Here is a 195,411-nt window from a genome sequence, read left to right on the forward strand (position 1 = left end):
CAACAACATCCCCGTAGCGCCAAAGATCCACCCCCACACAACCAACGAAAGAAACGCCACGAAGGTAGATAGCCCCAGCGCTTGCCCCATCACTCGCGGCTCAATCAAGTTACCCAAAACAAAATTAATCACCAAATAGGCGGATGCGAGTAACAGCGCCTGTAATACTCCGCCATCTTGAGATACTAACAATAGCAGTACGGGAGGAATCGCCGCCAAAGCCGAGCCGATATTAGGGATAAAGTTAAGCGCAAAAGCCAATACCCCCCACAGCAACGGAAACTCCACTCCCACTATCAAGCAAGAGAGCCATACGAGTACCCCGGTGGCCAAACTAATAACGGTCTTCACTGCTAGATAGCGTTTCAGCGTTAAACTAAACTCGCTAAACCGCTTTAGGCTTGGCGCTGGGTTCTCAAGAGCGCGGGACACTTTATCTCGGAAATTAAGCGTCTCAAACAGCATGAAAATAACTAACAGCCCAATAATACTGCCTTGCATAAAGAGATTGCCGAGCTCGCCTAACAACGTTGCCACCCACGACCCATCGTCCTCCATAGCAAGCATATTGCTAAGCTGATCAGGATTAATGGCTAGCCCACGGCTGGAGAGCGCGTTGAGCAAAGCCCAATAGTGCTCATACAAGCGCGACTCGATATCTGGCAGCACCTGAACAAAGGTGCTAAAGCTGTTGACCACCAGCAAACCAATTAAGGAAATAAAGCCCAATAGCACCATCAGCGTTAAAAAAGCAGAAGCTCCCCTACTGAGGCCACAACGATGCAGCCACTGCACAGGCGACGTACATACAACAGCAATAAATACTGACAGTAGCAGAGGAACCAAAAGATCCGCCCCGGCCTTCATACCCGCCACAATAACGACTAGTGCAGCAAGCGCCAGGGTCGCATTTAAGGGGATGCTACGATAATCCTCATCCGATAATTTCGACATTGCCCTTTCCTTAGCGTGTTATCCAGATATCATGGCCGCTCGCACAATATTGCACAAACCATGACAACATTAAGCAATTGCTTTGCATCGACTCTTAGCCAGTGAACTTTATTGCGCTTTGCCCTTCCAAGCAGCGTCACAGTATAAGTTAGTTAACATTAAACATTGGCTCGATCAGTAAGGAAGTGACTTATGAACCTAGTAACACCACAGCTAAAACGCTTGCGCTACGGCGTGCTTGGCAGCGCACTGCTCGCCCTTCTGGCAACGTCTACGGCTCATGCTGCTCCCACTACCCCGCCTAGCTTACAGGTCCAAGCCCAATCATGGGTGGAAGTAGAGCCCGATAAAGCCACTCTGTCCGCACGGCTGTGGGAAAATACTCCCGCGGTTTCCACGCTGGAAGATACCGACAGCGGCGAACTGAGCGACGCACGCGAACGACTGGAAAATCGTGCCAGTGAGCTAATTAAGGCCATGGAAGACATTGGCATTGAGCAGCGCGCCATCAATGCAGGGTCACTCAATGTTTATCCTGAGCACGTCGCCGGCCCGCGCAACGATGATGGTGAGCGTGAAACGTTAATGCGCACCCGCTTAGAGCGCCCTTTCAGTATTGAGCTTACCGATATAGATCAGTTGGGCGAGGTGCTTGACGCCATGATAAGTGCTGGCGTGAACACGCTAGACGGCGTTCAGTTTGATCTTCAAGACCGCAACGCCGCTACCGATGAAGCGCTGACCAAAGCACTAGAGAAAGCCCGCCATAAAGCGGACCTAATGGCCAGCACCCTAGGCGTAAGCCTTGGTCAAGTACAGCGCATTGAAGAAGCCCAAGCTCCCGTCTTCCAGCCCCGCATGATGGCCATGCGCGCTGAGAGCGATTCCATGGGCAGTGGTTCCGCTAGCGACTATCGCCCCGGCACCATTCGTATCGATGCCGAGGTCAACGTCGTGTGGGCAATTAGAGGGCAAGACGCTCAAGACCGCCCAAGTAATGCTGGAGAGGCTCAGGAATAGCAATAGAGCCATCCGCCTGCTGGTGGTTTTCAAGCACCGCCAGCAGGCAACGCCCCACTGCCAAACCTGAACCATTCAATGTATGTAACAACTGCGGCTTTTTAGCGTCTGGGTGGCGGAAGCGAGCTTGCATGCGCCGCGCCTGGAAATCCTCACAGTTAGAGACTGAAGAAATCTCCCGATACGTTTCTTGGCTAGGTAACCAAACTTCCAAGTCGTAGGTCTTCGCCGCACCAAAGCCCATATCACCGGTACATAACGTGACTACGCGGTAAGGCAACTCCAACGCCTGCAGAATTGCTTCAGCATGGCCACGCATCTCTTCCAGTGCTTCATAACTCTTTTCTGGCTCAACAATCTGCACCATTTCAACTTTATCGAACTGATGCTGACGAATCATACCGCGGGTATCGCGCCCATGAGATCCTGCTTCGCTGCGGAAACAAGGCGTATGAGCCGTCAATTTCATTGGCAATGCCGCCTGATCGACAATTTCATCGCGCACAAAGTTCGTTAGTGGCACTTCCGACGTCGGAATTAAATGGTATTCCCGTTCGTCATTAAGCTTAAACAGATCTTCGCCAAATTTTGGCAGCTGGCCGGTGCCCATCAGCGAATCGCGATTCACCATGTACGGCACATAGCACTCTTCATAACCGTGCTGCTGAGTTTGCGTATCCAACATAAATTGCGCTAGCGCCCGATGCAGACGCGCAATCGGCCCACGCATTACCGCAAAGCGAGCGCCGGTCAGCTTAGCTGCCAGTTCAAAATCGAGATAGCCCGATTTCTTACCAAGATCCACGTGATCCAGCACCTCAAAATCAAACTCACGCGGCGTACCCCAGCGGTGAAGCTCAACATTATCGTCTTCGCTTTTGCCTTCAGGCACGCTTTCATGAGGAAGATTGGGAATACCACTGATAGCGTCATCCCACTCTTCCTGCACCTCAGCCAGTTCTTTCTTGGCTTTATCCAGGCGCTCGCCTAAATCGCTCACTTCATCCAGCAACGGCTGAATATCTTCACCGCTAGCCTTCGCCTTACCAATCGCTTTTGAACGCATATTGCGCTCGTTTTGCAGCTGCTCGGTCTGGGTTTGCAACTCACGACGGCGCGATTCCAGCGCTTGCAGTGCCGCTTTATCAAGTTCGAAGCCCCGCCGGGCCAGTTGTTGCGCAGCCGCATCAAGATCACCGCGCAGCAGTTTCGGATCGAGCATGAGTTATCCCTTGGCCTGAAATCAGTGGAACACGGCGTACATCGCCCGTGATGAAAGAGGCCTATTGTAGGCAAAAGCACGGCGGGGAGCTATGGGGGAGCGCCAGCGAGTTATTACCTAATACAGCAAGTTATGAAAAGCAGGTTGGAAAACGAGAATTAGGGGTTCACATCTCCAAGAAAGATTCCTTCCGAACGTTTACTGCACAAAACTCCCGCTCCCCTGCATACGCTATTACCAATCGGCATAAAAACCTTGGCTCACTAGCCCAAAGTGATAGAGTGCCCGCCGATTTGCAGCGCGAATCACTAATAATGGATGTTAAACAAGAGAAGCGTAGTGCAGGAAACAGCAAAAAAGGGAAAGTTTTCTTGGTGGAGTAGAATCGCGCTGTGGAAAAAAATTTTGGCGGGGTTGGCACTGGGGATCTTAGCCGGTGCGTTACTAGGTGAAACCGCCAGTGTCTTTAAGCCGCTCGGCGATATTTTCATTAATGCCATAATGATGCTGATTGTACCGCTAGTGTTTTCGACGCTAGTAGTCGGTATTACCTCAATGCGTGACCCGCAAAAAATGGGTCGCATTGGTGCGCGTACTATTACCTTGTATTTGGTGACGACGGCCTTTGCGATCAGCATCGGTCTACTGCTGTCCACCTTGTTACAGCCAGGGGTAGGCGTCGATTTAAGCTTCGATACAGAAGTGACTGCAAACGAAGCCCCCTCTCTGATTTCTATTCTGGTTAACTTGGTGCCGCGCAACCCTCTCGATGCCCTGGCTAATGGCAACATTATGCAGATTATTGTATTTGCCATTGGCTTAGGTATTTCGCTAACGCTGATTGGCGAAAAAGGCGAGCCGGTTATGAAGGTTTTCGATAGCTTTGCTGAAGCTATGTACAAGCTCACCGGCATTGTGATGGCCTTTGCGCCCTTTGGTGTATTTGGCTTAATCGCTCACGTTTCGGGCCAGTACGGCTTAGAAATCCTGCTGCCGCTGGCCAAGCTGATTGGCGTGGTATATCTCGCCTGCATTCTGCATGTGTTGGTAATTTACTCTGGGTTTATTTCACTACTTGGCCGCTTGAACCCTGTGCGCTACCTGAAAGGCAGCTTGGATGCCATTGTGGTGGCGTTCTCCTCTGCCTCGTCTGCTGGCACGCTACCGGTGTCGATTCGCTGCGCGCAAAAAAACCTAGGGGTTTCAGAGGGCGTTTCTGGCTTTGTGCTACCCGTGGGCGCGACGATTAACATGGATGGCACAGCGCTTTACCAAGGCGTAGTCGTGCTGTTTATTGCCCAAATGACCGGCACCGATCTAACCATGATGGATTACGGCATGATTGTGGCCACCGGCACGCTGGCCTCAATTGGCACCGCGGGCGTTCCCGGCGCGGGTCTTATAATGCTGTCGATTGTAATGGCACAAATTGGCCTTCCTCTGGAAGCGATTGCGGTGGTTGCCGGTATCGACCGTATTCTGGATATGGCCCGCACCAGCGTAAACGTGGCGGGTGATTTGATGGTCACGACCCTGGTGGGGAAAAGCGAAGGCGAGCTAAACGAAGAGGTTTATAACAACAACCGCGCATAGACTTCTTTATGAATGTTACTTTAGCGCTTGCTGCCTTTGTGCAGCGGGCGCTTTTTTTATGGCCTGGCGCTAACCTGCTAGCATGTCGTTAATCTTCCCTAATCATGCGAGCTCTTATGCCCTCTGCGTTTGAACAAACTCTAACGGCCATTGATGCGCTTCACGCCCAAGATCCGCGCCAAACCACCCTTACCGATGGTACACCCCTGCCCCAGGAGCTTGCCTACGCCCAGCGTATGAGCCATTGGTTAGCGCAGTTGCAATCTGCCCCTGCCGAACTGCTGCGTTTGGCGGTACGCGCCCAGCATCTCCAGCGCTGGCTTGTGCCGCGCAGCGATTACCCTGAAGGACGCATAGGCTATTTAACCTGGCGTCGCGATCAGGGTGAGCGCGCGGGCGATACCACTGCCCAACTGATGCGTGACGCTGGCTATAGCGCTGCAGACGCCGAACGAACCGCAACGCTTATCCGCAAGAAAGGTCTTGGCCGCGATGCCGATGTGCAAGCGCTGGAAGATTGCGCCTGCCTGGTGTTCTTGGAAAATTACTTCGCGGATTTCTCCCGCAAGGTCGAGCACGACCATATGGTGCGTATTGTGCAAAAAACCTGGGGCAAGATGTCCCCCCAAGCACATGCACTTGCTCTGGCACTACCCATGAACGCGACCAGCGCAGCGCTGGTGAAAGAGGCGCTTGGCAGCGCATAAGACGCGCCATCAAGATGCAGAGCCGCGGTAGCTGCGGTAAAGTAGCGTATCCCCTATCCGCTCCCAGCAGTGACGGCTTGATCAACTATGATTGCATCTTTGGATTCTCGTACGGCCCCGTTTAAACGCCTGAGCACTCATTACGTGCGTTTCCTCGACGCCTTGCGCGCCCGTGGCTTCGAAGGCGAAATAGCCCCTGACTATGCCAACCGCACGGTGCTGGCAACGGATAACTCGATTTACCAGCGCCTGCCCCAGGCGGCGGTGTTTCCTAAGCACGCGGAAGACCTTGAGCGCCTTGCTAAGCTGGCTGCTGAGCTGCCCCACCGCGATGTCGTACTCACGCCTCGTGGCGGCGGTACCGGTACCAACGGCCAGTCGTTGACCGATGGTATCGTGGTGGACGTTTCCCGTCATATGAACCAGATCCTCGAGATCGATGTTGAGGCACGTCGGGTACGTGTTCAGGCGGGCGTGGTAAAAGATCAACTCAACGCGGCGCTGAAGCCCCATGGGCTGTTTTTTGCCCCAGAGCTATCCACCTCTAACCGCGCCACCATCGGCGGGATGATCTCCACCGATGCCAGCGGCCAGGGCAGCTGCGAATACGGCAAAACCCGTGATCATGTGTTGGAGCTGGATACGGTTCTGCTGGGAGGCCAGCACCTGCATAGCCGTGCGCTTAGCGCTGACGAAGAGCAGCAGGCCGTTGCCCAATCCGGCATGCTCGGCCAGGTGCATACCACCGCGGCTGAGATTATCGATCAACAGCGCGGGCTGATTGAGGCGAAATTTCCGCCGCTCAACCGCTGCTTAACCGGCTACGATCTGGCGCATCTGCGGGAAGCAGAAGGCCAACTGAACCTGAACAGCCTGCTGTGTGGCTCGGAAGGCACGCTGGGCTTTTTGAATGAAGCGGTACTCAATGTGCTGCCGATTCCCAAGCACGCCACTTTGGTCAATGTGCGTTACGTCAGCTTTATGGACGCGCTACGCGATGCCAAGGCATTGATGACGACCAGCGCGCGCCCCACCTCGATTGAAACCATCGACGACACCGTGCTGCAGCTGGCCATGGAGGACTTTGTCTGGGACAGCGTGGCGGCGTTTTTCCCCGCCACCGGCAGCACGCCGATTCGTGGCATTAATCTGATCGAATTTAATGACGATGATCCTGAACGCTTGGCCGAACGGGTGCAGGCGTTCACAGACCACTTAAGCCAAGATCCCACGGTCGAACGTTTAGGCTACACCTTGGCCGAAGGCCGCCCGCAGATTCAAAAAGTTTACGCCATGCGCAAACGTTCGGTGGGCTTGCTAGGCAATGTGCAGGGCGAAAAACGCCCAATTGCGTTTGTCGAAGATACCGCCGTACCACCGCAGCACTTGGCTGACTTTATTACTGAGTTTCGCGCCGCACTGGATGCCCGCAAGCTCTCCTATGGTATGTTTGGCCATGTCGATGCGGGGGTGCTGCACGTTCGCCCGGCGCTGGATATGAAAGATCCCGAACAGGAAAAACTGATTCGTGAGATTTCTGATCAAGTGGCTGACCTGACCCAGAAGTACGGCGGGCTGTTATGGGGCGAACATGGCAAGGGCGTGCGCTCGGAGTACGGCCCCAAATTCTTTGGCGAGCTGTATCCCAGCCTACAGCGCGTTAAAGCCGCGTTTGACCCGCATAACCAGCTAAACCCCGGCAAGATTGCGTCGCCCGCTGAAGGCAGCGAACTAATCGCCAAAGACAGTGACCCTGAACTATTAACGATTGATGGCGTCACCCTGCGCGGCCAGTTGGATCGCACCATTGATGAGCGGGCGTGGCAGGCCTACGACGCAGCTGTGTACTGCAATGGCAATGGTGCCTGCTACAACTACGATGTTGATGACCCCATGTGCCCTTCCTGGAAGGCTACCCGTGACCGCATGCATTCGCCCAAAGGCCGTGCCAGCTTAATGCGTGAGTGGTTGCGTCTGCAGTCCCAGGCTGGGATCGATGTCGTGGAAGAGTCGCGCAAAAAGAAAGCCGAAAACGGCTGGGGCTTTATCAAAAGCTTTCCGCTCCGCGTCGCCAATACGCTCAGCCGCAAACAACACCGCGACTATTCTCACCAAGTTTACGACGCCATGGCGGGCTGCTTGGCATGTAAATCCTGTGCCGGCCAGTGCCCGATTAAGGTCAACGTGCCGCAGTTCCGTTCGCAGTTTTTAGAGGTCTACCACGGCCGCTATTTACGCCCGCTGCGTGATTACATCATCGGTGGCACTGAGTTCATGCTGCCTACGCTTGCCAAGGTGGCGCCGCTGTATAACGCCCTACTCAACCAGCGCTGGGTCGATAGCCTAATGCGTAAAGGGCTGGGAATGAGCGACTCCCCGCAGCTTTCCCGCGCCAGCGTGAAAAAGCAGCTGCGCGCCTGGGGCGTGGCCGAAGCTACGCCTACCTCGCTTGCACTGCTGACTGAACAGCAGCGTGCCAACAGCGTGATCATTGTCCAGGACGCCTTCACCAGCCACTTTGAAGCCAAGCTGGTGATAGACGTGGTGGAACTGCTGTCGCGGTTGAATCTGCGCGTGTTTGTGATGCCGTTTTCTGCCAACGGCAAACCGCTGCAGGTACAGGGCTTTTTAGGCGCCTTTGAGCGCACGGCGGAAAAACAGGCCAAGCGCCTGCGGGCACTGGCAGAGTTCGACGTACCCATGTTGGGGATCGACCCCGCCATGACGCTGACCTACCGCCAAGAGTACGTCAAAGCCCTGGGGGCTGAGCAAGTGCCCAACGTGCTGATGCTGCAAGAGTGGCTAGCCACGCGTATGAACACGCTAGTGCCTCGCCCACTGAACCTAACCGACCCTGGCTTTAAGCTGCTGTCTCACTGCACCGAAAAGACCAACGCCCCGGGCAGCCCAAAGGCCTGGCAGCAGGTGTTTGCGGCATTTGGTTTAGAGCTGGAGTTAGCCACCACAGGGTGTTGCGGCATGTCGGGCACTTACGGGCATGAAACGCGTAATGTCGCAACCTCCAAAACCATTTATGCTCAATCCTGGCAGCCCCAGGTGGAAGCCGACGAAAACATGGGCAAGCTGCTCGCCACCGGCTACTCCTGCCGTAGCCAGGTGAAACGCTACTCAGCACAAACGTTGCACCACCCGCTTCAGGCACTACTTACATGCCTCAAGCGGGAAAGTTAATAAGCGTTTAACACCATTGATTAAAAAAACAGCTGCTTGAGGGCTTGGCCAGGGTCCTCTTCACGCATAAAGGCTTCACCAACCAAGAAACCGTTCACCTCATGGTCGCGCATTAGCTCCACGTCATCGCGGGTATGGATTCCGGATTCAGTGATGACCGTGACGCCTTCAGGAATGCGCGGCAGCAGGTCTAATGTGGTGTTCAGACTGGTCTCGAAGGTATGCAAATTACGGTTGTTGATGCCCACCAGCTTTAGATCCAGCGCTAGGGCACGCTCTAACTCAACAGCGTCATGCACTTCTACCAGTACATCCATGCCTAACGCATTGGCTTGCTGATGCAGATCGCGCAGCTGGGTGTCGTCTAGGGCAGCAACAATCAGCAGGATGCAGTCTGCACCGATGGCACGCGCCTCGGTCACCTGATAGCGATGGGTAATAAAATCTTTACGAATAACGGGAAGGTCACAGGCATCGCGGGCAGCGATCAGAAAGTCTTCATGCCCCTGGAAGAAATCGGCATCCGTTAATACTGACAAGCAGGCTGCGCCGCCCTCAGCATAACGCTTAGCGATATCATCAGGATGAAAATCCTCACGTATCACGCCTTTGGAAGGCGAAGCTTTTTTCACCTCAGCGATAACCGCTGCGTCACCAGCGGCAATACGCGCATTCAGTGCAGCAATAAAGCCACGGGGGGCGCTTTGCTTGTCAGCCAACGCCAGCAGTTCTGCTTCAGAAACCGCTTGTCGGCGCTCGGCTACTTCTTCGTCTTTACGAGCCAAAATACGCGTTAAAATTGTTGGCGTTGCCTGGTCAGTCATTAGATTTTTTACCTTTTAAAGACGCTAGTGAAGTGTGAAAGCTCTCGAAGCTTCTCTAGCGGTAACTTTGAGGCCTGCGCATCCTGGGCCACCATCACCCCTTCTTTTAAGCTGTCGGCCACACCAGAGCAGTAAAGTGCAGCACCCGCATTAAGGGCCACTATATCTGCCGCCGCACCCTCGCCACTCAATGCGGCTTTTACCAGTCGTAAGCTGTCTTCAGCGCTGGCTGCTTTAAGCGTAGCTAAGCTTTGTCGCTCAATACCCAACTCTTCTGGAGTGATGGTGTACTCAGTAATTTCGCCATCTTTTAGTTCAGCCACGCGCGTCGGTGCCGCCAAGGAAATTTCATCCAAGCCATCTTCAGAGCACACCACTAACACGTGGCGACTGCCAAGCTTGCGCAGCACTTCAGCCATCAACGGCACTAACTCCAGCGAGTAAACCCCCAGCACCTGGTTAAGCGCACTTGCAGGGTTAGTCAACGGGCCAAGGATGTTAAACAGCGTGCGCACGCCCATCTCCCGGCGCGGCCCGATAGCGTAGCGCATAGCCGGGTGATGATTGGGGGCAAACATAAAGCCCACGCCAACCTGTTCGATACAGCGCGCTACCTGTTCAGGCTTAAGATCAAGGTAAATGCCGGCGATATCAAAAAGGTCTGCACTGCCCGACGAAGAAGAGACGCTGCGGTTACCATGCTTGGCGACATGAGCGCCCCCTGCAGCCGCCACAAAGCTAGCCGCCGTAGAAACATTAAACAGGTTCGCACCATCACCGCCGGTGCCGACAATATCCACTACGTTATCGGTGTGCAGTTCAACGCGCTTCATGAGTTCGCGCATCACCTGTGCCGCCGCGCTAATTTCCTCGGCGCTCTCGCCTTTCATGGCAAGCCCCACTAGCAGGCCACCAATTTGCGCATCGGAGGCTTCGCCGGTCATGATCTGGCGCATTAGCGCGTGCATCGCATTGAAAGAGAGGTCTTCGCGGCGCATCACCGCGTTAATTGCATCTCGCATTTGCATGAACAGAAAAGCCCCTAAAGCGTATAAATTTGGCAATCAGCCGCGTTTTAAAAAGTTAGCCAATAACGCATGGCCTTGGCGCGTGAGTATTGACTCAGGGTGAAACTGTACCCCTTCAACATCCAGGCTGCGATGACGAAAGCCCATTATCAGCCCTGGCGTAACGTCATCGTCTGCGGTCCAAGCAGTGATTTCAAAACACTCCGGTAAGCTTGTTTTGTCTACCACGAGTGAATGATAACGGGTCACTTCTAACGGGTTTTCAAGCCCGCTAAAAACACCCTGCCCACTATGTACAACGGCAGATGTTTTACCATGCATCACCTGGGGCGCTCGCACCACTTTACCACCGTAGACTTGTCCAATCGCCTGATGCCCAAGACAAACCCCCAAAATAGGCAGTTTACCCGCAAAGTGGTCAATCGCCGCCAACGATATGCCCGCCTCATTAGGGGTACACGGCCCCGGTGAAATGACTAGATGAGTAGGCGCTAAGGCGTCAATCTGCTCAAGGGTAAGCTCATCGTTGCGATAGGTCATGACCTCGGCACCCAGCTCACCCAGGTACTGGACGATATTGAATGTGAAGCTGTCGTAGTTATCAATCATCAATACACGTTGCACTACCTGCACTTGCGCCATCGCCGCAGCTACTCCATCACATTAATCAAACCCCTTGGTAGGGATGATACCCCAACCCAAGCACCACTTGCAGGGCCAAGGGTCGGCTAAAACATTCGCACTTCTAATACTCTGGTAATTTTCAGTGAGGAACAAACACTGAGTTTATCAGTAAATTATGAAGAGCTTTTCAAGGTAATCAAAAATCCTTAAAGCGACTGGTTAGCCCTTCCTGCTAGGTTTAAACAACTTGGCAGCATGACGAAACTGGCAACAGGCCATGACTGTCTTTATCATCTGCCGACTTTTTAATGCGTTAGGAGCGTGACATGGACAATCGAGCACCCTGGATAATAACGCTCGTATTGATGACGACTGTCAGCAGCCCTCACGCGCTGGGAGACACCTCGTTTAACGTCATCGCTTCGTTTTCAGTCATTAAAGATTTAGTGAAGCGTGTCGCAGGCGACAGCATCGGCATTACAACCATTGTGCCCACAGGTGAAGATGTGCACCGCTGGGAGCTTCAACCGCCAAATGCCCTGGCTGTCGAGGAAGCTGACATTGTTTTCTACAACGGGTATGGGCTAGAGCCATGGATACGGCATATTGAAGCCATGGCAGACGATTCACTAACGCTGACAGCACTTGCAGAAAGTGCCGACTATGAGCCGCTAGCGATTCCGGTAGGCCAATATAGAGACAGCGCTGATCCGCATATGTGGATGGACCCAAAAGGGGCAGCCGCTTATGTTGATGTGATAGAAGAAACGCTTATCGAACGCTATCCCGAGCAGGCTGAGGCGTTTGCCACGCGCGCCGCTGAAACTCGTGAAGCACTGGTGCTGTTAGATCATCAACTTAGGGAGCGCTTGGAAGGCATTCCGCAAACGAATCGCATGCTCACTACCAGCGAAGCCTCCATGGCTTACTTTGCCCGTGCCTACGGTTTTGAGTACGCCGCCATTTGGGGGATTGGCAGTGAGACAATTGGCAGTGCGCAGGCGATGGAAGCAATGAGCATGCACCTTTCACAAAAACGCCCGCCTGCACTGTTCTATGAAAGTACCTCACCCTATATCCACATGGATGCACATGCCCGAGCAACGGAGCTTTCGCTGGCAGGGCCTTTATACGTAGATACCTTGAGTGATACTGACGGCCCCGCCTATAACTACCCTGCTATGTTGCGCCATAACGCTGAATTACTGCATGAATACCTAGGCGGCGCACGGGCAGAAAAGCAGCCCTAGAAAAAACAGCCCCATCACCGACTGTTTTACTCCGTCAGCGCCAGCAATGAGCTAATGATCACGTCAGGCTGGCTATGCTCAATCGGCTCGCCGTGGTTATAGCCGTAAGGTAACGCCACGGTAGTAAAGCCAGCAGCTTTGCCCGCGGCGATATCGTGGCGTGAATCGCCTACCATGACACTTGCCGAAGGTGGGATATCCAGCTGTTGGGCTACATGGAGTAGCGGCAACGGGCTGGGTTTTTTCTCGGCAAGCGTGTCACCGCCAACACAGTGCGCAAATAGCGCCAATAGCTCAAAATGGCTCAAAATTGGCGCAATAAAGCGCTCAGGCTTGTTGGTAATCAACACCAGCGGATAGCCCGCCTTGTGCAAATCGTGCAGTGCTGTTCGCACGCCTGGGTAGAGCCTGGTTAGCGCATTGGGGGCAGCACCGTAATGGCGCATAAAAGCGTCATAGGCGGTGGTTTGTAATACCTGCCCCGGCGCCTCTGATAACGCCCAGGTTAGTGCTCTTTCGACAAGTACCTGCGCACCATTACCCACCCAGTTACGCACATGCTCTTCACTGGGCACAGGCAGCCCAACATCGCTGAGCGCGCGCTGAACCGCTATCGCTAGATCCGGGACCGAATCAATCAAAGTGCCATCTAAATCAAATGCAATTAACCGTTTACCCTGCAAAATGGCATGCACGCTCTCTCTCCCTAGGCTAGGTAAAAATATTTTTCAAAAAATGGCCGTTAGTAAACGTAATCGCCGTTAATTCTTTTATCCTACCGACTTAGCACGTCGCCAACCACGCCCGAAAGCTCTATGCTGTGATCATCTTATCCGAGGAGAAAGTAATGACCATCCCCCGAATTGTGATCGTCGGCGGCGGCGCTGGCGGACTTGCTCTAGCAACACGCTTAGGACGCACGCTGGGCAAAAAAAAGCGCGCCGAGATTGTCCTGCTAGACCGCAATGCCACCCATGTATGGAAACCACTTTTACACGAACTCGCGACCGGAGTATTGAACTCCAGCATGGATGAAGTGGATTACCGTGGCCACTCTTCCACACACCATTACCGCTACCAGCGCGGCTCTTTAAATGGCCTTGACCGCGAACAAAAAGTCATTCACCTAGCACCCATCAAAGATGAAGACGGCGTTGAAATCCTTCCCTCTCGAAAACTAACCTACGATTATTTAGTAATAGCGCTCGGCAGTATTTCAAATGATTTTGGCACGACGGGCGTTGCGGAACACTGCCACTTTATTGATTCGCCTCAGCAGGCCAAAGCGTTTCAGCGCGATATGATCAATACCTTTTTGCGTTATACCGATCCAACGCTACGCCAAAACGCTGAACTGACCATTGGCATTGTAGGCGGCGGCGCAACGGGCGTAGAGCTTTCTGCCGAGCTTCTAGATGCTTCGCGCTTGCTTAACGCCTACGGCGTAACCGCTGTTGACCACCAAACGATTAGCGTACACCTCATCGAAGCTGCCCCTCGCCTGCTGCCCGGTTTGTCAGAGCGTATTAGCGAAACAGTGCAGCAAGAGCTGGAAAATATGGGGGTCACCGTTCACGTCGGTACCGCTATTAAAGAAGCTCAGCAATATCAATTAGTAACAGGCGACGGCGAAGTTATCAAAACGGACCTAAACGTGTGGGCAGCAGGCATTAAAGCACCGCCATTTTTGGCTGAATTAGACCTGACCACTAATAAGAAAAATCAAATTAACGTCCACCAAACGCTGCAGAGCGTCGATGACCCTTATATTTTTGCCATAGGTGACTGCGCCGACTGCCCTCAGGGCGAAGGCATCTCCGTGCCACCACGAGCGCAGGCTGCTCATCAACAGGCAACGTTACTCGCCAAAAACCTGATGCACTGCCTGGATAGCAAACCACTGCAAAGCTTTACTTATCGTGACCATGGTTCGCTGGTGTCGCTCGCCCGCTACGATGCGGTAGGAAAGTTGATGCGCAGCTCAGCGTCTCGTGGGCTATTTTTAGAGGGTTGGTTAGCGCGCCAAGCCTACGCTTCACTTTATCGAATGCATCAGCTGTCTATTCATGGCGCACCCAAAACGGGACTCGCATGGCTGGTTGATAAGTTAAACCGCTACTTAAAGCCCCGCATGAAATTGCATTAAGCTGTTCGCTTAGCCGTTATTCTTTGCCAACTCGGCGCGCATTTGCTGGATAACGCTATCGTAACCGTGCGGGTCGCTTGACTGGTGAGCGTTAAAAATAGCTGAACCAGCGACGAAGGTGTCGGCACCCGCAGCGGCGATATCAGCAATGTTATCTACCTTAACCCCACCGTCGATTTCTAAGCGGATCGGGCGACCTGAAGCATCGATACGTGCCCGGGCCTCACGCAATTTATCCAGCGTACCGGGAATGAATGACTGACCGCCAAAGCCCGGGTTAACGCTCATCAACAGCACCATATCAACTTTGTCCATGACATAATCGAGATACGAAAGCGGTGTTGCCGGATTAAATACCAGTCCTGCTTTACAGCCACTATCGCGTATTAGCTGTAACGAGCGATCAACATGCTCAGAAGCTTCCGGGTGAAACGTAATGTAACTCGCCCCAGCCTCACTAAAATCGCCAATCATACGATCTACGGGCTTAACCATTAAGTGGACGTCTATGGGCGCCGTCACGCCGTGCTGGCGCAGGGCTTTGCAGACCATCGGCCCAATCGTCAGGTTCGGCACATAGTGATTATCCATGACATCGAAATGGACAATATCGGCTCCAGCGGCCAACACATTGTCGACCTCTTCACCAAGACGCGCGAAATTAGCGGAAAGAATCGAAGGGGCAATCAGGAAGTCCTGCTCAGCGCTCATAGTGCATTCCTAGGTTAACAGGGGAAAGGAAGGCCCCTATCTTACCAGAGCCACCTAAGAAGCCCCATCTCCCTGCCGTTAAAGCTCAGCCGACAATGAATGCATATCTTTAAATACATATTTCCAAATAGAATATAAAACATAATTGTAATTCCACAATCACAGGTTTAACCTTATCCTCATTGCGATTAAATCGCCCCAAGATACAAGGAGCCTGTAATGACGCGATCTACTTTTTTCCGCACTGGCCTGCGCCGCAGCCTGATAGCCACCGCTGTTGGCGCGACTGTGGCTGTCACCGCTGTTTCAAACACAGCGATGGCTCAAGAGCGCGAGTTACTGAACTCTTCTTACGATATTGCCCGTGAACTGTTTTCGGCTATCAACCCGGAATTCCAAGCATGGTGGCAAGAAGAGCACGGTGAAGAGATTGCTATTAGTCAGTCTCACGGCGGCTCATCAGCACAAGCGCGCGCGATCATGCAAGGCTTGCGTGCGGATGTCGTTACCTTTAACCAGGTGACTGATGTTCAAGTACTTGCAGATGCAGGCCTAGTGGCCGAAGACTGGCAAGATGCATTTGACAATAACGCCTCCCCTTACTACTCCACTACGGCGTTTTTGGTGCGTAAAGACAACCCGAAAGGCATCGAAAGCTGGGATGATCTCGCGAAGGAAGGCGTACAAATCGTTTTTCCCAATCCTAAAACATCCGGCAACGGCCGCTATACCTATCTAGCGGCTTGGGGCTTTGCGGAAAATGAATTCGACGGTGATGAAGAAAAGATTCAAGACTTCATGCGCACCTTCCTGCGCAATGTTGCGGTGTTTGATACCGGCGGCCGAGGTGCCACCACGAGCTTTATCGAACGCGGCATTGGCGACGTATTGATCAGCTTTGAATCAGAAGTAAACAACATCCGTGGCGAATACGGCAGCGACGACTACGAGGTCATCGTGCCGCCGGTCAGCATTCTGGCAGAGTTCCCCGTTGCGGTGGTGGGTGAAAATGCTGAGCGCAATGGCAACAGCGACCTTGCCCAGAGTTACCTTGAGTATCTCTACCGTGAAGACACCCAGCGCTTGCTGGCAGGCTTTAACTATCGCGTTCACGATGAAACGGTTGTGGCCGAATTTGCCGATCAATTCCCCGATACCGAACTTCTTGAAGTTGAAGATGTGTTTGGTAGCTGGGAAGAAGCAATGGAAAACCACTTTGAAGGCGGCGCCCTACTTGATCAACTGCAACGTCGTTAACGGAACCCCATGAGCCAGCTAGCATTATGGCGGTCCGGCAGCGCACGCGTGCTGCCGGGCTTTGGCCTATCTATGGGGATCAGCGTGCTGTTTATTTCGCTGGTTCTCCTTCTCCCGATCACCGGGCTGTTTGGCCAGTTGGCAGGGCTTAGCCTTGCCGAATACTGGGCCATTATTACCGAAGGCCGTGTGGTAGCCAGTTACATGGTCACCATAGGAGCGGCGGCTGTCGCGGCGCTGGTTAATGCCGTATTTGGCTTACTACTTGCCTGGGTACTGGTTCGCTATGAATTTCCCGGCAAGCGCCTGCTAGATGCCTTAATGGACCTGCCCTTTGCGCTTCCCACAGCGGTAGCCGGTATCACCCTCGCTACGCTGTATGCGAGTAACGGCTGGATGGGCAGCTTATTAGAGCCGCTAGGGTTCCAGGTAGCTTACACCTGGGTAGGCATTGCACTGGCCATGGCGTTTACCAGCATTCCGTTTGTGGTGCGCACCGTACAGCCGGTGCTAGAGGATTTACCCGCAGAAGTTGATGAAGCAGCGATGTCTCTTGGCGCAACCGATGGCGTGGCGTTTCGGCGTGTGATTATGCCGCATCTGTGGCCAGCTCTCGTTACTGGCACCGGGCTAGCCTTTGTGCGCTCGTTAGGTGAATTCGGGGCGATTATTTTTATCGCGGGTAATATGCCCTACGAAACCGAAATCACTGCGCTGATGATTTTCGTCAAACTGCAGGAGTATGACTACGCGGGTGCCTCCGCAATTGCCTCCGTCGTGCTCTTTGTGTCACTGACCCTACTGCTGGCGATCAATATTTGGCAAGGCCGCTTTGTGCGCCGCTTGCATGGAGGAACAGGCTAATGCGCCGGATAGGTGATGCACCCGCTGTGCGGCGTTTACTGATTGGTGCCGCTCTGTTGCTGTCAGCGCTATTTTTGCTGCTACCTTTGGTGGCAATTTTTGCCCAGGCCTTCTCCCAGGGCGTGATGGTCTTTTGGGCCAACGTTAGCGATACGTTCACCCTGCACGCGATTGGCCTGACGCTCGTCATTGCGTTATTAACCATACCGATTTGCCTAGTATTCGGTGTCGCCTTGGCGTGGCTGGTTACCCGCTTCAGTTTCCCAGGCCGGCGTATTTTACAAACGCTGATCGATATTCCATTTGCCGTTTCCCCCGTTGTGGCTGGGCTTATCTATCTGTTGCTATATGGCCGTAATGGCTGGATTGGCAGTTGGCTAGACACCCATGATATTCAACTGATGTTCGCTTGGCCCGGCATTTTGATGGTAACTATTTTCGTGACCTGCCCGTTTGTGGCACGTGAACTTATTCCGCTCATGCAGGCCCAAGGTTCCCGGGAAGAAGAAGCCGCCGTGACCCTCGGCGCTGGCGGCTGGACCACCTTTCGGCGTGTCACGTTACCCAACATTCGCTGGGCACTGCTCTACGGGATCATCCTCACTAACGCGCGTGCCGTGGGTGAATTTGGTGCCGTTTCGGTGGTCGCCGGAGCTATTCGCGGAAAGACCAACACCTTACCGCTGCATCTAGAGCAGCTTTATCAGGATTACAACGCGGTGGGCGCGTTTTCTAGCGCCGCGCTGCTGGCCCTTATTGCCCTGTTAACCCTTGCGGCCAAGGCAGGCCTGGAATGGCGCGCAGCGCGCCAGGAGGCATTTTTATGAGTATTCGCCTACAGAACATCGCCAAGCACTTCGCCAACACCCAGGCGCTTGAGCCGATCAATCTGGACATCCATGAAGGCGAACTAGTCGGCCTGCTTGGCCCATCTGGCTCAGGAAAAACCACACTGCTGCGTATTATTGCCGGCTTGGAGAGCGCTGATCGCTCTCCTCAACCCGGTAAAATACTGTTCGGCGACCGCGATGTAACCAACGTTCACGTTCGCGATCGCCGCATTGGATTTGTTTTCCAGCACTACGCCCTGTTTCGCCATATGAGCGTGTACGACAATGTCGCTTTTGGGCTAACCGTGATGCCCAAAAAGCGCCGCCCATCCAACGGCGAGATTCGCGCCCGCGTCTTTAGGCTGTTGGAAATGGTTCAGCTGCAGCATTTAGCTAACCGTTTGCCTGCCCAGCTCTCTGGCGGCCAGCAGCAACGTGTTTCTCTCGCCCGCGCCTTGGCCGTTGAGCCTGACGTATTGCTTTTGGATGAGCCATTTGGCGCGCTGGATGCCAAGGTGCGCCAGGATCTACGACGCTGGTTACGCCGCCTGCATGAAGAGCTTAACTTTACCAGCGTGTTTGTTACCCACGATCAAGAAGAAGCGCTGGAACTTTCTGACCGTGTGGTGGTGATGAGCAACGGACGTATCGAGCAAATTGATACGCCTGAAACGCTCTATCGTTCGCCCAAAAATCGTTTTGTATTTGAATTCCTTGGCGACGTTAACCACTTGGAAGGCAAGGTACACCAAGGTGTGCTCACCTGCGGTGACGCCCATCTCAATGTTGACTTGCCTGACGGTAACGAAGAGCTATTGCTACGTCCTCATGAAGTGCGCCTTGCCCAGCAGCCTAGTGCAGAGAGTCATCTGCCGGTGACAGTGACGGCCATTTCACCGGTAGGTGCTGAAGTGCGTGTTGAGCTGGAAGCCGACTGGCTGGCTAAGCCATGGCTTGCAACGGTGCGTCATGCTGATTTTGAGCAGCTTGAGATGCGCCGTGGACAACGCCTCTTCGTCCATCCACGGCAATGGCACCGCTTCCCCGCAACAGAGTCAAAAGTGACGGAGCAAAGCCGCGCCGCTTAGGGCATGCCAACAACGGCACAAGCAGAGGGCAGCTTTAGTTCGCGACCGATTTAGAGCTGCCACCTCCTACCTTTCTTTCACTCGCGACAGATAAGCTATCAGCCTGTATCAACAGTTGGTTAGCGCATTTGCCTAAACGTGAGGCTCACCCGCGGCTCACAATCTTTCTTGGTTTTAGGCAGGCTATGTAGCCAGTTTTGCTGCGTGGCACCTTTCATCACCAACAGACTACCGTGCTCTAGATTAAGCGATAGACTCTCCCCTGTTTGTTTATGTTTAAACGAAAATCTCCTTTCGCCACCTAGGCTCAACGCACCAATCACACCATTCTCAACCAGGTCTTTTTCAGCATCACTGTGCCAACTCATACCTTCCGCGCCTGAACTATAGAAGTTACACAAGCACGAATTAAATACGTCACCGCAGTTACTCTCCACTACCTGCTTAATCTCTTGTAAAAAACCAGGCCACACTGACGCCATCTTGGTATATCCAGAGTAGGTATAAGAGACCGGCGCATCTGCATACCAGGCTATTTTCCTCTTGGTAACGATCTCTTTTCCGTAAATAAACGCTCGATCATGCTCCCAACTTAGTTCGTCCCGACATTTAGCTAGATACATATCGGCAATGGCCGTCTCTAGAAGTTTGCCGTGGTAATAGACCGCCCCATCTTCTGGAAGCAGGTTAATCAACTTCATATCGTCGTTTTCAAACAGATCTGTAAACGTCATAGCGATGCCTATTTTGTACCGACTACAAAGACAGCAAGAAACGGGTTTCTCCCATGTTCCAAAGGCGGCAATACTGAGCCACACGAGGATAACCCTAGGGCTTGTTGACTAATAGAAAACCTTAAAATGGGGAATAAAATGAAAGCAATCGACTATATACGACTCCTATCATTAGCCGCTATCTGGGGAGCGAGCTTTCTTTTCATGCGCATCGCCTCCCCAGCGATAGGGCCAATCAACACAGCATTTTTTAGAGTCTTTTTTGGCCTACTGGGTTTAGCTTTTATCATCTTAATCATACGCAAAAGCCTGGAATTCAGAGGTAAACTAGGCAAGGTTTTGATATTGGGCGCTATCAACTCAGGCATTCCTTTTCTTATGTACAGCATAGCAGCAACATTATTACCTGCTGGATACTCCGCTATTTTAAATGCCACAACGCCTTTAACGGGTGCAATGATTGGCTTATTTATCTTTGGCGAGCGTTTATCGTTAAGAAAATGGATAGGTGTCACATTAGGTATTATCGGTATTACGGTCATTACTACGGTGGGTGATTCAAATATCGTCGGCAATATATACATTGGCGTGGCGACTTGTATCATAGCCACTGTTGGTTACGGCTTTGCGGGGTTTCTCACCCGAAAGTGGATAACCCAACAGGGCGGCCTGGATTCAACGCTGGTAGCGTTTGGCAGTCAAATAGGCGCGACCGCTTTTCTCAGCCCCTTTTTGATCTGGAATATTTCATATGGCCCTAGCATTGATTGGCTTCAAGGTGATGTGTGGATCAGTCTGTTAGCCGTCGGATTTTTATGCACCTCTCTCGCTTATATCCTCTATTTTAGATTGATCGCCGACATCGGGCCTTTACGGTCGCTCACTGTCACCTTCTTAGTACCACCCTTCGCTGTGCTATGGGGCTTTTTAGTGCTTGATGAAACGATTTCCAGCGGATTCCTATCAGGGTCTGCCGTCATTTTATTGTCCGTCTGGTTAATCCTTGGTCCCGATTCCCAAAAAACAGCCTAACGCATTTGATCGATATCGCTGACGGCGCTTCTCACGACACGGCGTTGAAAGCGACGGCACAACCCACGCCACCAGAACATACCGCCAGCACACTACCCGCGTTATACTGACGTTTTAGCCATAGCGGAGGAAGACCATGCGTCGGCGCCATTTTTTACACCTCTCTGGTGCGCTGCTTACCAGCGTTTTGCTAGCGGCCTGCGCTAGCCCTCAGTACCTACAGCTAAGCCCAGAGCGCAGCGCCAGCGTGCCGCAGACAGGCTCTGGCCAACAAGTCACCGTGATAACTGCTGATGCCAGGGAAAGTGAAGTGATTGGAACACGCTCAGGTGGCAGTATGTCGACCGCGCAGATTACCGTGAGCAGTCATGAGCTCATTCCGCAGCTGCAAGCCGAAGCAGAACGCGCTGTGCGCGATATGGGGTTCACTCCTACTCGCGATGCTGCCCAAGGCCGCCCGAGCATTACTCTTGAACTCGCTGGCCTTAACTATGCCAAAGGTGAAAGCGGCCAACCGCTGATCGACGAAGCGCGTATTGAGGGAGTTTTCCGAGCGATTGCCCAGAACAAAGGCACGACGTATACCGGCACTTACACCTCGCGACGCACCCAAGGCTATGCCATCAAGCCCAGCGAAGATGCCAATGCACGCATGCTAAACGATTTGTTAAGTGATGGTTTAAATCGTGCGTTTAGTGACCCAGAGTTGGGCCGCTTACTCGCTCGCTAAACCGTTTTATCCTGATAGCTTATTCTGAGAACATCTGCCCGCTTTGCGGGCAGATTTATACGTGCGGGCCACGACGCTCCAGCACCCAAATACTTTCGCTGCGGCCCCGTTCATCAGCCTCTCTATTCTCAACCAATTCAACGCGGAAGTTGGGCATAAACAAATGCTCAATTTCGCCGTTGGGCACACTGTAAGGTGGGCCTGCATTGTCTTCATCGTGGGTTAACCCCACTAATAACCCTTTAGCACCAGGCGGCACTAACTGGGCAAGGTGGAAGGCATAGCGCTCTCGAGTAGCCGGAGGCAGTGCAATTAATGAAGCGCGGTCATAAAATGCGCCCACTTCCGCTGCCTGCTTGATGTGCAAGTGGAAAAAGTCACCGCACCACACTTCAACGCTACCCTGGCGTGAGACATTAAAACCTGCCTGGGTATAGCGCGATACACTCGCATTGCGCTGGGCCAGAAACTGCTCGATTGCTTCAGGAGCCAACTCAATGCCCAGCACGGGGTGCCCTGCATCTGCTAGCCAACGCATATCCAGGCTTTTTCCGCATAACGGCACAAGTACTTTGGCCCCAGGCGTCACATTAAGCGTAGGCCAGTACTGGACAAGCGCCGGGTGCGTATCAGACAAATGAAAGCCAATACGTCCCTCTTGCCAACGTTGGCGCCAGGGGTTTTCCATTGCGGCCACCTCGTACTCGAAATTTATCCGAAACGCTTATTTTTTAACGTCGCTTTAAAACCAGCGGTCTCTCTTTTTACGACGACGCGGCAAATGGGGAACAATCAGACCCACTAATAACCCAGCACCGGCAACCCCACCACCGTACATGAAATAGCGCATCAGCAGATCTTCTTCCTGCGTTTCTAGGCGCGCCTGCAAGGCACGCACCTGCTGGCGAGACTGCTCTGCTTCACTATCAAGCTCGTGGTTACGCGCTTCTAACTCGACGATCCGCTTTTCACGGATATCAAGTGTTTCCGTCATAGAAGAAATGCGCTGCTCCCAAGTATCGTTAATGCCATCCAATTCTTGGGTAAGCTCATCGACTTGGGCTTGTAGTACGGGTAACTGTTGACGGGCACTCGGGTCTTGCTGTAGTTCGCTACTGAGCACCCACACCGTATCGCCGCTACTACTACGTACGCGAGTATAATCACCGCTTGTTTCAAGCGCCTCGACCTGCTCACCTGCATTTAACGTTCCCACAATACGATAACCATCGGTGGGGCCACTACGCACATACGTGCTTAACTCATCGCTTACCCAAGCTTGGTTATCAGACTGAGCAAATGCAGGAGCTCCTCCAATACTCAACAACACGCCAACGGCAGTGGCGTAACAACTACTACGAAGTTTATTTACTTGCATGACGTCATGTCCTGATTGTAAAAACGCGCGAGGCAGACGAAGCCGTCGCGCGTATCGCTCAAAGCGGTGCGCTTGTCTAGGCGCTTACCCTTCTCCACGAGGCGGCAATGGAAAGGGACGAGGAAACTCTGCGACGCGGGCATCGCTTTTAACTGCTTTCAAAGGGCCTTCACGTTCTACTTCGTCAATACGCACAATGGCGTTAAGCGGCAGATAACTGCGCTTAACACCGTCAAAGGTACGCTGTAGCTTTTCCGCCCCTGGATCAACAACAACCCGCGACGCATCGTCAAAGACAAACTCCTCGACTTCAATAAAGCCCCAGAGTTCGCTTTGAAAGATTTCTCTGACGTATAAATCCCATATTTCACCCTGCTGGTGAACCACCACACGGTAGATCGGCTTGGCCGCCATCTTGGCCTATTCCTCTTGCCACTTGAACATAATGTTAAGGAGCCTAGCCTAACATACTCAGGGGTTTGCTCTTTAGTATGCCACCCTCAAAAGCGCTTATTTTTGGCTACTTTCACCTTCAGTGGCTGCTAATTAGCCGACGGAAGGCCCTATCGTGTATGGTGAAGTAAGTGGTATGGCAACTTTATTCACTCACCCACAGGAGTCACCGTCATGCAAAAGGATACCAATAAGGGCTATATCGCCCTACTAGGTTGGAGCCTCAATGCGATCGAAGCGGCTGAGAATTTTGACCGCCGCTACATCGTGGTTGCACCCGACTGGGCCGAGGAGTACTGCCAGAAACATGATATTCCCTACGTTCCATGGAATTTTGAGCGTCTCAATGATCGCTCCATCGAAATTGCTGAAACGCTGAAAGAAAAAGGCGTCGACGTCGCTATTCCGCTTTATGAGGAAACCGTTGAGTGGGCTGGCGCTATTAATTCTGTGCTACTCGACAATCCACGTATTTACGGGCAATCGCTGTTGCTGCGCGACAAAGCATTGATGAAGCGTCGCGCCCAGCTTGGCGGCATCCGTGTGGGTATTTTCGAAGAAGCCCACGATAAAGATGACGTAGTACGCTTCCTTAAACGCGTTAATCAGACGCTACTCAAGCTGGATGGCGACCCCAACGACCCTATTCACCTGAAGGCGTTCGATAAGGCTGGCTGTCTTGGCCACCGCGTTATTCGCACACCGGATGAAGTCGATACTATCCCCGACGAAGAGTTCCCTGTGCTGATGGAGTCTCACTTAGACGGCTGGGAATTCGCCGTTGAAGCGTGGATTCACGATGGCAAGATCGCTTTCCTGAATATTTCAGAGTACGTCACACTTGGCTACTCAGTATTTGTGCCCGCGTCTCCAGAGCTTGAAAAATACCGCGAGCAGATTACGGCACAAATCGAAAAGCTGATCAAAGCGTTTGATATTGAATTCGGCCTCATTCATCCCGAGTACTTTGTCACCAGCGACGGGGAAATGTACTTTGGTGAAGTCGCTTACCGCCCACCTGGCTTTAAAGTCTTCGAACTTCTTGAGCGGGTTTATGGATTTAACGCCTATCAGGCATCAATGCTGGTATTCGATCCTAAAAGTACAAAAGAAGAGGTCGCTGCTTTCTTTCCCAAAGAAGTGGTGGACGCAGATGGGTTCGCGGGCTGCTTTGGCGTTTATCCCCGCCGCCGGGTTGTTAGCCGCCTGGAGATTCCTGAAGAAACAGAGGATCACCCCTATTTTGAATCCCACGAGCTGACATCACCGGTTGAAGAAACCGTCACTAAACGTACGGCGTTTGGTACCCACTGGGGCTTGGTCTACTTTAAAGGCGAAGACGCACATACACTGCGTGATCTGCTTAAACGCCAAGAAGACCTCGACTTCTATGTATAATCCCTGCCTCGGCTGGGATAAGGAGTCAATGTGACGATCAATCAAGAGGCATCTTCAACTGAAGATGGCAAGCTCAATGGATTGCTGAGCAAATTTGATGATGCGGTGCGCCTGCTTTCGCAGGCGCCTGCTTTTTCTAAACCGGCGAAACTGCCCCGCGTAATGGATACTGCGCGCCGAATCTTGATGCAGGAGGGTGGCTGCGCTGCCCTCGAAGCACGCGCGGCGGATTTTGAATCCGCCGGCGTGTTTGCAGGTTCAGACTGGGAAACCCCACAGTTCCTAGTACCTACTCTCACTACGTTCTCTCTGAAAAGCCCTGACGCCAATGTGGTCGTTATTGAGGCGCTGAGTGAGCTGCGACTTTTAGCAGTCGCCAAAGGTGATTACTTACATGCTCTGGTATCCCAAGAGCATGCACACCACTATTTAACCCAAGTAATGGCCATCAATCTGTGGCTGTTATTTAACGCACCTAGCGAAGCCGAACGGGAAACCCAGGGTCGATTAGCGACGATTCCCCGGCAACTGTTTCAACACCTAGCCGACCGAATTGGCTACGAACACGTTATTGATCAGCTAATTGATGAAATATGGCGCATTTTAAAACAGCGCCCTATACAGGTTGATGCCATAAAACAGATGATCACCCAAATTGCGCTGTGCCAAGTTAATCCAGCAATTGATTTGGGAGCAAGTGGTCAAGGGGCTGACAGGCTGGTTAGTTCACTTTTCGGGCCGACCCAAGCTTGTCGTGAAGACCCCGGCGTTGAGCTATACCGTGAACGCCTGGAGCGTATGGATAACGCGGCTTTGCAAGCGGAATCCACAGGCTTCGCCCGTGCGATGCATGACACAGGGCTGGTGTCGCCCTATCACACGATACTGATGCGCTATTTACTCGAAGAGGGCGACCACCTTCTATCAGAGGCACTGGGTCTCTCGTCGACGGGGCGTGACTGCCTACTCTGCTATCGCGAGCTAGTGCATGCACTGATTCGCGGTGGTGTTTATCCCGCCACAGCCCAAGCGGTGTATGGCTTGGCACTGTTACTGGAGCGGGGCATTCTCTATCAACCCCCGGTTGCCCCAGCGATGTGGCGGCAGCTAAATCTAAAGCTTTCAGAGTGGTCAGAAGCACGCTTGAATCTTGCTTATGGTGAAGATGCATCACCCCGCGCACGTTTAATTGAAGGTGTGCTTTGCATGCTAGGACTGCCGCTGGGTGTAGGACAGGGCAACAACCCTACCTGCCAGTCAGCGAGAGCGCTTTCTATGTGGGCTTATAACGACCCTGACTATCTACTGCAAATGGTGGCTTGGGCTGCGCGTGATGATGAAATCATTATGCATTTCGAGGGTCAGCCAATCTCTTCAATGGAGAGCGCCTCAGGCGTTGCCTCCGAGCTTCCGATGGACCTCGACCCAGCCTCGTTGATCGTTGTCCCCCATCTTGACCGTATTTACGCTGAGATGGGCAGGCGCTGCATTGGCCGCGAAGGCGATCCCCACCGCTGGGTTAACCCAGAATTTCACGGATGGTGGTCAGGTCGGGGCTTTAGCATCAACGTTGATGTTGCCTCCGGCCAACTTAGCGGCGTAGATAGTTTTATTCGTCACTTCTACGCCAGCTATCACCCTTACTACAATGGCAACCAACCGCTAATTCATCCTCAGCCTGCTGGCATTGCCGTCACTGACAGTGCTGCCCGGTTTATTGGTTGGCATGCAATTACCATTTTGCGCGCCTCACTAGATCCCAACGATGTGATGAGGATCTATTTTTACAACCCCAATAACGACAGCGGCCAAGATTGGGGAGACGGCGTTAAAGTTAGCACCTCAGGTAACGGAGAACGCTTTGGCGAAGCCTCACTCCCCTTCGAACAGTTCACGTCTCGATTATATATTTACCACTTTGATCCGTTGGAGCGTGGCGAGTTAGCCACAGTAACGGAAGAAGAACTTGAATCTGTAAAAGGCTATCTGCATCGCAGCTGGGGAGCTAGCCGCTTACCCCCTACCGAACTGCAGGCAGACAAAGGGCCACATACTCCGTAGCGAGACTCGCTAGCAGCGTTTAATAACCGCCATATTGACGACAATGACTCAACTAACACGATTAGACCAATTATTGGTCAGCCAAGGGCTGGCCAGTTCACGTACACGCGCGCAGCGATTAATTCGCAACGGTCGCGTGTTTCTTCAAGATGGCACGCCACTCGTAAAACCATCCGAAAAATGGCCGCTGGATACTCCACTTCATATTGATGAAGACCCTGAGGAACGTTACGTTTCCCGGGCAGGATTAAAATTAGAGGGCGTTCTTAACGCTCTAGACATGCGCCTGGAAGGGTGCATCGTGTTAGACGTTGGCCAATCAACGGGAGGTTTTACCGATTGCTCACTTCAATTTGGCGCCCGACATGTTATCGGTGTTGAAGTCGGGCATACCCAGCTAGCCGAGTGCTTACGTGATGACCCGAGAGTCACGTGTCTTGAAGGCTTAAATGCTCGTCACATGGCATCATCGACAGCCCTTCAACACGCCGTGGCTAAACACCCTATCGATATAGCCGTGATGGACGTTTCGTTCATCTCGCAAACCCTGATTTTGCCTGAGATCGCCGCCCTTCTTCCCACTGGGGGGCAACTACTCTCATTAGTAAAGCCACAGTTTGAGTTAGCACCAGGCGCACTGGATAAGCGTGGCATCGTGCGTAACGCTAGCCGCTATGCAGAGGTAGAACAAAAGATACGCGATGCTTGCACAGAGTGCGGCCTAGTCATTAGCCACTGGCAGGAAAGTCCGATTACCGGTGGTGACGGTAATCGGGAGTTTTTACTGTTCGCCACCAAACATGAAGAACCAAGCGTTTAAAAACCAGTACTTAAACACAAGCCCCTCGATGCTAACCTAGTCATTAGCTTAGGTTATCAGGAGGCAGCCGGTTAGCTGACTGCACTTTAACTGACTCGCCTCGGTCGCGGTGCAGCCACACGTCCATCTGCTCGAAGGCCACCCTAACGCCCGCTTCACGGAACAGCTCGTCGATCCGGCAGTTAACTTCGTCAGCAGCAAACAAGCGGTCAAGCAAATCGTTAACGAAAATGCGCAGCTCAAAATTCAGGCTGTGCGGCCCGTAGTTCAGGCAGAAAACCTGAGGTTCTGGGTCTTCTAACACTCGTTCATTTTCGTCGGCAGCCTGGCGCAGCAATGTATGCACTAAAGGCAGATCAGACCCATGAGCAACACCGTAAGTCAGCACCACGCGGGTCACGTTATCCGAAAGTGACCAGTTAATGAGCTGGTCCGTCACAAACGTTTTGTTCGGAATGATAATTTCTTTTCGGTCAAAGTCGGTCACGGTAGTCGCCCGGATGCGAATCCGACTGACCGTGCCATGTAGATTACCCAGCGTGATGGTGTCACCAATGCGAATTGGGCGCTCAAACAGAATGATCAAACCAGAAATAAAGTTGGCAAATATTTCCTGAAGACCAAAGCCTAAGCCCACGCTCAGCGCCGCCACCAGCCACTGCAATTTATTCCAAGAAACGCCCAGCGTGGCCAATGCCATCACTACGCCAGTACCAACAATGGTATAAGAAAGCAGCGAGCTAATGGCATAAGCACTACCCTGCTTTAAGGACAAGCGTGAAAGCACCATTACTTCCAACAAGCCAGGCAAGTTACGCGCCATAATGAACGTGATGGCAATCACAAGTAGCGAGGTAAACACATCGGAAATCGATAGTGCGTCTCCGACCAAATCCCCCTCTTCCGCATCCCATATTGACACTTGGTCTAAATAACTCAGTACCGCCAGCAGGTCTGACCACACCAGATACAGCAGGGCACTGAAGCCAATCAACAAAATCAACTTTGATAGGCGTAACGACTGAGAGTTAATTTTCTCCATATCCAAAGGTGGCTCTTCAACGACCTCCAGCCCACCTTCTGCGCCCTCTTGTACTTGAGCACGACGTCTAGCGAGCGCACGCCGGTAAGCTAGCCGCCGTGCTGCAACGGCTAAACTACGTACGACCGTGGCCTCAACGACGACCCACAAGCCCAACAGGTAAAGGGTGATTGCAAAGCGAGCAACTAGCCGCAACGCCGTATACTCATATCCCCACACCACAAGTCCAAGGAGTACTAGCGGCACTGAAGCCATCGCTAGACCTAACACCAACCGGAAGAGTCGCACTCCGAAAAATGGCACATGGGCCAGGATTAATAGTGCCAACCACCAGCTCATTGCCACCAGGCCCGCGGCAAACAGCCCTATCGCCACTGGGCGCAACGCCAGCGGTGTTTCCATTTGTCCAGAGAGCGCGGCAATAACAACCACGGGCGCTAACGCCAGTCCGAAACCACCCAGCAGCTTACGCAACCTCGCTGTATAAGCAGGAGCCCAGGTGAAATGGCGCTCAGCAACCCCGTCATGAACGAGTAGCCGACGGCCCCAAGCCACGACAGCCCAACTAAGCGCCAGCTGCAGCAGCGCTGGCGAAACACTGCTTGCCAAGGCACCTTCAGCCTCACTTAGGCCTATGCCAATACCTGCTAACCCCAACGGCCCTGGCAACGCAAGCAGAGCGTTTAGCAGCACCGCCTTGGTGGTATGCAGCTGAGTATCGCTTTTCAGTCGACCAATTTGTGAGTGAATGAGCGCAAGCCGTGCTTTAATCCGCCGACGCAGCCCAACCAGAACCACGCCAAGCAAAATAAACGGCGCGCCAATCAGCATTTTCCAAGAAAAACCTTTCCACTGAGAGGGCAAAACCGCCCGCCACTCGCCTTCTCGCCACTCCAGTTGAAGGTTGTGGGGAATTTGTCGTAACCAATTGAAATCTAGAGGACGGCTATTAGCTACCCAGAATAGCTGTTCATCAATGGTCGCCCGTAAATCGCGCGTCGTCTCTAATAGCTGTTGTTGATTAAGTTGAAGTTCAATAGCGGCGCTCAGCAGGCTACCGTAAGATTGTTCAAGCTGCTCTACCAATTCACGGCGCGACTGATAAAGGCGTGTTAGGGAGTCCACCAAGCCAGGCGTGACGTCAACCCCTGCTTCCTGCAAGCGCTGGGTCGCTAAGCGATCGCTTTGGCGCAACTGATCACGCTGCCGAATCAAATCAAACTGTTTGAGACGCAAATCAGCAATTTCATCTTGTAAATCACGCCTTGGCGCGACTAAAGGTAACGACTGGCGCTGTTCTCGAAGAATACGCGACAACAATTGGCTACCACGAATAGCATCAATTTGTTCGTTCAGGCTACGTTGAAGCTGCCGTACATGATCTAACTGACGCTGGGCTTCAATATTCTCACGTATAATGCCATTCGCTCTATCCGTCGTTCGCAACAGTTCAAGGCTCAGTGCTTGGTTCGTTTGCTGAGCATTGAGCACCACAGGGTGCCCTTCAGCGATCAGTGGATCATTCTTTGCGGCGTCAGCAATTGCCTGCTCAGATTGTAGCCGCCGCTGACGATCAATGACGCCTTGCAATAAATTAAGCTGCTGCTCCTGCTGGTCTATTTGCAGCTCAATGAGTTCCCGGCGCTCCTGGGCCAACTCTCGCAGCCGACTGTTGGCACTTAGTTCACGCTGGTTAAGGTTTACTTCCTGCTCTGCAAGGGCTCGCTCAATGCGCCACTGAATTAACTGTGCATCGTGGCGTGCCGATAGTTGCCGATCACCCAGCAAGGCTTCTCGCTCATCAGACTGACGGCGTAAACTTTCAGTGCGCTGTAACGCATCTGAAATTGCTTGCTGAGCGCGCTCAGGCAGTGTTTGCGCGGCCAATAGCTGAGAGTTAACTTCGGCTAACTGGCTTTGAAGCCGCTGAAGCTCCACGACGGCCTCTGCTTGCTGCGCTTCCAGCTGATTCAGTGGCATATCACTAAGGTTATCCACTGAGAACTGTCGGCTTTGTTCCTCCGCTTCGTTCAGCTCACGCTCTAGACGAAGCAATATTTCGGGCGCTTGGACAACCCGTTGCTCTAACGCCTCAATGCGCTCTTCAACCGCGTGCAGGCGCTCATAGCCTTGTAGCGCAGCCGTCAACGCTTCTTTGACCTGAGTTTGCTCGGTGGTTAGCTCGCTTTCTTGCGACTCAAGCTCGGCTAATCGCTCAGATAGCTGCTCCTCAGAGGGGACCTGATCAAGCAACGCAGCCTGCGCGTATACGGCACCAGCAGCCGTAAACAATAGATAAATAAAGCAGAGCTTGAGGAGTGCCTTCAGTGCATTTTTGACCACGTTAGATATGCCTCATCGACATGGATACTACTCCAATCAGGAAGATCGCCATTGTCAGGCGTTCTGGCTTCTTACGCAATCTAACGCGTTTGACGAACGGGAGGAGTTGACTTACGCGATGGGCGTGTATAGAAGAGTCTCTGATAACTGCCTTTTATTTATTTGCGAGCCATTTTGATGGTCATTCGAAAACTGCTGTTAACTAGTTTAATTGTTTTGCTAGGCACTGAAAGTGCCATTGCAGAGACCCGCGAGGAAATTGAGGCTCGTATACGCGCACTCAACAGCGAACTTTATCAGTTGCGTCAGCAGCTGCAACAGGTTGAAGATCCGGCAGGAAGCGAATCCACGCCCGCTCCGCAGTTGCTTCCAGAAGAGATGGCGCTTGAGGATCTCAGTGAACGCCGCCAATTTGAGCAGGAGTCGTCACGTAATCCGTTTGCGATTACGACTCACCGAACTAATTATCTTTTCCCTATTAGCTATAGCACCAACCAGAACAGCGAAAACTTTCGTAGCATTTCCGCAGACTCTCCACCTAACGACGTCGAAGTGAAATTTCAGTTTAGCGCTAAATTCAACCTCGCAGAGGATGTGTTTGGCGACATTGGCGATGTCTATTTTGCCTACACCCAGCGTAGCTGGTGGCAGGCCTATAATACCGATGCTTCTTCCCCCTTCAGGGAAACTAACTATGAACCTGAAATTTTTATTGATTTTGATAACGCCTGGAGCGCATTAGGCTGGGTAAATACGCGCAATCGTCTCTCCTTCATTCATCAGTCTAACGGCCGTTCAGACCCGCTTTCACGCAGTTGGAACAGAGTTTATCTGGAAAGCACGTTCCAACGTGGTGACTGGGCACTATCACTCGCTCCTCATTGGCGCGTACCTGAGTCCAGCGGCGACGATGACAACCCAGACATAGAACGCTATGTCGGTTATGGCGATATCCGCCTGGCAAAACGACTCAATGGTAACCACGAGGTCGCAGGGCAACTGCGTGGCAACCCAAGCGCGGGTAACTATGGCACTCAAATAGACTACAGCTGGCCTGCATTTAACAATGTGCGTGCCCATCTACAGTACTACTACGGCTACGGAGAGAGCATGATTGACTACAACAATCGCGTGCATCGTCTCAGCATCGGCTTTAGCTTAAACCCCCTGTTCAGTACGTCAGGGCTGAACCGATAGCACCTAAGGTTGTCTTATGATTAACGGCTGCTATGCTGGAGTTGACACTTATTCATATTCACTCGTCAAAGGATGACATCATGGCTAAACGTAATACTGATACCTCTGCTCGTGCTGACCAGTTGAAGGAAGATCTCCGCCACCTGAGTGAAACCGTAGAAGAGTTGATGAATGCCACGTCAAAAGATGCAAGTGGCGAGATGCGTGACCTTCGTGAGCGCGCAGAAAAACGACTGAAAGACACCCGAGCGCGCTTAGAAGCTCGCGGTGAACGACTTTACGAAGACACGCGTGAAACGCTGTCTCAGCAAGTTGATTGCTGCGATCGTTACGTGCACGAAAACCCTTGGGCTAGTATTGGTATTGGTGCCGCAGCTGGTCTAGTGGTGGGTATGCTTCTCGGTCGTCGCTAATGGCTTTAGGGCCAACACAACGCGTATTCTCTGCCGCCAAACGTCTGCTGAGATCATTAGTCGCTAATGGTGAGACTCGGCTTCGTTTGGCGGTTTTAGAGTTAGAAGAGGAGCGCGCTCGTTTATTGACCCTGCTTTTGTTGGCAGGAGCCAGCCTTTTGTTGCTGTTGTTAGGCGTCGCGACACTTACCGCGCTGGTAGTCGTACTGTTTTGGGACACTTATCGGCTGACTGCGATTGGCGTGAGTGCAGGCGTTCTTATTGCCTTAAGTTTTTTACTAGCGGTTATTGCTATTCGGCAAGCCAAGCAACATACGCTGTTAAAAGAAACGCTTAAGCAACTCTCCGCTGACCGAGCCTTGTTGGAGGTGAATGAGGATGACTCAACCCAACACCGTCAATAAGCCTCCCAGCCGAGCAGAACGCAAAGCCGCCTTGTTAGCGGAACTAGAGCAACAGCGTATCGATATATTAGTTGATAGCGATACGCTTACCAAGGCAGCCTCACCGCTAGACAAGAACTGGCGCAGCCTTAAAATACCTTTGTATGTGATTGGTGGCGTCGCCGCCTTGCGTATTTTGCGCCATCCAGGTGGCGCAATGGCAGTTGGCAGAAAAGCACTGGCTAGCTACATGCTGATACGAAAACTGAAGCTGCTAGCAAAAGTGGCTAGTTAGTAAGTCACTAGCGATATTTTCTGAGAACGTCGCTGGGCCGTTTTTATAAACGCTAATTTTGAATGCTCTACGTGTTTACGGCCCAGTTCTTTAGACTCATCAGCATGCCTGCCCGCAAGCAACACCACTTGCCCAAGCCCACTGGAAGTTGTACCCCCCCAATTCCCCCGTCACATCTAGCACTTCACCGATAAGCCTAAGCTGCGGTAGGTCTTTCACTGCAAATGTTTTTGATGAAATCGCTTCCGTACTTACCCCGCCCATGGTTACCTCAGCTGTTCGCCACCCTTCTGTACCTGACGGTTTTAACTGCCACTGGTTTAGCCGCTGCGCCCAGTGATCAAGCGCATCATTGCTGTACTCAGCCATAGGGCTGGTAAGATTGGCGTCTGGGTACCACTCTAGCAACGCTTGGGCAAAGCGCTTTGGAAAACGCTCTCCCAGCCAAGTGGACAGCAGACGCTTAGGGCTCGCATGCCGTGCATAGCGTAATACGTCAGCGGCATCTTCAGTTGGCAGTAAATTAATAGTGATCGCGTCGCCAGGTTGCCAAACGCTGGAAATTTGCAGCATCGATGGGCCTGATAGGCCACGATGAGTAAATAGCATTGGCTCTATATAGCGTTTCCCATTGCAGCTAACTTCGCATGGCACACTGACCCCAGAAAGTGCTGCTGTACGCTCTTTCCAGCTATCGCTTAAGGTAAACGGCACCAAACCTGGGCGAGTAGGCAGAACATCTAAGCCAAACTGACGGGCAATATCATAACCAAACCCTGTCGCCCCCATCGTGGGTATCGAAAGTCCTCCCGTCGCAATCACTACCGTACCCGCGTCGATGCTTCCCAACGACGTGGCTAAGCGCATGCTATCCCCCATTCGCTCCAGCCTAGAAATTGACGTGCTGAGCGACACCTCGACGCCGGCCCATTCACACTCGGTGAGTAAGACGCTAACAATGTCTTTAGCGGAGCTCGCACAAAAAAGCTGGCCTGGGGCTTTCTCCACATAGTCAACACCATGCCGCTCTATCAACGACACAAAATGCTCAGGACGGTAACGCTTTAACGCAGAAATACAAAAATACGGATTTTCCGAGTAAAAATTCTGAGGCGTAGTCGCAAGATTGGTAAAATTGCAGCGCCCTCCTCCCGACATCAATATTTTCTTGCCCGCTTTTTTGGCATGGTCCACTAACAGTACACGACGCCCCGCGTAACCCGCTTGAGCCGCACACATTAAACCAGCGGCTCCTGCACCAATGACGACGACGTCGTAGACCATAAAATTAGGCTCCCAGGGTGAAAAAATGAGAGGCATTTTAACAGGTAAATAGCTCAAAATTACTGTACATTAAAAATTACATGTACAAAAAACGTACATCTATTTAACAAAATATCACTGTAGACACTTCACCCTCTAACACGGTGATCCCCTAAGTGGTATTACTAGGCATTTTGATAACACTGAGACGCTCATGCTTGTTTGTAAACGTATCTTTCTCTTCTGGTTGTTTACCCTGATATGGGCTAGTCCGCTGTTGGCACAGTCTCCCCCTCCGGTTATTGGGCACTACGCCGCCATAACGACTTGGTCTGATCCGCTTGAAGCATTAGGGACACTGAGTGCAGATGAAAGCGTGACACTTTCTGCCACGGTGACCGATACGATTGCCGAGATCAATTTTGAAGATGGCGAACAAGTAGAGCGCGGAAGGCTGTTAATTCGTTTAGAAGATGCTGAAGAACAGGCTCAGCTAAGGGCTGCGCAAGCCCTCAATGATGAACGTCGCAATGCGCTAGGCCGAGCCACCCAGTTGCAACAACGCAACCTCGCCCCGCGGGCTGATGTAGAAGACACCCAGGCTCGTTTACGCCAATCACAGGCTGACGCACAAGCGTTAGAAGCTAGGCTGTCAAATTATCGCTTACATGCCCCTTTTAGCGGGCGAGTTGGCTTGCGTAACGTCAGTATCGGTGCATTAGTAACGCCCGGCATGGAGCTTGTCACGCTTGATAAGCTAGATGTCATGAAGCTCGACTTTACCGTACCTGAAGTATTTTTAGGGCGTTTATCCAACGGCCTAAAGCTGAGTGCTACTACAGCGGCATTCCCTGACGAGCTCTTCAGCGGTGAAATCTCTAGCATTGGCACCCGCATAGACCCTATCACCCGCAGTGTTAACGTTCGCGCTGAAATGGTAAACCCTGGGCTGCGTCTGCGGCCTGGGATGTTAATGGAGGTCGTGGTTCAGCAACGAGTCCGCAACACCCTGGTACTTCCTGAAGCAGCGATCGAACCCAGTGGCAACCGCCACTTTGTGATGCTGATCAACCAGCAGGACGACACCTCTCGATTAGAGCGGCGAGAAGTCATCATTGGCGAACGACGAAGCGGTGAAGTAGAGGTGCTGGAGGGTATCAGTGCGGGCGACCTAATCGTGATTCACGGATTACAACTCGCGCGAGATGGCCAGCAAGTCAGGCTGCTAGGTATCGCTGATGAAGAGACGGATATTCGCACGCTACTGGAGGCTGATCGCTAATGCGTTTATCCGACATTTCAGTTCAGCGGCCCGTGCTGGCGATGGTGATTGCCACGCTGATTATCGCGTTTGGTTTACTGGCACTCAACCGGCTGCCCCTGCAAGAATACCCAACGGTTGATCCTCCTATTGTTAGTATTGATACCCGCTACCCTGGCGCATCTGCAAGCGTTGTAGAGACACGTATTACCCAAGTGCTCGAAGACCGTATCGCCGGAGTGGAAGGCATTGAGTTAATTACCTCGCAAAGTGAGGATGGTCGTTCGCGAGTGGAAATCGAGTTCGCCATCACCATGGATATCAATGCTGCCGCCAACGATATCCGCGATCGTATTTCAGGAGCACTGCGCAACCTTCCAGATGATGCCGATAATCCTGAGGTCACTAAAGCCGACAGTAGCGAGACGATTGTCGTGTGGCTAAGTCTCTCTGGTGCGGATTACTCGATCACCGAACTGACCGATTATGCCAATCGCTTTCTGGTAGACAGCCTTTCGGTACAACCCGGCGTGGCAAGGGTGCGCGTGGGTGGTGGACGTGATTACGCGATGCGAGTTTGGCTGGACCGCAATGCACTCGCCGCACGGGGGCTAACTGTTGGTGATATTGAGGATGCGCTACGTGCTGAAAATGTTGAGTTGCCAGCGGGCTCAATTGAGTCCGAAGATCGCCAATTTATTGTTCGTTTGCCGCGCAGCTTCGCGACCGCTGATGATTTTAAGCAGATTGCTTTAATTGAAGGCAGTAACGGTTATCTAGTACGTCTGGGCGATGTAGCGCGTGTCGAGATAGGCTCAGTAGAGGACCGATCTGTGTTTCGTGCCAATGGCGTCCCGATGGTGGGACTAGGCATGATCATGCAATCAACGGCTAACGTAGTGGAGCTATCGGAAGCCGTTCGACAAGAACTTGACCGGCTTCAAGGCACCTTGCCGGAGGGGATGTCACTCAGCCTTAACTATGATGCGTCAGTATTCGTTTCAGGCGCTATCGAACAAGTAGTGATGACGCTGTTTATCGCCATGGGGCTAGTCGTCGTGGTGATGTTTATGTTTTTAGGCAATCTGCGCACCACACTAGTGCCTGCAGTGACGGTACCGATTGCTGTCATTGGAGCATTTACCGCCCTAGCCGCCATGAACTTTTCGATTAATCTACTCACGCTATTGGCGCTGGTACTGGCGATTGGGTTGATTGTTGATGACGCGATTGTAGTGCTTGAAAATATCAATCGGCGTATGCACGACTACGCAGAAACACCTCTGGTCGCAGCATTTCGAGGCACACGGCAAATCGCTTTTGCGGTGATTGCTACCACGCTGGTGCTAGTGGCAGTCTTCGTTCCCCTCAGCATGCTGCAGGGGGATATTGGTCGGCTATTTTCAGAGTTCGCACTTACCATGGCGGCAGCGGTTGTTGTCTCAACCCTACTAGCCCTTACCCTCACCCCAATGATGGCTTCTAAGATTCTCAAGCCGGGCATGCATGATAGCCGGCTTAGCCAAGCCGTTCAGTGGCTGCTAACGGGCACCCAGCGTCGTTACCAGCGCGCATTAGAAATCGTACTCACATTAAAGTGGCTGGTCGTTGCCCTGTTTTTCTTGTTGATAGCCGCTACCGCCTGGCTGGCAACCGAGCTGCCCAATGAATACACCCCGCAAGAAGATCGTGGCAATTTCATTATCCTTGTCAACGGCCCAGAAGGCGCAACGTTTGACTATATGATGGACTATATGGATGAGATAGAGGCTAGATTGACGCCTTTTGTGGACAATGGTGAGCTTGAACGAATTGTGGTTCGTGCACCACGTGGCTTTGGTAATATCGAAAATTTCAACAGCGGTTTTATTATCGTCAACATGGCTGACTGGGGAAGCCGTCGTAGCGCTTGGGAAATCATGGCCGAGATTCGCCAGCAGCTACGAACACTGCCGGGTGTTCAGGCCTTTCCAGTGATGAGACAAGGTTTTGGACAGCGCACTCAAAAGCCTGTGCAATTCGTACTCGGGGGCGGCACTTACGAGGATTTAGCGCGTTGGCAGGATAGGTTGATTACTCATGTTCGTGAAAACAACCCACGTATTACCGCTATCGAAAGTAATTATGATGAGACCCAGCCCCAGTTACGCGTGGATATCAATTATGAGCGCGCTGCAGCGTTAGGCGTCACGGTGTCAGAGATAGGTCGAACGCTGGAAGTGCTACTCGGCGGGCGTAACGTCACGCGCTATGTAGATGACGGGGAAGAGTACGATGTCATCCTTGAAGGTGACCGCAGCGGTCAAAATAGTCCTGCTGCGCTAAACAATATTCAAGTGCGTTCAGCACGTTCAGGCGAGCTGATTCCGCTAGCCAGCCTGGTAACGCTCTCTGACTTCGCGGGTGCTAGCACGTTGAACCGCTTTGATCGCGTTCGCGCCATTACGATTGAAGCCAATCTAGCCGATGGTTATCCCCTTGGTGAAGCATTGGAATACTTACAACAAGCCGCCGACAATGTATTGCCTGAAGAGGTACAAACGAACCTTGCCGGGCCTTCTCGCAATTTTCAACAGGCCAGTGGCGCTACCATGTTCTTATTAGTGCTCGGTGCCGTGGTGGTTTACTTAGTACTTGCGGCCCAATTTGAAAGCTTAATTCACCCGTTTGTTATCATGCTGACCGTCCCGCTAGCCATGATTGGCGCCCTGCTTGCTCTGCTGCTTAGCGGACAATCACTCAATATCTATAGCCAAGTAGGCTTAGTACTGTTGATTGGCCTTGCCGCTAAAAATGGCATTCTGATTGTTGAGTTTGCCAACCAGCTACGCGATGAGGGCCAAGCGTTTCGCTCTGCCTTGATTGAAGCGTCGGTAACACGCCTGAGACCGATTCTAATGACTGCGGTCACTACGATGGCGGGTGCGATACCGCTGATACTATCAAGCGGCCCGGGTGCGGAATCACGGCTGGTTATTGGCACTGTCATTATGGCGGGTGTTGGCTCTGCGACCGTATTTACGCTGTTTGTCGTCCCGGTAGCCTACGATCTGCTTGCACGATACTCAGGCTCGCCTGGGGCCGTTAAACGCCAATTAGAAGAAGAGATAGCCAGCGCTCCTATCGCTCATCATACGCCGCTTAATACCCCCGAGCGCTAACATGAGCCATTGCGGAAGGTCATATAGCGGCCTTCGCACTAAGCAAAAGGCGCCACACAGGCGCCTTTTGTTTTAGGTCATGAAGATGCTAACTGCCGTCTTATTCGCAGTTACCAATACGCTCGCCTTCAATCACTGTATTCATGGTCAGCTCACCCATCGGCGATTGAGTGAATATATCCACGTTGCCTTCGATCTGCTCACCCATAAAACGCATTTCGCCATCGATAGTCGCTTCACCGCCATCGGCACGGCAAATCATGCTGTAGGAAAGGCCATCGGCATTCATATCCTGGCTGAGCAGCTCGCAACCCTCTTCTTCTTCAATGAAGCCAAACTCAGCGCTATCCAGCTCTTCTTGAGTGATGCACTGACGTTCGGTTTCCGTTTGATCGGGGATTTGCATGTCACCACTCATGCTGGTCACGCTGACAAACTCCCACTCGCCAGGCGTGACGTTAGGGGTTTCTGCCTGGGCGACCATCGGGAAGGCCAAAAAGGCCGCTACTGCCATGTGTCGTATCATCATCGCACTCATCTCTAGGTGGCTTTAAGGAATACGTTATTATCCTACCTGATTCATTACTTACATGTCCTACCGGACAAGGTCACTGCTACACTATTATCTTCAGAGTTACTCATTTTCAGGGCTTTTCGATAAAAGGGCGCTAGCGATCACATTAAGGGGAAATAGCCATGCAGGATGACGCGCTAGTAAATTATGATTTTTACTGCCCCTACTGCGATACACCACTTACGTTTCTTATCGACACCTCTCAAGGTAGCCACGATACCTGGGAGGATTGCCACCAGTGCTGTGCGCCGATTCAATTACACATCATTGTCTCGCTAATAACCGGTGAGCTAGAAGCAGTGCTCACCGGGCGAGACGACGATGTGCTTTAGCGCCCGTCGCTAAGCACTCTCGGTTTGTCGCAGTAGTGCTTTTCGTTTTGCTTCACCCCGGCGCATGAAGAACCACGCCAATAGCGTCGTGAGCGATACCGCCAGAATAATCAGCGTAGCCAGCGCATTGATCTTAGGCGACACCCCCATCCGCACCGACGAAAACACCACCATTGGCAGCGTGTTGGCACCAGGGCCAGAGACAAAGCTGGCAATAACCAAATCATCTAGTGACAGCGTGAATGCCAGCAACCACCCCGCTGCTAAGGCAGGCGAAATAACAGGCAGCGTAATAAAGAAGAAGGTCTTCACCGGTGGCGAGCCTAAATCCATGGCAGCCTCTTCAATAGAGCGATCAATTTCGCGTAAGCGGGCTGCTACAACCACCGCAACATACGCACTGCAAAACGTTGTGTGAGCAATCCAGATAGTCGCCATGCCACGATCAGCCGGCCAGCCAATCAGTTGAGCCATCTGCACGAATAGCAGTAATAGCGACAGCCCCGTAATAACTTCCGGCATTACAAGCGGCGCGGTAACCATACTCGACAGTGCCGTCTTGCCGCGAAAATGGCCATAGCGCGTCATAACGAAAGCAGCCACTGTACCCAAGCATACCGCCATGCTGGCGGCAAAAAAGGCAATTTTCAGACTTGTCCAAACCGCAGACAGGATCTGTTGATCACGAAATAATTCGCCATACCATTGTGTCGAGAACCCTGCCCACACTGTCACCAGCCGTGAGGCATTGAAGGAATAGACCACCAATACCACCATGGGCAAATAAAGAAACAACAGACCCAACACCAACATCACGGAGGTAAAGCGTGGGCGTCTACGCAGTCTCATCATTATTCAAGCTCCCGTGACTGGTAGCGATGGAACCACACAATGGGAATTAACAGCAGCAATAGCATTACCATGGCTAACGCCGAAGCCACAGGCCAGTCGCGGTTTAAGAAGAACTCTTCCCACAACACTTTACCAATCATCAGCGTATCCGGCCCCCCGAGTAGCTCAGGGATCACGAACTCACCGACGGCGGGAATAAATACCAGCATAGAGCCCGCGATGATTCCGCCCATAGAGAGTGGCAGCGTGACTTTGATAAAGGTATTAAGCTTGCGTGAACCCAGATCAGACGCCGCTTCTAGCAGCGAGTTATCCAACCGCGTTAGATGGGCATAAAGCGGTAGCACCATAAACGGCAGATAGGCATAAACAATGCCGATAATGACAGCAAACTGAGTGTTCATCATGCGTAGCGGTGAGTCGATCAGCCCCATTCCCAGCAATACGTTATTGATTAACCCGCTATTACTTAAAATACCCATCCATGCATAGACGCGAATCAAAAACGACGTCCACGACGGCAACATCACCAACAGCAGCAAAATAAGCTGCCAGCGCCCCGGAGCACGCGCCATCGCATACGCCATCGGATAGCCAATCAACAGGCATACTGCTGTCGCTACAAACGCGGTTTTTATCGAGCCCCAGTAGGCCGCCACATAGAGAGAATCTGACAACAAAAACAAATAGTTGCCCAGATTCAAAAAGATATTGAGCGTTTGATCAGCATACTCAACCAGCGGCCCATAGGGTGGGATAGCAATTGCTGCTTCCGAAAGGCTAATCTTTAGGACCAGCGCAAACGGCAACAAAAAGAATAGCGTAAGCCACAAAAGCGGAAGCGCGATAACTGCGCGACGACCTAATTGCAACCGCTTTACGAAGCCTGCAATGCGAGATGGCATCATGATAGGCGATCTCCTGTCAGCCACTGAGGCATTAGCGGTTCAGCACGATAGCGCTATGGTCTTCCCAATAGACATAAACACTATCCTCCCAGGTTGGGCGATCACCACGCCGCTCAGTATTGGCCATACTCACTTTGATCATTTGCCCAGAGGCAGTACGCACGTAGTAAAGCGAGTAGCCCCCCAAGTAAGCGATATCATCAACCTTACCTGCTTCCCAGTTGTACTCAGCGGATGGCTGCTCACGGGTTAGCCAGATTTTTTCAGGGCGCAGCGCAGCCCACACGCGGCGATCTACCGCCTGAGTCGTAATGCCATGATCAATATAGATCGGCCGAGATAAGGCGGGTGATGCAATGCGACAGTGGTCCGCAGCGTCTTCGACGATTTCACCTTCGAACAGATTCACCGTACCGACAAATTCCGCCACCATTCGGCTGGCCGGGCTTTCATAAATATCGACCGGTGAACCCACCTGCTCTATCCAGCCATCGGCCATAATCGCAACGCGGTCCGCCATGGTCATGGCTTCTTCTTGGTCGTGGGTAACCATGATGCAGGTAACCCCCACCTGCTCAATGATTTCAACAACCTCGAGCTGCATTTCAGTGCGCAGCTTTTTATCTAACGCCCCCATCGGCTCATCCAACAACAGCAGCTTGGGACGCTTGGCCAGCGAACGTGCAAGCGCTACCCGCTGGCGCTGTCCGCCGGAAAGCTGATGCGGTTTACGCTTAGCAAAACGTTCCATATGCACTAGTTTGAGCATCTGTGCGACACGGGCATCGACATCTGCCTTAGCTAGCTTGTCCTGCTTGAGCCCAAAAGCGATGTTTTGCGCTACCGTCATGTGGGGAAATAACGCGTAGGATTGAAACATCATATTGATTTGACGCTTGTGTGGCGGCATAGAGGTAATATCTTCGCCGCCTAGCAGAATCCGCCCTTCGCTGGGCGTTTCAAACCCCGCCAACATACGCAACAACGTCGACTTGCCTGATCCTGACCCACCTAGCAAGGCGAAAATTTCGCCGCGCTTTACCTGTAAATTAACATCATCGACCGCAAGCGCATCGTCGAAGCGCTTACTTAAGCGCTTTACCTCAAGCACACTATCTTCTGCAAACCTTGGCGTTTTTCCCTGAGCGCGCTGAGCGGCGGGAGGAGTTACCGCAGGAGAGGATGACGACTCGTTCGACAGGGGCGTAGTGACCATTCGCCACTCCCATCAAAAGGCCCGGAAACCGGGCGTTAAAAAAGTAACAGCGAGCCCAGCATTGGCTTGGCTCGCTGTTAGGCGATGACTAAATTAACGACCTGATTTGACGCGATTCCAGATACGCGTACGTGCGCGCAGAACGTCTTGAGGTTTTTCAGCCTGCAAATAGAGGTTTTCCATCACCTCGGCTTCAGGGTAAATAGCCGGGTCATTGATAATTTCATCGGAGAGATATTCATTAGCCGCCGCATTAGGATTGGCATAACGCACGTACTCGGTAATTTCAGCGGCGATTTCCGGATCAAGAATAAAGTTAATGAAGGCGTGGGCATTTTCAGAATTCGGCGCATCAGCAGGCACTGCCATCATATCAAACCACAGCGCAGCCCCCTCTTTGGGAATGCTGTAGCCAATAGTGAAGTCACGGCCGGCTTCTTCGGCACGATCAGCCGCCTGGAAAACATCGCCGGAATAGCCTGCGGCCACACAAACATCACCATTCGCCAAGTCGGAAACGTAACGAGAAGAGTGGAAATAGGTCATATCGTCACGAACACTGGCAATGAGTTCACCAGCGGCTTCCAGGTCTTCGATATTTTCACTGCGCGGATCAAACCCTAGATATGCCATGGCGGGAGACAGCATTTCATCAGCAGAATCCAGCATCGACAGCCCACAACCGGCCTCGCTCAACGCGCCGGTAATTTCAGGATCAAAGAGCAGCACCCAGCTATTCAGTGGCGCGTCATCGCCTAAAATGTCTGTCACACGGTCAACATTATAACCAATGCCGTTGGTACCCCACATATAGGGCACCGAGTATTCGCTACCCGAATCGATCTCTTCCAGGCTAGCCATCAATTCAGGATTGAGGTTATCTAAATTAGGCAGCAACTCATGATTGAGCGGCTGAAAAACACCGGCCTTTACCTGGCGGGTAAAATAATAAGTAGAAGGAACCACAACATCGTAGCCAGAACGGCCAGACAAAAGCGCAGCGTCTAATATTTCATTGCTGTCATAAACATCATAGGTCACTTCAATACCGGTGCGCTCGGTAAACTTTTCTAGCGTTTCAGGGGCGATATAGTCGGACCAGTTGTAAACTCGCACTTCATTCGCTTGTGCATTAGCAGCCGCTACGGCAAAAGATAGGGCCGTAACGGCCACTGAAAGTTTGTGAATATTGCCCATCTCACTACTCCTTATTTAAAACCGATATCGCTAAGAATGTTTCGTTAACTGCCAAGTCATTCAAACGTCAAGCTTACGCTAAAACATTAAAAACAGCTGTGGCTACTATGCCAGATAAGCGAATTTTGCGGTGCAGCGACATCTATCGCAAGCCCATGGGGAAAATTCTTGTATTCTGCTCCATGCGACCCCACTTGTAGGGTAGCCAACTCAGAAAAACACACATTGATAGTCTAATACTATTGCTTAGATGCATTTTTACAATTTTAGCTATTGGTCGTAGTTGGTTACCATGAGCAATAACTTTTTCCACTGCCACTCACTTATTTTGGAGACGTTCTGAATGTCCCTGATCAACACTGAAGTAAAACCGTTTAAAGCGACTGCCTACCTGAACGGCGAATTTATCGACGTCACTGAAGCAGACTTGCAAGGTAAGTGGTCTATTTTCTTCTTTTACCCTGCTGATTTCACCTTTGTCTGCCCGACTGAGCTGGGTGACTTGGCTGACAACTACGCTGAATTTAAAAAGCTAGGTGTTGAAATCTACAGCGTGTCTACTGACACCCACTTTACTCACAAAGCTTGGCACGACAGCTCTGAAACCATCGGCAAGCTGCAGTACCCGATGATTGCTGATCCGACCTTACAGATCTCTCGCAACTTCGAGGTATTGATTGAAGAAGCTGGTCTTGCAGAGCGTGGTACCTTCGTTGTTGACCCTGATGGCAAAATTCAGATCGTCGAAATCAACGCTGGCAACATCGGCCGTAACGCTGAAGAGCTACTGCGCAAAGTGAAGGCTGCCCAGTACGTTCGCGAGAACCCAAACGAAGTATGCCCGGCTAAATGGAAAGAAGGCGAAGAGACGCTTGCTCCGTCTCTGGACCTCGTAGGCAAAATCTAAACGGCCTACCGCTGCCGTTCAGGATTGCCCCTTAAGGCAGCACGACACCCGGGCATACCCCGGGTGTCCTGTTTTTGAGTACCCGTTTTTGAGTACCCGTGTTAACGCAACCATCGTTTTCCCTATCGCTCTTACTCATGCTGCGGTCTTTCAACAGCAGCGAGCGTGTTAGGTTGAGAACTCATTACTGCTGACTGCGAGGAAGCCACTGTCATGCTGGACGCCAATTTAAAAAATCAGTTGAAAGCTTATTTAGAAAAAGTGACTCAACCGTTCGAGATCGTTGCGTCCCTCGATGACGGTGCCAAGTCACGTGAATTGCTAGGTTTGCTCGAAGACATCAGCGGTCTATGCGACAAGATTACACTGCAAACTGACGGTCAAGATAATCGCACGCCGTCATTTGCCATTAACCGCCCCGGCGAAGAAACCGGCGTGGTATTTGCGGGCATTCCGATGGGGCACGAGTTCACCTCGCTGGTGCTGGCACTGCTACAAGTGGGTGGGCATCCCCCAAAGACGTCCGAAGAACTGCTAAATCAAATCAAGGCGCTCGACGGCGAACTGCTGTTCGAGACGTACTACTCGCTCTCCTGCCAGAACTGCCCAGATGTTGTTCAAGCGCTCAACTTGATGGCGATTTTCAACCCCAATATTCGCCACGTGGCCATCGATGGTGCCCTGTTCCAGGATGAAGTCGAAGCTAGGGAAATCATGTCGGTTCCCAGCATCTATTTAAATGGCAAACCGTTTGACCAGGGACGTATGACCTTAGAGCAGATTCTAGCCAAGGTTGATACGGGTGCTGCTGAACGAGAAGCGAAAAAACTTAGCGAAAAAGCCGCCTTTGACACGCTGGTAATTGGTGGTGGCCCTGCGGGTGCCTCAGCAGCAATCTACTCTGCCCGTAAAGGGATCAACACAGGCGTTGCTGCTGAGCGTTTCGGTGGACAGGTGGCAGACACCATGGGCATTGAAAACTTTATCTCCGTCAGCCATACCGAAGGCCCTAAACTAGTTAGCGCTTTAGAAGAACATGTTAAAGAGTACGATGTTGACGTTATGAACCTTCAGCGCGCCACGTCGTTTAAAGCCGCTGAAAACGAAGGTGATTTACACGAAATAACCTTCGAGTCGGGTGCCAAACTGAAGAGTAAAACGCTCGTCCTGGCAACCGGTGCGCGTTGGCGCGAGATGAATGTGCCTGGCGAACAACAGTACCGCAACAAAGGTGTTGCTTACTGCCCCCACTGCGATGGCCCGCTATTTAAAGGCAAACGCGTAGCAGTGATTGGCGGCGGCAACTCTGGCGTTGAGGCCGCTATCGATCTGGCCGGTATTGTAGGCCACGTCACCCTAGTCGAGTTTATGGGTGAGATGCGTGCAGACGCCGTGCTACAGAAAAAGCTTAAGAGCCTGCCTAACGTCGACATTGTTTTAAACGCTGAAACCACGGAAGTGACAGGCGACGGCAGCCGAGTTAACGGCTTAGCCTACAAAGACCGCAATACCGATGAGCTTAAAACCATCGCACTAGAAGGTATCTTTGTTCAAATTGGCTTAGTGCCTAATACCGAGTGGCTGAAAGGCTCACCGATTGAAATGACGCCACGCGGCGAAATCATTGTCGATGCCCATGGCATGACGTCAGTTCCAGGCGTATTTGCAGCAGGCGACGTGACTACCGTGCCATACAAGCAAATTATTATCGCCATGGGTGAGGGTGCAAAAGCATCACTGGGTGCGTTTGACTATTTGATTCGCCACTAATCTGATTCGACATTAGCTAGCCTGCTGGGCGGATCCCCTGCCACCCTTTAGGCTGTTTCCTTTGACGTAAAGACCGTGACGTCACGCCCGCTGCCCTGCGGGCGTTTTTTTGTTCGCAGGGTTAATCAGCGCGACCGCACACTGAGCAAGCAGGATCACGCGGCACCTGAAAATGACGCCACTGCCCGCTCAAGCCCTCAAAAGTGGCGAGTCCTTGATGCGGTTTTCCTGCACCGCTCAACAGCTTAAAAGCTTCTATCGCTTGAAAACAGCCAATCAACCCAACCAGTGGCGCCATGACACCGCTTTCTGCACAACTCAAGGCTTCATCTTCGCTATCGCCAGGAGGATACAGGCACGCATAACAGGGGCATGCTGGATCACGAGGATCAAAGACGGCTAACTGCCCAGAAAAACGAATTGCCGCTCCAGAGACCAGCGGTACACCGGCCTGCTGAGCAGCAGCGTTAATCGCATAACGGCTTGAAAAACGATCGGTGCAATCCAGCACCACATCTGCCGACGCTACCAGTGCCTCAAGCGCCTTGCCATCCGCATGTTGCTCCAAAGCGATTACATGGCACTCAGGGTTAAGTGCCTGCATGCTCGCTTTGGCTGAACGCGCCTTATTGATGCCGATACTTTCCAGCTGATGAGCAATCTGACGCTGCAGATTTGACAACTCTACCGTATCAGCGTCGGCAATCGTGATTTTGCCCACGCCAGCGGCCGCTAAGTAAAGCGCCACGGGAGACCCCAACCCACCTGCGCCGACAATCAGAGCATGAGCATTTCTCAGGCGCTCCTGCCCCTCAATATCAACCTCGGGTAGCATAATTTGACGGCTATAGCGCAGCAGCGCCTGATCATCCATCATGGGGTTACTTATCCTCAAATTCCTCGAAATCGGGTATGTGTAAGTTGAAGCTCTCTTTCACTTCTTCCATTACCACATAGCTTTTGGACTCTTTTACCCCAGGCAGCGTCAGTACGACATCGCCTAGCAGTTGCCGGTAAGCGGACATCTCAGGAATGCGGCATTTTAAAATATAATCAAACTGGCCAGACACCAAGTGACACTCTTGGATTTGCGGTAGTTTCTCGACCGCCCGACGAAACTCATCAAACACAGCAGGGGACTGAGTTTCCAGGCTAATCTCCACAAAGACCAACAAATTCGCTTTCAGTGCCTGCGGATCAAGAATGGCTTGATAGCCGCGAATGATGCCCGCACGCTCAAGACGCTTAACACGCTCTAAACAAGGGGTTGTGGATAAGCCGACTTCAGCGGCAAGGTCGACATAGGAAATTCGCGCATTTTCCTGCAGACAGCGCAAAATTTTAAGATCGATCCGGTCCAGCGTTCTATTTTTTGGTTTCATGGCAGGATCCAATACTGATGAATCAGGCAGTTATTAAAGGTGGCCCAGGGTAACCCGTTCATGACCTCCAACGTCTAGTACACTTTCAACGTTTTGGAAGCCAGCGCGCACTAATGCCGTGCGTACGTTGGCCGCTTGCGTATAACCATGCTCTAAGGCAAGCCAGCCGCCATCGGAAAGATAGCCACGAGCGGTACAAATCAAATGCAGCAAATCCGCCATTCCGTCAGCATCAGCCACTAGTGCCGATAACGGCTCAAAACGCACATCACCCAGGCGCAAATGTGGGTCGTCGGCAGCGATATAGGGCGGGTTACTAACAATAATATCGAATGCAACCGCTTGAGGGGGCTGAGCGAAGGTGCTAAACCAATCGCTAATTACGAACTGAGCATTGTCGATCTTCAGCGCTTGTGCATTGCGCGTTGCGAGCGCCACTGCTTCTGGGCGAATATCCGCCCCTATTACTTGCCAGTTAGGTTTCTCGCTGGCAAACGCAAGTGCAATAGCGCCAGTGCCGGCACCAAGATCCAGCAATCTTCCTGCCCTCGCCTTGGCACGCATCAGGACAGCCTCAACCAGAGTTTCGGTATCAGGACGTGGAATCAGCGTTTCTGGCGATGTCGCCAGCCGCAGACCCCAAAACTCTCGTTCACCAGTCAGATAGGCAATTGGCGCCCCCTGGGCACGCGCAGCCACCAACGCATCAAATCGTGCTTGCTCCCAGAGGGGGCACTGACGATCTCCCCAGGTATACAGCCAAGTACGGTCATGCCCTGTTGCGTGACTGAGCAGCACCTCGGCATCAATTCTAGGGGAAGGCGACCCTACCACTTGCAGCCGAGCCGCCGCTCGTCGCAAAAGCGCATCGAACGTCACAACATCAAAGCTCATTAGGCATCCTGAAGGGCCGAAAGCTGCTCTGCTTGATATTCGTGAATGAGCGGTTCAATGACATCATCGAGCTGCTCGCCCGTAATGACTTCCGTTAGCTTGTAGAGTGTCAGGTTAATACGGTGGTCGGTAATTCGACCCTGGGGGAAATTGTAAGTACGAATGCGTTCACTACGATCCCCTGAACCGACCAATGAGCGGCGAGCGTCTGCTTGCTCTTGGCGCTGCGAGTCAACCGCATTGCGTTTGAGTTTGGCTGCCAGCAACGACATCGCCTTTGCACGGTTCTTATGCTGACTGCGCTCTTCCTGGCACTCCACCACCACGCCTGTGGGCAAGTGAGTAATACGAATAGCGGAATCTGTGGTGTTGACGTGCTGACCACCCGCGCCACTGGAGCGATAGGTATCAACGCGCAAATCAGAGGGATTAATATCGATATCGCCCACGTCGTCCACTTCAGGCATGACCGCCACCGTGCAGGCGGACGTATGTATCCGGCCTTGCGATTCCGTCGCGGGCACGCGCTGTACGCGGTGCGCGCCAGACTCAAATTTCAAGCGCGCATAGACACCATCGCCTTTCACGCGAGAAATAACTTCTTTGTAACCGCCCTGTTCGCCGTGACTTGCACTGACAACTTCAACGCGCCAGCCACGTTTTTCCGCATAACGTGAGTACATGCGAAACAGATCACCCGCAAAAATAGCGGCTTCATCCCCGCCCGTACCAGCACGCACTTCCAAGAACACACCGCGGCCATCATCGGGGTCTTTAGGCACCAGCAGGCGTTTCAGCTCACTATCCAGGGCTTCGAGTTTCTCACGCCCCTCACTGATTTCCAGTTCCGCCAGCTCGCGCATATCGGGGTCGCTGTCGCGACTTAACTGCACGGCTTCTTCGATGCTTTTTTCTACCTCGCCGTAGCGCTGCCAGGCGGCGACCAGCTCTTCTAATTCCGCGTACTCACGGGAGTAGTCGCGAAAACGCTGCTGATTATTAATCACTTCAGGGTCAGACAGCAGCATTGCCAGCTCTTCAAAACGGTCGGAAAAGCTATCTAGACGTTGGCGCAAAGTCTCTTTCATGCGGGTGTATCATCCTTCTGGCATTTTACCGCGGCCACTGGTTGCTCAAAGGCAGGCTTAGCAGGCAGTAGTATATTGGGCGCGGCATTCAGCAACTCGTTATTTTCTTGGGATGCAGCGTCGCGCAAGGCAAGCGTGGGCTGATGCATTAACCGATTCGCCAATTGGTGAGCTAGACGTTCAATCACCTTGGCAGGATCTTCACCCTTTGCTAATCGCTCAAGCGCTTGCTCACGAGAATGGTCTCGAATGGCCTCTCCGTGACGTCGATAGTCGCGAATAATTTCGCCGCCATTGCGGATTCGACGCTCATGCTGCCAACTACCCACCCCGTGTTCGATGAGTGATTCAGCCTGATCAGCGGCAACTTGACGATGACGACGATTCTCTTCAATGACCTCTTGCAAATCATCAACGGTATAAAGGAAGACATCCGCAAGCTCACCTACTTCTGGCTCGATATCACGCGGCACCGCGATATCCACCATAAACACCGGTCGATGGCGACGCTTTTTCAGCGCACGCTCTACCATCCCCTTCCCTAGGATCGGCAGCGGAGAAGCCGTAGAGGATATGACGATATCAGCCTGCTCTAACGCTTCCGGTATTTCTGGCAGTGTAATAGCAGAACCACCCAGAGGAGCAGACACTAGCTCAGCGCGTTCCCGGGTACGATTGGCTACCGTTAGATGCCGCACGCCGGCTTCATGAAGATGACGCGCTACCAGTTCAATGGTTTCTCCCGCCCCGATCAAAAGCGCTCTGGCACGGCTAAAATCATCAAAAATACGGCTAGCCATACTGACCGCAGCATACGCCACCGACACTGGATTTTTGCCAATGCCCGTTTCCGTGCGCACCTGTTTGGCTACCGCGAAGGTGTGTTGGAATAACCGCTCCAATTCACCACCCAACCCATTGGCTTGGCGGGCCTGCTGATAAGCATCTTTTAACTGACCGAGTATTTGTGGTTCGCCCAGCACCATAGAGTCCAGGCCAACGGCGACACGCATCAGATGACGCGCAGCATCGTTGTCAAGATAATGATAGGCACAGCGGGAAAGGTCTTCGATGCGCAAATTATGAAAGCGCCCAAGCCAATCCAGCACGGCATGCTCACCGGCGGCATCCGTCACGCAATAAAGCTCGGTACGGTTACACGTCGAAAGCACAGCCGCTTCGCTGATTTGCGGCAGGTTACGCAGCTCCGTCAACGCGCTTTCCAGCTGCGTTGGCGTAAATGCAACCTGCTCACGTACGGCCACGCTGGCGGTACGATGATTTATTCCCAGGGCAAGAAGCGTCATGCGTTATGCGTCTTCGCTAGTGGATCGGTCGTCACGTCACTTGTCGATCTGAATGTCTGGAGCTTGCTATAGCAAGTCTAAAAAGAGTGGGTAGATACGATGAACTATAAGTAGATACTATGAGTAGATACCATGGATTGCACCACCCCACCCCGTTTTCAAGGTGTAATATTCTATCACAGCACAGCATGTTCTGGCGCACACCACTTTGCCGCAGGCAACCAAGCCGCTATGCTGAGCACTCGGCCACCTGATCGAGAGACGCATGCCCCTTCGCGCGACACTACTGGGTCACCCCCTATCGTTACCGGGTTTACCCTTACTGCCCTTGGCCACAACGCTACTACTGGGCGGCTGCCAGCTTTCCCCGTCTTCCTTTGAGAGCGGGGTTCAAAATGATGCTTATGATCCCATGCAGTCAGCGCCGCCGATTACTCGCGGGCTGGATGCCGAGGGTCTTCGCTCGTTGCTGGCAGCAGAACTTGCTGGCCAACGGGGCGATTATCGCTATGCCAGCCAAGGCTATCTGGAAGCGTCCCGGCGCTATCGCAACCCCGCGTTAGCCGAGCGCGCCACTTTTGCAGCGCGCTTTGGCAATGATGTCGCCTTAATGGAAGCCTCCGCGATACGCTGGCGCGAATTAGCCCCGCAAGCAGAAATGCCGAACAGGTTGCTGGCCACCCTCTCATTACAACGCGGAGACTGGCTGGACAGCTTAGAGCAGCGTCTGGCGATCGCTGAAGCAGGAGGCAATGGCGAAATAGCGGCTTTTTCTGAGGCGGCGGTGGCCGAAGAGGCGTCACTGAACCTATTAATCGAGCCATTGCGCGACTATCTTGCCCAGCCTGGCGCTCAGCAAAATGAATTCCACAGCGATGTTTTACTTGGCGCCGCACTGATCGAGTCAGCACTAGGGCAAACACGTCAAGCGCAACAGCATCTGGATCAAGTAACGCAGCTGTCACCTGAATCTGCCGCTTTGTGGCTTGCTAAGGCGCGCCTAGCATTAGAGATTGGCGATCATCGTGGTGCTCAGAACGCCGCGCAAAGGGGGCTAGATTTAGCGCCCGACGATGTCCGTTTTATATTAATGTTAGCCCAAGCTGAAATTCGCCTGAACAACATTACCGCTGCGGAAGCACACACCACTACATTGCTAGAAACACATGGTGGTAACGAAGAATTACGCATTGCTCTCGCCCAACTCTATTTGGAAGAAGGCCATAGCGAGCCAGCGTATCGATTACTGCAACCTCTGATTGGTCAGGACCGCGTACCTAACACGGCCTACTTCTTACTGGGGGCCATTGCCCAGTCTCAAGGAGAAGTCGATAACGCGCTGCTTTATTATCGGCAAGTACAAGACGGCAACGAATTTCTTCCAGCCCGAGCCGCCGCTGCACGCATGCTGATTGAAAATGATCGCCTGCTAGATGCTCGCGCTATGCTGCGTGTCGAGCGAATGCGCCATGACGACTACTTCGGTGAGCTGGTAATGCTAGAAATACAGCTACTGGATGAATTTAATCTGCAAGAAGATGCCATGGCACTACTTGATAGAGAGCTGGCTCGTACGCCAGATGACACCAGCCTGCTTTATTTAAGGGCAATGCGCGCGTGGGAAATGGGCGATCTTGAAGCGATGGAGCGCGACCTGCGCCAAATACTACATACCGAACCTAATAATGCAGATGCATTAAACGCATTAGGCTACACGCTTGCCGACCTGAACCTCCAGGGGCGCCTTGAAGAAGCACGCGATTTGATTGAGCGTGCCTATGAAGCTGATCCCAGCAACCCTGCAATACTCGACAGCATGGGCTGGGTCTATTTCCGGCTCGGCCAGCCTGACAATGCACTTGCGTGGCTAGAGAGCGCCTACGCACAAGTGCCTGATCAAGAAATTGCCGCTCATTTAGCCGAAGTTCTTCATGCCCTAGGGCGCAGCGAAGAAGCACGCCAGCTTATTGAGCGCATTCTTCAGCGAGCAAGCTATCACCCGCAAATTGATGACTTACTTGAGCGCCACCCTGAACTAACACCGTTAAGCGCGCCCTAACATGACATGCCCTTATAAAAGCATGCCCTTATAAAAGCACGCCCTTATAAAAGACAGTTTACGCAGTACTGACATGGAGCCAGTTTATGTTGACCAATTCCCTGCCCGCGAGCCGTTTATCAATCTGCAGTCGCTCAACTCGCTTGTTACTGGCCGGCATTGCCCTGTTAACGCTGGCCGGGTGCGCCACCCAAACGCCTGTAGACGATGGCGGACGCCAGGCTGGGCAATGGGAACGCCAGCAAGCCGACGTTGAAGCCTTCGACACCTGGACTCTCGTGGGCAAAGCAGGACTTCGCACTCCCCAGGAAAATACCAGCGCCAATCTAGACTGGAATCAACATCCCCACTATTTCCGCATGCTGATCAGTGGCCCCTTTGGCGGCGGGCGTAGTGTGCTAGAAGGTCGCGAAGGGCGCTTTTCGCTAACCACTAGCGATGGTCGCTTTGAAGCCGAAACGCCGGAAGCATTAATGGAAGAGCAACTTGGTTGGTCATTGCCGGTTCGCGCCATGCCTGACTGGGTGCGCGGCCTGCCGGGCGAGCACGCCAGCTACCAGTTGGAATCAGACGAGCTCGGCTTCCCTAACCACTTACAGCAAGATGGTTGGGAGATCGACTACCGTGACTGGGAGCAAGTAGAGGGCATGTGGCTACCTCGTCGACTAGTAATGAACTATGGCGACCTGCGCATCACCTTGGTGGTCAATCAGTGGCAATCCACTAACTCGGACTCTTAGATCAGTAGAGAGATCACATGCCTGCAACACCCTCGGCGTTGACACTGCCTGCTCCCGCTAAGCTAAACCGCATGTTGCATATCGTAGGCCGTCGTCAAGACGGCTATCACGAGCTGCAAACGCTTTTTCAGTTTATCGATTTGTGTGATTACCTTACCTTCACGCCACGCACTGACAGCGCCATTACACTTTCCAACACGCTTAGTGGCGTTGCCCATAACGACAATTTAATTGTCCGTGCAGCACACTTATTGCAACAGGCAAGCGGCATTCAGCAAGGCGTCTCAGTCGCCATCGAAAAAAATCTGCCGATGGGAGGCGGTCTTGGCGGTGGAAGCTCTAATGCAGCGACCACCCTGGTCGGGTTGAATCACCTGTGGCAACTAGGACTAAGTAGCGAAGCGCTTGCAAAACTAGGGCTGACGCTAGGTGCCGATGTCCCGGTATTCGTTCACGGTCACAGCGCCTGGGCGGAAGGCGTTGGCGAAAAGCTTACGTCTGTCACGCTAGATACGCCCTGGCTCGTGGTCATCCATCCAGGCGTTAGCGTCTCAACACCAGCAATCTTCCAAGACCCGGAATTGACACGCGACAGCCTCCCCATTACTATGGCGCGCGCACTGCAGGGGGGAGCGCCGGAGTGGCGTAACGACTGCGAAGCTATCGTCAAAAAACGCTATCCGCCAATTGCGGAAGCATTGGACTGGCTCACGCAGCATGCACCTAGTCGGTTGACCGGTACCGGCGCCTGCTTGTTTGCGGCTTTCGATTCACAGCAAGCCGCACAAGCCGTCGCATATATGGCAGGTCAACATTGGCATTCATGGGTAGCGCGCGGACTCAACACCTCTCCCCTACAAGATGCTCTGGGCCGCTGAAAGCGCCCGGTCATCGCATTAGGTTTATTGCTGGGGTATCGCCAAGTGGTAAGGCACCGGTTTTTGGTATCGGCATTCCCAGGTTCGAATCCTGGTACCCCAGCCAACCTAATTATGATCTGCGTTTTCTCCCCTGATCCCCAACACTGCAAAGGTGGCTGCGCGTGTCAAAATTGATGGTTTTCACCGGGAATGCCAATCCCGAACTCGCTCAAAAGATTGCCGAGAGCTTAGACAGCCGTATGGGTAATGCTACGGTCGGTCAATTTAGCGACGGCGAAATCGCGGTCGAGATCAATGAGAACGTGCGTGGTAAGGATGTGTTCATCCTGCAATCCACCTGTGCCCCCACGAACGATAACCTGATGGAACTGATTCTGATGGTGGACGCCCTGCGTCGCGCCTCAGCTACCCGTATTACGGCAGTCGTTCCCTATTTTGGCTATGCACGCCAGGATCGTCGCGTCCGTTCAGCCCGCGTTCCCATCTCAGCGAAAGTTGTTGCTGATATGATGGTGAAAGCTGGCGTTGATCGCGTCATGACGATGGATCTGCACGCTGACCAAATTCAAGGTTTCTTCGACGTACCGGTTGACAACGTTTACGGCTCACCTATTTTGCTGGACGACATCGAGCGCCAGAACTACGACGACCTCGTTGTGGTTTCTCCCGATGTCGGCGGCGTTGTGCGCGCTCGCGCTATCGCCAAACAGCTGAACGCTGATCTTGCCATTATTGATAAGCGTCGCCCCCAGGCCAATCAGGCCCAGGTAATGCACATCATCGGTGAAATCGAAGGCCGCACCTGTGTGGTTGTCGATGACATGATTGATACCGCTGGCACGCTCTGCAAAGCTGGCGAAGCGCTAAAAGATCACGGCGCAGCACGCGTTGTCGCTTATGCAACACACCCGATTTTGTCCGGCCCTGCGGTCGACAACATCACCAACTCGGTGCTGGACGAGGTTGTCGTGACCGACACTATTCCGCTTTCCGACACTGCCCGTCGCAGCGGAAAAATTCGCCAGCTGAGCGTTGCCGGACTCATCGCGGAAGCCATCCGTCGAGTCAGCAACGAAGAATCCGTTAGCGCGATGTTCCATTAATCGCCTGACGTAGCAGCCCCCTACTGGGGCCCTGGAAGCGTCGTCGTCTGGTCGCGGTCGGCGGCGTTTCCTTACTTAAACCAAGAGGCAAATTAAATGTCTGATTTTATCCTGAAAGCCAGCGTTCGTAACGACCTGGGGAAAGGTGCGAGCCGCCGCCTGCGTCGTGCGAACCAACAAGTACCGGCCGTTGTTTATGGCGGTGAAAAAGGCGCTCAGTCTATCTCTGTAGAAAAAACTGCTTTCTACAAAGCGATTGAAGACGAGTCCTTCTTCTCTTCGGTGATCAAACTGGTCATCGACGGTACTGAAGAGCAAGTGGTTGTTCGTGACCTACAGCGTCACCCCTTCAAGCCGCTGTTAACCCACGCTGACTTCCTGCGTGTTGACGCTACTCACGAAATCACCATGAACGTGCCGCTGCACGTCGTTGGCGAAGAGAAGTGTGTCGGCATCAAAGATCAAGGCGGCGAACTGCACGTCCTGGCCAATGAAGTAGCCATTAGCTGCTTGCCGAAAGATCTTCCGGACTTCCTGGAAGTAGACATCAGCGCCATTGAGCTAGGCACTACGCTGCACTTGTCTGACCTGAACCTGCCTGCTGGCGTCACGTCGGTTGATCTGGCCCACGGCGAAGATCACGACAACGCAGTTCTAAGCATCACCAAAGTAAAAGTACGCGGCGGTGATGACGAAGAGAGCGAAGGTGAAGGCGAAGAAGAGTCCAGCGCTGAGTAAAGCGCTAGCTCTCGGCGCTGCCAGCTGATGCTTTTCAGTGCCACCTGGGTCATGCCTGCATGACCCAGGAATGATAAAATCAAGCGCTTCGGCGCTTGATTTTTTTTTGCGGCCTGACATGACGTCGAAAATTTCGTCTAGAAATTTTTATGAGGTGGGACAATGAGCCAGGTAACGGCCATTATTGGCCTGGGAAACCCCGGTGCAGAATACGATGCAACTCGCCATAATGCGGGCTTTTGGCTGGTAGACGCCATTGCACGCAGTGCGCACACAGAGCTTCGCCCGGAAAAGAAATTTTTGGGCCTGTACGCCAAAGCACGTGTTGGCGACCATGAACTGCACCTTCTCAACCCCACTACTTTTATGAATCGTAGCGGCGCTGCCGTCGCAGCGCTTGCACAGTTTTTCAAACTAACGCCTGACAATTTACTGGTTGCTCATGATGAGCTAGACCTTCCGCCAGGACAGGCACGCTATAAGACCGGCGGTGGTCATGGCGGTCATAACGGCCTGCGAGACATCATTAGCGCCTTAGGCAACCAGAAGCAGTTTCATCGGGTAAGAATTGGCATTGGCCACCCAGGAGAAGCACGTCAGGTCGTTAACTATGTGCTAGGCCGACCCGGCAAAGCCGAACGGGAAGCCATTGAAAGCGCTTTGGATGAGTGCCTGGCTACGCTACCACTTGCACTCTCTGGCGACTGGGCTAAAGCCATGAACCGCCTTCATAGCGTAAAATAGCAGCACACTTTATAAGCACCCTTAGAATCAGGCGTTCTAGCACGCCCTTTTTTTCAATATTGGCAGACGCTTCCCTTGTTGCGCTGCCCTAGCGGCCAGGAAGTAATTTATGGGCTTTAACTGCGGTATCGTCGGCCTACCTAATGTAGGCAAATCCACGCTTTTTAATGCGCTGACCAAATCAGGTATTGATGCAGAAAACTTCCCATTCTGCACCATTGAGCCGAACGTAGGCATCGTACCAATGCCTGACCCGCGACTTGATAAGCTTGCGGAGATCGTCAAGCCACAAAAAGTGCTACCGACAACAATGGAATTTGTCGATATCGCAGGCTTAGTCGCAGGGGCATCCAAAGGCGAAGGCTTGGGCAACAAGTTCTTGGCCAATATTCGCGAAACCCAGGCGATCGCCCATGTCGTACGCTGCTTTGATAACGACAACGTAATCCACGTTGCCAACCAAGTGGATCCACGGGCAGATATTGAAACCATCAACCTGGAACTGGCACTTGCCGACCTGGATACCGTCGAAAAAGCCAGCCAACGCCTCGTTCGTGCAGTAAAAGGCGGCGACAAAGATGCCACTGCCACCAAGGCCATTCTCGACCGCATTCAGCCACACCTCGCTGAAGGTATGCCGCTGCGTAGTTTTGGTCTTGATGAAGATGAGAAGCGCCAGATTAAGAGCTTCGGTTTCTTAACGCTCAAGCCCACCATGTACATTGCCAACGTTAACGAGGATGGCTTCGAGAACAATCCCTACCTGGATATCGTTAATGAGATTGCAGCAGAAGAAGGCGCTGCAGTGGTGCCGGTATGCAACCAGCTAGAAGCTGAGATTGCCGAGCTGGATGACGAAGAACGCAGCATGTTCCTATCAGAAATGGGCATGGAAGAGCCAGGGCTTGATCGCGTCATTCGCGCAGGCTATGCCCTGCTTGGCCTACAAACATATTTCACCGCTGGCGTTAAAGAAGTCCGCGCCTGGACAGTGAAAGAAGGCGCCAGCGCCCCAGAAGCCGCTGGCGTGATTCACACCGATTTCCAGAAAGGTTTTATCCGCGCGGAAGTGGTTGCTTACGAAGACTTTGTCGCACTCAATGGCGAGCAAGGGGCTAAAGATGCTGGCAAATGGCGCTTAGAAGGTAAGGACTACATCGTTAAAGATGGCGATGTTATTCATTTCCGTTTTAACGTCTAAGTTGTAGCTGGCATTGCAGGTGATTGCTTAGAGTTGCGAGACAGTCCTTTAATCACCCCGAAAGCCCCCATATATGGGGGCTTTCGCGTTTATACACCTTGCATAAAATTGCATGATCATACAGAGAAAAAGCGACTACACCGGTGTATATGATTCTTGGACAGCGCGATTTTAGGTGTATACGATGAAAGGATCCTGAGAAATCGAGTCATTCCATGCTCACCGACGCTCACTGCTGGGCTGCAAAACCCAGAGACAAGCTGTACCGCATCAACGATGCCCGGGGCCTCTACCTTGAGGTCAAGCCTAACGGGGTGCGAGCATGGCGATATCGATTCAAATTGAGCGGCAAGGCTTCGTGGTTCGCCCTAGGCGATTATCCAGACACCTCGCTGGCTAATGCTCGTGATAAGTGTAACGATGACCGTGGATTCACACGGACCTCAGTAAACTCAAAATCCCCGTAATCACTTGCTGATACGGGGATTTTGTTTATTGGGCTCGCCCCCCTCCTCCATTGTGATCCGGAATGTTGATGGGGTGGGACTCCTCAGCAGCCTGTCCGGCAAGCTGGGGCACGCCGCCGAGTTATGCAAGAATGATTGTATTGGCAATCACTACAGGGATTGAAGAGCATGCCATTTCCTCTCAAACGTCGTCTGGTTTTGCTTGATGTCATGGCCATGAGGTCCAGAATCATCGCTGGACTTGAACATCAGGAAAGAAAAACCTCAGGCATGTCACGCCAGGTCTCCAGCGTTGACGTGAAGTGGGCACACAGGATTTTCAGCAAGTGAGCCTGGATACAACCAAAGATGCTTTCTTCGCCTATCAGGCTGTGTACCGCTATCTCGTCGAGTTGATCGAGACCGCCAATTCGGAACATGAACAGAAATTGCCGTCCTTGCGGCAACTGGCCCAGCGCCTGAACGTGTCGGTGTCGACGACCAAGTACGCCTATTCCCTTCTCGAGGACGAGGGGCGGATCTATGCCAAACCCAAATTCGGTTATTTCACCAAGGCGAGGCCGGCCCCCTTATTGAGCGAGGGCTCGCCCAATCTGCTGGACAACGTATTCTCCAATGCACGCCAGCCGGGGATGCTAGCCCTTAGTAGCGACGCGCCAGCGATGCTGTTGTCGCTGGAAAACCCATTGTTGATGATGGAGCGCGAACTGGCCCGGCAATACCCCCGATCCCATGCACCACTCTATCAGCCGTTCGGGGAGCCCGAGTTACGCGGTGCTCTGGCCGACCGCTACACCAGTTCCACGCACTGCTACTGGCAGGCCGAGCATGTATATATTGGCTCGGACCTGCACAGTGTGCTGGAGTTATCCCTCAGTGCCCTGAATCTGGGTGGCACTGTGGCGTTGGTGGAATCGCCGTGTTCATGGGCGATCCTACGCCAGTTGCAAGCAGCAAAGATTCGCGTGATCGAAGTGCCCCTCGGCGAGGATGGACGTTTCAACTTGCCCGCACTCAATGATTTGCTCAGGCGTGAGCCCATCCGGCTGGCGGTGCTGTCGTCCACCGTGAACATTCCCCAAGGCAACCTGATGCCGGCGCAGGATAAGCAGCAGATCTGTCGATGGTTGGCGGAGCGGGATGTCTGGCTGTTCGAAAATGACAGCTACGGCGAGTTCTATTTTTCCCCCAATCCCGCTCGCTATCGCGACTTTGCCGACCCGGAAAAGCTGCTGGTGTTTTCGACCTTCGACAAAATCATTGGCTCGGAAGCGCCTTATGGTTATGTGCTGTGTCGCCGACACCGGCCTCAGTTGCATCGTCTGTTCCTGGAACGGGCATTTCGTCTGTCGCCGATCCGTCAGAAAGCAATCGCCAAACTCTTCAGTTCCAAGCGCATCGATCAGCATTTGATGGTGCTGCGGGCCATGCTGCTGGACCGCATGAAACGGATGGAGGCTCTGCTGGAGGAACATGGTGATGGCCAGTTACGGATTGTCGCCCCGCAAGGCGGCGCGACCTTCTGGCTCGAAGCCCTGCGCTCGGTGGACATGCGACGGGTGTTCGAGCGCTTGTTGGCCCAGCGCATCGTTATCGCCCCCGGGGAAATCTTCAGCCAGCAGGGGGCCTGGCGGCATCACGTGCGCTTGAGCTACACTCTCGACTGGAGCAAGGATATCCCCCAGGCCCTGAAGAAACTGGCCCAGGCTATCAGCGAAGAGTACTAGACATGCCTAGAGCCCATAGCAATGCCGCGATTCAGGGAATCGGCCATCGCGCACTTCTTCAGCAAAACGCTCACAAGCGTCGCGAATAACCGCGCCGACATCGGCGTACTGTTTGACGAAGCGCGGTACCTGCTCACCGCCCAAACCCAGCACGTCTTCGGTCACCAACACCTGGCCGTCGCAAGCCGGTGAGGCGCCGATGCCGATGGTGGGTATTTTCGAATCCAGGGTAATTTGCCGAGCGACACCTTCGGCCACACCCTCGAGCAACAGACTGAAAGCTCCAGCTTCGAGGTTGGCCCGGGCATCTTCGGCAATTACCGCGCCGGTTTCGGTGGTCAGGCCCTGGGCCTTGAATCCCCCCATGACATTGACGAACTGCGGCATCAGCCCGACGTGGGCCATGACCGGAATACCACGTGCCACCAAAAACTCGATGGTACCCGCCAGAGCCTTATTGGTTTCCAGCTTGACGGCATCGCAACCGGTGCGCGCCAGGACCTGGGCGCAATTGCGAAAGGCCTGCTCGCTAGATTCCTGATAGCTGCCGAACGGCATGTCGGCGATGACACAAGACAGGCGTGTGCTGTCGACTACGGCCCGGGTATGGCCGATGATTTCTTCGAGCTGCATGCTCAGCGTCGAGGCCCGACCATAACCGACCATTGCAGTAGAGTCACCGACCAGGATGAAGTCGACGATAGGGTCGATCAGCTTGGCAATAGAGCTGGAGTACGCCGTCAGGGATACGATTTTCTGTTGGCCCTTCATCGCGACCAGTTGCGGAACCGTCAATCGTTTAGTACGAGTATGAGTGCTCATAAGTGTCTTCCTGTGATGATTGAAAACCCCACGGGATGGGGCGTCTGTCATTACAACCAGTCTTTCTCCCGTTCACGTCAGGCCTCATGGTCCTGGTGAGGAAGTGTCCGATTATTGGTTAAACGCAAGAAAACTCAATGTACAGATTTGCACTAAAAAGCAACCCAGATGCATTGTCTGGTTGTCCCGTCCGGTAATTGGATGGACCATTGCCGGCTAGATACCTGATGGCATTATTCGAACGACATGGCCTGTTTAAGGGTTTGATCTCGAATGCTGTTTCAGTCGCGAATTTTCATGAGTACCTGTTTAGAGTCCCCTTATGACGGCCCATATTTATCCACAACCTGGTCGCTTTTCCCGGTCTGACCACAAGACCCTGGGTCTGGCGGCGCTGGGTGGTGCACTGGAAATCTACGACTTCATCATCTTTGTGTTCTTCGCCCTGACTCTCAGCCAGTTGTTCTTTCCGCCAGAGATGCCTGAGTGGCTGCGTTTGCTGCAAAGCTTCGGGATTTTCGTCACCGGCTATCTGGCACGCCCGCTGGGCGGCATCCTGATGGCGCACTTCGCTGATCGAGTGGGACGCAAGCGGCGTGTTCAGTCTGAGCATTCTGATGATGGCCTTGCCCTGCCTGCTGATCGGGATCATGTCGACCTATGAATAGATCGGTTATTGGGCTCCCTTGATCCTGCTGCTATTGCGGGTGCTGCAAGGAGCCCCGGTGGGTGGCGAAGTGCCGAGCGCCTGGGTGTTCGTGGCCGAGCATGCCCCAGTCGGGCATCGTGGCTATGCCCTGGGTGTGTTGCAGGCCCTGAGCCCCGAGCGGCTCGACCAAGCCTTGCCCTACATACGCGACTGGGCGGCGGCGGCCGAGAGCCTGACCGCCGTGCAGGCAGTCGAGGGGTTCAACCAGACGTTCGAAATCCGACGCCGAGCAGCCGAAATCTTTCATGATGTCGATCTGGTGTTGCCTTCGACGAACCAGGTCAGCTCCTTTTCGGCAGAATAGGCTTCACCTACCAATGACCCACGCCTGCCGTTCGCGCACATCGTCTTTACCGTGCCCTGGAACATGGGTGAGCAACTGGCGCTATCGATCAACTGCGGCTTTACCGACCAAGGCATGCCGATCGGCCTGCAGATGATCGTCTCACGCTTCGCTGATCAGTGGTTGCTTCAGCTCGGTAAAGCCTATGAAAACTGGCGCGGCACGATTCGACACTGGCCCAAACCGCCGTCTCACTGAAAACGTTTTGTTGTCCTGCGGGAGCGTGCGGCTGCTTTTTTTCCTCTAGAGATTTATCGAAATGGATTTTCGTGTACTTCTGATGGCCGGCGTAGCCGTCGGCAGCCCTTTGCTTGCCATCGCGGGCGAAGCGGTGACCAAGCAAGATGAGGCTCCGGGATTTATCGACGGCAGCCATTTGAGGCAGAACTTGCGCCATTACTATGCCAACCAGCACACCCGACGCTCTACCTATCTAAGGATCAAGAAAGCCGATGGCCTGGAGCAGACCCGCATCCGTGAAACCTGGGTGCAAACCGCGATGCTCAACTACAGCTCCGGATATACCCAGGGGCCGATCGGCTTCGGGCTGGACGCCTCATTGTTCAGTGCTGTCAATCTGGAGCGAGGACATGGGCGTGTCGCCAATGGCGGCGATCGAGTGCTGGTTGATAGCGACGGCGATGCGGTGCCGACCTGGAGCCGATTGGGGGTCGGTGATCTGCGGTTGCGTTTTTCCAGTACTGAAATAAAGGCCGGGCGCTTGCTCACCGACAACCCTATTCTGCGCTACAAGGATAATCGCGCCCTGCCCTCGAGCTTTCAGGGCGTGGGACTGTTCATTAATGAAGCCGATTGGTTGTCATTGCAGGCTGGCAGCTTCGACCGGGCGATTCCACGCTCCGGTACCGGCAGTGAGAAACTCACCACCACCTTCGGCAACAGGGCGTATTCGGGGTCGCGTATTTCCTATCTCGGCGGGATGACCAAGACCTCTTACGGCCTGGACGTCAGCCTCTACGCTTCACGCTTCGAGGACATGTGGCAGCAGACCTATCTGGCATTGACCCAATTGATCGGGGATCAACGTCAGATAGCGCTCAAGACCGCACTGAATTACTACCATACCGAGGACCAAGGCGAGCAACGCCTGGGCTATATCGACAACGACGCCTTCAGCCTGGCCTTTACCGCATCACATCTGGCCCACAGCCTGACGCTCGCCTGGCAGCAGGTGTATGGCGACGAGTACTTCGACTATGTTTGGGAGTCCACGGGCAATTACATGGCCAACTCGTTGTACTCGGACTATAACGGGCCGAACGAGAAGTCTTGGCAACTGCGCTACGACCTGGATCTGGCGTTCTTAGGGGTGCCAGGCCTGACTACAAGCCTATGAATTGCAACAGCATGCAGAAAAAATCAGCGCACCGCTTTGTTTGAAGCCTTAGACAGCCGGGGAGGGAAACACTCATTGAGCCTCAGTCCTCAGACATCCAACCAAGACTGTGATCTTTGAGAAAAGCCGCTTCTGATGCCAGGCGCCTTTCTCAATCCCTAAAGCTAGTCGTCGAGCTAGATGTCAAACACTTTGATCACGGCTGTGGTGAGAGCATCAAAATTTCTAGTCAGATTAAATCGCTCGACGCGACGGCTGATCGCCTAGAGATAGTAATTAACCTCGTTCGATTCTTAAGGCATTGCACGCGTTTCCGTTATTGAAAACACTTGCTCTCTACAATATCCCTCCAAGCACTCGAAATGATTTTACGAGCAGAGGGACCAGCGCTAAAGATGTAGACAAAAATATATTTCTACCTGATTTAACTGCTGACCAGTCGCCGCGTAATAAACAAAAAAAGAAACACTTGACGAACAACGGGCTACTGAGTAATATTCGCCCCCGTTGAATGGCTACGTAGCTCAGCTGGTTAGAGCACATCACTCATAATGATGGGGTCCCCTGTTCAAATCAGGGCGTAGCCACCACACGAATATTGAAAGCCCGCTGACTGAGTCAGCGGGCTTTTTTCGTTATTGATCAGTAATGTACTCAGCACAACTCAGAACGATTCAAAAACACCGTCAACGCCTGGGTCAAATAATCAACATCTCGGGTACCTGCTGTTTCACGTACTGAATGCATTGCCCACTGAGGAAGCCCTACATCAATCGTCGGCACACCCACCTCAGTAGCCGTAATCGGCCCAATAGTGCTACCACAACCCATATCTGAACGAGTAACAAACGACTGCACGGGCACATCTGCCTCACGGCACACATCCCGAAACAGCGCCCCCGTTACACTATTAGTGGCATAACGCTGATTAGCATTTACCTTAATAACTGGACCACCATTAATAGCAGGGCCATGACGTTCATCGTGTTTATCTTGGAAATTTGGGTGTAAAGCGTGAGCGTTATCGCATGAAATCATAAGCGATGACTGAATCAGCTGAATCAGCGACTCTTCAGTAGCACCACCTACCTGGGCATTTAAACGCTTCAGCACATCACCCAAGAAAGGCCCCTGAGCACCGCAGGCACTGGCACTACCCACCTCTTCATGGTCATTGGCTACCAACAAGGCCCCTTGACTAGCATCACACGCTAGCATCGCCTCGAGCCCCACAAAACACGACAATAAGTTGTCTAGCCGCGCACTGGCGACCAACTCCTGACGCAACCCTACCAGCGATGGCGGTTGTACGTCATAAAACCCCAACTCAAAGTCAACGACTTCCACAGCACGCAGGCCATGCTGCTCTTCCAACCAATCAGCCAATAAGTCGCTAAGCTGCGCGCTATCACTCTGCATGACAACAGGCGACATTTGCGTTTGTGGGTTAATAACACGCCCAGCGTTAACATCGCGGTCTAAATGAATCGCCAAACTAGGCACCATGGCAATCGGCCGGTCCACATTTAGCAGCACACTTTCTAAATGACCATCAGCGTGACGTACATGCACACGCCCTGCCAACCCCAAGTCGCGATCAAACCACGGGGCTAACAACACACCACCATATATTTGAACCCCTAACTGCAACCATCCCGCGGCATACTGGGTAGCATTGGGCTTTAAACGCAGCCCCGGGCTGTCAGTATGCGCACCTAACATGCGCAGGCTGGCCAACCTCTCAGCAGGCAGTTGAAATGCAATCACTGACGAATCATTGCGCGTCACGTAATAGCGCTTGCCCAGCTCAAGCTGCCAGTTAGCCGTCTCCTCAAGACGCACAAAGCCCGCCTGCTCCAAACGCTCCGCCATACAGCGAGTCGCATGCCAGGGCGTAGGCGACTGGTGCAGAAAATCACATAGCCGCGTCACACGGTCCGCGTTGAAAGCTTCGGACATAGAAATCCTCATAACAGTAATGATTGAGTATCACAGGGTAAATGACCTGCTACAATGCTCCCTCGGCCTACGCAACTCATAGGCTATCTGCGGGTCTAGGGAAGAATAAGTGTACACAAATCCGGGAGAGCTTGACTGATGAGCTTGTTTGCAACGTTTTCGCGCTCGGTCGCCCTTGCTGTGATGCTGGCCATTGCCAGTCCAGCAGCGCTGGCGCAACTTGAGCCGACCGACGAACAACGCCAAGCGGCAGAGGAAATAGCGGATTCACTTCGCTATGGGCATTATGCCGATATTAACTTCGACGAGCAGTGGTCAGCGGAAGCTTTCCAACGCTATCTAGACATTCTAGACGGCCAGCGCTCTTACCTATTGAGCCGCGACATAGAGCCTTACCGCCACTTAGAGCGCGACATGGCTGAAGCACTTTTCGATGGTGATCTTGACGATGCATTTGCACTCTATAATCGTCTCAGCGAACGCCACACCGCCCGCCTAGAGTGGTTGCTAGAACGCCTTGATGAAGGGCTTTCATTCGAATTCGATAGCGACGAGCGCTTAGAAGTCGATCGCGAAGATGCCCCATGGGCAACCCGCGAAAGTGAATTAGACGAACTCTGGCGTAAACGACTCAAAAACGATGCGCTAACGCTTGCTCTAACCGACCAAGATGACGAGCAGATAGAAAGCAATCTGCGCCAGCGCTATGAAGGACAGCTATCCCGCTTGCGTCAGTCAGAGTCTGAAGACGTCTTTGGGTTAATCATGGCGGCAGCCTCCAGCACTATCGATCCTCACACCAGCTACCTCTCCCCTCGCCAAAGCGAATCGTTTGATATTCAAATGAGCCTTTCACTTGAAGGTATCGGCGCACTGCTTCAAGCCGATAGCGAATACGTCAAGGTCGCCAGCCTGGTTCCCGGTGGCCCTGCCGATCGAGCGGGCGTGCTTGAGCCCGCTGACCGAATTATCGCCGTGGGCCAAGAAGAAGGCGACATGGTCAATGTGGTAGGCATGCGCCTGGACAACGTCGTCGACCTGATTCGCGGCCCTAAAGGCTCCATTGTACGCCTGGACGTGGTGCCTGCCCAAGCAGTGGACATGACCCGCTCTCAAATTGTTGAAATTACTCGCGACACCGTCAGCCTGGAAGATCAGGCAGCGCATAGCGAAGTGATAAACATTGAGCGAGACGGCCAACCTCATCGCATTGGCGTAATTGACGTTCCGACGTTCTACGTCGACTTCGATGCCTGGCAAGCCGGTGAAGATGAGTATCGCAGCACCACCCGCGACGTCGCTCGAGAAATTGAAAGTCTCAAGAAAGAAGGCATTGAAGGTATTGTCCTAGATCTTCGCAATAATGGCGGTGGCGCACTTCAAGAAGCCAACTCCTTGATAGGCCTGTTTATTGACCGAGGCCCCACGGTACAGGTTCGTGATGCCCAAGGCCGCATTCAGCTCTACGGCGACACCGACGCAGGCACGACTTACGACGGGCCACTAACCGTACTGGTTAACCGTCTTTCCGCTTCAGCATCGGAGATTTTTGCTGGCGCTATTCAAGATTATGGCCGTGGCATAGTGGTAGGCGCGCCCACCTTTGGCAAAGGCACTGTGCAAACGCTCAATGATCTTAGTCATGGTCAAATCAAGCTTACCCGTGCCAAGTTTTACCGCATTTCAGGTGATAGCACCCAAAACCGCGGTGTTGAGCCCGACATTATATTCCCCAGCCTGATTGACCCAGAACGCATTGGTGAAAGCAGCCTAGATAATGCTCTTGCTTGGGATACCGTGCAGAACGTTCAATACCGCCGCTATGGCGCCCCGGAGAACACCCTCGCTGCCCTGACTTCTCAACACCAAGAACGTGCCAAGGAGAATCCTAACTTCCGCTATCTAGAGCGCCAGTCCACTTTGGCTCGCCAGCTACGCGAACAGCACACCAGCGTTAGCCTGAACCGCGAACAGCGTCAACGAGAGCTAGAGGCTCAAGAGGCTGAACAGCTTTCACTTGAAAACCAACGCCGTCGCGCTTTAAACCTGCCAGAGCTGGATGAGTGGATGGATGCGCGCAGTGATAACTCGCAGCCCGAAGGTAGTGACGCGGACGCTGACAACGAGGAGGATAAGGATGAAGACATGCCGGTTGATCGCGCCCATGTACTAGAAGCCGCCGAAATCTTACTCGACTACGCCCATCTTCAGGGCGCACAGCGCATGGCGAAATACTGAGACCCCACCAATGAATGTACCAGTCCATTTTCTGGACTGGTACATTCACATATACCTTTCATAAAGCTTCTTGAGACGGCTTCTGAGTAGATATTACGCTACCCTTTTTGCCAAAACTCTCTTTAAAACCCTCTTTGTCGAAACACTGACTGTTAGCTATTTTGGCTGTGTACTCGTCTGAAGGCCTACTAGGCGCGACAGCAGGATCACCGTATATAGCACGCCAATCATTGCCTCGAAGATCGCAAACGACTGGGCATAGAACCCTTGCGGGGTAATATCACCGTAGCCCACGGTTGTTAGCGTGACATAACTATAATAAAACAGTTGCTGCCAGTTGATCGGCACCCCTGACGACACTACAAAAGAGCCTGGCGCGATCCACTCAATTAGCGAAAAGACTGCAGTAAAGCCCGATCCAATCACCAGATATATCGAAGCGGCAGCCACTAGCACATCAGACATCATCTCGGTCGCGCGGAAGATATAAAGTGCCAGCACCACGCCAATGACAAGATGGTAGGCGATGGAGGTGAGATAAACCGCCAGAGTGGTATAAGCACCTGGAGTATAGGAGTTCGCCAGTCCAGCCACGATCACAGCCGCTCCACTGACAACCGCCAGCGCGCGCAAGCGGCGGTCAGCCAACAGCAAGAAGGTCGCTACGACGAAGATAGAGCCATAAAAAAGATAAAACAGCGCAGGCCAGACACCCTCCGCACCCGATAATGGATAGGTCAAATTGTGCAACAAAATCGCCACTAAAAGGCCAATTGTTACCCGCAAACCGCCAAGCCGAGAGGGAGCACTAGTCATACTGCCGCCCCTTCGCGATGAGCGGTTGCTGCCAGGGTGATCATCACGACCAACATCCCGCCTCCTAACCACAGGCCATTAAGATGCATTGTTAATGCCAGCCAGGCCCAAGCCGCAAGAGCCACCCCGGCAAGCAGATAGCAAACGGGCAGTTTCGAGGCCATGGTGCGATGAAACATTGCCGACCCCACCAAAAAGATCGTTGGACCAGCGAAAGCGAACAACGCCGTTGGGGCATGAATGGCATCATGCGGATGGGCAACAATCAGCTCGATAGCGACAGCCACCACAATAGCACCGCAGACCATTACTCCGTGGGCATAGGCCAGGCCCGCCCGAGCCAGCCGCGTATGATCAGCCGCATGTTCGAAACTGTGCTCACCTGCCTCAGCAAGATGCACGAAATAGATCCACCAAAGTGTAATAATCAACAAAAAGCCGATAGCCGCAGCAGCGATGACACCCGCCCCCAAAGATTGACTAACGAGTAAACCGCCCATAAGCAAGATGGATTCACCAAGCGCAATAATGAAGACTTGCTGGTTACGTTCCAAAAGATGCAGGCCGCGCAAAGGCCAGCTATCCATTGGCGTGGCTCCTTGACCAGGCAACCAAAAACCAACATAGGGCGCGGAATAGTCGATTACTACAGCGATGATCCACAACTCTAACCTAGCGCTTGGAAACACAACGCCTGCAATCCAGAACACGCCCGAGATCGCACTCCATGCACAAAGCTGTGCATAGTTTCGCCCCATCTGTTCGCCACGAAAAACGATGGACATATAGCCCGCGCGTATCAGCGCCATGGCAACATAAGCACCCACGAAAAGGCCTGCACGAGATGAGAAAGCATGCGGGATCGCAATCGCCATCAGCAGTGCGCAAGCCATGAGTACAATCATCAGAACGCGCCCACTGGCATGATCTGGGTCAAGCCAGTTGGTTGCCCATGACGTGTAATTCCACGCCCACCAAGCCGCCGCAAAAAGCGTAACGGCCTCAAGCGCACCTACCCAGTTGTCGTGGGCTAATAGGAAATGCGAAAGCTGAATAATTGCAAAGACATAGACCAAGTCGAAAAACAGCTCAACATTGGTCACACGCGGAGTTTCGCCCGGACCAATATTGCGCAACGCAGCCTTTGGAGCAAGATTGTGAAAAATTGTTGCTTTCATGAAACATTCCTTCTATGATCAATAGCAGCAATCCGCGGCGCTCCTCCCTCAGTTTCTCCGCGACCACAAAATAGCAACAAGCGCAGGTACAGTAAAAACGATCAACATGAACGGCAGCTCCTGCATTACGCTGTAGCCAGCCTGACTAACACCAATCCACATATTGATCGCAGTACAAATTAACCAGACCACGAGATAAACAGGCAAAAGTCGCGCGAACCGTATTGAAGCAATACGAGCAAAGACGACAAAAACCGCCAGCAATACCAATCCAGCGAGGATGACCATAACCGTATGCATGAAACGTCTCCTTTGAATCTAAATAGGTAGCCGGCGGTGATATTCGTCAACCAGCTAATTTATTTGGTGGTATAGCCGCCGTTGACAAGAATCGTCTGACCCGTCATCCACCAGCCATCAGATACCATGAAAAGTATCCAAGGGGCGATGTCTTCAATATCAGTCAGACCGGTTTTAGAGAAAGGCGAAAGTGCCGCAGCTGTCTTATGGTAGGCAACCGCATCCTCTCCTTCAGCAGGGTAAAAGAAAGGCGTATCCATCGGTCCTGGCCCAATCGCAGTAACAGAAATGCCCCGCTCCCCAAGCTCTTTTGATGCCGCCCGAGTAAAGTGCTCGACGGGCGCTTTTAACCCCTCATAAGCCGCATAAAATGGCGTGTAAGCCCCTAGGAGTGATGTTACAAGGGTACAAACCTTGCCATGATCGTTAACGTAGTTACCTGCCTCCTTCAGGAAAAAGAACGCCGCCTTAACATTGACTGCGCATGACTGATCAAAAGCCTCTTCGGTCACTTCTGCCATTGGCCGCTTAACCACCATACCAACGGTATTGATGGCAATATCGGGCCTACCCACTGCAGCAACGGTATCCTGAAAGAGTTTTTCCATGGCTGCCGCACTCGTCAGATCAGCCTGAAATGCGACCGCTTCGGCTCCTGCCGCCCGAATCGATGCCACAGTTTGCTCAGCAGCCTGCTTAGCAGAATCACTGTTGTAGTGAATCGCCACAGCCTTGGCCCCCGCTTTTGCAAATTCTTGCGCGAGCAAGCCACCTAAGTTCTTCGCACCACCAGCGATCAGAACTACTTTACCTTCAATGCTATTATTAGACATCGCTCATCCCTCACGTTAAGTATCATCACCGTTCAGCAGAACGGCTTACGGATAAGATGACGCGTTGTGTGATCATGATAAACATGCGAATATCGACAAGACCTGTCGGAATATACGAACAATAGCAATGGATCGCATCAGGCAAATGCAAATCTTCATCCAAGTGATGGAGAGTGGAAATTTCACGCGGGCAGCTGAGGCACTGGCTATACCTCGCTCTACTGTCTCAACGGAAATCCAAGTATTGGAAGACCGGCTGCAAACGCAGCTTTTGTTTCGCAGCACTCGCAAGGTCGTTCCAACCCAGGATGGTAGGCGGTTTCTAGAAACGGCACAGAACATCGTCGATGCCGTAGCTACCTCCGAGCAGATGTTCCTACCTGGCAACCTGTGTCTAAGCGGTCGACTTCGCGTCGACATTCCTAGCCGTATCGCTCGCAGGCTCGTCTTCCCTGCATTATCAGACTTTATCGCCCAGCACCCTTACCTAACGATTGACATAAGCGCAAGCGATAGGATAGTAGACCTGGTCGCTGACGGCGTCGACTGCGTGTTGCGGCTCGGGGTACTGCTAGATTCAGACCTTGTTTGCCGCCCTCTTGGCGAAGTGGATTTCGTGACCTGTGCCAGCCCCGCCTATTTGGCTCGCCACGGGCTACCAAAGAAGCTTGAGGACCTGAGCTCTCATTTACTGATCAACTACTCTCCCCGGCTTCCGACCTCAACCGCGACGCTGGAATTCCAGCAGGGCGAGCACTTGATAGAAATCAAAATGCGCAGCGCCATTACCGTCGACGGAGCCGAGGCCTATGTCGCGGCAGCCCTGTCTGGGCTGGGCTTAATTCAAGTGCCCGCCTATGATGTACGCCATCTTCTTGAAAGAGGTGAACTCAAGGAGATACTGCCGGACACACCGCCACCATCAATTCCACTCTCATTTTTGTTCACCAAACGACGCAACCTATCCCCCAAAGTGCGAGTTTTTTTACTCTGGCTGGAAAGCATACTTGAGAGGCACGGCGTTATTTCTCAAAGCCCTACACAAAGAGAGAGCATTGACAAGTCAGCATAGCGCTGCCCGCCGCGTCGGCCGATCACCCATCTTAACTAATCGCTGAGTAAGCGTGCTCAACCGCACTGCACTGCCCTCAGCGCCTGCACGAATAACATCTTGCGCCCATCCAGGTAGTTGAGGCGACAAACGATAATAAACCCACTGCCCCTCTCGCTGATCGATTAACAATCCACACTGACGCAACTGGGCCAAATGACGCGACACTTTAGGCTGCGACTCCTCTAGCGCATAGGTCAGTTCACACACGCACAGCGATTGCTCGTTGGCGATCAAGAGCACCAGCATTAACCGTGTCTCGTCACTTAGGCACTTGAACACCTGCAGTGCATTCAGACTGGCAGCATTTCCCACGGACACCTTCCAAAAAAATGATTAGCCAAAACAGTTTATACGCCCCTAACCGGTAGATACAAAAAACTACCCAGAATGCCTTAGAATATTGAGCAAGGACATTGAGTATTATTATAAACAGGTCGTAGGGATGCGAAATGGTCGTTTTAGGCTAGCGACTGCGAGAGAATGCTTACTAAAAAGGTGAGACTGAAAGGCAAGAAAAAACAGAATGGCTCCCCGAGCAAGATCAAAATAAACAACACAAGACTCTGATTTTTAAAAACTAAATATAAAAATAAAGAATACAATATACCACTATGTATACCACAATCCTCGATTGCAACCCGCGTCCAAATTGTCATGCGATAGCATCAATCACTGTTAATTCTTTTCGTGCCATATATGGACTGCTTACGGCCAAAAAGCTGTCTTCCATGAGGCATACATAAATGGCTGCTTTGTTACTTACATTGCAATTCGAAAGATAATTTAGCTCTTCAGTCCAAATGCAGCATTGATATTCTTGAACAAGCGTTCGGCATTTTCAGCGGCGCCTGGTGGTAGGTCACTGATTGTCGACCAGCTGTCGAATTCCTTCAGCATCTCCACAAGCACATTCTTCTTCTTGAGTTCTTTTCCTTGGCGCTGCTTCATGGCAATCTCGACGCGCTTGGCAATTAGGGTCGAGCCATCTTCGGGAAGGTCTTCTAGCCTTAGCGCTAGGCCGTAAGCACGGTTCACGCACTCGAGAAACCATTCGTCCGGAAACAGGTCTTCGATTGCGACGTCGGTTTTCTTCACACCGGCGGCTTTATCAAGCATTAACACCCTAAACTCGTGGCCAGTCTGATCAGCGTAGCCTTTCAGATTCATATCTTTGATCTTCTCGTGTGCTAGATAGCCAGCTTCATCGGTGTCGAGCAACACTCCGGCATCCCACAGTTGACCGATCGCGAACGCTGCATACATCGGCGCTTTAGTTGAGGTCTGCGCGGGCCATATATATATATGATCTGACATGCCAACTTTGTCGCTTTTAGTCAGCAAACCCGAAAGTTTGCTCAAGATCAATGCATCAGTTCCTCCCTCGACAATCAGCACCTTACGGTTACCAAGCATTCCGGAAAGGTCTGGGGTTAGACCGAGAGAACTTTCGATAACCGCCATTGGAGCCGACTGACTGCTCACTACGCCATGCGTAACCCGCAGATGGTGGTCGCTGTCGGTTTCGATGATGCGCACCCGCTCTGGATTCGCTTGGTCGACCATTGATGACAGGTGAGTGGTATACATCACCGTGTTGGTTTCTGATAGGTCTTCAAACACACCCAATAGGTCGCGTTGCCCGCTATAGTGAAGATGGATGCCTGGCTCTTCCAATAAGAGTGTGCAATTCTCAAAGTCACCCTCGGAGGCATGAGTGAACTTCCACGCGAAAGAGACGTACCAACGGAACCCTGTTGAGCGCCGATACAGGCGAACCGGAAAGCCGATTGCCTCATCCTCAGCGAAGATGTTGAGTGTTGGGCCATCTACATCGATATCGAATTTGACTTTCTTCTGCTTCCACAATTTCTGAAACTGTTGAGTCAGGTAGGCAGACGCCGCACGCTTATCAAACTGTCGTAGTGTTCGACCCTCAGCGCTGCTACCCTTCTCAACAAAGTCATCGAGATCGATCTCAGCAAGGTCGAGTACGATCAGGATCGTCTGGTCGTCGGTTGAAAGTTCATGGCGCTTGCCGCCCGCCTTATCTAAACGGCTCTTTAGCTCGTTGAGCTCAACCTGCGCCCCGGAGAATTCATAGTCCTGAATGAGCACAAAACGCGGAACATGCTCACTGGCCCATTCCGACACTTTGACTTTGGAAAGGCCCAAATCTTCAGATGCAATCGTGTTGCCCTCTCTATCATGCAAGTAGAAGCTGGTAACGTAACCATAACAACGACAAGCAAATAGACGAATATCAACTGGTGGCGTGGCGATATTAGCCTCTAGCTCACTGCCACCCTCATCGGTTATTTCTTCCGACGCAAACTCAAACAAGGCTTCGGTTTCACCATCATCAAACTCAAAGTAGGCTTGGGATACCGGCTTGCCATTCGCATTCTTTTTCCCCTTCCAGTCGTCAACCGGCCAGTCCTCGTCTGGGTTGTACTGGGTCTCAACGAAGGAATGCAAACAATACAGAGCCTCAAAAAGGTTACTTTTACCCGCTTCGTTCTGTCCGACGACCGCCGTGACGTTTGTTGTCTTGACCCATCCAGAATCAATGATGTTCCGATAGTTCGAGACACAAAATTTTTCTAACCTCATAAATTTTTCCCAATCTCAAATGCTTGCTTAACTATATATTCAACAAGGTTGATGCGCGAGTCGGCAACCTATGAAAGCCGCCATTCGAACTTCTTGAAGTATTCGGCATTTTGATGTCGTCAACTTCCGCTCCGTTATCAGCAATAGCTTGAAGTACTGCACCCGGCCAAGGGGCGGGCAACGCATTACCACTAAGTTCGAACACAACAACCGTAGCCACAGCGGCTCATTGGGACTGGAAACGCCACGCGTTGACAGTCCAAGTTCCTCTTGAGCCGTTTGTAATGTGCCTGTTCATGCATAGTGATCTTGGACTATTTCCATAGCAGATTTTGTAGTGAGACTATAGTCTTCGAACGTTTGCTTATAGAAGTAGAAAAATGCGACGCCGAACTCAGCTAACTCTATGAATATGAAGTTATTTGTTGAGTGGAAGAAATGAAAATTTTTATTTTTAGTATGGATAATACATAGGGAGTTCAGCCTATCCACCTTTGATTTCACACTCAATACATGCAATGCCGAACGAAGATTTGAAAAAACCTTTGCTGGACTCGTGTCCACAGGGCCTTGGAACATTGCAATAGGCATTTTGCCAATAAAAGGAATGTAATCAGCACCATTTACCTTATTTAGGCTTCTGCGAAGGTCAAGCACTTGAAATTTGTACTCTAAGATTTCTAACCATAGGACGATTAGCTCTAAGGTATCTTGCGAGAACTCCTCGTGACTAACATCAACTCTTTCAAATTCATGTTTCAAATGTCTTTCTAAGTAACCAAGGAGATTCGAGTTGCAGTCTTTGCATGCAGGTAGTGTAGTTTTATTGTACGTCTGATAGATACCATTAGTTGTTGTCTCGAAAGTTCGTTTAGCACAACGATTATAGACCCATTGAGGAATCACGTGCTCCCTAGTCAGTTGCTCTTGGGAGCCACAAATTATGCACATTTCTGCTGAATGATTTGCAATAATCGCACTAGTAACTTTCTTCTTATTTCCCCTTATTTTCTTTCGAAGCTGAACCAACTTTAAGTGAACATTCATTTAAAAACAACTCCTAAATCACCCTGAAAAACAGCCCCCAATAAAAGAAAAAAGCAAACTAAAACAAGTGACCAAGGAGAAAAATCAACTATTATTTCTCCCACTTTATTAGCTTGCCAGTTACCTTTATACAATTATTCCAAAATAGACAAACATCTATTTAACACCTGCTTATTTTTTATTATTATTAACTTCAATCGCTTTCTAGTTCTCGTGATGTTCTGAAATAGCATTTTGACTGAATCGTAATATGTGTCTGATTGATAAGTTAATGAACCATTATTGTCATAAGAAAAATACTCATCGATAACAACTGCAACATTGTCGAATTCCTGCCCAATTACTGTATGTGAACTTTTACTAAAAACATCTGAATACGACTCGTGATATTCAGTTTTATGTAATGATGGAGTCAATTTAAGCACCTCCCACCCATCATCACTCACTAATCTAATATAATTCTTAACTATTGTTATATCGGTAAAATAATGAAAATCAACATTTCCGCAATTAGATAAAACCACATCATTTCGCTTATTATTAAATAACAACTTAATAAAATTAGCAATTTCCTTATTGGTTCTAATCTTGTCTGACAATTTAAACTTAAATAAACCGTCAATAGCATTGATTTTACTTTCAATATCCGCGCGCATTTCTTTTGAAGATAAAGTCTGCTGCTTATCATATGAAAAAACGCAAACTGTGTTACTCGCTGCAGCGTCAGAAACTAATTTATTAAATTGACCTATGTATATCCTTTGCGCTTCATCAACAACAAGCAAATCAAAATTATTCAAGTCACAATCACTAATCTCTTTAACGGGGATAATGTTCCAATTTAACTTAATTAACCTAGCATGCCCTTCATTTAATTGACCGCAATGCACAATTAAAGCTCTCTTCTGAGTTTTAATAAATTTAACAACATCATATATTAACAAGGTTTTTCCAGTTCCTGGCCCACCAGCAATCGAAATGAAAGCCCCTATGTTTTTATCAATTATATTTAAGACACTGTCCTTTATGAGCTCTTGCTGACCAGTCAAAAAATATTTATTGTTAGTAAATTTATCTGTCGAATTAAAAGGCGAAACCAAATAGTCTGAGGGATTGAATAACACGTCAGGATTGTCTACTTTTAATAAGTCTTGATTCGTTAAAACTTGTGTTAACAAACTGAAGTCAACTATTTCAAGCTCTTCCCTACCATTGAGTTTATAAAGCATCTCAGTTTGAACAACGAAAGAAAAATTATGCACAATTTTATTTATATGACTAAGGTAGTATTTATTTCTTTTTAATTGCTTTTCAACCCTATCTTCTGTGCTAATATTTTTAAGTTCAACATTTATAATATAGTTACTACCAAACCTTAACAAATCGAACTCTTTGCTAATGTGCTGAATTTTATAGCCCACATAAAAAACATCAAATATATTCACACACGGTAATACTTCGTACATTTTTGACGCGAGGACTTTCAGATCTTCAATTTCATTATTATCAATATCTACGCCATAGTGGTTCTTGTAGGCACTATATTCAGTAGGCTCCAGGCTTCTATAGGCTTGAACAAGAGAGATTATATTGACACTTTTCATTAATTTAAAACCTAGTGTTAATCGTAAAATGAAGACTCTGAATAGATTACTACCAGATAGCACTGTGGGAATGATTGGCAACTAACGCCGCCAGTACGCAAGGCTTTATAGTGAAGGCGAAGCTGCAACGAAAAAGCCTTCGCCGTTCCTGGCTAAGCGACGAAGCTATACGGCGACTAATAATTTGGTGCGGGGAGGAGGAATCGAACCTCCTCTCGTTTCTCCTGGATCTGGTAGATTATTCACAATTACTGATCTCTCGCTCGGATTGGAAATGTCCCACCAGGCCCGCAGAAACGCCACCCCGCACCAAACACATGTAATAAATACGTTCAGATTATTCATGATTACCTCCATTAGGGCTTTCGCTTTCACTTCAATATTCACTTCCAATCCAAACGAGATCTCCGCTCTTGCTTCAATACCTACCGTTACCTCCAAGTCGTGAAAATTATTACGCTTAACAACTTTGTTCATGCACATGCGCGTTAACTTTATGATCATTTAGTCATAAACGGTGCATAAAAATACAATGCCTTTTATAAGCCATTGTTTTACCATAATTTACAGCATACCTTCCCAGGAACATGCGCACTCATATTACAATCACTACAAGAAAAACGCGCACTGTCAGCTAAAAGCTCTCGCAAATTACGGTTTCAGAGAACGTCCGCTCAGGGTCTATAGCTGCTGGCTAGCGGTTGACAACTCCTCAACCGCAAATAATTTGTTACTCATAAGTCCCGATTTCAACTTTAATTATTTTTAGCAGTATTGCCTATTCCTTTACGCCTGTGCAACCCGTACAACTGCGACTTTAGGCCATCCCGCACCGTGTCTTTTTGGAAGTCATCGGCACCACCTAGCTTTGTAAGGAATGTCCTATTTAGCTATCGGCCAGCCGATAGCCCAGCTTTAGGTTGTTGCTCCCCATCCTATTCGTTAAAACTGCATAACTCCGCATGAAAACGCATGATTTTCATGCGCTCATTTTCGACCAGCCAGCCCAGCAGTGGCGCGGCTTGACGGCGGGTGCAGGGGTGCATAAAAACCACTACATTTAGCGCGCGGGCGGGGCGGGGTGTCGAGAGCGCGCCGTGGGTCGCGGCGGGCTGCGGGGCATAGCCCCTGGCAACCACTGTTGAAGGCCGCTGTGTGCCACAGTAGACCCCATTCATGCTTGCAACGAGAAAGCCCCGCACAAAAGGCGGGGCTTTGACTGTAGAAGCGTGATCGAGCTAGGCGGCGGTATCGTCGCTATCCAGCTCTTCCATGCTTGGCACGTAACCCATTTGGGCTTCGAGCGCCTTTAGCTCCTGGGGGAAGCGGATAGGTGAGTAATAGCCACCATCGTCATAGTCTTCATACGTTAGGCGTTCAGGCAACTCTATACCTGGAATGGTCATTCTTTTCTTATTGATTGGTATACGGCTTAGGAAAAGCTCACCAAGCGCTGACATCTGCCGCTTGTTTATTTCACGACTCAACTGCACCGTGTCATCTCTAGACAGTACTGCTAAGTACCCTTTCCCCTTCTGCATACTGGCATCTATCCCCAGGGTAGCCATAAGGCCGTGATCGTTACAGGTATCAGTGGCGATGCGGTCCAATAGACTAGGCACCACCTCCGCCAGCTTGGCCATGCAGTCCGTGTTTTGGGACAGCTCATCGATGGCTGAGATAAGCCGGTTGTGCGCCGATAATTCCAGCAAGCGGCCTTGGTACGCCACCAACGATTTACGCGTCTGGTAAGTATGCATTTTGAGCCACTGTATTTGAGGCTCAAGCAGTAGGATCATTTCTCGAATTTGCTCTGCCTCAAGCTTCGTTTGGGTTTTCTGCTTGATTTTTTCACGTACCGATTTGCTCTGCTTACCGAACCCTTTGACGAAGCTAAGCTTCCACTCTCCATCTGCCGCTTTTTCCTGCTGCTCCAAGGCACTTAGCGTCTTTTTGAGCCGGTCAAGCTCACGGCATGCCTCCGTTAATTTTTGGCGGCGCGTATGGTAGCTCTTGAGCTCTTTTTCGAAAGCTAAAGTCAGTTTTTCTTCTGTGGTATAGCCAGCAATATCTGGCGGCGAAAAGTAGTTGAATTTGCGTCCGGGGACTTTTCCCCCTTTGACGGATGCTTGTCCCCCCGGTTGGGTGGTTTCCATGGCTTGGCCCTCGTGGCTATTACTGTCGGCTTGCTGAGTGGTTGTGGCTGGTTGGTTCATCAGGCCCTCCATTGGGCGGTTGGGGTGCAGGGTGATGCAGTGGAGCCAAAGCCCCACCAACGAGAAATGTTTAGCTGGGTGAAAAACGCCTGCCAGGAAGGGAAAGGGGTCGGTGTCACTAGATCGCTTGAAGTTGTTCGCAGTACGAACAGAATCCTGTCACCTGTGTGTTTCCACCCTCTAGGTCGCAAAAATCGTGGCAACAAGGCAACAGGGGCTATTCCACTGATTTTAATAGGGTTTTTAGTGGCAACACTGTTGCCACGGTTTTTTGAAATGGCAACAGACACACAATCACATAGGTATATAAAGAGATGTGTTGCCATTGTTGCCACCTCTCTTATTACTAAGGCAACGCTGAAACCCGCGTGGTTACTGGCCGTTGCCTTGTTGCCACTGTTGCCATAGAAACTAGGTTCACGCGTAACTAGGTTCTTGAGCTTATGAGACGAAACTCCTCTTTCCTGGCAGGCGTGTTTTTCCCCTCTATATAATTCCTCTCTCTGACACTCGAAAAAGGCGGCAACGGCTAGGGAGAGAACGCCAGAATTCGCCCAGAACGCTTGGTTTTTCATGGGTTCCTCCGCTCTGTCTCCAGTTTGTCGGGATCAATGACGAAAAAGCGCGTGCTCCCTCCTCCTGGCAGGCGGTAGTTTTTCTGGTTGCGTCCGCTATCCACCTTGGCCAACACGCCGTAGGTTTCCAGGGTGCGTATCACTCGCTCTCGGCCATAGCCTGAGGCGGCCTCACTCAATGAAGCGCGGTTGAACAGGTAAAGGCGCTTTAAGCCCTCGATCTCGTAGTAACCGGCACGGTGCTTAACGTTGGGGTTAGGCAAGCTGGCGGCGATGTCAGAAAAGCGGCTATCACCGTGCATGGCGATAAAATCCGATAGCGCGCTAAGTATTTGCCTATCCTCGGCGTTCCCATCACCAACGGTAAGTAACCACTCGTCAAACAGTTGGCGGCAGGCACTGGCGGCGGTGTCGGCCTTCCAGGGTAAAAGCCCATAGGTGATGGCCAGCTCCCCGGCAAATCCGATAATGGCGAAACGATCCGCGACCCTGCCCGCTTGTGGCCCTTCGGCTTCGAAGCCGTCCCGCACTTGTGCAAAGCGATGATAGAAAACGTCGGGATCGGTCTCTTTAATCAAGCGCTCCACAAACGCAGGCCCCACCATGCCGTAATGGTGCGCGGTGGCCGTGGTTAGCTTTCTATGGAAGGTAGCCCCGCTCATGCCATGAACGTCATCAAAGGCGCGGTAGGTGCGTGTGCCTGCGTTCACATCCACCATGCGCAGCTCTGCCCCGGCGTGGGCGGCATTACCAGAAATAGCCGCATGTTCAGACAGTGACCGCTCCCCACTGGAAAGCGCCAAAACGCGCCAATACAGCTTGGGCCGCCCTTCCCGTTCGCGGGTCATGGTGCCTTTACCGGTGCCGTTAGCGATGGCGTAGGCCATTTCTTGGACCCGCTTGGGATCGGCGCGCTTGATCTCGTCCAGAATCAGCACCGTGTCATTACGGGACGATGCCTCAATCTCGATACCGCCCCGCGACATATCCCACGAAGCGGCAAAACGGCTGGGGTCGCCCCATACTGAGGCGGCGATAGCCTGAGCCAGTGACTTACCGCTCGATGAGTCACCCACCAAATGCACGCCACCGCCGTTTACACCTACCTTTGAAAGCAGCGGCCCAGCGAGTGCGCAGCAAACCGATAGAATCAGCACCGGGTTGCCTTGGCAGTAGTGGGCTAGCTCGCTTTGCCAGCTTTCCAGCGTGCCCCGCTCGGAAAATAGGTGGGCACCCTTGCCGCTGTCCTGAAAGCGTACGTCCTTACCGCCTAAAATTTTGCTGGGCAGTACAAACGCCCCGCTTGCATCGTGCCAGCCCGGTTTGGTGGTAGTGGCCAGCACGCGCTTTAAGTCGTGGTGACTGGCGATATAGGCAGGCACATAGCGGCGCTGGTGGTACTCCACTTTTAAGCCCTGGCGGAAAAGGGCCTTTAGGATCTCCTCGCCCTTCCCGGCCAGTGCTTCCATGGGCATGACGTATTCAATGACCTTGCCCCGGTGCTTAAAGCGCAGTAAGCGGCCGACGCTGCCGTCATCACTGTTGAGCGTTTCAGCATCCACATGCAGTGGGCCACAAATCCATAGATCAAACGGTTGACCAATATCATCACCCTGGCCTTGTTTGATGCCGTGAAACCATGTGCCCGCTCGAAACAGCTTGCCATCCACCAGGGTTTGCCCTTCGTACACGGCATAGCTTGGGCGCTCTAAAGCGTCGATCTCCGGCGCAGTCGGTTGGCCAACAAGCGCAAGGTGGCTTTGCTGCTCGCGTTTTACCTCACTCATGGCGGCCCCCTTGTTGGCGATACCAGCACGCCAAGTCGTTAAAGTCGGTCAGGCTATGCGGGGCTTCTGTCGGCCAAGCCGGGAACAGCACCAGTGCCCCCACCGCCAGCGCGGCGGCATTGGCGGCATGACGCCCAGGGTTTCCAGGGGTAGCACGGTCATCGTCGCCCGCGATCACCATTTCTAGGTGGCCATAGCGTTCACATAACGCACGCGCCACCGGCTCAAGGTTGCCCGCGTGCATGGCACACGCTACGGGTTCGCGGGTGTGGGCGTGGATAGTGGCACCGGTGGCCCAGCCCTCGCAGACGTAAAGCGTTTTTCCAGGCAGTACATGGCCAAGGGGTGAGTAAGCCCCCTGCACCTGCCCACCTTTTAAAAAGCGCTTATTCCCTTGAGCATCGATCAACTGCACATTGACTAATTCACCGTTGGCGTAAAGGGGCACCATTAGCTGCCCTTTGGGGGTTTGGCGTAGGCGGTAAGTGTTAATCCCCTTACGCACCAAATACGCATGGCCAGGGCAAGCGGGCTGGCCACTCAGCCACAGCGTTTTGGCTAACTCTGCGGCCTTTTGCAGGGCCAACAGGCGTTGCGCTTCCGCTTGCTGGCGTAGCTGGCTTTTAGTGGGGGAATACGTGATAGGGGGTGAGGCTTGCGCCTCACCGTTGCGATGAAAAATACCCAGCCCTAAGCGCTGATCAATCATCATGGCGGCGTCTACCTGCCGACAGCCGCGCAGGTAACTAAGTAGCGACACCAAATCGCCACCATGGGCGTCTGAGTCAGCAAAGTCGTTCCACTTGCCGCTGGTGAGCGAGACACCAAACGAGCCTTTGCCTTGATCATCGCGGGCCGTGTTGCGTGCGACCCATTCGCTGCCCTGGCGTGCCCCATCGGGTAGCCATTCGGCCAGTAATGTTTCAGCGTCGTTTAATGCGGCGATGGCCACTTGCTGGATCTTTTGAACCGTCGTCTTAGCCATGGTCGCCCCCTTTGCTAGCAGGCGGTTGTTGGCGTTTAGACGCTTGACGGGCGGCAAACAGTAAATCCAATGAATCGGCTAACAACAGTCGGCATGAAATAGCGACGTGGGCTAAATCGCGTGCATCTGCACATGCGCCTGGGGCATCCAACATGCTAAGCGTCATCATCAGGTTACTCACCGCTTCCAAGCGAGTTTCACACTGTTCAAACAGGTCTTCAAAGTTGGCGCGAGGATCGACTAACAAGCATTCGGCTTCTGTTAGGCAAACCGCATCTTCAAGGCGTGGGGAATTCGTGAACTTAGTCATGAGCCACCTCCTCGACACACAAGCGCTCAAGCTCGACGAGAAGTTGGTCATGTTCTTGGTAAGAGAGGAGATTTAGCGCGGTGGCCATACGTGCCATACCCAACAGCTGGTGAAGCTGTGCAGGCTTACGGTTAACACGGTAGGCAATCAGTTTTGCACCAATTAGCGCGATAGCAACATGCGAGGGGGAAACGTGGGCGTGCGTAGACGCACCTTGGCTGTGGTTGGCCATGGGTAAGACTCCTTTGTGTTTGGAGTCGCCACGATCCTTCCTACAGGATTGGGTGGCGACCGTACGCGGGGTAGGAAACCGGCCACAAAGAAAACCGGCCACGCCGAAGCGTGCCCACGCACGGCCGCCATAACTGACGGGCACAAAAAAAGCGCCGTCAATGGGGGCGCTATTGCGCCTTTGTGAGTACGGGTTCCTACGCCCGGCTGTAGATTTTGCTACAGCAAGACCATGATAAGCATTCCCGAACGTTCCTCGCAAGTCTTTCAGGTCGAAAACGGCACACACTCTGCTAAAGTTATTCATTCATCCCTCTTTGTTTATTTGTTCCCTTTGCCCCAGCGCTCCACACGCTGGGGCTTTTTTACGATCTCTGGACAAAACTTCCCCATACCCGCTGGGCTTGGCCCAGCAGCGTTACCGCTTGCGGAATGGGGTTAGGGGGTTAGCAGTCGGTCAATATTTCTGTGGAGGGCTGGTGGCGGCTGAAGCGTTCCAGGCCATCACGCTGGCCATCTAACCATTTAGCGCTGATATCACCGGTCGACCCTTTACGGAATGCCTTTCGACTGGGTGATTTGGTGGCGTCGACCATGGCGGCTTCAAGCTTGACCACATCGTCAGCGGTGAGCTTTAGCGTTGTTCCGTTAATAGTGAATTCAAACTGGCTCATGCGTGGCGCTCCGGTTGGTGTGTGGTCATGCGTAACGGTGCTGGGCGGCTTCCTAAGGTTTGGCGTTTGCGTTCCTCCAGGCAGTTAGCAATCCAGCTATCCACCTCTTCTTCAAGCCAAGCAACGCTTTTGCCGCCAATCGGCACTGGGGCCGGGAAAGTGCCCTGGCGAATACCGTCATAAATGGCCGAACGGCTTTTACCGGTTTTCTGCTCGACCTCCTTGCGACGCAGCAGGCGATTACCTAGCTGGATCTTGTTCACCGTTCTGAAAGACGGTGTGTGAGTGGTGAGTTCAGGCATTAATTTGTGTCCTCGCGGTGTCATTCCGGGCAAGTGCCCTAGTGGCCCTATGAAGCTTGACGGTTATCGAAATGACGCGCCATCGATGCGCGTTGTGCCACGATTCCCGCACAACGGGATGGCACGCGAATGATTCTGGGCAGCTAGCCGCGTATCCAAAGCGGCTTTGGATGACAGAGAGGACATTGGTTGTTGATGAGCCATAAGGTGGGTTCCTTCAGCTAGTGGTGACGTTGCAAGCCTTACGCTTGAGACACCACTAGCTTGACGAGGAACGAGGAGGACTACCAGAAAGCGCTGTTGTAAGAACTATGTGGATATACAACAGAAAGTGTTTAATGACCTATTTATAACACGTTGATAAAGCGTCACCCGTCGGGAAAGTTTATTTTGTATTTTAAATTCAATAGGTTATAAAAAATCCAGTCAGTATTTACCTGTTGTAGAAAAAGGAAAATTTACAACACGCAGTTGCCTAAATCGTCACTCAGCTACGGCGCTGGCCATTGCTCTACCCCTCCTTGGTAGCAACGGCATGCTCGATTGCGTGAAGCACTAGCGTGGTATCCACTACCGTAGAATTACCCTGGTGCAGGTTCGTCATGGCAAGGGTATGGATAGTTTCGGGAAGAATATCCACGGCGTCGTAACTGAACTTCTCGAAGGTGTAGCAAGCGTCATCGGGAACCCATACGGTGAACCCTAAGTTAGAGGCGCTTCTTACCGTCGCCTCTACCGCCCCTTCACTGGTCGATCCCACCACTACGAGTTGGCGAATGGATCGCTTAAGCAGCCAATCCTCAATGTTGGAGCGTAAAAAAGCATCCGTGATGCTTTTATCGAAAATCTCTTCGTTAGCGAGAGGCTCTAAACCAAGTTTAAAACGGACCCCAGGATGGCCGGGGGAATAGGGAGATTCTGGATCACCAGAGAGATGACGAACATGGATGATAGGCAGCGAGTTTTCACGCCATGCACTCAGCAGCCGATGCATGTTGTACTCTGCGCGCTCGTTATTGCGCTTTCTAAAATAGGGATAATACATATCCGCTTGCTGCTGATCGATGATCATTAACGCACATGCATCGGGATTTAAGTCCATTAAACCGAAACGCTCGGCCACATCGTCTGTTGTAGTGTCTCTTATTATCTCTTCAGCTTTAAACTTGGCGCCGCACTCGTCGTTTTTACAGTCCCTATAGAGGGTATGAAAACCCTCTGTCATTTTTCGGCTGGATCTAATACGGGTTTCCGACCCGCAGTCAGGGCACTTGACAGGTAACTTGATCCGCATTCAAACCTCGGTGCTGATTTTATCCAAATAGTCCGCCCAAAATTGCATCATGGCGGGTCGCTGATCCGATGCCATGTGTTCAGCGCGGGTATAAATCCCCTCAATTCCTGGCAGTTTGTGCGATAGCTGAGCCTCTATCCATTCTCTAGGGTAGCCCATCTCTTTAAGGCCAGTGGCCACTACATGGCGGGTGCCATGGGGTACGTGTCGCCCCTCATAACCCATACGTTTTAAGGCCATGTTAAAGGCCGCATCAGATAGCGGCTTGCGTGGGTTATTGCGGCCAGGGAAAAGCAGTTTGAATGGGCCGGTTAGCTTATGCAGGTAACGCAGTTCTTCAACTGCCTGGGTAGGTAGCGGCACTTGGTGCGCCCTCCCCATCTTCATACGCTCGGCGGGAATCTTCCATATAGCAGCTTTCAGGTCGAACTCTGCCCACTCCGCCAGGCGCAGTTCACCAGGGCGCACAGCAGTCAGTAACAACAGTTTTAAGCCAACCCGCACCATGGGGCTTTTATCATACGCTTCAATATCACGCACAAGCGCCGGTAGCTCTTGTTGAGAGACGTGATGAAAACTGCCTTTCTTGTAGGGTTTAAGCGCTGTATTTAGATCGGCCAGGGGGTTATAGCTAGCCCTTCCCGTAATGATGGCGAAGCGATAAATGTCACGGCAAAAAGCATGTAGTCGGCGCCTCTGCTCGAACTTCTCTGCATCCTCTAGCCCACGTAGTATTTCCAGCCACTCCAGGGGCAGAATACTTTCAATGGCACGATTACCCACTTTGGGAAAAACGTAGATTTCCAACACACGCATACTATCTTTGGCGCGCTTAGAAGTTTCTTTCCAGCGTGGCACCATAGAGGCGTGCCACTCTATCGCCAGCGCTTTAAAGGTATTCTGCGCGGCATGTTTCTGCTGGCGTTTAACACTCTGCTTTTGCTCGACGGGGTCAATGCCTTGCGCTAACTGCCGCCTTATCTCAGTTCGCTTCTCGCGCGCTTCTGCAAGGCTCACTTCTGGATAGCTGCCAAGGCTGGTCATATTGCGTTTGCCGTTTGGGCGTGTGTATCGCAAACGCCAACCACGGCTTCCGTTAGGCGAGACTCTAAGCTCTAGTCCCTGGCCATCAGAAAGGCTAACAATCTTCGTACTGGGCTTGGTTGCGTTTATTTGCCGTATAGTAAGCGTCATGGTGGTATACCGAGCATCATCGAACAGAGGCATATACCGTTCTGTATACCACTTAGCATCTGGCTTTGGAAGGAATACTAAGGAACAACTAGGAGTGAAAAACCATGTATTTCAGAGTGTTACACATGATTTTTGGCTTTCTCAGGAAGTCTGAAGAACGGCCGTTGGCTCCCCGAGCAGGACTCGAACCTGCGACCCAATGATTAACAGTCATTTGCTCTACCAACTGAGCTATCGGGGAACATTTACCGTAGGCGGTAATTAAAGCAGAACAGCAATTTGGCTCCTCGAGCAGGACTCGAACCTGCGACCCAATGATTAACAGTCATTTGCTCTACCAACTGAGCTATCGAGGAACATTACATTTTGCTGCTGTGTTTTGAGCGAAGCCACTGAAAGCATTTATATAACTTACTTCAGTATGTTGGCTCCTCGAGCAGGACTCGAACCTGCGACCCAATGATTAACAGTCATTTGCTCTACCAACTGAGCTATCGAGGAACTGCTCAAACACGGTGCGTAGTATACTGATAGAAACGCTCGGGTCAAGTATCGATTATAGGTTAACGGCTAGCCCCGGGTTTCTTGTGTCCGTATAATGCCGCCATTCAATGGCTGTACGTTACACTGCCCATTACGATTGCAGTCATGTTTTCATTCATCCCTCGTCCCCCGACGACTCATAGATGACAGGTACCGATGGCGAAGAAGCTCTTTATCAAAACGCACGGCTGCCAAATGAACGAGTACGACTCCTCGCGGATGGCAGATCTGCTCGGCGAATCTCACCAGCTGGAATTGACCGATAACGAAAAAGAAGCTGACGTTATCTTGTTGAACACCTGCTCTATTCGCGAAAAAGCGCAGGACAAGGTGTTTCATCAACTGGGTCGCTGGAAAAAGCTAAAAGACGCCAACCCGGACCTCGTGATTGGTGTTGGCGGCTGTGTGGCAAGCCAAGAAGGTGAAGCGCTGCGTAAGCGCGCGCCTTTTGTCGATATGATCTTTGGCCCACAAACGCTTCACCGCGTGCCCAAAATGCTGGATGCGCGCAATAACAATCAGATTGCTGCGGTCGATGTCACTTTTCCAGAAATCGAAAAGTTTGATCACCTGCCGCAGCCAAAATCTGATGGCGCAACCGCTTTTGTTTCTGTCATGGAAGGCTGCTCGAAATACTGCACATTCTGTGTCGTGCCTTATACCCGCGGTGAAGAAGTCTCGCGCCCTTTTGAATCGGTTATTGATGAAGTCATTCACTTAGCCGACCAAGGGGTACGCGAAATTAACCTGCTTGGCCAGAACGTGAATGCTTATCGCGGTGAAAATGACGAAGGCGATGAAATCGACCTTGCCGAGCTAATCGCCTGCGTTGCTGCAGTGGATGGCATTGATCGCGTGCGTTTTACGACCTCTCATCCGGTGGAATTTACGGATAGCCTGGTAGATGCGTTTGCCGATATCCCGGAACTGGTGAGCCACCTACATTTACCGGTGCAGTCAGGTTCTGACCGTATTTTAAGCGCGATGAAGCGCGGCCATACCGCAGAAGAGTACATCGAGAAGATGGAGCGGATCCGCGCCAACCGCCCGGATATTAGCTTCTCTTCCGACTTTATCATCGGCTTCCCTGGCGAAACCAAAGAGGATTTCGAAGACACGATGAACCTGATTCATCGCATCGGCTTTGATCACTCGTTCAGCTTCGTTTACTCGGCACGCCCGGGCACACCCGCCTCCGGCCTGCCGGACGAAACACCGGAAAGTGTCAAAAAACAGCGTCTCGCCATTTTGCAGGAGCGAATTCTGCAGCAGGCAGCGCAGATCAGCCGACGCATGGTAGGCACTACCCAGCGGGTGCTGGTATCCGGTTTCTCACCGCGAGACCCGGGCCAACTCTCTGGGCGCACCGAAAATAACCGCGTGGTTAACTTCCGGGCAGCCAACCCAACAGAACTGATCGGCTACTTTGTAGACGTGGAGATTACCGAAGCGCTGCCCAACTCGTTGCGCGGCGATCTCGCCTCTCCAGAGCGTTATTAACTGCTCACTTATCCTAGGTAATTGCCCCGGCATCGCCGGGGCAGTAAGCTGAGTCTCACATACATCAACTAATGGGTTTCTTACTCTTGAGCCAGCCATCACCTCAGGCCAATCGCATTATCACCCTAAGCCTTGAACCCAATGACCCGCAGCGTCTCGCTAGCCTCTGCGGCCAACAGGACGAGCATCTAAAGCTGATTGAGAGCCGCCTGGACGTGACGTTGCGCAACCGTGGCAACGTGTTTCAGCTGGCCGGCGCCGCTAACCGGATCAAAGCCGCTGCTAACGTGCTTGAGCACCTTTACCGTGAAACTGCGGCAGAAGAACTTGCAGCGGACACAGTTCACCTCTTCCTTCAGGAATCTGGCTTAGAAGCGCTAGAAGAAGAGGATGATAGCGACATCAACAGCGATGACGTGATTATGCGTACACCGCGCACCATGATTAAGCCTCGCGGCCTTAATCAGCAGCGTTACGTACAAAGCATTCGCGAGCACGATATCAATTTCGGTATTGGGCCTGCCGGTACGGGAAAAACGTACTTGGCGGTTGCCGCGGCGGTAGAAGCACTAAACCAGCAGGAAGTGCGGCGCATTCTGTTAGTTCGCCCAGCGGTAGAAGCAGGCGAAAAGCTAGGCTTTCTTCCTGGCGACCTTGCCCAGAAAATCGATCCTTACCTCCGCCCGCTCTACGATGCACTGTACGAGATGATCGGCTTCGAACAGGTCGCTAAGCTTATTGAGCGTCAAGTGATCGAGATTGCTCCGCTGGCCTACATGCGTGGGCGTACGCTGAATAACTCCTACATCATCCTGGACGAAAGCCAGAACACCACGCCGGAACAGATGAAGATGTTCCTGACACGGATTGGTTTTGGCTCAACGGCGGTGATTACCGGCGATATTACCCAGGTAGACCTTCCTCGCGGACAGCGCTCTGGTCTTTCACAGGTGCTGGATGTTCTGAAGGAAACTCCCGGCATCGGCGTGACCCACTTTGCTGCGAAAGACGTTGTGCGTCACCCGCTGGTTCAGCGGATCATCGAAGCCTATGACGAGTTTGAGTCGCAGCAGGAAGTGCAAGAGCGCGCGCGTCGTGAAGCTCGCCAACAGGAGCGCGAAGCCCGCATGCAAGCACTTGAGCGCACAGGAGAGGCACCTCGATGAGTAACATCGTGATTGACCGCCAGGCGGCCATCGATGAGCCGTTGCTTCCCGCCCTTGAGCAGCTCACCCAATGGGTGAGCTGTGTCTTCTCACGCCACCCCGATGATGAGCGCTTAGAGCTGACGATTCGCTTTGTGGATGAAGCAGAAAGCCAAGCACTCAATCGAGATTATCGGGGTAACGATAAATCAACCAACGTGCTCTCGTTTCCTTTTGAGAATCCTCCCGGCGTCTGTTTACCGTTACTTGGCGACCTGATTATTTGCCATGCCGTCGTTGCCCATGAGGCCCGTGAACAGCAGAAGCCTCTTGAGCATCATTACGCGCACATGGTGGTGCATGGCACGCTGCACTTAATGGGCTATGACCACATTGAAGAGCAAGAAGCGGAAGAAATGGAACAATTAGAGCGCGAGCTGCTTGCCACTCTCAATATTCCTGACCCGTATCACGAGTAAGCTGTTAACCTGATCGATAATTACTTTTAGGGTGGTGTATCCCCCGACTCAGTGATAAAACGACAGACTGTTTACCCGTAGCCATCTTCACATAGGGAACCTCTGATTAATGTGATGAGCGCAGGCCAGACAAGGCAAAAATTAACGAAAAAAGGATCGGACTCGCGTTCGAGTTTACGGGTTGTAAATGAGCATTTTGACCGGACTCACGCACGAGGCGATTTTTAACGCAGTATGGCCAAGCGTAGTTAATCAGAGGTTTCATAGCTGTTTTTTAGTAGTGCTTTGACGTACTGTTTGCACACAACTATTTGCAAGTCACTATTTGCACGTAATAGAGAGATTAGACGCAATGAGCGAAGACCGATCGAGCAACTCAAATCAAAAATCCTGGCTCGAGAAACTCTTTGGCGCCCTTTCCGGAGACAATGACGAACCTAGCTCGCGCGATGAGCTAATGACGTTTTTACGCCACACCGCAGGGAAACTGAAACTAGATCAAGACGCTATTATGATTATTGAAGGCGCTCTTGAAATCAGCGATCAGCAAGTACGTGAAATATTGATTCCACGCTCTCAAGTGTCGGCCATTACCCTTGATCAAACCAGCGATGGCTATTTGCCATTAATTCAAGAAACAGGGCACTCCCGCTATCCGGTCATTGGCGAGAATCTTGACGATGTAAAAGGCATCTTACTAGTTAAAGATTTGCTCCCCCTGCTCTCTCAAACGCAAGAAAGCCGTGATGCCTTCAAGCTGGAAGACGTGCTGCGCCCGGCAATGTTTATTCCCGAGTCCAAACGCTTAAACAGTTTGCTGAAGGAATTTCGTGATACCCACAACCACATGGCCATTGTGGTGGATGAGTACGGCGGCACGGCGGGTATTATTACTATCGAAGATATTCTGGAGCAGATCGTTGGGGATATCGAAGATGAGCATGATACCGATGAAGAGGATGATATCCGCACGCTGGACAATGGCCACTTCGCCATTCGTGCTCTCACACCGATTGAAGACTTCAACGAACGCTTTGGCAGCGAATTTTCTGATGACGAATTCGATACCGTGGGCGGCCTTGTGATGCAACAATTTGGCCACTTACCAGGCCGTGGCGAACATACTAGCCTGGGCGGCTGGCGGTTCGTCATCCTTAATGCCGATAATCGACGCATTCGGTTGCTGGAAGCTTATCGCGACGACGCCAGTGAAAATGCTACCGATGGCGACGACAGCGACGGCTAGTCAACCGCCCACCTCAACCTGCCGATAGGATATCACCATGGGGTTGACGCCCACCTTTGCACTTCAACTGCTGGCTGCCCTCGTGGCCGGTGGTTTCACGACGCTTACCGCTTCACCGTTTGAATTATGGTGGCTAGGGCCTATCGCCATCGGCCTGCTTTATGTTGGCCTGCATACATTAAGCCCTGCTCAAGCAGCACTAAAAGGCTGGCTATACGGCGTAGCGCTCTTCGCCAGCGGCACTTCTTGGGTATATGTATCCATTCACGACTACGGCTATACCGGCGTTCCCCTGGCGGTATTTTTGACCGCTCTGTTTGTGTCCGTATTAGCACTCTTTTTTGCAGGCACGTTTTGGCTTTATCGACGTTTTTGCAGCCCGCGCTGGGCATTGGCTAGCTTTGCAGGGGCATGGGTACTGGGGGAAGTACTGCGCACTTATCTGTTTACCGGCTTTCCGTGGCTACTGGTTGGCTCCAGCTATGTAGATTCACCGCTGGCCAACTGGGCACCCGTAGGCGGCGTTTACTTGCTTTCCTTACTGGTAGTGCTCACGGGCACCTTAGGCGCTGAACTGCTGCGACGCCAATGGTGGGCAGCGCTGCCATTAGCCGCTATTTGGCTCGTTCCGTTGGCACTGCCCACACTCTGGACGACACCAGCAAGCGAGCCCACGCGCGTTGCGCTACTCCAGGGTAATCTGCCCCAGCTATTAAAGTGGACCCCCGAAGGCCAGCGCGTAGCGGCAAATACCTATAGCGATTTAACCCGCAGTGTCGCGGATGATGCCGATCTCATCCTGTGGCCCGAGACCGCCCTGCCAATGATCGATAATCAAGCTCGCCCGGTGTTAGAGCGCGTACAAGCCAACTTACCGCCAAGCACCGCGCTATTAACCGGCATTGTCCAACTCGACGAGGACAACCGTTATTTCAATAGCGTGATTGGTGTTGGCAACGTAGAGGGCAATTACCAAAAAGAGCACCTCGTGCCGTTTGGCGAATACTTGCCGCTTGAAAGTGTGTTACGGGGTGCTATCGATTTCTTTGATCTACCGATGTCGAGTTTTTCTAAAGGCGCCTCTGAACAAACGCCCATGCAGGCCGCTGGCGTGACAATTGGCAACGCTATTTGTTATGAGATTATCTACCCACAGTTGGTGGCACGCCGTGCAGCAGACAGCGACGTGATTGTGACGGTATCCAATGACACTTGGTTTGGCGCTTCCATTGGCCCCCACCAACACTTGCAAATGGCCCGCCTGCGCGCGCTAGAGAATGGTCGTTATGTCGTGCGTGCTACCAGCAACGGCATTACCGCGATTATTAATCCTCGTGGCGAGCTGGTAGATAGCGCAGCGCAATTTGAAACCACCTACCTTATTGGCGAATTTTACGCCATGGAAGGGGCAACACCGTTTACCCGCACGGGTAGTTGGCCTGCATGGCTATTCGCTGGCCTGCTACTGTTACCGGGCTTGATACGCAAACGCTAACTAAAAAAAACCCAGCTAACGCTGCGTGTCGCTTAGCAAGGTGTCCACTCCCACCTCCCAAAAGAAAACACTGGTTTACTAATGGGAGGTGGGGGGATTACCGATCAGTTTGCTTGAATATAAAATATGGCACTTTAAGTTTTACCAACCTATCAGAAAAAAGCCAGCGCAGCGGCCAGTCTCTCTTTCCCTCGACTCCTTTTCGACTTTTAGTTAAACAACTCCCCCAAAAACACGCCCCATGAGACTTAATAAAAAATAAAACGTCATTATCAATAATCAAACCGCCGCTTTAATAAAATATCCTTAACAGCTGCTCAATTTTTTATTTATAACTCATCCTTATAAACCTGACCGCCCTTCATAATCATGCGCAAGTTACGCTCTGGATCTGTTAGAAAATCAAGATCGCGACTTGGGTCGCCATCGACGACTAAGAGATCGGCTAGGGCACCCGGTTCAATACGCCCAAGTACACCAGGATAGGGGTTGCGTGGACCTGAGAGTGACAATAAATCACCGTTATGCCCTGTTGCCATTGCCAACACTGTTAACGGATCATAAAAGCGCGTCAATTTTGCCAAATGCCGCAGTTGATTCGGGGTGTTTTTAGGGCTAAAGAGAATGTCTGTCCCCCAGGCAGTTTTCACATTAAACCGCTGTGCCATCTCATAAGCGCGAACGGTGCCTTCAGCCACTTGGCGCTGAGACTCTCGGCGCGCGGCATCAGGGTAAACGTTGGCATCTTCATCCTGCAGGAAAGGCTGAAGGCTCCACCACGCACCTTCTCCAGCCATCATTCTTACCGATTCTTCATCGGCCAATTGACCATGCTCAATCGACTTAACGCCGGCCCGCAGAGCGCGCTGGATACCACGTGACGTATACACATGCACCATCACATAGGTGCCCCAATCATCGGCAGCCTCAACCGCTGCGCGTAGCTCTCGTTCCGTAAACTGGGTACTGTCTAAAGGGTCATAAAGCGACGCGACCCCGCCGCCAGCCATCAATTTGATCTGCGAGGCACCTAGCATTAGCTGCTCACGTGTGCGCTTGAGCACTTCAGCCTCACCATCCGCAATCATTGCAACACCCTGACGCTCTGCTTCACTTAGCGGTGTTGTGCTGCCACGAGGTACGTCATGGCGCATTCTAAAATCACCGTGGCCCGATGTTTGAGAAATCATCGCCCCTGCGGGAAATATCCTAGGGCCATTCACAATACCTTCATCAATAGCACGCTTTAACGCAAACGATGGCCCCCCTACATCCCTAACTGAAGTCACACCACGCATTAAAGTTCGTTCTGCTTCTCTGGCTGCCACCAAATGCACATAGCCAATATCAGCAGTCATGGCTTCCATCTGGGAGATGGCCGCTAAGGTGGTGTGCCAATGGGCATCAATCAAACCGGGCATCAATACACGACCGCCGCAATCAACGACATCAATACCTTCTACCTCTCCACTACCGTCTAGAATAGCGTCGATACGGCCATCTTCTACCCTGATTGATACGCCGTCACGCAGCGGGCCACCGTTGCCATCAAACAGCTTAAAATTGGTTAACAGCAGAGGTCCATCATGGGCCTTTGGTTGCTGCCCAACGGCAAACGGCACATGCAAACCTGCGAAGAGCGCCATCACCGCCGCTGTTCCCCCAATCATTTGGCGACGGGTTATCTCTGCCATCACCCGTTCATGAAAGCGTTGCAATATCGGCGACCCACAACAGCATGCCCCGTGGCTATGATGAGCGTGGACATCTGTTAACACTGGCGAAAATAAAGAACGGGCAGTCGGGGGCATGGCTAGAGCCTCGCTTAGCGGTAAGAAGTACAAGCAACTTTTCAAGACTTAAACCCAGAAGACTAAGTCAGCATTTCATCGCTTAATGCTATTTAATATATCTCAAATTTCCCAACAGGCAATTTCATAACAGTCGCTTTATCGAAAACTTGCGATGAATGCTAGCGAGCTAACATAGCTCACTAAAGCTTTAAGTGACGGTCAACGAAAAACCAACGAATTGCCGATAAACTTTTTTCATTTATTGCACTTAACACCTACATTGTGGTTTAACATTTTTAATAAACAACCAATGAGGTGATGAGTTGTGAAAAGCTCGGGCATTTTTTTATGGGCATCACTACTTGTGATAGCCACAGCGTCACCCAGCCAATCTGCTCAAGCACAACCACTCGCACTAGAAGACGCTTGGCAACAACTGCGCAGCCAAGACGATGACGTTGCCGCAGGCCAAGCTGCCCAACAACGCGCCGCTGCACTGCTTTCCACCCGCAATAATTTACTGCTGCCGCAAATAGACCTGTTAGGCTCTTATACTCATCTCGATAGCCCAATTGAAGTAGACGCACTTGCTCTTAATCCGCTTAGCAGCGTCGCTGACTCTTTGCCTGGCCAACTGTTAGTTGACCTTATTGGTGGTCCCAATGCATTTCGTACACCGGTTACTAACCGCAATGTTGCCAGAAGCTCGTTAGCGATGTTTTGGCCGCTCTATACGGGGGGCAAAATCAGCTCTGCGCGGGAACTATTAACACTGGAAGAGCGGGAAGCCTCCCTACTACTTGAAGAGGTCTACCGCGTCCGATTCATGGATTTAGTAACCGCTTATTACGGACTAGTCATGGCAGAGCGTGCGCTGACGACTCAACAGCAAGCTGAAGACACCCTTGCTCAGCATTACCGCTCTGCTCGTGCACTTGAAGAGCAGTATCAAATTGCCCGGGTAGAACGCTTAGCCGCCGAAGCAGCCTATGACCGTTCACGCATCACTACCCGTGCTATTCGCGAACAGCGTGATAGCGCCCAGCAAGCATTAGCGTCGTTGGTGCACTATGCACCTTCTGAATCTAGCTTAGGAGGTCACTCACCGGGCCCAACGCCTACGTCTCCCCTGTTTACGCTTGCGTCGCTGCCGCCAATTGGGCATTTTCAACCAGGGCTAGCCGACCACCCTGCTCTCAGGCTATTAGCTAATACCCAGGCACAGGCTGAAAGCGTGGTTGAGGCAAGCCGTGGACTTTATCATCCCAATATTTTCATGTTTGGCAGCTACAACCTTTATGAAGACGACTCTTTAGCAAGCGATCTCACGCCAGACTGGCTAGTTGGCGTTGGAGTCAGCATGCCACTGGTAGACCGTAGCGGACGGAGTGGCAAAGTACAGGCAGCGGTGAGCACTGTTTCGGAATTACGCTATAGCCAGCAGGCCGCTTCCCGCAAGCTGGAATTGCTGCTTGACCAACACTACCGTGAAGCGAATCAAGCGCTTGAAGAGTATAACGACCTCGCAAGTACAGTGGCGTTGGCAGAAGAGAGCCTGCGCCTGCAAAAACTGGCTTTCTCAGAAGGGGTTGGTCGAGCACTCGATGTGATTGATGCCCAAACCTTTCTATCCACGACCCACACGCGCCGGGATGCTGCCGCCTTCCGGTTCGTCATGTCACTTACCCAGTTACTCAGTATTACAGGTCAACAAGAATCACTGTTTGCTTACCTTAGCGAGGGGGATCCAATTCCGTGACCACGCGCAGATTTCTTATCCTGGCCATATTGGCAGGGATCGCCATCGCAGTCTCCGTTGCTTTTTGGCATACCTATAGCACACCGCCTCTTCGCTTACAGGGTCAGATAGAAGCTCGACAATATATGGTGTCTTCGAAAGTACCTGGTCGGCTTGCAGAGATTGACGTACGACGTGGAGATAGCGTCAATGTCGGTGACCGGGTATTCCGTATTGATAGTCCTGAGCTTGAGGCAAAACTCACTCAGGTCGATGCTCTCGATACAATCAGCCGTTCGCTGGCACAAGCAGTGGAAGGCGGTACTCGGGAAGAAAAAATTGCTGCTGCACGCAGTGAGTTTCAGAAAGCCCAAGCAGCAGAAACCATGGCACGCACAACCTATGAACGTACTCGCGTACTAACAGAGCAAGGCGTTGTGGCACGCCAACGACTAGACGAGGCCTTTACACTGCTACGGGTTGCGGAACAGACGCGGGTAACCGCAGCGGAAGTACTTAGATTAGCAGAGGCTGGCCCTCGCGAAGAAGCACGCACCGCTAGCCGCGCTGGCGAAGAGATGACCACCAGCTTGCGCGACGAGATCAACGAGCTGCTTGAAGACTCAATGGCGTTTGCCCACCATCAAGGCATCATCAGCAATGTCCTACTAAATACGGGTGAACTGGTGCCCCAGGGTTTCCCAGTGGTCATGATTACTGATTTAGATGAGGCATGGGCACTCTTTAATGTGCGTGAAGACCTGCTACAGCATTTTTCGCAAGGAACCGAGTTCGATCTAGAGATTCCCTCTCTTGGCCAACAGGCGCGCTTCCGAGTCAGCCACATCGCAGCGTTGGGCGACTTTGCTACTTGGCGTGCCACGGTGCCCGGGCGCGGCTTTGACATGCGCACGTTTGAAGTGGAAATGCACCCGGTCGAGCCAGTACCTGGCCTAAGGGCAGGCATGAGTGTATTGCTTGATTTACCTTCTGAGGATGCGCGGTCAGGTAGCCAACATGGAACCGACTAGGCTGAATGGCTGGCAGGCGCTGCGCAGCCAGCCTTGGCTGCTAGCCCTGGCAGGATGGCTCCCCCCATTAATGACGCTGTTATTTATTGCCGTATTTGAAACGGGCACCCCACAATCGCTGCCCGTGGGCGTAGTCGATTTAGACCATACCGCTGAATCCCGTTCGCTACAGCGTTATTTAGATGCCAGCCCAGCGTTAGATATGCTTAACCCCTACCCTTCGGCAAGCGAAGGGGCCGAAGCGCTACAGCGTGGTGACGTCTTAGCACTATTGATCATTCCACGTGACTTTGGCCGCGACTTGCGCCTCTCTCTCAGCCCTGAAGTCGTCGCTTTCTACAATAGCCAATACCTGCTGGCCGGAAAATTCATATCCTCCGCGTTAACTCAATCAGGTATGACCTTCGCCGCCGAAGCAGGTGTCGCATTGCGGCTTGGTCAAGGTTATGCGTTACCACAAGCCGTAGCCGCAGCGGCTCCTGTGCGCCCACAAATCACCTCCCTTTATAACTCTGGGATGAGCTATGCCCGCTTTTTAGTCACCACGATCACACCCGCACTTTGGCAAATTGTGATTGTTGTCGCCACGCTGCTTACACTTTGCTGGCGGCTCGAAAAAGCCCCTTTACCAGCCACTTTCTCCGCTAGAAGTATCGCACTTTGGCAACTACTGACGCCTATTTCGTTGCTGCTTTGGCTTCAGGGAGTATTAATACTGGGCCTGTATAGTTACTTTCTCGGCTGGTCACCAGAGGACAGCCTTGCTTGGTTAGTGGCCGGAATGGCACTGATGGTACTGGCCGTGCAAAGTATGGCTACGCTGATTCTCTCCGCGGTTGCCAACAAAGTACGCGCACTAAGCCTTTGCGCCGCCTATCTAGCGCCAGCCTTTGCCTTTATGGGAATTACCTTCCCAAGAGGCGATATGAATATGCTGGCACGGGTCTGGGGTAACTTAATGCCATCCACACACTATATTGAACTTCAGGTAGCAGTGGCTGACCACGGAGCACCGCTGGCTACTCTGCTACCCCCCTTGTTGATATTGCTGCTGTTTCTGCTGCCACTCCCCTTAGCCATTCATGCCTTGCCAAAACAATTAAACATCAACCCTGCCGAGCAGGTGTCCTAATGAGTACCTGGCAACGGTGTTGGCAAGCGTGGCAGGTAGAGATTGCGAATATATTTGCTGATCGGGCCGTGCTGCTCGTTATTGTTGGCGGCTTACTGTTTTATGCCGTTCTTTACCCTCTTCCCTATCATAAGAGTGTGCCGGGAGAGCAAGCGGTGGCGGTGGTGAATCATGACCACACTCATCTAGCGCGGCAACTTATCCGCATGGCAGATGCGGCTCCTCAAATTCGAGTCGCCGCCCAGCCTTCCAGCATGGCGGAAGCAGAAGCCTTACTGGCCAATGATGATGTTCATGGACTCCTGATTATTCCGTCTGGCTTCGAGCGGGATGTTTATTTAGGCCGCCCTACCAGCCTGTCTTTCGCAGGAGACGCCAGTTACTTTCTAATTTACGGCAATGTTGTCGAGGGCTTGCTGACGGCAGCGACGACGCTCAGTGTACAAACCCAAATTGTTGGTAGCTTAATGAAAGGGGAAAACCCTGCTCAGATTCCCGGTCAGATCATGCCTATGCGAATCACTACTAAGCCCGCGTTCAACCCCACGTCTGGCTACATCAATTACATTGTGCCCGCTGTCTTCGTATTAATTCTGCACCAGACGCTGCTAATTGCCGCGGGCAGTGTAACCATCAAAGATCGTGCACGCAGGCGCCTGGGGCAAACCGCGCCATCGCTTGCATTAGCACTGCCGCTTCGACTTGTCACCTTTATGCTTATCTACCTGTTATTTGCCATGCTCTATTTTGGCTTTTTCTTTCAGCTTTATGGTGTCCCCCATGTTGCTGCACCTAGCGAATTACTCGTCTTCAGCGTGCTATTTTTCATGAGTGCCACGCTGTTCGCCATTTGGCTGGGCTACTTGCTTCCGCGACCGGAGCTTCCCACTGTCCTGGTGCTCCTCTCGTCCCTACCGATCGTCTTCACCGCTGGGTTTGCTTGGCCTGCAGAGAGCTTGCCCAAGTGGCTAGATACCCTAAGCCTGCTGATTCCGGTAAAACCTGGCATACAAGGTTTTTTGGCGATTAACCAAATGGGGGCTCCACTGCTCAGTATCGGGCGAGAAATTAGCGTACTGGTTGGATTATGCGTTCTGTATGGCGGATGGCTTTGGTGGCTCGCTTGGCAGCAACGCCAGCCAAGCCCACGACAAGCTCATTGCAGTGACATTGCTGAAAGGGACGAATAAAGGGCTACTAACAGAAGAGGTATTAATAGCGGAGACGCAAATGGCGGTGACGTCTCGATCGGTCAACGCCAACGAGACACACCGCCATTTTCTACCACTCTAAACGTTACCGTAAAGATAAACGTAACGGTTTTTCGTCAGTCCATCATGCCATGGTGGCAAATTATTCTGCGGCAGGGAGTTCGCCCAGCACCTCAGGAATCGTCATTTTCACATAGCGACCAGGCGCGCTTTCAATAATACTTAGCCCACCTTCTCCAGGCTGACGCGCGGGCACCATTTTTTCCGGATCAGGATCTGCATAGCCGTTCTCCGTTACCCAGGCCTGCCAATGCGGCCACCAGGAGCCTTCATTAAAGGTCGAGCCTTCTTGCCACTCATCATGCGTTTTGGGCAGCGCATCGTTGGTCCAGTAGCCGTATTTATTCTTATGAGGGGGGTTCACAATGCCCGCAATATGGCCAGAACCACCCAACACAAACGTCACCGGCCCTTTGGGCAACAGCGCACCATAATACGTACTGTTCCACTTCGCGATGTGATCTTCTTTCGTCGATACGAAATAGCAGGGGGCCGATATTTTACGAAGGTCAATCTTCACCTCGTCTAACTCAATGCCACCCGGCTCGACCAAGCGATTTTCCAAGTACATATGGCGCAGATACCACGCATGCGTACCTGCTGCCAGGTTTGTGCCATCGGTATTCCAATACAACAGGTCAAACGCTGCGGGCGTTTCGCCTTTCAGATAATTATTGATGTAGAACGACCAGAAGAGATCATTCTCACGCAATAAATTAAAGGTATAGGCCATTGAACGGCCATCTAAATACCCCTTCATTTCTAGCGTGTTTTCGATTCCCTCAACCACGCGCTCGTTAAGGAATACGCCAATATCACCGGGATCGCGGAAATCTTGCAGCGTCGCCATGTAGGTAACGGACTTCACCTTGCGACCACGCCGCGTGCTTGTCAGATAAGCGACTGTAGAGGCGGTTAGTGTGCCGCCCACACAGTAGCTCAACAGGTTGACTGACTTCTCGCCACAGGCTTGCTCAATGGCCTCCATCGCGCTAATGGGGCCCATTTGCATGTAATCAGCCCAGGTGATGTCACGCTGCTCTGGGCCTGGGTTACGCCAGGAAATCAGAAATACCGTATGCCCTTGATCCACCATCCACTTGACCAGCGAATTGTCTTCTCGCAGGTCGAGAATGTAATACTTATTGATCCATGGGGGCACGATCAACAGTGGCGTTTTAAAGGTTTTTTCCGTAGTGGGGGTGTATTGAATCAGCTGAATCAGCTCATTTTCATACACCACGGCACCCGGGGTAACCGCAATGTTATCGCCAATACCAAAGGCACTTCGATCGGTCATGCGTACATTGATACCTTCGGCTGAGTTCGCCAGGTCTTCTCGCAGACGCGTCAAACCATCCACCAAATTCTGCCCGCGAGTTTCCAACGTACAGCGCATCACTTCCGGATTAGTCGATACGAAGTTAGTCGGCGACATGGCGTTTACCAACTGCCGAGCATAAAACGCCAGATTGCGCTTTTGCGTCGGGTCTAGGCCATCCAGGTCTTCTATGAGTTCTTCTACCATCTGCGAAAACAGCAGATACTGCTGCATAATCGCCAAGTAGTAAGGCTCTTGCGTCCAGGCTTCATCTTTAAAGCGGCGATCGCCTTTAGCAGGTGTGATCAATGGCGTCACCTGCTCACCAGACATAGCGCGCACACCCTGTTGCCAAAGCAGCCACTGATCTTGCATAAGGCGCGATTGGGTTTGCCACAATAGGTTAGGGTTACTCATGAGCGATTGTGCGGCGGCTTCAAAGCTTTCGCGCATATCACTGTAGACGGAGTCAGCAGCTTCGCTGGGGGCTATCCGTGACAGTAAATCCTCAAGCAGTCCTTTGTACTGTTCACCGACATCGCTTAGCTGCACTTTCCATGCTTCAAGCTCTTCTTGAGAAACACCTTGAGACGGCATTTTCCACCCTGACAGCATACTCACTCTCCCCTCACCTGCTTGGCATTTTCTGCCCAGGCACATCATCCAAAAGAACGCGGCGCCTTGAAGGCGCCGCGAACATAGTTGCGTTTAGCTTTTACGTGAAGACTGGCTAGTCGCTTTCGCAGGCTGTTCACTTTTCGTGGCAGAGGTGGCTTGCTCGCTCATTTTCTGCCCAGCTTCGCTGAACAGCTTTTCCATTTCGGATTTGAATTGCAAGCTCATCTCACCCATGACACGGGCATCTTCCTGCATTTGCTGAGAAAGCTCGTTCATCATTTCGGCTTGTTTGGTGCCAAAATCACGCAGGCTCTCTGCATCGTCAATTTCCGTCGCGCTACGAATGCGCTCGGTGCCCATCTGGCTGTAGCGTTTCATTGCTTCCAGCTGATACTGGGTCATTTTTTCCATGTTGTTGAGCATCAGCGAGTTCATCTTACGCATTGGCTCAAACATTTGGCGGGTTTGGGTACTAAAGGCGTCCATCATTTTATCTTGCATAGTGTCTGCTCCTGTCTCTCGTTCCTTGGCATGAGCCTGGAGTGGCTCATCACATGGCAAAATTGCTGCACTGCAAAAAGAGTAAACGCTGCAATGCTGCTTTGCAACATTCTTAGCAGCTCGCTCAACCACGCTACACATTTCACATGACAGTTCTACCCTTTAGTGCGAGAACGCGAAGAAGCCGTCGCTTTCGCTTTGGAGCTTCTCGCACTTGATGCGCTTCTACCTGACGCTGCTGGCTTAGCAGCCTCTTGAGACTCGCCTTGATCTGTGCCGTCATCCTGTTCGGCACCGCTGCCGGAGGAACCCGCTTTGCGTAACATGTCCAACATCATCTGTTGATAAGTGCCAAAGTTAGCTAACCCTTGGGAGAGACCTTGTTGCATCATCGGCTGCTGCAGGAAAGGACGCATTAGATTCATAGGGTCATAACCATCCTCCCCTGACTCCATTTGCCGCTGAATATTTTCCAGCAGGCTTTGCTGAAACGCCTCAACATCCGGCAGCCCTAGTGATTGGCGAAACTCATCCGGTGTCAGGTCAAATTCAACGTTGATCTTCATAGGCGACTCCTTAACCATCTTCCTAGAGTGTAGCAGCGTTACGCCAAGCGCACCGTGCTGTTATTGTTGTTCTAAACGTGGCGTGTCAACGCTAACATCTCCATTTTGTCCACGATGACGTAGCCAATGATCTAGCAGTGTGATTGCCATCATCGCCTCAGCGATAGGCGTCGCACGGATACCGACACAAGGGTCATGGCGGCCTTTCGTTATTACCTCAACTGGCTGACCATGTATATCAATTGATCGCCCAGGCGTGGTAATACTTGACGTTGGCTTCAACGCTAATCGAGCGACAATCGGTTGGCCACTGGAGATTCCGCCCAACACCCCGCCCGCGTGATTAGAAAGAAACCCTTCAGGCGTCATCTCGTCACGGTGCTCGCTGCCACGCTGGGCAATGCAACCAAATCCAGCGCCGATTTCTATCCCTTTTACCGCATTGATGCTCATCAAACCATGCGCCAGATCAGCATCTAAACGGTCGAAGACCGGCTCGCCTAACCCGACCGGCACACCGTCGGCAATCACGGTAATTTCAGCGCCTACGGAATCTTGATCCCGACGCAGCTGATCCATATAGGCTTCAAGTTCGGCCACTTTGTCCGGGTCAGGGCAGAAAAAGGCATTTTCGGCTACCGCGTCCCAGGTTTTGAATTCGATTTTAATGGGCCCCAACTGGCTCATATAACCGCGAATCTGAATTCCTTGCGCGGCCAGTACCTGCTTGGCAATAGCGCCAGCAGCAACACGCATGGCTGTTTCTCGCGCGCTAGAACGACCGCCGCCCCGATAATCGCGATGGCCATACTTATGATGGTAAGTGTAGTCAGCGTGGGCGGGACGGAATTGGTCTTTGATTTTAGAGTAGTCTTTGGAGCGCTGGTCGGTGTTCTCGATCAATAAACCAATCGACGTCCCCGTGGTTTTGCCTTCAAACACGCCAGAAAGAATCCGCACCTGATCCGGCTCTTTACGCTGAGTGGTGTGTCGAGAGCTACCTGGACGGCGGCGATCTAGATCAAGCTGCAAGTCTGCTTCACTGATCGGTATGCCAGGCGGGCAACCGTCAACAATAGCGCCTAAAGCAGGGCCGTGGCTCTCACCAAACGTGGTAACGGTAAATAGCTTGCCAAAGGTATTGCCAGACATGGGCGTTAGTTCCTCACGCAAAAGACGCCGCATGGGCGTCGAGTTCAGCGGCGCTCAAGGCAAAAACACCCTGGCCGCCACGCTCGAATTCAAGCCAGATAAAGGGCACTTCAGGGAAAGCAGCCTCCACATGGCGGTCGGAATTGCCAACTTCAACAATCAGCCAGCCCTCGTCGGTTAAGTGCTGGTGTGCTTCACGCAGAATGCGTCGCACGATATCCAACCCGTCGTTACCAGCGCCTAACGCCAGAGCAGGCTCATGGCGGAACTCGGCAGGCATAGTGGCCAGATCACGCGCATCAACATAAGGTGGGTTAGATACGATCAGGTCAAAACGCTGGCCTTCCAGGCCGTCAAACACATCGGATTCGACAGCCCGCACGCGATCACCAACGTCGTGACGCGTAATGTTTTGACGAGCAACTGCTAAGGCATCCTGGCTAATATCCGCCAACGCCACCTCGCAGGTAGGCAACACCAATGCAGTGGCAATACCGATACAGCCAGAACCGGTACATAAGTCCAATACTCGGGCAGGCGGCTCTTCCGGGAACCATGCAGCAAAGCCGTCTTCAATCAGCTCGGCAATGGGCGAGCGCGGAATTAACACGCGTTCGTCAACGCTGAACGGGAATCCTGCAAAAAAAGCTTCGCCCAGTAAGTAAGGCAGCGGGCGGCGAGTCGTCACCCGCTCTCGCGCTAACCGGATAATGCGCTCGCGCTCTATTGGCAACAAGCGGGCATCCAGCACAGCTGGGTCGACGTTCCATGGCAGATGCAGTGCGCCTAAGCAAAGCGCAACGGCTTCGTCCCAGGGCGATTCCGTGCCATGCCCATAGTGCAGCCCCGCCAGATAAAACTCGCTGGACACCCAGCGTAAGTAATCGCGCAGTGTAAAAAGCTCGCTCACCAATGCCGATTCCGGCAACGAAAGCATTGAGTGGGAGGTCTCATCATTGAGATGCGTAGTCACAGCGGCTCCTGGCGTGTAAAAAGTTCATGGAAGGATTGTACCTTTGACGCCGTCTGGTTCACAGCGCGTGGTTCACGGTGAACGGTTCACAGCAACGACAAGCTCGCTATACTGTGCGCTTCTCAATTATGCTTATTTGTTAACACTTCATTTCTCTATTTGAGCCGACCATGACGCGACACCTGCCCAACGACGACGATATCAGTGTCTTTCGCCAAGCGCTGCAGGCAGCAGGCGTGCGCCGTATTGCCAGTAACCAAGCTGATCCCGGCAAGCCTAAGCGCAACGACGAAGCTGCCCAGCAAGCACGTCGACAAGCGGCGGTAGAGAGCAACACGCTGCAAACCAGCGGTCGCACGACCGACGGTCGAGTAGAGGCGGTACGCCCCTCAGAGTATCTGGAATTCAGCGTGCCCGACCTGCCCTGGCGCACCTTAAGCCAGTTAAAACGTGGCCAAACCGCGTGGCAAGCGGGGTTGGATTTACACGGTTATACCCTAGAAGAAGCGAGGATTGAGCTTGAAAGTTTTTTGCGCGACGCCGCTGCACAAGGCATGCGCTGTGTTCTAGTCGTGCATGGTAAGGCCTGGGGCACCACCTCTGACTTTCCGGTGCTTAAAAGCCATACCAATGCGTGGTTAAGAGAGTGGCCCGGCGTCTTGGCGTTCTGTTCCGCCACCGATATCGATGGCGGAACAGGCGCGGTGTATATTCTGCTGCGCAAGCGCGGGCAGTAGGCGGCTATGTCACTCGGTCGCATCCGAAGCAATGCTAGGCATGCGGCGCTCTAACGCTTCATCAGCAAGATGCCGACCCAGCCGAATTAATTCGTTGGCGCGGTGAAACTCGTAAGTGCTGCAAACAGTTTTGGGAATTTCGATCAATACATCCGGCGGATAGCCTGCGATTTTATACTTCGCGAGCGCCGCTTGGGTGATATCAAACGACTCTAGAATCATATCGAGCTTGCCCCATTCACGCCGACCACGCAGGTCAACGGTTTCATCAACGTCGCTCTCTTCACCATTGCTGCCCCCCAGCCCATCCCACAGACGGCGCGTGGTGGCACGCACATCGTCCATCCAACCGCCAATATTAGCATCACGGTCGCGCTCTAACGCGGTGCGGCTGTCGCTTGCATCTTCGCTGGGTAACAACTCCTCTAAGGTGATCGGTTGTGGGCTGTGCGCCGTCACGTTAACCGCCACCACAAAATCCGCTTCGTGGGTGGCTAATATCGGCATTATCGGCAGTGGGTTCAGCAAGCCGCCATCAACGAGTACTTGGCCACCCACATGTACTGGGGTAATGACACCCGGCACGGCAATAGAGGCACGGATTGCCTGGAGTAACGGGCCATTTTGAAACCACACCTCACGTTGACGAACCAGATCCGTCGCGACGGTCGTCACCGGAATAGGCAGGTCTTCGATCAGCATATCGCCGACCAGCTCTTCAAGTTTGCTCATGACCTTATTCGCTCGCATGGCGCCCATTGGACTCCAGGTCACATCGACCAGCTTGAGCACGTCTAAATAGTCCAGGTTACACACCCAATCCCGGTATTCAGGCAGCTTGCCAGCGGCATAAATACCAGCAATTAGCGCGCCCATAGAGCAACCCGCAATCGAAATTATCTCGAAGCCGCGCGCTTCTAATGCTTCGATAACACCGATATGGGCATAGCCCCTGGCCCCTCCACTCCCTAATACCAGCGCAACCTTATTACCGCCATTCAAGCAGCTACTTGCCACAGGTGTTTTAACAACATGCGCTACTTTTTTCTTCATCGTCATCTTCCTAACGCGAGCAATCAGGTACCCGCTACGCTTGCTGACTGATTGTACTGGCCACGCGATGAACCGCCTGGGGCTCAAGATGCAGATGATGGCCACCCGCTAGTACATGGCGCGTTAACTGTGGTACTGCTTGGCGCGCTTTTTCTGCCCAGTCCCGCTCGCCTAAAATACCTCGTTCCCCTTCTATCAATAGTACCGGGGCTTGAATCTCCGCCAGTAGTGCCAGCACTTGCTGGGGCGTAAAGCGCACCAAGGAAGGCTTTAATAAACGGCTATCGGTACGCATTTGCACATGCCCATCGGCAGTGGCCTGGGTGTTGCGCTCGACAAGTGGCGTGGCGGTGATGCTGTCCAGCGGCGTGACACCTCCGGCTACCCGCGCTGCAACTGCACTCTCAACATCGGGATAACGAGGAGGACGGGAAAGCGGCCGCCTATAGGCCACTAGCCCTTTGCGTAGTTGGCTGGCAGTCTCTTCGGCAGGTGTGTTTAGCGCTCCTAAGCCATCTAACAGAATTAGCTTATCTACCCGCTCAGGCAGCGCTGCCGAGACTAGGCAAGCCACGGCTGCCCCCATCGAGTGAGCAAGTAGCGTCGCTTTTTCAATCTCCAATGATTCCATGGTATCCAGCACGTCCTGGGTATAGTCCCATAGTGCATAGTCGCTTCCTGCAGGCGCATGAGCTGAGTGCCCGTGACCACGGAAGTCGATCGCCACAATGCGAATATCCAGTGCTTTCACCAATAGCGGCGCCAGCCGACTGAAGCTCGCCGCGTTGTCTAGCCAACCATGCAGCGCCACCCAAGTAGGCGCAGTGCTACGCCCCCAGCTAAGCGCCGCCAGCCGACCATTCGCCAGGGAAAGCGGCTGCGCAGCGGTACCGACGTGGGTCGATTCATTCATAAGCAGGATCTCTTAAAAGCCGGATAACCAAGCAATGTCATATACGTCAGATGACGCTCTAAGGCGTAAACGTTACCATGCTAAGCGCAGCGCATCTGCCGCTTTTATGCGGATAACGCTTGCGTGCTGCAACTACTGCGAAATGCTCTTAACGATGATGACCAACAGGAAAATGACTATGAAACCACGTCGTGACACCCGTGCTCGCAACCTTGTGTTCTTGATTACCGTGATAAGTGCGTTGGTGGTTGGTCTGTGGCTTGCTCGCTAAGCCAATTGCACCCACTAAGCCAGTAGCTCCCAGCCCCCCAGCGTTGAGCGTCGCTTGCAATTTCTCCTTCATGAATAAATACTGTTTATAAATACTGTATATAAACACACTATTTATTCATGAGGATGCCGACGATGCCGTCCCAACCCGCCGCTTTAAAAACAGCCACGTTGGCAACAAGTACGTTTACAACGAGTACATTTCCAACAACGATGGTCGCGACAGCCCTGCCGTTAACCTCTCAGCCATTGCCATTTCCAACGTTATACGGCCGCGCTGGGTTTAGCGGCTTCCCTTCACCTGCTCAAGATTACGAACCACGCACGTTAGATCTCAATGAGCGACTGATTAAACATCCCAACCACACGTTTTACCTCACCGCCGCGGGCGACAGCATGGAAGGCTGGGGGATATTCGAAGGTGATTTGCTGGTGGTAGATCGCAGCATACCGCCCCGCTTAGGGCATATCCTGGTCGCCATGTTTGAAGAGGAAGTACTGATAAAGCGTTATGCGCTCTATCAAGGCACACCACACCTCTGCTCGGCACATCCCCACTATCCACCGCTGCCGTTAGCAGAGACAAACTGCCAGCTATGGGGGGTGGTGCGCGCCGTGGTGCATGAGTATTTGCCATGATTGGCCTTGTTGATGCCAATAATTTTTATGTTTCCTGCGAGCGTGTTTTTAAGCCCGCGCTTGAAGGCAAACCCGTGGGCGTGATGTCGAATAACGATGGCTGTGTGATCGCCCGCTCGGCCGAAATGAAAGCCTTGGAAATCCCCATGGGCACTCCCGCTTTCCAACTGGAAGGTTTGCGCCGACGGGGAGAGATTCACTTACTGTCATCAAACTACGAGCTGTATGGCGACATGTCCGCACGACTCGCCCAGCTACTGCGGGATGCCTGCCCAGACGTCGCGCCTTACTCTATTGACGAAATGTTTATCTACCTGGATGGCTTCAGCGACACTCAATGCCAAGCGCTCGGGGAAGCTGTGCGCCGCCGTGTTCGCCGCTATTTAGGGCTACCTGTATGCGTAGGGCTGGCACCTACCCATACGCTAGCCAAGCTCGCTAATCACGTTGCCAAACAGCAGTCTCACTACCAAGGCGTCTGCCTACTCACTGCCAACAGCCCGACCACTACGGCGCTGCTTAAACAGCTGCCGGTGAATGACGTATGGGGCGTCGGCAGACGCCTAGCAGAACGGCTTGCGGTGAGTGGTATTCGCACGGCGTGGCAGTTGCGGGAGTGCGACCCAAAGCAACTTCGCAAACGATTTTCAGTGGTGCTTGCGCGTACAGCGCTAGAGCTACGTGGCACCTCCTGCTTGGCAATGAACGCATTAGAAGAGCCGCGTCAGCGTATTATGACGTCACGCTCTTTTGGCCACGCAACCGGCGTAAAAGCGGAATTGCACGCAGCGCTGCGCCGCCATGCTCAGCGCAGTGCCGAAAAACTGCGCCAGCAGAAAAGCCTTACCCGCGCCGTATTGCTATTTCTAAATACCAACCGCCATCGTAAAGACCAGCCTCAGCTTTCACCTAGCGCGATGATTCCCCTGGCATCGCCAAGCGACGATACCCGCATCATTTTAGAAGCCGTGCGCGAAGGGTTGGAACAGATGTATCGGCCGGGTTTTCAGTTTATGAAAGCCGGTGTCATGCTATTGGACTTAGTCGATGCACAGCAGTATCAGCTTTCGCTGTTGCAGCCTTCACATAAAGCGCACCCGCACTTGATGAACGCCGTTGACGCCATTAATCAGCGCATGGGGCAAGGCACGATTCGCTTTGGAATGACAGAGGCGGAAGCACCGTGGCAGTTGCGCTGTGCGCACCGCTCTAACCGTTACACCACCTGCTGGGACGAACTCATGGAGGCAGGCACTCACCCTGGCGCCATTGCAGCTGCCAGGGTGAAGCGTGAACAACAGCGGCTAGCGCGAGCTCAGCGTTTGGCGCAGCCGCGGGCTTAGGGTCTCCCCCACTGCGACCATGACCAGCAAAACCGCTAGCAGCCACGGCCAATGCACCGCGAACGAAACTTGGTAAAGCCCCAAGGCATCAGCAAAGATAACCAAAATACCCAACGGACTAACGTAGCGCACCATGGTCAGCCATAGCGCATAAGGCAACGGCGCAAGGCCCAGTTCGTCGCGGAAGGTTTCGCTTTTCAGCACAAAACCTGCCAGCACGACCGTACCCAATCCCCCTAGCGGCATCATCCAGCGCGAGGTCAGGTAATCAAGCCAGTCGAAAAAGGTTTTACCCGCCAGTGTCCAATCAGCGCCCAGGTTAAACGACAGCATCGCCAGCGTGCTGATCAGCCATAGCACAATGCCCGTCGCCCAAGAGGCCGATTTGCGGGTCATGCCTTTGTTATCGCATAACCACGACACCGTGGCTTCCACCATCGAAATAGACGAGGTCAGCGCCGCCATCGAGAGCATCAAGAAAAACAGAATGCCAAATAGCGTGCCCATTGGCATCGCCTGGAAGGCCAGCGGCAAGCTCATAAAGATAAGCCCCGGCCCTTCACCAGGATTCATACCGTTAGCAAAAATGACCGGGAAGATCGCCAACCCCGCCATTAACGCAACCACGGTATCGGCAATGGCCACGCTTACCGTGGTACGCCCAATCGAAGCTCCTTTGGGCAAGTAGCTACCGTAGGTAAGAATCGCACCGGATGCCAACGACAACGTGAAAAAGGCGTGGCCCAACGCCGCCAGCATGCCTTCACTAGAGAGGCTGCCTGCGTTGAACGAGAACAAGAAGCTCACTGCCTCGCCAAACCCACCGGAAAACACCCCGAAGATGATCAGTAGAATGAGCATGAGCACCAGCCCAGGCATCATCCAACTGACATTTTTCTCGATACCTTCCTGAACGCCTTTGCCCACAATCACCATGGTCAGCACTGCCACCAGGGTGCTCCAACCGCCCAGAATGAACGGGTTGGCATTATTGGCTCCAAAGACCGCCGCCATGTCATCAACGCTACTGCCTGCGAGGCCACCGGTGAGCATTTTCCATAAATAGGAGAACGACCAACCTGCGACCACGACATAAAACGACAGAATCATAAAGCCGCAAAGCATCGCCATCCAACCAATCAGCGACCAGGCAGAAGAGCGGCCAGACTCATTGACGACACGCCGTATCGCATCAATCGGGCTGCCGCGCCCACGCCGACCAAAGGCAATTTCGGTCATCATCACTGGAACGCCAACGGCTAAAATGCACGCCAGATACACCAGCACAAAGGCCCCACCACCATACTCCCCGGTGATATAGGGGAATTTCCAAATATTGCCCAGCCCCACCGCCGAACCGGTGGCTGCCAGCATAAAGCCCCAGCGGCCCAGCCACTGAGTGCGAGGTTGCCCAGAAGACGCCATGACCTTCCACCTTGTCAGAAAAAAGCGCCTATCCTAGAGGATTTTATAACCAAAGCCCAAAATTCTTGTCTCTCTAGGCGAACCAGCCATGCGCATCTGAAGCAAGAATCTGGCAGACTAGTTAGCGATGAACACCACCCAACGGAGAGTGCTTAACATGAGCGACAGCGCCAAACCCTGGACGCAACCCATGCCCGACGCGCAGTTCAACATCATGCGCGACATTCTTGCTGCCCCCAGCCCGGTAGGCCTGGAAGGCGCCATGACCTACGGCGTACTGAAGCCCTACTTTGAAAGCTTCGCGCCCAGCGGCTGGCATCTGCATCAGTTTAAAGGCAATGCTGGCGTAGTGCTGGACACCCACCCTGGCCGCGATGACATGTTCAAAGTGATGATCATCGGCCATGCAGACAAAATCCGCATGCAGGTTCGCTCGATTGGCGAAGACGGCAAGATCTGGATCAACACTGACTCCTTCTTGCCTAGCGTACTTATCGGCCATGAAGTGAAGCTATTCAGCGAAGATCCTGACGCCCTCGGCAGCTATCGCTGCATCCAAGGCGGTACAGTAGAAGCCCTGGGCGCGATTCACTTTTCTGATCCTGCACAACGCGATGGCAGCAAAGGTATCAAAAAAGAGCAGATCTACCTGGACCTGCAAATCCATGGCGAAAATAAAAAGCAGCAAGTGCTGAATTTAGGCGTTCGCCCGGGTGACTCCATTATTTTCGACCGCCCTATTCGCCCTGGTTTTAGCCCGAACACCTTCTACGGCGCTTACCTGGATAATGGCTTGGGCTGCTTTGTTACCGCAGAAGTAGCGAAGTTAATCGCAGAAGCCGGCGGCACTGAAAACGTACGCGTGCTGTTTGCCATTGCCAGCTACGAAGAAATTGGCCGTTTCGGCAGCCGCGTATTGGCTGGCGAACTAAAGCCAGACGCACTGATTGGCGTAGACGTTAACCACGACTACGTAGCCGCCCCCGGTATTGGCGACAAGCGCATGCAGCCGCTAGAAATGGGCAAAGGCTTCACGATGTCCGTAGGCTCCATTGCCAGCGAACAGCTCAACCGCATTATCGCCAGCGCCGCAAAAGAGCAGGATATTCCCCTGCAGCGGGACATCGTTGGCGTGGATACAGGCACTGACGGCATGGCAGGCGTGCTGGCCTCTATTGATAGCGCAGCTACCTCAATCGGCTTCCCGATCCGCAACATGCACACTATTTCCGAAACCGGCAACACCCAGGATGTGCTCGCGGCAGTTCACGCGCTGACCCACACCTTAAAAGCACTGGATGCCCTACCCGACCTGCAGCGGGAATTCCTGGACAACCACCCACGGCTTGACCAGGCCAGCCCGCTTAGCCATCAGGGCAGCGACAAGCCTGATACTGATGAAGACAAAAAAGCCTCAAAGCCCAAAAAAGCGAAGAAGTAGCGAAGAGGTAGTAAAGAACGAGTGTAGCCAAGGACTAGCGTAAAAAAACCCCGGCCATTCCTGGCCGGGGTAGTAGTATTTCCTCCGTAATCCTTCTTCACGAACGTCCTGTTCGTGCATCCTTGGTTTAACAAGCCTTCCTGCTTGGTCGTCCCTAACACCTTTCCCTGTGTTTACCTACCTTGAACCTCATATATGTCAAAAACATTAACCTGGGATATCAAAACATAAGTTTTTTTAAATTTTTATACTACCCGTTTATAAACAGATAGCTGCTTATATAAATGGCGAACTAGCCGTTTGCTGTTTATACTTTTTAAGCATCGTCACGGATGCACCTCTACACGGAACGTTACCACGACTGAACCCATTAACTCCCTTACGTTAGGAGGTCAGCGTGAGACATATCATGATTAGCCCGACAGTCTACGGTGTGGATATTATTTGCCGTCATTGCGGCAACGCGGAATCCTCGAAAACGGCGTACCTAAAACGATTTCGCCTTGAGGGCACCGGCAAAGACAGCGCTACACTACGCTGCATGAATTGCCAAACGGCGGTATCCACACCAATGAGCAAACTCAGCGCACTGTTTTATCATCACGCTTGTTAGTCAGCAGTGCCGTTTGCCCATAAAAAAACCCCGACCATCGCACTGGCCGGGGTTTTATCAGGTCCTCCTTGATTTTTCTTCACGAACCTCCTGTTCATGCGTCCTTGTGCACCACAAGCACTCCCTGCTTGCACTTCCTTGTAGCGCTATCCCTGCGCTATGTGTGCACAGTGCGCCCTATAGCCGTTGAGTTATCTAACCTAAGCTATGAAACAGAAAATAGTTCCAATTCATGAACCACGCAGGTCTCTAGAGCGCTTGCAGTAGTTTGAAACAAAAACATACAATCACGCAGGTTTGAACAATTTAAAGGACACCCCGTGACGACTCTCGTTTCTCGCGCGACCCAAAGCACTTCTAACTATAAGTACTTCACCCCCTGGTTAGCAGCGGCTTTCATTAGCATCGCATTCGCTGCCCCCGCATTGGGGGACAGCTGGGAAGGCAGTATAGGCGCAGGCGTAACCTACTCACCTGACTACCTGGGCAGCGACGACTATGAAACACAAGCGTGGCCTGTCCTTAACCTGACGTACGGCGACCAGCTCTCAATCAATGTGCGCGACGGTATTGAGTGGCACGCTATCCGTAGCGGAAACTGGACCGCCTCTCCGTTCATTGGCTACACCTTTGGGCGAGACAATAAGGGCGATATCAGCCGGTTTGAAAAAGTCGATGACGGAGCCACGTTAGGCTTGCGGATTAGCTATCAGCAAGGGTTCTGGCGCTATAGCGTTGCAGGCAGCACGCCGGTAAGCGGCGACGTTGAAGGCGCGAAATTTTCAGCCAATGCTGTTATGCGTATGCCGGTTAGCGAACGGACATTCTTCACGCTATCGCCCAGCGTTACCTATTCAAACGAGAAGTGGACCGAGTCGCTGTTTGGCGTATCAATGCAAGACAGCGTACGTAGCGGCGTGGCTGCTTATAACCCAGATAGCGGTTACTGGCGCATGGGGGTGAATGCCAGCCTTAGCTATTTCCTAACCCCTGAATGGACTGCTACCGGTTTCGTCGGCGCAACTCACCTGACTGGCAGCGCGGCCGACAGCCCAATCGTTGATGAGCTAGGTAGCGATTGGCAAGCCCTCACCGGAGTATCGTTAAGCTATCGTTTTTAAAATCGGTCGTTTTTAACATAGGCAGTTGGCCATGCCTTAATAAGGCTAGCTTTTGGGGCGTACGGATTTAATGGTTGATGGGGCACTTTAGCCCTATCAACCTGATACCGCCCTCAGATGGTTGACAGAATCCCCCCCGTAGCCGAGCTCCTCTGCCCTGTGGTGTGTCGACATAACAGAGAAGAAACTAAACACTCATGCGCTAGCCCTGCCTATCGCCTGTCGACTCCTATTCATTCTGATACAAGCAGGGCCTTTGAAAGCTGTTCTACTGACTGCGTAATCTCAGATTTACTCAATGCTCCGAACCCAAACCTTAGGTGGGTCGGTATAATCTGATCATCGTTGTAAACGGTGCTTAAAGTTGAGTCTTTGCCGGGAAGCTGTTCCAACGCCCTCCCATTAACAAGCTTCGAAATATTTACCCATATAGCCATTCCGCCTGTAGGCAACTTAAAAGAAACCTTATCACCAAAAAAACGGATGAATTCTTCTGCAGCGAAATTACGCCTTGCCTCATACTCCTTTCGCGTTTTTCTGATATGACGCCTGACTTCACCTGATTCCATCAGATTTGAAAGCACAAGTTCAGATACCGCATTACCCTGCCTGTCAATCAATACGATTTCCTGTGCGGCACGCTCAATAAACTGAGCATTGGCCGCCATATATCCAAGTCTTAGACCAGGAGCAAAGACCTTCGACATCGAACCTATATGCACAACATTCTCAGAATTCGGCAGGCTTGCGAGCGGAGGAATTGGGTTTGTTTCATAGTGAAACTCATGATCATAGTCATCTTCCAGAACCGCAAACTTGTATGTTTTGGAGAGTTCCAGAAGTACCAGCCGCCTGCTCATGTGCATACAGACAGTTGTTGGATATTGATGGTGGGGGGTGACATAAATGGCTGCGACTGAATGTTCAGCCAGTATCTCTCTCAAGTGTTCTATATCTAACCCTTTATCATCAAGCCTGCATTTCAAGACTTTAAAGCCATTTGACTCAAACGCAGCTCTAGCGGGCAAATAACAAAGGTCCTCCATGACGATGGCACCTTTTCCCGGATCCAAAATTCGAGAAGCGAGATAAATCCCCATTTGACTCCCCCTGACAACACATACCTGCTCTGCAGAGCAGTTCATAAAACGGTCACCGGATAGCATTTTCGCGATCGATTTCCGTAATTCAATGCTCCCTTTAGGGTCGCCATAACCCAGCTTTGATTGACGGCTAAGGTCTATACACACCCGTCGATAGGTTCGCGCGAGCAGCTCATAAGGGATAAGACGAGAGTCCGGAGTACCATCATTCATTATCGATATGTCGTTATAAGAGCCGCGTGCCCCCTGGTAGAGTATTTCAACCAGCTCCGAGGCCGATTTTGTCCTGTCGGTACTGTTGACCAAATAGTGGTCTGACGAGGACAGTCCTTGCTCGGGAAGGATTTTAGAAACAAACGTACCCGACCTCGAGCGTGTCACCAGCCACCCCTGAGCTTCCAGCTCTTCATATACCTGCTGTACGGTTTTCCGATTAACGCCTAATTGCTCGGCTAAAGCGCGGGACCCCGGCAACATGCTGCCGGGCATCAGCCGCCCTTCCTTAATATCCGCCGTTAACGTGTTCAACAGTTTTGAATGCAAGGTTTTACCAGAGCTGTCTTCCAGCCACAGCTGAGTTTGCCAAGGCCTTAACATGTCACCCTCTCTTCTGGACCACTTAAATTAAAAAAACTGGCCCTTATTAAGGGTCCAGAACGGCGATATTGTACAACCATTATCAAAGCCACCTGAGGAAAAAAGCATGAAGACCGCCACTAAAGCAAAACAGGAACTAATGCAGATCGCAGAAAGCAATATGCAAGAGCGTATACAAGACATAGAGCTGACTGTTCGTGAAAAACTCGCGCTGACATGCCGAATCCTGTTCGATAAAGGTCACGATTCAGGCTTGGCAGGCCAGATTACCTGCCGTAGTGAGCAGCCCAATACTTTTCTAACTCAACGATTGGGTTTGGGGTTTGATGAAATCACAGCCGAAAACTTGTTAATCGTGGATCATGACCTGGAGCTATTGGCTGGCAAAGGTATGCCTAATCCAGCCAACCGTTTCCATACTTGGATCTATAAAGAGCATCCAGAAGTTAATTGCATCATTCATACCCACCCTACCCATGTGGCCGCATTGTCGATGCTAGAAGTACCACTGATCATTTCCCAAATGGACACTGCCGCTTTGTACAACGATTGCTCGTTCGTTGCTGAATGGCCAGGCGTCCCTGTTGGAAATGAAGAGGGCGTATTAATTTCAAAGGCGCTGGGTAATAACCGAGCTGTATTTCTTGCCCACCATGGACAACTTGTAACCGGCAAAACGATTGAAGAGGCCTGTAACTTGGCCATCCTGATCGAGCGAGCGGCAAAACTGCAGCTTCTAGCAATGTCTGCTGGTCAAATTAAGCCCCTACCTCATGATCTGGCCCAGGAAGCACATGACTGGGTATCGTCCGATAAACGAAACAAAGTGAATTTTTCCTACTACGCAAGACAGGCTCTAAAAAATCACCAAAACTGCATTTAAGGGGTAAATCATGAACTTATCAGGCATCATTGGCTATCCGGTAACTCCCTTTAGCCAAAATAATAAACAGGTGGATCTCAACAAACTCGGTAGCGTAATAGATGTGCTACTTGAAGCCAAAGTAGATGCTATTGCTGCATTAGGCAGTGCCGGTGAGGCCGCCTATTTGAGTGAAGAGGAGTGGAAGCAGGTCGCTGAATACACTGTGAAGTATGTTGCAGGTAGGGTACCTGTGGTCATTGGTATCGCAGAGCTTACCACCGAGCAAGCCGTTAAATACGCGCAGCATGCTCATCACATCGGAGCCGATGTAATTATGCTCTCTCCATTTTCGTATTATAAGTTGAGCGAGGCTGAAATCTTCCAGCACTACGAAGCAGTCTCAAGCGCAAGTCCGCTGCCCATTATGGTTTATAACAACCCAGCCACCTGTGGCGTGGATATGAGTCCCGAATTCATGCTTAAAATGGTCGACAGCATACAGAATGCAAGCATGATCAAGGAAAGTACTGGCGACATACAACGCATGCACAAGATCTACACACTATCGGATGGCAAAGTGCCCTTTTTTAATGGCTGTAACCATATGGCGTTAGAGGCTCTCAATGCAGGTGCCAGCGGTTGGTGTACAGCAGCTCCTTGCCTGATAGGCGATAAACCGAAACAACTGTTCGACGCGGTCAAGAGCGGTGACAATGAGAAGGCTAAGGCACTGTTTTACCAGCAATACGAGTTTCTTGAATTTATCGTTTCATTCGGCCTAGCAGCAGCAATTAAATCAGGGCTTACACTTCAAGGAAAAGAAGCGGGCAACCCAAGAAAACCGCTTCTTCCTTTAAATAAGACAGCTCAGCAGCGACTTCAAAGTATGTTGGATAATCTTAATCAATAGAAGATAGGAATAGCGATATACGGTGATTTTCAAACCAACTGTCCAAATGGCTGCTCTTAAGCAGCCTGTTTATTACGCTCAAATTCGTGCACTTTGTCAGGGCTAATCGACAACGGGGTTACCTTACAGTTTCGAGTGCTGCCTGACTGCTGCAAACGCTTGGATGGCTAGGGCTACCTTTTAAAGCCAAAAAATAGATAACCCTAGTGCCACCGCTTTAGATGAGTTATCCCGAAATCACGATTACGAATGGTAGGCACATCACGATGGCCATAATCAGGATGAACTGCACTGTCGGTTCATAGTCGCACATGAAAACGGCGGGCACACTGCCCGCCGTCATGCTTTCTAACGCTAAAAAACGTACTGCTTAACGGGCCGCCAGCCATGCCATTAGTGCTTCGGCGGTAGCCGCAGAAGAAGGCGGATTTTGGCCAGTAATTAGCTGGCCGTCTTCACGCACATACGGCGTAAAGTCGTCTGCTTTGCTGTAGATGCCACCGCACTGTTGCAACGCATCTTCTACCAAGTGCGGGACGATATCCGTCAGGCCAACCGCATCTTCTTCACCATTAGTAAAGCCTGTGACTTGGCGCCCTTTTACCAGTGGTTCACCAAGACTATTTTTTGCATTAATCAACACGATAGGCGCATGGCATACCGACGCCACTGGTTTGCCCTGGGCAATAAAATTTTCGATCAGCTTGATAGAATCTTGATCGTCCACTAGGTCCCACAGCGGGCCATGACCGCCGGGATAAAACACTGCATCGAAGTCACCCGCGTACATATCGCTTAGGCGATGCGTTGCCGCTAGCGCCGCATTCGCTTCATCATCTTGCTTAAAGCGCCGAGTTTCATCGGTTTGGCTATCGTCTGCATCACTTTTCGGGTCAAGTGGCGGCTGCCCTCCGTTTGGCGAGGCCAGCGTTACGTCTGCACCTGCATCTTTAAAGACATAGTACGGCGCTGCTAGCTCTTCTAACCAAAAGCCAGTTTTTTCGCCGGTGTCTCCTAACTGATCATGTGATGTCAGCACCACCAAAATACGCTTGCTCATCTAATGACTCCTAAGTGTGAAGCGTGCGATAGCGTCTTGCGTCACTTACTCTACCTTGGGGCGTGTTTTCTGGGTTGCAAGGCGCATAACCTTTTCTACTCACTTGCGTTACAGCAGACTCTTCAGCGGCATCCAAAGCCCCATGGCGATCATGACAAGGTTTTCCGTCAATGAAATAAAGCCCAGCGGCACATTGCTATTACCGCCCGCACAGGCACATTTCAGTTCTCGCTTATCGATATACACCGCCTTAATCACCGACACAGCACCCACCGTACCAATGAACAGTGCCAGCGGTGCTGCCAGCCATATCAATGCCCCCGCCAGCATCAAGACACCCGCCAAGGTTTCCGCATAAGGGTAAACATATCCATAGGGCACATAGCGCTTAGCCAGCAAATCGTAATTCAGAAACATGGTGCTGAAACTTTCCACGTCTTGAAGCTTTTGTAACCCAAGCAACACCATAGCGCTAGCCACTGCATATTCAGGTAATCGCGCCGTCAATAGCGCCCCATGGGCCAGCCAACTAATCGCCAAACCAATCAACAGCGCCGTAGCAAAAATAGCGATCACTGGCCGATAGGATGTTTCCTGAGCACCCGGCACGTTTAAGCCCAAATACTCGCGCACCTCTTCATAGCCACCGATGCGCTTATCATCAATATAGGTTTGCGGCGTCGTATCGACCTGTTCTTTCGCTTTAAATGCATCGGTTTCGTCGCGGGATGTTAACGGGTGGTCATGCACCTCGTAGCCCTTACGCTGCAGCAATGAAACGGTTTTCAAACCAAAGGGGCACTGGTGCGCATCCGTTTTCATGCGATAAACATGTGCCGTTGCCATACTCCCTCCCTGTTGTGCAACAAAGTGCAGCCCATCATTCGCTGCCTAGGTATAAGGGTAGCCACATTAGGCAAGCTTGCCGAACAGCCTTTGGCGCTTACTCGTTACCTTCGATAAGATAACGCGGTGAACTTCTTTTTTAGGTTAGCGAGCACGCCGTGAGCATTGAAGCGCGAGAGTTTTATCGCCAAGGGCCAATGCACCGCCCAGAGCGTGCCAGCAGCTTTGCGCTGATCCGTCGCCAGTTCGATTTTCGCTCAATTGAAATAGGCCGCTGGGTGACCACTGCAGAGCGCGACCGCGCCGCCGAGCTTTTTCACGATGCGCTGTGCGATTTAATGCTGATACTGCACGGCAATGAAGCACTGATTTCGCTGCGTGGCTCGTTAGCCCTACAGTACGGCAGCGGTGGTAGGCCCGGCGTTTCTGCCCATTACGACCCCAGCCAGCGCAGCTTTTCTCTCGCCAAGAATGCGGGGCCTGGCAGCATTGCCCATGAATGGTTTCACGCCTTCGATCACTACATTGCCCAGAAGTGTTTTAACAACATGCCCGCTAGCGCCTTCGCCTCGGCGGCATGGCTAGCGGATGCAGCCCCGATTAACCACCCGCTCAACCAGCGCCTACTCGCTTGCTTCCACGCCATTCTGCTTCACCCCGACGGCCAGCAGCCCAGCGCGCTTTTCAACCACTCCGTCGCCATGGACAAAGCTCACGGCCAGCTCTATTACAGCAAACCAGAGGAGCTATGCGCCCGAGCCTTTGAAGGCTTCGTGCAAGACGCCAGCATCAAAAACCACTTCCTGGTGAAAGGCACCAAAACCTCTCCTGAGGCAGAACGCGGCCTATACCCACAAGGCGAACAGCGCGAACGCATCAACGCGCTGTTCAGCGCCTATTTTGCCAGTTTGGGAAAAGCACTCAGCAAAGAGAGCCGTTCATAAAACGCGGGATAGGCAAAACACGCCAATGACGACTACGCTTCAATGACACTCATTTCTCAAAGGAAGAGAAAAATGCCCTCTACTACAACCATTGTGGTTATCGTTGTTGTAATCGTCGCCGTCGCAGGGATAGGTTTCAGCGGCATATTTCCCTTTTAAGGGGAACTGATACCAGCCTCACCCTGGCCACCTCATCGCCGAGTGCGAGTGACTGAGAGGTAGCACCTACCCACCGACAAAACAATCTTTGAAAGTGATACGAACTCAAATTCACGTGGGCGGCTATCTCTTCAAGCCTGAGCTGATCAATTGCCCGATCAGTCAAATGATTCGGTCATAGCCTGAAATGGCGCAGCCTCTCAGACACGATTTATGGATACACCGCCATCTACCAGCATCGCAGAACCCGTTGTGAAACTGGAGGCATCGGATGCTAAGTACAAGGCGGATTGAGCAATTTCATCTGGTGTCGCCATACGCTTGAGAGCATGCAGGTTATGCACAAACGCCAATGCTTCCGGCGTATTGGCAAATTCACGTCCCGCTGGTGTATCAGTACCACCGGGCAGAAGGGCATTGACCCGGATATTCTGAGGCCCATGCTCTGACGCCAGCACTTGAGTCAACCCAATAAGGCCCGCTTTACTGGCTGCGTAGGCAGCCATGCCAGGCATACCTGCGGTGTAACCAACGAAGGTAGAGGTGAAAATTAATGAACCTCCTTTTCGGGCAGCCATGGCGGGCAGTTGGTACTTTGCGCCCAAAAATGCGCTGGTTAAGTTGGTCGCAATAACCTGATTCCAGTCCGTATGCGACATCTCCGGGACAGGGCCCATAGCACCCAGGATAGCCGCATTGTTGAAAGCGATATCCAATCCGCCAAAGTGACTTACCGCCTTATCTACCAACGCTTTGGCAAAAGCTTCCTCGCCAACGTCGCCCGCTAGTGCCAGTACCTGCCCGCCTTCCGCGTTGATTGCGTCTGCAAGGTCATCAAGCTCCTTTTGTCGCCTTGCGGCCACCACGACGGCAGCTCCTTCTTTCGCAAAAAGCTTCGCGGCTGCGTAACCAATTCCGGTGCTGGCACCGGTAACAATAGCTACTTTATTGGAAAGTATAGTCATCGTTATTCCTCTAGGATCTGCTTACTATAAAAGGGCATATGCCCGAACAGATGCCATATTAGGAGGCCGAACGACTACTGCCGACCCGAATCTTGCTGTACTTCAAGGCGCTATAACAGTTTATTAGTGTGCATGCGCGTTAACATTATCGTCAGCCTTTGAAAATTGCGTATAAAAACAAACACACTACTCATAAACCATTGTTTTATTTATACTTATGCGAAACTTTGTCACCTTTCATGGGCAAAAACAGGACTAGCGTAGCGCAAACTGCATGTGGATAACTTAAATGGCAGGCACGAAAAAGCCCGCTGATTGCTCAGCGGGCTTTTTCTATATTCTGTGGCGGAGAGGGAGGGATTCGAACCCTCGAAGCCTTTCGACTTACACACTTTCCAGGCGTGCTCCTTCGACCACTCGGACACCTCTCCACTTTTTTGCTCGGTTGTTAAGGCGTTGCCTTTCCCAACAGAACGGCGCATATTCTATGGTCTAAGACCTAAAATAGCAAGCCTTTTAAAGATTTAAGCAACAGGCAGCACAGCGTAGCGCCCGCTGGCTTCCAGGCAGAGCGTGTCGCCACAGTAGAGCTGCTGAGTGAGCGCAATGCTGCCCCTGCCCCGCGCGTTAAGCTTTTCCGCTAGCTGCTCAGGGCCTTGGGAGTCGCTGGGAGTGCAAATGATGCGGTAGTCGCTAGTGACTGGCGCAAGAAAGCGCTGGCTGGCTTCGGCCACTACCACATCTTGCGCCCGCCCTTGGGCACGCAGCCATAGCGTTACCCAACACCAGCCCTGCAGCGTGGTTTGCGCCGTTAGCGCACCACCGAAGCCTGTGCCTTTGTCGTTTAGGTTGGGGCTAAGCGCTAGCTGCCACATCAACGCCCCGCCCTCTTGGGCGGCGCTTTGGGTCATGCCTTGAATTCCCAGCGCGCCTACCATGGGAATTGCTTCCCCTAGCCACCGCTGAAAGGCGGCAAGGTCTTCCTGGGTTTCAGGGAGTGGCAAACGCGGGTAAGGCACTCCTGGTTGACGTGGCTGGCTCATGACCGTTAATCCCAACGCTCTACAAAGTCTTCCACATTGTGCTGAGGTAGCGGTTTATGGCGACCTGCCAGGCTACCCAGATAGATAAACGCGACCACTTCGTCATTTTCGTCTAGCGATAGACCTTTACGCACCACGGGGTCAAAAGCGTACTTACCGCTGCGCCACATGGCACCTAAGCCTAGCGCGTGGGCGGCCAGCAGAATGCCGTGGGCGGCGCATCCGGCGGATATCACCTGCTCCATTTTCGGCACACCAGGAATATCCGGGGTGACCTTGGCAATCACGGCAATGATCATCGGTGCACGCAGCGGTTTTTTACGTGCGGAATTTAGCGTGTCATCGCTGGCACTAGGGTCTTCTTGAAATTCCGCTTCTGCAAACAACTCACCCAGGCGCTCGCGCCCTTCGCCGATAAATTCGATAAACCGCCAGGGGCGCAGCTCTTTATGGTCTGGGGCGCGCAGCGCAGCTTGGTAGATGGCGCTGAGCTGGTCGGCACTGGGCGCAGGCTCGGTGAGTTTCCCCATAGAGCTACGTTCGTGAAGCAGCGTGAGTGCGTCCATGATGACTCCCCTTTTATTGATCGTTGAGCGCTAGATTAGCGCCGTTGTTACTGCCTTGCTAGGCGCAATGGGGTGGGCGGCGTTAACCCCAGCGTTGCTCGCCATGGGCTGATATCAAGCCCGCCACGGCGAACATAGCGGGCCAACACCAGTAGCTCATCAGGCTTAGCCAGTTGCATCAGGTCGGTAAAAATATGCTCGACACAGTGCTCGTGAAAGTCCTGATGCTGACGATAACCGATTAGGTAGCGTAGCAGCCCTTCACGGTCGATTTTAGGGCCTTTGTAGCGAATTAATACACTGCCCCAATCAGGCTGACCAGTCACAGGGCAGTTAGATTTAAGTAGATGGGAGTGCAGCGTCTCTTCAACGATCTCTTCGCTGACTGCCAAATGCGCCGCACTGGGCGTGTAATCGCTGATGTCGATATCCAGGTCATCCAAGCATTCGCCCGGCAAGCGCTGGGGGGCAAGCTCAGCGTCGTCTACCGCTAATAGCTCTACGCTAACGGCAGCACCCGCCGCCGCGGCCAGGTCGCGAACAAGCACGTGTTGCACCGCTTCTCGGCTTTCAAAGCGCGTTTGGTTTAGGCTATTAAGATAGAGCTTCCAGGATTTAGACTCGATCAGGTTCGGTGAATCCGCAGGCAGGCGAAAACGGGCAACCGCCACGATGGGTTTACCCCGGTTATTCAACCAGGAAACTTCAAACGCGTGCCACTCATCTTCCCCAACAAACGGCAGCTTATTGTCTTCAATGCCCAATGGGGCACGGTTAGCAGCACGGGGAATAGGATACAACAGCCCAGCGTCATAATGCTCTGGGTAGGCGGAATCGCGCCCTAAGGGCGCGTGTTCTAAGGTATCGGGGCGGTGTGCCATGACGGGTTGCTCTCTTGATAAGTAGCGTGCTTTCTACTGGGCGTTATTACACGTTTAACTGCGAATGCCTTTGCCGCGCTCTAGCATGGTGAGCGCCACCATAAACAGCACAACGATAAAGGCAAAGATAGCGGCCAGCGCCCAGACGACCGGAATGTCAGAAACGCCTAAAAAGCCGTAGCGGAAAACGTTCACCATATACAGTATTGGGTTGAGCATGGAGACGCCCTGCCAGAAATCGGGCAGCATCGAAATCGAGTAAAACACGCCGCCTAAATACGTCAGCGGGGTCAAAATAAACGTCGGCACGATGGAGATATCATCGAACTTATTAGCCAACAGCGCATTAATAAAACCGCCGATGGAAAACAGCGCCGAGGTCAGCACAACGACCAGCACCGTGAGCAGTGGATGCTCGACAGTTAAACGGGTAAAGAACAGCGACACCAGCGTGACAATTAACCCCACCCCCAAGCCGCGGGCCATACCACCCAAAATAAAGCCGGATAAGATCACCCAATTGGGCATGGGAGAGACCATCATCTCTTCAATAGAGCGCTGAAACTTATTGGAAAAAAAGCTAGAGGCCACGTTGGAGTAGCTGTTGGTGATCACCGACATCATAATCAGCCCTGGCACAATGAAGTCCATGTAGCTGAAGCCGTCCATATCGCCAATGCGCGAACCAATCAAGTTACCGAAGATGATGAAGTACATCGCCATGGTGATTGATGGCGGCAGCAAGGTTTGCGGCCAAATCCGGGTAAAGCGTTTGATCTCTTTAAGCACTAAGGTCCACAGCGCAATGAAGGTCTGCGTTGCATTCATACCCGCGCCTCCTGCTGCTTGCGTTGATCAATCGCTTGCTGGCTACTTTCCACCATGGAAACAAACATCTCCTCTAAGCGGTTGGCGCGGTTGCGCATGGAAACCACGTTTAGCCCCTGTTCGCTTAAGGCACTGAACACATCGTTAAGCTGCTGACCACGATGAATCACTAACGCCAGTTGGGAAGGCTCGATCTGCTGAATTTCAAACCCTTCAACGACGGGCGCTTGCTCAACCGGGGCGGACAAGTCGAGCAGGAAGGTTTCAGTGTTCAGCTCGGTCAGTAGTTCACGCACACTGGTGTTACGCACGATTTCGCCTTGATTGATAATGGCGATATTGCGGCACAGGCTCTCGGCCTCTTCGAGATAGTGTGTCGTGAGAATAATGGTAGTGCCCTCATCGCGGTTAATACGCCGCATGTATTCCCACATACTGCGGCGCAGCTCAATGTCGACACCCGCTGTTGGCTCATCAAGAATCAGTAGCTTTGGGCGATGCATCAACGCACGGGCAATCATCAAACGACGCTTCATACCGCCCGAAAGCATACGCGCACTGCCGTTACGCTTGTCCCATAACCCAAGGTCAGTGAGCAGTTGCTTAGCACGGGGCAACGCCTCATTACGGGTCATTCCGTAATAACCCGCCTGGGCCAAAATGATATCAATGACCTTTTCAAACTGATTAAAATTGAATTCCTGGGGCACCACGCCAAGTTGGTATTTGGCTTTCGCGAAGTCTTTATCGATGTCGATGCCAAAAATCGACACCTTACCGGCGGATTTCTGCACCAGCGAGCAGACCACCCCCAGGGTGGTCGACTTACCCGCGCCGTTAGGTCCTAACAAAGCAAAAAAATCGCCCTGCTGGACGTCTAAATCAATACCTTTTAACGCTTGAAAGCCGTTGCCATACACTTTTGTGAGGCTACGGATAGACAATGCCGGTTCGGCCATGAATATGTCCTGTCAGCAAATGGGGAGCACAAGAAAAACAAGTTAGACGAGAGGATATCGGGGCATCCGTATGTTTTTTCAAGTCGCTCGAAAGACGGCCACGCGAAAAAATCGCCAATTGATGTGCGATACAGTGTTCAAAAAACACAGGAAAACAAGCAATAAAGGAGGAGAAAGGGAGTGTTTGTATGGAGCGGGAAAAGAGATTCGACCGGGCTGGCGCTCCAGCTCTCGACCCTTGGCACCGATGTAAAACCGTTGTATGGAGCGGGAAAAGAGATTCGAACTCTCGACCCTCGCCTTGGCAAGGCGATGCTCTACCACTGAGCTATTCCCGCGTACAACAAACAGTGCTACAAAAAATGCGAGATGGCGTCCCATAGGGGGTTCGAACCCCTGTTACCGCCGTGAAAGGGCGGTGTCCTAGACCACTAGACGAATGGGACACTGTAAGCATATAAAATGCTTGGAGCGGGAAAAGAGATTCGAACTCTCGACCCTCGCCTTGGCAAGGCGATGCTCTACCACTGAGCTATTCCCGCTTAACCTGTATTACTCGCAAATCGGATTGGCGTCCCATAGGGGGTTCGAACCCCTGTTACCGCCGTGAAAGGGCGGTGTCCTAGACCACTAGACGAATGGGACGTTTTGGAGCGGGAAAAGAGATTCGAACTCTCGACCCTCGCCTTGGCAAGGCGATGCTCTACCACTGAGCTATTCCCGCACATCCGATACCTTGACGACCTCTTACTCTATACCACTAACTCTATAAGAGTAAGTGGCGTCCCATAGGGGGTTCGAACCCCTGTTACCGCCGTGAAAGGGCGGTGTCCTAGACCACTAGACGAATGGGACGTTTCATTGCCTCGTCGAGGTGGCGCGTATATTACTCAGCCCTTAATGTGCTGTCAAGCACTCTGAAATCGAAACGTTTTATCCTGCCACGAGTCGCGCCTTCAAAATGGGGCGCTTTGATCACCCCCAGCACTTTATATAAGCGCACCTACTATATAAGCGCACCTACTTATTTCTCATACACTTACTATACCGTCACGGTAATGTCGCTTGCGTGTAAACGCCACACTGGCGGTTTTCTTACCTTTCACACATGCTGAACCTGGACAGGCTATCTACTGTCACTCTGCGTAGTGATACGCTAGCCTGCTTAGTAAGCCTCTGTTTAACGGTAACCAGAGGGAGAGGAGATCCCCATGGCGAAAATAGAAAAATCCCCTGATGAATGGCGCAAGCAACTCACCCCGGAACAGTACCATGTGGCACGTGAGAAAGGCACTGAACGCCCCTTCACCGGAGATTATCAGGTCAGTGATGCTCAAGGTATTTACCACTGTGTGTGCTGCCATGCGCCGCTGTTTGAAAACGAACATAAGTTTGATGCGGGTTGCGGCTGGCCAAGCTTTGATCGCCCACTGGGAACACGCTGCATTGAAGAGCATAACGACACCTCCCACGGCATGCGGCGCACTGAAGTCGTTTGCTCCCACTGCGATGCCCATCTGGGTCACGTATTTCCCGATGGTCCGCCAGACACGACTGGGTTGCGCTACTGCATCAATTCGGTGTCACTAGAGTTTCATCCTGACGAGTAATCGTCACTAAATCCTCGTTCAACGTCAGAAAGGCGGGCGCCATCTGCTAGAATGGCAGCCCGCTTTTTTTGTGCCCGTTTTTCGTGCTTGTATTTGCTTTGCGCTAATTAGGAGAAACTCATGCTCGGCTGGTTCCCCGGACATATGAACAAGGCCCGCCGCCAGATTAAGGACGCGCTGCCCGAAATTGATGTCGTAATTGAAGTACTTGATGCGCGCCTGCCCTACTCCAGCGCCAACCCGATGCTGGCCGAGCTGACTCGCCATAAGCCGGTATTGAAGATTTTGTCGCGGGCGGATCTTGCCGACCCTGAGCGTACTGCGGAGTGGGTGGCTTTTTTCGATGCCCAAGAAGATACCCGCGCCCTGGCAATTACCACTACCAATATTCGCGAGCTTAAAAAAATCCCTAAGCTATGCCACGAGCTGGCAGGCGCGGTACGCGCTGATAGAGATGTCCGCGTGATGGTAATGGGCATTCCCAACGTCGGGAAGTCGACGCTGATCAATGGGCTCGCCGGTCGTAAAATTGCTAAAACTGGCAATGAGCCCGCGGTCACCAAGCGCCAACAAAAGGTGCGTATCGACGGCCGCGTCGCGCTGATCGACACCCCGGGGGTGCTATGGCCAAAAATCGAAGACCAGGCTAGCGCCTATCGTTTGGCTGCTAGCGGTGCAATTCGTGATACCGCGATTGAGTATACCGATGTAGCCATCATCACCAGCGCCGAGCTTGCCAAGCGCTATCCTGCAGAGTTGACCGCCCGCTATAAGTTAAAGGCGCTGCCAACTTATGAAGCGCCCGTAGCACAAGAGGTGGATGCTGATGGCCCGCAAAAGCCGGACTTCTTAGCCCTTGCCGGTTTTGACGGCCACGCCATTTTGAAAGAAATTGCGAGTAAGCGCGGCGGCTTACGCCCCGGTGGCGAGGTCGACATACACCGCGGTGCCGAAGTACTGCTTCACGAGCTACGCGATGGCAAGCTCGGTAGGCTTACTTTAGAAACCCCAGGTGATATTCCACCGCCACCGATACAAAACGACGAAGACAGCCACCTACAATCCGACGCATAATGAGCTGATCATCAGTAACACCCACGGCCACAGGACATTTTGGATAATAAACCCCATGGACACCCCGCAGCCTACAGAATCACACACGCTGAAAAAATCGCACAAACTGCATAACGTCTGTTACGACATTCGCGGCCCAGTGCTCGACCATGCCAAGCGCCTGGAAGAAGAAGGCCAGCGAGTTTTAAAGCTTAACATTGGCAACCCGGCGCCATTTGGCTTTGAGGCACCGGAAGAGATTCTTCAAGACGTGATGCGCAACCTGCCCACTGCCCAGGGCTACTGTGATTCTAAAGGCCTTTACTCGGCGCGTAAGGCAATTATGCAAGAGTGCCAACGTAAACGGATTCCTGGGGTTGGCATTGAAGATATCTACATCGGCAACGGCGTTTCTGAGCTGATCGTGATGTCGATGCAGGCGCTGTTAAACGACGGTGATGAAGTACTGATCCCCGCCCCCGACTACCCGCTATGGACCGCCGCAGCGAATTTATCTGGCGGTCACGGCGTGCACTACTTATGCGATGAACAAGCCGATTGGGCACCGGACATAGCAGACATTCGCGCCAAAGTTACCAGCCGCACCCGAGCCATTGTCATTATCAACCCGAACAACCCTACCGGCGCGGTTTACCCGCCCGAAGTGGTACGGGAAGTGCTGGATATTGCCCAAGAGCACAATTTGGTGGTGTTCTCCGATGAGATCTACGACAAGATTCTTTATGACGGCGTAGAGCACACTGCCACGGGTGCATTGGCGGATGATGACCAACTGGTCATTACCATGAATGGGCTATCGAAAAGCTACCGCTGCGCGGGCTTTCGTTCCGGCTGGATGACCATTTCCGGCACGTTAGCCAAACAGCGTGCCAGTGATTTCATTCAGGGCCTGACCATGCTGGCCTCAATGCGCCTGTGCGCTAACGTACCAGCCCAGCACGCTATCCAAACCGCACTAGGTGGCTACCAGTCAATCAATGATTTGATTCTGCCGGGCGGCCGACTATTGGCTCAGCGAGATATCACGATAGAAAAACTTAACGCCATCCCAGGGGTCTCTTGTGTGACGCCTAAAGGTGCGCTGTATGCCTTTCCCCGCTTAGATCCCAAGGTGTTTAACATTCAGGATGATCAACAGCTGGTGCTGGACTTACTGCTCCAGGAAAAAATTCTGCTGGTGCAAGGCACTGCGTTCAACTGGCCAGAACCGGATCACGTGCGCATTGTTACTCTGCCATGGGCCGATCAGCTGGGTGATGCGCTTGATCGCTTTGCTAATTTCTTGTCTCGCTATCGCCAATAAAAACGGCGGTCAATAAAAACGGTGACTTGAAACTGACGTTAACAGCACGTATCTAAACTGTCATTCCACTAACGCTTTTTAATGACCTTTGAGGGAGAACCCGCATCATGATGCGAATTGTGCTGTTTTTAGCCACCAACTTAGCGGTGTTGCTGGTTGCCAGCTTAACGCTGCGACTGTTTGGGGTGGAAAGCTACCTAAGCAGTCAGGGCATCAACTTTACTAGCCTGCTGATTTTCTGCTTTATCTTCGGCATGGTCGGCTCGCTGATATCGCTGTTTATTTCCAAGTGGATGGCAAAGCGTTCGACTGGCACCGTAATTATCGAAGCACCCTCTAATTCAACAGAGCAGTGGCTGTTGGATACGGTGGCTGAGCTTTCCCGCGAAGCGGGTATTAAAACGCCAGAAGTGGGCATTTTTCCTGCTCAGCAGTCCAACGCGTTTGCCACCGGCTGGAATAAGAACGATGCATTAGTCGCCGTTTCAGCGGGCCTATTAAACCGTATGCGCCCTGAAGAAGTGCGCGCGGTGCTGGCCCACGAAATCGGCCATGTGGCCAACGGCGACATGGTAACGCTGGCGCTGATTCAAGGCGTCGTGAATACCTTTGTTATGTTCTTTGCTCGGGTCGTGGCTCAGTTAGTCGACAACTTCTTAAGAAGTCGTAGCGACGGCGAAGGTGGCCTTGGTTTTATCGGCTATTTTGCCGTGGTGATCGTGGCAGAAATCGTCTTTGGCCTTGTCGCCTCTGCAATCGTTGCCTGGTTCTCACGCTATCGTGAATACCGTGCTGATGAGGCAGGCGCACGCCTAGCGGGCACTGGCGCGATGGTGAATGCGCTGGCACGTCTGAAAGCGGAAACTGAAATGCCTGACCAGATGCCTGATACCCTGCGCGCGATGGCTATTACTAAAGGCCAAACCCGCTCTTTGCTAGAGCAGCTGTTCGCCAGCCACCCGCCGCTGGACGATCGCATTCGCGCCTTAAAAGAAGCGGCTTACCGTCAGTAAACGCATATTCGCTAGCTGCATAACACACAAGGCCCGCAAATGCGGGCCTTGTGCTTTCTAAACCACCTCACAATCAACACACCGTCACCACACAACTATACGCAGCGCACTTGAAAACCAGCCGCCAGCAATGGCGCTTCCAACACCGTTGCGTCGTTCTCTAACAACACGCGCAGCGTGGCAAACTCTCGACGCAGTGGGTAGTTTGATCGGTAGTCATCAAAACCCTTTTTGATTCCCTGGTGAAACACGTGTCGCTGCAACGCATCGTGGTCGCGGCGCACATCGTAAACCGCGCGCGTGCATAGCCGGAGTGCTTCTTCTATCGGCATCGCTTGCTGCAGCGTTAATGCCGACAGCGCAGGTCGTGGGCAGAGTTCGCTAAACGTAACGCCACTTGGCCGCTCGATATGCTGAGCCAGCGCCTGCTGAATCATCCACGTACCACGCAACTTACCATCAAGGCTATGCCCGGCAATATGTGGTGTCGCCAGCGCTACCAAATCACGCAACCCGGCATCGATCTCCGGCTCATCTTCCCAAACATCGAGAATCGCCGTGATATCGCCTTTACCCGCTAAACGACTACGTAGCGCCAGACCATCAATACAGTCGCCCCGCCCGGCGTTTAGCAACACAGTCCCAGGGGTTAGGTCATTAATACGCTCAGCATTAAGCAGTTGATACGTGGCATGGAGGCCCTCTTTCACCAGCGGAGTATGCAGGCACACTACGTCGCAGTGTTCGATGACGCTATCCAGCGAGCAAAACAGGCCCGCCTCCTTTACTGCTACGGGCCCTTTTCCAGGGTGTTCTTTTTCTGCGCGAGGCGGATCACACACCATGGTTTCCACACCCAGTGCTTGCAAACGCTGCTGCAAACGGCTGCCAACGTTGCCAGCCCCCACGATACCCACCCTACGTGTCAGCAACGACCAACCTTGTCGCTCACTTATCAGCAGCAAGCTACTAAGCACGTAGTCCACCACGGCGTCGGCATTACAGCCAGGCGCACTAGCAAAGCCAATGCCGCGATCGCTTAATAACGCACGATCAATATGGTCAGTGCCAATGGTGCAGGTACCCACAAAACGGACAGGGCTTTGTGCCAATAGCGCGTGGTTGACCTGAGTAATCGAGCGCACTATCAGTGCGTCGGCATCAGCCACATCGGCAGGACGAATCTCACGCCCTGGCAAGCGATGCAGCGTGCCAAACGACTCAAAACAGAGGTCTGCAGCGGGGATATTCGCGTCGATAACAAGTTTCATAGGCGTTTTCGTATCCGGGCTTTACAATACGCCCGCAACGGCTTGCTGTGCAGGCATGATCAAGAAGCAGTTAAGGAGATGGGTGTGATCGTACGCTGGGAAACCGACCATGACTATGTGTTGGTGCATATTCACCAGGATATGTTTGGCGACTGGATTTTCAGCCGCGCCTGGGGGCAAATCGGCACCCAGTTTGGCGGGCTAAAGCATCAGTTGGCAGACACCCTGGAGCAAGCACAAATGTGGATGGAAGATGAGGCCACCATCCAGGCCTCGCGAGGGTTTCGCAAGGTACTGGAAGCAGCCGATCATACGCCCGAAGGACAGGAAGCCATGCGGCAGTTGTCGCTACTTGATGCACTTTAGGTGCATCAAACTCCATGTTAGCGACAATAATTCAAACCCTAAAGGCTTTTTCAAGAGCGGTTTCAAGGACTGTCTCAAGGACTTTCTCAACCCAAGTAGCGCCGTCCATTGCGCTGATGCGCGCCAATTGGCGGCGCATTTTCGGGCGGTGTGGTAAGTGCTGTAAGCGCAGCCTCATCCAACCAGCCGCGCGCTTGTAACCAAGCGCTCAGCTTATCAAGATCAAAGCCTCGATCCAGTTCTTCCCCATTAGCATCCATCAAAACCGGAATGCGCACACCATAACGCGCCGCTAACGTATCGTCGTCGCTGATTTCAATGTGATGCAGCGATACCTCTTGGTTCGCCAACGTTACCACTAGCGCCTCTAACTGAGCGCACAAGTGGCAGCCTAACGTTGTATAAATCGATAGCTGAATCATATCCGATCTCTTTGTGCCCTTACGCTTTATGCCGTAGCAAAAACACATGATGCAGGTTGGTTCGGCGTTGAAAATCCGGATCAAACGTACGCGATGTAATATCTTCTACTGCGTAGCGCTCGCTGAGCGCCTCGTCTAGCTTGAAGCGTCGCTGATTGTTCGAGAACACCAGGGTACCGCCGGGCGCAAGACGCGCCATGGCCAGTTCCACTAGCCGCGGATGGTCACGCTGAACATCAAGGGTATCGCGCATTTTCTTGGAGTTAGAAAATGTCGGCGGATCCATAAAGATCAGGTCAAACTCGGCGTTTGCGGTTTCAAGCCAGCGGAAACAGTCATCCCGCACCACACGATGTAGCCTTGGGTCCAGCTTGTTCAGCGCAAAGTTGTCTCTCGCCCACTCAAGGTAGGTATTCGACATATCGACACTGACGCTGTCGCTTGCACCGCCCAAGGCTGCTTGCACGGTTGCCGTGGCAGTGTAGCAAAACAGGTTTAAGAAGCGCTTCCCGCTAGCCATCTCGTTAAGCAGGCGGCGCACTGGCCGATGATCCAAAAACAAGCCGGTATCCAAGTAGTCACGCAGGTTAACCCACAACCGAGCGTCACCTTCCTGCACTTCAAAGCGTTCACCGCTGGCATCCCGCTTCTGGTACTGGGCACTACCCGTTTGCCGCTCACGACGCTTTATATACACCTTGCCTGGGTCGACGCCGAGGGCATCTGGCAGCACTTCCAAGGCATCAAACAAGCGCTTTTGAGCCTGAGCGGGGTTGATTGAGCTGGGTGCGGCGTACTCTTGAACGTGCACTCGGTCACCGTAACGATCGACTGCCAGCGCATACTCCGGCATATCAGCATCGTAAACACGGTAGCAAGTCTCAGCGCTTTTCTTGAGCCACTTTTTCAGACGTTTTTGGTTTTTCGCCAGTCGATTGGCAAACATTTGGGCATTTTCGGACACAGCAGGCTTGGCACTGGTGCCTGTTTGCTGCGCCTCTCCACCATTTTCTGAGACAGAAGAGACGCTGTCACTGTCTGGCGTGCTGGCCGTGTGAGTGGCAATTTCCATCAGCAGCAACTTCGCATCCAGCGCACCGTTCTTCAGTGCATACTGCTTGTGAGCACGTAGCCCAAGGCGATGCCCCAAATCGGGGTTACCGGTAAACAGTGCCAGTGTCCAACCAGGAAACAGCGCTTTCGCCTTCTCTCCCAGCTGGGCATACAAACGCACCAATTCAGGTAATTCGCCTAAGCGCTCGCCATAAGGCGGGTTAGTTATCAATAGCCCACGTTCGGCAGTAATAGTCTCTGGCCTGGTTAGCTGACTTAGGCTCTGCCCATGCAAGGTAATTAGCGCAGGAATGCCCGCACGCATGGCGTTAGCTTTCGCTGCTGTCAATGCCGCCGGACTCTGATCAAAGCCCACCAGCGCCGTTTTACAGCGTTTACGGCCTATCGACGCCCGTGCCTCAGCTTCGCGCTTTAACTCTTTCCACAGCGGCTCGTCGTGGCCTGCCCAGCCCTGAAAGCCAAAGCGCTCCCGATTGAGATTGGGCGCTTGGTCGGCAGCCATTAGCGCCGCTTCAATCAGCAACGTGCCTGCACCGCATAGCGGATCTAACAGCGGCTCACCGGCTTTTGCTCGTTCAGGCCAGCCAGCACGCACTAGCAATGCGGCTGCCAAGTTCTCTTTCAGCGGTGCATGTCCAACATCACGGCGGTAGCCACGGCGGTGCAAACTTTCGCCTGAAAGATCAATTCCCAGACTTAAGTTAGCGCGGTGTAGATGGGCGTAGATGCGCAGATCAGGTGTTTTGGTATCAACATTTGGACGCTCCTGACCTGCTAGCTGCAGAGAATCAACAACGCCATCTTTCACCGTCTGGGCACCAAACCGAGTATGGCGAATGTGGTCGCTGCGGCCATGAAAATCTACCGCCAGCGTTTTGCCTGGCGTTAAATGCTGTGTCCAGGGAAGCCGGGCGACCACGTCACGCACTTGCTCAGCGGTATCAATCATCGGCTCCCGAGCTAACAGCAAAATAATGCGGTTAGCTAGCCGTGACCATAGGCATATGCGATAGGCGGTTGCTAGATTGGCGGAAAAATAAACGCCCGCCACGGTCGTTTTACCTGGCTCGGCTCCTAGCGCTGAAAGCTCATCAGCTAAAAGGCCTTCAATGCCTTTGGGGCAGGTAGCAAGGAGGTTTAGAGGGGCAGTTTGGCTCGACTCGGTCATGTTTATCGCCGCGCGTAAGAGCGCGATATTCCTATATATGGCAAATGAGTTTACGTCTTATGACAATTTGATGGTCGACAAGTGACCCCATAATGAGCTAACAATAAGAGTGTAGCTACTGAAAAACGCATGCGTTGTTTGTCAGGGTTCTATTAGCAACTTGCTTTCAAGACCCTAATTTGTCGAGTCTGCCGCTTTGCCCGTTCAGCACGTGAGTGCTAGGCACTAGCGTTGAGTGGCGGCTTGCCAAAGTTATCTATCGAAATAGCACTGATGCAAATATAGCATTTTTGCCCAGCGTGCTTTTCTTATCAAAGGCTTTCGTGAAAAGAGGTTAGCCAATGAAACGACAAAAACGTGATCGCTTCCAACGGGCTTATGTTCACGGCTATAAAGCGGGCATTACGGGTCGCTCCCGAGATGACTGCCCCAGTCAAGATGTCAATTTACGCGAATATTGGATGAGTGGTTGGCGTGAAGGTCGCGGTGATCAGTGGGACGGGATGACAGGCGTCTCCGGTATCCATAAAAATCCCATGGTGATGACCTAGTTTTTTTACCTTTTCAAACATGACATTTGGAGTACGGAGCCCGCTGACAAGCGGGCTTTTTTATTGCTCAATTATGGCTGTTTCAATGCCTCGGCGCACGCTTTCACTAACCCAGGCCCTTGGTAAATCAACCCTGAATAGAGCTGCACCAAGTCTGCGCCAGCGGCAATTTTAGCCGCAGCGGCCTCACCGCTATCAATCCCGCCTACACCTATAATAGGCAGCGTTGGCAGTTGCGCGCGTAACAGGCGAATTACCCTATTCGATGCTTCAAAAACGGGTTTTCCAGAAAGCCCACCCGCCTCTTCTGACTGAGGGTCACTCTTAACGGCATCGCGAGCTATCGTAGTATTTGTCGCAATAACACCATCCAGCGCATTACGAGCAATACTGCCAGCCACCAGAGCGACCTCTTCTTCACTCATATCTGGGGCGATTTTAACCAGTAGCGGTACCTTGCGGCCTAACGCGTTGTCCAGTGCTTGGCTACGCGAACGAATAGGCCCAAGCAGTGCATCCAGCTGCTCGCCGAACTGTAATGTCCGCAGCCCAGGCGTGTTAGGCGAGGAAATATTGACCGCAATATAATCAGCCGCGCTGTGCACCGCCTCTAAACAAAGCAGGTAATCATCGAGCGCGTTTTCCACAGAGGTGGTTAAGTTTTTACCAATATTGATGCCCACAACGCCTCTGTAGTGACGCTTTTTCACCTGGGCGACAAGGTGCTCAACCCCTTTGTTATTAAATCCAAAGCGGTTAATGATCGCCTCGTGGCCTGCAAGCCGAAACAGGCGTGGCTTCGGGTTGCCTGGCTGCGCTTTGGGCGTCACGGTGCCTACTTCTACAAACCCAAAGCCCAACGCGCCCAGCGCATCCAAGTGATCGGCATTTTTATCCAGCCCTGCGGCAAGCCCTACCCGATTACTAAAACGCAGCCCCATCAGTTCGACAGGGTCGCTCACAGGCTCACCATATACCCGCTGCACACCACCCACCCGATGCAGAGTATCTAACGCACCCAGCGCCAACCCATGAGATGCTTCTGGGTCGAGTCGAAACAACAGCGAACGGGCGAAGTTATACATCAGCGAGGCTCTCCAGAGCAGTGGGCATAAAGCAGACGAACGGACACGCTACATGTGGGCAAATAAACGACATAGCGCGCGGCGCGCAGAGTATAGCGTAAATCAAGTTATCTTCGCAGCGCTGAGCGGCGAGAAAGGCGATGCCGTGAAAAAGCGCTCACAAGAACGGTCTCAAGAACCGTCATAAAAAAACCGCGCCCTGATTCAGGACGCGGTTAGGTGGTGTTACTTATCGAGCAAGTCGATAGCTAGCTTGTGACTTACGCTTCGCTATCACTTTCAGCAAGGTCGACCAGTTCACGTACGGCGACGGCAAACAGTGCAAAGCCACCTTCACTGCCACCGCGCACTTCGTCAATCAGATGGCACCAGCGGCGGTGTAGCTCGGCGTGCTGCTCAAGCCACTGAGCCACACGCTCTTGGGTGTCACGACTACCCGCTTCCAGCTTCAGAACACTGGTCGTTAGTGCCAGTTGCTGGCGATCAATATCGTCGCGGAAGGTTTCTCGCGCTTGCGCTTGCCACGCATCACGCACTTCCAGCTGGGTCACCTGCTGTATAATCCAGGGTAGCTCTAGACGGCTGCCAATTTCGTAGAACACTTCGGCCACACGCTGAGGCTTCTCATTGGTGACCCGCGCTGCGTGAATAATGCCCAAACCTGCATAGAGACTAGGCGATGCAGCCACCGTAGAGGCTAGCGCTTCTGGCACACCTGCTTCTAGCAGCTCGTCGCAACGCTTACGCCATGTAGCCTTCTCTTCTCCGCTAAGCAGTTCACCAATCCCTTCTTGCAGTTGAGCAAGGCGAGGTCCGAAGTACTCAATTGTATCTTGGGTCGACAATCCCAAATGCTGACGCAGGAACCAGCGCGTCGCGCGGCGAATCATGCGCATCAGGTCGAGCATCATTGAGTACTGCACACGGTTCGGCACTTGGTTGTCCAGCGCCTCAATCTGTTCCCACAGTGTCGTCAGGTTAAACGCGTCTCGAGCGACCACGTAAGCACGAGCAATATCAGCTCGACCCGCGCCGGTAGAGTCCATTAGACGACGAACGAAGACGATGCCCATGTGGTCAACTAGATCGTTGGCCACTTGGGTGGCAACAATTTCACGCTTCAGACGGTGGTCATACATCTCGGTCTGGTAGCGTTCCGTCAACACCTCAGGGAACAAGCGCTCTAAATGACGATGAATGTAGGGATCATCCGGCACATCAGAGTTGATCAAATCGCCTTTCAGAGTGCTCTTAGCGTAAGAAATCAGCACCGACAGCTCAGGTAACCGCATGCCCTGGTCATGGCTGGCGCGCTCTTTAAGCACATCATCGGCAGGCAAGAACTCTAATTCACGATCAATTTGACCAGCTGACTCAAGTTCACTGATAAAGCGACGGTATGGCCCCATGCCTTGGAGAGACAGAATTCCGGACAGATCCAGCGCTTGGGTTTGACGATAGTTATCGAGAATAACTAGGTTAGCAACTTCCTCGGTCATATCGGATAGCAGCTGGTTACGCTGCTTGTCGGTCATGTCACCACGCTTAACCACTTCATCAATCAATATCTTGATATTGACCTCATGGTCAGAGCAGTTAACACCCCCGGCATTATCGATGAAGTCTGTATAAACGCGCACACCTTTAGCGGCCGCTTCCATCCGGCCACGCTGGGTCAAGCCCAAGTTTCCGCCCTCACCAACAACGCGGCAATTCAACTCAGCGCCGTTAATACGCAACGCGTCGTTGGCTTTGTCGCCCACGTCAGCGTCAGTTTCATCGGAACTCTTCACATAGGTACCGATACCACCGTTCCACAACAGATCAATCTTGGCCTTCAGCATGGCACGGATCAGATCATTGGGTGAAAGGCGCGTTTCTTCGATACCAAACACCTGCTGCATTTCCGGGCTAATCGGGATCGATTTCGCGCTGCGGCTAAAGACACCGCCCCCCTGTGAAATCAGCTCAGCATTGTAGTCTTCCCAACTGGAGCGCGGCAGATTGAACATGCGCTTACGCTCGGCGAAAGCAGCTTCCGCGTCGGGGTTTGGATCGACAAAAATATGCAGGTGGTTAAATGCGCCTACCAGCTGGATTTTATCCGACAGCAGCATGCCGTTGCCGAAAACATCGCCAGCCATATCGCCAACGCCCACTACCGTGAACAAATCTTGTTGGGTATTCACGTCAAGGTTTTTGAAGTGACGCTTGACGGATTCCCAGGCACCTCGCGCGGTAATCGCCATTTTCTTATGGTCGTAACCGTTAGCACCGCCAGAAGCAAAGGCATCCCCGAGCCAGTGGCCATACTCTATGGATATCTCATTTGCGATATCCGAGAAAGTTGCGGTCCCTTTATCGGCTGCAACGACAAGGTAGGTGTCGTCGCCATCATGGCGAACCACATTTTGCGGTGGCACAACCTCACCACCCACTAGGTTGTCAGTGACATCCAGCAGTGCGCGAATAAAAATTTTGTAGCAGGCGATACCTTCTTTCTGCTGGGTTTCACGACCAGCATTTTCTGGCATGCGTTTGCATACGAAACCGCCTTTAGCTCCCACGGGCACGATAACCGCATTTTTTACCTGCTGGGCTTTTACCAGACCCAACACTTCCGTACGGAAATCTTCGTGGCGATCTGACCAGCGCAAGCCACCACGAGCGACTTTACCGCCACGCAGGTGAACGCCTTCTACGCGAGGTGAACAAACAAAAATCTCAAACGCCGGACGGGGCTTGGGCATGCCCGTGACTTTCGAGGGCTCCAGTTTATAGGAGATGTAATCTTTAAAACGGCCATCATCCGCTTTTTGGTAGTAGTTAGTGCGCAGAGTTGCTTGAATAAGCTCCATAAAGCGACGCAGCAACTGGTCATCATTAAGGCTGGCGACACTTTCCAGGTTCTCATTTAAACGAGCAATACAGTCATCTAAGCTGCTTGGCTGATGCTTGGGATCAAAGCGCAACCGGAATAGCTCAACGAGCGCCTGGGTGATTACCGGGTAATTAGCTAGAGTAGCCGCGATGTAGTCCTGCGACATACCAAAGCGAATCTGCTTAAGGTAACGGGCATAACCGCGCAGCATGGCGACTTCACGCCAATCAAGGCCAGCACCAATTATCAGACGGTTAAAAGCGTCGTTATCCGCCTCTCCGGCCCATATACGCTTAAACGCTTCGCTGAAGGTGTCACGCATTTCACTTAAATTGACGCCTTCGCGACTATGTTCCAGTTCGAAGTCATGAATCCAGTAACGCTGCTGCGGGGCATTAATGTCATAAGGACGCTCGCCGATAACGCGCAATCCCAAGTTTTCCATCATCGGTAGCACATCAGACAGCGGGATCTGCGTTTCACGATGGAAAAGCTTTAAGTTCATACCGCCCGCTTGCTCTTCCAGGGGGCGATACAGTGACAACGAGAGATCGTCACCGCTATCCAGGGTCAGTAGATGCTGAACATCAAACACCGCTGTGCGCGCGTTGAAATCTTCTCGGTAGCTGGCCGAGAATGCATCATGGAAGTGATCCATTTCGTGGTTGGCACGCTCTTCACCAAACCCTTCGATCATTGCTTCTTGAAGCTCATCACGCCAGCTACGTGCCAAACGTGCCACTTTGCTTTCTAAGCGCTTAAGATCGTATTGACTTGGTCCTTCACCATTAAAGCGCAGAATAAGCTGAATACGGGCTAAAACCGACTCTGACAAATAGGTGTTAAAGTCGCCAAAATGAGCGTCTAGCTCATCGCATAGCATCGTTTGTATGCGCTGGCGCAGGTCGGTAGAGAACACATCTCTTGGAACAAAGACTAAGCAAGAGTAGAACTTACCGCTGACGTCCGCGCGAATAAACAAGCGCACTTGGCGGCGTTCGCGGATATTAAGAATACCGAGTGCGGTGCTGGCCAGGGATTCGGTGCTGATCTGGAATAAGTCATCACGCGGATACACTTCCAACACTTGCAACAGCTGTTTGCCGTTATGCCCCTGGGGGTTAAACCCGGCAATATCCATCACCGCTTTCAACTTGCGACGCAGCAGCGGGATATTGCGTGGCGATTCGTTATAAACCGTAGATGTGAACAAGCCAAAGAAGCGCCGCTCGCCGATCACATTGCCATCGTCGTCGTAGCGATCAACGGTAATATAGTCTGGGTATGTGGGGCGATGCACCCGGGAGTGATGCGCACTTTTAGCAAACGACAGTAGCTGGGGTACCAGCACGTAGTCGCCATTCTCATCAACCCCCTCTTCAGTGCGGATACGCTCGCGGTAACGGGGCTGATCAAGGCGGAAAACCCCCAGAACACTATTAGGATCGCGCTGCAGCTCTTTGCCTTCCAGCAGATACTCGTCGTAACCCAGGAAGGTAAAGTTGTCTTTGAGCAGCCACTCTAAAAACGCGATGGCCTCTTCATGATCGTCAGGATCAATTTGCGGGGGGCAGTTTTTCTCTAACTCTTGAATAGCCGACGTGATTTGACCGCACATCTCGTCAAAATCGCTGACGGCGGTTCTAACATCACGTAGCACTTCATGTAACTTATTCTCAATTTTGGTCAGCGATTCAGGATCCGAGTGGCGATCCACTTCAATGACCATCAGCGACTCACGCGCCTCAGGCGCATCTTCATCTCTTGGCGAGGCGAGTGCTTTGAGCTGATGCTGACTATCACGCGCCACGGCAAGCACAGCGTTCTGAATAGCGTGAACCGTCAGTCCGCGACGATTAAGCTCTATCCGTACCGAGTCAACCAAAAATGGCATATCTTCGTGCAAAACGGCAACGAAGGTGTGGGTTGACTGCCAGCCATGCTCTTCAAAGTCGGGATTGAAGATGCGCACCTTGGGATTTTTGGGATCGTGATGCTGTAAAAACTGCCAAATCGACAGTGTGGCCCCATACAAGTCGTCTAAACGCCGGTCAACCAAGTCTTCAACGGGTACCGTGGCGTAGAAGTGGCGAGCAAAGGCTTCGACATCTGCCGCTCGCTCCGGCTCCAGTCGCGCATCCAATCGCTCTTGTAGCTGCTTCAAAAGATCCCGCCGACTCTCTTCAATCGCAACGTAATGCATCCATCACCTCGACTGCCTGGGGCCACAATTTAGGCCAAAAAACGAAGGACAATAGGCCTTTAGGCCACACTATCCACTAGCTTACGCTACCGTTGCTTATCCCCCTAACCATCTGACAGGTTATTCATGGTGTATGCCGCTTATGCATCATAAGCACTATTGACAAGAGCTCTTAAGCATTATCGGCAATTTCTCAATTACCCAGCGCTCTTTCGTGTGAGTAATACACCGCATTCACAATGCTCGGTAAACGGAAACTGATCAAAAAGCGCGAACCGTTCAATATGGTGTGTTTGAGTCAGTATGGTTAAGTTTTCAGCTAGCGTTGCCGGATTGCATGAAATATAGACGATTTGAGCGTATTCGCTGATTTGATGACAACTTTCGGCGTCCAGACCCGCTCTTGGTGGATCGACTAGCACGGTGGAAAACTCATACGCATCCAACGCCATCTCCGTCACTCGGCGACCTGTTTTCTCGCCCTTTAGCGCCAAGGCGAACTCTTCAGCGGACATTCTTGCGACCTGAGCATTGGTTACACCGTTAGCGTCCAGATTGACGTTAGCGCTGGCAACCGAGGTGCGCGAAATTTCCGTCGCCAAAACGCGGCGGAAGTTATCCGCTAACGCAATGGTAAAGTTACCGTTACCACAGTAAAGCTCCACCAAGTCTTCATCCTGCCTTCCAGCGGTGGCCTCCCTGGCCCAGCTAAGCATGGTCTGGCAGATATGCGCATTTGGCTGAGTAAAGCTGTTTTCGACCTGCTGATAAACCAGCTCACGACCATCAACTGTTAAGCGCTCCCACACATGATCTCGGGTTAGCACCAAGCGCTGCTTGCGCGAACGGCCAATAATCATGATGCCAAGCGCCTCTTCCAGTGCGCGCGCTTCGGCTTCCCAGGCCTCGCCTAACGGGCGGTGGTAGATCAGCGTCACCAAGGCTTCACCAGACAACGTGGTTAAAAACTCAACTTGAAATAAGCGCCGACGAAGTTCATCGCTGGCAAGGAACGCTTCTCGCAGACGCGGCATCAGCGCATTGATATGCTCACTGGCGACGGGGAACTGATCCAAACGCACGACACGCTTGTTTTTGGGATTATCCGAATCGACCTCAAACATGGCGTAGAAGAGGTCATCATCTTCATGCCAAATACGAAATTCGCAGCGTTGCCGATAGTGGCTTGGCGGTGAGGGATAGACTTCAAGCGTGGGCGTGGTGAACGCTGCAAAGGTTTTCTCCACGTAGGCTTGCTTTTCAGCGAGCTGTTCGGCGTAGCGTTCTGGTTCTACAGTGGGGATCGCCAAGGTAGTTCCTCATTTAAGTAAATAACATCAATAAAAACAAACAGCCTAACAGAGGGACTACACCGCGTTAGGAATCGTTAATCGTTGTGGCGCGTGAAAACCAAAGCGTGCCAACCCGTTAGTAAGTTGCGACGCTGATGCTGTCGTGAAGCAACGCCCATCTTGGGCGCTATTGGCTATGGTCGGTGCCACTTGCCCTACCCGGCGGGCAATTGCATCGCCAGAATCCACCCACGCCAAGGGTACCGGCGACAGCCGGATTAGCTCAGTTTTCAACAGTGGAAAATGGGTACAGCCCAGCACAACGGTATCGAGTGCTGGGTTGGTCTGGGTAGCCTGCCATAAAGGTGTTAGCGCTAGGTTTATGCGCTGCTGGTTAATCGGTATGCCGGATAGCCACGCTTCTGCCTCTGTAACAAGCTCACCTGCTGCCACCCTGGTGATCACACAGTCACTCGCGAAACTATTAATTAACGTCTGCGTATACGGCCTATTGACGGTCGCCGCTGTGGCGAGCAAGCCAATGTGACGTGTCTGACTACTCAACGCAGCAGGCTTGATAGCAGGCACCGTTCCAACAACCGGAATATCTAACGCTGCACGCAATCCCTCTAACGCTAGAGTGCTAGCGGTATTACAGGCAACGACCAAGACACTCGCCTGACAGGCATCTACGGCCGCTTTGCATACCGAGACAATACGCTGGGAGAGCGTCACATCATCACGTAGACCATAGGGTAGCCACGCATTATCACAGGCATAACACATTGCCAGATGCGGGTAATGCTGGCGAAGCGCATGGGCAACAGAAAGGCCACCCACACCTGAATCAAACAGTAGTACAGGCCCTGACATCACTGCTTAACCATCCAATACGCGTTGTACATACCACCCTCCTCAAGCCGCCAATAAAAAACGGGGCGTTAGTCTAACACGCCCCGTTACACCTTGAGTGATCAGCTTACGCGCTACATTGGTGGCACTTCGGCACCACGCAATTCAGCGTAAAGTTCGGGGTACGCTTGCTGTAGGCGCTCTAGTTCTTGTTCAGCCCCTTCAGGTAGCGCTTGACGAAGCTCCTCCATATCCTCTTCGCTGAAATGCTCATCTATCAATGGGAACAGGCCCTCTCTCTCATGACGGAGATAGGCACGGTGGGCATCAAGGTACGCTTTCAACGCCTCTGCAAAAATATCCATGGGCAGCACGTTATCCATTAGAATCATGTCGATATCATTGGATAAACGAGACAGACGTGGCTTTAATTTACGATAGTCACTGGCCATCTGCTCCATCAATGGAAGGTGCTCAGGGGCCTGCTTCTGCAGACGTTCCACGCAGATTTTTTCCAGCGGAGAAGCAAAACCATCCATATAAGACAAAATGTAGTCCACCACCTCACGCATCAACTGGAAGTCGGGCCGTTCACCGCTCGCGAGTGTTTTTTGTTTCAGTTGCAACACATGGAGCATTCGCGCCATGTTGGCATGATCTAGACGCAGTTGGTTTAACATCTTGCCGTCTCCTTTGTAAGTGCCTTACCTTTCGCCCATTGTCTGCTAACGCTTAGGCGCATGGCATGAGCTGGGTTCAACTACACTGGTGTTAATCGTTACCATGCGCCTTTGGCATTACCTAGGCAAGCAGGCGCTTATCCGTCGGTTATGCCCAAAGGTAGCCCGACGTTACATTATTTACCACAGACACGTGTTAATCGTTGATTGTTCAACGGCAAGATTTACGCTGGAAATTTATAGGGAACGTTTATATGGATCTTTTTGACCGCGCGTCCGTTACCACGAGTGAAGACGTGCCCCTTGCCTACCGTATGCGCCCTCTAACCCTTAACGATTATGTCGGCCAGCAAGCATTAGTGGGGCCTGAAAAACCGCTACGCCGAATGGCGGAGTCTGGGGTCGTGCGTTCAATGATTTTATGGGGGCCGCCTGGCGTGGGCAAAACCACGCTAGCAGAGTTACTAGCCCGCGCTTCTGGCGCTCATCTTGAGCATTTAAGTGCCGTTATGGCCGGTGTGAAAGAAATCCGTTCAGCAGTAGAGCGAGCACAGCAACGCACATCGCCCACACTTCTATTCTTAGATGAAATCCACCGTTTGAACAAGAGTCAACAGGACGCGCTGCTGCCCCATGTAGAGTCCGGCCTGCTAACACTGATCGGCGCAACAACAGAAAACCCCTCATTTGAGGTCAACTCGGCGCTACTTTCCCGTGCTCGGGTGTATGTACTTAAACCGCTGAGCCATGACGAACTTCTCCAGGTGTTATCTCAAGCATTAAACGATGCGGAGCATGGCCTGGGGAAGCGCCGCATCGAGATGGAAGAGGGAGTATTAGAGGCTCTTGCTCATGCCAGTGCAGGCGACGCACGTCGCGCGCTGGGACTACTAGAAACGGCCTGCGACTTTACTGAACAGCATGGTGATAAAGAGGTGCTACACAAAGCGGTGTTAGCCGATGTGGTAGGTCATCAATCAAGCGCCTTTGATAAGCAGGGTGACGCTTATTACGATTTATTATCAGCCGTTCATAAATCAATTCGCTCATCACGCCCTGATTCAGCCCTGCTGTATATGGCACGCTTTTTACAGGGGGGCGGCGACCCGCTTGATATTGTGCGCCGCTTAACGGCGATTGCCTCAGAAGATGTCGGCAATGCTGACCCTCGAGCACTGCCCCTGGTCATTGCTGCCTGGGATGCCTACTTACGTTTAGGCGATTATGAGGGCCAGCGGGCGATTGCCCACGCCGCTATTCATTTAGCGGTTGCTCCAAAAAGTAATCGTATTGATCGTGCCTGGAAAGCTGCACAGCAGTTTGTGCAGCAGCAACCACAGCTGGAAGTTCCCAGCTATCTTCGTAACGCTCCCACCAAATTGATGGAGCAGTTAGGACATGGCCAAGGTTATCGCTACGCGCATAACGAAACCTATGGCTACCCTGCTGGCAGCGCTCATGACTGTTGGCCAGATGACGTACCTAAAACACGATTTTATGAACCGAGCGCCTTTGGTCAGGAGAAACGCTTTGGTGAGATAATGGCGTGGCGGGAACAGCAGGACCTAGAAGCAGATCAGGCACCTTAAGGTGCCTGATCTAGTCATCGTGCGACATTATTGCGAGCGTGTATTGCTCTTCTCACACCATTTTTTACAGCTCTTCGCGGATAACATCCGTACCTTCAGGAATATCAAAATTGAATAAGCTGCGGTCAATACTACCGTTACGAGTAATGTCGCTAAACGTAATCGCGGTGCGCTGACCAGTACTGTCCATCATCCACAGCTCCGTTAGGGTTTGATCGTCAAAGATCATGCTCAGCTCTTCAAATAACGTATCCGCTGAGATAGGAATCAGCGTAAATACGTCATCACCGTCCTGCTGCTCATGAAATACGTCATAGCTAGCAGTTAAATCGCTTGCACTGCCTGAAAGCAACAGCGCGGGGGTATGAGTGACCCGGTCATCCATTGCCTGAATGGTGACTTGCTCAAGATCAGGGTCATAGAGATAAACATCATCACCATCCGAGACGACGACTTGCGTATAAGGCGCATCGACTTCCCAACGTAGCATGCCAGGGCGCGAGAGCCACATTTCTCCACGCGCGCTTTGTAAACGCTCACCACCACCGTCCAAAATTTGCTGTTCAAACGTCGCTTGATAGTTCTCAAGCGGGTCAAGCCGCTCAGTAAGGCGCTCTGCAGCCTCGTTTGCCCACGCAATAGGCGATGCAAAGGCTAACCCTAGCGCACTGGCTGCTAACGCTAACGCTGATGAGCGTCGAGTATGTGTATCGCGCATTATTTTCTCCCTAGGCAGTCATTGCCGGATAGCGGACAAGGCAAGGAGCGTTAAGACGATCCGTGTAGCCTCTCAGACGCAAAACGCGCCGCAGGGTTTCACCTACGGCGCGACTTTCACGCTTATTGCATTATTGAACCAAGCGCCGGGCACTCATTAACAGATAAGTCAGTGGCCTATCGGTGGCGGTGCTAACACTTCACGGGCACCGTTAGACCCCATAGAGGTAACCACACCGGCACCTTCCATTGCTTCCACCAAGCGCGCAGCGCGGTTATAGCCGATTTTGAAGCGACGCTGAACGGCAGAGATAGAAGCTTTGCGTGTTTCGGTAACGAACTGAACCGCCTCATCGTAAAGCGCATCCTGCTCAGCATCATCGCCATCTACGCCCTCAGCCTCAAGACCCGTCAGTGCATCGGCAGTCACGCCGCCTGACAAAATCTCTTCAATGTACTCAGGCGCGCCACGTCGTTTCCAATCATCCACGACCCGGTGCACTTCGTCATCGTCTACAAAAGCACCATGAATCCGGTTAGGCGGCCCTGAACCAGCGGGTAGGTAAAGCATATCACCATGGCCAAGCAGGCTTTCGGCGCCCCCCTGATCCAGAATGGTACGCGAATCAATCCGCGACGATACCTGGAAGGCCATTCGCGACGGAATATTCGCCTTAATCAGCCCCGTCACCACATCAACAGAGGGGCGCTGAGTAGCCAAAATCAGGTGGATACCCGCGGCACGCGCCTTTTGTGCCAAACGAGCAATGAGTTCTTCAACTTTCTTGCCGACGATCATAAACATGTCGGCGAATTCGTCGATCACCACCACAATGTAGGGCAGTTTTTCAAGGATCGGCGGCGTTTGATGCATTTCCCAAGGCTGCGGCTCCCAAAGCGGGTCGGCAACTTGTGCGCCGGCACTCTCAGCCTCATCTAAACGGCCATTAAAGCCTGCAATGTTACGCACCCCCATTGCCGCCATTAATTTGTAGCGGCGCTCCATCTCCGCAACACACCAGCGCAGACTGTTTGCAGCTTCCTTCATATCCGTGACCACGGGGGCCAAAAGGTGCGGAATACCATCGTAAACTGACAGCTCCAGCATTTTTGGGTCAACCATGATCAGCTTGAGCTCATCTGGGGTCGCTTTTAGCAGCATGGAAATCAGCATGGCATTAACACCCACTGACTTACCAGACCCCGTCGTACCTGCAACTAGAAGATGGGGCATCTTACCTAGATTAGCGACAACGGGCCCACCGCCAATGTCCTGACCCAACGCCATGGTCAGTGGCGAGCTTTCCTGTTGATAGCGGTCAGAGTCAATGACTTCGCGCAGACGAATCATCGCTCGATGGGGGTTGGGTATTTCAATGCCGACCGTTGGACGCCCAGGAATGACCTCAACCACACGTACACTCTTGACCATTAACGAACGTGCCAGGTCTTTAGCAAGGTTACTGATTTTGGAAACCTTCACCCCAGCCGCTGGCTTAATTTCAAACCGGGTGATAACAGGGCCAGGCCATGTATCAACGACTTCCGCCTTAACACCATACTCACGCAGCCGCACTTCCAAGAGCTCCGCCATATCAGCAAGCTGCTCGTCCGTGTAATTTGGCTCATGCGGTTCTGGAGGCGTCAGTAATTGGAGACTGGGCACATCCCCTTCTGGCTCATCGAAAGTTTCAAACGCCGGACGCTGGCTCTGCAGATGCTCAACCGTCCACAGAGTAGGCCCATTGTCGGCTTCTTTCTCCTCAGAAGACGCCACGTCGGCAGACATGTCATTTGAATCCACCGTCTCAGAAGACTCACCTCGGGGAACCTCAACCCTAGGTGCCTCCGCCCTGGATACCTCAGTCCTGGATACATCAGAATCATGTAGCGTTGGCTCTTGGCGCACGCCAGTAACGGCTGGTCGTGCGACAGGAAGGTCATCTTCCTCATCATCCCATACTGGCTCTGGCACGACTTCAGGTACCCGTTCGGAACGCGGTTCAGGGGTCGTCGCATGTACAGGGCGAGAGTAAGATTCATCTCGCGGCGTGATTGCGGGCGTATGCTCGGGTTCAGGCATGCTCGTCGAAACAGAGGCCATCTCACGTTCAACGTCGTCGCCTTGCTTAGCTGCATCATGCTGTTTTATTTCATGCGCTGCATAAGACATCGCCTGAGACGTAGCTTGATGCTCTGTTTCATCGCCGTCTGTCGATGAATTAAATGGCTGCGTTTCTGCTGGCTGGAAACTAGGCGCAGGATGAGAAGCCGCTTTTTCACCGGCTAGCTCATCACGCGATGGCCGATCGAACGTTGGCTCTGCCTCTCGCGCGGAGAGCGGTACTGAAGGTGTCGGCTCGCTGCTTTCATCCTTGATGCGCACCGCAAAAGCATCCTCGCGAGGCGCGCTGGGCAATTTTTCCTCGACATCTTCTACAGCGTCTTCCGCAACCTTTTCCACATCGTTGTTCACAACAGGCTCTATTTTAGGCTCTGTTTTAACTTCTGCTTTAGCTTCACGCTGCTCTTCAGCCGCGGTTTCAAGCGGCTGGTCATTAGGCTCAACCGACGGAGCATCATGAGGGACGTCCATCTCAGGAGCAGGCTGCTCAGGCGCAGTTGAGGATGCACGTTTGGGCATCTCTTCCTCAGGCAACGCCCCTGAAAATGCAGCAGCTGCCCATGGAATTGAGGTATCTGTCGTCGTTGAAAAACTAGGCTCACGACGTACGCGGCTGCTTTCTTGGGCGGGTGCTTGCTGGTGACTACTCTCTTTTGGACTTGGGCGTTGCGAGTCACTCTCTGGCTTAGCCGCTTTAAATTCAGCTAGTGGTTTCTCTTTTACTTTCTGAGACGCCGCTTTCGCGGCAGCACGCACAGCAGCACGCTGGGAGCGCCTCTCACGCCCTTTAGCGCGCCGAGCGCTGAACCAGCCGCCTACTTTACACAGACGACGACCAAGCTCATCAGCCAGCTGTAACCACGACATGCCGCTAAACAGTGGAAAACCGATCAAGATTAGCGCAGCAGAAATAAGCCCAACGCCACCACTGCTGACAAGTGGCTTTAGCGTGCTCACTAACCCTTCGCCCAATATACCGCCAGAGGCGTAAGGCAAAATGCTGTCAGGATGATAAAAATGCAGTGCACCCAACATCGTCGTGCCGAAGATAAGCAGCACTAATCCTCCGGTATGGACAGCAATCGCTACCGGATCGATATCAAACCGCACTTGGCGTGACCTCATTAGCCACCAGGCTGCATAACCAAACATTCCCGGCCACCACAAGGCACTTGCTCCCAGCAGCGAATAAAGCACGTCCGCAAGCCAAGCACCAACAGGCCCCATCCAGTTATGAACATCCGTTTCCGGCCCTTGATAAGACCAACCTGGGTCGGCAGGGTCATAACTAAACAGTGCCAATAACAAAAATACGCACAGCGCAAGCAGCACCACGACCACGCCTTCGCGCGCCGAGCCCTGCAAGCGCAGACCAAATCGACGAGCTTTATCCTTTGCGGCTTTAACTCGCCCAGTTGAGGCCGTTGATGATGGTTGACGCGAGTTACGTTGCGTTCGCTTGTCTACCGCCTTATTTACTTTCAAGCGATTCTCCCTTTACACCTCAATGGTGTCTTTAATCCACTTGCGAGTTTGCATCATACCGAGCATCCTTTCGCCGTCACAGCGCTTCTATCGAAGTGTTCAGTAACAGGAGCAAACAATGCTACCTTGGCTTTCATCGCCACAGCCTATCTTTCCGTCTACCGACCTTGCCCTCGAGTCACCGAACGGCCTTCTTGCCGCAGGCGGAGAGCTCTCCCCCCACTGGTTAATCCACGCTTACCGAAAAGGTATTTTTCCATGGTATAGCGATGATGAACCTATTTTGTGGTGGAGCCCCAACCCACGTATGGTATTGCAACCAGCACAGTTTAAACGACGTCGTAGCCTTGTTAAGCGATTGCGTCATGGTGGCTTTATCGTCACTCTGGATCAACAGTTTGAAAACATTGTTAAAGCATGCGCTGCGCCACGCTCTGGGGAACCAGGCACCTGGATCAATCAAGATATGCGTCACGCTTACCAACGTCTACATGAGCTAGGCATCGCGCATAGCATTGAAGTGCATCTTGATGGCCAACTGGTTGGCGGGCTTTATGGATTAGCAATGGGGCCAATTTTCTTTGGTGAATCAATGTTCTCGAAAGTGCCCGATGCCTCTAAAATCGCCCTCGCCCACTTAGCCCATGCTATGCAGCACCATGAGGGTAAACTGATCGACTGCCAGATGCACACACCTCACTTGGCGAGCCTTGGTGCGACAACAGTCGCTCGTAAGACGTTCATCAACTATCTTGAAAAGTGGTTGCCTAACGAGGCATTTAACTTAACGAATATGACCAATGAAGCGCCTACTATACCTGGATCACCGTGGCTTGGTGCCATTGCCTCAGGCCACTGTTCAGAATGGTAAGCGTATTCAAACTAGTCCATATTCAAGCTAGTCCATGTTCAAACTAAGCAAGGAGGCAAGCCGTGAGTAGTAACGCTCCTCGCCGCCCGGTGCGGGATTTGCGCTTCTTCCTAACCGTTCCCCATGCCTGCAGCTATCTTCCTGGCAAGGAAGCAACCACCCTGTTTCTGGATCCCCAGGAATCTCCCGTTCCCGGCGTTTATGACTCACTTTCGTTACTCGGCTTTCGTCGCAGCGGTCGCCATCTATACCGCCCTCACTGTGAGGGTTGCAATGCCTGTCGCTCAGTACGCATTCCTATCAGCGACTTTAGCGCTAATCGCACCCAACGCAAACTCCGGCGTCTTAATGCCGATATTGCTACACGTGTAGTGCCTGCGCGCTATGAGGCTGAGCATTATGCACTTTATGCAGACTATATCCGCTTACGCCACGCCGATGGTGACATGTATCCGCCAAGCCGAGAGCAGTATCGTACCTTTTTAACGCTTGAAGAACCCTATGCACACCTTTTAGAAATGCACCTGGATGGGAAGCTCGTCGCGGTCGCGGCATTTGATCAACTTGAGCATGGGCTATCGGCTATTTACACGTTTTTCAGTGTCGACAAGGCCTTGGAAAAGCGATCACTGGGAACGTTTGCTATTCTCAAACTTATTGAGCTGTGTGGTGAAAAGTCTCTCCCCCACTTGTATCTCGGGTATTGGATTGAGGAGTGCCGTAAGATGCGTTATAAGCGCGCGTTCACCCCAATAGAGGTGCTCGACGGGCGACATTGGCGGCCTTTAATTTGCTAAACTTGCCAGCTTTTTTGCCTTGATGGCAGGCTTACGGCACAATATAGCGCTGCTTGCTGGGTAACCGTCACCTGACGACGCCCATTGAAGTGACTAATTAGACCAAACCATTACGTTAAATAAGTGAGGATCTGCCTATATGGCACGCGAAGATCATATTGAAATGGAAGGCGTTATTGTTGATACCCTTCCCAACACCATGTTCCGTGTTGAGCTGGAAAACGGCCACGTCGTTACCGCTCATATTTCAGGCAAGATGCGCAAAAACTACATCCGTATCCTGACAGGTGACAAGGTAAAAGTAGAGCTGACGCCCTACGATCTGTCAAAAGGCCGTATTGTTTATCGCTCGCGCTAAGCCTTGGTAACGCCTACAAGCAAATACTGCCCGCGCATGCACGCATCCTGACTGAAAATATAGCGTAAGTACGGCGCCGCTCTCTGCAAACGACAACGCCCCGTCGGATGACAGGGCGCTGTGCTTTAGTGAGGCATGAGATAAGGGCTTAATGTAGACTTAGCGCCCTTTTCAGGGCGCATCCGCCATCTCCGACTCCGTCGACAAATGCAGCTCACCTTCTTCAAGGCTAACGTGCACAATGCCGCCTTGATCAGCCAGCTCGCCAAATAGAATCATCTCAGCCAACGGTTTCTTCAGTTTCTCCTGGATCAAGCGAGCCATTGGGCGTGCCCCCATATCGGGATCGTAGCCCTTCTCTGCCAACCAGTCTCTCGCGGTATCATCCACTTCAAGCTGTACACGCTTTTCGTCCAACTGCGCTTGTAGCTCGATTAGGAACTTATCGACAACGTTTCGCACAACAGACGTCTGCAGCGCATGGAACTGGATAATGCCATCCAAGCGGTTGCGGAACTCAGGCGAGAAGGTGCGGCGAATCACTTCCATCGCGTCGGTAGAGTGGTCTTGGCTTTGGAAGCCGATAGAGCGCCGCGATGCCTGCTCTGCCCCTGCGTTAGAGGTCATGATCAGGATAACGTGACGGAAATCCGCCTCGCGGCCATTGTTGTCTGTCAAACGACCGTGATCCATAACCTGCAGCAGCAGGTTAAACACTTCAGGGTGCGCCTTCTCAATTTCATCTAGCAGCAATACACAATGCGGCTGCTTGGTGACGGCCTCAGTTAACAGCCCCCCTTGGTCATAGCCGACATAGCCTGGTGGGGCACCAATCAAGCGTGAAACAGTATGACGCTCCATGTACTCCGACATGTCAAAGCGTACTAGTTCGATACCCATGATATGCGCCAACTGCTTAGCCACTTCGGTCTTACCAACGCCGGTTGGGCCAGCAAATAAGAAACTACCTACTGGCTTATCTGGCGATTTCAAACCGGCACGGGAAAGCTTAATGGCAGCAGAGAGAGTATCGATGGCCTCATCTTGACCGAACACCAACATTTTCAAGTCGCGGTCGAGCTTCTCTAGCAACTTACGATCAGAACTTGACACACTCTTTGGCGGAATGCGCGCAATAGACGCCACTACCGCTTCTACCTGCTCAACATCAATGGTATCAGTCCGCACTTCCGGCGGCAGCATACGCTGATGCGCGCCTGCCTCATCAATCACATCGATGGCTTTATCGGGTAGGTAACGGTCATTGATATAGCGATCAGCCAAACGAGCAGCGCTCTCTAGCGCGCCATCGGTGTACTTAATTTCATGGTGCTCTTCAAAGCGCGAACGTAACCCCTTGAGGATCTTGATGGTGTCATCCACAGAAGGTGCTAGCACATCCACTTTTTGGAACCGGCGAGCCAGGGCACGATCTTTCTCAAAAATACCGCGGAACTCTTGGAACGTTGTCGAACCGATACACCGCAACTCACCGGAAGAAAGCAAGGGCTTCAGCAAGTTAGACGCATCCATTACGCCACCCGAGGCAGCACCCGCCCCGATGACGGTATGAATCTCGTCAATAAAGAGCACGGCGTTAGGCTGCTTGCGTAATTCACTAAGCAAGCTTTTTAGGCGCTTCTCGAAATCACCGCGGTATTTAGTACCCGCTAACAACGCTCCCATATCAAGCGAGTAAACCACTGCATCGGCAATCACATCCGGTACGTCTTCTTCAACAATGCGCTTTGCTAAGCCTTCTGCGATAGCGGTTTTACCAACGCCAGCCTCGCCAACCAGTAACGGGTTATTCTTGCGCCGGCGGGCAAGGATTTGCACCACGCGCTCAAGTTCATGGTCGCGCCCAATCAATGGATCTATTTTGCCTTGGCGCGCCTGCTCATTCAGGTTGGTAGCGTAACCGGTTAACGGATGCGCAGCTCCTTCAGAACTACCCTCTTCAGCATCTTCACTCTCTTGAGAAGACGGCGATGGAGCAGGCCCATGGCCAGCCACCTTCGAAATACCGTGAGCGATATAGTTAACAGCGTCTACGCGCGCAACGCTTTGTTGCTTGAGGAAGTAAACGGCTTGGCTTTCCTGCTCAGAGAAAATAGCGACCAGCACATTAGCGCCAGTCACTTCACTCTTTCCAGATGACTGCACATGAAATACAGCACGTTGCAGTACGCGCTGAAACCCAAGGGTAGGCTGGGTTTCGCGATCCGCCTGACTCTCAGGAATCAATGGCGTGGTCGAATTAATAAAATCCTGCAGATCGGACCGCAGCTTATCGAGATTCGCCCCACACGCCTTTAGCACGTCAACTGCTGACGCATTATCCAACAACGCCAGGAGCAGGTGCTCAACGGTCATAAACTCGTGGCGCTTTGAGCGAGCCACGGTGAAGGCCGTGTTCAGGGTAAGTTCAAGTTCTTTGCTCAGCATGGCAGTCCCCTTTTCGCTACTACCTAGGGCGTGTCGCCACCTAGGGCTTGCGTCGGATCAGTTTAATCGACCGGCACTTTCAACATCGGGTACAAATGGCGCACTTGCAAGGCCCATCGCTAATTTTTTTCAACGCTTTCAGTCAGCAGCTTCGATATCACACATTAAAGGATGCTCGCATTCGCGGGCATATTCATTGACTTGGTAACTTTTCGTTTCTGCAATATCCCGCGTAAAGATACCGCACGTCGCTTTACCTTGGGTATGCACCGCAAGCATGACCTGGACCGCTTGCTCACTATCCATATTAAAAAATTCCTGTAATACCTCAACAACGAACTCCATCGGTGTGAAATCATCATTGTGAAGTATCACTTTGTACAACGGCGGCCGAGCAAGCTCTGGCTCAGCCGGCTGAACGGCTAGGTCATCATCATATTCAGGCGCATCTGGCCGAGTCATTCCTGCGTGCAGGATAGCCATGACGCATAGGCTGTCTGTAGTAGGCATAAGCAGCAAGGGTTATCGTCTCTTAGCTGGCAAGTGGTGTCTTACGGCGCTTGAATCATCCATCCTAGCTTGAAATGCACTAACATTAACTGCGCTAGATTTGATCACTCTGATTTTGCTCTCCAAAGTAAGACGCCCGTTACCAGCAAGGGTTCATGGAAAATACAAAAATTAGCATACTAAATAAGACAAAAAACCCTCGCCCACCAAAGCGGGCGAGGGATATCACAGCGTTTTCATGCGTATTGCCCAGCGGCAGCGCAGACTGCTGGTGATCTAAGCCTTAACCGTTTGCGACCATAGCAAGGGCTTCGTTGAGCGTCTTACTCGGGCGCATGACTTGACTAGCTACTTCCCCATTCGGGTGGTAATAGCCTTTAAGGTCAACAGGCTGGCCTTGCACGCCATTCAGTTCGTCAATGATCGTAGCTTCATTGGCTTTCAGCGTTTCTACCAAACGGGCAAAGCGCGTTTTTAGTTCAGCGTCTTGATCCTGAGCTGCCAATGCTTCTGCCCAATAGAGCGCTAGATAGAAGTGGCTTCCTCGGTTATCAAGCTCACCCACTTTGCGCGAAGGTGATTTATTGCTCTCAAGGAACTTGCCGTTAGCTTCATCCAACGCTTTCGCCAGCAACTTAGCACGGTCATTACCAAAACGTTTGGCAAGGTGTTCCAAAGAAGCAACCAGTGCCAGGAACTCGCCAAGGCTGTCCCAGCGTAGGTGGTTCTCTTCAAGCAGCTGCTGAACGTGCTTAGGCGCGGAACCACCGGCACCCGTTTCAAACAGGCCGCCGCCATCCATCAACGGCACGATAGAAAGCATTTTGGCACTAGTGCCCAACTCAAGAATCGGGAATAGGTCTGTCAGGTAATCGCGGAGAATATTGCCCGTCACCGAGATCGTATCGAGACCACGAATCACGCGCTCAAGGGTGTAACGCATCGCCCGAACCTGAGACATGATATGAATTTCGAGGCCATCAGTATCGTGATCTTTGAGGTACGTTTTGACCTTTTTGATCAGCTCATTCTCGTGCGGACGGTAAGGATCAAGCCAGAACACCGTCGGCATACCAGAATCACGGCAGCGCTCAACCGCCAACTTCACCCAGTCGCGAATCGGCGCATCTTTAACCTGACACATACGCCAGATATCGCCCTGCTCCACAGTCTGTGACAGCAGTACTTCACCCGTGTCCAGATCGGTGATGTTGGCAACACCATCTGCCGACACCTCGAAGGTCTTATCGTGAGAGCCATACTCTTCGGCTTTTTGCGCCATCAAACCAACATTGGGAACGGTGCCCATTGTGGCCGGATCAAACGCACCGTGCCATTTGCAGAAGTTGATCATTTCCTGATAAATACGCGCGAACGTCGACTCAGGCATGACAGCTTTGACGTCCTTGAGACGACCATCAGCACCGTACATCTTACCGCCAGCGCGAATCATCGCCGGCATCGAAGCATCGACAATCACATCGCTGGGTGAGTGGAAGTTGGTGATGCCGCGAGCCGAATCAACCATTGCCAGCTCTGGGCGCTTGTCATGGCACGCATGCAGGTCACTAATGACTTCATCACGCTGAGATTCTGGCAAGGTCGCAATTTTATCGTAGAGGTTAGCGATGCCGTTGTTAACATCGACACCCAACTCTTTGAAGAGCTCACCGTGCTTCTCAAAGGCGTCCTTGTAGAAAATTTTGACGCAGTGCCCGAACACGATGGGGTGCGAGACTTTCATCATCGTCGCTTTTACGTGCAATGAGAACATCACTCCGGTCTTACGCGCATCCTCGATTTCACGCTCGTAAAACTCCAGCAGCGCTTTCTTGCTCATAAACATGCTGTCGATGATTTCGCCTTCCAGCAGCTCGACCCGAGGCTTGAGCACCTTGGTTTCACCGCTGGCGGTGATCAGCTCCATCTTGACGTTGCGGGCGCGATCCAGGGTCATCGACTTCTCGCCGTGGTAGAAGTCGCCACTATGCATGTGCGAAACATGGGTACGCGACGCCTGACTCCACTCCCCCATAGAATGCGGGTACTTGCGGGCGTACTCTTTCACGGCCTTCGGTGCGCGACGATCAGAGTTACCTTCACGCAATACGGGGTTAACTGCGCTGCCTTTCACTTTGTCATAGCGCGCTTTGATATCTTTCTCTTCATCGCTGCTTGGGTCGTCCGGATACTCGGGCAGCTTGTAACCTTGTTCTTGCAGCTCTTTGATCACAGCACGCAGCTGCGGCATAGAGGCGCTGATATTCGGTAATTTGATGATATTGGCTTCGGGAACCTTAGCCAGCGCACCTAGTTCGGCCAGGTGGTCTTCGATACGCTGCTCTTCGGTCAAGTAGTCGGGAAATAAAGAGAGAACGCGAGCCGCCAGGGAAATATCCCGGGTTTCCACCTCGATACCCGCAGCGTCGGTGAAAGCGTCAATAATCGGTAGCAAAGAGTATGTCGCGAGCGCAGGCGCTTCGTCGGTGAGCGTGTAAATGATCTTCGGCGTTTTAGACATTTTGCGTTAACCTCTTTTTTCTATCGCTGTGATTATAGAGATCCTGAGCGACGCGACTTCTTCAACGAGAGACCATGCCGCGAAGCAGGCGGGGCCATTTTATTTGGCTTTCCCGGTTATCAATCGGTGGTTTTTACGGTGGTTATTTCAGTGGAAATTACGACAACTCCAGCACGACATAAACGCGATTCAAAGGCGGCTTTTCAAGAACTGCCTTTGACAGATTAGCCTCAAAGTATACCAGCGCTGCATTTTAATCGCATGAGAGATTGTCGACAAATCAAGGGCACCCTTCTAAAGAGATTATGAGCACTTTATATTTACTGCATAAACCCTATCGTATGCTCTCTCAGTTTACCGACAAACAAGGCCGCGCCACATTAGCCGATGTTATAGATGTGCCTGGCGTCTACGCCGCAGGGCGGCTTGATTATGACTCTGAGGGTCTACTGTTATTAAGTGATGACGGCAGCCTCATTCACCGCATCGCCCACCCACGTCACAAGCAGCCCAAAACTTACTGGGTGCAGCTCGAAGGGCAGATTAATGATGAGGCGATTAACGCCCTGAAAAACGGTGTCATCTTGAAAGATGGCCCAACCCAGCCAGCAAAAGCCCGGCGCATTGAGCCACCTGCCATTGCACTACGCGACCCAAGGATTGACCCTAAGCGCCACCCCACCACCAGCTGGTTAGAGTTAACAATCAGCGAAGGCCGCAACCGCCAAGTACGGCGCATGACCGCCCATGTAGGGTTTCCTACGTTGAGATTGATACGCGCGGCGATTGGCACATGGCAACTTGGCGACTTGGCCCCAGGCGAGTGGCGCAAACAAACACTACACGCTCCACGCCCCACTAAAGCGCCAAAGCGCAGCGGCGCACCTCAGCACAGGCACTCCAAATGAGCAGTGAGATGATAAAAAATGCCATCATCAGAAGTACCGTTGCCTGCGTGATTCAGCGCAATGACCACTTTTTGATGGTGGAAGAAGCCCGCGGCGGTAGGCAAACCGTGTTCAACCAACCGGCAGGACATGTAGAGCCAGGCGAAGGCCCAATGGCAGCCATCTTGCGTGAAGTGCAAGAAGAAACTGCTTGGCAGGTGACGCTAACCGACTACTTAGGTCTTTATATCTTCCACACGCCAGAAGGCCTTACCTTTCATAGCCATGGTTTTATAGCCACACCAGACGTCATGCTCTCGTCCCCCATTGATAGCGACATCACTGCCACTCACTGGCTCACATTGAATGACATCAAAGCCCTCGGCAATGCCGATCGGCTGCGCAGCCCCCTGGTGCTTAAACGGATCGAAAACGCCATTAACGGCCAATGTTATCCCCTGACCGTGATTCATGAGTGAAGCACTCGAAGCACCAAGCCTCCATCGTGTATAATCAGCATCCAATTGCACACCACTTCAACTGAGGATGCCAATGACATCCACCCATGGCACGTCTATTCCTGAAGCGCCCGAGACCCAAAAAGTAATTGTTGGCATGTCGGGCGGCGTTGATTCATCGGTTTCTGCTCTCCTTCTACTCCAACAAGGGTATGAGGTTGAGGGCCTGTTTATGAAGAATTGGGATGAAGACGACGGCACCGAATACTGCACGGCAAAAGAAGATCTTGCCGATGCAGAGGCTGTGTGTGAGAAGCTGGGCATCAAATTGCATACGGCCAATTTCGCATCCGAGTATTGGGATAACGTCTTCGAGCATTTTTTAGCCGAATATAAAGCGGGCAGAACGCCCAATCCCGATATCCTGTGCAACCGAGAGATCAAGTTTAAGGTCTTTCTAGACTACGCTGAAATGCTAGGCGCCGATAAAATCGCAACCGGGCATTATGTTCGACAAGGGGTTCGCGGAGGACGCCCGCGCCTGCTAAAAGGTGTGGATAGCAATAAAGATCAAAGCTACTTCTTGCACGCGGTGCCTGAAGCAGCGATTGCGCGCACCCTGTTTCCGGTTGGTGAGCTTGAAAAACCTGTCGTTAGAGCCTTGGCTGAACAGCACGATCTTATTACCGCCAAGAAAAAAGACTCTACTGGTATTTGCTTTATCGGCGAGCGCCGCTTCCGCGACTTTTTGCAGCAATACCTGCCCGCACAACCCGGCAATATTGAAACGCCCGAAGGCGATGTCATTGGCAAGCATATGGGACTGATGTACTACACCCTGGGGCAGCGCCAAGGGTTAGGCATTGGTGGTCTCGCCAACTATTCGGAAGACCCATGGTACGTAGTGGCCAAAGACCTTGAGCGTAATGTATTGATTGTCGTCCAAGGCAAGCATCACCCACTGCTGTTCACCAATGCTTTGGCCACTGAAGCCATGGACTGGGTAGCAGGTGAACCACCTGCCGCACAGGGCCGTTACACCGCCAAAACCCGCTATCGTCAAAGTGATTGCCCATGCGAAATCCATACACTGCCCGACGGCACTGTTGAGGTGGTGTTTGATGATCCTCAGTGGGCGGTCACACCGGGCCAGTCATTGGTACTTTATGATGGTGAAATTTGCTTAGGCGGCGGCGTTATTCGCGCCACTTGGAATACCACGGAGACCGCTGCATGAGCGCTACCCCTATTCATCGCGCGCCGGAGTCTCAAGCCGCTCGCCAAGCACTGGCGCTGGCTGGCGTTTTTCAATCCGCTAGCTTGGTAGACGAACTCGCGCGTACTGGACAAGTAGATCCACGCGCTTGGGAAACGCTCATCAATGCAACCGTGGACACCAACCCGGCAAGCTTTGAAGCTATTTATGGCGGGCACCCCAATAATTTACGCCGCGGATTAGAAACACTCGAAGCCCTTGTTGGCCGCAAACAAGCCAACCCTGTGGTTCTCCGCTACGGTTTTTCGCTGCTGCTGTTAATGAATAAACTGCGCACTGACCGCCATATGATGGATTTACTGGGTCAAAAGCTGTCCCACGTACAGGGGCAGGCAGAGCACTTCGGCAGCACTCATGAAAATGTGATTGCAAGCCTGGGCGATGCCTACCAAGAAACCATTTCGACGTTTAAAACCCGCATCGTGGTTCAGGGCGACCCCTCTTTACTGCAGACTCGCATGATGCCCGAGCGGGTGCGCGCCTGTTTGATGGCGGGCATACGTTTTGCGCTGCTATGGCACCAACAAGGCGGCCGTCGCTGGAAGCTTGTCTTCCAGCGTAAAGCGTTGAGGCGCGCGCTTGATAGCCTTGGCTAACGCGCCCAAAGATCATCTAGGCACTTCGAGCGATTTCTTTTCGACATTTTGCTGTTCGAACCATTGACTTCAGACCACCTTGGAAACCAAGCCATGCAACTCTCTGCTTTGACCGCCCTCTCCCCCGTTGACGGACGCTACGGCGCAAAAGCCGCCGCACTACGGGAGCACTTCAGCGAATTCGGTCTTATCCGTGCGCGCGTGATTGTGGAAGTGCGCTGGCTGCAGCGCCTTGCTGACCACAGCCAAATTGTCGAAGTACCGCCGCTATCAGCTGAAGCGACGGCTTTTCTTGAGCAGCTGATTCGTGACTTTTCTGTCGAAGATGCCGAACGCATTAAAGAAATAGAGCGCACCACCAACCACGATGTCAAAGCGGTTGAGTACTTCTTAAAAGAGAAGATTGCGGGGCAATCCGAGCTCAACGCGGTCACTGAATTTATTCACTTCGCTTGCACCAGCGAAGACATCAACAACCTTTCCTACGGCGTTATGCTGGCAGATGGGCTAAAAGCCACTCTACCTACCTTGCATGAAGTCGCTGATGAGATTGCCAAACTGGCCATTGCCCATGCAGCTCAACCGATGCTTTCGCGCACTCATGGGCAAACCGCCAGCCCCACAACGTTAGGCAAAGAAATGGCCAACGTGGCCTACCGGCTTAAGCGCCAGCTCAAGCAAATCGAACGCGTTGAGATTCTGGGTAAAATTAACGGTGCTGTAGGTAACTACAATGCCCACCTGACGACCTACCCAGACATTGACTGGGAAGCCAACGCACGCACCTTTGTGGAGGGCTTAGGACTAAGCTTTAACCCCTACACCACACAGATTGAGCCCCACGACTACATTGCCGAGCTTTTCGATGCAGTTTGCCGCTTCAATACTATTTTGATCGACTTTGATCGCGACGTATGGGGCTATATTTCGCTGGGCTACTTTAAGCAGCGCACTGTCGAAGGCGAAATTGGCTCATCGACCATGCCGCATAAAGTTAACCCAATTGACTTTGAAAACTCCGAAGGCAACCTTGGGCTGGCCAATGCCGTGCTTAATCACTTGGCCCAGAAACTACCGATTTCACGCTGGCAGCGCGACCTGACGGATTCCACTGTGTTGCGCAACCTAGGCGTTGGCCTGGCTTACGGCCTGATTGGCTATCACGCTAGCCTCAAGGGTATCAGCAAGCTTGAAGCAAATCCTGAGCGCCTAGCTGAAGACCTGGATAACAGCTGGGAAGTACTGGCTGAGCCAATTCAAACGGTCATGCGTCGCTATGGCATCGAAAAGCCCTACGAAAAGCTTAAAGAATTAACCCGCGGCAAACGTATTGACCAAGCAGGCTTTGCTGCTTTTATAGATACGCTTGAACTACCCGAGTCGGTTAAAAATGAGCTGAAAGCCCTCTCTCCTGCCAGCTATATTGGTAATGCGAAGGCTCAAGCCGAAGCACTTAACCAGCGGCTTGCTGCACTCTAAACGACGCACTGCGCCCTTAGTAAGGCGCAGCGCTCATTTGAACTAGGATAACGCCATGAGCCAACACGATAAGCCACTCACATTGCTGGGCGATTTAACGCCCGAAGACTTCTTGGCCAATTACTGGCAGCAGAAGCCGCTGCTGATTCGTGGCGCTATCCCCGACTTTATTAGCCCCATCGACCCCGATGAGCTAGCCGGGCTTGCCTGCGAACCCGGTGTAGAAGCGCGCCTTGTGGAAGAAAACGGGCCTGATGGTCCCTGGCAGGTTTCCCACGGCCCGTTTGACGACGCAACCTTTGAGCGCTTGCCGGAAGGCAACTGGAGCCTCCTGGTTCAAGCCGTCGATCACTACATACCCTCTATCGCCGCACTAATGGATGAATTTGATTTCCTTCCCCGTTGGCGGTTGGACGACATCATGGTCAGCTATGCGCCGCCCGGTGGTAGCGTCGGCCCACATATCGACCAATACGATGTTTTCCTGTTACAGGCTAGCGGCCACCGGCGTTGGCAACTAGGCGGTAAGCAGCCAGACAACGCGCCCATTATCCAAGGTATCGATCTACGTATTCTTGAAACCTTTGAGATTGAAGCTGACTCTGACTGGACGCTATCACCGGGCGATATGCTGTATCTCCCCCCTGGCTGGGCGCACCACGGCGTTAGTCAAACCGACGACTGCATGACTGTTTCGGTAGGGTTTAGGGCACCCTCAGCGGATGAAGCCATCACATCCTACGCTGACTATCTAGGAGAGCAGCTCTCTGACTCCCACCGCTATAGCGATGCCGGCATGTCTCCTGCAAGCCAAGTGGGTGAACTAGATGATGCGGCCGTTGAACGTATGCGCCAGTTCGTACTCTCCACCTTGGACAATCCTGAGCAAATAGCCCAGTGGTTTGGTCGCGTCATGACCCAACCAAAATACATTGACCAAGTAGCGCCCCTTGAAGTGCCAATGACGGAAGCTGACCTTGTTGCGCAACTACAACACGGTGAACCACTGTTTCATATGCCGGGTTCCCGCGTTGCTTGGCGAAGCGATGCCAACGGCACCACGCTCTTTGTCGACGGCGACGGACACTCCTGTTCAACTGAGTTAGCCAAGCGGCTTGCCGACCCATCGCCTATGTATGAAGACGTACTTGCCATTGATGGGGCAGCAGCGCTGATAACACAGTTAGTAAACACCGGAAGCCTAGGCTTTATGGGCGAAGAGGATGATGAGGAGTAGCTAGCGGTGTCGACGACAACCATTATTAACGGTGATTGGAGTACGCTAAAGGATATAGCTTCCAAAATCCGCCGCGTGGTGTTTATCGAAGAGCAGTGCGTGCCTCAAGAGGAGGAGTGGGATGGCCGTGACGAGGAGTGCAGCCACTTCATTGCCTATCTTGAGGATCAGCCAGTGGGGACTGCGCGACTGCTGCCCGACGGCCATATTGGGCGCGTTGCGGTACTCGATAGCGCGCGTGGCGCTGGCATTGGCTATCAACTCATGGAAGCTGCCATTCAGGCTGCTCGAGAAGCAGGCCATACCCATGTAGCGCTGAGCGCTCAATTGCACGCCCTCGCCTTTTACCAGCGCTTGGGATTTGTGGCGCATGGTGGCACTTTTATGGATGCCGGAATACCTCACCGGGACATGCTGCTAACGCTGTAGTTGCTTTTTTTTGACTACGATTGTGATCAATCAATGAGAGCGCCACTGCTATGTGGCGCTTTTTTTTGCTCCATTTTCAGCCCACCTGACGAAAAACGACTACACAAACAGAGCGTTTCAGCACGCTCCTGTAGTTGAACTACAACCCCTTCTGCCCCCAAGTGACAATTGTTGAACCTGCCGTTCTCGTTGATAGTTATTGCACCGCAGCGTTATGGCGCAACATCGAAGTTAGCCAAACAGGAAACGCTGTAACCGACGTTTAAATAAGCGTCTCCACAATGATCACTCTCCGATGCGACGTTTGACTAAGAGACGTTTTGCTCAGAGACAATTGGCGTAGAGACAGCGCGTTAAATTTCGATAATGCTGAACACATCTTCGCAGGTGCAGCATAAGAATAAGCTAACTTGCGAAATAGCTATCATGACCCCGGAGGAAACAGCTTATGTCAGGACTGCTCGACGATATCAAAGCAATGGCCCAACTGCGCGAAGCTCAAGGCGGCAAATGGGAAGCGATCAAACCTGAATACGCTGCACGCATGCGTGCTCAGAACCGTTTTCATACCGGTTTGGATATTGCACGCTACACTGCAAAAATTATGCGTGACGATATGGCGGCCTACGACGCCGACACGTCTAAGTACACGCAGTCTCTGGGGTGCTGGCACGGTTTTATTGGTCAACAAAAACTGATTTCCATTAAAAAGCACTTTGGCACGACTAAGCGCAGTTACCTCTACCTGTCAGGCTGGATGGTAGCCGCCTTACGCTCCGAGTTCGGCCCACTGCCCGATCAGTCCATGCATGAAAAAACATCCGTCGCTGATCTGATCGAAGAGCTGTACACCTTCCTGAAGCAGGCAGATGCTTGGGAGCTTAACCACCTGTTCCGCGCCCTGGATGAGGCCAAAGAAGCAGGCGACAGTGCTCAAGAGCAAGAGCTAATCAGCAAGATCGATAACTACGAGACGCATATCGTACCGATCATTGCTGATATCGATGCAGGTTTTGGTAACGCTGAAGCGACTTACCTGCTGGCCAAGAAATTCATCCAAGCGGGCGCTTGCTGTATCCAGCTTGAAAACCAAGTTTCCGATGAGAAGCAGTGTGGCCACCAGGATGGTAAAGTCACCGTTCCCCACGAAGACTTCCTGGCAAAAATCAATGCAGTGCGTTATGCCTTCCTTGAGCTCGGCATCGAAGATGGCGTTATCGTGGCGCGTACCGACTCGCTAGGCGCAGGCTTAACCCAGAAAATCGCAGTGACTAACGAGCCTGGCGATCTAGGCGACCAGTACAACAGCTTCTTAGATGGCGATGTCATCGAAAATGCTGGCGACATCAATAATGGTGACGTGGTTATCAAACAAAACGGTAAGCTGGTTAAACCGAAGCGTTTAGCGTCAGGCCTCTACCAGTTCAAACCGGGCACTGGTGAAGACCGCGTTGTGCTTGACTGTATCACCAGCCTGCAAAACGGTGCTGACCTGCTGTGGATTGAGACCGAGAAGCCCCACGTCGGCCAAATTGCCAGCATGGTTAACCGCATCCGCGCCGTCGTGCCCGACGCCAAGCTGGTTTACAACAACTCACCGTCATTTAACTGGACGCTGAACTTCCGCCAGCAAGTATTTGATGCCTGGGAAAAAGAAGGCAAAGATGTTTCCGCTTACCAGCGTGACAAGCTAATGGGTGTTGAATACGACAACACTGAGCTTGGTCAGCTAGCGGATGAGTGGACACGTAACTTCCAACGCGATGGCGCTCGTGAAGCCGGTATTTTCCATCACCTGATCACGCTGCCAACTTACCACACAGCGGCACTATCGACTGACAACCTGGCTAAAGGCTACTTCGGTGATGAAGGCATGCTGGCCTACGTCGCAGGGGTACAGCGTCAGGAGATTCGTCAAGGCATCGCTACCGTAAGACACCAGGACATGGCTGGCTCTAATATTGGCGACGACCATAAAGAGTTTTTCCACGGCGACGCGGCACTTAAAGCCGGTGGTAAAGACAACACCATGAACCAGTTCGGCTAATCATTTAATTAGCACGACACAACAGGGGGCTTAGGCTCCCTGTTTTTTTTATAAGCTAGCCTTACAACATCCCTCTCCTGATCAAGCATCGTAGTCACTTTTACACATTGCTTTCTTAATACTTGTCTACACTTTAATCCATGATCTTTCCTGTTGATGGCTAGTCAAAACTAGTCGCTTAGGTTATCTTTGGCGAACGCTGTTCTATAACTAGCTTACGTATTACCCCCGTTGCGGCTTAGCAGCCATGCGGGTCAAGACACACTGGAGGTTTGAATGAAACGTTTACTACCTATTGCAGCATTGAGCATTCTCACGCTGGCAGGTTGTGCCAACACTGCGCCTTATTCAGGTGATGTATACCGTGGCAATCAAGCGCAAACAGGCCAAAGCGTGACCTATGGCACCATCGTGGCGGTCCGTCCTGTACAAATCCAGGCAGACAGCCGTACAGGCAACCTGTTGGGCGGCGGTGGCGGTGCTGTCATCGGCGGCCTGCTGGGTAGTCAAGTTGGTGGTGGCTCTGGTCGTCAACTAGCAACCGTTGCAGGCGCATTAGGTGGCGCAATTGCCGGTACCGCAGCAGAAGACCGCGCTAACCGCATTAATGCGTTGGAAATGGAAATTCGTCGCGACGACGGCACAGATGTGATCGTGGTTCAAAGCGCAGACCGTCAATATCAAGCAGGCCAGCGTGTTCGCCTGATCGGTAGCGGCGCTAACTTAAGCGTAGCTCCTTACTAAGCTCGTATTACCAAACGCTTCCTAGCCAGTAACACAGGTAGCGCCGTAATAGAAAAATGCCCGACCAAGCCTACTTGGTCGGGCATTTTTGTCGCCTTCGTTAATGGCTAACAAGGCATAAGTTAGTGAGCTACTTTATTGCTCGCCCAGCTTGCCAGCTTTGCGATTACCAAACCAATAATGGTCAACAGGATAACGACCAGAAGAATATCGACTGGACGAATCAACGTTGTAGCACCCAACACGGCTAATGCTGCCACCCATAAATAGCGGTTGTCGCCATGTGTTTTTAATACCTCAGGCAGCATTTTATCCAGCCCCTGACTGATACTGCTATCCCAGCGTTTGTTCGCAAAGTAGGCAATTAGCACAAAGGCGATAACCCAAATCAAGAAGATCGTCATAACCAGCTCCAGTGAATGTTGTCTAAAGGGGGAAAAGAAGTTGTCGTAGGGTATCCCCGGTTACCCCGTGGCGCAATAGCGCCAAAGGAGTGGGAGGAGGAAAAAGCCTGTTTACCCCCTGACAAGCAAGCTCTCACGCGTTACCATGTTGGGACATGCACTCACCGAAAGGTTATTAAATGCAAATTGCGCAAAACTCGGTTGTCGCGTTCCACTACACCCTGACCAATGATGCAGGTGAAGTGCTAGACAGTTCCGAAGGCCGTGAGCCGCTGACGTATCTACACGGCGCTGGCAACATTATTCCGGGTCTGGAAAAAGAGCTCGAAGGCCGTGCCGAAGGCGATAAGCTGAACGTAAAAGTAACCCCAGAAGAGGGCTACGGTGAAGTTCAAGAACAGCTGATGCAAGAAGTACCTCGCGATGCGTTCCAAGGCGTTGAAAGCATTGAGCCGGGCATGCAGTTCCAAGCCCAGACTCAAGGCGGCCCGCTGATGGTTACCGTCAAGAAAGTTGAAGGCGACACAGTTGTAGTTGATGGCAACCACCCGCTGGCTGGCCAACATCTTAACTTCGACGTTGAGATTGCAACCGTTCGTGAAGCAAGCCAGGAAGAAGTCGAGCACGGTCATGTGCACGGCGAAGGCGGCGTAGAGCACTAAGTTGCTTAACGCGTGCTTATAGGGGCGGCCTTGGGCCGCCCTTTTTAATGAGCGCCCCCCCACTTTACTCCTCAGGGATAATCACTAACTGCCCATAGCGCACGCTACGTGATGATGTCACTTCATCAGAAAACTGCTTCAACGCGCTACCCTGCCCCTTTAATAACGCCACTTCCAGACAGCTATCATGATTAATATGCACATGAAGCGTCGATAGCGTTAGATCATGATGATCATGAGAGTGTCGGGTTAAGCGTTTCGATAAGTCTCGCGCCGCATGATCGTACACATAGACAAGCGCGCCCATACACGGCGCTTCGGGCGCAACCTCCTCTTTGGCCTGCTTTAACCCACTGCGTGTTAAATCGCGTATCGCTTCTGAGCGGTTTTGGTAGCCGCGCGCATGCATCAATGCATCGACCTCGCTCAGCAGTTCCTCATCCAGCGTTACCGTTACCCGTTGCATATTCTCTCCTAAACTAACGCCGCAAGCGCGGTGCTGCCGTGACTTCCAGCCCTTATAGTATGATGTTATTGTAAAAACATCATACGGTTGGTTTCTGGGGTGCCTCATGCGTCGTACTATCTTACTGGGTCTGGCGGCTACGTGCGTCGCGTTTAGCTCCCCCGCCATCAGCAAAGAGCAATTGGTGTTGGCAATCGGCGGAGAGCCCGAGCAGGGATTCGACCCACTGCTTGGCTGGGGCCAGTACGGTAGTCCGCTTTTTCAATCGACGTTGCTAACCCGCGGACGTGACCTTACACCCGAAGCCGGTTTGGCTACCGCGTGGACACTGTCAGAAGACCGACTCACCTGGATACTCACTCTGCGCGATGATGCCCGCTTTAGTGACGGCACACCGTTGACTGCCAAGGATGTTGCCTACACCTTTAATGCCGCAAAACAAGCCGGTGGCCGAGCCGATTTAAGCGCACTGAACAACGCCAGCGCCATCGATAATACGACCGTGGAACTGTCTTTAAACGCGCCGCGGATTACCTTCATCGATCAGTTAATGACGCTTGGTATCGTTCCTGACGCTAACAGAGAAAACGGTTATCGCGAAGGGTACGGTAGACAACCGCTGGGCTCAGGCCCTTATCGGCTAGTCGAATGGCAAGAGGGTGAGCAACTAATTGTAGAGCGGAATCCCTATTTCCATGGCCCCATACCGGCCTTTGAACGACTGGTGTTTGTATTTACTGGCGAAGAGTCCACGTTAAGCGCGGCCCATGCTGGGCAGCTCGACCTTGCCGCTGTGCCACCAGCACTAGCCACCAATCTGCCAAGTCATATGCAGCGCATCGTCATGGAAAGCGTCGATAATCGAGGTATTTTGTTTCCTATGCAGCCTGCCGCAGGCGAGCAGGCCGCGTCTGGTGCGCCTATCGGTAACGATGTTACTGCCGATAGTGCGATACGCCGGGCGGTTAATCTTGCCCTTGATCGAAACACCCTCGTTGACGTCGCTCTTAATGGTTTTGGACGCCCCGCCTTTGGCCCAGCCGATGGGCTACCCTGGAGCCTGGATGACGAAGCCTTTGCAGCGCCCGACAGTGACCGTGCCAATGCGCTACTCGATGCAGCAGGCTGGGAGCGCCATGCCGACGGGCTACGCTATAAAAACGGCCAGCCCGCCCGTTTTCGCTTGACCTACCCTGCCAGCGACACCACTCGCCAACTGCTCGCCCAGGTAAGCGCCGAGATGGTACGCCCGCTGGGCATTGAGATGCAGCCGACAGGCCGCCACTGGGACGAAATACAGCGTGAAGCACTGCACCAAGACGCCATCGTCTTCGGCTTTGGCAGCCACAGCCCACAAGAGGTGTACTACCTGTTTCATAGCCAGCACGCGGGGTTTGGCTTCTATAACAGTGGCTACTACTCAAACGCGACGGTGGATGGCCACCTAGAAGCTGCTCAAGCGGCCGCAGGGGCAGAAGAAGCTAACCGCCACTGGCAAGCCGCCCAGTGGGATGGCAATACGGGCTATGGCTTTAGGGGCGATACTAGCTGGGCATGGATGGTTAACCTAGCCCATGTATATGCAGCCAATTCCTGCCTGGACCTTGGGGAATTAGGCATTGCGCCTCACGGCCACGGCTGGCCGATTACCGCCAACCTGCTTGAATGGCGCTGGACGTGCGATTGATTAAGATATTGGCAAGCCGTTTAGTACGGCTAGCATTGGTATTGCTGTGCGTCGCGATGGTGACGTTTGGGTTAGTCATGCTTTCGCCTATTGACCCTGTGGATGCCTATCTTGGCCCCCAAATGGCACAGGTAAGCCCCGAACAGCGCGCCCTGATCGCAGAAAGGTGGGGCTTTGATGCCTCGCCTGCCGTTCAGTTTGGTCATTGGCTAAGCCAATTGCTAAGTGGCGAGTTAGGCTGGAGTCATATCTACAATCAACCGGTTAGCGAAGTTATCAATCAGCGTTTCCAACGCTCTTTTATCTTGCTGGGTAGCGCTTGGCTAATGTCGTTGCTTGTTGGCTTTGCGCTGGGCGTCATCGCCGGTGCGAAAGAAGGCTCACCACTCGACCGGCTGATTAGTGGCTACGCCTATGTCACCGCCTCAACGCCTGCTTTTTGGCTTGGCATGCTGGCAGTGCTGCTATTCTCCGTTTATCTCGGCTGGACCCCGACCTGCTGCGCCGGGCCGGTGGGCGTACTCAACCAAGACGTTAGCATGCTGACTCGATTGCACCACTTAGTACTCCCAATGATGACACTGGCCCTGCTAGGCATCGCCACCATCACCCTTCACACCCGCGCACGCATGATAGCGCTGATGAACTCCGACATCGCCCTTCACGCTTTTGCCCAGGGAGCCAGCCGATCAGATATCGCCTGGCGTCATGGCCTACGTCATGCCAGCCTCCCGGCACTAACGCTCGCTTTTGCTTCGCTGGGAGAGTTGTTTGGCGGCTCAATACTAATTGAGCAAGTATTTGCCTACCCCGGCCTTGGGCAAGCCACTGTTGAAGCAGGACTACGTAGTGACGTCCCCCTACTGCTTGGGATAGCGCTGTTTACCGCGCTGTTTGTCAGTGTCGGCAATCTGATCGCAGATAGCCTGTATCCACTTATCGATCCACGCATGGCACAGGAACAGCCATGAGAATGATCCAACCACGCTTAGCCGCCGCTGGCTATATTGGCCTTCTACTCATAGTGTTAGTTTTGCTGATTAGTAGCCCATGGTGGGCAGGTCATAGCGCGGCACAAATGCAGTTTGATGCGCGCCTTATGCCACCGAGCACCAGCCATTGGCTAGGCACCGACGCTTTGGGACGCGAGCTATGGTCGCGAACACTGGCTGGGTTAAGGCTCAGCTTTTGGGTAGGACTAAGCGCTGCGCTACTCGGCACACTCATTGCGTTAACGCTTGCGACGCTGGCGACACTTTCAACCACGTTAGATGCGCTCGTTAGCCTGCTGATTGACACGCTGCTAAGCGTACCGCATCTGATATTACTACTACTGTTAGCCTTTGCTTTAGGTGGTGGTACACAGGCAGTGATTATTGCCGTGGCGCTTACCCATTGGCCAAGTTTAGCCAGGATACTGCGAGCGGAGCTCTTTTCGCTACGCCATGCCCCCTATGTCGCTATTTCCCAGGCACTAGGAAAAAGCCGCTGTTTTATTTTAGTACACCACTTACTCCCCCATTTAATTCCCCAGTGCATTGTTGGCGCACTGTTGTTGTTTCCTCACGCCATTCTGCATGAAGCCGCACTGACTTTTCTGGGCGTAGGTTTAGACCCAACCCAACCCGCTATCGGGGTATTACTCGCCGATGCCATGCGCTACTTAACCGGGGGCTTTTGGTGGTTAGGGGTATTCCCAGGCCTAGGGCTACTGCTGATGGTGCTATCGATTGATCGTTTAGCGGTTCAATTGCGTCGCGCTCTATAACGGGAGGAAGCTAGCATGCTGAATATAGAAAACCTGACGCTGCAATTGCCCTACTACAAGCACTGGTGGCGACGAGAGTGGACCACCTGCGTTGATAACCTGTCGTTAAGCATACAACCCGGTGAAGTACATGCCGTCATTGGCGCATCCGGCGCCGGAAAAAGCCTGCTAGCCTATACGATTATGGGGTTACTGCCGGAAGCGGCAAAAACCAGTGGCCAGCTATTTTTTAAAGACACGCCATTGACCACTGAGCGCCAGCGCCAGCTAAGAGGCCGCCAGCTGGCCCTCATTCCGCAATCGCTCAATGCCCTAGACCCCCTCGCGAGTAGTCAACGCCAAGTCAGTTGGGCGGCTCGCCGGGCAGGGCAAAGCAAAACCGTCGCTTGGCGCAGCGCAGAGCGCACACTCAATCATTATCAGCTCAACCATCACGCCCAGCGGGCATACCCCCACCAGCTTTCAGGCGGCATGGCGCGGCGTGTTTTAGCCGCCATGGCCCAAATCGGCAACGCCAGCCTAATTATTGCCGACGAACCAAGCGTAGGTTTGGACCCTCAACAGCGCGATCGTGTATTGGCCTCTCTAAAGGCGCTCGCGCTTGAGGGGAAGGCCATCATGCTAATTACCCACGATTTGCGCCATGCGTTACCCATAGCCAACCATGTAACGATACTGCGCCAGGGAAAGTGCATTGAAGCCACCCCTGCCATTGCCTTTCAAGGCAATGGGGAACAGCTTAAAAGCACCTATGCCTGCGCACTATGGAATGCTCTGCCCGACAACACCTTTAGTACTCAGGTGCGTGCTAACGAAAGCGCCACCCATGCTGATGCCATCGACCCGCCTAAGGAGCCAACCATTGCTTGATGCGCAAAAAATCACCTTTGGCTTCCGTTCTCAAGCACCTCTATTAACGCAACTTTCGCTATCACTTGAACGGGGAGAATGGCTGGGGCTAAGCGGTGATTCAGGGGCAGGCAAATCTACGCTGGGAAAACTCTTGGCTGGCTTACTGCGGCAACAACAGGGGGCGATTTATAGCGACGATAAGCCATTACTATCTCGTGGACTGCGGCCGGTACAGTGGCTGCCGCAATCACCGGAGCTTGCCGTCAACCCACGTTGGCGAGTAAAGAAAGTACTCTGCGAGGCATGGTGCCCTTCCGAATCATTAATGCAGGACTTTGGCATCCAACCTGATTGGCTATCGCGTTTTCCAACTACCTTATCTGGCGGAGAATTACAGCGGGTATGCGTATTGCGGGCGTTAGCCCCGGGTGTGCGCTATCTGATCGCTGATGAAATCTCAACCATGCTCGATCCCATCACCCAAGTGGAGCTATGGCAGGCAATAAGAAAAGTTGCCGACCGCCACCAACTTGGCGTGTTAGTGATCAGCCATGACGCAGCACTGCTAGCGCGATTGTGTACTCGACGCCTCCATTTAGCCCAAGGTACGCTTAGCGCAGTTCACGACGCTCGAAGCGCCATAAACCAATGCTAATGATTAGCGTGACGCAAAGCAGCAGCCAAGACCCCACCGCTACGCCCTGCCACTGCGCCCAACGCCAAAATGGCTCTAGCCAGAATCCACCAATACTTGCCCCGAGATAGTAAAATACCAAGTACAGCGCTGAGGCACTGCCCCTAGCACCTTGTGCATAGCGACCCACCCAGCTAGAGGCCAGAGAGTGTGCTAAGAAAAAACCAAACGCGTTAATGGTGAGACCAACAATAATCAGCGGCAGAGAATTGGCCAGCGTTACCGCCGTACCTAGCATCAAAATTAAGATGCCCACGCTCATGCAGCTCGCGGGTGAAAAACGTCCGGCTAATCGGCCTGATAGCGTAGAGCCAAGCGTCCCCCCCAGATAGGTCAGAAAAATCAGCCCCAAGCTGCTAGCCGCTAATTGATAAGGCTCACCAGCCAAACGGAACGTGATATAGCTGTACTGATTGATAAAAATAAGAAAGTTAATTCCGCCCAGGCAATAAGCCGCCAACAGCACCGGCGTGCGCAAATGCCCAAGCAGATCACCGGCCGCTTGGCGAAATTTAAAACGCTTGGCTTTAAAGGCTCGACTATTGGGTAGCAGTCGCCAAAAAACTGCGCACCCGATTACCGTCATGATTCCTACCGCTAAAAATGCCGCCGAGGAGCCACCTAAGGTCGCTGCCCCACCGCCTACAATTCGGCCGCTAATACCGCCCAGCGAATTGGCCCCAATATACAGACCAACCGCACTGAGCAAAGCGGGCTTTTCAAACTCATCCCCCATCCATGCAATCGCAACGGCTGGCAACCCGCCCAGCACAAAACCCTGCAGTAAACGCAGCAATAATAAGCTTTCGAACGTAGGTGCAAACGCCAATGCGAGGGAGAGACCGCCTGCTAAGAGCAACGTGATGCGCATAATAGCCTCACGGCCAATCGCATCAGACAGGGGGCCAAATACGAGTAGCGCGAAAGCAAGGGAAAGCGTGGAGGCGGACATCAAAAAACTAACACCTAAGGTAGATACCCCATAGGTGTCCTTCAGCCCGGGGAGCAGCGGTTGCGGGACATATAAGTTGATAAAAACAAGGAACGACCCTAGGCAAAGAGCCGCAGTCGCGCGCCACCAGGCGCGCGTTCTAGCCTCGATCATATGATGTCCACACTAAGCAAAACTGATAGCAGACATTTACGGCATATAGCGGTTACTAAGCTGGGCTAAATTGGTCGGCTCTAGCGCGCGCCGGGACTGCCAATAGTAGCGCTGCCAGTAGCTGTTATCCAAACGAGAGATCATGACTCCCTTGGAAGAGGACGCGTGTAAAAAACGGCCATCCCCTACATAAATGCCCACATGGTTGTATCGACCTGGGGGGCGGAAGAAGACCAGATCGCCCGCCTGCAGCTCTTGGCGGTCGATCGGGCGTCCCTCATGTACTTGATCATAGGTAGAGCGTGGCAGCTCTAAATTAAATGTGTCACGAAACACATTTCTTACCAGAGCAGAGCAATCAATGCCTTGTTTCGAGGTGCCGCCAATTCGGTACGGCGTCCCCGCCCATCGCTGATGCTGCTCTAAAAGTGCTTGCCGAATGATCGTAGGTGGCGGCGTCTGAAGGCTACGCAGTTGGCCAGTGGCGTTACTGACCGGGGACATTGCGAGGTTTTCACCTTCTGCCAATCCCGGCAGCGCCATTGAGAAATAATTCTCGGGTGGCTCCATGCCCTGGCGTGAGGCGGAGCCCGCACAACCAGTTAAAACAGCGACAACAGCACAAACACTTACAACACGGACAGCGGTCACAGCGGGGTGTGGTGACGCAACCATGCGATTAACCTCGTAACAATAAAAATATTTAATGGGAATGAGGTATGAAAAAACTCATTTTTTTCAAACCCTGGACTATAAGCTAATTACCCTGTGCTTGGCGAGCTTCAATGCAAAATTCGCTGATCGCCCGGTAACGTATCGATATGTAGCGGCGCAAAGTGGCGCGGTTTATTACCAGGAAAATCAAGGCTCGCCCAGGGACCAGCCAGTATAGGGGCGCCACACAACCATGCGACTAACGCCTGCCGAAACCCAGCCAGAAAGCTTTCTCGCTCAGGTGTTTCGCCCATAAAAAACGAAAAACCGGCGTACATTCCCGCGGAGTACTCTTGCCAGCCAGAATAGTGATTAGCCGCCAGCTTATAAGCACGATCCAACACGTCGGCAAACGCTTGCCGGTCTAACCAACCAAGCTGGCGCGCCGCAATGGCGAGGTCGACTAATTGAGCAATGTCCCAGGCAGCCATATCTACATCGTTACAACCATCTTCATTACTTTGCACCCGACGCAGGCGGAGCAGATGATGGCGCTCCTCCTCGGCACAATCACCCGACTCTAAAATAGCGATTTCGGCATCTAAGCGATCAGGATTAAGTGTGTAGGGCGCATAGTTAATCTGGTACTCCTGACGATCCCCAGACTCGAGCATGAAGGTCAAGAATTCCTGCATGTCATCAGCACTGGTCAGATGATAATGGCTTTCCACCCATTCACGGATATCAGCGCACTCTCTAGGGCTTTCCACTTGAGGCTCACTCCACACAGCGCTATTAAGCGGCCCAACCAGCGACATGGCCGTAAAATGACTTAGCGTTGGCCGTTCACCAGGTTCACACCACGCATCAGGATGCCAATTCAACCAATGGAAAAGACTGCCGGGATCCTCTAAGTGCCAGGCAATTTCATTAATTAATGAATCGTGCTCCGGCTCTGGTAAGCAGCTTTCCCAAGCAAACCATGCTTCAAGCAAACGCTTTGGTGTGGCATAAAAGCGACACAGGCAACTACGCAAAGCGCTGGCATGCGTCATCAGTGGTTCACGCTCAAATAGGCTGCTATCCAGCGCCATATGTAAGTAAAACGCGAACTTCTCTGCCATATGAATAGTGGCAGCATGACGGCTAACCCCTTTTACTGCATTACGCTGCTTTAGCTCGTCAGGCGTAGGCTGACCAAACGGCGTCTGCGATGGCGGTATAACGCCATGAACGGCGTCTGCGGCAAGCTGATTAAGATGGTGCGCCTGGGCCGGTAGCCAATAGCGCACCAACGCTTGGTGTCCCTCATCAGCATGCAGGTCTAACGAATCCTGAAGGTAGACCGCCGCCTCGGCTCGGCGCTGCTCTGAAATAGGCGCTGATGGATTCAACTGACGCAGCATTACATCAGGTTCTCGCACGCTGGCCAGGGCCAGTAACCAATGATGGGAAGTATTCCTCCACTGTTTAATGCGTTCACGAGATGCACTCAGCGTTGGCTCATCCAGCAGCGAGCTTAGTGGACATTTCCACGGACTATGAGGCGCCTGCGTCAGGAGCTTATGCCGTGTACTCGGCGTCATACCACGCCGATCGACCCCTTCAAACAAGCTTTGGCCTCGCATATAGGCTTTCAGCACCGCGTACCAATCATGGTAACGACGGCTTATTAAGTCAGCCGCATGCGCTGCCAAATCATCAGCCTCCGCTTGGCTTAACCAGCCGCAGCAAGCGCCCGCCCACGCCAATTCAACCAGGCGTAACCAGTCCCAAGCGGCCCACTCCAGTGGCTCACCTTGGCTGACGAATGTAGTCAACACCGGTGCATAAGGGGCATCCGCAACAGCACCCCGCTGCCACTCTTGGCGCTGAGCATGGTCCATAGTGAGCAGTTCACGGGCTTCGATATCCCAGCTCTGCCGCTCCCCCTGGGCGCTTAACCACAGCATCACTTCAAGCAACTGATCGCGATCATGAACCTGCCAGATACGTGCTAGCCATTCGGGGGCGTCTGGCCAGTCAGCAGCACTTGCCGGGTAACTGAGCACAGAGCGAAAAAGCGCACATAGACGCCACGGCTGTGCTGATTGGCTCTCTGGCCATAGCGCCTGGGGTTCACATAATCGTGCCAGTGCGGCATCAAGAACTTGCCAAGTGATGCCTTCGCCTTCACTTTCTAAATCCGCTAGCGCCTGACAAGCGTCAATAAAGCGATCATCCGCGCCGGTTTCCCACCCTTTCACGCCAAGCGCTCGGCGCAGGTCGGAAAGCCAAGCGCGCAGATCGCTGTAGTCAGACGTAATACGAAGGGTAATATGATGCGCCCACGTTTGCGCCTGAGATTGTGTCAGCCAGCCTGCCGCGCCTGCTAGCGCTGCCCACTCTAGCGCCCCCAATAGTCGATCAGCTTCACCGGCTGGGGCATCCAGCGCAAAAAAGAGCTGATCAGCCAACTCGCCACGGTGTGCAATACCCAGCTGTAGCAGACGTTGTTCGGCCGCTCCCGCATCCACCGTCAGCGGATGCGGCGTAAAGGCCCAATCACACAGCACAAGCTGTTGAGCCCACCAGGCATTCAGTGCATCGGCCAAAAGACACCTCTAAGAAACAGGAAGCTATTAATGAAAATAAAAAAGAGTGAGCAGCCTACACAATAAGGCCGCTTAAAATAAAAAGAGACGCCGTTGTAACGACATCGTCAAAATGGCATTGCTAAGAGGGCATAGTGTAACGGAAAGTGGCGCGCAGGCCGATAGCGATGAAACGTTAAAACGCGGCAAAAAACGAGCGCCTAAAACAGCACTGCCCGGCGCAGGGCCGGGCAGCAAATAATGCACTAGGTTGGCTATGCTAAGCGCTTTTAACTTTACTGATTATCCATAACAACACGACTGCACCGACGGTTGCGGTCACCAACGAACCGATAAAACCGCCCGCTTGCAGACCTAACAGGCTAAATAAAAACCCGCCAAGCACTGCGCCAACAACACCGACACCAATATTGCCCAAAATACCAAAACCACCGCCACGCATGATGTTGCCAGCGATCCAGCCAGCCAAACCACCAATAATCAACCACGCAATAAAGCCCATAGTGCCTCCTTGATGTTCACTTTCGTCAGGGTTTTACCTATAACATCTTAACTGCAACGTTTTATCCGCAGTGTTTTACGTATAACTGTTGCTTGTCCTACCATAGCACACGGCGCTACTGTCCTGCCCATTTGATCCCCTTCCTTACAAGGAAACCCTATGATTCCCGATTCTCTCAAGCAATTACTGTCCGATGTAGACGGCCACCAGCAGGTAACCTGGCAAGGGCGCGACATAGCGCTGTTCAAGATGGCTTGGGGAGAAATAGCAATTAGCCTACAGGGCGCACAAGTGCTGCATTTTGCACCCGCTGACGACACCGGCTGGCTTTGGGTTACCCCCACACCCCAGGCGCTTCCAGGTGCGATCCGTGGTGGTATTCCCCTATGCTGGCCCTGGTTTGGCGACGAACGCTATGCCGATGAAAGCCCTGACCGTAACGGCCCTTTTCACGGGCTTGCTCGTCACGCTCAGTGGCGTTTAGACGCGATTGATGACCATGCTGAAGGTATTGAAGTGCATCTCTCTCCTATCGAGCGTCTACATAGTCAGCTAACCGCTCGCGTCGTCATTCAAGCGAATGCCCAACGCTTGAACGTCGAATTAATTAGCGAAAATATTGGCGAAGTACCGGTCAAGATCAGCGGTGCGCTACATACCTATTTGGCGGTTAGTGATGTGCACCAGTGCCGCCTGGAAGGGTTGGCCGGCGCACGTTATTTAGACAAACTGCGCGGTTTTGGCGAAGACCAACAACAGGGTACGCTGGCTATTCGCGGCGCCGTCGACCGTATTTATCACACCAATGAAGCCGTACTGTTGAACGATGGGCAGCGTACGCTGCGTATTGCCAAACAATCCAGCGACTCCACCGTGGTGTGGCACCCAGACAGTGATTTGCCCAGCGATACGCCAGCCGACGCGGCACGTCACTTTTTTTGCGTTGAAGCTGCTAACACCCGCCTAGATCCAGTATGGCTAGTCCCCGGCGCACAACACCTATTAGGTACGACATTAAGCCGCGGTTAATCCTCGGTTCATCAAGGCTTTGTTATCATCAAAGCAATTAATGTTTTTAAGGGAAACATAATGGATCCACAGCAATGGCTGGAGGCTGCCACCTTTGCCTTTAACCTGATCGGCATGGTGGTATGCTTAGTTGGCTTAACACTTGCGCAAAAAATGCAGCGCCGCTGGCCAGGGTATAGCGTCGCTGTGGTTGGGTTTATCATCGCCACCCTACCCATGCTTTCCCAGGTTGTACTAATAAGGAATTGATAGGATGCGCCAGCCGTTAAGTCGCGAACTGAGCAATTTATTAGAGCGAGGCCGTGACCGGCAATTAAGGCTGGCGGTAACGGGGCTGTCTCAGGCAGGGAAAACCGCGTTTCTAACGTCACTGGTTAACCAACTGCGCCACGCTGGGGTAGAGGCTCAACTGGACTTGTTACCCGCCGCCCGTGAAGGGCGTTTGCTCGGTGCGCAGCGGTTGAACCAGCCTGACCTTGGCGTGCCGCGTTTCCCCTATGATCCTGGCATGGCGGCGCTACGTGCGACGCCGCCGCGCTGGCCCGAACCCACCCGTGGCATCAGTGAACTGCGCTTACAGCTACGCTACCGCCCTGCCCAACAAGGCTGGTTCACCCCAGACATTGCCCACTTAACCCTCGACTTGTTCGACTACCCAGGCGAGTGGCTGCTGGATTTACCCCTGTTACAGCACGATTTTTACAGCTGGTGCCAGGCGCAGTCACTGCATGAAGGACCACACCGGAAGGTGTTATTCAGCGAATGGCTAGCGGAGGCTGAACAACTAGACCCTGCCGCCGAGGCTGATGAAGCTAAACTGGCAGCGCTCGCAGATGCCTATGCCCAAGGTCTTCGCCGGGCCAAACAAGCAGGATTTTCCGATCTTCAGCCAGGACGTTTTTTGCTCCCTGGCGAGCTAGATGGCGCGCCAGTCCTACAATTTTTTCCGCTACCTGAATTAAATGCACCAAAAGAAACCCTGGAAGCACTACCTGATACTAGTATTTACGCCACCTTGGCCGCGCGCTTTCGCTACTATCAGCAGCAAGTGGTACGGCCCTTTTATCGTGACCATTTCCGTCGTTTCGACCGTCAGATTGTGCTGGTCGATGTGCTTGGTGCGCTTAATGCCGGGCCGGAACGCTTTGAAGACCTTTCCCATGCGCTGCGCCAACTGATGCAAAGCTTCGATTACGGCAAGCGCAGCCTGTTGACGCGCCTATTTGCGCCGAAAATAGACCGTCTGGCCATTGCTGCAACTAAAGCTGATCACGTGACGCCCGACCAGCACGGCAATGTTGTGCAACTGCTGGAGGCGTTACTCGCTGAGCCACTTAAAGACCTGCGCTTTGCCGACATTCCGGTGAAGGCATTGTCACTGGCAGCCATACGCGCCACTGAAGCCCGTGAAGTGCTCCACGAAGGCAAACGCACCCCCGCGCTAAAAGGCACTACCCTTGAAGGTGAAGACGTACTGGTCTACCCGGGTGACGTGCCAAACCGCCTTCCGAAACCCGACTTTTGGCAGCAGCAAGGCTTCGACTTTCCCAGCTTTCGCCCAATGTCTGTTGACAGCGAAGCGCTTTCACACATCCGCATGGACGCCGCTATCGACTGGCTGATTGGAGATAAATTGATATGAGTAATCCTCAGCCGCGCCGGGATTTTCAAACACAAGAAGCACCCGCCCTCAGCCCCGAACAGTTGCGGCAGCGTGAAAGCTTTGCCGCGACTGAATCGCATCAGCCGCTGACTCCCCAGGCAGACATCAAAGCACTTCCGGAAGCGAGCCTGAGCACACCCCGAAAGCGCCGTTGGGGGTTGATGTTTGCCCTGGTCGGCGGTGCTACGTTGGGCAGCGTAGAACTGGCCACCGGCATTCCAGACGCCTTTTCCCAGTCACAGTGGATGACCATGGCCTGGCAGCTGTTTGGCATTAGCTTGATCGGTTTAGGCGGCTTGTCGTTGTTGAAAGAGCTTGGCCGTCTGCGCCGTTTAAAGCGCCATGATCGATTACGTCATGACCTCGCCGAGCTGCCACAGCGCTCTACCAAGCAAGCCCAATCCATGGCAGAGCAGCTCAAGCGCCAGCTAAAACTGAGCGACGATGATCCTCATTGGCAGGCGTTTCAACGCGCCTGCCAGCCCCACCATAGCGGTGAAGAGATACAAACACTGCTGCGCTACCACCTACTGGCACCCCGCGACCGCGAAGCCCAGCGGCTGATTACCCGTATGTCCGGCGAAACGGCCATTACGGTGGCTATCAGCCCACTTACATTGGTGGATATGGCACTGGTGGCCTGGCGCAGCCTTGCCATGGTCGACAGACTCTGCCGACTTTATGGATTGGAACTAGGCTATGCCAGCCGTCTACGGCTTTTCCGTAATGTGCTGCATAACATGGCCTTTGCGGGGGCCAGTGAACTGGCCACTGACGCCAGCATGGATATGCTTTCGCTTGATTTAGCAGGCAGGCTTTCCGCCCGTGCGGGCCAAGGCTTGGCCACGGGCCTGCTGAGCGCCCGTTTAGGGCTACGCGCCCAGCGTCTATGTCGCCCGGTGGCCTTTACGGATGAAGAGCAACCCAAGTTGGCCGATCTACGCCAAGACCTGTGGAGGCAAATCAAACGGCTCGATAAAGAGCCCGTTGCACAAGATCGTTAAATGGGATGGTTCGAGGCGATCCAATCGAGAAACGTGCGTTTGCCAGCCCCATTGTCATTTGGGTTGGCATCAATGATGCCGTAACCATTAGGCGTCGCCAGACTGAGATGCTTCAGTCCGACCAGCATGCCACGCTCAAGCATGTCTTCGACTAGCCCTCTCCAACCCAGCGCTACGCCTTGTCCTGCAATCGCCGCTTGAATCAACAGCGTATAGTTATTGAAATCCAATTCGGAAGATTGCCCATAAGGCGTCCCGCCCATTTGCTTGAAGTATGTCGGCCAATCCAGCCAGTGCTGCCGTTGATCAGCGGTAAGGGTCAGCATGGGGACTTCAGCAAGCGATGAGAGCTGTTCCAAAGGGCCGTACTGCTTCAAAAAACCAGCACTACAGACGGGAAAAACCTCTTCCTGAAACAATGGAGAAGCGTTTTTCATCCCCCGTTCATCACAGAACATAATGGCCACATCGACCTCTTGCCCTCTCCAATCAAAGACTTCCTGGCTAGTTAAAATGCGCACGTCGATATTAGGGTGCTGCTGCCGAAATATCGGCAGCCGCGGCATCAGCCAGTAAGCAGCCAACGAAAAATCGGTCAAAATATTGACGTGCGGATTATGCTGGCGATGCTGCAGCCGTTCGATCGTCTCCTCGATGATCGAAAACCCCTCCTGAACACTGGCAAACAGCGCATGACCAGATTCGGTCAGTCGCACGCCACGGTATACCCGGTCAAAAAGCCGCAAGCCAAGCTCTTCTTCCAACGCCCGAACCTGCTGGCTGACCGCCGACTGGGTCGAACGCAGTTCATGAGCTGCTGCAGTAAAGCTCAGATGTCTGGCTGCTGCCTCAAAGACTCTCAATCCATTCTGCGACACCCTTTTACCCGCCACTGACATTAGCTCACCTAATGGGAAACATTAAAAAATAGCCAGTTTACAGCATAACGGATTAGCAGAGAGACTGGTTAAGAATTGATACGCGCCACGACCTGGAGTTTCTGCACATGACTGCTCGACAACCTAACATTCTCTTTCTGATGGCCGACCAGATAGCAGCCTCGGCGATGCCCTTCCACGGCCACCCCATCGTAAAGACTCCCCACCTCTCACGATTGGCAGATGAAGGGGTAGTGTTCGACTCAGCCTACTGCAACACCCCGCTGTGCGCGCCATCTCGTTTTACGCTGATGGCAGGTCAATTGCCGTCACGTATTGGAGGTTATGACAATGCCGCTGATTTTCCAGCGGACACTCCCACTTTCGCCCATTATCTACGCGATGCTGGTTACTACACTGCCCTCACCGGCAAGATGCATTTCTGCGGCCCTGACCAGTTGCATGGTTTCGAGGAACGGCTGACCACCGACATCTACCCGGCCGACTATGGCTGGTTTGTCGACTGGGAAAACTTTCATGAACGGCCTAGTTACTACCACAATATGTCGTCGGTGATTCAGGCGGGGCCATGCGTGCGCTCCAACCAGCTCGACTTCGACGATGAAGTCGCTTTCCGAGCAAAGCGCTTTCTTTACGATTATGCCCGCAATGGCGAGCAGCGTCCCTTCTGCCTGACCGTTTCAATGACGCACCCACACGACCCTTACACCATCCCTCAGGAGTACTGGGACCGCTACCAGCACGACGCCATCGACATGCCACGGGTGCCCTATTCAAGAGAGCTGATGGATCCACACTCCAAGCGGCTGCGTCATGTTTACCAGTGCGATGAGGGCACCATCAACGATGAGCAGATCCGCAACGCGCGCCATGCTTATTATGGGGCGCTAAGCTATGTCGACGATCAAATCGGTGACGTGCTTAAAGCGTTGAAGGAGACTGGCCTCGCTGAAAACACCATCATTGTTTTCTCAGGTGATCACGGTGATATGCTCGGCGAGCGCGGCCTGTGGTACAAGATGAGCTGGTTCGAGGGCTCGGCACGCGTGCCGATGATTATCCATGCGCCACAACGCTTTACTCCAGGCAGGGTGCGTGAATCGGTGTCGACCATGGATCTGCTGCCAACGTTTGCCGAACTAGCCCACGGTGGAAGTGCACCGGAGTATGCCGTGCCGATTGATGGTCGCAGCCTCTTGCCGCACCTGACGGGTAACGGTGGTCACGACGAGGTAATCGGCGAGTATCTTGGCGAAGGGGCTATTGCACCGCTACTAATGATTCGTCGCGGTCGTTACAAATTCGTCCACACTGCACCAGACCCAGATCAGTTATTCGATCTCGAAGCTGATCCGCTAGAGCTCAACAATCTCGCCGAAAGCCCTGCTTATCAGGAATTATGTAAGGAGTTTCGCAATGAGGTCGCCAGTCGCTGGAACTATGAGCAAATGCATAATGAAGTGATTGCCAGTCAACGGCGCCGCAAACTGGTTTCGCGGGCCCTTAAGCAAGGCAAAGTGACGCCATGGGATTATCAGCCCACTTTCGATGCCAGTACCCAGTATATGCGTAACAACATAGACTTGGACGACCTAGAGCGTCGAGCACGTTTATCAGCCGCCGCCTCCGTAACAAACAACCGTTGATTCATCATTTAACCACTACCACCCTAAAATAAAGATGATAAGACGGCGGATGCGCCCATTATTAATAATAAGGGAAATTCTATTATGAGCACTAAAAGCGACCCTGAGTCGCCGCCTATGGCTAGTGATATGCAAACCGACTACGTGGTCGGGCAGGATAATATCGAGGGGAGCTTTGGCCCCATCGGATTTGATATCCATAATCGCGTTTTTGCTGTATCCGCCCTTTCTTCGGTCGTGTTTATTATCCTTACGCTGCTATTTCCTGAACGCGCAGGGAGCATTTTTCAGTCGATCGTCGCTTTTTCCACGGGAACCCTGGACTGGTATTTCATGATCCTGGTGGATTTCTTTATTCTGTTTTGCTTGGCACTCGTGGTCTTGCCTTATGGATCAGTCAGGCTAGGGGGGCCTGACGCTCGCCCGGATCATAGCTATCTCTCTTGGTTTGCAATGCTGTTCACTGCAGGCATTGGCATCGGCTTACTGTTTTTTGGCGTTCTAGAGCCGGTTTACCACGCCAATGTTTCGCTGCCTTTAGGTATTACGTCGCCCTTCGGAAGTGATGGAACACTGAACCCAGACGCTATTGCGGATGCTAGTGCCATGGGGCTTGCGGGCACCTATCTTCACTGGGGGCTGCATGGCTGGGCGGTGTATGTTGTGATGGCTCTCGCACTGGGCATTTTTACCTATAACAAAGGCCTGCCATTTTCGATACGTTCAGCATTTTTTCCAATTCTGGGCGAACGTGTCTGGGGCTGGTGGGGTCATGCCATCGACATTCTGGCAGTGTTTGCCACTCTCTTCGGACTGGCCACATCCCTTGGGCTTGGCGCACAACAAGCGAATGCGGGGATGAACTTCGTCTTTGGCATGGAGGTAAACACCACCACCCAGGTGATCGTCATCGTGCTGGTAACGGCAGTCGCGCTAGTGTCAGTATGGCGCGGACTAGAGGGTGGCTTAAAGAAGCTGTCTGAATTCAATATGATCCTGGCTGTATTGTTTTTCTTCTTTGTATTGTTTGCCGGCCCAACGTTGATTGCGCTAAGCGGTTTCATGTCCGGGCTTGTCACCTATGTTGCTGACTTTCTGCCTCTATCTGCCCCTTTCGGCCGTGACGATGATGCCTACCGTCAATCCTGGACTATTTTCTACTGGGCGTGGTGGATCAGTTGGGCACCTTTCGTCGGCATGTTTATCGCCCGCGTGTCACGAGGCCGTACAGTGCGAGAGTTCGTGCTCTGTGTGCTGCTTGTTCCCAGCTTGTTCATCTTTATTTGGATGGGCGTCTTTGGCGCTACGGCGTTAGATCAGCTCTACGAAAACCCCGCCAGCAGCTTGGTTAAAGAGTATGTTATCGACAACTACAGACCTGAATTATCGCTATTTGGCATGCTTAATGAGCTGCCTCTGACAGGTATTATGTCCACCTTAGGTATCGTGTTGGCACTGATATTCTTTGTTACCTCGTCAGACTCGGGGTCTTTGGTGATCGACACTATCACGGCCGGCGGAAAAATTGACGCTCCCCGCCCACAGCGCATGTTTTGGGCAATTGTTGAGGGGCTTATCGCTATCGTACTGCTGATTGGTGGCGGCTTATCAGCGCTTCAGGCAGGCGTGACAGCAACGGCCATTCCATTCTCAATTGTTATGCTGTTGATGTGCTACTCGATCATTAAAGCGCTGAATGGCGAGTTAAAGCATATGCGCCGCTAACGAGGACATTAGGACGATAGTAAAGAGCCTCTGCTAACATCAGCAGAGGCTCTTTACTTATCAGTACGACATGACACTACGCTTCAAGCCAAGCGCTGTTCAGTCTCGGCATCAAACAGCACGGCGCGGGCCATATCGACGCGTAGCGACAAGCGTTCGCCGGGGGCAATTGCACATTTAGGCCCTACCCTAGCGGTGATTTCCTGCTCTCCCAGCGGCAGGCGTAGCAGAATATCGGCACCGGTCGGCTCAACGACGCTTACCTTGGCCTCCATTAATGTCCCTTCCGCCTGCTCGCTCAGCCGAACATCCTCCTCGCTGAAGTGTTCTGGTCGCAGCCCAAGAATAATTGGCTTATTCAGCTGTTCCACAAGCCCCGCTGCATTGCGTCCAGAGGGCCATGGCAGCAAGAGATCATCTTCATCAGGGGTGGCAATACGTAGTGCATAGCCATCGCCCGCCGCCTCTAGCGTCGCGCGAATAAAGTTCATCGATGGTGACCCCATAAAGCCTGCGACGAACATATCGACCGGGTTGTTATACACCTCATCGGGGCTACCAAGCTGCAGGATATTGCCATCACGCATCACCGCAATGCAGTCGGCCAGGGTCATTGCTTCAACTTGGTCATGGGTGACGTAAACAATTGTGGTGCCTAAGCGCTGGTGGAGCTTTTTAATCTCGGTACGCATATCCACCCGCAGCTTTGCGTCCAGATTTGATAGCGGCTCGTCAAATAGATACACCTTGGGTTCACGGGCCAGCGCCCGCCCCATGGCCACCCGCTGACGCTGGCCACCCGAAAGCTGGGCAGGCTTACGTTCAAGCAAGTGGGAGATTTGCAACAGGTCGGCCACGCGCTCTACGGCACCGACACGCTCGGCTTTGGGTACCTTGCGCATTTCCAGCCCAAAGCTGATGTTTTGCCGTACGGTCATGCTGGGATAGAGCGCGTAGGACTGAAACACCATGGCAATATCCCGCTCAGCGGGCGTGCGCCAAGTGACGTCTTCGCCGTCGATATAGATATTGCCGCTAGTCACTGGCTCCAGCCCGGCGATGGCGTTCATCAGCGTGGATTTACCACAGCCAGATGGCCCCACCAAAATCAGGAACTCACCGGAGTCAATCGAAATACTGACATCTTTCAGCACCCGCTCGCTGCCGAACTCTTTGCGCACGTTGTGAATTTCTAACGCTGCCATAATGAAAACCCCATTGTAAGACTGCTGACAAAGTTGTTATTCCGGTCTGAACAACCCTTGGCGGGGGCGCTGTAAATCCTTCCCTGGACGCTACTTTCGCCATCCATGGCGAAAGACCCCCGCTACGGGTTGATTCTGACCTTGCTAAAGAAACCTTTAGAAAGTTGTCACCAATCTGATTGTTATTAGCCTTTCACGGAGCCTGCCGTCAGCCCGCGCACGAAATACTTTCCGGCCAGCACATACACCACCAGCGTTGGCAGTGCTGCAATCATCGCGGCGGCCATATCGACGTTGTACTCACGCACACCAGTGGACGTATTGACCAAATTGTTGAGCGCCACCGTCACCGGCTGGGTGTTGTGGGCCGAGAACGCCACGCCGAACAAAAAGTCATTCCAAATCTGGGTAAATTGCCAGATAACTGACACGACAATAATCGGCGCGGAAACCGGTAATAAAATGCGCCAGAAAATACGGAAGAATCCCGCGCCATCCAGCTTCGCCGCAGAGACCAGCTCGTTAGGAATTCCGACATAGAAGTTGCGAAAAAACAGCGTGGTAAAGGCAATGCCAAAAACCACATGCACCAGAATCAGCCCCGCACGTGAGCTGGAAAGCCCTAACCAACCCAAGGTTTGTGCCATTGGTAACAACACCACCTGAAACGGGATAAAGCAACCAAATAGCATCAATGCAAAGACCAATTCAGAGCCTTTAAAGCGCCATTTGGTCAGCGCATAGCCGTTTAGCGCCCCAACCGTGGTGGAGATCAGCACGGCAGGAATCACCATTGCAAAGGAGTTCCAAAAGTAACCGCCGACACCTTCACAGCGCATACCGGTACACGCTTCTCCCCAGGCTTTCGTCCAGGGTTCAAGGGTTGGGTTTTGCGGCAGCGATAGCAGCGTTCCCGCACTTATTTCGCTCAACGGTTTAATAGAGGTCATCAGCATGACCACCATCGGCAGGATATAAAACAGCCCCGCCACAACAAGTACGCCATAAAGCACAGCACGTAACAGCCGTGCGGCAGGCGTTTGCCGACGAATCACGTTAGCCATGTTTACGGCTCCTTAGTTCGGAATAGAGGTAAGGAATCAAAATCGCCAGAACACCACCGAGCATTAACATAGCGCTAGCAGAGCCGAGTCCGATCTGAGCACGATTAAAGGCGTGGGTGTACATAAAGGTGGCCGGCAGATCGGTGGCGTAGCCAGGCCCGCCGCCGGTTAGTGCTACCACTAAATCAAAGCTCTTAATCGCAATATGGGCCAGAATCATCACCGCGCTGAACACCACCGGGCGCAGGCACGGCATCACCACCCGCCAGTAAATACGCGGCAGGCTAGCACCGTCTAACTGAGCAGCTTTGACGATGCTGTCATCAATGCCCCGCAGCCCTGCCAAAAAGAGCGCCATCACAAAGCCGGATGCCTGCCAAACCGCTGCAATCACCAGGGTATAAATCGCCATATCAGGATCAACGATCCAGTCGAAGCGAAACGACTCAAACCCCCAGCTTTGCACCATCGCCTGAATGCCCAGCTGGGGATTCAGCAGCCACTTCCATACCACGCCCGTAACAATAAACGACAGTGCCATGGGGTAGAGATAAATCGTGCGCAGCGCGCCCTCTTGGCGAATTTTCTGATCCAGTAGAATTGCCAACAGCGCGCCAATCACCAAACAAATCACAATAAACAGCACGCCAAACAGCATCAGATTGGTAGAGGCTATCCACCAACGCTCGTTGGCCATTAGCCGCGTATATTGGCCAAAACCAACAAAATCGTAGCTAGGCAACATACGCGAGCTGGTTAGCGACAACACAAAAGTCCACAACATAAAGCCGTAAACAAAAAACAGAGACACCGCAACAGAAGGGGCAAGTACCAAACGGGGTAGCCAGGCTTGAAGCCAGCCAGACGCCGTCGGCCGCACTGCAGTGCGCGTCGTGGGTTCACTCATGAGAATATCCCTCGCCAGTCAGCCGCTAGCACCGCCGTTGCGGCGGCGCTAGTTACGTCACTTATTAAAAGTACGCAGTGGCTTAGAAAGAGGCGGTTTCAGCCGCACTTACCAACCGTTCAGCAGCTTCTTCGGCAGGCATATTGGTGTCATTGAAGTAATTGGTCACAACATCAAAGATCGCTCCCTGGACATCCGCGCGCACCGCCATCCCGTGAGCCAAGCTGGGGACTAAACCGCCTTCATCAGCGGTGCGTTGGAAGTCAGCAAGTGACTGCTGAGCACAGCTATCAAACTCACTTATATCTAGGTCGGCTCGCGCAGGAATGGAGCCTTTGGCAAGGTTAAAAGCTTCCTGGAAAGTCGGCTCTAAGACTAAGCGTGCCAGGGTCTGCTGAGCCTCACGCCCGGCGTCGTCGCTCATTCGAAACATCGTTAGGCTATCGATATTCAACGTAAAGGCGTCTTCAGTACCGGGCGCCGCCGCGCACAGATAGTCTTCACCGGCAGTAAGGCCTGCGGCGGTGAACTCCCCTTTGGCCCAGTCACCCATTATCTGGAAGCCTGCAGTGCCTTCAATGACCATGGCAGTGGCAATGTTCCAATCGCGGCCAGACATGCCCTCATCCATCAGCTCACGTAGACGCTTAAAGTCTTCTAGCGCAGCGATCATCTGCTCCCCACCAAGCGCCTCTGGGTCTAGCTCCACCAGCGCCTGCTGATAAAACTCGGCTCCCTGGCTACCCAGCACGACACTTTCAAACACCGTTGCGTCTTGCCACGCTTGGCCACCATGGGCTAGCGGTACAAAACCCGCCTCACGAATGGCTTCACCAGCGGTAAAAAGCTCATCCAGCGTGGTGGGCATTTCAACGCCTGCCGCTTCAAGAACGTCAGGGTTCGCCCATAGCCAATTAACACGGTGAACGTTCGCGGGGACGGCAACATAGTGGCCGTCGTAGCGCATAATATCGGCAACTATTTCAGGTAGTAGGTCATTCCAGCCTTCAGCGGCAGCGACCTCGTCTAAATTACCCAGAAGGCCGAGCTTGCCCCACTCTTGAATTTCGGGGCCATTAATGAGCGCAGCGGAAGGCGGGTTACCAGACATTGCACGAGACTTAAGTACCGTCATGGCGGTTTCACCACCACCCCCGGCCACAGCGAAATCCTGCCAGCCATAGCCTTCGGCTTCCATTAACTCTTTGAGGACGTTTGCTGCGCGGGCTTCACCGCCTGAGGTCCACCAGTGCAGCACTTCCACTTCGTTGGCTTGGCTGGTGCTGGCCGCCATGCTGGTGCCAGCCGCCACGGCTAATGCGAATACGGACTTTTTAAACGTAGGCACGTTAAATACGGGCATATTGATACTCGGCATGAATAGCTCCTGCTGTTGTTATTGTGCTGTTGTTTTTGTGCTTATGAGATGTCGTTGCTGATGATGCTCGACTGAACGACTCACAGCAGAGTACGCCACCCTGGCACACAACGGGAGTTACCGAGTCCTGCATAGTCTTGGCAATTTATTAATAGTGTTAGGGTTTTATTACAAGTCAGTAACACTCGTTTGGCGCGGTAGCGTTAACGTGGCCACTAACCCGCCTGCCGAGTGATTCGATAAGACGATATCACCTCCATGAGCACGGGCAATATGTCTGGCAATGCCAAGTCCCAGGCCACTGCCACCGGTATAACGGCTTCGAGAGGCTTCCAGACGCACAAAAGGTGAAAATACTCGGGAAAGCTGCGCATCAGGAATACCTGGCCCATCATCATGAATGCGCAATGTTACGATGCCCGCCTGCTCTGCCAGCGTTACGGTTGCTTTCTGGCCGTAAAACACCGCGTTTTCAAGCAGGTTTGCTAAGCAGCGTTTTAGCGCCAGAGGCTTAACGGTTAGCGGTAACACAGCGCCATGGAGTGATACCTCACCGCCGTACAGGCGTAACCCTTCGGCAATCTCCAACAACAGCGCGTTAAGATCTGTAGGCTGGGGTTCTTCATGCAGATCCAACCCTTTGACCGAGGCCAGTGCGCCTTTGACCAGCTCACTCAACTCGTCAAGCGAGGCGCAAAAACGTTCACGCTGAGCCGCATCATCGAGCATTTCGGCACGCAGCCGCATGCGTGTAATGGGAGTCTTAAGATCATGAGAAATCGCCGAAAACAGCCGCTCGCGCTCATCAACCTGTTCTTGAATGCGCCGCTGCATACGATTAAAGGCCGCTGCGGTAGCGGCCACTTCTTTAGGGCCGCTCTCTTTAAGTGGCGGGCTAGCCAAATCATCACCCAACTGACGTGCTGCTCGGGAAAGCCGTGCCAACGGCCGAGTTACACTGGTAATACCTAGTAACGAAAGCGCCAGCACGCTTAGCAGCACCAACACGCCGACCAATAAACGCTCTTCAGACAGCCAACGGTAGCCGCTAAAAATATCCGGGACGCCCAGTAGTGTGGCCACGTAAAGCCAGGTATCCGGAGCCAACTCCAACTGCACCACTAAGATAGGGGGCGAAAGCGGCTCCATTAACAGACTGTGCTGCCCCCAACGGGGTGGTAAATCGTAAAGCAGCACTTCGTTATTGAAGACACGCAAGCTTTCCGGGCGGGAAAATTCCACTACCACATCGTCAATGGAGAGCTGCTGGGTCAAAATAGAGCGCACGTTGTCTACCACGACCTCTTTTTCCGGGCCGCTGCCAATATCTTCGACATGAATGCGTCGCTCATTCACGCTGACAAAAAAACGCGTGCCACCCATGCTACGCAGCTGATCCAACACAATGTGTCGATAATCTACCGGCAGCGAACGGAAAAACCGCATGGTCGAGGCAATACTGAAGGCCATGTTGCTGGAAAGCTCATCTAACTGTTCAAGCTGGCTGGCCCGCACCTGGGAAGTCCATAGCGCATAGCTAGCCGCTTGAGCAACCAGCACGCCCGTAATCATAATGACCACAAAGCGCCCACGTAGACTGCTTGGCAACCAGCTCGCGAGGATGCGCTTAATGCCTTTCACGAAGCGGCTTCTACCCTGGCGGTCAACACATAACCAGCCCCACGCACGGTGCGAATCAGTTGTGAGTGCTGTGCATCTTCCCCCAACCGCTGGCGCAAGCGGCACACATGTACGTCAATCGAGCGGTCTAGCGGTGGTGCTTCACGGCCGCGGGTCAATGTGTAGAGATCATCGCGAGTAATGACGGTGGCAGGCCGCTCCAGAAACACCTGCAGTAGTTGGAAGTCTGCACCGGAAAGTGCGGTGCGAATACCTTCCTGGTCAATCAGTTCGCGGGTCATACGATCCAGTTGCCAGTCGCCAAAGCGAACCCAGCGAGCCTCTTGGGTCGGCGCGCCAGTTGCTGCCGGGCGGGCTCGACGCAACACCGCTTTAATCCGCGCCAGCAACTCACGAGGATTGAAGGGCTTAGCGATATAGTCATCAGCGCCTAACTCAAGCCCCAAAATGCGGTCGGTATCATCGGCACTGGCGGTGAGCATAATAATCGGCGTATCGCTGGTTTTGCGCAGCTCCCGGCAGATAGTAAAACCGTCATCCCCCGGCATCATGACGTCAACGACCAATAAGTCTGGCGATTGATCAACCAGTTGCTGATACAGCGAATCTGCCCCGTCGGCGGTCAACACGTGATAGCCGTGACGCCCTAAATAGTCTGCCAACAGTTCGCGGATTTCCGAGTCGTCATCAACGACCATCAAGGTAGCAGGCGTGGTTGTCATGGTAGCAATATGCCCTGGGTTATTATTACTCGTTATTATCATTTTAGGGGCTAGATGATGGTGGAGTGGCCACCCTA

The 195,411-nt window shown here is 52.6% G+C and carries 176 protein-coding genes, 12 tRNA genes and 1 pseudogene (1 of these 189 cut by a window edge); 90 read left to right on the top strand and 99 right to left on the bottom strand.

Annotated features, from left to right (window positions below):
* Positions 1–954, bottom strand: the 5' portion of a protein-coding gene (locus CEK60_RS08240) for an AI-2E family transporter (RefSeq protein WP_089038608.1). The gene continues 144 nt to the left of window position 1, outside the view; the window shows 954 of its 1,098 coding nt (coding positions 1–954); its start codon is at positions 952–954; its stop codon lies off the left edge, out of view.
* Between the two features lie 192 nt (positions 955–1,146).
* Between CEK60_RS08240 and CEK60_RS08245 the strand changes: the two genes are divergently transcribed.
* Positions 1,147–1,974, top strand: coding sequence for an SIMPL domain-containing protein (locus tag CEK60_RS08245; protein WP_089038609.1), 828 nt, complete (start codon positions 1,147–1,149; stop codon positions 1,972–1,974).
* Here CEK60_RS08245 and serS read toward each other — a convergent pair.
* Positions 1,919–3,196: a serine--tRNA ligase gene (gene serS / locus CEK60_RS08250; protein ID WP_089038610.1), complete on the bottom strand. Its 1,278-nt coding sequence runs from the start codon at positions 3,194–3,196 to the stop codon at positions 1,919–1,921. The genes CEK60_RS08245 and serS overlap by 56 nt on opposite strands.
* Before the next feature lie 339 nt (positions 3,197–3,535).
* Between serS and CEK60_RS08255 the strand changes: the two genes are divergently transcribed.
* The 3 genes from CEK60_RS08255 (at position 3,536) to ydiJ (ending at position 8,688) form a co-directional block, all read left to right on the top strand.
* Positions 3,536–4,789, top strand: a complete 1,254-nt coding sequence (locus CEK60_RS08255) for a dicarboxylate/amino acid:cation symporter (RefSeq protein WP_089038611.1) — start codon at positions 3,536–3,538, stop codon at positions 4,787–4,789.
* A 116-nt stretch (positions 4,790–4,905) separates the two neighbouring features.
* Positions 4,906–5,496 carry a DUF4202 domain-containing protein gene (locus CEK60_RS08260; RefSeq protein WP_089038612.1) on the top strand — a complete coding sequence of 197 codons (591 nt, stop codon included), beginning with the start codon at positions 4,906–4,908 and terminating at the stop codon, positions 5,494–5,496.
* Positions 5,497–5,583: 87 nt separating this feature from the next.
* Positions 5,584–8,688: a D-2-hydroxyglutarate dehydrogenase YdiJ gene (gene ydiJ, locus CEK60_RS08265; RefSeq protein ID WP_089038613.1), complete on the top strand. Its 3,105-nt coding sequence runs from the start codon at positions 5,584–5,586 to the stop codon at positions 8,686–8,688.
* A 20-nt stretch (positions 8,689–8,708) separates the two neighbouring features.
* Here the strand turns inward: ydiJ and trpC are convergent, their stop codons facing one another.
* From trpC to CEK60_RS08280, 3 genes are read right to left on the bottom strand one after another with little or no spacing between them, the layout of a single operon-like run.
* Positions 8,709–9,512, bottom strand: coding sequence for an indole-3-glycerol phosphate synthase TrpC (gene trpC / locus CEK60_RS08270; RefSeq protein ID WP_089038614.1), 804 nt, complete (start codon positions 9,510–9,512; stop codon positions 8,709–8,711).
* An 8-nt stretch (positions 9,513–9,520) separates the two neighbouring features.
* The gene (trpD, locus tag CEK60_RS08275; protein WP_089038615.1) at positions 9,521–10,540 is read right to left on the bottom strand and encodes an anthranilate phosphoribosyltransferase; all 1,020 of its coding nucleotides are present in this window, start codon (positions 10,538–10,540) and stop codon (positions 9,521–9,523) included.
* A gap of 36 nt (positions 10,541–10,576) precedes the next feature.
* Positions 10,577–11,182 carry an anthranilate synthase component II gene (locus tag CEK60_RS08280; RefSeq protein WP_038482817.1) on the bottom strand — a complete coding sequence of 202 codons (606 nt, stop codon included), beginning with the start codon at positions 11,180–11,182 and terminating at the stop codon, positions 10,577–10,579.
* 308 nt (positions 11,183–11,490) lie between these two features.
* On the opposite strand from CEK60_RS08280, the gene CEK60_RS08285 reads away from it, so the two are divergent.
* Positions 11,491–12,414 carry a metal ABC transporter solute-binding protein, Zn/Mn family gene (locus tag CEK60_RS08285; RefSeq protein WP_089038616.1) on the top strand — a complete coding sequence of 308 codons (924 nt, stop codon included), beginning with the start codon at positions 11,491–11,493 and terminating at the stop codon, positions 12,412–12,414.
* 26 nt (positions 12,415–12,440) lie between these two features.
* Here the strand turns inward: CEK60_RS08285 and CEK60_RS08290 are convergent, their stop codons facing one another.
* Entirely contained in the window at positions 12,441–13,109 is a 669-nt protein-coding gene (locus tag CEK60_RS08290; RefSeq protein ID WP_089038617.1) for a phosphoglycolate phosphatase, read from the bottom strand.
* Between the two features lie 152 nt (positions 13,110–13,261).
* Here CEK60_RS08290 and CEK60_RS08295 point away from each other — a divergent pair, with 152 nt between their 5' ends.
* A complete protein-coding gene (locus CEK60_RS08295) occupies positions 13,262–14,560 on the top strand; it encodes an NAD(P)/FAD-dependent oxidoreductase (protein WP_089038618.1) in 1,299 nt (432 codons plus the stop codon).
* 9 nt (positions 14,561–14,569) lie between these two features.
* On the opposite strand, the gene rpe is transcribed toward CEK60_RS08295, so the two are convergent.
* Positions 14,570–15,271, bottom strand: a complete 702-nt coding sequence (gene rpe, locus CEK60_RS08300) for a ribulose-phosphate 3-epimerase (protein ID WP_089038619.1) — start codon at positions 15,269–15,271, stop codon at positions 14,570–14,572.
* Between the two features lie 219 nt (positions 15,272–15,490).
* Between rpe and cysP the strand changes: the two genes are divergently transcribed.
* From cysP to CEK60_RS08320, 4 genes are read left to right on the top strand one after another with little or no spacing between them, the layout of a single operon-like run.
* A complete protein-coding gene (gene cysP / locus CEK60_RS08305; RefSeq protein WP_089038620.1) occupies positions 15,491–16,528 on the top strand; it encodes a thiosulfate ABC transporter substrate-binding protein CysP in 1,038 nt (345 codons plus the stop codon).
* Positions 16,529–16,537: 9 nt separating this feature from the next.
* Entirely contained in the window at positions 16,538–17,392 is an 855-nt protein-coding gene (gene cysT, locus CEK60_RS08310) for a sulfate ABC transporter permease subunit CysT (RefSeq protein WP_089038621.1), read from the top strand.
* The gene (gene cysW, locus CEK60_RS08315; RefSeq protein WP_089038622.1) at positions 17,392–18,219 is read left to right on the top strand and encodes a sulfate ABC transporter permease subunit CysW; all 828 of its coding nucleotides are present in this window, start codon (positions 17,392–17,394) and stop codon (positions 18,217–18,219) included. The genes cysT and cysW overlap by 1 nt, the downstream gene beginning before the upstream one ends.
* Positions 18,216–19,310 (top strand): sulfate/molybdate ABC transporter ATP-binding protein, encoded by a 1,095-nt coding sequence (locus CEK60_RS08320; protein ID WP_089038623.1) that lies wholly within the window; start codon positions 18,216–18,218, stop codon positions 19,308–19,310. Before cysW ends, CEK60_RS08320 begins: the two co-directional genes overlap by 4 nt.
* Positions 19,311–19,429: 119 nt before the next feature.
* Here CEK60_RS08320 and CEK60_RS08325 read toward each other — a convergent pair whose 3' ends face one another.
* Positions 19,430–20,044 (bottom strand): alpha-ketoglutarate-dependent dioxygenase AlkB family protein, encoded by a 615-nt coding sequence (locus CEK60_RS08325; RefSeq protein ID WP_089038624.1) that lies wholly within the window; start codon positions 20,042–20,044, stop codon positions 19,430–19,432.
* A gap of 138 nt (positions 20,045–20,182) precedes the next feature.
* On the opposite strand from CEK60_RS08325, the gene CEK60_RS08330 reads away from it, so the two are divergent.
* Positions 20,183–21,076 (top strand): DMT family transporter, encoded by an 894-nt coding sequence (locus CEK60_RS08330; RefSeq protein ID WP_089040882.1) that lies wholly within the window; start codon positions 20,183–20,185, stop codon positions 21,074–21,076.
* Positions 21,077–21,212: 136 nt separating this feature from the next.
* A complete protein-coding gene (locus CEK60_RS08335) occupies positions 21,213–21,806 on the top strand; it encodes a YajG family lipoprotein (protein ID WP_089038625.1) in 594 nt (197 codons plus the stop codon).
* Positions 21,807–21,861: 55 nt separating this feature from the next.
* On the opposite strand, the gene CEK60_RS08340 is transcribed toward CEK60_RS08335, so the two are convergent.
* From CEK60_RS08340 to CEK60_RS08350, 3 genes are all read right to left on the bottom strand, one after another.
* Positions 21,862–22,494, bottom strand: a complete 633-nt coding sequence (locus CEK60_RS08340; protein ID WP_089038626.1) for a thiopurine S-methyltransferase — start codon at positions 22,492–22,494, stop codon at positions 21,862–21,864.
* 54 nt (positions 22,495–22,548) lie between these two features.
* The gene (locus tag CEK60_RS08345; protein ID WP_089038627.1) at positions 22,549–23,184 is read right to left on the bottom strand and encodes a TIGR04211 family SH3 domain-containing protein; all 636 of its coding nucleotides are present in this window, start codon (positions 23,182–23,184) and stop codon (positions 22,549–22,551) included.
* Between the two features lie 84 nt (positions 23,185–23,268).
* Positions 23,269–23,598: a DUF1820 family protein gene (locus CEK60_RS08350; RefSeq protein WP_083002455.1), complete on the bottom strand. Its 330-nt coding sequence runs from the start codon at positions 23,596–23,598 to the stop codon at positions 23,269–23,271.
* Between the two features lie 213 nt (positions 23,599–23,811).
* Between CEK60_RS08350 and CEK60_RS08355 the strand changes: the two genes are divergently transcribed.
* The 3 genes from CEK60_RS08355 to CEK60_RS08365 are packed head-to-tail and all read left to right on the top strand — an operon-like array spanning position 23,812 to position 27,916.
* A complete protein-coding gene (locus tag CEK60_RS08355; RefSeq protein ID WP_089038628.1) occupies positions 23,812–25,035 on the top strand; it encodes an ATP-grasp domain-containing protein in 1,224 nt (407 codons plus the stop codon).
* Between the two features lie 30 nt (positions 25,036–25,065).
* The gene (locus tag CEK60_RS08360) at positions 25,066–27,096 is read left to right on the top strand and encodes a hypothetical protein (RefSeq protein WP_089038629.1); all 2,031 of its coding nucleotides are present in this window, start codon (positions 25,066–25,068) and stop codon (positions 27,094–27,096) included.
* 43 nt (positions 27,097–27,139) lie between these two features.
* On the top strand, positions 27,140–27,916 hold the full coding sequence (locus CEK60_RS08365; RefSeq protein WP_089038630.1) for a TlyA family RNA methyltransferase: 777 nt from the start codon (positions 27,140–27,142) through the stop codon (positions 27,914–27,916).
* Positions 27,917–27,959: 43 nt separating this feature from the next.
* Here CEK60_RS08365 and mscK read toward each other — a convergent pair whose 3' ends face one another.
* Positions 27,960–31,301, bottom strand: a complete 3,342-nt coding sequence (mscK, locus tag CEK60_RS08370) for a mechanosensitive channel MscK (protein WP_089038631.1) — start codon at positions 31,299–31,301, stop codon at positions 27,960–27,962.
* Between the two features lie 177 nt (positions 31,302–31,478).
* Here mscK and CEK60_RS08375 point away from each other — a divergent pair, with 177 nt between their 5' ends.
* From CEK60_RS08375 to CEK60_RS08390, 4 genes are all read left to right on the top strand, one after another.
* Complete coding sequence (locus CEK60_RS08375; RefSeq protein ID WP_089038632.1) at positions 31,479–32,498, top strand: phospholipase A; 1,020 nt, start codon at positions 31,479–31,481, stop codon at positions 32,496–32,498.
* Between the two features lie 80 nt (positions 32,499–32,578).
* Positions 32,579–32,911: a DUF883 family protein gene (locus CEK60_RS08380; protein WP_030070257.1), complete on the top strand. Its 333-nt coding sequence runs from the start codon at positions 32,579–32,581 to the stop codon at positions 32,909–32,911.
* Positions 32,911–33,315, top strand: a complete 405-nt coding sequence (locus tag CEK60_RS08385; protein WP_089038633.1) for a phage holin family protein — start codon at positions 32,911–32,913, stop codon at positions 33,313–33,315. Before CEK60_RS08380 ends, CEK60_RS08385 begins: the two co-directional genes overlap by 1 nt.
* Positions 33,290–33,589 carry a YqjK family protein gene (locus tag CEK60_RS08390; protein ID WP_089038634.1) on the top strand — a complete coding sequence of 100 codons (300 nt, stop codon included), beginning with the start codon at positions 33,290–33,292 and terminating at the stop codon, positions 33,587–33,589. The genes CEK60_RS08385 and CEK60_RS08390 overlap by 26 nt, the downstream gene beginning before the upstream one ends.
* A gap of 99 nt (positions 33,590–33,688) precedes the next feature.
* Here CEK60_RS08390 and CEK60_RS08395 read toward each other — a convergent pair whose 3' ends face one another.
* Positions 33,689–34,873 carry an NAD(P)/FAD-dependent oxidoreductase gene (locus tag CEK60_RS08395; RefSeq protein WP_089038635.1) on the bottom strand — a complete coding sequence of 395 codons (1,185 nt, stop codon included), beginning with the start codon at positions 34,871–34,873 and terminating at the stop codon, positions 33,689–33,691.
* Positions 34,874–35,066: 193 nt separating this feature from the next.
* Between CEK60_RS08395 and CEK60_RS08400 the strand changes: the two genes are divergently transcribed.
* Positions 35,067–36,134 (top strand): efflux RND transporter periplasmic adaptor subunit, encoded by a 1,068-nt coding sequence (locus CEK60_RS08400; protein WP_089038636.1) that lies wholly within the window; start codon positions 35,067–35,069, stop codon positions 36,132–36,134.
* The gene (locus tag CEK60_RS08405) at positions 36,134–39,274 is read left to right on the top strand and encodes an efflux RND transporter permease subunit (protein ID WP_089038637.1); all 3,141 of its coding nucleotides are present in this window, start codon (positions 36,134–36,136) and stop codon (positions 39,272–39,274) included. Before CEK60_RS08400 ends, CEK60_RS08405 begins: the two co-directional genes overlap by 1 nt.
* A gap of 100 nt (positions 39,275–39,374) precedes the next feature.
* On the opposite strand, the gene CEK60_RS08410 is transcribed toward CEK60_RS08405, so the two are convergent.
* Complete coding sequence (locus CEK60_RS08410; protein WP_193061666.1) at positions 39,375–39,803, bottom strand: DUF3617 domain-containing protein; 429 nt, start codon at positions 39,801–39,803, stop codon at positions 39,375–39,377.
* A 167-nt stretch (positions 39,804–39,970) separates the two neighbouring features.
* On the opposite strand from CEK60_RS08410, the gene CEK60_RS08415 reads away from it, so the two are divergent.
* The gene (locus CEK60_RS08415) at positions 39,971–40,180 is read left to right on the top strand and encodes a CPXCG motif-containing cysteine-rich protein (protein WP_089038639.1); all 210 of its coding nucleotides are present in this window, start codon (positions 39,971–39,973) and stop codon (positions 40,178–40,180) included.
* 9 nt (positions 40,181–40,189) lie between these two features.
* On the opposite strand, the gene CEK60_RS08420 is transcribed toward CEK60_RS08415, so the two are convergent.
* The 4 genes from CEK60_RS08420 to CEK60_RS08435 all read right to left on the bottom strand — a co-directional run bounded on the left by CEK60_RS08420 (position 40,190) and on the right by CEK60_RS08435 (position 44,353).
* Complete coding sequence (locus tag CEK60_RS08420) at positions 40,190–41,032, bottom strand: ABC transporter permease subunit (protein ID WP_089038640.1); 843 nt, start codon at positions 41,030–41,032, stop codon at positions 40,190–40,192.
* Positions 41,032–41,940 (bottom strand): ABC transporter permease subunit, encoded by a 909-nt coding sequence (locus tag CEK60_RS08425; protein ID WP_089038641.1) that lies wholly within the window; start codon positions 41,938–41,940, stop codon positions 41,032–41,034. The genes CEK60_RS08420 and CEK60_RS08425 overlap by 1 nt, the downstream gene beginning before the upstream one ends.
* A gap of 31 nt (positions 41,941–41,971) precedes the next feature.
* Positions 41,972–43,156, bottom strand: a complete 1,185-nt coding sequence (locus tag CEK60_RS08430) for an ABC transporter ATP-binding protein (protein WP_089038642.1) — start codon at positions 43,154–43,156, stop codon at positions 41,972–41,974.
* Positions 43,157–43,249: 93 nt separating this feature from the next.
* Positions 43,250–44,353: a polyamine ABC transporter substrate-binding protein gene (locus CEK60_RS08435; RefSeq protein WP_089038643.1), complete on the bottom strand. Its 1,104-nt coding sequence runs from the start codon at positions 44,351–44,353 to the stop codon at positions 43,250–43,252.
* Between the two features lie 343 nt (positions 44,354–44,696).
* Here CEK60_RS08435 and ahpC point away from each other — a divergent pair, with 343 nt between their 5' ends.
* Both ahpC and ahpF read left to right on the top strand, forming a co-directional pair.
* Positions 44,697–45,260, top strand: a complete 564-nt coding sequence (gene ahpC / locus CEK60_RS08440) for an alkyl hydroperoxide reductase subunit C (protein WP_038482734.1) — start codon at positions 44,697–44,699, stop codon at positions 45,258–45,260.
* A 213-nt stretch (positions 45,261–45,473) separates the two neighbouring features.
* The gene (gene ahpF / locus CEK60_RS08445; protein WP_089038644.1) at positions 45,474–47,030 is read left to right on the top strand and encodes an alkyl hydroperoxide reductase subunit F; all 1,557 of its coding nucleotides are present in this window, start codon (positions 45,474–45,476) and stop codon (positions 47,028–47,030) included.
* 121 nt (positions 47,031–47,151) lie between these two features.
* Here the strand turns inward: ahpF and CEK60_RS08450 are convergent, their stop codons facing one another.
* The 5 genes from CEK60_RS08450 to hemA are packed head-to-tail and all read right to left on the bottom strand — an operon-like array spanning position 47,152 to position 51,701.
* On the bottom strand, positions 47,152–47,907 hold the full coding sequence (locus tag CEK60_RS08450) for a HesA/MoeB/ThiF family protein (RefSeq protein WP_089038645.1): 756 nt from the start codon (positions 47,905–47,907) through the stop codon (positions 47,152–47,154).
* 4 nt (positions 47,908–47,911) lie between these two features.
* Positions 47,912–48,412 carry an Lrp/AsnC ligand binding domain-containing protein gene (locus tag CEK60_RS08455; RefSeq protein ID WP_038482725.1) on the bottom strand — a complete coding sequence of 167 codons (501 nt, stop codon included), beginning with the start codon at positions 48,410–48,412 and terminating at the stop codon, positions 47,912–47,914.
* A 33-nt stretch (positions 48,413–48,445) separates the two neighbouring features.
* Positions 48,446–49,291, bottom strand: a complete 846-nt coding sequence (prmC, locus tag CEK60_RS08460) for a peptide chain release factor N(5)-glutamine methyltransferase (RefSeq protein ID WP_089040883.1) — start codon at positions 49,289–49,291, stop codon at positions 48,446–48,448.
* 14 nt (positions 49,292–49,305) lie between these two features.
* The gene (prfA, locus tag CEK60_RS08465; protein WP_089038646.1) at positions 49,306–50,394 is read right to left on the bottom strand and encodes a peptide chain release factor 1; all 1,089 of its coding nucleotides are present in this window, start codon (positions 50,392–50,394) and stop codon (positions 49,306–49,308) included.
* Positions 50,391–51,701 (bottom strand): glutamyl-tRNA reductase, encoded by a 1,311-nt coding sequence (gene hemA, locus CEK60_RS08470; protein ID WP_089038647.1) that lies wholly within the window; start codon positions 51,699–51,701, stop codon positions 50,391–50,393. Before hemA ends, prfA begins: the two co-directional genes overlap by 4 nt.
* Positions 51,702–51,966: 265 nt before the next feature.
* On the opposite strand from hemA, the gene CEK60_RS08475 reads away from it, so the two are divergent.
* The 10 genes from CEK60_RS08475 (at position 51,967) to CEK60_RS08520 (ending at position 61,361) form a co-directional block, all read left to right on the top strand.
* Positions 51,967–53,760 (top strand): tetratricopeptide repeat protein, encoded by a 1,794-nt coding sequence (locus tag CEK60_RS08475; protein WP_232471490.1) that lies wholly within the window; start codon positions 51,967–51,969, stop codon positions 53,758–53,760.
* Positions 53,761–53,846: 86 nt separating this feature from the next.
* Positions 53,847–54,500 (top strand): lipoprotein insertase outer membrane protein LolB, encoded by a 654-nt coding sequence (gene lolB, locus CEK60_RS08480; protein ID WP_089038648.1) that lies wholly within the window; start codon positions 53,847–53,849, stop codon positions 54,498–54,500.
* 17 nt (positions 54,501–54,517) lie between these two features.
* Positions 54,518–55,378: a 4-(cytidine 5'-diphospho)-2-C-methyl-D-erythritol kinase gene (ispE, locus tag CEK60_RS08485; RefSeq protein WP_089038649.1), complete on the top strand. Its 861-nt coding sequence runs from the start codon at positions 54,518–54,520 to the stop codon at positions 55,376–55,378.
* A 31-nt stretch (positions 55,379–55,409) separates the two neighbouring features.
* Positions 55,410–55,484: transfer RNA gene (locus CEK60_RS08490), tRNA-Gln, on the top strand.
* A gap of 58 nt (positions 55,485–55,542) precedes the next feature.
* Complete coding sequence (locus CEK60_RS08495) at positions 55,543–56,484, top strand: ribose-phosphate pyrophosphokinase (protein ID WP_171880177.1); 942 nt, start codon at positions 55,543–55,545, stop codon at positions 56,482–56,484.
* Between the two features lie 96 nt (positions 56,485–56,580).
* Positions 56,581–57,222, top strand: coding sequence for a 50S ribosomal protein L25/general stress protein Ctc (locus tag CEK60_RS08500; protein ID WP_089038650.1), 642 nt, complete (start codon positions 56,581–56,583; stop codon positions 57,220–57,222).
* A 162-nt stretch (positions 57,223–57,384) separates the two neighbouring features.
* Positions 57,385–57,966: an aminoacyl-tRNA hydrolase gene (gene pth, locus CEK60_RS08505; RefSeq protein WP_089038651.1), complete on the top strand. Its 582-nt coding sequence runs from the start codon at positions 57,385–57,387 to the stop codon at positions 57,964–57,966.
* Positions 57,967–58,075: 109 nt separating this feature from the next.
* Complete coding sequence (gene ychF, locus CEK60_RS08510) at positions 58,076–59,167, top strand: redox-regulated ATPase YchF (protein WP_038482699.1); 1,092 nt, start codon at positions 58,076–58,078, stop codon at positions 59,165–59,167.
* A 215-nt stretch (positions 59,168–59,382) separates the two neighbouring features.
* The gene (locus CEK60_RS08515) at positions 59,383–59,634 is read left to right on the top strand and encodes an Arm DNA-binding domain-containing protein (RefSeq protein WP_089038652.1); all 252 of its coding nucleotides are present in this window, start codon (positions 59,383–59,385) and stop codon (positions 59,632–59,634) included.
* Positions 59,635–59,960: 326 nt separating this feature from the next.
* Positions 59,961–61,361, top strand: coding sequence for an aminotransferase-like domain-containing protein (locus tag CEK60_RS08520; protein WP_198361480.1), 1,401 nt, complete (start codon positions 59,961–59,963; stop codon positions 61,359–61,361).
* A 6-nt stretch (positions 61,362–61,367) separates the two neighbouring features.
* On the opposite strand, the gene panB is transcribed toward CEK60_RS08520, so the two are convergent.
* Positions 61,368–62,183: a 3-methyl-2-oxobutanoate hydroxymethyltransferase gene (panB, locus tag CEK60_RS08525; protein ID WP_089038653.1), complete on the bottom strand. Its 816-nt coding sequence runs from the start codon at positions 62,181–62,183 to the stop codon at positions 61,368–61,370.
* A gap of 322 nt (positions 62,184–62,505) precedes the next feature.
* Here panB and CEK60_RS08530 point away from each other — a divergent pair, with 322 nt between their 5' ends.
* The 5 genes from CEK60_RS08530 to CEK60_RS08540 all read left to right on the top strand — a co-directional run bounded on the left by CEK60_RS08530 (position 62,506) and on the right by CEK60_RS08540 (position 65,182).
* On the top strand, positions 62,506–62,847 hold the full coding sequence (locus tag CEK60_RS08530; RefSeq protein ID WP_198361481.1) for a hypothetical protein: 342 nt from the start codon (positions 62,506–62,508) through the stop codon (positions 62,845–62,847).
* A 22-nt stretch (positions 62,848–62,869) separates the two neighbouring features.
* On the top strand, positions 62,870–63,196 hold the full coding sequence (locus tag CEK60_RS22380) for a hypothetical protein (RefSeq protein WP_198361482.1): 327 nt from the start codon (positions 62,870–62,872) through the stop codon (positions 63,194–63,196).
* Between the two features lie 24 nt (positions 63,197–63,220).
* The gene (locus CEK60_RS22385; RefSeq protein WP_342760377.1) at positions 63,221–63,433 is read left to right on the top strand and encodes an amidase family protein; all 213 of its coding nucleotides are present in this window, start codon (positions 63,221–63,223) and stop codon (positions 63,431–63,433) included.
* A gap of 61 nt (positions 63,434–63,494) precedes the next feature.
* On the top strand, positions 63,495–64,592 hold the full coding sequence (locus CEK60_RS08535) for an OprD family outer membrane porin (RefSeq protein ID WP_198361484.1): 1,098 nt from the start codon (positions 63,495–63,497) through the stop codon (positions 64,590–64,592).
* Between the two features lie 513 nt (positions 64,593–65,105).
* A tRNA-Met gene (locus tag CEK60_RS08540) sits at positions 65,106–65,182 on the top strand.
* A gap of 64 nt (positions 65,183–65,246) precedes the next feature.
* Here CEK60_RS08540 and CEK60_RS08545 read toward each other — a convergent pair.
* A complete protein-coding gene (locus CEK60_RS08545) occupies positions 65,247–66,551 on the bottom strand; it encodes a M18 family aminopeptidase (RefSeq protein ID WP_089038654.1) in 1,305 nt (434 codons plus the stop codon).
* 138 nt (positions 66,552–66,689) lie between these two features.
* Here CEK60_RS08545 and CEK60_RS08550 point away from each other — a divergent pair, with 138 nt between their 5' ends.
* Positions 66,690–68,789 (top strand): carboxy terminal-processing peptidase, encoded by a 2,100-nt coding sequence (locus tag CEK60_RS08550; RefSeq protein ID WP_089038655.1) that lies wholly within the window; start codon positions 66,690–66,692, stop codon positions 68,787–68,789.
* A 156-nt stretch (positions 68,790–68,945) separates the two neighbouring features.
* Here CEK60_RS08550 and CEK60_RS08555 read toward each other — a convergent pair whose 3' ends face one another.
* From CEK60_RS08555 to CEK60_RS08570, 4 genes are read right to left on the bottom strand one after another with little or no spacing between them, the layout of a single operon-like run.
* Positions 68,946–69,605, bottom strand: coding sequence for a potassium channel family protein (locus CEK60_RS08555; protein WP_089038656.1), 660 nt, complete (start codon positions 69,603–69,605; stop codon positions 68,946–68,948).
* Complete coding sequence (locus tag CEK60_RS08560) at positions 69,602–70,783, bottom strand: low temperature requirement protein A (RefSeq protein ID WP_089038657.1); 1,182 nt, start codon at positions 70,781–70,783, stop codon at positions 69,602–69,604. The genes CEK60_RS08555 and CEK60_RS08560 overlap by 4 nt, the downstream gene beginning before the upstream one ends.
* A 48-nt stretch (positions 70,784–70,831) precedes the next feature.
* A complete protein-coding gene (locus CEK60_RS08565; RefSeq protein WP_089038658.1) occupies positions 70,832–71,083 on the bottom strand; it encodes a hypothetical protein in 252 nt (83 codons plus the stop codon).
* A gap of 59 nt (positions 71,084–71,142) precedes the next feature.
* Positions 71,143–71,916, bottom strand: a complete 774-nt coding sequence (locus tag CEK60_RS08570; RefSeq protein WP_089038659.1) for an SDR family oxidoreductase — start codon at positions 71,914–71,916, stop codon at positions 71,143–71,145.
* 145 nt (positions 71,917–72,061) lie between these two features.
* Between CEK60_RS08570 and CEK60_RS08575 the strand changes: the two genes are divergently transcribed.
* The gene (locus CEK60_RS08575) at positions 72,062–72,988 is read left to right on the top strand and encodes a LysR family transcriptional regulator (protein WP_198361485.1); all 927 of its coding nucleotides are present in this window, start codon (positions 72,062–72,064) and stop codon (positions 72,986–72,988) included.
* On the opposite strand, the gene CEK60_RS08580 is transcribed toward CEK60_RS08575, so the two are convergent.
* From CEK60_RS08580 to CEK60_RS08670, 19 genes and pseudogenes are all read right to left on the bottom strand, one after another.
* Entirely contained in the window at positions 72,980–73,342 is a 363-nt protein-coding gene (locus CEK60_RS08580; RefSeq protein WP_089038661.1) for a metalloregulator ArsR/SmtB family transcription factor, read from the bottom strand. The genes CEK60_RS08575 and CEK60_RS08580 overlap by 9 nt on opposite strands.
* Before the next feature lie 471 nt (positions 73,343–73,813).
* Positions 73,814–75,640 (bottom strand): AAA family ATPase, encoded by a 1,827-nt coding sequence (locus CEK60_RS08585; RefSeq protein WP_089038662.1) that lies wholly within the window; start codon positions 75,638–75,640, stop codon positions 73,814–73,816.
* Between the two features lie 294 nt (positions 75,641–75,934).
* Positions 75,935–76,687 (bottom strand): hypothetical protein, encoded by a 753-nt coding sequence (locus CEK60_RS08590; RefSeq protein ID WP_089038663.1) that lies wholly within the window; start codon positions 76,685–76,687, stop codon positions 75,935–75,937.
* Between the two features lie 134 nt (positions 76,688–76,821).
* Positions 76,822–78,291, bottom strand: a complete 1,470-nt coding sequence (locus CEK60_RS08595; protein ID WP_089038664.1) for a DNA/RNA helicase domain-containing protein — start codon at positions 78,289–78,291, stop codon at positions 76,822–76,824.
* 165 nt (positions 78,292–78,456) lie between these two features.
* Entirely contained in the window at positions 78,457–78,768 is a 312-nt protein-coding gene (locus tag CEK60_RS08600; RefSeq protein ID WP_157698023.1) for a hypothetical protein, read from the bottom strand.
* A gap of 458 nt (positions 78,769–79,226) precedes the next feature.
* On the bottom strand, positions 79,227–79,469 hold the full coding sequence (locus tag CEK60_RS08605; protein WP_157698024.1) for a hypothetical protein: 243 nt from the start codon (positions 79,467–79,469) through the stop codon (positions 79,227–79,229).
* 60 nt (positions 79,470–79,529) lie between these two features.
* Positions 79,530–80,507, bottom strand: coding sequence for a hypothetical protein (locus tag CEK60_RS08610; RefSeq protein WP_089038667.1), 978 nt, complete (start codon positions 80,505–80,507; stop codon positions 79,530–79,532).
* Between the two features lie 571 nt (positions 80,508–81,078).
* Complete coding sequence (locus CEK60_RS08620; protein WP_089038669.1) at positions 81,079–82,869, bottom strand: DUF927 domain-containing protein; 1,791 nt, start codon at positions 82,867–82,869, stop codon at positions 81,079–81,081.
* Positions 82,862–83,854 carry a toprim domain-containing protein gene (locus CEK60_RS08625; RefSeq protein WP_089038670.1) on the bottom strand — a complete coding sequence of 331 codons (993 nt, stop codon included), beginning with the start codon at positions 83,852–83,854 and terminating at the stop codon, positions 82,862–82,864. The genes CEK60_RS08620 and CEK60_RS08625 overlap by 8 nt, the downstream gene beginning before the upstream one ends.
* On the bottom strand, positions 83,847–84,164 hold the full coding sequence (locus tag CEK60_RS08630; protein WP_089038671.1) for a hypothetical protein: 318 nt from the start codon (positions 84,162–84,164) through the stop codon (positions 83,847–83,849). Before CEK60_RS08630 ends, CEK60_RS08625 begins: the two co-directional genes overlap by 8 nt.
* Positions 84,157–84,396, bottom strand: a complete 240-nt coding sequence (locus tag CEK60_RS08635) for a hypothetical protein (RefSeq protein ID WP_089038672.1) — start codon at positions 84,394–84,396, stop codon at positions 84,157–84,159. The genes CEK60_RS08630 and CEK60_RS08635 overlap by 8 nt, the downstream gene beginning before the upstream one ends.
* A gap of 445 nt (positions 84,397–84,841) precedes the next feature.
* The gene (locus tag CEK60_RS08640; RefSeq protein ID WP_089038673.1) at positions 84,842–85,069 is read right to left on the bottom strand and encodes a hypothetical protein; all 228 of its coding nucleotides are present in this window, start codon (positions 85,067–85,069) and stop codon (positions 84,842–84,844) included.
* Complete coding sequence (locus tag CEK60_RS08645; RefSeq protein ID WP_089038674.1) at positions 85,066–85,371, bottom strand: helix-turn-helix transcriptional regulator; 306 nt, start codon at positions 85,369–85,371, stop codon at positions 85,066–85,068. Before CEK60_RS08645 ends, CEK60_RS08640 begins: the two co-directional genes overlap by 4 nt.
* A gap of 511 nt (positions 85,372–85,882) precedes the next feature.
* Complete coding sequence (locus CEK60_RS08650) at positions 85,883–86,443, bottom strand: isochorismatase family protein (RefSeq protein ID WP_232471491.1); 561 nt, start codon at positions 86,441–86,443, stop codon at positions 85,883–85,885.
* A gap of 75 nt (positions 86,444–86,518) precedes the next feature.
* Positions 86,519–86,665, bottom strand: a pseudogene (locus tag CEK60_RS23020) (ogr/Delta-like zinc finger family protein); the annotation flags it as partial.
* Positions 86,666–87,859, bottom strand: coding sequence for an integrase arm-type DNA-binding domain-containing protein (locus CEK60_RS08655; protein ID WP_198361486.1), 1,194 nt, complete (start codon positions 87,857–87,859; stop codon positions 86,666–86,668).
* Positions 87,860–88,024: 165 nt separating this feature from the next.
* Positions 88,025–88,100: transfer RNA gene (locus CEK60_RS08660), tRNA-Asn, on the bottom strand.
* Positions 88,101–88,139: 39 nt separating this feature from the next.
* Positions 88,140–88,215 (bottom strand) — tRNA-Asn (locus CEK60_RS08665).
* A 69-nt stretch (positions 88,216–88,284) separates the two neighbouring features.
* Positions 88,285–88,360: transfer RNA gene (locus CEK60_RS08670), tRNA-Asn, on the bottom strand.
* Between the two features lie 198 nt (positions 88,361–88,558).
* Between CEK60_RS08670 and miaB the strand changes: the two genes are divergently transcribed.
* The 5 genes from miaB (at position 88,559) to lnt (ending at position 94,267) form a co-directional block, all read left to right on the top strand.
* Complete coding sequence (gene miaB, locus CEK60_RS08675) at positions 88,559–89,902, top strand: tRNA (N6-isopentenyl adenosine(37)-C2)-methylthiotransferase MiaB (protein WP_089038677.1); 1,344 nt, start codon at positions 88,559–88,561, stop codon at positions 89,900–89,902.
* 86 nt (positions 89,903–89,988) lie between these two features.
* Complete coding sequence (locus CEK60_RS08680) at positions 89,989–91,068, top strand: PhoH family protein (protein WP_089040887.1); 1,080 nt, start codon at positions 89,989–89,991, stop codon at positions 91,066–91,068.
* Positions 91,065–91,526 (top strand): rRNA maturation RNase YbeY, encoded by a 462-nt coding sequence (gene ybeY / locus CEK60_RS08685; RefSeq protein ID WP_089038678.1) that lies wholly within the window; start codon positions 91,065–91,067, stop codon positions 91,524–91,526. Before CEK60_RS08680 ends, ybeY begins: the two co-directional genes overlap by 4 nt.
* A gap of 352 nt (positions 91,527–91,878) precedes the next feature.
* On the top strand, positions 91,879–92,772 hold the full coding sequence (locus CEK60_RS08690; RefSeq protein WP_089038679.1) for an HlyC/CorC family transporter: 894 nt from the start codon (positions 91,879–91,881) through the stop codon (positions 92,770–92,772).
* A gap of 37 nt (positions 92,773–92,809) precedes the next feature.
* Complete coding sequence (lnt, locus tag CEK60_RS08695) at positions 92,810–94,267, top strand: apolipoprotein N-acyltransferase (RefSeq protein ID WP_089038680.1); 1,458 nt, start codon at positions 92,810–92,812, stop codon at positions 94,265–94,267.
* A gap of 329 nt (positions 94,268–94,596) precedes the next feature.
* Here lnt and CEK60_RS08700 read toward each other — a convergent pair whose 3' ends face one another.
* On the bottom strand, positions 94,597–95,961 hold the full coding sequence (locus CEK60_RS08700) for a metal-dependent hydrolase family protein (protein WP_089038681.1): 1,365 nt from the start codon (positions 95,959–95,961) through the stop codon (positions 94,597–94,599).
* A 424-nt stretch (positions 95,962–96,385) separates the two neighbouring features.
* On the opposite strand from CEK60_RS08700, the gene CEK60_RS08705 reads away from it, so the two are divergent.
* From CEK60_RS08705 to CEK60_RS08720, 4 genes are read left to right on the top strand one after another with little or no spacing between them, the layout of a single operon-like run.
* Positions 96,386–97,819, top strand: coding sequence for a TolC family protein (locus CEK60_RS08705; protein WP_089038682.1), 1,434 nt, complete (start codon positions 96,386–96,388; stop codon positions 97,817–97,819).
* Entirely contained in the window at positions 97,816–98,829 is a 1,014-nt protein-coding gene (locus CEK60_RS08710) for an HlyD family secretion protein (RefSeq protein ID WP_089038683.1), read from the top strand. The genes CEK60_RS08705 and CEK60_RS08710 overlap by 4 nt, the downstream gene beginning before the upstream one ends.
* The gene (locus CEK60_RS08715; protein WP_157698025.1) at positions 98,816–99,961 is read left to right on the top strand and encodes an ABC transporter permease; all 1,146 of its coding nucleotides are present in this window, start codon (positions 98,816–98,818) and stop codon (positions 99,959–99,961) included. Before CEK60_RS08710 ends, CEK60_RS08715 begins: the two co-directional genes overlap by 14 nt.
* Positions 99,961–101,151: an ABC transporter permease gene (locus CEK60_RS08720; RefSeq protein WP_089038685.1), complete on the top strand. Its 1,191-nt coding sequence runs from the start codon at positions 99,961–99,963 to the stop codon at positions 101,149–101,151. The genes CEK60_RS08715 and CEK60_RS08720 overlap by 1 nt, the downstream gene beginning before the upstream one ends.
* Before the next feature lie 163 nt (positions 101,152–101,314).
* Here CEK60_RS08720 and phaC read toward each other — a convergent pair whose 3' ends face one another.
* The 5 genes from phaC to prmB form a co-directional block, all read right to left on the bottom strand.
* A complete protein-coding gene (gene phaC, locus CEK60_RS08725; RefSeq protein WP_089038686.1) occupies positions 101,315–103,168 on the bottom strand; it encodes a class I poly(R)-hydroxyalkanoic acid synthase in 1,854 nt (617 codons plus the stop codon).
* Positions 103,169–103,261: 93 nt separating this feature from the next.
* Positions 103,262–103,672 (bottom strand): phasin family protein, encoded by a 411-nt coding sequence (locus CEK60_RS08730; RefSeq protein ID WP_038482660.1) that lies wholly within the window; start codon positions 103,670–103,672, stop codon positions 103,262–103,264.
* A gap of 155 nt (positions 103,673–103,827) precedes the next feature.
* Positions 103,828–104,238 carry a hypothetical protein gene (locus CEK60_RS08735; protein ID WP_089038687.1) on the bottom strand — a complete coding sequence of 137 codons (411 nt, stop codon included), beginning with the start codon at positions 104,236–104,238 and terminating at the stop codon, positions 103,828–103,830.
* 60 nt (positions 104,239–104,298) lie between these two features.
* Positions 104,299–105,390, bottom strand: a complete 1,092-nt coding sequence (aroC, locus tag CEK60_RS08740; protein WP_089038688.1) for a chorismate synthase — start codon at positions 105,388–105,390, stop codon at positions 104,299–104,301.
* A 13-nt stretch (positions 105,391–105,403) separates the two neighbouring features.
* Positions 105,404–106,363, bottom strand: coding sequence for a 50S ribosomal protein L3 N(5)-glutamine methyltransferase (gene prmB / locus CEK60_RS08745; protein ID WP_089038689.1), 960 nt, complete (start codon positions 106,361–106,363; stop codon positions 105,404–105,406).
* Between the two features lie 170 nt (positions 106,364–106,533).
* Here prmB and CEK60_RS08750 point away from each other — a divergent pair, with 170 nt between their 5' ends.
* Positions 106,534–107,100, top strand: coding sequence for a Smr/MutS family protein (locus tag CEK60_RS08750; RefSeq protein WP_089038690.1), 567 nt, complete (start codon positions 106,534–106,536; stop codon positions 107,098–107,100).
* 9 nt (positions 107,101–107,109) lie between these two features.
* Here CEK60_RS08750 and CEK60_RS08755 read toward each other — a convergent pair whose 3' ends face one another.
* Together CEK60_RS08755 and CEK60_RS08760 are read right to left on the bottom strand one after the other, a co-directional pair.
* Complete coding sequence (locus tag CEK60_RS08755; protein ID WP_089038691.1) at positions 107,110–108,153, bottom strand: patatin-like phospholipase family protein; 1,044 nt, start codon at positions 108,151–108,153, stop codon at positions 107,110–107,112.
* Positions 108,154–108,187: 34 nt separating this feature from the next.
* Positions 108,188–109,066, bottom strand: a complete 879-nt coding sequence (locus CEK60_RS08760; protein ID WP_089038692.1) for an alpha/beta fold hydrolase — start codon at positions 109,064–109,066, stop codon at positions 108,188–108,190.
* A 483-nt stretch (positions 109,067–109,549) separates the two neighbouring features.
* On the opposite strand from CEK60_RS08760, the gene CEK60_RS08765 reads away from it, so the two are divergent.
* Both CEK60_RS08765 and CEK60_RS08770 read left to right on the top strand, forming a co-directional pair.
* Complete coding sequence (locus CEK60_RS08765) at positions 109,550–109,975, top strand: LexA family protein (protein ID WP_089038693.1); 426 nt, start codon at positions 109,550–109,552, stop codon at positions 109,973–109,975.
* On the top strand, positions 109,972–111,318 hold the full coding sequence (locus tag CEK60_RS08770; RefSeq protein ID WP_089038694.1) for a Y-family DNA polymerase: 1,347 nt from the start codon (positions 109,972–109,974) through the stop codon (positions 111,316–111,318). Before CEK60_RS08765 ends, CEK60_RS08770 begins: the two co-directional genes overlap by 4 nt.
* On the opposite strand, the gene CEK60_RS08775 is transcribed toward CEK60_RS08770, so the two are convergent.
* Positions 111,280–112,743: a sodium-dependent transporter gene (locus CEK60_RS08775; protein WP_089038695.1), complete on the bottom strand. Its 1,464-nt coding sequence runs from the start codon at positions 112,741–112,743 to the stop codon at positions 111,280–111,282. The genes CEK60_RS08770 and CEK60_RS08775 overlap by 39 nt on opposite strands.
* Positions 112,744–112,900: 157 nt before the next feature.
* On the opposite strand from CEK60_RS08775, the gene CEK60_RS08780 reads away from it, so the two are divergent.
* Together CEK60_RS08780 and CEK60_RS08785 are read left to right on the top strand one after the other, a co-directional pair.
* Positions 112,901–114,184, top strand: coding sequence for a M20/M25/M40 family metallo-hydrolase (locus tag CEK60_RS08780; RefSeq protein WP_089038696.1), 1,284 nt, complete (start codon positions 112,901–112,903; stop codon positions 114,182–114,184).
* A 933-nt stretch (positions 114,185–115,117) separates the two neighbouring features.
* Positions 115,118–115,918, top strand: a complete 801-nt coding sequence (locus CEK60_RS08785) for a MipA/OmpV family protein (protein WP_089038697.1) — start codon at positions 115,118–115,120, stop codon at positions 115,916–115,918.
* 233 nt (positions 115,919–116,151) lie between these two features.
* Here CEK60_RS08785 and pdxR read toward each other — a convergent pair whose 3' ends face one another.
* Positions 116,152–117,618, bottom strand: coding sequence for a MocR-like pyridoxine biosynthesis transcription factor PdxR (gene pdxR / locus CEK60_RS08790; protein ID WP_232471492.1), 1,467 nt, complete (start codon positions 117,616–117,618; stop codon positions 116,152–116,154).
* Positions 117,619–117,724: 106 nt separating this feature from the next.
* Here pdxR and CEK60_RS08795 point away from each other — a divergent pair, with 106 nt between their 5' ends.
* Entirely contained in the window at positions 117,725–118,501 is a 777-nt protein-coding gene (locus CEK60_RS08795) for an aldolase (RefSeq protein WP_089038698.1), read from the top strand.
* Positions 118,502–118,511: 10 nt separating this feature from the next.
* Entirely contained in the window at positions 118,512–119,393 is an 882-nt protein-coding gene (locus tag CEK60_RS08800; protein ID WP_089038699.1) for a dihydrodipicolinate synthase family protein, read from the top strand.
* A gap of 370 nt (positions 119,394–119,763) precedes the next feature.
* On the opposite strand, the gene CEK60_RS08805 is transcribed toward CEK60_RS08800, so the two are convergent.
* Complete coding sequence (locus CEK60_RS08805) at positions 119,764–120,453, bottom strand: type 1 glutamine amidotransferase domain-containing protein (protein WP_089038700.1); 690 nt, start codon at positions 120,451–120,453, stop codon at positions 119,764–119,766.
* Between the two features lie 108 nt (positions 120,454–120,561).
* Entirely contained in the window at positions 120,562–121,299 is a 738-nt protein-coding gene (locus CEK60_RS08810; protein WP_089038701.1) for a MauE/DoxX family redox-associated membrane protein, read from the bottom strand.
* A gap of 158 nt (positions 121,300–121,457) precedes the next feature.
* Between CEK60_RS08810 and CEK60_RS08815 the strand changes: the two genes are divergently transcribed.
* Positions 121,458–122,243 carry a CLCA_X family protein gene (locus tag CEK60_RS08815; protein WP_089038702.1) on the top strand — a complete coding sequence of 262 codons (786 nt, stop codon included), beginning with the start codon at positions 121,458–121,460 and terminating at the stop codon, positions 122,241–122,243.
* Positions 122,244–122,602: 359 nt separating this feature from the next.
* On the opposite strand, the gene CEK60_RS08820 is transcribed toward CEK60_RS08815, so the two are convergent.
* From CEK60_RS08820 to CEK60_RS08880, 13 genes are all read right to left on the bottom strand, one after another.
* Positions 122,603–123,367, bottom strand: a complete 765-nt coding sequence (locus CEK60_RS08820) for an SDR family oxidoreductase (protein WP_089038703.1) — start codon at positions 123,365–123,367, stop codon at positions 122,603–122,605.
* Positions 123,368–123,710: 343 nt separating this feature from the next.
* A tRNA-Ser gene (locus tag CEK60_RS08825) sits at positions 123,711–123,798 on the bottom strand.
* Positions 123,799–123,891: 93 nt separating this feature from the next.
* The gene (locus CEK60_RS08830) at positions 123,892–124,410 is read right to left on the bottom strand and encodes a YiiD C-terminal domain-containing protein (RefSeq protein ID WP_089038704.1); all 519 of its coding nucleotides are present in this window, start codon (positions 124,408–124,410) and stop codon (positions 123,892–123,894) included.
* Positions 124,411–124,415: 5 nt separating this feature from the next.
* A complete protein-coding gene (locus CEK60_RS08835; protein WP_089038705.1) occupies positions 124,416–124,976 on the bottom strand; it encodes a nitroreductase family protein in 561 nt (186 codons plus the stop codon).
* Between the two features lie 47 nt (positions 124,977–125,023).
* Positions 125,024–125,857: an NADPH-dependent 7-cyano-7-deazaguanine reductase QueF gene (gene queF, locus CEK60_RS08840; RefSeq protein ID WP_089038706.1), complete on the bottom strand. Its 834-nt coding sequence runs from the start codon at positions 125,855–125,857 to the stop codon at positions 125,024–125,026.
* A 54-nt stretch (positions 125,858–125,911) separates the two neighbouring features.
* On the bottom strand, positions 125,912–126,685 hold the full coding sequence (locus CEK60_RS08845; RefSeq protein WP_089038707.1) for an ABC transporter permease: 774 nt from the start codon (positions 126,683–126,685) through the stop codon (positions 125,912–125,914).
* On the bottom strand, positions 126,682–127,644 hold the full coding sequence (locus CEK60_RS08850) for an ABC transporter ATP-binding protein (protein ID WP_089038708.1): 963 nt from the start codon (positions 127,642–127,644) through the stop codon (positions 126,682–126,684). Before CEK60_RS08850 ends, CEK60_RS08845 begins: the two co-directional genes overlap by 4 nt.
* Positions 127,645–127,907: 263 nt before the next feature.
* Positions 127,908–127,982: transfer RNA gene (locus CEK60_RS08855), tRNA-Gly, on the bottom strand.
* A 32-nt stretch (positions 127,983–128,014) separates the two neighbouring features.
* Positions 128,015–128,090, bottom strand: a tRNA-Glu gene (locus CEK60_RS08860).
* Between the two features lie 21 nt (positions 128,091–128,111).
* Positions 128,112–128,186: transfer RNA gene (locus CEK60_RS08865), tRNA-Gly, on the bottom strand.
* A gap of 27 nt (positions 128,187–128,213) precedes the next feature.
* A tRNA-Glu gene (locus CEK60_RS08870) sits at positions 128,214–128,289 on the bottom strand.
* 4 nt (positions 128,290–128,293) lie between these two features.
* A tRNA-Gly gene (locus tag CEK60_RS08875) sits at positions 128,294–128,368 on the bottom strand.
* Between the two features lie 55 nt (positions 128,369–128,423).
* Positions 128,424–128,499, bottom strand: a tRNA-Glu gene (locus CEK60_RS08880).
* Between the two features lie 356 nt (positions 128,500–128,855).
* Here CEK60_RS08880 and msrB point away from each other — a divergent pair.
* The 4 genes from msrB to htpX all read left to right on the top strand — a co-directional run bounded on the left by msrB (position 128,856) and on the right by htpX (position 132,644).
* A complete protein-coding gene (msrB, locus tag CEK60_RS08885) occupies positions 128,856–129,254 on the top strand; it encodes a peptide-methionine (R)-S-oxide reductase MsrB (RefSeq protein ID WP_089038709.1) in 399 nt (132 codons plus the stop codon).
* A 120-nt stretch (positions 129,255–129,374) separates the two neighbouring features.
* Positions 129,375–130,328, top strand: coding sequence for a ribosome biogenesis GTPase YlqF (ylqF, locus tag CEK60_RS08890; RefSeq protein WP_089038710.1), 954 nt, complete (start codon positions 129,375–129,377; stop codon positions 130,326–130,328).
* A gap of 55 nt (positions 130,329–130,383) precedes the next feature.
* The gene (locus tag CEK60_RS08895; protein ID WP_089038711.1) at positions 130,384–131,631 is read left to right on the top strand and encodes a pyridoxal phosphate-dependent aminotransferase; all 1,248 of its coding nucleotides are present in this window, start codon (positions 130,384–130,386) and stop codon (positions 131,629–131,631) included.
* Positions 131,632–131,738: 107 nt separating this feature from the next.
* The gene (gene htpX, locus CEK60_RS08900; protein WP_089038712.1) at positions 131,739–132,644 is read left to right on the top strand and encodes a protease HtpX; all 906 of its coding nucleotides are present in this window, start codon (positions 131,739–131,741) and stop codon (positions 132,642–132,644) included.
* A 95-nt stretch (positions 132,645–132,739) separates the two neighbouring features.
* Here the strand turns inward: htpX and pdxB are convergent, their stop codons facing one another.
* Positions 132,740–133,915 (bottom strand): 4-phosphoerythronate dehydrogenase PdxB, encoded by a 1,176-nt coding sequence (gene pdxB, locus CEK60_RS08905; protein ID WP_089038713.1) that lies wholly within the window; start codon positions 133,913–133,915, stop codon positions 132,740–132,742.
* An 84-nt stretch (positions 133,916–133,999) separates the two neighbouring features.
* On the opposite strand from pdxB, the gene CEK60_RS08910 reads away from it, so the two are divergent.
* A complete protein-coding gene (locus CEK60_RS08910) occupies positions 134,000–134,281 on the top strand; it encodes a hypothetical protein (RefSeq protein ID WP_038486583.1) in 282 nt (93 codons plus the stop codon).
* A gap of 86 nt (positions 134,282–134,367) precedes the next feature.
* Here the strand turns inward: CEK60_RS08910 and CEK60_RS08915 are convergent, their stop codons facing one another.
* Together CEK60_RS08915 and rlmKL are read right to left on the bottom strand one after the other, a co-directional pair.
* Positions 134,368–134,703, bottom strand: coding sequence for a glutaredoxin family protein (locus CEK60_RS08915; protein ID WP_089038714.1), 336 nt, complete (start codon positions 134,701–134,703; stop codon positions 134,368–134,370).
* Positions 134,704–134,722: 19 nt separating this feature from the next.
* A complete protein-coding gene (rlmKL, locus tag CEK60_RS08920; RefSeq protein WP_089038715.1) occupies positions 134,723–136,945 on the bottom strand; it encodes a bifunctional 23S rRNA (guanine(2069)-N(7))-methyltransferase RlmK/23S rRNA (guanine(2445)-N(2))-methyltransferase RlmL in 2,223 nt (740 codons plus the stop codon).
* Positions 136,946–137,286: 341 nt separating this feature from the next.
* On the opposite strand from rlmKL, the gene rmf reads away from it, so the two are divergent.
* Entirely contained in the window at positions 137,287–137,496 is a 210-nt protein-coding gene (gene rmf / locus CEK60_RS08925; protein WP_009722578.1) for a ribosome modulation factor, read from the top strand.
* Positions 137,497–137,567: 71 nt separating this feature from the next.
* Here rmf and CEK60_RS08930 read toward each other — a convergent pair whose 3' ends face one another.
* The 5 genes from CEK60_RS08930 to CEK60_RS08950 form a co-directional block, all read right to left on the bottom strand.
* Positions 137,568–138,581, bottom strand: a complete 1,014-nt coding sequence (locus tag CEK60_RS08930) for a quinone-dependent dihydroorotate dehydrogenase (protein WP_089038716.1) — start codon at positions 138,579–138,581, stop codon at positions 137,568–137,570.
* Between the two features lie 260 nt (positions 138,582–138,841).
* A complete protein-coding gene (locus CEK60_RS08935) occupies positions 138,842–143,665 on the bottom strand; it encodes an NAD-glutamate dehydrogenase (protein WP_089038717.1) in 4,824 nt (1,607 codons plus the stop codon).
* A 197-nt stretch (positions 143,666–143,862) separates the two neighbouring features.
* A complete protein-coding gene (trmA, locus tag CEK60_RS08940; protein ID WP_089038718.1) occupies positions 143,863–144,975 on the bottom strand; it encodes a tRNA (uridine(54)-C5)-methyltransferase TrmA in 1,113 nt (370 codons plus the stop codon).
* A gap of 57 nt (positions 144,976–145,032) precedes the next feature.
* Positions 145,033–145,830 carry a glutamate racemase gene (gene murI / locus CEK60_RS08945; RefSeq protein ID WP_089038719.1) on the bottom strand — a complete coding sequence of 266 codons (798 nt, stop codon included), beginning with the start codon at positions 145,828–145,830 and terminating at the stop codon, positions 145,033–145,035.
* Between the two features lie 113 nt (positions 145,831–145,943).
* Complete coding sequence (locus CEK60_RS08950) at positions 145,944–146,489, bottom strand: hemerythrin domain-containing protein (RefSeq protein WP_089038720.1); 546 nt, start codon at positions 146,487–146,489, stop codon at positions 145,944–145,946.
* Positions 146,490–146,743: 254 nt separating this feature from the next.
* Between CEK60_RS08950 and CEK60_RS08955 the strand changes: the two genes are divergently transcribed.
* A complete protein-coding gene (locus CEK60_RS08955; RefSeq protein ID WP_089038721.1) occupies positions 146,744–148,078 on the top strand; it encodes a replication-associated recombination protein A in 1,335 nt (444 codons plus the stop codon).
* Between the two features lie 64 nt (positions 148,079–148,142).
* Here the strand turns inward: CEK60_RS08955 and lolA are convergent, their stop codons facing one another.
* Together lolA and CEK60_RS08965 are read right to left on the bottom strand one after the other, a co-directional pair.
* Complete coding sequence (gene lolA / locus CEK60_RS08960; RefSeq protein ID WP_089038722.1) at positions 148,143–148,796, bottom strand: outer membrane lipoprotein chaperone LolA; 654 nt, start codon at positions 148,794–148,796, stop codon at positions 148,143–148,145.
* A gap of 168 nt (positions 148,797–148,964) precedes the next feature.
* Positions 148,965–152,405, bottom strand: coding sequence for a DNA translocase FtsK (locus CEK60_RS08965; protein ID WP_089038723.1), 3,441 nt, complete (start codon positions 152,403–152,405; stop codon positions 148,965–148,967).
* 118 nt (positions 152,406–152,523) lie between these two features.
* On the opposite strand from CEK60_RS08965, the gene aat reads away from it, so the two are divergent.
* From aat to infA, 3 genes are all read left to right on the top strand, one after another.
* The gene (gene aat / locus CEK60_RS08970; RefSeq protein ID WP_089038724.1) at positions 152,524–153,276 is read left to right on the top strand and encodes a leucyl/phenylalanyl-tRNA--protein transferase; all 753 of its coding nucleotides are present in this window, start codon (positions 152,524–152,526) and stop codon (positions 153,274–153,276) included.
* 62 nt (positions 153,277–153,338) lie between these two features.
* Positions 153,339–154,073 carry an arginyltransferase gene (locus tag CEK60_RS08975; protein WP_038482539.1) on the top strand — a complete coding sequence of 245 codons (735 nt, stop codon included), beginning with the start codon at positions 153,339–153,341 and terminating at the stop codon, positions 154,071–154,073.
* Between the two features lie 139 nt (positions 154,074–154,212).
* Positions 154,213–154,431 (top strand): translation initiation factor IF-1, encoded by a 219-nt coding sequence (infA, locus tag CEK60_RS08980; protein WP_007111068.1) that lies wholly within the window; start codon positions 154,213–154,215, stop codon positions 154,429–154,431.
* A gap of 171 nt (positions 154,432–154,602) precedes the next feature.
* Here infA and clpA read toward each other — a convergent pair whose 3' ends face one another.
* The 3 genes from clpA to CEK60_RS08995 all read right to left on the bottom strand — a co-directional run bounded on the left by clpA (position 154,603) and on the right by CEK60_RS08995 (position 159,910).
* On the bottom strand, positions 154,603–156,879 hold the full coding sequence (gene clpA, locus CEK60_RS08985) for an ATP-dependent Clp protease ATP-binding subunit ClpA (protein WP_089038725.1): 2,277 nt from the start codon (positions 156,877–156,879) through the stop codon (positions 154,603–154,605).
* Between the two features lie 138 nt (positions 156,880–157,017).
* Complete coding sequence (gene clpS / locus CEK60_RS08990; RefSeq protein WP_174412716.1) at positions 157,018–157,362, bottom strand: ATP-dependent Clp protease adapter ClpS; 345 nt, start codon at positions 157,360–157,362, stop codon at positions 157,018–157,020.
* Between the two features lie 310 nt (positions 157,363–157,672).
* Positions 157,673–159,910 carry an NADP-dependent isocitrate dehydrogenase gene (locus CEK60_RS08995; RefSeq protein ID WP_038482532.1) on the bottom strand — a complete coding sequence of 746 codons (2,238 nt, stop codon included), beginning with the start codon at positions 159,908–159,910 and terminating at the stop codon, positions 157,673–157,675.
* 305 nt (positions 159,911–160,215) lie between these two features.
* On the opposite strand from CEK60_RS08995, the gene CEK60_RS09000 reads away from it, so the two are divergent.
* From CEK60_RS09000 to CEK60_RS09040, 9 genes are all read left to right on the top strand, one after another.
* Positions 160,216–160,818: a pseudouridine synthase gene (locus CEK60_RS09000; RefSeq protein ID WP_089038726.1), complete on the top strand. Its 603-nt coding sequence runs from the start codon at positions 160,216–160,218 to the stop codon at positions 160,816–160,818.
* Positions 160,819–160,826: 8 nt separating this feature from the next.
* Positions 160,827–161,276 (top strand): NUDIX hydrolase, encoded by a 450-nt coding sequence (locus CEK60_RS09005; RefSeq protein WP_089038727.1) that lies wholly within the window; start codon positions 160,827–160,829, stop codon positions 161,274–161,276.
* Between the two features lie 73 nt (positions 161,277–161,349).
* Positions 161,350–162,492, top strand: a complete 1,143-nt coding sequence (mnmA, locus tag CEK60_RS09010; protein ID WP_089038728.1) for a tRNA 2-thiouridine(34) synthase MnmA — start codon at positions 161,350–161,352, stop codon at positions 162,490–162,492.
* Entirely contained in the window at positions 162,489–163,127 is a 639-nt protein-coding gene (gene hflD, locus CEK60_RS09015; RefSeq protein ID WP_089038729.1) for a high frequency lysogenization protein HflD, read from the top strand. Before mnmA ends, hflD begins: the two co-directional genes overlap by 4 nt.
* A gap of 93 nt (positions 163,128–163,220) precedes the next feature.
* Entirely contained in the window at positions 163,221–164,606 is a 1,386-nt protein-coding gene (gene purB / locus CEK60_RS09020; RefSeq protein WP_089038730.1) for an adenylosuccinate lyase, read from the top strand.
* Between the two features lie 55 nt (positions 164,607–164,661).
* Complete coding sequence (locus CEK60_RS09025; protein WP_089038731.1) at positions 164,662–165,843, top strand: cupin domain-containing protein; 1,182 nt, start codon at positions 164,662–164,664, stop codon at positions 165,841–165,843.
* Positions 165,844–165,849: 6 nt separating this feature from the next.
* Complete coding sequence (locus CEK60_RS09030; protein ID WP_089038732.1) at positions 165,850–166,272, top strand: GNAT family N-acetyltransferase; 423 nt, start codon at positions 165,850–165,852, stop codon at positions 166,270–166,272.
* A 448-nt stretch (positions 166,273–166,720) separates the two neighbouring features.
* Entirely contained in the window at positions 166,721–168,319 is a 1,599-nt protein-coding gene (locus CEK60_RS09035) for an isocitrate lyase (RefSeq protein ID WP_038482507.1), read from the top strand.
* Between the two features lie 276 nt (positions 168,320–168,595).
* Positions 168,596–169,063 carry a glycine zipper 2TM domain-containing protein gene (locus tag CEK60_RS09040; protein ID WP_030070161.1) on the top strand — a complete coding sequence of 156 codons (468 nt, stop codon included), beginning with the start codon at positions 168,596–168,598 and terminating at the stop codon, positions 169,061–169,063.
* A 122-nt stretch (positions 169,064–169,185) separates the two neighbouring features.
* On the opposite strand, the gene CEK60_RS09045 is transcribed toward CEK60_RS09040, so the two are convergent.
* Positions 169,186–169,467, bottom strand: a complete 282-nt coding sequence (locus CEK60_RS09045; protein ID WP_089038733.1) for a hypothetical protein — start codon at positions 169,465–169,467, stop codon at positions 169,186–169,188.
* A 179-nt stretch (positions 169,468–169,646) separates the two neighbouring features.
* Here CEK60_RS09045 and CEK60_RS09050 point away from each other — a divergent pair, with 179 nt between their 5' ends.
* Entirely contained in the window at positions 169,647–170,129 is a 483-nt protein-coding gene (locus tag CEK60_RS09050; protein WP_009722554.1) for an FKBP-type peptidyl-prolyl cis-trans isomerase, read from the top strand.
* Positions 170,130–170,193: 64 nt separating this feature from the next.
* Here CEK60_RS09050 and nikR read toward each other — a convergent pair whose 3' ends face one another.
* Positions 170,194–170,595, bottom strand: a complete 402-nt coding sequence (gene nikR / locus CEK60_RS09055; protein WP_038482498.1) for a nickel-responsive transcriptional regulator NikR — start codon at positions 170,593–170,595, stop codon at positions 170,194–170,196.
* Between the two features lie 106 nt (positions 170,596–170,701).
* Here nikR and CEK60_RS09060 point away from each other — a divergent pair, with 106 nt between their 5' ends.
* The 5 genes from CEK60_RS09060 to CEK60_RS09080 are packed head-to-tail and all read left to right on the top strand — an operon-like array spanning position 170,702 to position 175,557.
* Positions 170,702–172,282 (top strand): ABC transporter substrate-binding protein, encoded by a 1,581-nt coding sequence (locus CEK60_RS09060; protein WP_089038734.1) that lies wholly within the window; start codon positions 170,702–170,704, stop codon positions 172,280–172,282.
* On the top strand, positions 172,273–173,253 hold the full coding sequence (locus tag CEK60_RS09065; protein ID WP_232471493.1) for an ABC transporter permease: 981 nt from the start codon (positions 172,273–172,275) through the stop codon (positions 173,251–173,253). Before CEK60_RS09060 ends, CEK60_RS09065 begins: the two co-directional genes overlap by 10 nt.
* Positions 173,250–174,050, top strand: coding sequence for an ABC transporter permease (locus tag CEK60_RS09070; RefSeq protein ID WP_089038736.1), 801 nt, complete (start codon positions 173,250–173,252; stop codon positions 174,048–174,050). The genes CEK60_RS09065 and CEK60_RS09070 overlap by 4 nt, the downstream gene beginning before the upstream one ends.
* 15 nt (positions 174,051–174,065) lie before the next feature.
* A complete protein-coding gene (locus tag CEK60_RS09075) occupies positions 174,066–174,920 on the top strand; it encodes an ATP-binding cassette domain-containing protein (protein WP_089038737.1) in 855 nt (284 codons plus the stop codon).
* Complete coding sequence (locus CEK60_RS09080) at positions 174,913–175,557, top strand: ABC transporter ATP-binding protein (protein WP_089038738.1); 645 nt, start codon at positions 174,913–174,915, stop codon at positions 175,555–175,557. The genes CEK60_RS09075 and CEK60_RS09080 overlap by 8 nt, the downstream gene beginning before the upstream one ends.
* On the opposite strand, the gene CEK60_RS09085 is transcribed toward CEK60_RS09080, so the two are convergent.
* From CEK60_RS09085 to CEK60_RS09095, 3 genes are all read right to left on the bottom strand, one after another.
* On the bottom strand, positions 175,514–176,701 hold the full coding sequence (locus CEK60_RS09085) for an MFS transporter (RefSeq protein ID WP_089038739.1): 1,188 nt from the start codon (positions 176,699–176,701) through the stop codon (positions 175,514–175,516). The two genes, CEK60_RS09080 and CEK60_RS09085, sit on opposite strands and share 44 nt — an antisense overlap.
* Positions 176,702–176,737: 36 nt before the next feature.
* On the bottom strand, positions 176,738–177,376 hold the full coding sequence (locus CEK60_RS09090; protein WP_089038740.1) for a C40 family peptidase: 639 nt from the start codon (positions 177,374–177,376) through the stop codon (positions 176,738–176,740).
* Positions 177,377–177,483: 107 nt separating this feature from the next.
* Positions 177,484–179,949 carry a DUF1266 domain-containing protein gene (locus CEK60_RS09095; protein ID WP_089038741.1) on the bottom strand — a complete coding sequence of 822 codons (2,466 nt, stop codon included), beginning with the start codon at positions 179,947–179,949 and terminating at the stop codon, positions 177,484–177,486.
* A 112-nt stretch (positions 179,950–180,061) separates the two neighbouring features.
* On the opposite strand from CEK60_RS09095, the gene CEK60_RS22800 reads away from it, so the two are divergent.
* Positions 180,062–180,190, top strand: coding sequence for a hypothetical protein (locus tag CEK60_RS22800; protein ID WP_269768702.1), 129 nt, complete (start codon positions 180,062–180,064; stop codon positions 180,188–180,190).
* 18 nt (positions 180,191–180,208) lie between these two features.
* On the opposite strand, the gene CEK60_RS09100 is transcribed toward CEK60_RS22800, so the two are convergent.
* Complete coding sequence (locus CEK60_RS09100; RefSeq protein ID WP_009722543.1) at positions 180,209–180,451, bottom strand: GlsB/YeaQ/YmgE family stress response membrane protein; 243 nt, start codon at positions 180,449–180,451, stop codon at positions 180,209–180,211.
* A 159-nt stretch (positions 180,452–180,610) separates the two neighbouring features.
* On the opposite strand from CEK60_RS09100, the gene CEK60_RS09105 reads away from it, so the two are divergent.
* The 4 genes from CEK60_RS09105 to CEK60_RS09120 are packed head-to-tail and all read left to right on the top strand — an operon-like array spanning position 180,611 to position 184,147.
* The gene (locus tag CEK60_RS09105) at positions 180,611–181,480 is read left to right on the top strand and encodes a D-hexose-6-phosphate mutarotase (protein ID WP_089038742.1); all 870 of its coding nucleotides are present in this window, start codon (positions 180,611–180,613) and stop codon (positions 181,478–181,480) included.
* 60 nt (positions 181,481–181,540) lie between these two features.
* A complete protein-coding gene (locus CEK60_RS09110; RefSeq protein WP_038482470.1) occupies positions 181,541–181,729 on the top strand; it encodes a hypothetical protein in 189 nt (62 codons plus the stop codon).
* A 4-nt stretch (positions 181,730–181,733) separates the two neighbouring features.
* Complete coding sequence (locus CEK60_RS09115) at positions 181,734–183,122, top strand: YcjX family protein (RefSeq protein ID WP_089038743.1); 1,389 nt, start codon at positions 181,734–181,736, stop codon at positions 183,120–183,122.
* Complete coding sequence (locus CEK60_RS09120) at positions 183,119–184,147, top strand: YcjF family protein (RefSeq protein WP_089038744.1); 1,029 nt, start codon at positions 183,119–183,121, stop codon at positions 184,145–184,147. Before CEK60_RS09115 ends, CEK60_RS09120 begins: the two co-directional genes overlap by 4 nt.
* Here the strand turns inward: CEK60_RS09120 and CEK60_RS09125 are convergent.
* Positions 184,144–185,046, bottom strand: a complete 903-nt coding sequence (locus tag CEK60_RS09125) for a LysR substrate-binding domain-containing protein (protein ID WP_089038745.1) — start codon at positions 185,044–185,046, stop codon at positions 184,144–184,146. The genes CEK60_RS09120 and CEK60_RS09125 overlap by 4 nt on opposite strands.
* A 107-nt stretch (positions 185,047–185,153) precedes the next feature.
* Between CEK60_RS09125 and betC the strand changes: the two genes are divergently transcribed.
* Both betC and CEK60_RS09135 read left to right on the top strand, forming a co-directional pair.
* The gene (gene betC / locus CEK60_RS09130; RefSeq protein WP_089038746.1) at positions 185,154–186,692 is read left to right on the top strand and encodes a choline-sulfatase; all 1,539 of its coding nucleotides are present in this window, start codon (positions 185,154–185,156) and stop codon (positions 186,690–186,692) included.
* Positions 186,693–186,776: 84 nt separating this feature from the next.
* Positions 186,777–188,417 carry a BCCT family transporter gene (locus tag CEK60_RS09135; RefSeq protein ID WP_089038747.1) on the top strand — a complete coding sequence of 547 codons (1,641 nt, stop codon included), beginning with the start codon at positions 186,777–186,779 and terminating at the stop codon, positions 188,415–188,417.
* Positions 188,418–188,500: 83 nt separating this feature from the next.
* Here the strand turns inward: CEK60_RS09135 and CEK60_RS09140 are convergent, their stop codons facing one another.
* The 6 genes from CEK60_RS09140 to CEK60_RS09165 form a co-directional block, all read right to left on the bottom strand.
* Positions 188,501–189,622 carry an ABC transporter ATP-binding protein gene (locus tag CEK60_RS09140; protein WP_089038748.1) on the bottom strand — a complete coding sequence of 374 codons (1,122 nt, stop codon included), beginning with the start codon at positions 189,620–189,622 and terminating at the stop codon, positions 188,501–188,503.
* A gap of 185 nt (positions 189,623–189,807) precedes the next feature.
* Complete coding sequence (locus CEK60_RS09145; RefSeq protein WP_089038749.1) at positions 189,808–190,686, bottom strand: carbohydrate ABC transporter permease; 879 nt, start codon at positions 190,684–190,686, stop codon at positions 189,808–189,810.
* Positions 190,679–191,593: a carbohydrate ABC transporter permease gene (locus CEK60_RS09150; protein ID WP_089038750.1), complete on the bottom strand. Its 915-nt coding sequence runs from the start codon at positions 191,591–191,593 to the stop codon at positions 190,679–190,681. Before CEK60_RS09150 ends, CEK60_RS09145 begins: the two co-directional genes overlap by 8 nt.
* Before the next feature lie 82 nt (positions 191,594–191,675).
* Positions 191,676–192,971, bottom strand: coding sequence for an ABC transporter substrate-binding protein (locus CEK60_RS09155; RefSeq protein WP_089038751.1), 1,296 nt, complete (start codon positions 192,969–192,971; stop codon positions 191,676–191,678).
* A 168-nt stretch (positions 192,972–193,139) separates the two neighbouring features.
* Positions 193,140–194,612, bottom strand: a complete 1,473-nt coding sequence (locus CEK60_RS09160; protein WP_089038752.1) for an ATP-binding protein — start codon at positions 194,610–194,612, stop codon at positions 193,140–193,142.
* Complete coding sequence (locus CEK60_RS09165; protein ID WP_089038753.1) at positions 194,609–195,334, bottom strand: response regulator; 726 nt, start codon at positions 195,332–195,334, stop codon at positions 194,609–194,611. Before CEK60_RS09165 ends, CEK60_RS09160 begins: the two co-directional genes overlap by 4 nt.
* Positions 195,335–195,411 lie beyond the last annotated feature (77 nt).

The sequence above is a fragment of the Halomonas sp. N3-2A genome (assembly GCF_002216165.1).
Taxonomy (GTDB): domain Bacteria; phylum Pseudomonadota; class Gammaproteobacteria; order Pseudomonadales; family Halomonadaceae; genus Vreelandella.

What these genes read in the sequence shown, in the direction of transcription:
- CEK60_RS09105 (WP_089038742.1), top strand. Translation starts at nt 180,611, where the DNA reads ATGATTCCCGATTCTCTCAAGCAATTACTGTCCGATGTAGACGGCCAC.
- CEK60_RS08350 (WP_083002455.1), bottom strand. Translation starts at nt 23,598, where the DNA reads ATGGCGGCCAAGCCGATCTACCGTGTGGTGGTTCACCAGCAGGGTGAA.
- CEK60_RS08355 (WP_089038628.1), top strand. Translation starts at nt 23,812, where the DNA reads ATGCAAAAGGATACCAATAAGGGCTATATCGCCCTACTAGGTTGGAGC.
- CEK60_RS09025 (WP_089038731.1), top strand. Translation starts at nt 164,662, where the DNA reads ATGAGCCAACACGATAAGCCACTCACATTGCTGGGCGATTTAACGCCC.
- CEK60_RS08915 (WP_089038714.1), bottom strand. Translation starts at nt 134,703, where the DNA reads ATGATTCAGCTATCGATTTATACAACGTTAGGCTGCCACTTGTGCGCT.
- CEK60_RS08420 (WP_089038640.1), bottom strand. Translation starts at nt 41,032, where the DNA reads ATGATGAGACTGCGTAGACGCCCACGCTTTACCTCCGTGATGTTGGTG.
- CEK60_RS08600 (WP_157698023.1), bottom strand. Translation starts at nt 78,768, where the DNA reads ATGAACAAAGTTGTTAAGCGTAATAATTTTCACGACTTGGAGGTAACG.
- ahpF (WP_089038644.1), top strand. Translation starts at nt 45,474, where the DNA reads ATGCTGGACGCCAATTTAAAAAATCAGTTGAAAGCTTATTTAGAAAAA.
- CEK60_RS08560 (WP_089038657.1), bottom strand. Translation starts at nt 70,783, where the DNA reads ATGAAAGCAACAATTTTTCACAATCTTGCTCCAAAGGCTGCGTTGCGC.
- purB (WP_089038730.1), top strand. Translation starts at nt 163,221, where the DNA reads ATGCAACTCTCTGCTTTGACCGCCCTCTCCCCCGTTGACGGACGCTAC.
- CEK60_RS08320 (WP_089038623.1), top strand. Translation starts at nt 18,216, where the DNA reads ATGAGTATTCGCCTACAGAACATCGCCAAGCACTTCGCCAACACCCAG.
- CEK60_RS08340 (WP_089038626.1), bottom strand. Translation starts at nt 22,494, where the DNA reads ATGGAAAACCCCTGGCGCCAACGTTGGCAAGAGGGACGTATTGGCTTT.
- CEK60_RS09155 (WP_089038751.1), bottom strand. Translation starts at nt 192,971, where the DNA reads ATGCCGAGTATCAATATGCCCGTATTTAACGTGCCTACGTTTAAAAAG.
- infA (WP_007111068.1), top strand. Translation starts at nt 154,213, where the DNA reads ATGGCACGCGAAGATCATATTGAAATGGAAGGCGTTATTGTTGATACC.
- CEK60_RS08755 (WP_089038691.1), bottom strand. Translation starts at nt 108,153, where the DNA reads ATGAAGAAAAAAGTAGCGCATGTTGTTAAAACACCTGTGGCAAGTAGC.
- CEK60_RS08585 (WP_089038662.1), bottom strand. Translation starts at nt 75,640, where the DNA reads ATGAGGTTAGAAAAATTTTGTGTCTCGAACTATCGGAACATCATTGAT.
- CEK60_RS08555 (WP_089038656.1), bottom strand. Translation starts at nt 69,605, where the DNA reads ATGACTAGTGCTCCCTCTCGGCTTGGCGGTTTGCGGGTAACAATTGGC.
- CEK60_RS09085 (WP_089038739.1), bottom strand. Translation starts at nt 176,701, where the DNA reads ATGATCGAGGCTAGAACGCGCGCCTGGTGGCGCGCGACTGCGGCTCTT.
- CEK60_RS08640 (WP_089038673.1), bottom strand. Translation starts at nt 85,069, where the DNA reads ATGAGCCAGTTTGAATTCACTATTAACGGAACAACGCTAAAGCTCACC.
- CEK60_RS08365 (WP_089038630.1), top strand. Translation starts at nt 27,140, where the DNA reads ATGACTCAACTAACACGATTAGACCAATTATTGGTCAGCCAAGGGCTG.
- CEK60_RS09150 (WP_089038750.1), bottom strand. Translation starts at nt 191,593, where the DNA reads ATGAGTGAACCCACGACGCGCACTGCAGTGCGGCCGACGGCGTCTGGC.
- CEK60_RS09040 (WP_030070161.1), top strand. Translation starts at nt 168,596, where the DNA reads ATGAAACGTTTACTACCTATTGCAGCATTGAGCATTCTCACGCTGGCA.
- ispE (WP_089038649.1), top strand. Translation starts at nt 54,518, where the DNA reads ATGCCTGCAACACCCTCGGCGTTGACACTGCCTGCTCCCGCTAAGCTA.
- pdxR (WP_232471492.1), bottom strand. Translation starts at nt 117,618, where the DNA reads ATGTTAAGGCCTTGGCAAACTCAGCTGTGGCTGGAAGACAGCTCTGGT.
- CEK60_RS08655 (WP_198361486.1), bottom strand. Translation starts at nt 87,859, where the DNA reads ATGACGCTTACTATACGGCAAATAAACGCAACCAAGCCCAGTACGAAG.
- CEK60_RS08635 (WP_089038672.1), bottom strand. Translation starts at nt 84,396, where the DNA reads ATGGCCAACCACAGCCAAGGTGCGTCTACGCACGCCCACGTTTCCCCC.
- CEK60_RS08830 (WP_089038704.1), bottom strand. Translation starts at nt 124,410, where the DNA reads ATGAGCCAGCCACGTCAACCAGGAGTGCCTTACCCGCGTTTGCCACTC.
- CEK60_RS08285 (WP_089038616.1), top strand. Translation starts at nt 11,491, where the DNA reads ATGGACAATCGAGCACCCTGGATAATAACGCTCGTATTGATGACGACT.
- CEK60_RS08425 (WP_089038641.1), bottom strand. Translation starts at nt 41,940, where the DNA reads ATGATGCCATCTCGCATTGCAGGCTTCGTAAAGCGGTTGCAATTAGGT.
- CEK60_RS08950 (WP_089038720.1), bottom strand. Translation starts at nt 146,489, where the DNA reads ATGTTAAACCAACTGCGTCTAGATCATGCCAACATGGCGCGAATGCTC.
- CEK60_RS08935 (WP_089038717.1), bottom strand. Translation starts at nt 143,665, where the DNA reads ATGCATTACGTTGCGATTGAAGAGAGTCGGCGGGATCTTTTGAAGCAG.
- CEK60_RS08625 (WP_089038670.1), bottom strand. Translation starts at nt 83,854, where the DNA reads ATGGCTAAGACGACGGTTCAAAAGATCCAGCAAGTGGCCATCGCCGCA.
- CEK60_RS09115 (WP_089038743.1), top strand. Translation starts at nt 181,734, where the DNA reads ATGCGCCAGCCGTTAAGTCGCGAACTGAGCAATTTATTAGAGCGAGGC.
- pth (WP_089038651.1), top strand. Translation starts at nt 57,385, where the DNA reads ATGAGCCAGGTAACGGCCATTATTGGCCTGGGAAACCCCGGTGCAGAA.
- CEK60_RS08845 (WP_089038707.1), bottom strand. Translation starts at nt 126,685, where the DNA reads ATGAATGCAACGCAGACCTTCATTGCGCTGTGGACCTTAGTGCTTAAA.
- serS (WP_089038610.1), bottom strand. Translation starts at nt 3,196, where the DNA reads ATGCTCGATCCGAAACTGCTGCGCGGTGATCTTGATGCGGCTGCGCAA.
- CEK60_RS08595 (WP_089038664.1), bottom strand. Translation starts at nt 78,291, where the DNA reads ATGAAAAGTGTCAATATAATCTCTCTTGTTCAAGCCTATAGAAGCCTG.
- CEK60_RS08645 (WP_089038674.1), bottom strand. Translation starts at nt 85,371, where the DNA reads ATGCCTGAACTCACCACTCACACACCGTCTTTCAGAACGGTGAACAAG.
- aat (WP_089038724.1), top strand. Translation starts at nt 152,524, where the DNA reads ATGCTACCTTGGCTTTCATCGCCACAGCCTATCTTTCCGTCTACCGAC.
- CEK60_RS08895 (WP_089038711.1), top strand. Translation starts at nt 130,384, where the DNA reads ATGGACACCCCGCAGCCTACAGAATCACACACGCTGAAAAAATCGCAC.
- ylqF (WP_089038710.1), top strand. Translation starts at nt 129,375, where the DNA reads ATGCTCGGCTGGTTCCCCGGACATATGAACAAGGCCCGCCGCCAGATT.
- trpD (WP_089038615.1), bottom strand. Translation starts at nt 10,540, where the DNA reads ATGCAAATGCGAGATGCAATTAACGCGGTGATGCGCCGCGAAGACCTC.
- CEK60_RS08400 (WP_089038636.1), top strand. Translation starts at nt 35,067, where the DNA reads ATGCTTGTTTGTAAACGTATCTTTCTCTTCTGGTTGTTTACCCTGATA.
- CEK60_RS08650 (WP_232471491.1), bottom strand. Translation starts at nt 86,443, where the DNA reads ATGATCATCGATCAGCAGCAAGCGGATATGTATTATCCCTATTTTAGA.
- CEK60_RS08545 (WP_089038654.1), bottom strand. Translation starts at nt 66,551, where the DNA reads ATGTCCGAAGCTTTCAACGCGGACCGTGTGACGCGGCTATGTGATTTT.
- CEK60_RS08535 (WP_198361484.1), top strand. Translation starts at nt 63,495, where the DNA reads ATGGATTTTCGTGTACTTCTGATGGCCGGCGTAGCCGTCGGCAGCCCT.
- CEK60_RS09070 (WP_089038736.1), top strand. Translation starts at nt 173,250, where the DNA reads ATGAGAATGATCCAACCACGCTTAGCCGCCGCTGGCTATATTGGCCTT.
- msrB (WP_089038709.1), top strand. Translation starts at nt 128,856, where the DNA reads ATGGCGAAAATAGAAAAATCCCCTGATGAATGGCGCAAGCAACTCACC.
- hemA (WP_089038647.1), bottom strand. Translation starts at nt 51,701, where the DNA reads ATGACGCTTCTTGCCCTGGGAATAAATCATCGTACCGCCAGCGTGGCC.
- CEK60_RS08345 (WP_089038627.1), bottom strand. Translation starts at nt 23,184, where the DNA reads ATGCAAGTAAATAAACTTCGTAGTAGTTGTTACGCCACTGCCGTTGGC.
- CEK60_RS08475 (WP_232471490.1), top strand. Translation starts at nt 51,967, where the DNA reads ATGCCCCTTCGCGCGACACTACTGGGTCACCCCCTATCGTTACCGGGT.
- CEK60_RS09125 (WP_089038745.1), bottom strand. Translation starts at nt 185,046, where the DNA reads ATGTCAGTGGCGGGTAAAAGGGTGTCGCAGAATGGATTGAGAGTCTTT.
- CEK60_RS08390 (WP_089038634.1), top strand. Translation starts at nt 33,290, where the DNA reads ATGACTCAACCCAACACCGTCAATAAGCCTCCCAGCCGAGCAGAACGC.
- cysP (WP_089038620.1), top strand. Translation starts at nt 15,491, where the DNA reads ATGACGCGATCTACTTTTTTCCGCACTGGCCTGCGCCGCAGCCTGATA.
- rlmKL (WP_089038715.1), bottom strand. Translation starts at nt 136,945, where the DNA reads ATGACCGAGTCGAGCCAAACTGCCCCTCTAAACCTCCTTGCTACCTGC.
- CEK60_RS09140 (WP_089038748.1), bottom strand. Translation starts at nt 189,622, where the DNA reads ATGGCAGCGTTAGAAATTCACAACGTGCGCAAAGAGTTCGGCAGCGAG.
- CEK60_RS09050 (WP_009722554.1), top strand. Translation starts at nt 169,647, where the DNA reads ATGCAAATTGCGCAAAACTCGGTTGTCGCGTTCCACTACACCCTGACC.
- CEK60_RS08630 (WP_089038671.1), bottom strand. Translation starts at nt 84,164, where the DNA reads ATGACTAAGTTCACGAATTCCCCACGCCTTGAAGATGCGGTTTGCCTA.
- CEK60_RS09165 (WP_089038753.1), bottom strand. Translation starts at nt 195,334, where the DNA reads ATGACAACCACGCCTGCTACCTTGATGGTCGTTGATGACGACTCGGAA.
- rpe (WP_089038619.1), bottom strand. Translation starts at nt 15,271, where the DNA reads ATGAGCGCTGAGCAGGACTTCCTGATTGCCCCTTCGATTCTTTCCGCT.
- CEK60_RS08605 (WP_157698024.1), bottom strand. Translation starts at nt 79,469, where the DNA reads ATGAATGGGGTCTACTGTGGCACACAGCGGCCTTCAACAGTGGTTGCC.
- CEK60_RS09090 (WP_089038740.1), bottom strand. Translation starts at nt 177,376, where the DNA reads ATGGTTGCGTCACCACACCCCGCTGTGACCGCTGTCCGTGTTGTAAGT.
- CEK60_RS08455 (WP_038482725.1), bottom strand. Translation starts at nt 48,412, where the DNA reads ATGAAACCAAAAAATAGAACGCTGGACCGGATCGATCTTAAAATTTTG.
- CEK60_RS08995 (WP_038482532.1), bottom strand. Translation starts at nt 159,910, where the DNA reads ATGTCTAAAACGCCGAAGATCATTTACACGCTCACCGACGAAGCGCCT.
- cysW (WP_089038622.1), top strand. Translation starts at nt 17,392, where the DNA reads ATGCGCCGGATAGGTGATGCACCCGCTGTGCGGCGTTTACTGATTGGT.
- ydiJ (WP_089038613.1), top strand. Translation starts at nt 5,584, where the DNA reads ATGATTGCATCTTTGGATTCTCGTACGGCCCCGTTTAAACGCCTGAGC.
- CEK60_RS08800 (WP_089038699.1), top strand. Translation starts at nt 118,512, where the DNA reads ATGAACTTATCAGGCATCATTGGCTATCCGGTAACTCCCTTTAGCCAA.
- CEK60_RS09005 (WP_089038727.1), top strand. Translation starts at nt 160,827, where the DNA reads ATGATAAAAAATGCCATCATCAGAAGTACCGTTGCCTGCGTGATTCAG.
- CEK60_RS08280 (WP_038482817.1), bottom strand. Translation starts at nt 11,182, where the DNA reads ATGGCGCAAGTGCAGGTAGTGCAACGTGTATTGATGATTGATAACTAC.
- CEK60_RS08325 (WP_089038624.1), bottom strand. Translation starts at nt 20,044, where the DNA reads ATGACGTTTACAGATCTGTTTGAAAACGACGATATGAAGTTGATTAAC.
- CEK60_RS08795 (WP_089038698.1), top strand. Translation starts at nt 117,725, where the DNA reads ATGAAGACCGCCACTAAAGCAAAACAGGAACTAATGCAGATCGCAGAA.
- CEK60_RS08435 (WP_089038643.1), bottom strand. Translation starts at nt 44,353, where the DNA reads ATGGGCAATATTCACAAACTTTCAGTGGCCGTTACGGCCCTATCTTTT.
- murI (WP_089038719.1), bottom strand. Translation starts at nt 145,830, where the DNA reads ATGTCAGGGCCTGTACTACTGTTTGATTCAGGTGTGGGTGGCCTTTCT.
- lolB (WP_089038648.1), top strand. Translation starts at nt 53,847, where the DNA reads ATGTTGACCAATTCCCTGCCCGCGAGCCGTTTATCAATCTGCAGTCGC.
- clpS (WP_174412716.1), bottom strand. Translation starts at nt 157,362, where the DNA reads ATGGCTATCCTGCACGCAGGAATGACTCGGCCAGATGCGCCTGAATAT.
- ychF (WP_038482699.1), top strand. Translation starts at nt 58,076, where the DNA reads ATGGGCTTTAACTGCGGTATCGTCGGCCTACCTAATGTAGGCAAATCC.
- CEK60_RS08770 (WP_089038694.1), top strand. Translation starts at nt 109,972, where the DNA reads ATGATTGGCCTTGTTGATGCCAATAATTTTTATGTTTCCTGCGAGCGT.
- hflD (WP_089038729.1), top strand. Translation starts at nt 162,489, where the DNA reads ATGAGCGCTACCCCTATTCATCGCGCGCCGGAGTCTCAAGCCGCTCGC.
- prfA (WP_089038646.1), bottom strand. Translation starts at nt 50,394, where the DNA reads ATGAAAGAGACTTTGCGCCAACGTCTAGATAGCTTTTCCGACCGTTTT.
- CEK60_RS09060 (WP_089038734.1), top strand. Translation starts at nt 170,702, where the DNA reads ATGCGTCGTACTATCTTACTGGGTCTGGCGGCTACGTGCGTCGCGTTT.
- CEK60_RS09100 (WP_009722543.1), bottom strand. Translation starts at nt 180,451, where the DNA reads ATGGGCTTTATTGCGTGGTTGATTATTGGTGGTTTGGCTGGCTGGATC.
- CEK60_RS08765 (WP_089038693.1), top strand. Translation starts at nt 109,550, where the DNA reads ATGGTCGCGACAGCCCTGCCGTTAACCTCTCAGCCATTGCCATTTCCA.
- CEK60_RS09035 (WP_038482507.1), top strand. Translation starts at nt 166,721, where the DNA reads ATGTCAGGACTGCTCGACGATATCAAAGCAATGGCCCAACTGCGCGAA.
- CEK60_RS08730 (WP_038482660.1), bottom strand. Translation starts at nt 103,672, where the DNA reads ATGCAAGATAAAATGATGGACGCCTTTAGTACCCAAACCCGCCAAATG.
- CEK60_RS08690 (WP_089038679.1), top strand. Translation starts at nt 91,879, where the DNA reads ATGAGCGAAGACCGATCGAGCAACTCAAATCAAAAATCCTGGCTCGAG.
- CEK60_RS09110 (WP_038482470.1), top strand. Translation starts at nt 181,541, where the DNA reads ATGGATCCACAGCAATGGCTGGAGGCTGCCACCTTTGCCTTTAACCTG.
- CEK60_RS08735 (WP_089038687.1), bottom strand. Translation starts at nt 104,238, where the DNA reads ATGAAGATCAACGTTGAATTTGACCTGACACCGGATGAGTTTCGCCAA.
- CEK60_RS08930 (WP_089038716.1), bottom strand. Translation starts at nt 138,581, where the DNA reads ATGTATAACTTCGCCCGTTCGCTGTTGTTTCGACTCGACCCAGAAGCA.
- CEK60_RS08590 (WP_089038663.1), bottom strand. Translation starts at nt 76,687, where the DNA reads ATGAATGTTCACTTAAAGTTGGTTCAGCTTCGAAAGAAAATAAGGGGA.
- CEK60_RS09120 (WP_089038744.1), top strand. Translation starts at nt 183,119, where the DNA reads ATGAGTAATCCTCAGCCGCGCCGGGATTTTCAAACACAAGAAGCACCC.
- CEK60_RS08395 (WP_089038635.1), bottom strand. Translation starts at nt 34,873, where the DNA reads ATGGTCTACGACGTCGTCGTCATTGGTGCAGGAGCCGCTGGTTTAATG.
- CEK60_RS08775 (WP_089038695.1), bottom strand. Translation starts at nt 112,743, where the DNA reads ATGGCGTCTTCTGGGCAACCTCGCACTCAGTGGCTGGGCCGCTGGGGC.
- CEK60_RS08835 (WP_089038705.1), bottom strand. Translation starts at nt 124,976, where the DNA reads ATGGACGCACTCACGCTGCTTCACGAACGTAGCTCTATGGGGAAACTC.
- CEK60_RS08295 (WP_089038618.1), top strand. Translation starts at nt 13,262, where the DNA reads ATGACCATCCCCCGAATTGTGATCGTCGGCGGCGGCGCTGGCGGACTT.
- CEK60_RS09000 (WP_089038726.1), top strand. Translation starts at nt 160,216, where the DNA reads ATGAGCACTTTATATTTACTGCATAAACCCTATCGTATGCTCTCTCAG.
- CEK60_RS08805 (WP_089038700.1), bottom strand. Translation starts at nt 120,453, where the DNA reads ATGAGCAAGCGTATTTTGGTGGTGCTGACATCACATGATCAGTTAGGA.
- CEK60_RS08380 (WP_030070257.1), top strand. Translation starts at nt 32,579, where the DNA reads ATGGCTAAACGTAATACTGATACCTCTGCTCGTGCTGACCAGTTGAAG.
- CEK60_RS08515 (WP_089038652.1), top strand. Translation starts at nt 59,383, where the DNA reads ATGCTCACCGACGCTCACTGCTGGGCTGCAAAACCCAGAGACAAGCTG.
- CEK60_RS08335 (WP_089038625.1), top strand. Translation starts at nt 21,213, where the DNA reads ATGCGTCGGCGCCATTTTTTACACCTCTCTGGTGCGCTGCTTACCAGC.
- CEK60_RS08700 (WP_089038681.1), bottom strand. Translation starts at nt 95,961, where the DNA reads ATGGCAGAGATAACCCGTCGCCAAATGATTGGGGGAACAGCGGCGGTG.
- CEK60_RS09145 (WP_089038749.1), bottom strand. Translation starts at nt 190,686, where the DNA reads ATGGCTAACGTGATTCGTCGGCAAACGCCTGCCGCACGGCTGTTACGT.
- lnt (WP_089038680.1), top strand. Translation starts at nt 92,810, where the DNA reads ATGGGGTTGACGCCCACCTTTGCACTTCAACTGCTGGCTGCCCTCGTG.
- CEK60_RS08405 (WP_089038637.1), top strand. Translation starts at nt 36,134, where the DNA reads ATGCGTTTATCCGACATTTCAGTTCAGCGGCCCGTGCTGGCGATGGTG.
- CEK60_RS09135 (WP_089038747.1), top strand. Translation starts at nt 186,777, where the DNA reads ATGAGCACTAAAAGCGACCCTGAGTCGCCGCCTATGGCTAGTGATATG.
- CEK60_RS08330 (WP_089040882.1), top strand. Translation starts at nt 20,183, where the DNA reads ATGAAAGCAATCGACTATATACGACTCCTATCATTAGCCGCTATCTGG.
- CEK60_RS22800 (WP_269768702.1), top strand. Translation starts at nt 180,062, where the DNA reads ATGGCATTGCTAAGAGGGCATAGTGTAACGGAAAGTGGCGCGCAGGCC.
- CEK60_RS08820 (WP_089038703.1), bottom strand. Translation starts at nt 123,367, where the DNA reads ATGACTATACTTTCCAATAAAGTAGCTATTGTTACCGGTGCCAGCACC.
- panB (WP_089038653.1), bottom strand. Translation starts at nt 62,183, where the DNA reads ATGAGCACTCATACTCGTACTAAACGATTGACGGTTCCGCAACTGGTC.
- ybeY (WP_089038678.1), top strand. Translation starts at nt 91,065, where the DNA reads ATGAGTAACATCGTGATTGACCGCCAGGCGGCCATCGATGAGCCGTTG.
- betC (WP_089038746.1), top strand. Translation starts at nt 185,154, where the DNA reads ATGACTGCTCGACAACCTAACATTCTCTTTCTGATGGCCGACCAGATA.
- CEK60_RS08530 (WP_198361481.1), top strand. Translation starts at nt 62,506, where the DNA reads ATGACGGCCCATATTTATCCACAACCTGGTCGCTTTTCCCGGTCTGAC.
- CEK60_RS08570 (WP_089038659.1), bottom strand. Translation starts at nt 71,916, where the DNA reads ATGTCTAATAATAGCATTGAAGGTAAAGTAGTTCTGATCGCTGGTGGT.
- CEK60_RS08955 (WP_089038721.1), top strand. Translation starts at nt 146,744, where the DNA reads ATGGATCTTTTTGACCGCGCGTCCGTTACCACGAGTGAAGACGTGCCC.
- CEK60_RS08760 (WP_089038692.1), bottom strand. Translation starts at nt 109,066, where the DNA reads ATGAATGAATCGACCCACGTCGGTACCGCTGCGCAGCCGCTTTCCCTG.
- CEK60_RS08500 (WP_089038650.1), top strand. Translation starts at nt 56,581, where the DNA reads ATGTCTGATTTTATCCTGAAAGCCAGCGTTCGTAACGACCTGGGGAAA.
- CEK60_RS08415 (WP_089038639.1), top strand. Translation starts at nt 39,971, where the DNA reads ATGCAGGATGACGCGCTAGTAAATTATGATTTTTACTGCCCCTACTGC.
- CEK60_RS08575 (WP_198361485.1), top strand. Translation starts at nt 72,062, where the DNA reads ATGCAAATCTTCATCCAAGTGATGGAGAGTGGAAATTTCACGCGGGCA.
- CEK60_RS08750 (WP_089038690.1), top strand. Translation starts at nt 106,534, where the DNA reads ATGACGCGACACCTGCCCAACGACGACGATATCAGTGTCTTTCGCCAA.
- CEK60_RS08550 (WP_089038655.1), top strand. Translation starts at nt 66,690, where the DNA reads ATGAGCTTGTTTGCAACGTTTTCGCGCTCGGTCGCCCTTGCTGTGATG.
- CEK60_RS09075 (WP_089038737.1), top strand. Translation starts at nt 174,066, where the DNA reads ATGCTGAATATAGAAAACCTGACGCTGCAATTGCCCTACTACAAGCAC.
- CEK60_RS08385 (WP_089038633.1), top strand. Translation starts at nt 32,911, where the DNA reads ATGGCTTTAGGGCCAACACAACGCGTATTCTCTGCCGCCAAACGTCTG.
- mnmA (WP_089038728.1), top strand. Translation starts at nt 161,350, where the DNA reads ATGACATCCACCCATGGCACGTCTATTCCTGAAGCGCCCGAGACCCAA.
- ahpC (WP_038482734.1), top strand. Translation starts at nt 44,697, where the DNA reads ATGTCCCTGATCAACACTGAAGTAAAACCGTTTAAAGCGACTGCCTAC.
- CEK60_RS08430 (WP_089038642.1), bottom strand. Translation starts at nt 43,156, where the DNA reads ATGGTCACTACGCCCCTGTCGAACGAGTCGTCATCCTCTCCTGCGGTA.
- CEK60_RS08450 (WP_089038645.1), bottom strand. Translation starts at nt 47,907, where the DNA reads ATGATGGATGATCAGGCGCTGCTGCGCTATAGCCGTCAAATTATGCTA.
- CEK60_RS08260 (WP_089038612.1), top strand. Translation starts at nt 4,906, where the DNA reads ATGCCCTCTGCGTTTGAACAAACTCTAACGGCCATTGATGCGCTTCAC.
- rmf (WP_009722578.1), top strand. Translation starts at nt 137,287, where the DNA reads ATGAAACGACAAAAACGTGATCGCTTCCAACGGGCTTATGTTCACGGC.
- CEK60_RS08850 (WP_089038708.1), bottom strand. Translation starts at nt 127,644, where the DNA reads ATGGCCGAACCGGCATTGTCTATCCGTAGCCTCACAAAAGTGTATGGC.
- CEK60_RS08620 (WP_089038669.1), bottom strand. Translation starts at nt 82,869, where the DNA reads ATGAGTGAGGTAAAACGCGAGCAGCAAAGCCACCTTGCGCTTGTTGGC.
- trpC (WP_089038614.1), bottom strand. Translation starts at nt 9,512, where the DNA reads ATGACTGACCAGGCAACGCCAACAATTTTAACGCGTATTTTGGCTCGT.
- nikR (WP_038482498.1), bottom strand. Translation starts at nt 170,595, where the DNA reads ATGCAACGGGTAACGGTAACGCTGGATGAGGAACTGCTGAGCGAGGTC.
- CEK60_RS08720 (WP_089038685.1), top strand. Translation starts at nt 99,961, where the DNA reads ATGAGTACCTGGCAACGGTGTTGGCAAGCGTGGCAGGTAGAGATTGCG.
- CEK60_RS09045 (WP_089038733.1), bottom strand. Translation starts at nt 169,467, where the DNA reads ATGACGATCTTCTTGATTTGGGTTATCGCCTTTGTGCTAATTGCCTAC.
- CEK60_RS08375 (WP_089038632.1), top strand. Translation starts at nt 31,479, where the DNA reads ATGGTCATTCGAAAACTGCTGTTAACTAGTTTAATTGTTTTGCTAGGC.
- CEK60_RS08780 (WP_089038696.1), top strand. Translation starts at nt 112,901, where the DNA reads ATGAGCGACAGCGCCAAACCCTGGACGCAACCCATGCCCGACGCGCAG.
- miaB (WP_089038677.1), top strand. Translation starts at nt 88,559, where the DNA reads ATGGCGAAGAAGCTCTTTATCAAAACGCACGGCTGCCAAATGAACGAG.
- cysT (WP_089038621.1), top strand. Translation starts at nt 16,538, where the DNA reads ATGAGCCAGCTAGCATTATGGCGGTCCGGCAGCGCACGCGTGCTGCCG.
- queF (WP_089038706.1), bottom strand. Translation starts at nt 125,857, where the DNA reads ATGGCACACCGCCCCGATACCTTAGAACACGCGCCCTTAGGGCGCGAT.
- CEK60_RS08610 (WP_089038667.1), bottom strand. Translation starts at nt 80,507, where the DNA reads ATGAACCAACCAGCCACAACCACTCAGCAAGCCGACAGTAATAGCCAC.
- lolA (WP_089038722.1), bottom strand. Translation starts at nt 148,796, where the DNA reads ATGCGCGATACACATACTCGACGCTCATCAGCGTTAGCGTTAGCAGCC.
- CEK60_RS08410 (WP_193061666.1), bottom strand. Translation starts at nt 39,803, where the DNA reads ATGATGATACGACACATGGCAGTAGCGGCCTTTTTGGCCTTCCCGATG.
- phaC (WP_089038686.1), bottom strand. Translation starts at nt 103,168, where the DNA reads ATGCTGTCAGGGTGGAAAATGCCGTCTCAAGGTGTTTCTCAAGAAGAG.
- CEK60_RS08715 (WP_157698025.1), top strand. Translation starts at nt 98,816, where the DNA reads ATGGAACCGACTAGGCTGAATGGCTGGCAGGCGCTGCGCAGCCAGCCT.
- CEK60_RS08810 (WP_089038701.1), bottom strand. Translation starts at nt 121,299, where the DNA reads ATGGCAACGGCACATGTTTATCGCATGAAAACGGATGCGCACCAGTGC.
- CEK60_RS08245 (WP_089038609.1), top strand. Translation starts at nt 1,147, where the DNA reads ATGAACCTAGTAACACCACAGCTAAAACGCTTGCGCTACGGCGTGCTT.
- aroC (WP_089038688.1), bottom strand. Translation starts at nt 105,390, where the DNA reads ATGTCTGGCAATACCTTTGGCAAGCTATTTACCGTTACCACGTTTGGT.
- pdxB (WP_089038713.1), bottom strand. Translation starts at nt 133,915, where the DNA reads ATGAAACTTGTTATCGACGCGAATATCCCCGCTGCAGACCTCTGTTTT.
- CEK60_RS08565 (WP_089038658.1), bottom strand. Translation starts at nt 71,083, where the DNA reads ATGCATACGGTTATGGTCATCCTCGCTGGATTGGTATTGCTGGCGGTT.
- htpX (WP_089038712.1), top strand. Translation starts at nt 131,739, where the DNA reads ATGATGCGAATTGTGCTGTTTTTAGCCACCAACTTAGCGGTGTTGCTG.
- clpA (WP_089038725.1), bottom strand. Translation starts at nt 156,879, where the DNA reads ATGCTGAGCAAAGAACTTGAACTTACCCTGAACACGGCCTTCACCGTG.